This window comes from Pseudomonas chlororaphis subsp. chlororaphis, from assembly GCF_003945765.1.
GTDB classification, from domain to species: Bacteria; Pseudomonadota; Gammaproteobacteria; order Pseudomonadales; family Pseudomonadaceae; genus Aquipseudomonas; species Aquipseudomonas chlororaphis.
On the sequence record NZ_CP027712.1, the window covers coordinates 5,810,523 to 6,037,478 of the forward strand.

General features: G+C 63.1%; 208 protein-coding genes, 4 tRNA genes and 1 pseudogene (2 of these 213 running past the window's edge). 110 read left to right on the top strand and 103 right to left on the bottom strand.

Annotated elements, in window-relative coordinates:
- The 3 genes in view from C4K27_RS26355 to C4K27_RS26365 are tightly spaced (at most 50 nt apart) and all read right to left on the bottom strand, a layout consistent with a single transcriptional unit that may run on beyond the window.
- Window positions 1-176: the start of a heme ABC transporter ATP-binding protein gene (locus C4K27_RS26355; RefSeq protein WP_053262689.1), read on the bottom strand. 592 nt of this gene lie to the left of the window's left edge; only the first 176 of its 768 coding nucleotides appear in the window; its start codon is at window positions 174-176; the stop codon falls past the left edge of the window.
- Window positions 176-1,159, bottom strand: a complete 984-nt coding sequence (locus C4K27_RS26360) for a FecCD family ABC transporter permease (RefSeq protein WP_164523784.1) — start codon at window positions 1,157-1,159, stop codon at window positions 176-178. Before C4K27_RS26360 ends, C4K27_RS26355 begins: the two co-directional genes overlap by 1 nt.
- Window positions 1,160-1,209: 50 nt before the next feature.
- Window positions 1,210-2,097, bottom strand: coding sequence for a heme/hemin ABC transporter substrate-binding protein (locus C4K27_RS26365; protein WP_053262691.1), 888 nt, complete (start codon window positions 2,095-2,097; stop codon window positions 1,210-1,212).
- Between the two features lie 214 nt (window positions 2,098-2,311).
- On the opposite strand from C4K27_RS26365, the gene C4K27_RS26370 reads away from it, so the two are divergent.
- Entirely contained in the window at window positions 2,312-2,629 is a 318-nt protein-coding gene (locus C4K27_RS26370) for a Rieske (2Fe-2S) protein (RefSeq protein ID WP_053262692.1), read from the top strand.
- Here the strand turns inward: C4K27_RS26370 and sfsA are convergent.
- Together sfsA and C4K27_RS26380 are read right to left on the bottom strand one after the other, a co-directional pair.
- Complete coding sequence (gene sfsA / locus C4K27_RS26375) at window positions 2,626-3,339, bottom strand: DNA/RNA nuclease SfsA (RefSeq protein WP_053262693.1); 714 nt, start codon at window positions 3,337-3,339, stop codon at window positions 2,626-2,628. The two genes, C4K27_RS26370 and sfsA, sit on opposite strands and share 4 nt — an antisense overlap.
- A complete protein-coding gene (locus C4K27_RS26380; RefSeq protein ID WP_053262694.1) occupies window positions 3,339-4,511 on the bottom strand; it encodes a pyridoxal phosphate-dependent aminotransferase in 1,173 nt (390 codons plus the stop codon). The genes sfsA and C4K27_RS26380 overlap by 1 nt, the downstream gene beginning before the upstream one ends.
- 336 nt (window positions 4,512-4,847) lie before the next feature.
- On the opposite strand from C4K27_RS26380, the gene dksA reads away from it, so the two are divergent.
- The 16 genes from dksA (at window position 4,848) to C4K27_RS26465 (ending at window position 26,371) form a co-directional block, all read left to right on the top strand.
- The gene (dksA, locus tag C4K27_RS26385; RefSeq protein ID WP_007924645.1) at window positions 4,848-5,288 is read left to right on the top strand and encodes an RNA polymerase-binding protein DksA; all 441 of its coding nucleotides are present in this window, start codon (window positions 4,848-4,850) and stop codon (window positions 5,286-5,288) included.
- Window positions 5,289-5,433: 145 nt separating this feature from the next.
- Complete coding sequence (gene gluQRS / locus C4K27_RS26390; protein WP_053262695.1) at window positions 5,434-6,330, top strand: tRNA glutamyl-Q(34) synthetase GluQRS; 897 nt, start codon at window positions 5,434-5,436, stop codon at window positions 6,328-6,330.
- A 77-nt stretch (window positions 6,331-6,407) separates the two neighbouring features.
- A complete protein-coding gene (locus tag C4K27_RS26395) occupies window positions 6,408-6,584 on the top strand; it encodes a hypothetical protein (protein ID WP_003176118.1) in 177 nt (58 codons plus the stop codon).
- Complete coding sequence (locus tag C4K27_RS26400) at window positions 6,568-9,522, top strand: sensor histidine kinase (protein WP_009045655.1); 2,955 nt, start codon at window positions 6,568-6,570, stop codon at window positions 9,520-9,522. The genes C4K27_RS26395 and C4K27_RS26400 overlap by 17 nt, the downstream gene beginning before the upstream one ends.
- A gap of 22 nt (window positions 9,523-9,544) precedes the next feature.
- Entirely contained in the window at window positions 9,545-10,975 is a 1,431-nt protein-coding gene (locus C4K27_RS26405) for a sigma-54-dependent transcriptional regulator (RefSeq protein WP_053262696.1), read from the top strand.
- A 734-nt stretch (window positions 10,976-11,709) separates the two neighbouring features.
- Complete coding sequence (locus C4K27_RS26415) at window positions 11,710-13,113, top strand: polynucleotide adenylyltransferase PcnB (RefSeq protein WP_009045657.1); 1,404 nt, start codon at window positions 11,710-11,712, stop codon at window positions 13,111-13,113.
- Window positions 13,114-13,117: 4 nt separating this feature from the next.
- Complete coding sequence (folK, locus tag C4K27_RS26420; RefSeq protein WP_053262697.1) at window positions 13,118-13,597, top strand: 2-amino-4-hydroxy-6-hydroxymethyldihydropteridine diphosphokinase; 480 nt, start codon at window positions 13,118-13,120, stop codon at window positions 13,595-13,597.
- Window positions 13,598-13,834: 237 nt separating this feature from the next.
- Window positions 13,835-14,635 (top strand): 3-methyl-2-oxobutanoate hydroxymethyltransferase, encoded by an 801-nt coding sequence (panB, locus tag C4K27_RS26425; RefSeq protein ID WP_007924658.1) that lies wholly within the window; start codon window positions 13,835-13,837, stop codon window positions 14,633-14,635.
- Window positions 14,632-15,486, top strand: a complete 855-nt coding sequence (gene panC / locus C4K27_RS26430) for a pantoate--beta-alanine ligase (protein ID WP_053262698.1) — start codon at window positions 14,632-14,634, stop codon at window positions 15,484-15,486. Before panB ends, panC begins: the two co-directional genes overlap by 4 nt.
- A gap of 109 nt (window positions 15,487-15,595) precedes the next feature.
- A complete protein-coding gene (gene panD, locus C4K27_RS26435; protein WP_007924662.1) occupies window positions 15,596-15,976 on the top strand; it encodes an aspartate 1-decarboxylase in 381 nt (126 codons plus the stop codon).
- A 239-nt stretch (window positions 15,977-16,215) separates the two neighbouring features.
- The gene (gene pgi, locus C4K27_RS26440) at window positions 16,216-17,880 is read left to right on the top strand and encodes a glucose-6-phosphate isomerase (protein ID WP_053262699.1); all 1,665 of its coding nucleotides are present in this window, start codon (window positions 16,216-16,218) and stop codon (window positions 17,878-17,880) included.
- 172 nt (window positions 17,881-18,052) lie between these two features.
- Window positions 18,053-19,990, top strand: a complete 1,938-nt coding sequence (acs, locus tag C4K27_RS26445; protein ID WP_053262700.1) for an acetate--CoA ligase — start codon at window positions 18,053-18,055, stop codon at window positions 19,988-19,990.
- Window positions 19,991-20,029: 39 nt separating this feature from the next.
- The gene (locus C4K27_RS26450; protein WP_053262701.1) at window positions 20,030-20,896 is read left to right on the top strand and encodes an oxygenase MpaB family protein; all 867 of its coding nucleotides are present in this window, start codon (window positions 20,030-20,032) and stop codon (window positions 20,894-20,896) included.
- A gap of 151 nt (window positions 20,897-21,047) precedes the next feature.
- Window positions 21,048-22,226 carry an acetyl-CoA C-acetyltransferase gene (locus C4K27_RS26455; protein ID WP_007924669.1) on the top strand — a complete coding sequence of 393 codons (1,179 nt, stop codon included), beginning with the start codon at window positions 21,048-21,050 and terminating at the stop codon, window positions 22,224-22,226.
- 96 nt (window positions 22,227-22,322) lie between these two features.
- Window positions 22,323-23,339, top strand: coding sequence for a class I SAM-dependent rRNA methyltransferase (locus C4K27_RS26460; RefSeq protein ID WP_007924670.1), 1,017 nt, complete (start codon window positions 22,323-22,325; stop codon window positions 23,337-23,339).
- A gap of 113 nt (window positions 23,340-23,452) precedes the next feature.
- Complete coding sequence (locus tag C4K27_RS26465; protein ID WP_053262702.1) at window positions 23,453-26,371, top strand: DUF748 domain-containing protein; 2,919 nt, start codon at window positions 23,453-23,455, stop codon at window positions 26,369-26,371.
- A gap of 203 nt (window positions 26,372-26,574) precedes the next feature.
- Here C4K27_RS26465 and C4K27_RS26470 read toward each other — a convergent pair whose 3' ends face one another.
- Complete coding sequence (locus tag C4K27_RS26470) at window positions 26,575-26,931, bottom strand: BON domain-containing protein (RefSeq protein ID WP_009045666.1); 357 nt, start codon at window positions 26,929-26,931, stop codon at window positions 26,575-26,577.
- A gap of 286 nt (window positions 26,932-27,217) precedes the next feature.
- Window positions 27,218-27,634 carry a pilin gene (locus C4K27_RS26475; RefSeq protein ID WP_007924673.1) on the bottom strand — a complete coding sequence of 139 codons (417 nt, stop codon included), beginning with the start codon at window positions 27,632-27,634 and terminating at the stop codon, window positions 27,218-27,220.
- Between the two features lie 363 nt (window positions 27,635-27,997).
- On the opposite strand from C4K27_RS26475, the gene C4K27_RS26480 reads away from it, so the two are divergent.
- The 4 genes from C4K27_RS26480 to yacG are packed head-to-tail and all read left to right on the top strand — an operon-like array spanning window position 27,998 to window position 30,910.
- Window positions 27,998-29,215 (top strand): type II secretion system F family protein, encoded by a 1,218-nt coding sequence (locus tag C4K27_RS26480; protein ID WP_053262703.1) that lies wholly within the window; start codon window positions 27,998-28,000, stop codon window positions 29,213-29,215.
- Between the two features lie 2 nt (window positions 29,216-29,217).
- Window positions 29,218-30,090: a prepilin peptidase gene (locus C4K27_RS26485; protein ID WP_053262704.1), complete on the top strand. Its 873-nt coding sequence runs from the start codon at window positions 29,218-29,220 to the stop codon at window positions 30,088-30,090.
- Window positions 30,087-30,710 (top strand): dephospho-CoA kinase, encoded by a 624-nt coding sequence (coaE, locus tag C4K27_RS26490; RefSeq protein WP_009045669.1) that lies wholly within the window; start codon window positions 30,087-30,089, stop codon window positions 30,708-30,710. The genes C4K27_RS26485 and coaE overlap by 4 nt, the downstream gene beginning before the upstream one ends.
- On the top strand, window positions 30,707-30,910 hold the full coding sequence (gene yacG, locus C4K27_RS26495; RefSeq protein ID WP_009045670.1) for a DNA gyrase inhibitor YacG: 204 nt from the start codon (window positions 30,707-30,709) through the stop codon (window positions 30,908-30,910). The genes coaE and yacG overlap by 4 nt, the downstream gene beginning before the upstream one ends.
- 5 nt (window positions 30,911-30,915) lie before the next feature.
- On the opposite strand, the gene C4K27_RS26500 is transcribed toward yacG, so the two are convergent.
- The 3 genes from C4K27_RS26500 to C4K27_RS26510 all read right to left on the bottom strand — a co-directional run bounded on the left by C4K27_RS26500 (window position 30,916) and on the right by C4K27_RS26510 (window position 32,350).
- The gene (locus tag C4K27_RS26500) at window positions 30,916-31,131 is read right to left on the bottom strand and encodes a hypothetical protein (RefSeq protein WP_053262705.1); all 216 of its coding nucleotides are present in this window, start codon (window positions 31,129-31,131) and stop codon (window positions 30,916-30,918) included.
- Between the two features lie 65 nt (window positions 31,132-31,196).
- Window positions 31,197-31,886 (bottom strand): energy-coupling factor ABC transporter permease, encoded by a 690-nt coding sequence (locus tag C4K27_RS26505; RefSeq protein ID WP_053262706.1) that lies wholly within the window; start codon window positions 31,884-31,886, stop codon window positions 31,197-31,199.
- The gene (locus C4K27_RS26510; RefSeq protein WP_053262707.1) at window positions 31,883-32,350 is read right to left on the bottom strand and encodes a hypothetical protein; all 468 of its coding nucleotides are present in this window, start codon (window positions 32,348-32,350) and stop codon (window positions 31,883-31,885) included. Before C4K27_RS26510 ends, C4K27_RS26505 begins: the two co-directional genes overlap by 4 nt.
- A 455-nt stretch (window positions 32,351-32,805) precedes the next feature.
- On the opposite strand from C4K27_RS26510, the gene C4K27_RS26515 reads away from it, so the two are divergent.
- The 19 genes from C4K27_RS26515 to C4K27_RS26605 all read left to right on the top strand — a co-directional run bounded on the left by C4K27_RS26515 (window position 32,806) and on the right by C4K27_RS26605 (window position 56,131).
- Window positions 32,806-34,242, top strand: a complete 1,437-nt coding sequence (locus C4K27_RS26515) for an undecaprenyl-phosphate glucose phosphotransferase (RefSeq protein ID WP_053262708.1) — start codon at window positions 32,806-32,808, stop codon at window positions 34,240-34,242.
- Complete coding sequence (locus C4K27_RS26520) at window positions 34,242-35,702, top strand: mannose-1-phosphate guanylyltransferase/mannose-6-phosphate isomerase (RefSeq protein ID WP_053262709.1); 1,461 nt, start codon at window positions 34,242-34,244, stop codon at window positions 35,700-35,702. The genes C4K27_RS26515 and C4K27_RS26520 overlap by 1 nt, the downstream gene beginning before the upstream one ends.
- A complete protein-coding gene (locus C4K27_RS26525) occupies window positions 35,702-36,613 on the top strand; it encodes a glycosyltransferase family 2 protein (protein WP_053262710.1) in 912 nt (303 codons plus the stop codon). The genes C4K27_RS26520 and C4K27_RS26525 overlap by 1 nt, the downstream gene beginning before the upstream one ends.
- 6 nt (window positions 36,614-36,619) lie before the next feature.
- Window positions 36,620-37,453 (top strand): polysaccharide biosynthesis/export family protein, encoded by an 834-nt coding sequence (locus tag C4K27_RS26530; protein WP_053262711.1) that lies wholly within the window; start codon window positions 36,620-36,622, stop codon window positions 37,451-37,453.
- 59 nt (window positions 37,454-37,512) lie between these two features.
- On the top strand, window positions 37,513-39,495 hold the full coding sequence (locus C4K27_RS26535) for a GumC family protein (RefSeq protein WP_053262712.1): 1,983 nt from the start codon (window positions 37,513-37,515) through the stop codon (window positions 39,493-39,495).
- Window positions 39,495-40,676, top strand: a complete 1,182-nt coding sequence (locus tag C4K27_RS26540) for a glycosyltransferase (RefSeq protein WP_053262713.1) — start codon at window positions 39,495-39,497, stop codon at window positions 40,674-40,676. Before C4K27_RS26535 ends, C4K27_RS26540 begins: the two co-directional genes overlap by 1 nt.
- On the top strand, window positions 40,673-42,022 hold the full coding sequence (locus tag C4K27_RS26545) for a glycoside hydrolase 5 family protein (protein ID WP_053262714.1): 1,350 nt from the start codon (window positions 40,673-40,675) through the stop codon (window positions 42,020-42,022). Before C4K27_RS26540 ends, C4K27_RS26545 begins: the two co-directional genes overlap by 4 nt.
- 25 nt (window positions 42,023-42,047) lie before the next feature.
- Window positions 42,048-43,262, top strand: coding sequence for a glycosyltransferase family 4 protein (locus tag C4K27_RS26550; protein WP_053262715.1), 1,215 nt, complete (start codon window positions 42,048-42,050; stop codon window positions 43,260-43,262).
- Complete coding sequence (locus C4K27_RS26555) at window positions 43,253-44,356, top strand: glycosyltransferase family 4 protein (protein WP_053262716.1); 1,104 nt, start codon at window positions 43,253-43,255, stop codon at window positions 44,354-44,356. Before C4K27_RS26550 ends, C4K27_RS26555 begins: the two co-directional genes overlap by 10 nt.
- The gene (locus tag C4K27_RS26560) at window positions 44,356-45,753 is read left to right on the top strand and encodes an O-antigen ligase family protein (RefSeq protein ID WP_053262717.1); all 1,398 of its coding nucleotides are present in this window, start codon (window positions 44,356-44,358) and stop codon (window positions 45,751-45,753) included. Before C4K27_RS26555 ends, C4K27_RS26560 begins: the two co-directional genes overlap by 1 nt.
- On the top strand, window positions 45,750-46,571 hold the full coding sequence (locus tag C4K27_RS26565; RefSeq protein WP_053262718.1) for an acyltransferase: 822 nt from the start codon (window positions 45,750-45,752) through the stop codon (window positions 46,569-46,571). Before C4K27_RS26560 ends, C4K27_RS26565 begins: the two co-directional genes overlap by 4 nt.
- Window positions 46,571-47,977, top strand: a complete 1,407-nt coding sequence (locus C4K27_RS26570; RefSeq protein WP_053262719.1) for a lipid II flippase MurJ — start codon at window positions 46,571-46,573, stop codon at window positions 47,975-47,977. Before C4K27_RS26565 ends, C4K27_RS26570 begins: the two co-directional genes overlap by 1 nt.
- Window positions 47,978-48,092: 115 nt before the next feature.
- Window positions 48,093-48,722 carry a DUF1780 domain-containing protein gene (locus C4K27_RS26575; RefSeq protein WP_007924708.1) on the top strand — a complete coding sequence of 210 codons (630 nt, stop codon included), beginning with the start codon at window positions 48,093-48,095 and terminating at the stop codon, window positions 48,720-48,722.
- Window positions 48,723-48,932: 210 nt separating this feature from the next.
- A complete protein-coding gene (locus tag C4K27_RS26580) occupies window positions 48,933-49,106 on the top strand; it encodes a DUF3094 family protein (protein WP_009050926.1) in 174 nt (57 codons plus the stop codon).
- Between the two features lie 60 nt (window positions 49,107-49,166).
- A complete protein-coding gene (locus C4K27_RS26585; protein WP_053262720.1) occupies window positions 49,167-50,465 on the top strand; it encodes an NAD(P)/FAD-dependent oxidoreductase in 1,299 nt (432 codons plus the stop codon).
- A 644-nt stretch (window positions 50,466-51,109) separates the two neighbouring features.
- On the top strand, window positions 51,110-51,709 hold the full coding sequence (locus tag C4K27_RS26590) for a fimbrial protein (protein ID WP_053262721.1): 600 nt from the start codon (window positions 51,110-51,112) through the stop codon (window positions 51,707-51,709).
- 50 nt (window positions 51,710-51,759) lie between these two features.
- Entirely contained in the window at window positions 51,760-52,485 is a 726-nt protein-coding gene (locus C4K27_RS26595; RefSeq protein ID WP_053262722.1) for a fimbrial biogenesis chaperone, read from the top strand.
- Between the two features lie 113 nt (window positions 52,486-52,598).
- The gene (locus C4K27_RS26600; protein ID WP_053262723.1) at window positions 52,599-55,091 is read left to right on the top strand and encodes a fimbria/pilus outer membrane usher protein; all 2,493 of its coding nucleotides are present in this window, start codon (window positions 52,599-52,601) and stop codon (window positions 55,089-55,091) included.
- 29 nt (window positions 55,092-55,120) lie between these two features.
- Window positions 55,121-56,131 carry a fimbrial protein gene (locus C4K27_RS26605; protein ID WP_081002345.1) on the top strand — a complete coding sequence of 337 codons (1,011 nt, stop codon included), beginning with the start codon at window positions 55,121-55,123 and terminating at the stop codon, window positions 56,129-56,131.
- 144 nt (window positions 56,132-56,275) lie between these two features.
- On the opposite strand, the gene C4K27_RS26610 is transcribed toward C4K27_RS26605, so the two are convergent.
- The 7 genes from C4K27_RS26610 to rluD all read right to left on the bottom strand — a co-directional run bounded on the left by C4K27_RS26610 (window position 56,276) and on the right by rluD (window position 61,382).
- Window positions 56,276-56,352, bottom strand: a tRNA-Pro gene (locus C4K27_RS26610).
- 93 nt (window positions 56,353-56,445) lie between these two features.
- Window positions 56,446-56,521 (bottom strand) — tRNA-Lys (locus tag C4K27_RS26615).
- Between the two features lie 5 nt (window positions 56,522-56,526).
- A tRNA-Pro gene (locus C4K27_RS26620) sits at window positions 56,527-56,603 on the bottom strand.
- Window positions 56,604-56,612: 9 nt separating this feature from the next.
- Window positions 56,613-56,688, bottom strand: a tRNA-Asn gene (locus tag C4K27_RS26625).
- A gap of 314 nt (window positions 56,689-57,002) precedes the next feature.
- Window positions 57,003-59,567, bottom strand: a complete 2,565-nt coding sequence (gene clpB / locus C4K27_RS26630) for an ATP-dependent chaperone ClpB (protein ID WP_053262725.1) — start codon at window positions 59,565-59,567, stop codon at window positions 57,003-57,005.
- A gap of 130 nt (window positions 59,568-59,697) precedes the next feature.
- Window positions 59,698-60,423, bottom strand: coding sequence for a peptidoglycan editing factor PgeF (pgeF, locus tag C4K27_RS26635; protein ID WP_053262726.1), 726 nt, complete (start codon window positions 60,421-60,423; stop codon window positions 59,698-59,700).
- Window positions 60,420-61,382, bottom strand: coding sequence for a 23S rRNA pseudouridine(1911/1915/1917) synthase RluD (gene rluD, locus C4K27_RS26640; protein ID WP_007924719.1), 963 nt, complete (start codon window positions 61,380-61,382; stop codon window positions 60,420-60,422). Before rluD ends, pgeF begins: the two co-directional genes overlap by 4 nt.
- Before the next feature lie 152 nt (window positions 61,383-61,534).
- On the opposite strand from rluD, the gene C4K27_RS26645 reads away from it, so the two are divergent.
- From C4K27_RS26645 to C4K27_RS26655, 3 genes are all read left to right on the top strand, one after another.
- A complete protein-coding gene (locus C4K27_RS26645; RefSeq protein ID WP_053262727.1) occupies window positions 61,535-62,557 on the top strand; it encodes an outer membrane protein assembly factor BamD in 1,023 nt (340 codons plus the stop codon).
- A gap of 134 nt (window positions 62,558-62,691) precedes the next feature.
- Window positions 62,692-62,925: a PP0621 family protein gene (locus tag C4K27_RS26650; protein ID WP_053262728.1), complete on the top strand. Its 234-nt coding sequence runs from the start codon at window positions 62,692-62,694 to the stop codon at window positions 62,923-62,925.
- Window positions 62,926-63,206: 281 nt separating this feature from the next.
- Window positions 63,207-64,535, top strand: a complete 1,329-nt coding sequence (locus C4K27_RS26655) for a sigma-54-dependent transcriptional regulator (RefSeq protein ID WP_053262729.1) — start codon at window positions 63,207-63,209, stop codon at window positions 64,533-64,535.
- On the opposite strand, the gene thiO is transcribed toward C4K27_RS26655, so the two are convergent.
- From thiO to C4K27_RS26690, 7 genes are read right to left on the bottom strand one after another with little or no spacing between them, the layout of a single operon-like run.
- Window positions 64,532-65,632: a glycine oxidase ThiO gene (gene thiO, locus C4K27_RS26660; RefSeq protein WP_053262730.1), complete on the bottom strand. Its 1,101-nt coding sequence runs from the start codon at window positions 65,630-65,632 to the stop codon at window positions 64,532-64,534. The genes C4K27_RS26655 and thiO overlap by 4 nt on opposite strands.
- A gap of 54 nt (window positions 65,633-65,686) precedes the next feature.
- Window positions 65,687-66,088 carry a type IV pilin protein gene (locus C4K27_RS26665; RefSeq protein ID WP_007924724.1) on the bottom strand — a complete coding sequence of 134 codons (402 nt, stop codon included), beginning with the start codon at window positions 66,086-66,088 and terminating at the stop codon, window positions 65,687-65,689.
- A 13-nt stretch (window positions 66,089-66,101) separates the two neighbouring features.
- Complete coding sequence (locus C4K27_RS26670) at window positions 66,102-69,170, bottom strand: pilus assembly protein (RefSeq protein ID WP_053262731.1); 3,069 nt, start codon at window positions 69,168-69,170, stop codon at window positions 66,102-66,104.
- A complete protein-coding gene (locus tag C4K27_RS26675; protein WP_238437658.1) occupies window positions 69,157-69,633 on the bottom strand; it encodes a pilus assembly PilX family protein in 477 nt (158 codons plus the stop codon). Before C4K27_RS26675 ends, C4K27_RS26670 begins: the two co-directional genes overlap by 14 nt.
- Window positions 69,634-69,644: 11 nt before the next feature.
- Window positions 69,645-70,355 carry a PilW family protein gene (locus tag C4K27_RS26680; RefSeq protein WP_053262733.1) on the bottom strand — a complete coding sequence of 237 codons (711 nt, stop codon included), beginning with the start codon at window positions 70,353-70,355 and terminating at the stop codon, window positions 69,645-69,647.
- Window positions 70,352-70,807, bottom strand: a complete 456-nt coding sequence (pilV, locus tag C4K27_RS26685; protein ID WP_053262734.1) for a type IV pilus modification protein PilV — start codon at window positions 70,805-70,807, stop codon at window positions 70,352-70,354. The genes C4K27_RS26680 and pilV overlap by 4 nt, the downstream gene beginning before the upstream one ends.
- Window positions 70,804-71,274 (bottom strand): GspH/FimT family pseudopilin, encoded by a 471-nt coding sequence (locus C4K27_RS26690; RefSeq protein WP_053262735.1) that lies wholly within the window; start codon window positions 71,272-71,274, stop codon window positions 70,804-70,806. The genes pilV and C4K27_RS26690 overlap by 4 nt, the downstream gene beginning before the upstream one ends.
- Before the next feature lie 133 nt (window positions 71,275-71,407).
- On the opposite strand from C4K27_RS26690, the gene C4K27_RS26695 reads away from it, so the two are divergent.
- Window positions 71,408-71,932 (top strand): GspH/FimT family pseudopilin, encoded by a 525-nt coding sequence (locus C4K27_RS26695; RefSeq protein WP_053262736.1) that lies wholly within the window; start codon window positions 71,408-71,410, stop codon window positions 71,930-71,932.
- On the opposite strand, the gene ispH is transcribed toward C4K27_RS26695, so the two are convergent.
- The 6 genes from ispH to murJ all read right to left on the bottom strand — a co-directional run bounded on the left by ispH (window position 71,933) and on the right by murJ (window position 79,411).
- On the bottom strand, window positions 71,933-72,880 hold the full coding sequence (gene ispH, locus C4K27_RS26700; protein WP_053262737.1) for a 4-hydroxy-3-methylbut-2-enyl diphosphate reductase: 948 nt from the start codon (window positions 72,878-72,880) through the stop codon (window positions 71,933-71,935).
- Between the two features lie 123 nt (window positions 72,881-73,003).
- The gene (gene fkpB / locus C4K27_RS26705) at window positions 73,004-73,441 is read right to left on the bottom strand and encodes an FKBP-type peptidyl-prolyl cis-trans isomerase (RefSeq protein WP_173613367.1); all 438 of its coding nucleotides are present in this window, start codon (window positions 73,439-73,441) and stop codon (window positions 73,004-73,006) included.
- A gap of 7 nt (window positions 73,442-73,448) precedes the next feature.
- A complete protein-coding gene (gene lspA, locus C4K27_RS26710) occupies window positions 73,449-73,961 on the bottom strand; it encodes a signal peptidase II (protein ID WP_009045705.1) in 513 nt (170 codons plus the stop codon).
- Complete coding sequence (ileS, locus tag C4K27_RS26715; RefSeq protein WP_053262739.1) at window positions 73,954-76,785, bottom strand: isoleucine--tRNA ligase; 2,832 nt, start codon at window positions 76,783-76,785, stop codon at window positions 73,954-73,956. The genes lspA and ileS overlap by 8 nt, the downstream gene beginning before the upstream one ends.
- A 13-nt stretch (window positions 76,786-76,798) precedes the next feature.
- Window positions 76,799-77,743: a bifunctional riboflavin kinase/FAD synthetase gene (ribF, locus tag C4K27_RS26720; protein WP_007924736.1), complete on the bottom strand. Its 945-nt coding sequence runs from the start codon at window positions 77,741-77,743 to the stop codon at window positions 76,799-76,801.
- Between the two features lie 129 nt (window positions 77,744-77,872).
- Window positions 77,873-79,411 (bottom strand): murein biosynthesis integral membrane protein MurJ, encoded by a 1,539-nt coding sequence (murJ, locus tag C4K27_RS26725; protein ID WP_009045707.1) that lies wholly within the window; start codon window positions 79,409-79,411, stop codon window positions 77,873-77,875.
- Window positions 79,412-79,664: 253 nt separating this feature from the next.
- Between murJ and rpsT the strand changes: the two genes are divergently transcribed.
- A complete protein-coding gene (gene rpsT / locus C4K27_RS26735) occupies window positions 79,665-79,943 on the top strand; it encodes a 30S ribosomal protein S20 (protein WP_007924739.1) in 279 nt (92 codons plus the stop codon).
- A 152-nt stretch (window positions 79,944-80,095) separates the two neighbouring features.
- On the opposite strand, the gene C4K27_RS26740 is transcribed toward rpsT, so the two are convergent.
- From C4K27_RS26740 to rplU, 5 genes are all read right to left on the bottom strand, one after another.
- Entirely contained in the window at window positions 80,096-80,560 is a 465-nt protein-coding gene (locus C4K27_RS26740; protein ID WP_053262740.1) for a CreA family protein, read from the bottom strand.
- A 10-nt stretch (window positions 80,561-80,570) separates the two neighbouring features.
- A complete protein-coding gene (gene proB / locus C4K27_RS26745; protein ID WP_007924743.1) occupies window positions 80,571-81,689 on the bottom strand; it encodes a glutamate 5-kinase in 1,119 nt (372 codons plus the stop codon).
- A gap of 121 nt (window positions 81,690-81,810) precedes the next feature.
- Complete coding sequence (cgtA, locus tag C4K27_RS26750; RefSeq protein WP_007924745.1) at window positions 81,811-83,034, bottom strand: Obg family GTPase CgtA; 1,224 nt, start codon at window positions 83,032-83,034, stop codon at window positions 81,811-81,813.
- 195 nt (window positions 83,035-83,229) lie between these two features.
- Window positions 83,230-83,487 (bottom strand): 50S ribosomal protein L27, encoded by a 258-nt coding sequence (gene rpmA, locus C4K27_RS26755; RefSeq protein WP_003228360.1) that lies wholly within the window; start codon window positions 83,485-83,487, stop codon window positions 83,230-83,232.
- Window positions 83,488-83,522: 35 nt separating this feature from the next.
- Window positions 83,523-83,834 (bottom strand): 50S ribosomal protein L21, encoded by a 312-nt coding sequence (gene rplU, locus C4K27_RS26760; RefSeq protein WP_007924746.1) that lies wholly within the window; start codon window positions 83,832-83,834, stop codon window positions 83,523-83,525.
- Window positions 83,835-84,075: 241 nt separating this feature from the next.
- On the opposite strand from rplU, the gene C4K27_RS26765 reads away from it, so the two are divergent.
- The 3 genes from C4K27_RS26765 to C4K27_RS26775 all read left to right on the top strand — a co-directional run bounded on the left by C4K27_RS26765 (window position 84,076) and on the right by C4K27_RS26775 (window position 86,016).
- Window positions 84,076-85,044, top strand: coding sequence for a polyprenyl synthetase family protein (locus C4K27_RS26765; protein ID WP_009045711.1), 969 nt, complete (start codon window positions 84,076-84,078; stop codon window positions 85,042-85,044).
- Window positions 85,045-85,194: 150 nt separating this feature from the next.
- Complete coding sequence (locus tag C4K27_RS26770; protein ID WP_007924748.1) at window positions 85,195-85,536, top strand: zinc ribbon domain-containing protein YjdM; 342 nt, start codon at window positions 85,195-85,197, stop codon at window positions 85,534-85,536.
- Between the two features lie 207 nt (window positions 85,537-85,743).
- Window positions 85,744-86,016, top strand: coding sequence for a PA4570 family protein (locus C4K27_RS26775; protein ID WP_009045712.1), 273 nt, complete (start codon window positions 85,744-85,746; stop codon window positions 86,014-86,016).
- 98 nt (window positions 86,017-86,114) lie between these two features.
- Here C4K27_RS26775 and C4K27_RS26780 read toward each other — a convergent pair whose 3' ends face one another.
- The 3 genes from C4K27_RS26780 to C4K27_RS26790 all read right to left on the bottom strand — a co-directional run bounded on the left by C4K27_RS26780 (window position 86,115) and on the right by C4K27_RS26790 (window position 87,790).
- Entirely contained in the window at window positions 86,115-86,732 is a 618-nt protein-coding gene (locus C4K27_RS26780; protein ID WP_007924751.1) for a BamJ family beta-barrel-assembly machinery protein, read from the bottom strand.
- Between the two features lie 131 nt (window positions 86,733-86,863).
- Window positions 86,864-87,166 (bottom strand): DUF6482 family protein, encoded by a 303-nt coding sequence (locus C4K27_RS26785; RefSeq protein ID WP_009045713.1) that lies wholly within the window; start codon window positions 87,164-87,166, stop codon window positions 86,864-86,866.
- Window positions 87,167-87,301: 135 nt separating this feature from the next.
- Complete coding sequence (locus C4K27_RS26790; protein WP_007924753.1) at window positions 87,302-87,790, bottom strand: TIGR00645 family protein; 489 nt, start codon at window positions 87,788-87,790, stop codon at window positions 87,302-87,304.
- Between the two features lie 159 nt (window positions 87,791-87,949).
- Between C4K27_RS26790 and C4K27_RS26795 the strand changes: the two genes are divergently transcribed.
- Window positions 87,950-89,782, top strand: coding sequence for a hypothetical protein (locus C4K27_RS26795; protein WP_053262741.1), 1,833 nt, complete (start codon window positions 87,950-87,952; stop codon window positions 89,780-89,782).
- Between the two features lie 32 nt (window positions 89,783-89,814).
- Here the strand turns inward: C4K27_RS26795 and C4K27_RS26800 are convergent, their stop codons facing one another.
- Both C4K27_RS26800 and C4K27_RS26805 read right to left on the bottom strand, forming a co-directional pair.
- Window positions 89,815-90,126, bottom strand: coding sequence for a PA4575 family protein (locus C4K27_RS26800; protein ID WP_007924756.1), 312 nt, complete (start codon window positions 90,124-90,126; stop codon window positions 89,815-89,817).
- Window positions 90,127-90,336: 210 nt separating this feature from the next.
- Window positions 90,337-92,775, bottom strand: a complete 2,439-nt coding sequence (locus C4K27_RS26805) for a Lon protease family protein (RefSeq protein WP_053262742.1) — start codon at window positions 92,773-92,775, stop codon at window positions 90,337-90,339.
- Window positions 92,776-93,048: 273 nt separating this feature from the next.
- Between C4K27_RS26805 and C4K27_RS26810 the strand changes: the two genes are divergently transcribed.
- The 4 genes and pseudogenes from C4K27_RS26810 to C4K27_RS26825 all read left to right on the top strand — a co-directional run bounded on the left by C4K27_RS26810 (window position 93,049) and on the right by C4K27_RS26825 (window position 96,504).
- Window positions 93,049-93,537 carry a DUF3015 domain-containing protein gene (locus tag C4K27_RS26810; protein WP_007924760.1) on the top strand — a complete coding sequence of 163 codons (489 nt, stop codon included), beginning with the start codon at window positions 93,049-93,051 and terminating at the stop codon, window positions 93,535-93,537.
- 94 nt (window positions 93,538-93,631) lie between these two features.
- Window positions 93,632-95,485 carry a DUF7840 domain-containing protein gene (locus C4K27_RS26815; RefSeq protein WP_053262743.1) on the top strand — a complete coding sequence of 618 codons (1,854 nt, stop codon included), beginning with the start codon at window positions 93,632-93,634 and terminating at the stop codon, window positions 95,483-95,485.
- 94 nt (window positions 95,486-95,579) lie between these two features.
- Window positions 95,580-95,937: pseudogene (locus C4K27_RS26820) on the top strand (hypothetical protein).
- Window positions 95,938-96,009: 72 nt separating this feature from the next.
- A complete protein-coding gene (locus C4K27_RS26825; protein ID WP_053262744.1) occupies window positions 96,010-96,504 on the top strand; it encodes a GreA/GreB family elongation factor in 495 nt (164 codons plus the stop codon).
- Here C4K27_RS26825 and gdhA read toward each other — a convergent pair.
- Both gdhA and ettA read right to left on the bottom strand, forming a co-directional pair.
- Window positions 96,501-97,838: an NADP-specific glutamate dehydrogenase gene (gdhA, locus tag C4K27_RS26830; RefSeq protein ID WP_053262745.1), complete on the bottom strand. Its 1,338-nt coding sequence runs from the start codon at window positions 97,836-97,838 to the stop codon at window positions 96,501-96,503. The genes C4K27_RS26825 and gdhA overlap by 4 nt on opposite strands.
- 260 nt (window positions 97,839-98,098) lie before the next feature.
- Entirely contained in the window at window positions 98,099-99,763 is a 1,665-nt protein-coding gene (gene ettA / locus C4K27_RS26835; RefSeq protein WP_007924767.1) for an energy-dependent translational throttle protein EttA, read from the bottom strand.
- Between the two features lie 285 nt (window positions 99,764-100,048).
- On the opposite strand from ettA, the gene C4K27_RS26840 reads away from it, so the two are divergent.
- From C4K27_RS26840 to C4K27_RS26865, 5 genes are all read left to right on the top strand, one after another.
- Entirely contained in the window at window positions 100,049-103,888 is a 3,840-nt protein-coding gene (locus tag C4K27_RS26840; protein WP_053262746.1) for a sensor domain-containing protein, read from the top strand.
- 238 nt (window positions 103,889-104,126) lie between these two features.
- The gene (glyA, locus tag C4K27_RS26845; protein WP_007924771.1) at window positions 104,127-105,380 is read left to right on the top strand and encodes a serine hydroxymethyltransferase; all 1,254 of its coding nucleotides are present in this window, start codon (window positions 104,127-104,129) and stop codon (window positions 105,378-105,380) included.
- A 354-nt stretch (window positions 105,381-105,734) separates the two neighbouring features.
- Window positions 105,735-107,048 (top strand): C4-dicarboxylate transporter DctA, encoded by a 1,314-nt coding sequence (locus C4K27_RS26855; protein WP_009045724.1) that lies wholly within the window; start codon window positions 105,735-105,737, stop codon window positions 107,046-107,048.
- 83 nt (window positions 107,049-107,131) lie between these two features.
- Entirely contained in the window at window positions 107,132-107,836 is a 705-nt protein-coding gene (locus C4K27_RS26860) for a FadR/GntR family transcriptional regulator (RefSeq protein ID WP_053262747.1), read from the top strand.
- 44 nt (window positions 107,837-107,880) lie between these two features.
- Window positions 107,881-108,591, top strand: coding sequence for a GntR family transcriptional regulator (locus tag C4K27_RS26865; protein ID WP_053262748.1), 711 nt, complete (start codon window positions 107,881-107,883; stop codon window positions 108,589-108,591).
- Between the two features lie 81 nt (window positions 108,592-108,672).
- On the opposite strand, the gene yjiA is transcribed toward C4K27_RS26865, so the two are convergent.
- From yjiA to C4K27_RS26880, 3 genes are all read right to left on the bottom strand, one after another.
- Window positions 108,673-109,644, bottom strand: coding sequence for a GTPase (gene yjiA, locus C4K27_RS26870; protein ID WP_053262749.1), 972 nt, complete (start codon window positions 109,642-109,644; stop codon window positions 108,673-108,675).
- 151 nt (window positions 109,645-109,795) lie between these two features.
- Complete coding sequence (locus C4K27_RS26875; protein WP_007930039.1) at window positions 109,796-109,993, bottom strand: YbdD/YjiX family protein; 198 nt, start codon at window positions 109,991-109,993, stop codon at window positions 109,796-109,798.
- Window positions 109,994-110,008: 15 nt separating this feature from the next.
- On the bottom strand, window positions 110,009-112,075 hold the full coding sequence (locus C4K27_RS26880; RefSeq protein ID WP_053262750.1) for a carbon starvation CstA family protein: 2,067 nt from the start codon (window positions 112,073-112,075) through the stop codon (window positions 110,009-110,011).
- Window positions 112,076-112,284: 209 nt separating this feature from the next.
- Between C4K27_RS26880 and C4K27_RS26885 the strand changes: the two genes are divergently transcribed.
- Both C4K27_RS26885 and C4K27_RS26890 read left to right on the top strand, forming a co-directional pair.
- Window positions 112,285-112,746 carry a methyltransferase family protein gene (locus C4K27_RS26885; RefSeq protein ID WP_007930037.1) on the top strand — a complete coding sequence of 154 codons (462 nt, stop codon included), beginning with the start codon at window positions 112,285-112,287 and terminating at the stop codon, window positions 112,744-112,746.
- Between the two features lie 53 nt (window positions 112,747-112,799).
- Window positions 112,800-113,168: a PilZ domain-containing protein gene (locus C4K27_RS26890; RefSeq protein WP_007930036.1), complete on the top strand. Its 369-nt coding sequence runs from the start codon at window positions 112,800-112,802 to the stop codon at window positions 113,166-113,168.
- A 25-nt stretch (window positions 113,169-113,193) separates the two neighbouring features.
- On the opposite strand, the gene C4K27_RS26895 is transcribed toward C4K27_RS26890, so the two are convergent.
- From C4K27_RS26895 to katB, 4 genes are all read right to left on the bottom strand, one after another.
- Window positions 113,194-113,922, bottom strand: coding sequence for a hypothetical protein (locus tag C4K27_RS26895; protein WP_053262751.1), 729 nt, complete (start codon window positions 113,920-113,922; stop codon window positions 113,194-113,196).
- Window positions 113,923-113,951: 29 nt separating this feature from the next.
- Window positions 113,952-115,319, bottom strand: a complete 1,368-nt coding sequence (gene radA / locus C4K27_RS26900; protein ID WP_007930034.1) for a DNA repair protein RadA — start codon at window positions 115,317-115,319, stop codon at window positions 113,952-113,954.
- Between the two features lie 46 nt (window positions 115,320-115,365).
- A complete protein-coding gene (locus tag C4K27_RS26905) occupies window positions 115,366-115,914 on the bottom strand; it encodes an ankyrin repeat domain-containing protein (protein WP_053262752.1) in 549 nt (182 codons plus the stop codon).
- Between the two features lie 189 nt (window positions 115,915-116,103).
- Window positions 116,104-117,645, bottom strand: coding sequence for a catalase KatB (katB, locus tag C4K27_RS26910; RefSeq protein ID WP_009045732.1), 1,542 nt, complete (start codon window positions 117,643-117,645; stop codon window positions 116,104-116,106).
- Between the two features lie 286 nt (window positions 117,646-117,931).
- On the opposite strand from katB, the gene mscL reads away from it, so the two are divergent.
- A complete protein-coding gene (gene mscL / locus C4K27_RS26915) occupies window positions 117,932-118,345 on the top strand; it encodes a large-conductance mechanosensitive channel protein MscL (RefSeq protein WP_053262753.1) in 414 nt (137 codons plus the stop codon).
- Window positions 118,346-118,401: 56 nt separating this feature from the next.
- On the opposite strand, the gene C4K27_RS26920 is transcribed toward mscL, so the two are convergent.
- Window positions 118,402-119,178 carry a ferredoxin--NADP reductase gene (locus C4K27_RS26920; protein ID WP_053262754.1) on the bottom strand — a complete coding sequence of 259 codons (777 nt, stop codon included), beginning with the start codon at window positions 119,176-119,178 and terminating at the stop codon, window positions 118,402-118,404.
- Window positions 119,179-119,406: 228 nt separating this feature from the next.
- On the opposite strand from C4K27_RS26920, the gene C4K27_RS26925 reads away from it, so the two are divergent.
- Window positions 119,407-120,531 carry a methyltransferase gene (locus tag C4K27_RS26925; RefSeq protein WP_053262755.1) on the top strand — a complete coding sequence of 375 codons (1,125 nt, stop codon included), beginning with the start codon at window positions 119,407-119,409 and terminating at the stop codon, window positions 120,529-120,531.
- 211 nt (window positions 120,532-120,742) lie between these two features.
- On the opposite strand, the gene C4K27_RS26930 is transcribed toward C4K27_RS26925, so the two are convergent.
- The 3 genes from C4K27_RS26930 to C4K27_RS26940 form a co-directional block, all read right to left on the bottom strand.
- Window positions 120,743-120,910 carry a DUF2474 domain-containing protein gene (locus C4K27_RS26930; RefSeq protein WP_023969448.1) on the bottom strand — a complete coding sequence of 56 codons (168 nt, stop codon included), beginning with the start codon at window positions 120,908-120,910 and terminating at the stop codon, window positions 120,743-120,745.
- Window positions 120,911-121,001: 91 nt separating this feature from the next.
- Entirely contained in the window at window positions 121,002-122,009 is a 1,008-nt protein-coding gene (gene cydB / locus C4K27_RS26935; protein WP_053262756.1) for a cytochrome d ubiquinol oxidase subunit II, read from the bottom strand.
- A 3-nt stretch (window positions 122,010-122,012) separates the two neighbouring features.
- The gene (locus C4K27_RS26940; RefSeq protein ID WP_053262757.1) at window positions 122,013-123,449 is read right to left on the bottom strand and encodes a cytochrome ubiquinol oxidase subunit I; all 1,437 of its coding nucleotides are present in this window, start codon (window positions 123,447-123,449) and stop codon (window positions 122,013-122,015) included.
- Between the two features lie 501 nt (window positions 123,450-123,950).
- Here C4K27_RS26940 and C4K27_RS26945 point away from each other — a divergent pair.
- Window positions 123,951-125,219, top strand: coding sequence for an MFS transporter (locus tag C4K27_RS26945; protein ID WP_053262758.1), 1,269 nt, complete (start codon window positions 123,951-123,953; stop codon window positions 125,217-125,219).
- Between the two features lie 21 nt (window positions 125,220-125,240).
- Here C4K27_RS26945 and C4K27_RS26950 read toward each other — a convergent pair whose 3' ends face one another.
- The 3 genes from C4K27_RS26950 to C4K27_RS26960 all read right to left on the bottom strand — a co-directional run bounded on the left by C4K27_RS26950 (window position 125,241) and on the right by C4K27_RS26960 (window position 126,832).
- A complete protein-coding gene (locus tag C4K27_RS26950) occupies window positions 125,241-125,519 on the bottom strand; it encodes a hypothetical protein (protein WP_053262759.1) in 279 nt (92 codons plus the stop codon).
- A gap of 242 nt (window positions 125,520-125,761) precedes the next feature.
- A complete protein-coding gene (locus C4K27_RS26955) occupies window positions 125,762-126,313 on the bottom strand; it encodes a DJ-1 family glyoxalase III (RefSeq protein ID WP_009050978.1) in 552 nt (183 codons plus the stop codon).
- 69 nt (window positions 126,314-126,382) lie between these two features.
- On the bottom strand, window positions 126,383-126,832 hold the full coding sequence (locus tag C4K27_RS26960; protein WP_053262760.1) for a DUF4879 domain-containing protein: 450 nt from the start codon (window positions 126,830-126,832) through the stop codon (window positions 126,383-126,385).
- Between the two features lie 205 nt (window positions 126,833-127,037).
- On the opposite strand from C4K27_RS26960, the gene C4K27_RS26965 reads away from it, so the two are divergent.
- The 4 genes from C4K27_RS26965 to C4K27_RS26980 all read left to right on the top strand — a co-directional run bounded on the left by C4K27_RS26965 (window position 127,038) and on the right by C4K27_RS26980 (window position 131,044).
- Entirely contained in the window at window positions 127,038-128,333 is a 1,296-nt protein-coding gene (locus tag C4K27_RS26965) for an NCS2 family permease (RefSeq protein WP_009045742.1), read from the top strand.
- Window positions 128,330-129,409: a tRNA (uridine(54)-C5)-methyltransferase TrmA gene (gene trmA, locus C4K27_RS26970; RefSeq protein WP_053262761.1), complete on the top strand. Its 1,080-nt coding sequence runs from the start codon at window positions 128,330-128,332 to the stop codon at window positions 129,407-129,409. Before C4K27_RS26965 ends, trmA begins: the two co-directional genes overlap by 4 nt.
- 334 nt (window positions 129,410-129,743) lie before the next feature.
- Entirely contained in the window at window positions 129,744-130,193 is a 450-nt protein-coding gene (gene aroQ, locus C4K27_RS26975; protein ID WP_053262762.1) for a type II 3-dehydroquinate dehydratase, read from the top strand.
- The gene (locus C4K27_RS26980) at window positions 130,190-131,044 is read left to right on the top strand and encodes a shikimate dehydrogenase (protein WP_053262763.1); all 855 of its coding nucleotides are present in this window, start codon (window positions 130,190-130,192) and stop codon (window positions 131,042-131,044) included. Before aroQ ends, C4K27_RS26980 begins: the two co-directional genes overlap by 4 nt.
- Window positions 131,045-131,130: 86 nt before the next feature.
- Here C4K27_RS26980 and C4K27_RS26985 read toward each other — a convergent pair whose 3' ends face one another.
- Window positions 131,131-132,330: a benzoate/H(+) symporter BenE family transporter gene (locus C4K27_RS26985; RefSeq protein WP_053262764.1), complete on the bottom strand. Its 1,200-nt coding sequence runs from the start codon at window positions 132,328-132,330 to the stop codon at window positions 131,131-131,133.
- Window positions 132,331-132,464: 134 nt separating this feature from the next.
- Here C4K27_RS26985 and pdxR point away from each other — a divergent pair, with 134 nt between their 5' ends.
- Window positions 132,465-133,952, top strand: a complete 1,488-nt coding sequence (pdxR, locus tag C4K27_RS26990; RefSeq protein WP_053262765.1) for a MocR-like pyridoxine biosynthesis transcription factor PdxR — start codon at window positions 132,465-132,467, stop codon at window positions 133,950-133,952.
- A gap of 4 nt (window positions 133,953-133,956) precedes the next feature.
- Here the strand turns inward: pdxR and C4K27_RS26995 are convergent, their stop codons facing one another.
- Together C4K27_RS26995 and quiC are read right to left on the bottom strand one after the other, a co-directional pair.
- Window positions 133,957-134,634, bottom strand: coding sequence for a TetR/AcrR family transcriptional regulator (locus C4K27_RS26995; protein ID WP_007928882.1), 678 nt, complete (start codon window positions 134,632-134,634; stop codon window positions 133,957-133,959).
- A 104-nt stretch (window positions 134,635-134,738) separates the two neighbouring features.
- Entirely contained in the window at window positions 134,739-136,646 is a 1,908-nt protein-coding gene (gene quiC, locus C4K27_RS27000) for a 3-dehydroshikimate dehydratase QuiC (protein WP_053262766.1), read from the bottom strand.
- 646 nt (window positions 136,647-137,292) lie between these two features.
- On the opposite strand from quiC, the gene C4K27_RS27005 reads away from it, so the two are divergent.
- The gene (locus C4K27_RS27005; RefSeq protein ID WP_007928884.1) at window positions 137,293-138,630 is read left to right on the top strand and encodes an MFS transporter; all 1,338 of its coding nucleotides are present in this window, start codon (window positions 137,293-137,295) and stop codon (window positions 138,628-138,630) included.
- An 87-nt stretch (window positions 138,631-138,717) separates the two neighbouring features.
- Here the strand turns inward: C4K27_RS27005 and C4K27_RS27010 are convergent, their stop codons facing one another.
- The 4 genes from C4K27_RS27010 to C4K27_RS27025 all read right to left on the bottom strand — a co-directional run bounded on the left by C4K27_RS27010 (window position 138,718) and on the right by C4K27_RS27025 (window position 142,714).
- Window positions 138,718-139,596: a DMT family transporter gene (locus C4K27_RS27010; RefSeq protein WP_053262767.1), complete on the bottom strand. Its 879-nt coding sequence runs from the start codon at window positions 139,594-139,596 to the stop codon at window positions 138,718-138,720.
- Window positions 139,597-139,719: 123 nt separating this feature from the next.
- The gene (locus tag C4K27_RS27015) at window positions 139,720-140,535 is read right to left on the bottom strand and encodes a sugar phosphate isomerase/epimerase family protein (protein ID WP_053262768.1); all 816 of its coding nucleotides are present in this window, start codon (window positions 140,533-140,535) and stop codon (window positions 139,720-139,722) included.
- Between the two features lie 2 nt (window positions 140,536-140,537).
- The gene (locus C4K27_RS27020) at window positions 140,538-141,593 is read right to left on the bottom strand and encodes a Gfo/Idh/MocA family protein (RefSeq protein WP_053262769.1); all 1,056 of its coding nucleotides are present in this window, start codon (window positions 141,591-141,593) and stop codon (window positions 140,538-140,540) included.
- A 344-nt stretch (window positions 141,594-141,937) separates the two neighbouring features.
- Window positions 141,938-142,714 (bottom strand): IclR family transcriptional regulator, encoded by a 777-nt coding sequence (locus C4K27_RS27025; protein ID WP_053262770.1) that lies wholly within the window; start codon window positions 142,712-142,714, stop codon window positions 141,938-141,940.
- 209 nt (window positions 142,715-142,923) lie between these two features.
- Here C4K27_RS27025 and C4K27_RS27030 point away from each other — a divergent pair, with 209 nt between their 5' ends.
- The gene (locus C4K27_RS27030; RefSeq protein ID WP_053262771.1) at window positions 142,924-144,651 is read left to right on the top strand and encodes an FAD-dependent oxidoreductase; all 1,728 of its coding nucleotides are present in this window, start codon (window positions 142,924-142,926) and stop codon (window positions 144,649-144,651) included.
- A gap of 210 nt (window positions 144,652-144,861) precedes the next feature.
- On the opposite strand, the gene pcaG is transcribed toward C4K27_RS27030, so the two are convergent.
- From pcaG to pcaQ, 3 genes are all read right to left on the bottom strand, one after another.
- Entirely contained in the window at window positions 144,862-145,467 is a 606-nt protein-coding gene (gene pcaG / locus C4K27_RS27035) for a protocatechuate 3,4-dioxygenase subunit alpha (protein WP_053262772.1), read from the bottom strand.
- A gap of 10 nt (window positions 145,468-145,477) precedes the next feature.
- Complete coding sequence (pcaH, locus tag C4K27_RS27040; protein WP_053262773.1) at window positions 145,478-146,197, bottom strand: protocatechuate 3,4-dioxygenase subunit beta; 720 nt, start codon at window positions 146,195-146,197, stop codon at window positions 145,478-145,480.
- 103 nt (window positions 146,198-146,300) lie between these two features.
- On the bottom strand, window positions 146,301-147,230 hold the full coding sequence (pcaQ, locus tag C4K27_RS27045; protein WP_053262774.1) for a pca operon transcription factor PcaQ: 930 nt from the start codon (window positions 147,228-147,230) through the stop codon (window positions 146,301-146,303).
- Between the two features lie 139 nt (window positions 147,231-147,369).
- Here pcaQ and ypfJ point away from each other — a divergent pair, with 139 nt between their 5' ends.
- A complete protein-coding gene (gene ypfJ / locus C4K27_RS27050; protein ID WP_053262775.1) occupies window positions 147,370-148,266 on the top strand; it encodes a KPN_02809 family neutral zinc metallopeptidase in 897 nt (298 codons plus the stop codon).
- Window positions 148,266-149,243 carry a hypothetical protein gene (locus tag C4K27_RS27055; RefSeq protein ID WP_053262776.1) on the top strand — a complete coding sequence of 326 codons (978 nt, stop codon included), beginning with the start codon at window positions 148,266-148,268 and terminating at the stop codon, window positions 149,241-149,243. Before ypfJ ends, C4K27_RS27055 begins: the two co-directional genes overlap by 1 nt.
- Before the next feature lie 120 nt (window positions 149,244-149,363).
- On the opposite strand, the gene C4K27_RS27060 is transcribed toward C4K27_RS27055, so the two are convergent.
- The 3 genes from C4K27_RS27060 to C4K27_RS27070 form a co-directional block, all read right to left on the bottom strand.
- On the bottom strand, window positions 149,364-149,957 hold the full coding sequence (locus C4K27_RS27060; protein WP_007928904.1) for an HAD family hydrolase: 594 nt from the start codon (window positions 149,955-149,957) through the stop codon (window positions 149,364-149,366).
- Window positions 149,954-150,823 carry an acyl-CoA thioesterase II gene (tesB, locus tag C4K27_RS27065; RefSeq protein ID WP_007928905.1) on the bottom strand — a complete coding sequence of 290 codons (870 nt, stop codon included), beginning with the start codon at window positions 150,821-150,823 and terminating at the stop codon, window positions 149,954-149,956. The genes C4K27_RS27060 and tesB overlap by 4 nt, the downstream gene beginning before the upstream one ends.
- 101 nt (window positions 150,824-150,924) lie before the next feature.
- Window positions 150,925-151,494 (bottom strand): GNAT family N-acetyltransferase, encoded by a 570-nt coding sequence (locus C4K27_RS27070; protein WP_007928906.1) that lies wholly within the window; start codon window positions 151,492-151,494, stop codon window positions 150,925-150,927.
- A gap of 74 nt (window positions 151,495-151,568) precedes the next feature.
- On the opposite strand from C4K27_RS27070, the gene C4K27_RS27075 reads away from it, so the two are divergent.
- Both C4K27_RS27075 and C4K27_RS27080 read left to right on the top strand, forming a co-directional pair.
- Entirely contained in the window at window positions 151,569-152,489 is a 921-nt protein-coding gene (locus C4K27_RS27075; RefSeq protein ID WP_053262777.1) for a histone deacetylase family protein, read from the top strand.
- A gap of 1,004 nt (window positions 152,490-153,493) precedes the next feature.
- Window positions 153,494-154,735, top strand: a complete 1,242-nt coding sequence (locus tag C4K27_RS27080) for a TIGR03862 family flavoprotein (RefSeq protein ID WP_053262778.1) — start codon at window positions 153,494-153,496, stop codon at window positions 154,733-154,735.
- A gap of 178 nt (window positions 154,736-154,913) precedes the next feature.
- Here C4K27_RS27080 and C4K27_RS27085 read toward each other — a convergent pair whose 3' ends face one another.
- On the bottom strand, window positions 154,914-156,248 hold the full coding sequence (locus C4K27_RS27085) for an RNA helicase RhlE1 (protein WP_007930755.1): 1,335 nt from the start codon (window positions 156,246-156,248) through the stop codon (window positions 154,914-154,916).
- A gap of 212 nt (window positions 156,249-156,460) precedes the next feature.
- Between C4K27_RS27085 and C4K27_RS27090 the strand changes: the two genes are divergently transcribed.
- Window positions 156,461-156,916 (top strand): hypothetical protein, encoded by a 456-nt coding sequence (locus tag C4K27_RS27090; RefSeq protein WP_053262779.1) that lies wholly within the window; start codon window positions 156,461-156,463, stop codon window positions 156,914-156,916.
- Window positions 156,917-156,985: 69 nt separating this feature from the next.
- On the opposite strand, the gene yedA is transcribed toward C4K27_RS27090, so the two are convergent.
- Window positions 156,986-157,900: a drug/metabolite exporter YedA gene (gene yedA, locus C4K27_RS27095; protein ID WP_007930753.1), complete on the bottom strand. Its 915-nt coding sequence runs from the start codon at window positions 157,898-157,900 to the stop codon at window positions 156,986-156,988.
- A 161-nt stretch (window positions 157,901-158,061) separates the two neighbouring features.
- Here yedA and C4K27_RS27100 point away from each other — a divergent pair, with 161 nt between their 5' ends.
- Window positions 158,062-158,514, top strand: coding sequence for an Lrp/AsnC family transcriptional regulator (locus C4K27_RS27100; protein WP_007930752.1), 453 nt, complete (start codon window positions 158,062-158,064; stop codon window positions 158,512-158,514).
- A 122-nt stretch (window positions 158,515-158,636) separates the two neighbouring features.
- Here C4K27_RS27100 and C4K27_RS27105 read toward each other — a convergent pair whose 3' ends face one another.
- From C4K27_RS27105 to C4K27_RS27115, 3 genes are all read right to left on the bottom strand, one after another.
- The gene (locus C4K27_RS27105) at window positions 158,637-159,248 is read right to left on the bottom strand and encodes a 3'-5' exonuclease (RefSeq protein ID WP_053262780.1); all 612 of its coding nucleotides are present in this window, start codon (window positions 159,246-159,248) and stop codon (window positions 158,637-158,639) included.
- 32 nt (window positions 159,249-159,280) lie between these two features.
- Window positions 159,281-159,760 (bottom strand): NYN domain-containing protein, encoded by a 480-nt coding sequence (locus C4K27_RS27110; RefSeq protein WP_007929138.1) that lies wholly within the window; start codon window positions 159,758-159,760, stop codon window positions 159,281-159,283.
- A 137-nt stretch (window positions 159,761-159,897) separates the two neighbouring features.
- A complete protein-coding gene (locus tag C4K27_RS27115) occupies window positions 159,898-160,680 on the bottom strand; it encodes a DUF2076 domain-containing protein (RefSeq protein WP_053262781.1) in 783 nt (260 codons plus the stop codon).
- Between the two features lie 179 nt (window positions 160,681-160,859).
- On the opposite strand from C4K27_RS27115, the gene C4K27_RS27120 reads away from it, so the two are divergent.
- Together C4K27_RS27120 and C4K27_RS27125 are read left to right on the top strand one after the other, a co-directional pair.
- Window positions 160,860-161,519 carry a DUF7847 domain-containing protein gene (locus C4K27_RS27120; RefSeq protein ID WP_007929142.1) on the top strand — a complete coding sequence of 220 codons (660 nt, stop codon included), beginning with the start codon at window positions 160,860-160,862 and terminating at the stop codon, window positions 161,517-161,519.
- Window positions 161,520-161,608: 89 nt separating this feature from the next.
- Entirely contained in the window at window positions 161,609-162,688 is a 1,080-nt protein-coding gene (locus C4K27_RS27125) for an endonuclease/exonuclease/phosphatase family protein (protein ID WP_053262782.1), read from the top strand.
- A 98-nt stretch (window positions 162,689-162,786) separates the two neighbouring features.
- On the opposite strand, the gene hrpB is transcribed toward C4K27_RS27125, so the two are convergent.
- Window positions 162,787-165,318 (bottom strand): ATP-dependent helicase HrpB, encoded by a 2,532-nt coding sequence (gene hrpB, locus C4K27_RS27130; protein ID WP_053262783.1) that lies wholly within the window; start codon window positions 165,316-165,318, stop codon window positions 162,787-162,789.
- 117 nt (window positions 165,319-165,435) lie between these two features.
- On the opposite strand from hrpB, the gene C4K27_RS27135 reads away from it, so the two are divergent.
- Window positions 165,436-165,855: a periplasmic Zn2+ metallochaperone PmcY gene (locus tag C4K27_RS27135; protein WP_007927053.1), complete on the top strand. Its 420-nt coding sequence runs from the start codon at window positions 165,436-165,438 to the stop codon at window positions 165,853-165,855.
- A 31-nt stretch (window positions 165,856-165,886) separates the two neighbouring features.
- On the top strand, window positions 165,887-166,783 hold the full coding sequence (locus C4K27_RS27140) for a cation diffusion facilitator family transporter (protein WP_053262784.1): 897 nt from the start codon (window positions 165,887-165,889) through the stop codon (window positions 166,781-166,783).
- Here C4K27_RS27140 and C4K27_RS27145 read toward each other — a convergent pair.
- A complete protein-coding gene (locus C4K27_RS27145) occupies window positions 166,777-167,784 on the bottom strand; it encodes a DUF6515 family protein (protein ID WP_053262785.1) in 1,008 nt (335 codons plus the stop codon). The two genes, C4K27_RS27140 and C4K27_RS27145, sit on opposite strands and share 7 nt — an antisense overlap.
- A 443-nt stretch (window positions 167,785-168,227) precedes the next feature.
- Here C4K27_RS27145 and C4K27_RS27150 point away from each other — a divergent pair, with 443 nt between their 5' ends.
- Window positions 168,228-168,707 carry an Lrp/AsnC family transcriptional regulator gene (locus C4K27_RS27150; protein ID WP_009045772.1) on the top strand — a complete coding sequence of 160 codons (480 nt, stop codon included), beginning with the start codon at window positions 168,228-168,230 and terminating at the stop codon, window positions 168,705-168,707.
- A gap of 123 nt (window positions 168,708-168,830) precedes the next feature.
- Window positions 168,831-169,040, top strand: a complete 210-nt coding sequence (locus C4K27_RS27155; RefSeq protein WP_007927060.1) for a DUF2788 domain-containing protein — start codon at window positions 168,831-168,833, stop codon at window positions 169,038-169,040.
- Here the strand turns inward: C4K27_RS27155 and C4K27_RS27160 are convergent.
- From C4K27_RS27160 to C4K27_RS27175, 4 genes are all read right to left on the bottom strand, one after another.
- Window positions 169,035-169,676, bottom strand: a complete 642-nt coding sequence (locus C4K27_RS27160) for a pseudouridine synthase (protein WP_053262786.1) — start codon at window positions 169,674-169,676, stop codon at window positions 169,035-169,037. The genes C4K27_RS27155 and C4K27_RS27160 overlap by 6 nt on opposite strands.
- 70 nt (window positions 169,677-169,746) lie before the next feature.
- Window positions 169,747-171,219 carry an AMP nucleosidase gene (gene amn / locus C4K27_RS27165; RefSeq protein ID WP_162235144.1) on the bottom strand — a complete coding sequence of 491 codons (1,473 nt, stop codon included), beginning with the start codon at window positions 171,217-171,219 and terminating at the stop codon, window positions 169,747-169,749.
- Window positions 171,220-171,384: 165 nt separating this feature from the next.
- A complete protein-coding gene (locus C4K27_RS27170) occupies window positions 171,385-173,034 on the bottom strand; it encodes an acyl-CoA dehydrogenase family protein (protein ID WP_007927066.1) in 1,650 nt (549 codons plus the stop codon).
- Between the two features lie 75 nt (window positions 173,035-173,109).
- Window positions 173,110-175,491: a hybrid sensor histidine kinase/response regulator gene (locus C4K27_RS27175; protein WP_053262788.1), complete on the bottom strand. Its 2,382-nt coding sequence runs from the start codon at window positions 175,489-175,491 to the stop codon at window positions 173,110-173,112.
- A 293-nt stretch (window positions 175,492-175,784) separates the two neighbouring features.
- Here C4K27_RS27175 and C4K27_RS27180 point away from each other — a divergent pair, with 293 nt between their 5' ends.
- The 4 genes from C4K27_RS27180 to C4K27_RS27195 all read left to right on the top strand — a co-directional run bounded on the left by C4K27_RS27180 (window position 175,785) and on the right by C4K27_RS27195 (window position 179,295).
- Window positions 175,785-176,582, top strand: coding sequence for a hydroxymethylpyrimidine/phosphomethylpyrimidine kinase (locus C4K27_RS27180; protein ID WP_007927070.1), 798 nt, complete (start codon window positions 175,785-175,787; stop codon window positions 176,580-176,582).
- Window positions 176,583-176,599: 17 nt separating this feature from the next.
- Entirely contained in the window at window positions 176,600-177,217 is a 618-nt protein-coding gene (gene thiE / locus C4K27_RS27185; protein WP_053262789.1) for a thiamine phosphate synthase, read from the top strand.
- A gap of 24 nt (window positions 177,218-177,241) precedes the next feature.
- A complete protein-coding gene (gene hemL / locus C4K27_RS27190) occupies window positions 177,242-178,525 on the top strand; it encodes a glutamate-1-semialdehyde 2,1-aminomutase (RefSeq protein WP_007927075.1) in 1,284 nt (427 codons plus the stop codon).
- Between the two features lie 215 nt (window positions 178,526-178,740).
- Window positions 178,741-179,295, top strand: a complete 555-nt coding sequence (locus tag C4K27_RS27195) for a tetratricopeptide repeat protein (RefSeq protein WP_007927077.1) — start codon at window positions 178,741-178,743, stop codon at window positions 179,293-179,295.
- Window positions 179,296-179,352: 57 nt separating this feature from the next.
- On the opposite strand, the gene C4K27_RS27200 is transcribed toward C4K27_RS27195, so the two are convergent.
- A complete protein-coding gene (locus C4K27_RS27200) occupies window positions 179,353-179,679 on the bottom strand; it encodes a DUF1820 family protein (RefSeq protein WP_007927079.1) in 327 nt (108 codons plus the stop codon).
- Window positions 179,680-179,814: 135 nt separating this feature from the next.
- On the opposite strand from C4K27_RS27200, the gene miaB reads away from it, so the two are divergent.
- The 5 genes from miaB to lnt all read left to right on the top strand — a co-directional run bounded on the left by miaB (window position 179,815) and on the right by lnt (window position 185,196).
- Entirely contained in the window at window positions 179,815-181,143 is a 1,329-nt protein-coding gene (miaB, locus tag C4K27_RS27205) for a tRNA (N6-isopentenyl adenosine(37)-C2)-methylthiotransferase MiaB (protein ID WP_162235145.1), read from the top strand.
- Window positions 181,144-181,321: 178 nt separating this feature from the next.
- Window positions 181,322-182,332 carry a PhoH family protein gene (locus C4K27_RS27210; protein ID WP_053262791.1) on the top strand — a complete coding sequence of 337 codons (1,011 nt, stop codon included), beginning with the start codon at window positions 181,322-181,324 and terminating at the stop codon, window positions 182,330-182,332.
- Entirely contained in the window at window positions 182,325-182,819 is a 495-nt protein-coding gene (gene ybeY / locus C4K27_RS27215; RefSeq protein WP_007927084.1) for an rRNA maturation RNase YbeY, read from the top strand. Before C4K27_RS27210 ends, ybeY begins: the two co-directional genes overlap by 8 nt.
- Before the next feature lie 5 nt (window positions 182,820-182,824).
- Window positions 182,825-183,664: a CorC family transporter gene (locus C4K27_RS27220; RefSeq protein ID WP_007927086.1), complete on the top strand. Its 840-nt coding sequence runs from the start codon at window positions 182,825-182,827 to the stop codon at window positions 183,662-183,664.
- 8 nt (window positions 183,665-183,672) lie between these two features.
- Window positions 183,673-185,196, top strand: coding sequence for an apolipoprotein N-acyltransferase (gene lnt / locus C4K27_RS27225; protein ID WP_053262792.1), 1,524 nt, complete (start codon window positions 183,673-183,675; stop codon window positions 185,194-185,196).
- An 85-nt stretch (window positions 185,197-185,281) separates the two neighbouring features.
- On the opposite strand, the gene C4K27_RS27230 is transcribed toward lnt, so the two are convergent.
- Window positions 185,282-186,049 carry a YdcF family protein gene (locus tag C4K27_RS27230; RefSeq protein WP_053262793.1) on the bottom strand — a complete coding sequence of 256 codons (768 nt, stop codon included), beginning with the start codon at window positions 186,047-186,049 and terminating at the stop codon, window positions 185,282-185,284.
- Window positions 186,050-186,176: 127 nt separating this feature from the next.
- Window positions 186,177-186,497: a hypothetical protein gene (locus C4K27_RS27235; protein WP_009045783.1), complete on the bottom strand. Its 321-nt coding sequence runs from the start codon at window positions 186,495-186,497 to the stop codon at window positions 186,177-186,179.
- 260 nt (window positions 186,498-186,757) lie between these two features.
- On the opposite strand from C4K27_RS27235, the gene leuS reads away from it, so the two are divergent.
- The 5 genes from leuS to C4K27_RS27265 all read left to right on the top strand — a co-directional run bounded on the left by leuS (window position 186,758) and on the right by C4K27_RS27265 (window position 192,832).
- Window positions 186,758-189,364 (top strand): leucine--tRNA ligase, encoded by a 2,607-nt coding sequence (gene leuS / locus C4K27_RS27240; protein WP_053262794.1) that lies wholly within the window; start codon window positions 186,758-186,760, stop codon window positions 189,362-189,364.
- A gap of 88 nt (window positions 189,365-189,452) precedes the next feature.
- Entirely contained in the window at window positions 189,453-190,058 is a 606-nt protein-coding gene (locus C4K27_RS27245) for an LPS-assembly lipoprotein LptE (protein WP_053262795.1), read from the top strand.
- Window positions 190,059-190,096: 38 nt separating this feature from the next.
- Entirely contained in the window at window positions 190,097-191,134 is a 1,038-nt protein-coding gene (holA, locus tag C4K27_RS27255; RefSeq protein ID WP_007927092.1) for a DNA polymerase III subunit delta, read from the top strand.
- 152 nt (window positions 191,135-191,286) lie between these two features.
- The gene (arfA, locus tag C4K27_RS27260) at window positions 191,287-191,448 is read left to right on the top strand and encodes an alternative ribosome rescue factor ArfA (RefSeq protein WP_007927093.1); all 162 of its coding nucleotides are present in this window, start codon (window positions 191,287-191,289) and stop codon (window positions 191,446-191,448) included.
- A gap of 61 nt (window positions 191,449-191,509) precedes the next feature.
- Window positions 191,510-192,832, top strand: a complete 1,323-nt coding sequence (locus C4K27_RS27265; RefSeq protein ID WP_007927094.1) for a lytic murein transglycosylase — start codon at window positions 191,510-191,512, stop codon at window positions 192,830-192,832.
- A gap of 78 nt (window positions 192,833-192,910) precedes the next feature.
- On the opposite strand, the gene C4K27_RS27270 is transcribed toward C4K27_RS27265, so the two are convergent.
- The 13 genes from C4K27_RS27270 to C4K27_RS27330 form a co-directional block, all read right to left on the bottom strand.
- Window positions 192,911-193,858 (bottom strand): S66 peptidase family protein, encoded by a 948-nt coding sequence (locus C4K27_RS27270; protein ID WP_053262796.1) that lies wholly within the window; start codon window positions 193,856-193,858, stop codon window positions 192,911-192,913.
- A gap of 167 nt (window positions 193,859-194,025) precedes the next feature.
- The gene (gene lipA, locus C4K27_RS27275; RefSeq protein WP_007927101.1) at window positions 194,026-195,048 is read right to left on the bottom strand and encodes a lipoyl synthase; all 1,023 of its coding nucleotides are present in this window, start codon (window positions 195,046-195,048) and stop codon (window positions 194,026-194,028) included.
- Window position 195,049: 1 nt separating this feature from the next.
- Window positions 195,050-195,697 carry a lipoyl(octanoyl) transferase LipB gene (gene lipB / locus C4K27_RS27280; RefSeq protein WP_053262797.1) on the bottom strand — a complete coding sequence of 216 codons (648 nt, stop codon included), beginning with the start codon at window positions 195,695-195,697 and terminating at the stop codon, window positions 195,050-195,052.
- Window positions 195,697-195,972: a DUF493 domain-containing protein gene (locus C4K27_RS27285; RefSeq protein ID WP_007927103.1), complete on the bottom strand. Its 276-nt coding sequence runs from the start codon at window positions 195,970-195,972 to the stop codon at window positions 195,697-195,699. Before C4K27_RS27285 ends, lipB begins: the two co-directional genes overlap by 1 nt.
- A gap of 80 nt (window positions 195,973-196,052) precedes the next feature.
- On the bottom strand, window positions 196,053-197,210 hold the full coding sequence (locus C4K27_RS27290) for a D-alanyl-D-alanine carboxypeptidase family protein (RefSeq protein ID WP_007927104.1): 1,158 nt from the start codon (window positions 197,208-197,210) through the stop codon (window positions 196,053-196,055).
- Window positions 197,211-197,395: 185 nt separating this feature from the next.
- Window positions 197,396-198,397, bottom strand: coding sequence for a septal ring lytic transglycosylase RlpA family protein (locus C4K27_RS27295; RefSeq protein ID WP_053262798.1), 1,002 nt, complete (start codon window positions 198,395-198,397; stop codon window positions 197,396-197,398).
- Entirely contained in the window at window positions 198,397-199,410 is a 1,014-nt protein-coding gene (gene mltB, locus C4K27_RS27300) for a lytic murein transglycosylase B (RefSeq protein WP_009045789.1), read from the bottom strand. Before mltB ends, C4K27_RS27295 begins: the two co-directional genes overlap by 1 nt.
- A 17-nt stretch (window positions 199,411-199,427) precedes the next feature.
- Window positions 199,428-200,531, bottom strand: coding sequence for a rod shape-determining protein RodA (gene rodA, locus C4K27_RS27305; protein ID WP_051003959.1), 1,104 nt, complete (start codon window positions 200,529-200,531; stop codon window positions 199,428-199,430).
- A 31-nt stretch (window positions 200,532-200,562) separates the two neighbouring features.
- Window positions 200,563-202,458 carry a penicillin-binding protein 2 gene (gene mrdA / locus C4K27_RS27310; protein WP_007927109.1) on the bottom strand — a complete coding sequence of 632 codons (1,896 nt, stop codon included), beginning with the start codon at window positions 202,456-202,458 and terminating at the stop codon, window positions 200,563-200,565.
- Window positions 202,459-202,470: 12 nt separating this feature from the next.
- Window positions 202,471-202,938 carry a 23S rRNA (pseudouridine(1915)-N(3))-methyltransferase RlmH gene (gene rlmH / locus C4K27_RS27315; RefSeq protein WP_003185785.1) on the bottom strand — a complete coding sequence of 156 codons (468 nt, stop codon included), beginning with the start codon at window positions 202,936-202,938 and terminating at the stop codon, window positions 202,471-202,473.
- Window positions 202,939-202,947: 9 nt separating this feature from the next.
- Window positions 202,948-203,370, bottom strand: a complete 423-nt coding sequence (rsfS, locus tag C4K27_RS27320) for a ribosome silencing factor (RefSeq protein ID WP_007927111.1) — start codon at window positions 203,368-203,370, stop codon at window positions 202,948-202,950.
- A gap of 60 nt (window positions 203,371-203,430) precedes the next feature.
- Window positions 203,431-204,075, bottom strand: coding sequence for a nicotinate-nucleotide adenylyltransferase (nadD, locus tag C4K27_RS27325; RefSeq protein ID WP_007927112.1), 645 nt, complete (start codon window positions 204,073-204,075; stop codon window positions 203,431-203,433).
- The gene (locus tag C4K27_RS27330; protein WP_053262799.1) at window positions 204,075-205,340 is read right to left on the bottom strand and encodes a glutamate-5-semialdehyde dehydrogenase; all 1,266 of its coding nucleotides are present in this window, start codon (window positions 205,338-205,340) and stop codon (window positions 204,075-204,077) included. The genes nadD and C4K27_RS27330 overlap by 1 nt, the downstream gene beginning before the upstream one ends.
- 176 nt (window positions 205,341-205,516) lie before the next feature.
- Here C4K27_RS27330 and C4K27_RS27335 point away from each other — a divergent pair, with 176 nt between their 5' ends.
- Window positions 205,517-206,203 carry a DNA-3-methyladenine glycosylase gene (locus tag C4K27_RS27335; RefSeq protein WP_007927114.1) on the top strand — a complete coding sequence of 229 codons (687 nt, stop codon included), beginning with the start codon at window positions 205,517-205,519 and terminating at the stop codon, window positions 206,201-206,203.
- A 95-nt stretch (window positions 206,204-206,298) separates the two neighbouring features.
- Window positions 206,299-207,615, top strand: coding sequence for a bifunctional DedA family/phosphatase PAP2 family protein (locus tag C4K27_RS27340; RefSeq protein WP_053262800.1), 1,317 nt, complete (start codon window positions 206,299-206,301; stop codon window positions 207,613-207,615).
- 166 nt (window positions 207,616-207,781) lie between these two features.
- On the opposite strand, the gene C4K27_RS27345 is transcribed toward C4K27_RS27340, so the two are convergent.
- From C4K27_RS27345 to C4K27_RS27355, 3 genes are read right to left on the bottom strand one after another with little or no spacing between them, the layout of a single operon-like run.
- A complete protein-coding gene (locus C4K27_RS27345; RefSeq protein ID WP_053262801.1) occupies window positions 207,782-208,372 on the bottom strand; it encodes an LON peptidase substrate-binding domain-containing protein in 591 nt (196 codons plus the stop codon).
- Between the two features lie 10 nt (window positions 208,373-208,382).
- On the bottom strand, window positions 208,383-209,099 hold the full coding sequence (locus C4K27_RS27350; protein ID WP_007927117.1) for an LrgB family protein: 717 nt from the start codon (window positions 209,097-209,099) through the stop codon (window positions 208,383-208,385).
- Window positions 209,096-209,458 carry a CidA/LrgA family protein gene (locus C4K27_RS27355; RefSeq protein ID WP_009045794.1) on the bottom strand — a complete coding sequence of 121 codons (363 nt, stop codon included), beginning with the start codon at window positions 209,456-209,458 and terminating at the stop codon, window positions 209,096-209,098. Before C4K27_RS27355 ends, C4K27_RS27350 begins: the two co-directional genes overlap by 4 nt.
- Window positions 209,459-209,639: 181 nt before the next feature.
- Here C4K27_RS27355 and C4K27_RS27360 point away from each other — a divergent pair, with 181 nt between their 5' ends.
- The 3 genes from C4K27_RS27360 to C4K27_RS27370 all read left to right on the top strand — a co-directional run bounded on the left by C4K27_RS27360 (window position 209,640) and on the right by C4K27_RS27370 (window position 212,587).
- A complete protein-coding gene (locus C4K27_RS27360; RefSeq protein ID WP_053262802.1) occupies window positions 209,640-210,095 on the top strand; it encodes a MaoC family dehydratase in 456 nt (151 codons plus the stop codon).
- 103 nt (window positions 210,096-210,198) lie between these two features.
- A complete protein-coding gene (locus C4K27_RS27365) occupies window positions 210,199-211,917 on the top strand; it encodes a C13 family peptidase (protein WP_053262803.1) in 1,719 nt (572 codons plus the stop codon).
- A gap of 28 nt (window positions 211,918-211,945) precedes the next feature.
- Complete coding sequence (locus C4K27_RS27370; protein ID WP_007927124.1) at window positions 211,946-212,587, top strand: oxidoreductase; 642 nt, start codon at window positions 211,946-211,948, stop codon at window positions 212,585-212,587.
- Window positions 212,588-212,737: 150 nt separating this feature from the next.
- On the opposite strand, the gene C4K27_RS27375 is transcribed toward C4K27_RS27370, so the two are convergent.
- The 4 genes from C4K27_RS27375 to C4K27_RS27390 all read right to left on the bottom strand — a co-directional run bounded on the left by C4K27_RS27375 (window position 212,738) and on the right by C4K27_RS27390 (window position 217,202).
- Window positions 212,738-213,025, bottom strand: a complete 288-nt coding sequence (locus tag C4K27_RS27375; protein WP_053262804.1) for a YceK/YidQ family lipoprotein — start codon at window positions 213,023-213,025, stop codon at window positions 212,738-212,740.
- Complete coding sequence (gene ubiX, locus C4K27_RS27380) at window positions 213,018-213,650, bottom strand: flavin prenyltransferase UbiX (RefSeq protein ID WP_007927126.1); 633 nt, start codon at window positions 213,648-213,650, stop codon at window positions 213,018-213,020. Before ubiX ends, C4K27_RS27375 begins: the two co-directional genes overlap by 8 nt.
- Entirely contained in the window at window positions 213,647-214,996 is a 1,350-nt protein-coding gene (gene mpl / locus C4K27_RS27385) for a UDP-N-acetylmuramate:L-alanyl-gamma-D-glutamyl-meso-diaminopimelate ligase (RefSeq protein ID WP_053262805.1), read from the bottom strand. The genes ubiX and mpl overlap by 4 nt, the downstream gene beginning before the upstream one ends.
- 292 nt (window positions 214,997-215,288) lie before the next feature.
- The gene (locus C4K27_RS27390; protein ID WP_053262806.1) at window positions 215,289-217,202 is read right to left on the bottom strand and encodes a sigma-54-dependent Fis family transcriptional regulator; all 1,914 of its coding nucleotides are present in this window, start codon (window positions 217,200-217,202) and stop codon (window positions 215,289-215,291) included.
- A gap of 434 nt (window positions 217,203-217,636) precedes the next feature.
- Between C4K27_RS27390 and exaC the strand changes: the two genes are divergently transcribed.
- From exaC to C4K27_RS27435, 9 genes are all read left to right on the top strand, one after another.
- Window positions 217,637-219,157 (top strand): acetaldehyde dehydrogenase ExaC, encoded by a 1,521-nt coding sequence (gene exaC, locus C4K27_RS27395; protein WP_007924088.1) that lies wholly within the window; start codon window positions 217,637-217,639, stop codon window positions 219,155-219,157.
- Between the two features lie 165 nt (window positions 219,158-219,322).
- Window positions 219,323-220,771, top strand: coding sequence for an ethanolamine permease (eat, locus tag C4K27_RS27400; RefSeq protein WP_007924089.1), 1,449 nt, complete (start codon window positions 219,323-219,325; stop codon window positions 220,769-220,771).
- 55 nt (window positions 220,772-220,826) lie between these two features.
- Window positions 220,827-222,221 carry an ethanolamine ammonia-lyase subunit EutB gene (locus C4K27_RS27405; RefSeq protein ID WP_023969298.1) on the top strand — a complete coding sequence of 465 codons (1,395 nt, stop codon included), beginning with the start codon at window positions 220,827-220,829 and terminating at the stop codon, window positions 222,219-222,221.
- A 10-nt stretch (window positions 222,222-222,231) separates the two neighbouring features.
- Window positions 222,232-223,056 (top strand): ethanolamine ammonia-lyase subunit EutC, encoded by an 825-nt coding sequence (gene eutC, locus C4K27_RS27410; RefSeq protein ID WP_053262807.1) that lies wholly within the window; start codon window positions 222,232-222,234, stop codon window positions 223,054-223,056.
- 107 nt (window positions 223,057-223,163) lie between these two features.
- Entirely contained in the window at window positions 223,164-223,622 is a 459-nt protein-coding gene (locus tag C4K27_RS27415; protein WP_053262808.1) for a GNAT family N-acetyltransferase, read from the top strand.
- Between the two features lie 253 nt (window positions 223,623-223,875).
- Window positions 223,876-224,532, top strand: coding sequence for a DedA family protein (locus tag C4K27_RS27420; protein WP_007924093.1), 657 nt, complete (start codon window positions 223,876-223,878; stop codon window positions 224,530-224,532).
- Window positions 224,533-224,537: 5 nt separating this feature from the next.
- Window positions 224,538-225,347 carry a M90 family metallopeptidase gene (locus tag C4K27_RS27425; RefSeq protein WP_053262809.1) on the top strand — a complete coding sequence of 270 codons (810 nt, stop codon included), beginning with the start codon at window positions 224,538-224,540 and terminating at the stop codon, window positions 225,345-225,347.
- 264 nt (window positions 225,348-225,611) lie between these two features.
- On the top strand, window positions 225,612-226,139 hold the full coding sequence (gene ppa, locus C4K27_RS27430; protein ID WP_003228599.1) for an inorganic diphosphatase: 528 nt from the start codon (window positions 225,612-225,614) through the stop codon (window positions 226,137-226,139).
- Window positions 226,140-226,946: 807 nt separating this feature from the next.
- Window positions 226,947-226,956 carry the 5' end (the start) of a DUF6124 family protein gene (locus C4K27_RS27435; RefSeq protein WP_053262810.1) on the top strand. It continues 377 nt past the right edge of the window, so only the first 10 of its 387 coding nucleotides appear in the window; it begins with the start codon at window positions 226,947-226,949; the stop codon falls past the right edge of the window.

Below are 226,956 nucleotides of genomic sequence, written 5' to 3' on the forward strand. Positions count from 1 at the left end.
CAGACCTGCCCCTGATCGGGTTTCAGCTCACCGCACAAGGCCGCCAGCAAGGTGCTTTTGCCCGCGCCATTGGGCCCCAGCACTCCCAGCACTTCACCGGGCTTGAGCTCAAGGTCGATCCCTTCCAGCACGGTTTTCCTGCCACGGCGCACCGCCAGATTTTCCGCTCGCAGCATCAGGCGCGCCCTCGCAATAACAAAAACAGAAAGAATGGCGCACCGATAAAGGCAGTCACGATGCCAATGGGCAGCTCCGCAGGCGCCAGCGCCAGGCGTGCCACCAGATCCGCCAACAACAGCAGGCTGGCGCCGGCCAGTATCGACGCCGGCAACAAGGTCCGGTGGTCAGGCCCCGACAGCAGTCGCACCAGATGGGGCACCACCAGCCCGACAAAGCCGATCAGCCCGGCAGCGGCGACAGCCGCGCCGACCCCCAGCGCGGTACAGAACACTAGCTCCCGCTTCAGCCGTTCGACATCGATCCCCAGATGACCGGCTTCAGATTCACCCAGCAGCAAGGCATTCAAGGCCTTGGCCCGGCGTGGCAGCCACAATGCCACGGCCGCGCTGATCAACAGCAGCGGCCACAACCTCGAATAACTGGCGCCGTTGAGACTGCCCAGGTTCCAGAACGTCAGGGTGCGCAGGGTCGCATCGTCGGCCAGGTAGGTGAACAGGCCCACCGCCGAGCTGGCCAGCGCCGTCAACGCGATCCCGGCCAGCAGCATGGTCGCCACATGGGTCTGGCTGTTGCGCCGCCCCAGGCGGTAAACCAGCCACGCCACCACCAGACCACCGAGAAAGGCACAGAACGACAGCAGGTAAGGACCGATCACTTCCGGCACGCCGCCCAGCAACGAGCCACCGACGATGGCAAAGGCCGCGCCCAGCGCCGCGCCACTCGAAACGCCTACCAGCCCCGGGTCGGCCAGGGGATTGCGAAACAGCCCCTGCATCGCCACGCCGGACAGGGCCAGGACGCCCCCTACGGCCAGCCCCAGCAAGGTGCGTGGCAGGCGAATCTGCCCGAGGATCAGTTCAGCCTGCTCCAGGCCCTGCCCCTCAATAGGCAGGCCCAGCAAACGCAGGGCAGCGCGCAGGGTATCGAGCAACGGCAGGCTGACCGGCCCGAGCGCCAGGGACAGCCAGATCGCCAACAGACACAGCAGGCTCAGGCCAATGAACAACGTGCGGGGTTTAAGCAAAGGGGTCATTGGGCGGTGCTGGCCTGGCCCGACTCGGCTGGATAGAAACCGGCCGACAGCCGTTTCAGGCTCTGTGGCAAGCGCGGCCCCAGGCCTCCCACCAGCAAGGTCGGATCAATCTCGAAGACCCGGCCGGCCTTGGCCGCGCCGCTGGAGGCGAGAATCGGGTTCTCCTTGAACAGCGCGGCGCGGGCTGCCTCACCACTCAGGCTGCGATCGGCAAACACCAGCACCTCGGGGTTGAGTTCGGCCAACGACTCATTGGAAAAGGGCTTGTAGCCCGTGTGGGTCGCAAGGTTGCGCCCGCCCGCCTGCTGCAGCAGCCAGTCGGCAGCCGTGTCCTTACCGGCAATCAGAGGTTTGCCACCCGCATGCCCGAGCAACAGCAGCACACCTGGCGCGACCTGTTTCTTCTGGGCCTGGCCGACCCAGGCCCGCTGCTGCTCCAGCTGCTGCTGGTATTGCTCGAACAGCTGCGTCGCCTTGTCTTCGCTACCCAGCAACTTGCCCAGATGCTGCAGGTTGTCCCGCAGGGTCGGCAGGTCGGCCTGGGCCGAGAACAGCTCGACCTGCACCCCGGCGCTGCGCACCTGCGAGAGTACTGGCGGCGGCCCCATCTCTTCGGTACCCACCAGAATCTGCGGGCGCAGGCTGAGAATGCCTTCCGCCGACAACTGACGCTGATAACCGATACTCGGCAGGCTCTTCAGGGATTCGGGATGCTGGCTGGTGGTGTCCACGCCCACCAGCTTCGATTCGGCGCCCAGCGCGCTCACCCATTCGGACAAGGCGCCGCCGGCGCTCACCCAGCGTTGTGGTAGCTCGGCCGCCGCAGCGGCATGGCTGGCCAGAAGTCCGACACAGAGCGCGATTGCGCGGGCACTCGAACGCATAAAGGTATTTCCTTCAGAGAGTGGGCCCACGGAAGCCGCCGTACATGTGACATGCCCTGCAACCCAGGCATCGAAATGAGCAAGCGCCCCACAGGCGAAGCGGCCATTTGATAATTGTTTGCATTTGACCGTCAAGCACAGACATGTTTCACCAAGCGCCCACAGGAAAACTGTGACAGCCTGAGCCCAGAGCCGTCGGTTACCGAGGATAGACATGAAGTTTCTTTGCCCCCCCGGCGATCTGCCGGAGGCTTCCAGCCGAGGTTTCAACCTTGAAGGCCGGCCGCTTTTCGCGGTGCGCCGCGATCAACAGGTATACGTCTACACCAATCGCTGCCCCCATCGCGGGGTCGCTCTGGAGTGGCAACCCGACCAGTTCCTCGATCCCAGCGCCAGCTTGATCCAGTGCGCCACCCACGGTGCGCTGTTTCTGATCGAAAACGGTGAATGCGTGGCCGGCCCCTGTGCCGGGCAATCCCTGACGGCCATCCCCTGCCGGGAAGACAGCCAGGGCATCTGGGTTCAGCTTTAGCCGTTGAGCAATACGTCCAGACGACGGTCGATGCACACTTCCTCGGCGGTCAAGCGTACCCCGTAGGCCAGTACCTCGACCCCGGACGCCACCGCCTCGCGCAGCGCCGCGGCATAACCGGGGTCGATCTCTTCGGCCGGTCGCACCGATTCGACACCCGACAGGTTGACGCAATACAACTGCACCGCGCGAATACCGTCCCGCGCCAGACAGGCCAATTCCCGCAGGTGCTTGGCCCCACGCTGGGTCACCGCATCCGGAAAGGCCGCGACCGCGGAGCCGTCGAAGCCCAGGGTGACGCTTTTGACCTCGACGAAAGCCGGGCCGTCCAGATAGTCCAGGCGGAAGTCGATACGACTGTTTTCCTGGCCATAGGGCACTTCCCGCTTGAGGGCGGTAAAACCGTTCAACTCAGCGATCACCCCGGCGTGCAAGGCTTCTTCCACCAGCGTGTTGGCCCGCGCCGTATTGACGCAAGCCAGTCGCCCCTGGGGCGTTTCGCTGATTTCCCAGGTCCCCGGCAATTTGCGCTTGGGGTCATTGGAACGGCTGAACCAGACCTGCCCACCCTCGACCATGCAATTGAACATGGAACCGGTGTTGGGACAGTGAATGGTCAGTAACTCGCCACCAATGGTCTCGATATCGGCGAGAAAACGCTTGTAACGACGGACCAGGCGACCTTCTTCGAGTGGGGGATGAAAACGCATCAGCCTTGCCAGCTCCGCAGGCCACGGGCAATCCGCTCCACCGCTTCCTGCAGGCGCGGCAGGCTCTGGGTGTAGGCGAACCGGACATGGTGCCCGGCCTGATGGCGACCGAAATCCAGCCCCGGGGTAAAGGCAATGTGCTCGGTCTCGAGGAAATGCCGGCAGAAGGCAAAGGCATCGCCGCCGAAGGCGCTGATATCGGCATACAGGTAGAACGCCCCTTCCGGCTCTACCGCAATGCCAAAACCCAACTCGCGCAGGGCTGGCAGGAGGAAGTCGCGGCGCCGCTGAAACTCGTTGCGACGCTCTTCGAAAATACTGATGGTGTCTGGCTCGAAGCAGGCCAGCGCAGCGTACTGGGCCATGCTCGGGGCGCTGATGTAGAGGTTCTGCGCCAGCTTCTCCAACTCGCCGACCGCCGCCTGCGGCGCCACCAGCCAGCCTAGGCGCCAGCCGGTCATGCCGAAATATTTGGAAAAGCTATTAAGGACAAAGGCGCTGTCATCGACTTCCAGCACGCTGGCGGCATCGCAGCCGTAGGTCAGGCCGTGGTAGATCTCGTCCACCACCAGATGACCGTTACGCGCCTTCACCGCGGCCGACAGCCCCGCCAGTTCGTCGCGGGAAAGCAAGGTCCCGGTGGGGTTGGCCGGCGATGCCACCAGGGCGCCGACGCTGTCCTGATCCCAATAGCGCTCCACCAGATCCGGTGTCAGCTGATAACGCACGTCCGGGCCGACCGGCACCAGTTGCGCCGCGCCTTCCACCAGGCGCAGGAAGTGTCGGTTGCAGGGGTAGCCAGGGTCCGCCAGCAGCCAGTGCTTGCCGGGGTCGACCAGCAAGCTGCTGGTCAGCAGCAGCGCACCGGAACCACCGGGCGTGATCATGATGCGCTCGGGGTCGATGTCCAGCCCGTAACGCTGCCGATAGAATCCGGAGATGGCCGTGCGCAGCTCGGGAATCCCGCGGGCGGCGGTGTAGCGGGTCCTGCCTGCCTCCAGCGCGGCCTGCCCGGCCTTGATGATCGGCTCAGCCGTGGTGAAGTCCGGTTCACCGATTTCCAGGTGAATCACATCGTGCCCGGCCGCTTGCAGCTCATTGGCACGGGCCAGCAGGGCCATCACGTGGAAAGGTTCGATAGCGCGGCTGCGCGCACTGTAGGGCTGAGCCATTAGCCTTCCTTCATTGAAGTGAGCAAAAAACCGATTCTACCCAACCCCGGGGACAAGGGAGAGCCCAAAGCCTTTGAGCCCCGCCATCCAACCCATTAAAGAACACCGACACCAGGCCCAGGCTTGGCTAAAATCATTAATTGACCAGGCCCCCGAACAGACCAGGCCAGGCGGCATCGACCTTTGCAAGCGCCGCGGGACGCGGGCTCGACAACCGGGAGTAGCGCCGTCCGATTTGATCTGGTAAGTTCGCCCGCTTGCAGTCGCAGGGCCGGCATGTGTCGGTGATGGAGCAATCCTGCGCAATGGATTACATGAGTAGAGGCGGTCCATTTCATGCCCACCCAAGCAAAGCAACAGAATCAATCGATCAGCGGCTTCGAGCCTTATGTTGAAACCGCAGGCGAAGAGTACATGGGCAAGCCCATGCGCGAGCACTTCACCAAGATCCTGAACAAGTGGAAACAGGACTTGATGCAGGAAGTCGATCGCACTGTTGATCACATGAAAGACGAAGCAGCCAACTTCCCCGATCCGGCCGACCGTGCCAGCCAGGAAGAAGAATTCAGCCTGGAACTGCGCGCCCGCGACCGTGAGCGCAAGCTGATCAAGAAGATCGACAAGACGCTGCAACTGATCGAAGACGAAGAATACGGCTGGTGCGAATCCTGCGGCGTCGAGATCGGTATTCGCCGCCTGGAGGCCCGCCCTACCGCCGACATGTGTGTCGACTGCAAGACCCTGGCGGAAATCAAGGAAAAACAAGTCGGCAAATAATCGCTGGCTTGAATGAAAAACGGAGCGTGCGAACGCTCCGTTTTTGTTTCTGCCGCCTCCCCCCCTGTAGGAACGAGCTTACTCGCGATGGCGATCCGCCAGACGCCATCGTCACCTTGGGACCGAACGAAGTAACATCCTCTCCATGACTGCCTCTCACGCCTCCTCCTATATCGGGCGCTTTGCCCCAACCCCCAGCGGGCACCTGCATTTCGGCTCGCTGGTCGCAGCCCTGGCCTCCTACCTCGATGCCCGCGCCGTCGGCGGCCGCTGGTTGTTGCGCATGGAAGACCTCGATCCCCCCCGGGAAGAGCCCGGCGCCCAGGCGGCCATTCTCAAGGCCCTGGAAAGCTACGGCTTCGAGTGGGACGGCGAAATGGTCCGCCAGAGCGAGCGGCACGCGGCCTACGCCGAAGTCCTCAACCGCCTGTTCAACCAGGGCCTGGCTTACGCCTGCTCCTGTTCGCGCAAGCAACTGGAGCCCTACCACGGCATTTATCCGGGGCTGTGCCGCAATGCCGGACATGGCCAGGAAGATGCCGCCATCCGCTTGCGCGTGCCGGAGCTGGAATATCCTTTCACTGATCGGGTCCAGGGCGAATTCCGCCAGCACCTGGGACGGGATGTGGGCGACTTCGTGATCCGCCGCCGCGACGGCCTCTACGCCTATCAACTGGCGGTGGTGCTCGACGATGCCTGGCAAGGGGTGACCGATATCGTCCGCGGTGCCGACCTGTTGGACTCAACCCCACGTCAGCTGTACCTGCAGGAGCTGCTCGGCCTGCCACAGCCGCGTTACCTGCATGTGCCGCTGATCACCCAGCCGGATGGGCATAAACTGGGCAAGTCCTACCGCTCCCCGCCGCTGGCCGCGGACCAGGCCACCCCGCTGCTGTTGCGCGCCTTGCGCGCCCTGGGGCAGAAAACCGACAGCGAAATGGCCCATGCCAGCCCTCGGGAAGTGCTGAGTTGGGGCATCGAACACTGGGATGCTTTACTGATCCCGCGCACACTGAGCGTGCCCGAAGCGCAAATCCGCTGACGCCCCTTGCAGGTTGGCGCCCATCCGTTACCATCGCCGCACGTTTTCGGGCACGCACACAATAAAGAGAGGCCGAGATGTACATCTATCGCTTGGTCCTGCTGCTGGTAGTGGGGATCTATCTGTTCTCCCCCGCCATCATGGATTGGTGGATCGATGCTACGGGCGCCTGGTATCGCCCGTATCTGCTCTGGCTGATCCTGATCGTCGTGACCTTCATCCTGCAGAGCCAAAAAGATGCCGATGAGCTTTAGCCTGACCCAGATGATCCTGATCAGCGCCGCGTACCTGCTGGTGCTGTTCGGGGTGGCCTGGATCAGCGAACGCGGCATGATCCCGCGCTCGATCATCCGCCACCCGCTGACCTACACCCTGTCCCTCGGGGTCTACGCCAGCGCCTGGGCCTTTTATGGCACGGTCGGCCTGGCCTATCAGTACGGCTACGGTTTTCTTTCCAGTTATCTCGGGGTTTCCGGTGCCTTCCTGCTGGCGCCGGTGCTGCTTTACCCGATCCTGAAAATCACCCGCACCTACCAACTGTCGTCGCTGGCCGACCTGTTCGCCTTCCGTTTTCGCAGCACCTGGGCCGGTGCGCTGACCACGGTGATCATGCTGGTCGGGGTATTGCCGCTGCTGGCCTTGCAGATCCAGGCGGTCGCGGACTCCATCGGTATCCTCACCCGCGAGCCGGTGCAGCACCGGGTGGCCCTGAGCTTCTGCGCGCTGATCACCCTGTTCACCATCTTCTTCGGCTCCCGGCACATCGCCACCCGGGAAAAGCACGAAGGCCTGGTGTTCGCCATCGCCTTCGAGTCGGTGATCAAGCTGATCGCCATCGGAGGCGTCGGCCTCTACGCCCTGTACGGTGTGTTCGATGGCCCGCAACAGCTGGAACTCTGGCTGCTGCAGAACCAGACCGCCCTCGCCGCCCTGCACACGCCATTGCAGGAAGGACCATGGCGCACTCTGCTGCTGGTGTTCTTCGCCTCGGCGATCGTGATGCCGCACATGTACCACATGACCTTCACCGAAAACCTCAACCCGCGCTCGCTGGTCAGCGCCAGCTGGGGGCTGCCGCTGTTCCTGTTGCTGATGAGCCTGGCGGTGCCGCTGATCCTCTGGGCCGGCTTGAAACTGGGCGCCACCACCAACCCCGAATACTTCACCCTCGGCATCGGCATCGCCGCCAACAAACCGGCATTGGCCTTGATGGCCTATATCGGTGGGCTTTCCGCCGCCAGCGGCCTGATCATTGTCACCACCCTGGCGCTGTCGGGGATGGCCCTCAACCATCTGGTGCTGCCGCTGTATCAGCCACCGGCCGAAGGCAACATCTATCGCTGGCTGAAATGGACCCGCCGCGCACTGATCGTGGCCATCATCATGGCCGGCTATGCCTTCTACCTGCTGCTGGGAGCCGAACAGGACCTGGCCAACCTCGGCATCGTGGCCTTTGTCGCGACCCTGCAGTTCCTCCCCGGCGTACTCTCGGTGCTGTACTGGCCGACTGCCAACCGGCGCGGCTTCATCGCCGGGCTGATGGCCGGGACGCTAGTGTGGCTGGTGACCATGTTGCTGCCGCTGATCGGCAACTTGCAGGGCTTCTATATACCGCTACTGAACATGATCTATGTGCTGGACGACACCAGCTGGCACATGGCGGCTATCGCCTCGCTGGCCGCCAACGTCCTGATGTTCACCCTGATTTCGCTGTTCACCAACGCCAGCTCCGAAGAAGCCAGCGCCGCCGAAGCCTGCGCGGTGGACAACGTGCGCCGGCCGCAACGTCGCGAACTGCATGCCGCCTCCCCCCAGGAGTTCGCCACCCAGCTGGCCAAGCCCCTGGGTGCCAAGGCCGCGCAGAAGGAAGTCGAGCAGGCGCTGCGCGACCTCTATCTGCCCTTCGACGAACGCCGTCCCTATGCCCTGCGCCGCTTGCGCGACCGTATCGAGGCCAACCTGTCCGGCCTGATGGGCCCCAGCGTGGCCCAGGACATGGTGGAAACCTTCCTGCCCTACAAGGCCGGCGGCGAAAACTATGTGACCGAAGACATTCACTTCATCGAAAGCCGGCTCGAGGACTACCACTCGCGCCTGACCGGCCTGGCCGCCGAGCTCGACGCCTTGCGCCGCTACCACCGCCAGACCTTGCAGGAGCTGCCGATGGGCGTCTGCTCCCTGGCCAAGGACCAGGAAATCCTCATGTGGAACAAGGCCATGGAAGAGCTCACCAGCATTCCGGCGCAGCATGTGGTCGGTTCGCGCCTGAGCACCATCGCCGATCCCTGGAGAGAGCTGCTGCAAGGCTTCATCAACATCCCCGATGAACATCTGCATAAACAGCACCTGGCCCTCGATGGCCAGACCCGCTGGCTGAACCTGCACAAGGCCGCCATCGACGAACCCCTGGCCCCGGGCAACAGCGGCCTGGTGCTGCTGGTGGAAGACCTGACCGAAACCCAGATGCTCGAAGACAAGCTGGTGCATTCCGAACGACTGGCCAGCATCGGCCGCCTGGCCGCCGGCGTGGCCCACGAAATCGGCAATCCGATCACCGGTATCGCCTGCCTGGCGCAGAACCTGCGCGAAGAGCGCGAAGAAGACGGCGAACTCACCGAAATCAGCGGCCAGATCCTCGAGCAGACCAAGCGCGTATCGCGCATCGTCCAGTCGCTGATGAGCTTCGCCCACGCCGGCAGCCACCAGCACAACGACGAAGCCGTGTGCCTGGCCGAGGTGGCGCAGGACGCCATTGGTCTGCTGGCGCTGAACCGGCGCAACTTCGAAGTGCAATTCTTCAACCTGTGCGATCCGGACCACTGGGTCGACGGCGACCCGCAGCGGCTCGCCCAGGTACTGATCAACCTGCTATCCAATGCCCGCGACGCCTCACCGGCGGGCAGCGCGGTACGGGTCAAGAGCGAGGCCGGCGAACACACGATCGACCTGATCGTCGAAGACGAAGGCAGCGGCATCCCCTCGAGCATCATGGATCGACTGTTCGAACCCTTCTTCACCACCAAGGATCCTGGCGAGGGCACCGGACTGGGCCTTGCACTGGTCTATTCCATCGTTGAAGAGCATTATGGACAAATCACCATCGACAGCCCGGCTGACACCGAAAGCCAACGCGGCACCCGTATCCGGGTGACTTTACCGCGTCATGTCGAAGCGACGTCCGCTGTGAACTGAGACCGTCGAGAGAATCGAATCAATGCCGCACATTTTGATCGTCGAAGACGAAACAATTATCCGCTCCGCCTTGCGCCGCCTGCTGGAACGCAACCAGTACCAGGTCAGCGAAGCCGGTTCCGTGCAGGAAGCACAAGAGCGTTTCAGCATTCCCACGTTCGACCTGATCGTCAGCGACCTACGCCTGCCGGGCGCCCCCGGCACCGAACTGATCAAGCTCGGCCAGGGTACCCCGGTGCTGATCATGACCAGCTACGCCAGCCTGCGCTCGGCGGTCGACTCGATGAAGATGGGCGCGGTGGACTACATCGCCAAGCCTTTCGACCACGACGAAATGCTCCAGGCCGTGGCGCGCATCCTGCGCGACCGCCAGACCGCGCAAAGCAGCCCCAACGAGCGGCCGGCCGCCAAGCCGGGCAATGGCGCGGACAAGACCAGCGCCAGCAACGGCGAAATCGGCATCATCGGTTCCTGCCCACCGATGCAGGACCTGTACAGCAAGATCCGCAAGGTCGCCCCGACAGACTCCAATGTACTGATCCAGGGTGAATCCGGGACCGGCAAGGAACTGGTAGCCCGCGCCCTGCACAACCTGTCCAAGCGCGCCAAGGCGCCGATGATCTCGGTGAACTGCGCGGCCATTCCGGAAACCCTGATCGAGTCCGAGCTGTTCGGTCATGAAAAAGGCGCCTTCACCGGTGCCAGCGCCGGGCGCGCCGGCCTGGTGGAAGCGGCGGACGGCGGCACCCTGTTCCTCGACGAAATCGGCGAACTGCCACTCGAAGCCCAGGCCCGCCTGTTGCGTGTGCTGCAGGAAGGCGAGATTCGCCGGGTCGGTTCGGTGCAATCGCAGAAGGTCGATGTGCGCCTGATCGCCGCGACCCACCGCGACCTCAAGAGCCTGGCCAAGATCGGCCAGTTCCGTGAAGACCTGTATTACCGCCTGCACGTGATTGCCCTGAAACTGCCAGCCCTGCGCGAGCGCGGCGCCGACGTCAACGAAATCGCCAATGCCTTCCTCGCCCGTCAAAGCGCGCGCGTGGGCCGCACTGACCTGAAGTTCGCTCCGGACGCCGAGCAAGCCATTCGTCACTACTCGTGGCCAGGTAACGTTCGCGAACTGGAAAACGCCGTCGAGCGCTCGGTCATCCTGTGCGAAAGCCCGGAAATCTCCGCCGAGCTGCTGGGTATCGATATCGAACTGAGCGATCTGGAAGACGACGAATTCATCGGCCTGGCGCCCCAGGCCGCCAATGCCAACAACAGCAGCCACGAGCCGACCGAAGACCTGTCGCTGGAAGACTACTTCCAGCATTTCGTCCTCGAGCACCAGGACCATATGACCGAAACCGAACTGGCGCGCAAACTGGGCGTCAGCCGCAAATGCCTGTGGGAACGCCGCCAGCGCCTGGGCATCCCACGGCGCAAGACCGGGGTCGCCAGCGAAAGCTGAAATCCGGCGGTAACGGGTTGCGGGTAACACGCGACCTTGTGAAAAAACTGTTACCTCAGTCATTTCACGTAACAAAAGCCGGGGCTTAAGGTAACGAAGCCCCGGCTTTTTTTCGCCCGCGAAAACTTCAACACCACGCCTAACCCCTTGTTTTACTGGTCTTTGCAAAAGTTGGCACGGCACCTGCTATATGTTTGGTACAAGAACAATAACAAGCAATGCATAAGACAATAAAAATAAGACGAATCGACTCACGCACAATAAAAACAACACGGCGGAGGCGCAGCTAACTGATTCTTTTGGAGAGGCGTTGTCATTGGGGCTTGCCCCACAACCAGGCCGAGAACAACAAAAACTGCCCTAAGGCAGAGCCTGAACTGGTTGGATCATCGATCATTGCAACACAGCGACCAAAGCAATCCGTTTGCTCTTGGCTCCCGATTGGGAGGGTCATCCTGGGTTAACCAGGTGACAAGGGCGTTAAACAAAAACAAAAAGCCCGAAACCAATAATAAAAATAGAGCACGCAAACACTTCTGGGGGAGCTTCGGCTCCCCTTGTGGTTTCCGCGATTACGACTTTACTGACGCAAAGCCCCGCCAACCCGCGTTCCAAAGCCCCGCGCACGACTCGCCGCAGCTTCCTACACCATCCCCCGACTAAATGCTAGAATCCCCGCCCATCATGCGGTCATTCTTCGTTATGGCCGAACATTCCTTCAAACAGTGCATCCCATGCTGAAGAAGTTGTTCCAGTCATTCCGTTCTCCCTTGCGTCGTACGCAACACAAACGCAGCACGCCTGAAGTGCTCAACAGCAGCCAACACTCGCTGCAACGCGCCCAGTTCAGCCGTTATGCGGTGAACATCGTCGAACGCCTGCAGAACGCCGGCTACCAGGCCTACCTGGTCGGCGGTTGCGTGCGCGACATGTTGCTCAATATCACCCCCAAGGATTTCGACGTTGCCACCAGCGCCACACCGGAACAGGTGCGGGCCGAATTCCGCAACGCGCGGATCATCGGCCGTCGGTTCAAGCTGGTGCATATCCACTTCGGTCGCGAAATCATCGAGGTCGCGACCTTCCGCGCCAATCACCCGCAAAACGATGAAGAGGAAGACAGCAACCAATCCTCGCGCAACGAAAGCGGGCGCATCCTGCGCGACAACGTATACGGCACCCTCGAAGAGGACGCCCAGCGCCGCGACTTCACCATCAACGCCCTGTATTACGATCCGGTCAGCGAACGCATCCTCGATTACGCCAACGGCGTGCACGACATTCGCAATCACCTGGTCCGCCTGATCGGCGATCCACGCCAGCGCTACCAGGAAGACCCGGTACGCATGCTGCGGGCCGTGCGTTTCGCCGCCAAGCTGGATTTCGGCATCGAGAAACACACTGCCACACCGATCCGCGACCTGGCCCCCATGCTGCGGGAAATCCCCTCGGCGCGCCTGTTCGAGGAAGTGCTCAAGCTGTTCCTGTCCGGCCATGCCGCCGACACCTTCGAGATGCTGGTCGACCTGCAACTGTTCGATCCGCTGTTCCCGGCCAGCGCCGAGGCACTGGAGTACAACCCGACCTACACCCATACGCTGATCAGCGAAGCCCTGGTCAATACCGACCTGCGCATCAAGCAGAACAAGCCGGTAACCCCAGCCTTCCTGTTCGCCGCGCTGCTGTGGCCTGCCTTGCCAGCTCGCGTGCTGCGCCTTCAGGAACGCGGCATGCCGCCGATTCCGGCGATGCAGGAAGCCGCTCACGAATTGATCAGCGAACAGTGCCAGCGCATCGCCATTCCAAAACGCTTCACCATGCCGATCCGCGAAATCTGGGACATGCAGGAACGTCTGCCACGCCGCAGCGGCAAGCGCGCCGATCAACTGCTGGACAACCCGCGGTTCCGCGCCGGCTATGACTTCCTGCTGCTGCGCGAAAGCGCCGGCGAACAGACCGATGGCCTGGGCGAATGGTGGACCGACTATCAGGACGCCAACGAAGCCGGTCGCCGCGACATGATTCGCGATCTGAGCGGCAAGGACGAAGCCGGCACAGGTCCGCGCAAGCGTCGCCGCAGCAGTGGCGCCAAACGCAAACGCGCCACCGCCGGCGCACCGAGCGCTTCCGGCGAATAACCCGATGGAACGCATCTACATCGGCATGGGCAGCAACCTGGCTGCCCCGGCAGAGCAATTGCGCAGCGCGATCGACGCCCTGGCGCAGTTGCCGCACAGCCAACTGGCGGGCGTCTCGGCCTTCTATCAAAGCGACTCCCTGCTGCCCGGCCAACCGCGCTACACCAACGCCGTGGCCGCCCTGGACAGCAGCCTCGCGCCCCTCGAACTGCTGGACGCCCTGCAAGCCATCGAAAACGGCCAGGGCCGCGAGCGCCTCGAACGTTGGGGGCCACGCACCCTGGACCTGGACATCCTGCTGTTCGGCGATCGACTGATCGACGAACCGCGGCTCAAGGTCCCGCATTACCATATGCAGGCCCGGGCCTTCGTCCTCTATCCCCTGGCCGAACTGGCCCCCATCGACCTGCAACTGGCCGACGGCCGCCACCTGCGCGATCTGCTCGCCGCCTGCCCATTTGTCGGTCTGGAACGTCTGACCTGACTGCTGAAACGCATCAGTTACGGCGGTAACACTCACGCCGTAACAATGCGGTAACACATGCAATTGACTTCCCGAGTTCTCCTCACGACTATAGGCGTCCCGTTGCCGCCAACACGGCGTTACAGGGCGCAATCCAGGCCTTATAAGCACGACAACAGACCGTGCGCCTGCATAGATAAAGAATCACGCGCGTTACTCGCAGCAGTTTCCAGAGCGCCTGAATGAGGACCTTTTTTCATGCCAGACATCACCCTGACCACCCTGCAAGGCCTCAAGCAGAAAGGTGAAAAAATCACCATGCTGACCTGCTATGACGCGACCTTCGCCCACACCTGTTGCCAGGCTGGCGTTGAAGTACTGCTGGTGGGCGACTCCCTCGGCATGGTCTTGCAAGGGCACGACAGCACACTGCCAGTCACTACCGCCGAGATGGCCTACCACGTCGCCGCGGTCAAACGCGGTAACAGTGGCGCCCTGATCCTCGCCGACCTGCCGTTCATGGCCTACGCCACCACCGAGCAGGCCCTGAACAACAGCGCCCAGTTGATGCAGGCCGGTGCGCACATGATCAAAGTCGAAGGCGCGCTCTGGCTGGCGGAGTCCATCCGCCTGCTGGCCGAACGCGGTATCCCGGTCTGCGCCCACATGGGCCTGACCCCGCAATCGGTGAATATCCTCGGCGGCTACAAGGTCCAGGGCCGTAACGAAAACCAGGCCCGGCAGATGCGTGCCGACGCCATCGCCCTGGAAGCGGCCGGCGCAGCGATGCTGCTGCTCGAATGCGTGCCGAGCGAACTGGCGGCGGAAATCACCCAGGCGGTGAAGATTCCGGTGATCGGCATCGGTGCCGGCAGCGGCACCGACGGTCAGGTGCTGGTTCTGCACGACATGCTGGGCCTGTCCCTGAGCGGTCGCGCGCCGAAGTTCGTGAAGAACTTCATGGCCGGCCAGGAAAGCATCCAAGCGGCCCTGAGCGCCTACGTCAATGAAGTCAAGGCCGTGACCTTCCCAGGCGCCGAACACGGGTTTTCTGCATGAATACTGTAAAAACCGTACGTGAACTGCGTGCCGCCGTGGCCCGTGCCCGCAGCGAGGGCAAGCGCATCGGCTTCGTACCGACCATGGGTAACCTGCACAGCGGTCATGCGGCCCTGGTGACCAAGGCGGCCCAGCGGGTGGATTTCGTGGTGGCGAGCATTTTCGTCAACCCGCTGCAGTTCGGCGCCGGCGAAGACCTCGACAAGTACCCGCGGACCCTGGCCGCCGACCAGGAAAAGCTCCTGCAAGCCGGTTGCCATCTGCTGTTCGCCCCGACCGTCGAAGAGATGTACCCCGACGGCATGGACGGCCAGACCCGGGTCAGCGTGCCGCAACTCTCCGAAGGCCTGTGCGGCGCCAGCCGTCCCGGGCATTTCGAAGGAGTGGCCACGGTAGTCAGCAAGCTGTTCAACATGGTGCAGCCGGACCTTGCGGTCTTCGGCCAGAAGGACTTCCAGCAACTGGCGGTGATCCGCGCCCTGGTGCATGACCTGAACATGCCGATCCAGATCATCGGCGAGCCCACCGTACGTGCCGCCGACGGCCTCGCGCTGTCGTCGCGCAACGGCTACCTGAGCGAGGAACAACGTGCCATCGCCCCCGCGATCTATCGTGGCCTGACTCAGATCGCCGAGGCCATCAGCCAGGGCGAGCGGGACTATCCAAAGCTGCTGGACGAGCAAAGACGAGTGCTCGAAGCCGCAGGTTTGCGCCCCGATTACCTGGAAATCCGCCACGCCCGGACCCTGCGCCCGGCCACCGCGCAAGACCGCGACCTGGTGATCCTGGCGGCGGCCTATCTGGGCGCTACCCGCCTGATCGACAACCTGCATCTGGACCTCGACGCCTAGGTCCCAAAGGCCGATTGCCCGAAGCCCGACCTTCGGGCAAACTGCCGCCGCCCGGGGCCTGCAGCGATGCTGCGGGCCCTGTTCGAGGACCTGACCGAGAGAACCACTCATGCACGCCATCATGCTCAAGGCCAAGCTGCATCGCGCCGAAGTCACCCACGCTGTGCTCGACTACGAAGGCTCTTGCGCCATCGACGGCGAATGGCTGGACTTGTCCGGTATCCGTGAGTACGAACAGATCCAGATCTACAACGTCGACAATGGCGAACGCTTCACCACCTACGCCATTCGTGGCGAGGAAGGCTCGCGCATGATCTCGGTCAACGGCGCCGCCGCGCACAAGGCCAAGGTCGGCGACCGGGTGATCATCTGCGCTTACGCTCACTACAGCGAAGCCGAACTGCTCAACTTCAAGCCACGCATGCTCTATATGGCGCCGGGCAACGAGCTGAGCCACACCAGCCATGCCATCCCGGTTCAGGTCGCCTGAACCCCAGTCACTCTCACCCCCTGAAATCCCGTTCGTGCGCGGCTCTGAGGCGCCGGTGTAAAAAAGTACCGGCCGCAGGTCAGACAAAGCCAAGACAGATCAGCACGCGAGAGTTACTGTTATCGCCCTGCGTGCTTAACCGTGTCAGCGCAGGTTTGACCGAACGTTATTCTTCGAGCAGGACGTTCCGGGCTTTTCAGTGTCCAACAGGCAGTTCAAGTAAAAGGAAAACCGCAGCGATGGCGTACTACCGCACTCCTCACGACGTTACCGCTCTGCCCGCCTGGCAAGCGTTGAATGACCACCGCCAGGCCATGCAGGATTTCAGCATGCGCGAGGCCTTCAATGCCGACCCGCAGCGCTTTCATCAATTCAGCCTCAGCGGCTGTGGGCTTTTTCTCGATTACTCGAAGAACCTGATCACCCCCGAAACCCGCAACCTACTGGTAGGCCTGGCCAACGAAGCCGGCCTGCAGGACGCGATCAAGGCGTTGTTCGCCGGTGAGCTGGTCAACTCTTCCGAAGGCCGTCCGGCCCTGCACACCGCCCTGCGTCGCCCGGTGGGTGACAAGCTGTCGGTCAACGGCGTCAACGTGATGCCGGAAGTGCACAAGGTGCTGAACCAGATCACCGAACTGGTCGGGCGCATCCATGATGGCCTGTGGCGTGGCTACACCGAGAAGCCGATCACCGACGTGGTCAACATCGGCATCGGCGGTTCCTTCCTCGGCCCCGAGCTGGTGTCCGAAGCCCTGTTGTCCTACGCTCAGAAAGGCGTGCGTTGCCATTACCTGGCCAATATCGACGGCAGCGAGTTCCACGAGCTGTCCTCGAAGATCCGCGCCGAAACCACGCTGTTCATTGTCTCGTCGAAATCCTTCAATACCCTGGAAACCCTGAAGAACGCCCAGGCCGCACGCGCCTGGTACCTGGCTCAGGGCGGTTCCGAGGCCGAGCTGTATCGCCACTTCATTGCGGTGTCGAGCAACAATGCCGCCGCGGTGGCCTTCGGCATCCGCGAAGAGAACATCTTCCCGATGTGGGACTGGGTCGGCGGGCGTTACTCGCTGTGGTCGGCCATCGGCCTGCCGATCGCCCTGGCCATCGGCATGTCCAACTTCAAGGAACTGCTGTCCGGTGCCTACACCATGGACCAGCACTTCCAGACCGCGCCGTTCGAGCAGAACATGCCGGTTCTCCTGGCCCTGCTGGGCGTGTGGTACGGCAACTTCTGGGGCGCGCAAAGCCACGCGATCCTGCCGTACGACCACTACCTGCGCAACATCACCAAGCACTTGCAGCAGTTGGACATGGAATCCAACGGCAAGAGCGTGCGCCAGGACGGCACGCCGGTTTCCACCGACACCGGCCCGGTGATCTGGGGTGGCGTGGGCTGCAACGGTCAGCACGCGTACCACCAGTTGTTGCACCAGGGCACCCAGCTGATTCCGGCCGACTTCATCGTGCCGATCGTCAGCTTCAACCCGGTCGCCGACCATCACCAGTGGCTGTACGCCAACTGCCTGTCGCAAAGCCAGGCGCTGATGCTTGGCAAGACGCGCGCCGAGGCCGAGGCCGAGCTGCGTGAAAAAGGCCTGAGCGAGGCCGAAGTCCAGAAGCTGGCACCGCACAAGGTGATCCCCGGCAACCGCCCGAGCAACACCCTGGTGGTCGAGCGCATCAGCCCACGCCGCCTGGGCGCACTGGTGGCGATGTACGAACACAAGGTCTTCGTGCAGAGCGTGATCTGGGGCATCAACGCCTTCGACCAATGGGGCGTGGAGCTGGGCAAGGAGCTGGGCAAGGGCGTCTACAACCGTCTGGTCGGCAGCGAAGAAACCCCGGCCGAGGATGCTTCGACCCAGGGCCTGATCAACTACTTCCGCGGTCGCCACCGCGGCTGATAGCCCGCTGAAATCCCCCTTCGCGAACCGGCCCGCTGCTGTGCAAACCCCTTCCATTGCATAGCAGCGGGCCGATTCGCGATCGGTCGCCCAAGACCGCCCTCCCCTTGAACCCCTTCCGATCAAGGCGCATCTTTATTACTTGTCGCTAAAACAAGAATAAGGAACCGTCATGTTCGATATCAGCATGTTCCCCCAAGCCGATGCCGTCCGCCGGGCCGCACAATTGAGTCAGGACGACTACCAGCGGCTGTACCGCGAATCCATCGAGCACCCCAGTACCTTCTGGGCCGAACAGGCCACCCGCTTTCTCGACTGGAGCGCTCCCTGGCAAACCGTGCAGCGCTATGACCTGAAAACCGGCGCCGCCAGCTGGTTCGCCGGCGGCCAGTTGAACGTCAGCTACAACTGCATCGACCGCCATCTGGAAAAACGCGGCGATCAGGTAGCGATCATCTGGGAAGGCGACGACCCTGCCGAGTCGCTGCAAATCACCTACAAGAAACTCCATCACTACGTCTGCCGCCTGGCCAACGTCCTGAAAAGCCGCGGCGTGAAAAAAGGCGACCGGGTGTGCATCTACATGCCGATGATCCCCGAGGCGGCCTACGCCATGCTCGCCTGCACCCGTATCGGTGCGGTGCACTCGGTGGTCTTTGGCGGATTTTCCCCGGACGCGCTGCGCGACCGCATTCTCGACGCCGACTGCCGCACCGTGATCACCGCTGACGAAGGGGTGCGCGGCGGCAAGTTCGTGCCCTTGAAAAACAACGTCGACAAGGCCCTGCAAAGCTGCCCGAACGTCAGCACCGTGGTGGTGGTCGAGCGCACCCAGAACCCGGTGAACTGGGTCGAAGGCCGCGACCTCTGGTATCACCAGGCCCTGCGCGACGTCGAAGACGACTGCCCACCGCAACCGATGGACGCCGAAGACCCGCTGTTCATCCTCTACACCTCCGGCAGCACCGGTAAACCCAAAGGCGTGCTGCACACCACCGGCGGCTACTTGCTGCAAGCGGCGATGACCTTCAAATACGTACTGGACTACCGCGAAGGCGAAGTCTTCTGGTGCACCGCCGACGTCGGCTGGGTCACCGGCCACAGCTACATCGTCTACGGCCCGCTGGCCAATGGCGCGACCACCCTGATCTTCGAGGGCGTGCCCAGTTATCCGAGCAGTTCGCGCTTCTGGGAGGTCATCGACAAGCACCGGGTGAACATCTTCTACACCGCCCCCACCGCATTGCGGGCGCTGATGCGCGAAGGCCCCGAGCCGCTGCAACACACCTCGCGCAGCAGCCTGCGCCTGCTGGGCACTGTCGGCGAGCCGATCAACCCGGAAGCCTGGGAGTGGTATTTCAATAGCGTCGGCGAGCAGCGCTGCCCGATCGTCGACACCTGGTGGCAGACCGAAACCGGCGGCATCATGCTCAGCCCGCTGGTCAGCGCCAGCTACATCAAGCCGGGCTGCGCCACCCGCCCGATGTTCGGCGTGCAACCGGTGCTGCTGGATGAGCACGGCAAGGAAATCAGCGGCGCCGGCAGCGGCATCCTGGCGATCAAGGCCAGTTGGCCGGCGCAGATCCGCAGCGTCTACGGCGACCCGCAGCGCATGGTCGAGACCTATTTCAAACCCTACCCGGGCTACTACTTCACCGGCGATGGCGCGCGGCGCGATGAAGACGGCGACTACTGGATCACCGGACGCATCGACGACGTGATCAATGTGTCCGGGCATCGCATCGGCACCGCCGAAGTCGAGAGCGCCCTGGTCCTGCACGACAGCATCGCCGAGGCTGCGGTGGTCGGCTATCCCCACGACCTCAAGGGCCAGGGCATCTATGCCTTTGTCACCCCGATGAACGGCGTCGAGCCCAGCGAAGAACTGAAGAAGGAACTGTTGAGCCTGGTCAGTCGCGAGATCGGCAGTTTCGCCAAGCCGGAACTGATCCAGTGGGCGCCGGCCTTGCCGAAAACCCGCTCGGGCAAGATCATGCGGCGTATCCTGCGCAAGATCGCCTGCAACGAGCTCGACAGCCTGGGCGATACCTCGACCCTGGCCGACCCGAGCGTGGTCGAGGGCCTGATCGATAAACGCCTGAACCTCTGAGCGGGGCCTCGGGCCTCAACCAAGGAACAGCCAAGCGGTATGGAATTCATTCGCAGTCGTATCGAAACCCAGGTGATGAGCCTGGGTGGCCTGTCGCTGGGTCAGCTCGACCTGGACAACCCCAAGGGCGACCCGGGCCTGTTCGGCCCGGACGCCATCTGCTGGCAGGTGCATGGCGATTTCAGCAGCATGCTGATCGGTGGCATCAGCGCCTTGCTGATGCAGGCCCTGCACCCACTGGCCCTGGCCGGGGTCTGGGATCACTCGAACTTCCGGGAAGACATGATCGGGCGCCTGCGGCGCACCGCACAGTTCATTTCCGGCACCACCTTCGGCTCGCGCCAGGATGCCGAATGGCTGATCGACAAGGTGCGCACCATTCACCTGCAGATCGTCGGCCATGCACCAGACGGCCGGCCGTACGCCGCCAGCGATCCGCAACTGCTGACCTGGGTGCATGTGGCCGAGGTCAGCAGCTTTCTGGCGGCGCACCTGCGTTATCGCAACCCGCACCTGTCGCCTGCCAACCAGGACCGTTACTACGGGGAAGTCGCGCTGATCGCCGAGCGCCTTGGCGCCACTGATGTGCCGCGCTCGCGCCGGGCCGTGGCGGATTACCTGGCGCGGATGCGCCCACAGCTGCTCTGCGATGAACGCAGCCGCGAAGTGCTGCGCTTGCTGCTGGCGGCACCTGCCCCAAGCCGCCTGGCCAAGCCATTTGGCTCGTTGATGATGCAGGCCGGCATCGACCTGTTGCCCGACTGGGCCAGCGACATGCTCGGCGTCAACCAGGGGCTGCTGCAACGCCAGCTGATCCGCGCCAGCGTCAACCGCAGTGCGCCGATGCTGCGCTGGGCGGTACGCAACGGCTCGATACATCGCGCACGCCGGCGCATGGGCCTGTAATACCCGACCGGGCGAACAGAACGCGACCCACCGGTTCGCGATTGGCGACGTCGCGACCTTCTATGCAACCATGAATTTCCAAGTTCTCGCGCACCGGTCACCTGCCAATGGCCGCCGACCGATGCCGCCAATAACGATGAGGATTCGCGCCATGCAAGACGTCGTAATCGTTGCCGCCACCCGCACCGCGGTCGGCAGTTTCCAGGGTTCGCTGGCGAACATTCCCGCAGTCGATCTCGGCGCCGCGGTGATCCGCCAGCTGTTGGCCCAGACCGGCCTGGACGGCGCCCAGGTCGATGAGGTGATCATGGGCCAGGTGCTCACCGCCGGCGCCGGGCAGAACCCCGCGCGCCAGGCCGCGATCAAGGCCGGCCTGCCCCACGCCGTGCCGGCGCTGACCCTGAACAAGGTCTGCGGCTCCGGCCTCAAGGCCCTGCACCTGGGCGCCCAGGCGATCCGCTGCGGCGACGCCGAGGTGATCATCGCCGGCGGCCAGGAGAACATGAGCCTGGCCAATTACGTGCTGCCCGGTGCCCGCACCGGCCTGCGCATGGGTCACAGCCAGATCGTCGATAGCATGATCAGCGACGGCCTGTGGGACGCCTTCAACGACTACCACATGGGCATCACCGCCGAGAACCTGGTGGACAAATACGCCATCAGCCGCGAAGCCCAGGACGCCTTTGCCGCCGCCTCGCAACAGAAGGCCGTGGCCGCCATCGAGGGCGGGCGCTTCGTCGATGAGATCACCCCGATCCTGATTCCCCAGCGCAAGGGCGAGCCCGTGGCCTTCGCCACCGACGAGCAGCCGCGCGCCGGCACCACCGCCGAATCCCTGGGCAAGCTCAAGCCGGCCTTCAAGAAAGACGGCACGGTCACCGCCGGCAACGCCTCGTCGCTCAACGACGGCGCCGCTGCGGTGATCCTGATGAGCGCCGCCAAGGCCCGGGCCCTGGGCCTGCCGGTGCTGGCGAAGATCGCTGCCTACGCCAACGCCGGCGTCGACCCGGCGATCATGGGCATCGGCCCGGTGTCGGCCACCCGCCGCTGCCTGGACAAGGCCGGCTGGTCCCTGGAGCAACTGGACCTGATCGAAGCCAACGAAGCCTTCGCCGCCCAGGCGCTGTCGGTGGGCAAGGAGCTGGGCTGGGACGCGAGCAAGGTCAACGTCAACGGCGGCGCCATCGCCCTCGGCCACCCGATCGGCGCCTCGGGCTGCCGGGTGCTGGTGACCCTGCTGCACGAAATGCTCAAGCGCGATGCCAAAAAAGGCCTGGCGACCTTGTGCATCGGCGGCGGCCAGGGCGTGGCGCTGGCCATCGAACGCTAACCTCTTCGCCTTCTGTAGGAGCGTCGATCGAGCGCTCCTACAGGGGTCGGGCGAAGCTGATAAACTGCCCCGCCCAATCATCCGCAAGGCGCTCGCATGTCTTCCTTGAATCAGGCGCTGCGCGCCGCCCTCGATCATCGCCAGGACCTGCTCGTCGAGCTGCATCAGCAAGGCACCGACTGCTATCGGCTGTTCCATGGCAGCCAGGAAGGCGCCGGGGGCCTGACCATCGATCGTTACGGCCCGCAGCTGCTGGTGCAAAGCTTTCACCAGACGCTGGAACGCGATGCCTTGCTGCAATTGCACGAGACCGTCCAGCAGCAACTGGGCCTGGACACCCTGCTGGTCTACAACGACCGCTCCCGGGGCAACTCACGCATCGACCGCGAGGACTCGGTTTACCGCGCCGAAGAAGAGGCGCTCAAAGACCTGGTCGGCCACGAATGGGGCTTGAACTACCGGGTACGCGGTCGCCATGCCGGCCAGGACCCGCTGCTGTTTCTCGACCTGCGCAACGCCCGTGGCTGGGTCAAGGCCCACAGCGCCGGCAAGAGCGTGCTGAACCTGTTCGCCTATACCTGTGGCGTCGGCCTGAGTGCCGCGGCAGGCGGTGCCCGCGAGGTGTGCAACCTGGACTTCGCCGAGGGCAACCTGGCGGTCGGCCGCGAGAACGGCCAGCTCAATCCGCAATTGCCGGCCATGCAGTTCGTGCAATCGGATTACTTCCCGGCGATCCGGCAACTGGCCGGCCTGCCCATCAGCCAGCGCCGTGGACAAAAGCTGCCCAGCTACCCACGCCTGGAACAACGCCAGTACGACCTGGTGCTGCTCGACCCGCCGGCCTGGGCCAAGAGTGCATTCGGCACCGTCGACCTGCTGCGCGACTATCAGAGTCTGCTCAAGCCTGCCCTGCTGGCCACCGCTGACAATGGCGTGCTGATCTGCTGCAACAACCTGGCGAAAGTCACGCTGGACGACTGGCGCGAACAGGTGCTGCGCTGTGCCGAAAAAGCCGGTCGCCCGGTACGCGAATGGCAGGTGCTGACACCCGCTCGCGACTTCCCATCCATGGACCAGCAACCGCCGCTCAAGACCCTGATCCTGCATCTGTGATCTGTTGCGAGGAATCTGAACAATCCTGTTTGCGACCGTCATGGGATTGTTTCGGAACCGGAAACGCATGCCATACTCCAACGCACTTCCGATTCAGATAGATGAAGCCTCGCATGTCCAAAGGATTGATCCGCGCTATCGGCGCCTTGTTGACCGCTCTCGCCCTGTACAGCCTGTTGGGCTTTCTGATTTTGCCGGGCATCGCCTTGCGAGTGGTCAATCAACAGTTGGCCAACTACGCGACGGTACCGGCAAAGATCCAGCGCATCGAACTCAACCCGTTCAGTCTCGAACTGACGCTCTGGGGCCTGAATATCGGTGAGCCGGGCAAGGAGCAGGTGGCCTTCGAACGTCTCTACGCCAACCTGCAACTGGACAGCCTCTGGACCCGCGCGCTGCACCTGGCCGATATCGAGCTGGACAAACCCAAGAGCGAGATCCTGTTCGCCAAGGACGGCAAGCTCAACCTGCTGGGCCTGTTCAACCTGCCCGCCAGCGAACCGACTCCGGACGACCCCGAAGCCAAGCCGTTCCCGCTGCGTATCGGGCGCATCAAGCTGGCGGGCGGTTATGTGCACTTCCAGGACGCGCGGCCCAGCGAGCCCATCGATTTCCTCTACGACAAACTCGATCTCGAGCTGAAGAACCTCAGCACCCTGCCCGATGACAGTGCCGACATGACCCTGGTCGCCGCGGGCCCCGCGGGCGGTCAGATCGATTGGAGCGGCAATTTCAGCCTGACTCCGATCGCCTCCGAAGGCACCCTGAAAGTCACCGACGGCCAGATGAAAGCCTGGTGGCCCTATGTCCGCGACGCACTGCCCCTGGTCCTCGAAGACGGCGTGCTGAACCTCAACACCCGCTACAAGCTGAACCTGTCCAAGGAAACCGAACTGCTGCTCAGCGATGCCTCGATCAGCGTCGCGCCTTTTGCCATCAAGGCCCCGGACGGTCGGCCACTGGCCCGCCTGGAGCGCCTGGACGTCAGTGAGACCACGGTCGACCTGGCCAAGCAGCAAGTGGTGGTCGGCAAGATCCGCAGCCAGAAACTGGAAACCTGGGCCGCCCTGGAGGCCGATGGCCAACTGGACTGGCAGAAACTGTTCGCCAGCCAGCCGGCCAAACCGGCTGCCAAGCCCGCTCCGGCCGCCGCCGATACTCCGCCGGCTCCCGCTCCGGCGCCGAGCAAACCCTGGCAGGTGCTGCTCAAGGACGTGCAACTGCGCAATTACCAGGTGCACCTGGCGGACCGTCAGGCCAAGCCGGCCGTGGCCCTGGAGGTCGGCCCGCTGAACGTCGACGTGCAGAACTTCGACAGCCTCAACCAGTCGCCTTTCAACCTCAAGCTCGACACCGGAGTGGGCAAACAGGGCAAGATCCTCGCCAACGGCGTGGTCAACCTGCAACCGGTGACCGCCAAGCTGGCGGTGCAGACCAAGGACATCGACCTGCGGGTCGCCCAGTCCTACATCAGCCCGTTCATTCGCCTGGAGCTGCGCAGCGGCATGCTCGGCAGCGACCTGGCAGTGGACCTGAAAAACATCGATCCCCTGACATTCAGCGTGACTGGCCGCGCCCAGGTCGACCAGTTGCACACCCTGGACACCCTGAAAACCCGCGATTTCGTGAAATGGCAGCAACTGGTGCTCGAAGGCCTTAACTATCAGCACGGCGACAGCCTGACGATCAACAAGGTCAACCTGATGCAGCCCTATGCGCGCTTCATGATCAACGATGACCGCACCACCAACATCGATGACCTGCTGATCCCGCAACCGGCCGACAGCGCGCCGAAAGGCGCAGCCAAGCCGGCCGCCAAGGAAAAACCCCTCGGCATCCATATCGGCCAGATCGCCATCAACGACGGTTCGGCCAACTTCGCCGACTTCAGCCTGACCCCCAACTTCGCCACGGCCGTCCAGCAACTCAATGGCCAGATCGGCACCATCGACAGCCGCCAGGCAAAACCGGCCAGCGTCGATATCAAGGGCAAGGTCGATCGTTATGCGCCGGTCACCATCAAGGGCAGCGTGAACCCCTTCGATCCAATGGCCGCACTGGACATCGCCACCAGCTTCAAACGCGTCGAACTGACCAACCTGACCCCCTACTCCGGCAAGTTCGCCGGCTACCGCATCCGCAAGGGCCGGCTCAACCTCGACCTGCACTACGTCATCACCAACGGCCAGCTCAAGGCCGAAAACAAAGTGGTGGTCGAACAACTGGAGCTGGGGGAAAAAGTCGACAGCCCGGATGCCGTGAGCCTGCCACTGAAACTGGCGGTCGCCTTGCTCAAGGATGTCGACGGCAAGATCTCCATCGAACTGCCGGTGACCGGCGATCTGAACAATCCGCAGTTCAGCGTCATGCCGATTGTCTGGCAGACCCTGCGCAACCTGATCGTCAAGGCTGCCGCGGCACCGTTCAAACTGATTGGCGGGCTGGTCGCGGGTGGCGGTTCGGAAGACTTGGGCAGTGTCTCGTTCGCCCCGGGCTCGAGTGACTTGAGCCCGGAATCGGAAGCAACGCTGGTCAAGCTGTCCAATGCGCTCAAGGAACGTCCGGCCCTGCGCCTGGAGATCGAAGGCACCGCCGCGCAGAGCAGCGATGGCCCGCTGATCGCCGAGCAACGCCTGGAGCGGGAATACCAGTACAACTACTACAAGATGCTCCAGCGTCGCGGCGACAAGGTGCCGGCCCAGGCGTCGCTGCTGGAAGTACCGGAGAAAGAGAAAGCCCCGCTGCTGGAGGGCATCTATCGCACACGCCTCAAGACCCAGCCACCGGCCGAATGGAAGGACCTGGGCAAGGAAGAGCGCACCGCGAAAATGCGTGAAGGCGTGATCAAGTTCTGGAGTGGTAGCGATGTGCTGTTGCGCCAGTTGGGCCAGGAACGGGCCAGCAGCATCAAGGACTTCCTGGTGGACAAGGGCCAGCTGGCGGACGACCGGGTCTACTTCATCGATGCCAACCTTGGCCAGGCCGAAAGCGATGGTCGGGTCATTACCCCCATGCACCTGGACGCCGAATAACCACCCTCCCCGCCGCCCCGGAAACGGGTCGGCCCGGCGGTTTCCCCCCGCCATAAACAGAACAGGCCCCGACACACTGTGCCGGGGCCTGTTCTGTTTACCAAAGGAGCCACTTCCCTGTGGCCATTCGCATGAACCTTCAAGGAAGCGGTAGATGAATCCTCTACCGCATCTTCTCCCTGTCCAGGAAAGAAGCTTGAGGCTTAGTCGGTTTTCAAACCGTCAGCCGATACTGCCTTCACGCCTTTGATGTTCTTGGCGATGTTGACTGCGGTTTCTTTCTGCGCCGCGGTCAGAGCAGTGGTGGAGGACAGGGAAACCACACCCTTGTTGGTTTCGACCTTGATGTCGGTACCAGGAATGCCTTTTTCAGTTACGAGATCCGCTTTGACTTTGGTGGTGATCCAGGTGTCGGAAGTGGCTTCCTTGGCCTTGGTCACTTCACCCGCCGCGAGCACCATTGGCGCCTGAGTAGCTTGAGTGGTCTGGGCAAATGCGACGTTAGCCATGGTCAGGGTCAGAGCGGTAGCAGTTGCAGCAGCGATAGCGAACTTCTTCATACGAGTAACTCCTGTTCTTCTGGAAAACCTGCTCCAAGTCCTGGCAGCAGGGTTACTTAAGTAGATTGCAGGCGTTATGCCAAGTTCAGAAAAACAATAAAACCCTTAAATATCAATTAATTAAAAAATAATCCAAACACTCGCTGTCATGCAAAATGCATGACCGGCGAATAATCTGCATGCAAGTTGCACTTCCCAGACGAGCTAACTTCCTGAATTCTCGATACTTTCCCCAAAGGCGCGCTGGCGCGTGGCGTTTCACGCGCCGAGCAAGCGAGAACCGGGCTCAGCTGCCGCTGGCGGTGCAGCCTTTGGGGGAGTAGTCCGCGGGGACGGTGGTGGTGCAGACCCAGCCATCGGCCGTGGTGCGGGTCAGGGTGACGGTCTTGTTCAGCACCGGTGCCGGTGCATTGAGGATGGTGCAGCCGATTGTTCCCGCTCCGGTCGAGGCGGAACCCGCAGCGGTCATGGTGCAGTTCGACGTTGCCGCCTTGCCCCCCACCAGCTCCAAGGTCGGATCGCTGCCCTGGTTCAGCACGTCCTCGAAGTTGACCTTCAGCGCCGAGGCTTCAGCCAACGCCGCGGTAACCTTGGCCCGCGCCTGGTATTTGGAATACAGCGGCATGGCAAAGGTGGCCAGGATGCCGATGATCGCCACGACGACCAACAGCTCGATCAAGGTAAAACCTTTCTGATACTTCATCTATCTGCTCCAAGCAGGGGATATCCAGGGGTCTGGGCACTCACCACACAGCCATAGCACAGCCTGTGCCAGCGCCTGCGCCCCGGCTGAACGGGGCTTTAGCGGCGCGGAGCTGCGGCAGTGAGCGCCAGAAGTCGCACTATCTGACACTTTTTGTCAGCCAAGTGCCCTGGGCCGGTCGTCGTGACGGGCTACGCTGTCATTCGATCATCGATTGCATTCACTGCCCGCCCCATCCAAGGAACGTATCGGGCCATTCAAACTCTATGAGCCGGACGCCGCGCCCCGCGCAGCGGTCCACTCGCTAACGCACAGGGCACTGCCGGCCCTGAGGACATCCATCACAACCCGGGACTCGACACCATGGCGGTCAAAGCAGCAAAAGTCAGTGTTTACCTGTGGGAAGGCACCGACAGGCAAGGCAGCAAACTGCGCGGCGAATTGAGCGGCCATACCCCCTCGCTGATCAGGGCCCAGTTGCGCAAGCAAGGCATCAACCCGGCCAGGGTCAGGAAGAAGTCCAACTCGCTGTTGCAGCGCACGCCCCCGATCAAGGCCCGCGACATCAGCCTGTTCACCCGGCAACTGGCGACCCTGATCAAGGCCGGCGTACCACTGCTGCAATCGTTCGACATCATTGCCGAGGGCTTCGATAACCCGAACATGCGCAAACTGATGGGCGAGCTGAAACAGGACATCGCCGCCGGCAGCAGCTTCACCAGCGCGCTGCGCAAGAGGCCGCGGTACTTCGACGAGCTGTACTGCAGCCTGGTGGATGCCGGCGAACAGGCCGGGGCCCTGGAAACCCTACTGGAGCGGGTGGCGACCTACAAGGAAAAAAGCGAAAACCTCAAGACACGGATCCGCAAGGCCATGACTTATCCCCTGGCGGTGATCTGCGTGGCGCTGGTGGTGACGGGGATCCTGCTGGTCAAGGTGGTGCCGCAATTCCAGTCGATGTTCCAGGGCTTCGGCGCGCAATTGCCGGTGTTCACGCAACTGGTCATCGCCCTCTCGGAACTCGTGCAGCACTGGTGGTGGCTGCTGGTGGGCGCGCTGTTGCTCAGTGTGTTCGGCCTGCGCCATGCCCGCCGGCGCTCACCACGCTTTCGCCACTGGCTGGACGTGGGCCTGCTGAAACTGCCGTTGGTAGCGCCACTGATGTACAAGTCCGCGGTGGCCCGCTACGCCCGCACCTTGTCCACCACTTTCGCCGCCGGAGTGCCGCTGGTGGAGGCCTTGGGCTCGGTGGCCGGGGCCACCGGCAACCAGGTGTTCAAGCAAGCGGTGAACCGCATCAGGCAGGACGTGGCGACCGGCATGCAGTTGCATTTTTCCATGCGCGCATCCGGCATCTTTCCCGGCATGGCCATCCAGATGACCGCCATCGGCGAAGAGTCCGGGGCCCTGGACGGCATGCTGGAAAAGGTCGCGATCCATTATGAGGAAGAGGTCGATACCCTGGTCGACACCCTGAGCAGTCTCATGGAACCCGTGATCATGGTAGTTTTGGGCACCCTCGTCGGCGGCCTGGTGGTCGCCATGTACTTACCCATCTTCCAACTCGGCACAGCGATCTGAACATGTCATTGACTGAGGTCCTGGCCAGCTACCCGCTGGTCTTCGTAGCATCGGTGCTGATCCTGGGCCTGATTGTCGGCAGCTTTCTCAATGTGCTGATCTGGCGTCTGCCAAAGATGCTCGAACGCGACTGGCACGCCCAGGCCCGTGACATCCTCGGGCTGCCCGACGAGCCTGCCGGGCCGACCTACAACCTGTTGCTCCCGCACTCCCAGTGCCCGAACTGTGCGCACCCGATCCGCCCCTGGGAAAACATCCCGCTGTTCAGCTACCTGCTGCTGCGCGGACGCTGCTCCGCGTGCAAGGCCCCGATCGGCCGGCGCTACCCGCTGGTGGAGCTGACCTGCGGCCTGGCCTCGGCGTTCGTGGCCTGGCATTTCGGCTTTGGCTGGCAGGCCGGCTTGATGCTGTTCCTGAGCTGGGGCCTGTTGGCGATGAGCCTGATCGATGCCGATCATCAACTGTTGCCCGACGTGCTGGTGCTGCCCCTGTTGTGGCTGGGCTTGATCGTCAATGGCTTCGACCTGTTCGTCAGCCTCCACGATGCGCTGTGGGGCGCCGTGGCCGGCTACCTGTGCCTGTGGTCGGTGTACTGGTTGTTCAAGCTGCTGACCGGCAAGGAAGGCATGGGGCACGGCGATTTCAAGCTGTTGGCCATGTTCGGCGCCTGGGGCGGTTGGCAGATTCTGCCGATGACCCTGCTGCTGGCCTCACTGACCGGAGCCCTGGCCGGGATCGCCATGCTGCGCCGCAACCGCGCGCAAATGTCCACGCCTATCCCTTTCGGTCCCTTTCTGGCCATTGCCGGCTGGATTGCCTTGCTCTGGGGTGGTCAAATAACCGACTCCTATTTGCAGTTTGTCGGTTTCAGATGACCAAGCCTGTTTTCAAACCCTGGATCCTCGGCCTTACCGGCGGTATTGGCAGTGGCAAAAGTGCCGCGGCCCAGCACTTCATCGACCTGGGCATTCATGTGGTGGATGCCGACCACGCCGCCCGCTGGGTGGTGGAACCCGGCCGCCCGGCCCTGGCCCGCATTGCCGAACATTTCGGCGACAGCGTGCTGCAGGCCGATGGCCAACTGGACCGCGCCGCGCTGCGCAAGCTGATCTTCGAGGTGCCGCAACAACGCCTCTGGCTGGAAGCCTTGCTGCATCCATTGATTGCCGATGAAATCGCCGCCCACCTGGCCCGTGCCGAGTCGCCCTACGCGATTCTGGTGTCACCGCTGTTGATCGAGTCCGGGCAGTACGCGATGACCCAGCGGATCCTGGTGATCGATGTGCCGCAACAGCTGCAGATCGAGCGGACCCTGCAACGCGACCGGATCAGCGAACAGCAGATCCAGGCGATTCTCAAGGCCCAGGCGACCCGCGAAGACCGCCTGAGCCATGCCGACGATGTGCTGGTCAACGACCGCGACCTCGCCTGGCTGCACAGCGAGGTCGAACGCCTGCATCACTTTTACCTTACCTTGCGTGGAGGCCAGTCATGAGCCAACCCCTGACCGTGGAATGTCCAACCTGCGGTGCGCCCGTGGAATGGACCGCGAGCAACGTCAACCGTCCGTTCTGCTCGGACCGCTGCAAACTGATCGACCTCGGCGCTTGGGCTGCCGAAGAACACAAGATTCCGGTCAGCCCGGATGCCGAGGACGATCTGTTTTCCGACGATCTGCCGCCTCGCGCCCACTAAAAGCCTCAAGGCCGCATGAAAGCGTAATCCTGCGTATCGTCGAGGTTCTCCGCGAGAAACTGCAACTCGTCGGCCAGATCCTCGGCGCTGCGCACCCGCCGACTCTCCTGCACCACTGCGCTGAGCAGGGCGCGCAGGCTCAAGCCCGGTTCGAAACCCTCTTGCTGCGCAGTATCCAGACTCTTGCGTACTTCCTGCCGCGCCCATTCATACACACTCATGACCCTGCTCCCGAACGGTTTTTGCCGAGCATGGGACCGTGCCTGCCGAACGTGTTTGATATGGATCAAGAACGCGGATCGTCATCCTTCCACGGCGCCGACAGGTAACGGGTGCGGTTGAAGGTTTCCAGCCATTCGGGGCAGAACACCACCAGGGCGCTGACTACCATGCCGTTGATGAAGGCCTCGGGAAAGATGATCAGCCACAGGTAGCCGACGAAGTCCTCCAGCCATTCCGGCATGGCAAAACGCCCGTCGAACCACAGCAGCACCAGGCCCACCAGCAGGCACAGCAAGGCCGACAGGGCGGCGGCAAAAAAACCGGAACAGAAGATATACACAAAGGGATTACGCGGCTGCGCGCGCTCCACCAGGATCGCGCAGCATTCAGTGACCAGCACCGGCAGCAGGATCAGCAAGGCGCCGTTGATGCCGACCGCCGCCAGGTCCTGGCGACCCAGCGCGACCAGCCCCACTTGGGCAATCAGGCCGCCGACGATCGCCAACGGCCAGTCCAGCAACAGGGTCACGGCCGTCATGCCGATGAAGTGATAGGACACCCCGGTATCGAAATCCCGGCGCACCAGCCACAACATGAACAACGCGAACACCGTACCGAACAGCAGATGCTGACGCCGGCTGTCGCTGAACAGCTCGACCCAGGGCGCGCGCCAGGCGGCCCAGACCAGCACCGGCACATAGATCAGCCAGCCGACGCCGAGAGTGAGCGGCGACAGCAGCGCGGCACTGATCATGGTTGCGCCTGCTCCAGCGCTGCGCGTAGTTCGGCGGCCGTGCCGTACTCCCGTTGAGCCACCAACCGGCCATCGTCGAGCTGCAGCCACAGGACTTTATCCACAGCCCCGGCGTAGCGCGGCGCCACCCGCCCGTCACGGTCGAGCATGACCCGGTAGCCATAATCACGCATCGCCGGCACCGCGAACATCCTGGCGATCACCGCCGGCATGCGCTGGATGTCCGCGACGAATACCGTGTGCCGGGCCTCCAGATAACCTGCGGGACGATCCTGCAAGGCGGCGTTTACCAGCTTGGCGCCGTCCATGCTGCGCGCCACCAGCAGCGTCCGTGCCTGCCCGTCGAGGCTATAGGCCTGGTCGAATTGATCGAGCAAGGTCCAGGGCGCCAGACGCTCGCCGACCTCCACCGCGTGCGCCAGCAATGGCATGCAACCCAGCAACAGCAATGACCAATACTTCACAGCTTCTTCCCCTTCCTTCGGTGAGTTCGCAGCGTCCAGTCTACACCGCCAGAGCGCCTCGCCCGAGGGCCGCGCCAACCATCAAGAACCCCGCAATCATGGGCGAAAGGGAATAAATCGCCACCGGTTGGACAAGAGTCGACCCCTGAACAACACTCCATTTATCCGTCACGCCCTCGCTCACGAATGAGCCAACTTCGTGACACTCGCCCAGGCTTCCGTTCGTCCTGGATGCGCCAAACCGTCAAAAAACCGATGCATAATGCAAAAAAAAGGTTAATCTGCCAGAATTAGTCAATTAGTTGACCATCAAAGCAGAACAATAGTATTGTTTGGCCATCACAGGCCGCCAAAAAACAGACTTTTTTGCAGTAAGCCTTAGTTTTTTCAGCCTGCCTCTGTAGTGGCTTTACCCTTAACAGAGCTGGGTTCTTACCTGGCAACGACGGGATTCGATGCTTACGAAATCGATTGATAGCAGGTTCCTGACCCGAACCGGATTCATGGAACTCTTCATTTCGGGGGTAAAACTGACGCACGCCCTGTCCGCCGCCCTGCCTGGAATCCTGCTGCTCCTGAGTCTTGAATCCGCCAGTGCGGATATCTGGCCAACCGTACTTGGCCTGCTGCTGTTCTTTGCCGTCATCACCGTCATCCTGTTCCAGGCCCAGGGGGTCTACTCCGAAGAGTTCTTCAGCAATCGCCTGCGTCTGCGCACGATGCTGGTGGCCTGGACCTCCGCCTTCTGCATCCTGCTGGTCATGTACCTGGGGCTGCACCTGCTGCCGGTCTTCAGTCTGCGGGACCTGGCTGTCTGGTTCATCGCCAGCCTCGTGCTGTTTGGCATCGAGCGTCTGTTTCTGCTGCGCCTGTTCCATTCGTGGATGGCCAGGGGCAAATACCTGCAACGCACGGTGATCCTCGGTTTCAGCGAGAGCGCGCTGTTCCTTGCCGAACACATGCAGCGCCACGGCGATATCCGCTCCGGCCTGATCGGTTTCATCGACGATCGCAGCGACCGCGTGCCCAAGGCCTTCTGCGACCTGCCCTTTCTGGGTAACACCCAGAACCTGGAAGAGCTGATCCGTTCCGAGCAGGTCAATCAGGTGCTGATCGCCCTGCCCTGGGCCGCGCACGCGCGCATCGGCGAACTGGTGCAACGGCTGCGGCAGTTGTCGGTGAATGTCGCCCTGGTGCCCGACATCACCACCCTGCGCTTTGGCCACAACCGCATGACCGATGTCGGCGGCATCCTGATGTTCAACACGTCCGAGCTGCCATTGCGCGGCTGGGCGCCGCTGATCAAGCGCTGCGAAGACATCCTGCTCGCCCTGCTGGGCCTGGTCCTGTTGTCCCCAGTGCTGCTGGCCACTGCCGTGGCGGTGAAACTCGATTCCAAGGGCCCCGTGCTGTTCCGGCAAAAACGCTACGGCTACAACGACCGGCTGATCCGCGTGTTCAAGTTCCGCTCGATGTATGTCGAGCAGGCGGACCTCAATGCCGAACGGCAGACCACCCGGGAAGACCCGCGGATCACCCGGGTCGGACGCTTCATTCGCAAGACCAGCATCGATGAGCTGCCCCAGCTGTTCAACGTGCTGATGGGCAACATGTCGATTGTCGGGCCTCGCCCACACGCCACCGCCACCAAGGCGGCGGGAGTGCCGTTCGAACAGGCGGTGCGCGAATACAGCTCGCGCCATCGGGTCAAGCCCGGGATCACCGGCTGGGCGCAGATCAATGGCTACCGGGGAGAAACCGACACCCTGCAGAAAATCCAGAAACGAGTGGAGTACGACCTCGATTACATCTCCAAGTGGTCGGTCTGGCTGGATCTGTACATCGTTTTCATGACGGTTCCGGCCGTCCTCTCGACGAAGGAAGTCTACTGATGAGCGCATTCACTGGATTGATCCCCTGCATTATTTCCGGCGGCTCTGGCTCGCGCCTGTGGCCAGTCTCTCGGCAGAACATGCCCAAGCCATTCATACGCATGCGCGATGGGCAGAGCCTGCTGCAAAAGACCTTCGTCCGCGCCAGCAGCCTGGCGGACGTCAGCTGCGTGGTCACGGTGACCAACCGCGAGCTGCTGTTCCGCTCGCTGGACGAGTACCGCAACGTCAATCAGGGCAAGCTGGGCCTCGACCTGCTGCTCGAGCCGTTCGGGCGCAACACCGCCGTGGCCATTGCCGTGGCGGCCCTGCATGTGCGCGAGTACTGGGGCGACGAGGCGCAGTTGCTGATTCTTCCGGCCGACCACCTGATTCTCGACCAGGATGCCTTCGCCGCAGCCGTGGGCAAGGCGCGCAGCCTTGCCGAAGCAGGTTATCTGGCGACCTTCGGCATTCAGCCCGACAAACCCGAGACCGGTTTTGGCTACATCGAACAGGGCCCGGCGCTGAAGGAAGGTTTCCAGGTCGCACGCTTCGTCGAGAAACCCAACCTGGCCACCGCCCAGGCCTACGTCGACAGCGGCAACTACTTGTGGAACGCCGGGATGTTCTGCTTCCGCGCCGATACCCTGCTGCAAGAGCTGACCCTGCATGCTCCCGAGGTGCTGAGCGCCGCCCAGGCCTGCCTGGAACAAGGCATGACCCTGGACAACAAGCACTGCCGCCAGCGTGAACTCGACGCCGACAGCCTGGCCCGCGCCCCGGACGTTTCGATCGACGTGGCCCTGATGGAGCGCTCCGAGCGGGTCGCCGTGGTGCCCTGCGACCTCGGCTGGAGCGACATCGGTTCCTGGGATGCGCTGCGCCAGCTGACCCCGAGCGACGCCGCCGGCAACCAGGTCAACGGCGAAGCCATCCTGCATGACGTGCGCAATTGCTATATCGATTCGCCCAAGCGGGTGCTCGGCGCCGTCGGCGTCAGCGACCTGATCATCGTCGACACCCCCGATGCGCTGCTGGTGGCCGATGCCTCGCGGACCCAGGACGTGCGCCATATCGTCACCGAACTCAAGCGCCTCGGCCACAGTGCCTACAGCCTGCACCGCACGGTCACCCGGCCGTGGGGGACCTACACCGTGCTGGAGGAAAGCAGCCGCTTCAAGATCAAGCGCATCATGGTCAAGCCCAAGGAATCGCTGTCGCTGCAGATGCACCATCACCGCAGCGAGCACTGGATAGTGGTCAGCGGCGCGGCCCTGATCACCAATGGCGACCTGGAGGTCCTGCTCAACAGCAACGAGTCCACCTATATCCCCGCCGGCCATAAACACCGCCTGAGCAACCCCGGGATCATCGACCTGGTGATGATCGAAGTGCAAAGCGGCGAGTACCTGGGCGAAGACGACATCGTGCGTTTCGAAGACGTCTACGGCCGTGCCCCGGCGCAGGTAAAACCATGATGAAAGTGGCGCTGATCATTCCCGCCCGCAACGCCGCACCGCATCTCGAGCGGTTGCTCCCGGCTCTGGCCGCGCAGACGCTGCAACCGGACACGGTGCTGGTGGTCGACAGCAGCTCGACGGACGACACCGTCAGCCGCTTCCAGCAGTTCGGCGCCCGGGTGGAGGTCATCGCCGCCCAGCAGTTCAACCATGGCGGCACCCGCCGCTGGGCGAGCGAGCAGGTGGATGCCGATGCACTGATCCTGCTGACCCAGGATGCGATTCCGGCCACGCCCCAGACCTTCGCCAACCTGATCCAGGAACTGGAAGAAGACCCGCGGATCGGCCTCGCCTACGGTCGTCAGTTGCCGCATCCCGGGGCCGGGATTCTCGAGGCGCAGTCGCGCCACTTCAACTACAGCCCGCAGAGCCGCAGCAAAAGCCTGGCCGACGCCGGGGAGCTGGGGATCAAGACCTGCTTCAGTTCGGACTCGTTTTCCGTCTACCGGCGCAGCGCTCTGCAAGCGGTGGGTGGCTTTCCCGAGGACGTCATCGGCGGCGAGGACGCCCACGTCGCGGCGCGCATGCTGCTCAACGGTTATCTGGTGCGCTACGCCGCCAGTGCGTGCGTACAGCATTCACACAGCTACAGTCTGATGCAGGAGTTCCGCCGTTATTTCGATATCGGCGTGTTTTATGGCCGTGAGCCCTGGATCCGCGAAGCCTTTGGCAGCGCGGGTGGAGAAGGCAAGCGTTACGTCCAAGCCGAGTTGCGCGCCTTGCGTGACGCCGGCCAGTTGCAACGTGTACCCGAAGTGCTGCTGCGCAGCGCGCTGAAGCTGCTGGGCTATCGCCTCGGCCACGCCGAACAGCATCTGCCGACACCGCTCAAGCGTCGCTTGAGCATGTTCTCAAACTACTGGACCTGAGCTGTCATGATGACTATTAACCGACCTTCCCGGCTTTGTCTGTTGAGCATCCTGACCGCCACCCTGTGGCTGGGCGGCTGCTCGACCCCCGCCCATGTCGCGCTCCCCGACGGCGACACCCTCAAGGCCCGCCACGCGGCGGCACTGACCCTGGCCGACCTGCCGCCCGCCCAGGTGCTGATCCAGAGCGGCGACACCCTGCGCATCGTGCGCGATGCCCAGGAGCCGGCCAGCTCCGACGACATGACGATGTTCGTGGTGCGACCGGACGGTTTCATCTCGATGCCCAACATCGGCCGGATCAAGGCCGCGCTGCTGACCCCGGAAGACCTGGGCAAGGAAATCACCAAACGCTACACCCGTGTCTACCGCGAGCCCGAAGTGACCGTGAACATCGCCATTGCCCCGAGCAACCGGGTATTCATCGGCGGCGCGGTGGCCAACCCGTCGTTCTTCAACCTGGCCGGCACCGTGTCGGTAGAACAGGCCCTACTCAGCTCCGGTGGCGTGCTGCCCTCGGCCGACAGCTCCAACATCGCCCTGCTCAGGACCGGTCCCGACGGCAAGTACAAGATGTACTTCGTCGACCTCGGCAGCATGCTCAGCAACCCCGATCATCCGCTGGTCGCCCTGCAGCGCGGCGACCTGATCTACGTGCCGCAATCGACCATCGGCAGCACGGTGGAAGCGGTGGACATGTACTTCACCAAGCTGTTCCCGATCAACAAGGGGATCGGCCTGGGCTTCAACTACGACCTGAATGATCAGGAAGTGAAGAACAGCGGCAACACGATCAACAACTTCACCAGCAGTTCCACCGGTACCGGGACGGGGCAGTAAACAGCGTTTGATCGGCCTCCATCAGCCACGGCTACAAGTACTTTCAACGGAGTGATCCCGTGATCGAAATACGCTCTCTACGCGACCTGTTGCGCCTGTTCTTCATCTTCCGCCGCGAGTTCAAGCTGGCGGTCATCACCACTATCGTGGTCGCGGTGCTGGGCGCCTTCCTGCTGCCGACGCGCTACGAGTCGGACGCGCGCCTGCTGGTCAAGCCCGGGCGCGACAGCACCACGGTGCCGATCGAAGCCGGCAATCGCCAGACGCTGATCTCGCCCAGCACCCAGCACGACCCGATCGTCGATGAGGAGAAGATGCTCACCGGTCGCCCCATCGTGCACATCGTCGCCCAACGCTACCTGGAACTGAGCGCGGCCGCCGAACCCCAGGGTTTCTGGAAGACCCTCAAGTTCTACGCCAAGAAGGCCATGGGCACGGCCATCGATGCGCTGCGCAGCCTGCTGCAACTGGTCGGCCTGTCGGAACCGCAGAGCCCGCAGGACCGCCTGGCGACCCGCCTGGAAAAGAACTTCCAGGCCAGCCACGAAGCGGGTTCGTCGGTAATCGATATCAGCTTTACCTGGGACGACCCGGAAATCGCCCAGCAGGTGGTGAAGATCTGGGTCGACACCTTCCTCGAGGAGCGCGCCCGGGTGCTCGGTCGCAAGAGCCTCTATGCCTTCTATGAGGGCGAAGGCAACAAGGTGGCCGCGCAGATCCTCAGCCTCAAGGAGCAATTGCAGGGCCGCCTGAAGCAGATCGATTCGATCAGCGTCGATGCCCGCCTGGAAAACCTCACCAGCCAGATCGACCGCCTGACCGACGCCCGGGTCAATGCGCAGAACCAGCTGTCCGGGATCAGCAGCTTCCTGATCAACGCCCGCCAGCAGATCCTCGATCAGCCCGTCGAAGTGGTGACCAGTCGCGAGACCAGCCTCAACCCGACCCAGCTCGACCTCAAGCGCCAGCTCAACACCCTGCAGGTGGAACGCGCGCGCTTGCTGCGCACCTATTTGCCCGAGGCGCCGGCGGTCAAGCAGATCGAACAGAACATCCACGACCTGCAGGCCCTCAGCGAACAGGAAGAGAGCCGCCTGGAGCGCTCGAAGAACATCGCGCCCAATAGCCTGGTGACCAACGTCAAGCAGCAGGTCATCGATGCCCAGCTGCAACAGCGCCGGCTGACCGGGCAGATCGAGAACTACGACAAGACCCTGGCTGCCCTGCGTACCGAGCGCGACCGGGTACTGACCGACGAGCCCGAACTCAACCGCCTGACCCAGCAGTTGCGTACCGCGGAAAAGAGCTACGCGCTGTACTCGGAAAACCTGGAACAGGCGCGTATCGACCACGAGCTCGACAGCAGCCAGATCAGCAACATCGCGATCATCGAGCACGCCACATTCAACCCGGCGCGGGTCTTCCCCAAGAGCCTGCTGATCCTGCTGTTCGCCATTCCCGCGGGCATCGCCGTGGGTTTGCTGACCATCTATGTCTGCTACCTGCTGGACCAGCGCATCCACGACGGCTCGCGCCTGCCAGAGCTGTTCCAGGTGCCGCTGTGGGGCAGCGTGCCGGACCTCGAGGACGCCACGCCCGCCGCCATGACCGCGAGCATCTACCGGCTCTACAGCCTGTTGCCCATGGACCGCATCGAGAGCCAGGGCTTGACCCTGGGCCTGACCTCGGCGCGCCATGGCGAAGGCGTGAGTTTCATCCTCGAACGCCTGCGCCGCCTGCTGGAAGAGCGCGGCCAGCGCGTGCGGGTCAACGACAGCGCGCCGGCCCAGCCCGGTGAAGTCCTGCTGCTGGATGCCTCGGCCCTGCTGTCGAACCAGGAGGCCTTCCTGATCCTGCGCCGCGCCGACCTGATCGCCCTGGTGATCGAGGCTCGGACCAGCACCGTGCCGATGATCGAAAATGCAATGTCGTTGCTGACTACCGCCTTCGGCAAGGTCGACGGGCTGATCCTCAACCGTCGCCGCTTCGAAGTACCGTCCAGGGTGCTGGAGCGGATCAACAGCTGGCGCGGTGCGGCCTGATGCGTATCGCCTTGCTGGCCCCGCTGCCGCCGGAACAGACCGGTATCGCCGACTACGCCGCGCATTTCAGCAATGCGCTGCGCGGCCTTGGCATCGAAGTGTTGACGCCGCTGGCCGGCTGTCACGATCCAGCGGAGCAACTGACGCTCCTGCGCGCCTTCGACTGGACGGGCGTCGACCTGGTACACGCCGAACTCGGCGGTGGCCGCTTCGGCGAATTCCAGGCGCTCGACTACCTGAGCAGCGAACAACCACTGATCCCGCGCACGGCCACCGTACATGACCCGGAGCGCCTGATCTGGCGGCGCGCCCGGCTGTTCTGGCCACTGACCCTGCTCGAACGCCTGCCGCACCCGCTGCCGCAAGCGGCGGCGCTGCTTGCCGACCCGCTGACCCTGCGCGAAGAGCGGCGCCTGGCCCGCGGCATGCGCCGGCTGATTACCCTGACCCGGCTGGGCGGCGACTGCCTGCGCCAGCGCATGGGCCTGCGACCGCAACAGGTGGCGGTGATCGCCCACGGCAACCTGCCGATCCCCGCGGCCGAACTGCCGCCGCTGGTGCCGTTGCGCCTGCTGTACTTCGGCTTCATCTACCGCGGCAAGGGCATCGAAGACCTGATCGAAGCCCTGGCCCGCACCCTGGCGGCCAACCCGCAGTGCCGTGGCCAGGTCCGCCTGACCCTGGCCGGCGGCACCGCCCCGGAAATGACCTTCGATCCGGCCGGCAACTACCTCGACGGCCTGCGCCAGCGCATTCGCGAATTGCAGCTGGACGATGTGGTGGACTGGCAACTGGACCTGCCGTCCACCGAGATCGCCCGCACCATCCAGGCCCACCATGTGATGGTGCTGCCGTACCGGGAATCGAAAAAACTCGCCTGGCTCGGCCAGATGCGCGGCACCAGCGGCGCCCTGTCCTGGGCCAATGCCTGCGGTCGCGGGGTCGTCACCTCCAATGCCCGGGCCTTTGCCGAGGAGGTTGCCGGCGGCAATGGCGTGACTTATCAGCAAGGCGATGTCGAAGCGCTGAGCCAGCACCTGAGCCGCCTGGTGCTGGAGCCCGAACTGGCCCGCCAGTGGGCCGCGCGGGCCAGCGAGGCCGGGCAACAACGCGAGTGGAGCGCCACCGCGCGGCGCTTCGCCGAACTGTTCAACGAAGTGTGCAAGGAGCGATCGAAATGAAGACCCGACCAGGCCTTAAACGTCGCCCGCTATTGCGCTATCTGCCACTGGTCGCCGCGCTGGCGGTAGGCGGCGCCCTGCTGCTCAGCGAACAGGTCGATGCCACGCCGATCAACCTGGCCCCCGATCGCACCCTGGTGTGGAAGGACTACCTGGGGGTCAATGCGCATTTCCTGTGGTTCACCCCGCAGCAATACCGCAAACAGATCGCCGCCTATAAGCAGCTCGGCCTGCAATGGGTGCGGGTCGACCTGCACTGGGATCGGCTCGAACCCACCGAAGAGGGTTATCAACTCAGCACCCTCGACGAACTGGACCGGACCCTGAGCGACTCGAAACTCAAGTCGCTGTTCTACCTCGTAGGCTCGGCGCCCTTCGTGACCACCGCCCCCAAAGGCGGGCCGTTCCAGGATCAGTACCCACCGCGCGATCCGAAAGTCTTCGCCACGCGCATGGCCATGCTGGCCCAGCGTTACCCGGACATCGACGCCTGGCAGGTGTGGAACGAGCAGAACATACCCAACAACTGGCGGCCGAAACCCGATGCCAAGGGCTACGGCGAGCTGCTGCTGGCGACCCATCAGGCGCTGAACCAGGTGGCGCCGGACAAGATCCAGGTCATGGGCGGCATGGCCTACTACAGCCAGATGCCGACCCAGCGCAACGCGCTGATGTTCGAGAAACTCGGCGAACTGGGCGTGCAGAGCCTGGGCATGGTCGCCGCCTATCACCCGTATTCGGAAATCCCGGAAAGCGATGAGCCGGGCAAGAACGAAGTGCTGCTGCGCGGCAAGCAGCTCAACGACATGCTGCACGGCGCCGGCCTGAAGAGGGTCTGGGCCACCGAGTGGGGCTGGTCGAGCTACGCCGGGCCCAAGGAGATGCAGCGGCTGATCGGCGTCGACGGCCAGGCCGACTACACCCTGCGTCGCCTGGCGTTGATGAGCGACCAGGACTACGAGCGGATCTTTCTCTTCGCCCTTTCCGATCTCGACTCGCGCGCCTCGGCTCGCGACCAGCATTACGGCCTGCTCGACCTCAACGGCGAACCCAAGCCGGTGTACAAGGCGCTCGCGCGTTTTCTCGAGATTACCGGCGCGCGCCTCAAACCCGGCAAGACACCGGAGCTTGCGAACCTGCCCGACACCTTCTACAGCGTGTCCTGGACCCGCGACGACGGTAAACGCCTGCTGATGTTCTGGAGCGCCAAGGCCGGCACCATCAAATTGCCGCAAGTGCACCAGGCCGAGCTCTACGATCCGCTCAGCGGAACCCGGGCCAGTCTCGACGCCGCGGACGGCATCCAGCCGGCCGTGAAATCGTCCCTGCAGATTCTCGTGTGGTAATCGATCTCGACCTGGAGTGCCGTACGTGAAGATTCTCTGGATTCTCCCCTACCTGCCTTGGCCCATGACCAGCGGTGGCAAGACTCGCCAGTTTCACTTGCTGCGGACCTTGAGCGAGCGGGGTCACCGCATCACCTTGCTGGTGCAGTCGAAAACCGAGGCCGATGCCGCCACCCGCGCCGCCCTCGAGCCCTGGCTGGAACGCCTGATCGTGGTGCCCCGGCGCCCACTGAAACACCCGGTCACGCTGCTGGCCGGGCTGTTCGCGCCCTGGCCGCTGCTGACCACGGTCAACGGTGTGTCGCGCCCCTTGCGCGAGCGCTTCGACAGCCTGCTGCAGGAGCCCTGGGATGTGATCCAGGTCGAGCACAGCTACAGCCTGCAACCCTATCTGCAACCGCTGCGGCGGGCCGGCCGGGACTTCGTGCTCACCGAGCACAACCTCGAATCCAGCCTGGGCGGCGCGACCTATGACCGCTTCCCGGCCTGGGCCAGTCTCTTCGTGCGCTATGACCAATGGCGCTGCCGGCAGTGGGAACGCAAGGCGTTCGATTCGGCCCGCCAGGTGGTCGCGGTGACCGAAAGCGACGCCCGGGCCATGCGCCAGCTGACCCGTACCCCGGTCGAGGTGGTGGTCAACGGCGTCGACAGCCGCAGCTTTGCCGAGGTCTCGGCCGACCCGCAGAGCCAGCGGGTGCTGTTCGTCGGCAACTACGAATACGCGCCGAACCTGGACGCCGTGCAGTGGATGCTCGACGAGATTTTCCCGCGGGTCTGGAACCACTGCCCCGAGGCGCGCCTGGCGGTGGCCGGGTATGCCTTGCCGAGCAACTGGGCCGAACGCTGGACCGACAGCCGCATCGAGTGGGTCGGCTTCGTGCCGGACCTGCCCGACCTGCAACGACGCTGCGCGCTGTTCATCGCGCCGTTACGCCAGGGCGGCGGCTCCAAGCTCAAGGTGCTCGAAGCCATGGCCGCCGGCCTGCCGCTGGTCAGCACCGCGCAAGGCGCCTCGGGCCTGGCCATCCGCCCCGAGGAACATTACCTGGCAGGCGACAATGCCCAGGCCCTGGCCGATGCCGTGATTCGCCTGTTGAGCGAGCCGACCCTCGCCGCCCAATTGGCCGGCGCAGCCCGCCTGTATGCCCGCCAGCATCACGACTGGGCCGTGGCCGGTGACGAACTGGAACAGATCTACCGGACTCTGCCCTCCACACAGGAGCATCCCGCATGCGTGTAGCCCTCGATTATCGTCCGGCCACGGTCGCTCCCTCCTCGGGCATCGCCCGTCAGGTCAAGGCCCTGGAACAGGCCCTGCGTGCCCGTGAAGACACCGAATTGCTGCTGGTGAGCGAAGCGCCACTGGAGCATGAACAACGCCAGACCGCCTTTTGCCCGGCCTGGCCGAGCCCCCTCGATGGCGTGCAACGCCCCGGCGTGCGCCTGCGCTTCGAACGCAAATTCTTGCCGGCGACCATTCGCGAGCAGTCGGTCGACCTGTATATCGCCACCGCCAACATGGGCCTGCCCATCGGCCACAAGCCGGCAGGCACCCGTTATGTGCTGATCCTCCATGACCTGTTCCAGCTGACCCAGCGCAACTTCCACCGCTCGCAGCTCAAGGCCATGGCCTATCGGCTGATCGACGCCGTGTCGATCGCCTGGTCGATCTGGGTTGCCGATGAGGTCTGGTGCCCTTCGCGGTTTTCCTGCAGCGAGGCGGCCCGGCTGTTTCCCTGGGCGCGGCCGAAATTCCGCGTGCTGAACAACCTGGTGCCGGAGTTCCAGGGTGTCATCGGCCCACTGCCGACGGGCCTGCCCGAGCGTTACTGGCTGGCCGTCGGGACACGGGAGCCGCGCAAGAACATGCCGTTCTTCATCGAGCAGTGGCAGCGCTGCCGCCAGGAGAACCCGCAAGTACCGGAGCTGGTCCTGGTCGGCCATGCCAGCGACCTGCCCGCGAACCTGAGCCAGTTGCCCGGCCTGCATTGGGTCAACGGCGTCAGCGACGAGCAGTTGCAGGCCCTGTACCGGCATGCCGACTGCCTGTGGCAGCCCTCCTACGCCGAAGGCTTCGGCCTGCCGGTGGTCGAAGCGCTGTGGCAGGGCACGCCGGTCGCGGTGGCCAGGGGGTCGGCGCTCGACGAGGTCACGCCACCCGGCGCGCGGCGCTTCAATGCCCGCGATCGCGCCAGCCTGCGCAATGCGCTGATCGAACAGGCGCAGGACAGCGCCAGACCCGATCCGGACAGCCTGCGCGACTGGGCCCGGCAATTTGCCGAGCCGGCCCACCGCCAGCGCCTCGACACCTTGCTCACAGGGCTCTTTCACTGATGCTGCCAGGAAAATTCATTGGCCTGACCCTGGGGTTGATCTTCGGGATCCTGTTGTGGGCCCTGCCACCGGCAAAAGTCATTTTCGTGGTGATCGGCCTGGCCGTGACCCTGACGCTGATCCGCAAGCCGCTGTGGGGCCTGCTGATCTTCGCCGTGCTGGCCACCTGCATTCCCTACACCACGCTGCAGCTGGGGATTCGCACCACGGTCAGTGAAGCGGTGCTCGGCCTGACGTGGGTCGGGCTGTTCTGGCAATCGTTCATCGGCAAGACCCGCAACCTCATGCTCTGGCGCCCCACCGAGCGGGCCATGGTCTGGCTGATGCTGTTCAGCGCCATTCCCTTTGTCTGGGGCATGCTGATCATTCATGCCGATGGCAACGGCCCGGTGAACTGGGTGCGCTGGCTGATGAACCTGTCGCTGCTGTTCATGGTGCCGCTGCTGCTGCGTACCGATGCCGACCGCGACAAAGTGGTGATCGCCCTGTTGCTGGGCACTCTGCTGATGCTGCTGCTGTCGATCGGCATGTTCATCAAGTCGCGCAATGCGATGTCGATGATCCCGATCCTCACCGACCTCAAGTACGCCCACCCGGAAGCGGTGAAGGACATCTTCTCCGCCAACTACCAGCGCATGGCGTCGCCCTGGGTTCACCCCAACCTCACGGGCGGCGTGCTGGTGCTGTTCATTCCCCTGGCGCTGCTCTATGGCTGGACCCGCACCGGCGCGCGCCGGGCCCTGGGGCTGGCGGTGGCGATCCTCGGTTGCGCGGGGCTGCTGCTGAGTATTTCCCGTGGGGCGATCCTGGCCCTGGCCCTGGTGCTGATCTGGCTGACCTACAAACGCGTGCCCTACAGCGGCCGGATCATCGGCCTCGGGGCGGCCTTCGCGGTGGCCCTGGTGATGTTCTACCCGCCGCTGCAGGAACGCCTGATGACCATGTTCTCGGCAACCAACGCCAGTACCGAAGTGCGTTTCGACGAGTACGCGAAATTCCCCGAAGCGATGATGCGCTACCCGCTGGGCATCGGCTTCAAGGTCGACCCGCCGGTACCGGGCACCGACCTGCCGGGCATCTCCAACCTGTGGCTGAACTTCATCTACAAGATTGGCATTCCGGGGATGCTGCTGTTCATCGCCGTCACCCTGTTGTGGTGGCGCGAGGTGCGCCCGCTGGCGCCGATCCGTCAGGTGACTGCCGACAACGCGCTGTGGCTGGGGTGCATTTCCGGCCTGCTGGCGGCCTTGCTGACGGGCTTGTTCGACCACTACTTCAGCTTCACTTTCGTGCTGATCGGTCTGTTCTGGCTGTTGATGGGCATGAGCCTGCAACAGGTCCGGTTGCGCCCAGCCATCACCCTCCCCCTCATCAACCCCAAGGATCGCCAAGCATGAAACATCGTATTTTCCATTCTGCGGATCTGCCGGAACGCCTGCCTGCCCTGGCCTCGGAGCTGGGCGTCAGCCACGATGAACTGCTCGAGGCCTACAGCTGGGGGCTGAACAACGACGTGCTGTTCGTCGAGGGCGACGGCGAGCAGGCGCGCTACAGCGTTTGCTCGGTGGACATCGAACAGATCATCGAACATCCCCTGGCCCGGCGCCTGTATGGTCGTTTGAAGCAGGACATCCCCACCACCCTGGTGCCGCGCTACGGCAAGAACCTGGCCACCCTCAAGGACCGCTGGCTGCGGGCCTGGGAGCAGGCCTACAACATCCTGATCAACAAGATCCCCAGCCATCACGTGCGCATCGCCTGGCTGCGCCTGGGCGGCGCGAAAATCGGCAAGGGCTCGACCATCTGGCGCAACACCGAGGTGCTGGGGGTGGAGAACCTGGTGATCGGCGATGACAGCGTGATCGCCTGGCATTGTCAGATCGACGCCCGGGCCGGGCTGATCATCGGCGATCATGTGACGATCGCCTCTCACGTGCTGATTCTCGCCGGCGGCCATGACCCGATGAGCCCCGAGTTCTGGTCGGTGTCCGCGCCCATCTACATCGATGACTACGCCTGGATCGCCACCCGGGCGCTGCTCGCCCATGGCTCGCATATCGGTCGCGGGGCCGTAGTGACCGCCAACACCCTCGTGGCCAAGGCCGTTGCCCCCTACAAGATCATCGGCGGCAGCGGTGCCAAACCCATGGGCGAGCGCCCTCACGACCTGAACTACAAGGTGGGTGGCAAAGGCCTGTTCACCCTGTTCTATTGATGCTCGGCAGCACCCTGCTGCTGACCCTGGCGACCCTCGCCGGGCTGCTCGCCGGTTTTGCCCGCGAATGGCTGCTGGTGGCGGCCTGGGGCGCGGGCAGCCGCAGCGATGCGTTCCTGGTCGCGGTGTTCATTCCCGAAGCCCTGCGCATGACCCTGGCCGCCGGCATTCTCGCGGCCGCGGCCCTGCCGCTCTATCAGGAGCGCGACGCCCAGCGCCAGCACGCCTGGCTGGCCGGCCTGTGCCCACGCCTGCTGGGCCTGGGGCTGGGGCTGTATGCCCTGCTGGCCTTGAGCGCGCCGTTGTGGATCCGCCTGATCGGCCCCGGGCTCGACAGCGCAGCCCAGGCCGAAGCCGCCGCCAACCTGCGCAGCCTGGCCGCCTGCATCCCCGGCCTGCTCATGCATGCGCTGTTCAGCATCCCGCTGCACGCCCGGCAGCGTTTTGTCCTGCCGGGGCTAGGCTCGCTGCTGTTCAACCTGCCACCGGTGCTTTACCTGTTTTTCTACGGCCAGGCGAGCCTTGGCTCCGGCCTTTCGCTGGCATTTTTCCTCGGCAGCCTGCTGATGTGCCTGTCGCTGGTGCCGGCGGTCTGGCAGACCGGCTGGCGCCCCTGGCAAGTCCGTGGGGACGCCGGTGCCGGCCGGGAACTGCTCGGCCGCCTCGGCCCGCTGTTGACCAGCAACCTGGCCAGCCAGGGCCTGGCGCTGGTGGAACGGCTGGTCGCCAGCTACCTGGGCGAAGGCGTGGTGACCTGGGTCAACCTGGCGCGCAAGCTGATCAACCTGCCGCTGATTGCCTTGATGAGTCTCAACCAGGTCCTGCTTGGCTTGATGAGCGGCAAGTCCGGCGATCAGCGCCTGGGGCTGCTGCATCGGGGGCTCGACGCCGCGACCCTGCTGAGCCTGCCAGCCGCGCTCGGCCTGGTGGGCGCCAGCCCGGCGCTGATCCACTGGCTGCTGCCCGCCCAGAGCGCCGACGGCCCGCTGCCGGCGCTGCTGGGCTGGTTCGCCGTGTCCCTGGTGTTCGGCGCCTGGAACGCCATGCTCGCCCGTTACGCCTATGCTGCCGGTGATACCAGCACGCCACTGCATTGCGAACTGCTCGGCAGCCTGCTCAACGCCTTGCTGCTGGCGGGCCTGCCGCTGGTCCTGGGGCTGACCGCGATTCCTCTGGCGGCCCTCGGCGGCGTGCTCCTGACCAACCTGTTGCTGATGCAGCGCCAGCAATTGCTCACCCTGATCAACTGGCCGGTGCGCTGGGCAGTCAGCGCCGTCCTGCTGAGCGCGGCGGCGCTGCTGTTGCATCCGCTGTTGAATGTCTGGCTGCAACTGGGGCTCAGCACAGCGGCCGGGCTGCTCTTGCTGATCGCCTTGGGGCTCTGGCTGAAACCCTGGCGGGCCTGAACGAGCGGCAAAGGGTTGACCTGATGTCACACTTATCCGTTATAAGTGCAGCCAGCCCCCGCCGACCCGGCAGAGTGTATTTCTTGGATCAGCGTTTGGACGCTAAGCTTGGACTATGGATGACTCAGATTACTTGCGCCTGCTCACCATTCAGGCCGAACAAGCCAACGCGTTCCTGTCCAATGCGCGCAAATGGGAGCGTGAGCGTTGGGTCTGCCAACGCCTGCTGCAAGGCTTGAACATCCCCTACCGTGCCGACGAGTTCACGCCCGCCGGGCAGGAGCCGCCGGACGTACTGTTTCGCGAGGCCTGTTTCGAGGTGTTCTTCGTGCTGGACGAAGGCCGCCGCCTCAACGACGAATGGCGCGACGAGTTGCAACGGCGCCGCAGTGCCTTCTCCCTCAGCCAGCTGGTGCGCCGCGAGGCCAAGCCCAAGCGCATTCCGGCCAACGAACTGTTGCTCAGGCTGGCCCCGACCCTGCGCAAGAAAGCCCACAACTACAAGGAACGCGGCATGGACCTGGGGGAGCTGGACATCATCGCCTTCGCCAGCCTCAAGCGCGAAGTGCTGGACCTCAACAGCCACTTCCCGCCGCCGACCGAATACCTGCGCCAGGGCTGGCGCTCGTTGTCGCTGGTCGGGCCGACCTTCGCCCGCGTGCTGTTCGCCCACCCCGACGCGCCGGACTTCCTGCGCGGCAACCTGGGACGCAGCATCCTCTTCGATGTCGGTATCAGCCTGTAGGCCACCTGGAGCGGAATTTCCCGGGCCTCTTCAGGCCATTCGTGGCATGGCGCAAACACCGCGTGAGTGTTACAAAGCGCAATCATTCACGGGATGACAAGGCCGGCATCCGCGAGCAGCTATGCTCCGTTCCATGCCGCATAGCCCGACAAGATGGCACTGCGCTGTAACCTTCATACTTTTCGCAACGTCTAGCTGACGAGGCTTTTTATGACCAGCCGCCTGAACCCCGACGACCAACGCCATGTCGAAGAATACCTGCAACTGGCCCAGCACCGAGTCGAGCGCCGGCCCTTCCGGCCGTGGATGCTCCTCGTGATAGTCGTGACCATCACCATTGGCCTGGGCTTGCTGAGCCGACTTATCAGCTACCTGACGCTATGAGCTGCATCGCGCTCGCTCGGGTAACCGTACCGATTTCTTTTAGCCTTGCGAGATATCCCCATGACTCATCGTATTGTCATCGTTGGCGGCGGCGCCGGCGGTCTGGAGTTGGCTACCCGTCTGGGTAAGACTCTGGGCAAGCGCGGCACCGCCAGTGTGATGCTGGTCGACGCGAACCTGACCCACATCTGGAAGCCCTTGCTGCACGAAGTGGCCGCCGGCTCGCTGAACTCTTCCGAAGACGAACTCAACTATGTCGCCCAAGCCAAATGGAACCATTTCGAGTTCCAGCTGGGCCGCATGAGCGGGCTCGATCGCCAGCAGAAGAAGATCCAGCTGGCCGCCACCTACGACGAAAACGGCGTGGAGCTGCTGCCCGCTCGTGAGCTGGGCTACGACACCCTGGTGATTGCCGTGGGCAGTACCACCAACGACTTCGGCACCCAGGGCGCCGCCCAGCACTGCCTGTTCCTCGACACGCGCAAACAGGCCGAACGCTTCCACCAGCAACTGCTCAACCACTACCTGCGCGCCCATGCCGGGCAGACCGATGTCGTGGAGCAGATCAGCGTGGCCATCGTCGGTGCCGGTGCCACGGGCGTCGAACTGGCCGCCGAGCTGCACAACGCCGCCCATGAACTGGCGGCCTACGGCCTGGACCGGATCAAGCCGGAAAACATGCACATCACCCTGATCGAGGCTGGGCCACGGGTACTGCCGGCCCTGCCGGAGCGGATCGGCGGCCCGGTGCACAAGACCCTGGAAAAACTCGGGGTCAAGGTCATGACCAATGCCGCGGTCAGCGAAGTCACCGCCGACAGCCTGATTACCGCCGATGGCCAGGTGATTGCCGCCAGCCTGAAAGTCTGGGCCGCCGGGATTCGCGCACCGGGCTTCCTCAAGGACATCGACGGCCTGGAAACCAACCGCATCAACCAGCTGCAGGTCTTGCCGACCCTGCAGAGCACCCGCGACGAGAACATCTTCGCCTTTGGCGACTGCGCCGCCTGCCCGCAACCGGGCACCGATCGCAACGTTCCACCGCGGGCCCAGGCGGCTCACCAGCAAGCATCGCTGCTGACCAAGTCGCTGAAACTGCGTATCGAAGGCAAGGCCCTGCCGGAGTACAAATACACCGACTACGGCTCGCTGATCTCGCTGTCGCGTTTTTCCGCCGTGGGCAACCTGATGGGCAACCTGACCGGCAGCGTGATGCTCGAAGGCTGGCTGGCGCGGATGTTCTATGTGTCGCTGTACCGCATGCACCAGATGGCGCTCTACGGCCCGTTCCGGACCGCCATGCTGATGCTCGGCAGCCGGATCGGCCGCGGCACCGAGCCACGCCTCAAGCTGCACTGAATCTGAGTCTGTGGACCAAAACAAGAGTGCCCCGAGCGATCGGGGCATTTTTTTGCGCCCTGTTCAACACGGACCCAGGCAAACAGGCGGTTAAAAATCGAATTGCTTAGAGACTTCCCGCACTTTATCTCCAACTTTCCGCGCAGCCGTAAGATTAGTCTTAACTCTAAAATAGAAGAGCCGCCTGACTTAGCCCCCACATCAAAAAGTTGCTCTCCCCCGGGCGTACCGAATACATACGCCTGCCTCCGCGCCACCTCTTACTGCGGCATATAGATAGCTGGCCCGATAGTATTCAAGACGCCACTCATGCTCTATCTAGTTGCATTGATAGTTTACCCTGCACGCTTAAACCTTCGACTCCAACCTGATACCCATGACGATTAACCCATGAAAAACAGGTGCTTAGATATAGAAATCGAAGATTTTGGCGGCGATCATTTTGTTTAGCTGCCGACAGGCATTCCGACAGCTTCATACCACCCGATCAAATTTTAAGAATCTTCTTATTGAAATCTTATCAGGCAAAAAAGTATTAGCAGCTATTCAAAGCCATAGAACAATCAATAGTTTAAGAATGGTCTTATTGTAACGACCGAAGTGAAGATACAAGATTGCACCTCCAACTTTAGCAGGTACATGAAATGTCCAAACTTCTCAAAAGCATCGTCTCCATGGCTATCGCTGGCGCGGTCAGCACTTCCGCTCTCGCGGCGGATGGCACCATCGATTTCAAGGGCGAAATCATCGCGGCGTCCTGCGCCATCAGTGCCGGCGCCGGCTCCAGCGTTGGCGGCAGCAAGGGTAACCAGACCATTGATGTCAACCTCGGCAAGGTCAGCACCGACTCGCTCGCCGGCACCGCTGGTGGTAGCTCTGCCATCGTCGGCGGTAAGAGCATCAGCCTGAACCTGGACTGCGGCGGCACCGCAAACGGCCTGAAGACCGTGAGCATGCAGTTCGACCCGAACAGTGGCTCCGGTATCGACAGCAAGAAAAACTCGCTGCTGAAAGTCACCGGTGGCGCAACGGGCGTGGGCATCGGTATTTATAACGGCAGCAACACGCTGGTGAACATCTCCGCGAACGAAACCATCTCGGGTGACTTGGTGAAAACCGGCGAAGAAGGGAAAGAAATCTACACCGCCAAACTGGACCTGCGCGCCGGTTATGTGGTGAACGGCGATGAGATCAAGCCAGGTGCTGCGAACGGCCAACTGCCGTTTACCTTGACCTACGAGTAACCCGCACCAAAGGGAGGGGCCTATGCCCCTCCCTCCGACCTGGAGCCGCTATGAAAACCTCATTATTGGCGCGTATTGCACTCGCCAGCGCCATGACACTCTCCGCGTCGATGGCCAGTGCCGGCATTACGCTGGACGGCACCCGCGTCATCTTTGCTGCGCCAGCCAAGGAAGCATCCGTCATCGTCAGGAACCAGGGCTCGAACGACATCATGGTCCAGTCCTGGGTCGAACCGGACAAAAACGGGCCCAATGCCGACGTACCGTTCGCCATCACCCCTCCCCTGGTTCGCCTTGGAGGCAACAAGCAGCAGGTCCTGCGCATCCTCTATCAAGGCCAGGGGCTGCCGACCGACAAGGAATCCGTGTTCTGGCTGGCCGTGCAAGAGATCCCGCAAAAAGCCAAGACCGAGAACACCCTGCAAATTGCCATACGCCAGCGCGTGAAGCTGTTCTACCGCCCGGCCAACCTGCCGGACACTGCCGCCAATGCAGCCAAGAGCCTGCAATGGAAGCTGGTGGAACAAGGCGGCAAGGCCGCGCTTTCAGTGACCAACCCTTCCGCGTTCCATGTGACCCTTGCCGGGGGCAGCGTGACGCTGCGCAATGGCAAGGACGCGGGCACCGCCACCGTGGAAATGCTGGCACCCGGGGCAACACGCACCGTCGAGATCAAAGGCTCGACTGGCATGAGGTCCGGAGCCACAACAGTGGAATTCGACAGCATCAACGATTACGGCGGGCTGGACCAAGTCACCAGCAAACTTTCCAACTAACGGAAAGCAGCCCTCACTCGTGTCGCTCGCATAGAGCGCACCGCCTTACCTAATCCGACTTTTTAATCAGGTCAGTGCTTCGGGCATCCGATGCACGATCGAAAGGATTTCGCATGCCCATTTTTCAGAGAGAGCTCAGTTTCAGGATCGCCCGACGGGCGTGCGCGACCTGCCTCGTGGCCCTGGGGCTGACCTCGAAGCTGTCCGCCGCAGAGGCCGAGTTCTCCGACTCCTTTCTGAAAATGGGGGGCGCTCCGGTGGACCTCAAGTTTTTTGAGAAAGGCAGTGCCGTTCCGCCAGGTACCTACAGCGTCGACCTTTACCTGAACAACGTGCTGATCAAGCGCCAGGAAATCACCTTCGCCGCCGACGCCTCCGGGCAGGTCAAACCCGTCATCTCGCTCGGGCTGCTCAAAGAGCTTGGACTCAACGCGGGCAAAGCCCAGCAGGATGGACTCATCGCCGCGGACGCCAAGGACGAGCAGCCGTTCGACGTCAGCACCCAGATCGCCGGCGCCGCGGTGGACTTCGACGTCACCAACCTGGCATTGCAGTTCAGCATCCCGCAGGCATACGTCCAGCGCTATTCCCGTGGTTACGTCGACCCCTCGGTTTGGGACGAAGGCATCACCGCCTTCTACAGCGACTACCAGGCCAACTTCAACCGCAATACCAACCAGGGAATGAAGAGCGACTACCACAACCTAAACCTGCGCAACGGTTTTAATATCGCCGGCTGGCGCTTTCGCAACGAATCCGCCCTGACCGGCGGAACCGGCACAAAAAGCGAATTCAAGAGCAACCGCAACTATCTGGAGCGCGACGTCCAGCGCCTGAAAGGCAAGCTTTCCCTGGGCGAGCTGTACACCCCTGGCGAGATCTTCGACAGCGTGCGTTTTCGCGGTGCACAGATCGCCTCGGACCTCGGCATGCTGCCTGACAACGAGATCGGCTACGCACCCGTGATCCGCGGCATCGCCGAAAGCAATGCCACTGTCGAAGTACGGCAAAACGGCTACGTGATCTATTCCGCGTCGGTGCCGCCTGGCGCCTTCGAGTTCACTGACATCTATCCCAGCGGCTCCAACGGCGACCTGCAGATCAAGATCATCGAAGCGGATGGCCGGGTACGCGAATATCTGCAGTCCTATGCCTACCAGCCGGTCATGACCCGGCGCGGCAACCTTCGCTACAGCGTCACCGCCGGTGAATATCGCTCCACCGACCAACCGTCGCCGTCGTTCACCCAAGGCACGGCCGTCTACGGCGTGACGGACAACCTCACCGGTTATGGTGGCGCGCTGCTCGCGCAAGACTATCGCGCCGTCAACCTTGGCGCGGGCGTGAACTCCAGCCTCGGCGGTATTTCCTTCGACGTCACCAGCAGTGAATCGAAGACCCAGAACGGCAGGAGCAACAAGGGTCACAGTGCGCGCTTCCTGTACTCCAAGACGCTGAACGCCACCGATACCACCTTCACCATGGCCGGCTACCGCTATTCCACCGAAGGCTATCGCAGCTTCAGCCAGCACGTGGACGACCTCATGTATCAGGACCGTGCCGGCTTCAGCGCCCAAAAGAGCCGAATCAACCTCCGGGTGAACCAGAGCCTGTCACAGCGAGGCTCGCTGTACCTCAGCATGGATGAAACCAACTACTGGAAACAGCAGGGCCGCACGCGCAACTGGCAATTGGGTTATGGCAACAGCATCGCCAGTGTCAGCTACAACCTGGCGGTGTCACGTACCCAGAGCGATCCCATGAGCGGTGGCTCGGATACGCAACTCACCGCCAGTATCAGCATGCCACTGGGAGGCCGGGGTAGTTCTCACCGCCTCTCCAGCAACGCCATCAGCTCGAGCAAGGGTGATTCCTCACTGCAGTCGAACGTGTCCGGCTACCTGGACGACCAGGCGACCCTCAGCTACTCGGCGCAGGCAGGCCACAGCAAAAGGAACGGCAATACTGCCGGCGCCAGCCTGGACTGGGATACCCCTGTCGCCAAGCTGCGCGGTGGCTACAGCCAGGGTCGCGATGACAAGCATATCGACCTGGGTGCTTCTGGCTCGCTGCTGGTACACAGTGGCGGCGTTACCCTCGGCCAGCCGCTTGGCGAGACTTTCGGCCTGCTGGAAGTTCCGGACGTCGACGGTGTCGGTGTATCCGGCTGGAACGCCGTACGCACCAATGGCAAGGGTTACGCGGTGGTGCCCTATATGCAGCCCTATCGCTACAACTGGCTGAACCTGGACACCCAGACCCTGGGTACCGACACCGAGATCAACGAAACCTCCAAGGTGCTGGTGCCAACCCGTGGCGCCATCGTCAAGGCCACCTATGCCGCACAGACAGGTCGCCGCCTGCAATTCGTGCTGCGCGCGGACAAGGGCGATCCAATCCCCTTCGGCGCCCAAGGCTACGACGAACAAGGCAAGCCCCTGGGCATGGTCGACAACCTGTCGCGCCTGCTGGTCTTTGGCGTTCCCGACCAGGGCCGGCTGGAGATTCGCTGGGCCGAAGGCAGCTGCATGGTGGACTACAAGCTCCCCCCAACAAACAAGGAACTGGCTTACGAACGCGTGGACGGCCTTTGCCGGGTCTTGTGACCCACACTCTTTCAAACCAGAGCGGGCATATGCACAAACTGATCACTCTTCCCGCTGGCCTGCTTGCCCTGGTGCTGGCCGAGCCAGCGTTCTCGTGGTGCCAATGGGGCACATATTCTGGCCCTCCTGGCGCGTCATATAACCGAGTGAATGTTCCATCCAGCCTGACCGTCAAGCGGGTCCCAGTCGGCGAAATACTCGCAAGTTACTCCCAGCAGATCCCTGTCCCAGGAGGGATTACTTGTGGCAGCAGCGAGATCATGAACATAACCTTTGAAAACGGCCTCGAACCCTCCGCCATCCCCGATGTGTACAAAACCGGCGTGGCGGGCATCGGCATGCGCATCATCGCTTCAAGACGCTTGGGGGGGGACAGGAGTTTAAGGTATCCCCTGCCTTCCCAACACGCATTTACTGGACAAGGTAATAGCGTCTACCTGCCTACTTACATTCATGTCGAATACGTCCGCACGGAAATCGCAGTTGGCTCAGGCAAGGTGCCAACCAACTTTACAATCAACTTCATTATCCCTCCGAATACTGGCTTGACCCCGGAGACATTCACTTACACATCCTCAGGATTCACCAACCTGGAGAACAACTTCTACTTCAGCAGTTGCGAGGCCCGGGAACCCTCCATGACCGTACAAATGGGCAAGGTCCCGATTTCCAACATCAAGTCTGGCGCCGCACCGGAAAAACCCTTCGCCCTCGATATTCGCTGCCGTGGCATGCGGCCTGAAAAACCGGTTCCGCTGAAGATCTATTTCGAAGGCAACTCGACAGGCACGGGCATGCTGAATCTGACAGGGGCTGGGCAGACCAGCGTTGCCCAAGGCGTGGCTATCGAGCTGAAAAACGACAAGGGCACCAAACTCCCCTTCAGCAAGCCCGGCGCGGTCAGCCTGGACTGGCAGCACAGCGAAACCGATGCCGAGGTCTACCGCTTCGCGGGGTCCGCTCGCTATACGCCGAGCGGCGGCGAAATGAAGCCCGGCAAGGCAGATGCAACGATGACTTACGTACTCGACTACAACTGACCGGACTCAGCCAGCATGGGCCACCCCATACAAAAGCCCCGAATGACCGGGGCTTTTTTGTACGCCGTATTCGCCGGCAAGCATCGCGCGTCAAATTCCGGACAAAAAAAATCCCCGTATCTTTCGATACGAGGATTTTCAGTATGGTCGGGGTAAGGGGATTCGAACTCCTGACATCCTGCTCCCAAAGCAGGCGCGCTACCGGACTGCGCTATACCCCGGTAAAAAAAAGGCACCTTTTAAAGGCGCCTTCTGCGAACAGAGCTTTTGGCGTCTGATCTTAAGATTCGATTCCAGCGAACTGGTCTCAAAAATGGTGGGTCGTGTGGGATTCGAACCTACGACCAATTGGTTAAAAGCCAACTGCTCTACCAACTGAGCTAACGACCCAAATATGGTCGGGGTAAGGGGATTCGAACTCCTGACATCCTGCTCCCAAAGCAGGCGCGCTACCGGACTGCGCTATACCCCGGTTTGAAATTGGCTCCGTGACCAGGACTCGAACCTGGGACCCAATGATTAACAGTCATTTGCTCTACCGACTGAGCTATCACGGAACTGAACATTTCAATTTACAACCTTTACAGCAGGCTTTTATTTCTAGAAGCCTCCTCGTTGACCTAGTCCGTATCGCTACGTTCATGTCTCTGAGGCGCGCTATTCTACAATCTTAAAAACCTCTGTCAACCCCCTAAATTGCTTTCAAGACAATGATTTGCAACTTATTTCAGTTTTTTCCTCAGGGAGGAAAAAGCCTTGGGGTGACGTACTGCGGGGCGCACTTTACAAGCCTTTGCCTTACAGTTCAACGCCCTATGCAAAAAAAGGCCTCGCAATGCGAGGCCTCCTTCACAACGACGCCCTATCGGGCTCAGGCGAAGACGATTTCGTCGTTTTCCACCTTGGCCGTCACTGTGGCCCCCGGCAGGAAACTGCCGGACAGAATCAACTGCGCCAATGGGTTCTCGATCCAGCGCTGAATCGCCCGTTTCAGCGGACGCGCGCCATAGACCGGGTCGTAGCCCACGGCAATCAGTTTGTCCAAGGCCTCGCCACTCAGCTCCAGCTTGAGCTCGCGCTCGGCCAGGCGGCTGCGCAGGCGTCCCAGCTGGATCTCGGTGATGCCGGCGATCTGATCCCGGGCCAATGGCTCGAAGATCACCACTTCGTCGATCCGGTTGATGAACTCCGGACGGAAATGGGTCGACACCGCATCCATCACCGCCGCCCGCTGTGCTTCGCGATCCCCCACCAGCTCCTGGATCTGCGCCGAGCCCAGGTTGGAGGTCATGACGATCACCGTATTACGAAAGTCCACGGTACGCCCGTGGCTATCCGTCAGGCGACCGTCTTCCAGCACCTGCAGCAAGATGTTGAACACGTCCGGATGGGCCTTCTCGACCTCGTCCAGCAGGATCACCGAATAAGGCTTGCGCCGCACCGCCTCGGTCAGATAACCGCCCTCCTCGTAACCGACATAGCCTGGAGGCGCACCGATCAACCGAGCCACGGAGTGTTTCTCCATGAACTCGGACATATCGATCCGCACCATCGCCTCTTCGGTATCGAAAAGGAATTCGGCCAGCGCCTTGCACAACTCGGTCTTACCCACACCGGTCGGGCCGAGGAACATGAACGAACCACTTGGCCGGTTCGGATCGGACAACCCGGCGCGAGAACGCCGCACGGCGTTGGCTACCGCCACCACGGCTTCGTTCTGGCCGATGACGCGCTGGTGCAACAGGCTTTCCATCTTCAGCAGCTTGTCGCGCTCGCCTTCGAGCATCTTCGACACCGGAATACCGGTCCACTTGGACACGACTTCGGCGATTTCCTCTTCGGTCACCTTGCTGCGCAACAGCTGGTTCTCGCTTTGGCCGTGCTGGTCGACCATCTGCAGGCTGCGCTCCAGGTCCGGGATCACCCCGTACTGCAACTCGGCCATGCGGTTCAGGTCGCCTTTGCGGCGCGCGGCTTCCAGCTCCTGGCGGGACTGCTCGATCTTCTGCTGAATCTGCGCCGAACCCTGCACTTCGGCTTTCTCCGAAGTCCAGACTTCTTCCAGATCGGCGTATTCGCGCTCCAGACGGGTGATTTCCTCCTGGAGTTTCTCCAGGCGCTTGATCGCCGCTTCGTCGTCTTCTTTCTTCAGGGCCTGGGATTCGACCTTCAGTTGAATCAGACGCCGTTCCAGGCGGTCCAGCACCTCAGGCTTGGAGTCGATCTCCATGCGGATACGGCTGGCGGCTTCGTCGATCAGGTCGATCGCCTTGTCCGGCAACTGCCGGTCGGTGATGTAGCGATGGCTGAGCTTGGCCGCGGCAATGATCGCACCATCGGTGATCGCCACCTTGTGGTGCACCTCATAACGCTCTTTCAGGCCGCGCAGGATGGCGATGGTGTCTTCTTCGCTCGGCTCGTCCACCAGGACTTTCTGGAAGCGCCGTTCGAGGGCCGCGTCCTTCTCTATATATTGGCGGTACTCGTTGAGCGTGGTGGCGCCGACACAGTGCAGCTCCCCCCGAGCCAGCGCTGGCTTGAGCATGTTGCCCGCATCCATCGAACCTTCGCCCTTACCGGCGCCGACCATGGTGTGCAGTTCGTCGATGAACAGAATGATCTGCCCTTCTTGCTTGGACAGCTCGTTGAGCAGGGATTTCAGGCGTTCTTCGAACTCGCCACGGTATTTGGCGCCAGCGATCAGTGCGCCCATGTCCAGGGACAGCAGGCGCTTGCCTTTTAGGCCGTCCGGCACTTCGCCGTTGATGATGCGTTGGGCCAGGCCTTCGGCAATCGCGGTTTTACCCACGCCAGGCTCACCGATCAGCACCGGGTTGTTCTTGGTCCGGCGTTGCAGCACCTGGATGGTCCGGCGGATTTCGTCGTCACGGCCAATCACCGGGTCGAGCTTGCCGTCTTCGGCGCGCTTGGTCAGGTCGACGGTGTATTTGTCCAGGGCCTGACGCGACTCCTCGACGTTGGCGTCATTCACCGCCTCGCCGCCTCGCAGGTTATTAATGGCGTTTTCCAGCGCTTTTTTGCTGACGCCCTGGCCCAGCAGCAACTTGCCGAGCTTGCTGTTTTCGTCCATGGCCGCCAGCAGCACCAGCTCGCTGGAGATGAACTGGTCGCCTTTCTGTTGCGCCAGGCGATCGGCCTGGTTCAGCAGGCGCGCCAGATCCTGCGACATGTTCACGTCGCCGGTGGGGTTCTGGATTTTTGGCAAGTGGTCGAGCTCTTTGCTCAGTTCCTTGCGCAGGCTGTTCACGTCGAAGCCCACTTGCATCAGCAGCGGCTTGATCGAGCCGCCCTGCTGTTCGAGCAACGCCTGCATCAAGTGCGCGGGTTCGATGGCCGGATGGTCGAGGCCGACCGCCAGGGATTGAGAATCGGATAACGCCAGCTGAAGCTTGCTGGTTAATCGGTCTATACGCATTAGTCACCTTCCTTTTGAGCAGGTCGGAGCGATGGACACACCTAAATAGAGAAACCTGCCAGATACCCCTGTAGATGCGGTCGATTCTGGAAGATTCAAGCCTTGCGAGCTTGACACAGGTCAGAAGAGTCTAGCGTTCCAGCCAGATCAGGGAAGCGAAGCGCCCGGTGCGCGGGCTGCGGCGGTAGGAATAGAAACGCGGATCGCTCACGGTGCAGAAACCGCCGCCATACACGGCGGTGACGCCGCATGCCGCCAGGCGCAGGCGGGCCAACATATAGATATCAGCCATGAGCTTGCCGGGGTTGTGGCTCGCTACAAAGGCCTGTTCGGTCTGTGGCAAGTGCCGGACGAAAGCGTCACGCACTTCAGGTCCGACCTCGAAGGCTTGCGGACCAATGGCCGGCCCCAGCCAGACCAATACATCCTCTGGCGCGACTTTCAGGCTATCGAGCGTCGCTTCCAGCACCCCGGCCGCCAGCCCACGCCAACCGGCATGGGCCGCCGCCACCCGAGTACCGGCGCGGTCGCAGAACAGCGCTGGCAGGCAATCGGCGGTCATGGCGCTACAGGCAATGCCGGGCGTGGCGGTCCAGCTGGCATCGGCGGTGGCGACGACGGACGGATCCGCCTCGACCACATCAATACCGTGAACCTGTTTCAGCCAGGCTGGCTTTATAGAGAAACGATCGGTCAGGCGACGGCGGTTTTCGGCCACCGCCTCTGGGTTGTCATCGACATGATCGCCCAGGTTGAGGCTGTCGAACGGCGCCAGGCTGACGCCGCCCGCACGGGTGGTGACGCAGGCTTTGACCCCGGCCGGCGCGGGCCAGTCAGGAATCAGCCAGTCACTCATCCGACGAAAGCCTCGCGATCCTGCTTGAGCAGGGTCAGCAACCAGACGAAATCTTCCGGCAGCGGCGATTCCCAGCTCATGCGCTCGCCGGTGGTCGGATGATCCAGCTCAAGGAACCGCGCATGCAGCGCCTGACGCGGGAAGTGCTTGAGGGATTCGACCATGGTCGGGTTCGCGGCGGGCGGAATGCGGAAACGGCCACCGTAGGCCGGATCGCCGACCAACGGGTAGTTGATATGGGCCATGTGCACACGGATCTGGTGGGTCCGCCCGGTTTCCAGTTTCACCCGGACATGGGTGTGGGAACGGAAACGCTCCAGCACGCGGTAGTGGCTGACGGCCGGCTTGCCGCCTTCCATCACCGCCATGCGCTGGCGTTGCTGGCCATGCCGGCCGATCGGGGCGTTGATCTTGCCGCCGGCGGTGACCACGCCGATCACGATGCATTCATAGATGCGGCTGACGCTGCGGCTCTGCAACTGGGCAACCAGCTGGGTCTGCGCCTGGATGGTCTTGGCCACCACCATCAGACCGGTGGTGTCCTTGTCCAGGCGATGGACGATGCCGGCGCGCGGCACGTTGATGATGTCCGGGACATGGTGCAACAGGGCATTGAGCAGCGTGCCATCGGCGTGACCGGCGGCGGGGTGGACCACCAGGCCGGCAGGCTTGTTGATCACCAGGATGTCGTCGTCTTCATAGACGATATCCAGTTCGATGTCCTGAGCGATCCATTCTCCCTGAGCTTCCTGCTCGGCGGTCAGCTCAAGAACCGCGCCGCCATGGACAATGTCTCGCGGGCGGATAACCGCTCCATCCACAGTCAGGCGGCCGTCTTTGATCCAGGCGGAAAGGCGCGAGCGCGAGTGCTCAGCGAATAATTGGGCGGCGACTTGATCGAGGCGTTGGCCGCCCAGTTCGGACGGCACCTCTGCGCGAAGTTCAATTTTATCGGACATGCTCAGACTAGGCGTCGGCACAGCCTTTGGTTTCGGCTGCGCGCTTGTGGTTAAATACGGCGTCTTTTGCCCCGAGGCTTTTTCAACGGGGCGCTCATCATAACAGGACGGCCCCGCCCAAGACAGCGGCCGTCATAGGGACGCAAGCCGCCATGCAAGTGAAACACCTGCTGCTGATCGCCATCCTCGCACTGACCGCTGCTTGCTCATCGAAGGAAGTCGTTGACGAAAACCTGAGCGAGGTCGAGCTGTACCAGCAGGCGCAGACCGACCTCGACAACAACAGCTATACCAGCGCCACAGCCAAGCTCAAGGCCCTGGAGTCGCGTTATCCGTTCGGTCGCTACGCGGATCAGGCACAGCTCGAACTGATCTATGCCAACTACAAGAACGCCGAGCCGGAGGCCGCCAAGTCCGCCGCCGAGCGTTTCATCCGCCTGCACCCACAACACCCGAACGTGGACTACGCCTACTACCTCAAGGGCCTGACCTCCTTCGACCAGGACGTCGGCCTGCTGGCGCGCTTCCTGCCGCTGGACATGACCAAGCGTGACCCGGGTGCCGCGCGCGACTCCTACAACGAGTTCGCCCAGCTCACCAGCCGTTTCCCGAACAGCCGCTACGCGCCGGACGCCAAGCAGCGCATGATCTACCTGCGCAACCTGCTGGCCTCCTACGAAATCCACGTGGCCGACTACTACCTGACCCGTCAGGCCTATGTAGCCGCCGCCAACCGTGGCCGCTACGTGGTGGAAAACTTCCAGGAAACCCCGTCGGTGGCCGATGGCCTGGCGGTGATGACCGAGGCTTACCAGCGTCTGCACCTGGACGAACTGGCCGCCACCAGCCTGGAAACCCTGAAGCTCAACTACCCCGATCACCCGACTCTGGTCGACGGCCAGTTCGTGCCACGGGTCGCCGAGGCGGACAACCGCTCCTGGCTGAGCAAGGCCACCCTGGGCCTGATCGAGTCCCGTCCACCGCTGCTGCCGGGAGAAACCCGCGCCAACCAGGACGTGATGAAGCAATACCAGGACGCCAAGGATGCGATTCCGGCCGAGCTCAAGCCTAAAGACGCCAATGGCGACGCTGTCGAAGAAGAACAGCATGAAGCCGAAGGCAACAACAGCGACCGCTCGTGGTTCAGCTACATGACCTTCGGCGTGTTCGACTGACACCGCTGCGGTCACAAAAAAGGGAGACTTTCGAGTCTCCCTTTTTTTGTCCGTGGATTTCAGCGCTGATTGCACTGTGCGCCCGGCATGACCTTGGCTAAACTGCCGGTTCCTCACTCACATAGCTGGCTACCATGCTTCGTCTACTGTTCTGGATCGCCCTGATTGCCGCTGCGGTATGGCTCTGGCGCAAATTCAAGCAGCCCGCCTCCGGCACCGCTGCGCCCCGCGAACCCAGCACCACGCCCATGGTGCGTTGTGCCCACTGCGGCGTGCACCTGCCCCGCGACCGGGCGCTGAGCCTCGAGCAACAGTGGTATTGCAGCCAGACGCACCTGGAACAAGGTCCGATCTCCCGCGATCGCTGAACCTCGACCGCAGCGGTGCATATGACGTCAAAAGCACGTTGTTTGCACCGCTGAATAATTCGCTACAAAAAAGCCACCGCCTCTCCTCTCCTCGCTTCCGGCCGGCAACCCTCGGCAAATCGGGGCTATTACCCTGCGCGTCATCTTGAATCCGACCAAACGGCCCCGCACCGCCCGGCCTTGAGTGGGCCAACGACCTCAAGCCTGCCTAGACTTCACGACACGCCAGGATGGCGGGTGCTCTCGCACCTCTTTCGTTCACGGATGAAGCAGTAAGCGGCATGAGCCCACGACAAAAAGTCTTGATCGTCGATGACGATCCAGGCATTCGCGAATATCTGGAAATCAGCCTCGGCCGGATGCAACGCCATACCCGCAGCGCCCGCACCCTGGGCGAAGCGCGTCACTGGCTGGCCCGGGAAGGCTTCGACCTGTGCCTGAGCGACCTGCATTTACCCGACGGCACGGGGCTGGAATTACTCGAGCATATCCAGTGCCGCCAGCTGCGAATGCCGCTGGCAATACTCAGCACCTGCGCCCGCCAGGAAACCGCGATCCACGCCCTGAAGGCCGGCGCCATCGACTTCCTGAGCAAACCCGTGGCCCTGGCGCGCTTGCGCGAACTGCTGAATGGTGCCCTGCCCGGATCGACACCCCCGCCCCCTGCTAGCGGTCCATTGCTCGGCGATTCAGCCGCCATGCACAAGCTGCGCGGACAAATCGGCAAACTGGCCCGGAGCCAGGCCTCGGTCTATATCAGCGGAGAGTCCGGAAGCGGCAAGGAACTGGTCGCCCGCGCGATCCACGACCAGGGTCCTCGAGCCAGCCACGCCTTCGTGCCGGTCAATTGCGGAGCCATCCCACCGGAACTGATGGAGAGCGAGTTTTTCGGCCATCGCAAAGGCAGCTTCAGCGGCGCTATCGAAGACAAGCCCGGCCTGTTCCAGGCGGCGCACGGCGGCACGCTGTTTCTCGATGAGGTGGCCGATCTGCCGCTGGCGATGCAAGTCAAATTGCTCCGCGCGCTGCAGGAGAAGGCGGTGCGGTGCGTCGGTGGGCAGCAGGAGGTCCAGGTCGATGTGCGCATTCTCTGCGCCACTCACAAGGCGCTGCAGGCGGAAGTGCATGCCGGACGCTTTCGCCAGGATCTCTACTATCGCCTGAACGTGATCGAGCTGCCGGTACCACCGCTACGGGCGCGCAAGGCTGATATCGAACCCTTGGCCACCGCCATCCTCGAGCGCCTGGCGCAGGGTAACGGCCAACAACTGGCACGGCTTCAGCCAAGCGCGCTGCTGGCGCTCCAGGGCTACGACTTTCCCGGTAACGTGCGCGAACTGGAGAACCTGCTCGAACGGGCGCACACCCTGTGCGAGAACCGGCGGATCGAAGCACGCGACCTGCGCCTGACGCCCAACGGCGCCCACCCGGCCATCACGCCCGGCCTGGCACAGGTGATCAACCTTGAGAAACATCTGCAAGAAGTCGAGCGCCGACTGATCCTCCAGGCCCTGGAGCACACCCGCTGGAACCGCACGGCGGCGGCCCAGCGCTTGAGCCTGTCGTTTCGCTCGATGCGCTACCGGCTGAAGAAGCTCGGCCTGGATTAAATTCGCCCACTGGGCGCATAAGGCGCCGGGTCGATGATCGGCTCCCGGCCCAGCATCAGGTCGGCGAACAGCTGGCAGGACGCCGGCGCCAGGACCAGGCCATTGCGGTAGTGCCCGCAGTTCAACCACAGCCCCGCCAGCCCGGGCACCGGGCCGATATAGGGAATGCCCTCGGGCGAACCTGGGCGCAACCCCGCCCAATGACCCACCACCTCGGCCTGCGCCAGCGCCGGGATCAACTCGATGGCCGAAGCCTTCAGGCTTTCCAGGGCCGACGGGGTCGGAGTCTTGTCGAAGCCTTCGTGCTCCAGGGTACTGCCGATCAAGATGTGGCCGTCGCGCCGGGGAATCGCGTAACGCCCCTTGGCCAGGACCATGCAGGAAAGAAAATCCGACGCGCACTTGTAGAGGATCATCTGGCCTTTGACCGGTTCCACCGGCAATGCCAGACCCAGGCTCTTGAGCAATTCGCCGCTCCAGGCCCCTGCCGCCAGCACCACCTGATCGCCACGGATTTCGCCCAGTGAGGTCTGCACCCCGAGCACCCGCTCCCCTTCGCGGATAAACCCGCTGACTTCGCACTGCTCGTGAAGGGTCACCGCTGGCAACGCCGACAGGGCGGCCTTCAGCGATTTGACCAGGCGCGGGTTGCGCACGTTGGCCACGTCGGCCATGTAGATCGCCCGCGAAAAACCGCCACCCAGCACCGGCACCGCGTCATGGGCCACCGAGATATCCACAGCGCTCAATGGCCTCTGCTCCCGCCGGGCCCAGGCCAGCGCTTCGGCCTCGTCGTCGAGGTCCAGCCAGTACAGACCAGTGGTGTGCACTTCGGGATCGACACCGGTGGTGGCGAACAGACGTTCGGCCAGCTGTGGATAAAAATCCTGCGACCAATGCGCCAGCGCGGTGACCGCCGGGCTGTAGCGCCAGGGGTACAGCGGCGAGACGATCCCGCCGCCGGCCCAGGAGGATTCCTGGCCGACATTCGAGCGTTCGAGCAGCACCACCTGCTGCCCGGCGGACGCCAGGTTGAACGCGGTCAGCAGGCCGATCACTCCACCGCCGACAATCACCACTTGCTGTTGCTTTGCCATAGTCCAGTCCAGGAAATGAAAACACCGGGCGCCGCCAGCGCCCGAGAAGGATGTTCAGCGCCCCCAGCAATCTTTGCTGGTCACCCCGTCGGCCATATTGTTGTTGCCCATGGCACCGGTGTGGCTAAGGGTGAACTCGCCGCACTTGTCGCCGGCCATCATGCTCTCGGTTTTCGGCGTCGCGGTCAGGGTAAAGCTCTGGTCGGCCAGGACTGGCGTGATGCTGTAGTCATCGTTGCCGGCGCTGAGGCCCGGAGCGTTGCTGTAGACACCGCCCTTGGAATGAAACCGCTCAAGGCTCTGCGCCTGTTCCGACAGCAGGCCGGCAATCTGCGTGCGATGGGTTTTCTTCACGTACTCGGTGATGCTGGGCAGGCTCAGGGTGACGACGAGCCCGATGATCGCAATCACGATCATGATTTCGATCAGGGTAAAACCTTGGTTGGATCTACGCATGCCTCACTCTCACTTACTGTATTTGTCGCCACATGATGCGTCGGCTGCCACCGCCCGGCTTCTCGACCAGGGAAGCGATACCGCCGCTGGAATCGCTGACGATTTTGCGGGTAGCGCGGTTAAGCACAGCGCTCAATGCAGGAATGCCGCCGGTAAAGATGACACCGCTGGAAGGCGTATCCAGACCATCGACCACTGCATCGCCATTGGTGTCGAGCACCGCGTCGCCCTGCATCTTACCGCTGAATGCGTCCAGCTCGACCAATTTGCCGTTGCCGGCGCTGGAACAAGGGTCGCCCACCTCGACAGCGGCGGTGCTGAAGACAATGCGACCCGCCACCAGCGTGGCCTGATTGATGACCCGCTCGCCACTCGACGCCTCCCCCAGCGGCAGGTACCAGCCCTGCTCGGCCGGATAACTGACGTCCGCCTGGGTGCTGGTGATATAGGAGCCCGCGCTGCCGGCAAACATCCCGGTGATCGCTTGCGCCTGCAGGTCAACCACGGTGATGCTGCCCGTCCCAGCCGGGGCATCCCAGACCGCATAGAAACCCTGGGCATCCTTGCTGCGCTTGTCGGCCAGCTCGCTGAGCTTGCCGGTGCCGAACAGCACCAGCTTGCCGCCCTCGGGATGATCCACCAGCAACGGCTGCGCGGTGATCGGCTGGCTCGCGCCACCCGGAGCGCTGAACAACGGAGCACCGCCAAAGGCCGGGCCCCAGCTGTCCGGCGCCGAACCGCTCAAATCGAACTTCCACAGATGGCCCTGGAGATCGCCGCCATAGGCCGCCTGGACCACATTCTGGCTGTCCACCCGCACCTTCACCGAGGACAAGCCGTTCTCCTGCCCATTGCCATCGACCGGGATTTTCCTGATCAGCGAACCATCGCGAATATCCACCACATACAGAGCGGCGAGTCCGGAATGACTGCCATAGCCATTGCCGATGAAAGCCGCCCAGCGCCCGTCGGCCAAGCGTGCCACTTCCGGACGGGCGTAGGCATAACCCAGGTCATTGAACGGGTGGCTGTTATCGGCAACCTCAGGCGCGGCGATTTCCCACAGCGCCTGCGGCGTATTGCCGGCCTGGCCATACAGCTGCACCGCGTAAAATACCTTGCCGCCGGCCCCGGTGCCCGCCAGCGCCAGGGTTGCCCAGGCCGTGCCGAGCTGGGCATCGAAGACCGCCACCGGACCATCGGCCAAAAACCGGTGACGCTCCCCGTTGACGTAGCCGGGGTCGGCGATGTGATGCAGCAGCGGCAAGGCACTGGAGGGCATATAGGCGTAGCGGCGCCGGCCATTCTCAGGGTCGATCAGCGAAAGCAGGCCGTCATTGGCGTTGACCAGCAGGCTCGGGCTCATACCTTGGGCCTTGCTCGCCAGGTAGGCGCTGTAGTCGCTGTCGCCCTGCAGGTCGGCGGCGTCCTGCGCGGTCGGCGCCGCCATGACCAGCGGCGAGTTGACGATGTCCCCCAGCAATCGGCTCCGCACCTTGAGCCCGGCCCGGTTACTCCCCTGGCTCCAGGCCAGTAGATCGGCCGCGGTGATGCCGGGCGGCAGGTTCTGGGCGAGCGCGGCCTGCTGCGCGCCGGACAACTGGTCATGGCGCAAGGCAACGGCGGTTCGGGAGGCACTGTTCCAAGTCTGGAAGATCCCCGGCGACGCAGCGGCAACCAGGGTCGAGTCCGTGCTCCACAGCGGCGTACTGTCGACCGCACCAGCGGGGCTGATGCCATACGCCCTGATGGTGCCGTGCCAATCGACGGGGTCATAAGACGCCTGGAAATAACTCGAACCGCTGGCCAGCCCGGCGGCCCCCGCCGTGGCGCTTCCCGCCTGGGCGGCGGAAGCCGAAACCTCGCCCAGGGCCGAGGCCAGTGCGGCGTCGAGCCCCGCCCTGTCAGTCACCGGGTAGAACTTGCCCCGGCCATAGTTCGCCGCATCCAGCAGCATGGGGTACTGCGCGCTGATACCGATGGTGTAAGTGTTCATGTGCTGCTGCGCGAAGCCCGCCGAATCCCAGCTTTTCCCCGCGATATCCAGGCCTGCCGCGCGCATGTCGATATCCACCGCCAGCTTGGCGATGTCATCCAGATACAGGCTGCTGCCCTCCTCGTTGCCGCCAGGATTAACGCCGTCATTGGGCACCCCATCCCAATCTGGCAGGCTGCTCGCCCCCTGGGGTTCACGGGAGGGAAAACTGTGGTCATAACTGGGCAGGCCATCGGTCACCACCAGGCCGTAATTGCGCTGGCAGCGATACTGGATCGGGCTGCCATAGGTAGAGGGCGTACTGTTGTAGTAAGGCGTCAGCCCCCGAAAATAACGGCTGATCTCGTAATAGGTTTCCGCCAGCGGCGCCTCGGCCGAGGCCCTGAGCCCGCCGATGGCGGACAGCAATGCCTGGTAGTTAGCGTCGGCCTGAGCCCGGCTGACCTGGTCGCTGACCGGTGCCAGATCGCTGATGGCGAGCACGATACGCCCACCCGGCGCCAGATCGCCGCCCGCTGGCGGGTTGAAGCTTGCCAGGCCGATGCGCAGCGCGCGGTTGTCAGCCACCAGCTTGCTGGCGGCCTCACGCACCAGGGTCATCCGGTCTTGAACGGGAATCGAGCCATCGGTGAAATCCCGATCGCGACCGTCGGCCAGGGCCAGCAGGTAAGCCAAATAGGCAGCCGAATAACGGGTGCGGCCGTTCCCCGCGGGATCAGGCAGCTTGAGGCACTGTGCCCGGGCATGGTCGCGGTAGAAACCGACATAACCGCTGGAGCAGCCCGCCTGGCTCAGCGTTGAGAGAGCAAGCGAATCCGCGCTCGGACTGGCTCCGGCCAGGCATTCGCCCGCCTGCATTCGGCACGGCCTGACCGGCACCCGCGCCAGCCCGGGATCAAAGCCCGGGGCATAGACGACGCTGTTCATGCTCTGCGAATCGTCGAGCAGCAGCATCACATTCGGTGCCACCGCCGCCGCGTTCGCCAAAGGTGCCTGCGCCGGGCTGAAGCCATAGGCCGGGGCACTCAGGTAGAGACCCAGCAAAGCACCAGCCAGCAATCCCCCAGGCCTTTCAATACTTGGCATAAATGCTCTCCAGCACGCTGCGCGAGTGGCCGGCCAGCCCGACAGCAGTCACCCGATACAGGGTCGCGGAAGTGTTGCTCGGCACATGGACCGCCCCCAGCGTCGTACCGAGGTTCTGCACAGCGTAAAAACCGTTACCGGTGGCGATCCAGGTCACGCCCGAATGGCTGTTGTGGCCCGCGGCGCTGACAGCCGCGGACTCGCCGGGGGGCGCGCACTGGCCGCCGCTACAGGCCGCCAATACATAACTGTCCTGCTGCACCGCGCTCTCACCGATGCGCAGGGCCATCTCCGCCGCCTGGAACGACTGATTGCGCAGCCACAGGCCGCCGGCCATCTTTTCCTGCAAGGTCGCGTTCTGCATCGACGAAATGCCGATCAAGGTCAGCAGCAACAGGAACACCAGGCTCATCAGCAGCGCCATGCCGCGCTGCGCCCCGGGAGCCGTTCGATACGAAGTCATCGGCAACTCCCTCACAACAGGCGATTGCGCAAGGCGGCCACCACATTGAACGTCTGCGGCCGCACGCGCGCCTGGGGATCGCTCAGGGTCAGGCTCAAGCGCACGCTGCGGATCCGTGCCGGGTCTGCGGGATCGCGGCTATAGCTGGAGGCCGCGACATCCGTGGCGGTGCTGGCGATGCCGAACGACACGTCGAACGCACTGACATTGTTCACCAGCACCGCCTGGCCGGAGCCTGTGCCGGTGCCCATCAGCAGTTGATCGTCCTTCAAGCTGTACACCAGGCGCCGCACCGCAAACGCCTGCTGCCCCGAGGGGGCCTTGCGGGTACCGGTATAGGCGGTGGCGCTATTGCGGCAATCGCTCAGCACGGTCCAGGTCGGGGTGCCAGCGCTGTCGCCGATATCGGCCGTGACCAGCGTCAGCCGGTGGTTGACGTTGTCCCAGCGGATCGGTGTTTGCGCATGGCCGGCGAAGTCCGCGGCAATGCTGGCATCGGCGATGCTCTGAAGGCAGCCGAACATGCCGGCCATGCGTATCTCCTGGATCATCTTGCTCAGCACGAAGCGCGCATCCTCTTGCAGGCTGGCCGATACGTTCTGGCTGACATAGGTGTTTTTGGCCGAGATGAAAATCTGCGTCACGCCCAAGGCCACGATCAGGCTCAACGCCAGCGCCACCAGCATTTCGATCAGGCCGAAGCCGCTGTTCCCGCGTCTCATGGCTTGCTCCCCGGATCCACCGCCACCCGGCTGCTCAGGACAAAACTGCGGGAGCCTTCAGCAGGCTGGGCAGAAACATGGGCGGCACGGGCGTCGTCCCAGGTGATGCTGATGGTGAACACGCCCTGCTTGAGGCTGATATGGCCCTCGGCGGTCGGCCCGCCGAAACTCTCGACATTGCGCTTGAAGTCATAGAGGTCCTGGTCCCGAACCACGCCGAAATTGCCGGCCTCGGGAGCTGCCACGGTGTAGTCCGCGGCGCTGTTGGCGCGGATGCGATCGAGCATGTCATAGGCGATGAAGCTGGCCTGGCTGGTCATCAATGCACTGTCGGTGTAGCGCAGGGCATTGAGCTGGACCGCCGCCGCACCGAGCAGGCCGACGCCGAGAATCAGCACCGCCACCAGCACCTCGATCAGCGTCATTCCGGCCTGCACGCTCCTGCCCGTCATTTGCACTCCCCGTTTACCGCTATCCGTCCGTTCAGGCACAGCGTGATCGTCCTGTGTTGCTCGCCCAGCACATAAGTCATGACCGGCGGGACCGCTGCCGATACACCGCCCAACGCGTTGAAGCCAATGCTGTCGAATTCAGAGGTTAGCGTCAGCCGGGCGCCGCGACTGACCGCGGGAACAACCCGCAATACATTCGTCGCCGGTCCGTCGCCTTGATAAATCGACAGCCCCCGGCTCCAATCCGAATCGACCGCGGCCGGGCGCAAGTGAACCGGCAAGCCGCTGTCGATCGCCTCCAGACGCGCGTAATTCAAGCTGCGCAGCAGTTCGCTGATGTCGCTGTCGGCCTTTGAGCGCTGCGCCATCTGACTGAACGCGGGAACCACCAGGGTCAACAAAACCGCCGAAACTGCCAGGGCCACCAGTAATTCGATCAGCGTGAAACCTTCTGTACGGTGACGCATGCCATCCCCTTGAGCGGCCAGCGGCTATAACTGGCTCTGGCACTTCGAACCTTCATAGACCGAGGGTTTGAGGTTTTGCTCAATGGCCGGGCAAGGATTGTCCGGACCTGGCGCACTCCATGGAGGGAGAACCATGCCGCAGAAGGGTTTCGGCCTGATCGAAATAATCGTGGGCCTGGCGCTTGCCAGCCTGCTGATGCTGTTCGCCAGCACCTCATTCGGGGAGTTGTTCCAGTCGACACGCCGGCTGGATGCCGCACAGATGCTTGCCAGCGGCATTCGCAATGCGCGCACCGAAGCCATCCTGCGTCAGCAGCGAACCGTGATTCACGGGTTGAACGATGACTGGAGCCAAGGCTGGCGGATCATTCTGGATATCAGCGGCGAGGGCTCGCAGGACAGCGATAACCCGGTATTGCTTGAACGCCGGGGGGACGCCCGGGTGGCGATTGTCGGCAATCGCCCGGTGGAGCATTTCGTGCGCTTCAGTGGCCTGGGCGATCCGCAGCTGCCCAGCGGCGCCTTTCAGGCCGGGACGCTGCACATCTGCGCGGCCGATCCGGGAACGAGCCAGCACCAGGTAGTGCTTTCCCGCAGTGGGCGGGTCAGCCTGCGCAGCGACAAGGCCGCGCAGGCGTTATGCGACAGGCAGGGCTGATCAGAGCAGGGAGCGAACGCGCAACTCTTTGGGCATGGAAAAGGTGATGTTTTCTTCGCGGCCGGCCAGTTCGTCGGCGCCGGTGGCGCCCCAGGCGTGCAACTGCTCGATCACGCCCCGTACCAGCACCTCGGGAGCCGAAGCCCCGGCGGTGATGCCGATGCGCTCGACACCGTCGAACCAGCTGCGTTGCATGTCCTCGGCACCGTCGATCAGGTATGCCGGAGTGGCCATGCGCTCGGCCAGTTCACGCAGGCGGTTGGAGTTGGAGCTGTTCGGGCTGCCCACCACCAGTACCACATCGCACTCGTCGGCCAGTTGCTTGACCGCGTCCTGACGGTTCTGCGTGGCGTAGCAGATGTCGTCCTTGCGCGGCCCGCCAATCGCCGGGAAACGCTGGCGCAAGGCATCGATGACCCGGCTGGTGTCGTCCATCGACAAGGTGGTCTGGGTAACGAACGCCAGCTTTTCAGGATTGCGCACCTGCAACTCGGCGACGTCTTGCTCGTCTTCCACCAGGTAGATCGCACCGCCATTACCGGCGTCGTACTGGCCCATGGTGCCTTCGACTTCCGGGTGGCCGGCATGGCCGATCAGGATGCATTCGCGACCGTCGCGGCTGTAGCGCGCCACTTCGATATGCACCTTGGTCACCAGCGGGCAGGTCGCATCGAAGACTTTCAGGCCACGGCCCGCCGCTTCGCTGCGCACGGCCTGGGAAACGCCGTGGGCACTGAAGATCACGATGACGTCATCCGGCACCTGGTCCAGCTCCTCGACAAAGATCGCGCCGCGAGCGCGCAGGTCTTCGACGACAAATTTGTTGTGCACCACTTCATGACGCACGTAGATCGGCGGCCCGAAGACCTCCAGGGCGCGATTGACGATTTCGATCGCGCGGTCCACGCCAGCGCAGAAGCCACGGGGGTTGGCGAGTTTGATTTGCATGCTGTGCCTCGTGTCTTGCGGGCAAGGAATATTCGGTGCAACCGCTTCGCGATTGCTCGCTGGCCTGCTCGCGCCTACAGGAACCTTATGGAGACTGTAGACGCGAGTCGGCTCGCGATGCCTTTAAAGCGCTTTAACGTCGATGATCTCGACATCAAAGGTCAAGGTTTTACCGGCCAACGGATGGTTGAAGTCAACCGTCACCTGGGTGTCATCAAAGGCTTTGACCACGCCTGGCAGCTCGGTATTCGCCGCATCGTTGAAGATCACCAGCAGGCCTTCGGACAGCTCCATATCCTGGAACTGCGAACGCGGGATGATCTGCACGTTTTGCGGGTTCGGCTGGCCAAAGGCGTTTTCCGGCTCGATGGTCAAGTTACGCTTGTCACCCGCCTTGAAGCCGAACAGGGCCGCTTCAAAACCTGGCAACAGGTTGCCATCACCGACCTTGAAGGTCGCCGGGGCCTTGTCGAAGGTGCTGTCCACCGTGTCGCCGTTCTCCAGGCGCAATGCGAAATGCAAAGTGACTTCCGTGTTCTGGCCGATGCGTTGTTCAGCCAATACCTGTTCAGTCATGAACGGCTTCTCCGGTTTTCTTGCTTTTGAACATATCCAGCGCAAGCATCACCGCACCCACGCTGATGGCGCTGTCGGCAAAGTTGAACGCTGGGAAATACCAGCGGTTCTGCCAATGCACCAAGATGAAATCGATCACATGGCCCAGGGCGATGCGGTCATACAGGTTGCCCAGCGCGCCGCCCAGCACCAGTGCCAGGGCGACCGCCAGCCAGGTTTCGTTGCGCCCCAGGCGCTTGAGCCAGACCACCAGCACCGCGCTGACCACCACCGCGATCAGGGCGAACAACCAACGCTGCCAGCCCGAGCTGTCCGCCAGGAAGCTGAATGCCGCACCGGTGTTGTAGGCCAGGGTCCAGCTGAAGTAATCCGGGATCACCACGATCTGCTGGTACATCGACAGCGAGCTTTCGAAGTGCAGCTTGCTGGCCTGGTCGATGACCAGGACCAGCACGCTCAACCACAGCCAGCCCAGACGGCCGAAACGGCCCGTGGCATTAGGCATAGTGACGAACCTCGCCTGCGCCGCTGATGTTGTCGACGCAGCGACCGCAGATTTCCGGGTGCTCGGGGTGCACGCCGACATCTTCACGGCAGTGCCAGCAACGGGCGCACTTGGCGAAGCTCGACTTGACCACTTTCAGCTTGAGGCCGGTGACTTCGGTTTCCACCGCATCCGCCGGTGCCTGCGCGAAAGGCGCAACGCTGGCGGTGGAGGTGATCAGCACGAAGCGCAGCTCGTTGCTCAGCTTGGCCAGGTCGGCGCTCAGCGCTTCCTCGGCGTACAGGGTCACTTCGGCTTGCAGGTTGCCACCAACGGCCTTGGCCGCGCGCTGGATTTCCATTTCCTTGTTGACCGCGACCTTGACCGCCATGATCCGCTCCCAGTAGGCACGATCCAGCTCGAAGCCTTCCGGCAGCTCGCTGAGGCCCTGGTACCAGGTGTTGAGCATGACCGACTCGTTGCGCTCGCCCGGCAGGTACTGCCACAGCTCGTCGGCGGTGAAGGCGAGGATCGGCGCGATCCAGCGCACCAGCGCTTCGGAGATGTGGAACAGCGCGGTCTGGCACGAACGACGGGCCTTGCTGTCAGCGCCAGTGGTGTACTGGCGGTCCTTGATGATGTCCAGGTAGAAACCGCCCAACTCCTGCACACAGAAGTTGTGCACCTTGGAGTAGACGTTCCAGAAGCGGTACTCGCCGTAGTGCAGTTCCAGCTCGCGCTGCAGCAGCAGGGTACGGTCCACGGCCCAACGGTCCAGGGCGAGCATTTCTTCGGCCGGCAGGATATCGGTGGCTGGGTTGAAGCCGCTCAGGTTGGAGAGCAGGAAGCGCGCGGTGTTGCGGATACGCCGGTAGGCGTCGGCGCTGCGCTGCAGGATCTGGTCGGAAACCGCCATTTCACCGGAGTAGTCGGTGGCCGAGACCCACAGGCGCATGATGTCGGCGCCCAGGGTGTCGTTGACCTTCTGCGGCGCGATCACGTTGCCCAGGGACTTGGACATCTTGCGACCGTTCTCGTCGACGGTGAAACCGTGGGTCAGCAGTTCGCGATACGGCGCATTGCCATCGATCGCGCAGCCGGTCAGCAGGGACGAGTGGAACCAGCCGCGGTGCTGGTCGGAACCTTCCAGGTACAGGTCGGCACGCGGGCCGCTGGCGTGGCCCATCGGGTGCGAGCCGCGCAGTACGTGCCAGTGAGTGGTACCGGAGTCGAACCAGACGTCCAGGGTGTCGCTGATCTTGTCGTATTGCGGGGCTTCGTCGCCCAGCAACTCGGCCGCGTCCATCTTGAACCAGGCTTCGATGCCTTCCTGCTCGACGCGCTTGGCAACGATTTCCATCAACTCGACGGTGCGTGGGTGCAGATCGCCGCTTTCCTTGTGCAGGAAGAATGGGATCGGCACGCCCCAGTTGCGCTGACGGGAGATGCACCAGTCCGGACGGTTGGCGATCATCGAATGCAGGCGCGCCTGGCCCCAGGCCGGCACGAACTGAGTCTCTTCGATGGCCTGCAACGCACGCTGGCGCAGGGTGTTACCGCTGGTTGGCTGCTTGTCCATGCCGACGAACCACTGCGCGGTGGCGCGGTAGATCAGCGGGGTCTTGTGGCGCCAGCAATGCATGTAGCTGTGGCTGATGGTTTCGGTGTGCAGCAGCGCACCGACTTCAGTCAGTTTGTCGACGATGGCCGGGTTGGCCTTCCAGATGAACTGGCCGCCGAAGAACTCCAGCGAGGTGGCGTACACGCCATTGCTCTGCACTGGGTTGAGGATGTCGTCGTTGACCATGCCGTAACGCTTGCAGGTCACGAAGTCGTCTTCGCCGTAGGCTGGCGAGGAGTGAACCACGCCGGTACCCGCGCCCAGCTCGACGTAGTCAGCCAGGTACACCGGCGACAGACGATCGTAGAACGGGTGACGGAAGTTGATCAGCTCCAGCGCCGAACCCGGGGCAGTGGCGATGACCGAGCCTTCCAGGTTGTAGCGAGCCAGGCAGGACTCCACCAGCTCCTCGGCCAGGACCAGCAGCTTGTCGCCAGCGTCGACCAGGGCGTAGTTGAACTCAGGGTGAACGTTCAACGCCTGGTTGGCCGGGATGGTCCACGGAGTGGTGGTCCAGATCACGATCGAAGCCGGCTTGCTCAGCGTGGCCAGGCCAAAGGCGGCGGCCAGCTTGTCTGCGTCGGCGATCGGGAAGGCCACGTCGATGGTCGAGGACTTCTTGTCCTGGTACTCGACTTCCGCTTCAGCCAGGGCCGAGCCGCAGTCGAAGCACCAGTTCACTGGCTTGAGGCCCTTGAACACGAAACCGCCCTTGACCATTTCCGCCAGGGCGCGGATTTCCCCGGCTTCGTTGGCAAAATCCATGGTCTTGTACGGGTTGGCCCAGTCGCCCAGCACGCCGAGGCGGATGAACTCGGCTTTCTGGCCTTCGATCTGCTCGGTGGCGTAGGCACGGCACAGCTCACGGGTCTTGTCCGAGGACAGGTTCTTGCCGTGGGTGACCTCGACCTTGTGCTCGATCGGCAGACCGTGGCAGTCCCAACCCGGAACATAAGGCGCGTCGAAGCCCGCCAGGGTCTTCGAGCGGATGATCATGTCCTTGAGAATCTTGTTGACCGCATGACCGATGTGAATCGAGCCGTTGGCGTAGGGCGGACCGTCGTGAAGTACGAACTTCGGACGATCCTTGCCAATTTCGCGCAACTTACCGTACAGGCCAATGCTGTCCCAGCGCTGCAGAATCTGCGGTTCGCGCTGAGGCAGGCCGGCCTTCATTGGGAAGGCGGTGTCCGGAAGGTTTAGCGTGGCTTTATAGTCGGTCATTTAAGGCTCTTCATTAGCGATTGGCGCTATGGATACGTGCAACTTCGGCACGGGCGGCGGCGACATCCGCGTTGATCGCCGTCTTCAGCGCCTCCAGAGAGGCGAAACGCTGCTCTTCACGCAGCTTATGGTGGAAAACCACCGTCAAACGCCGGTCATACAGATCGCCGGCAAAATCTAAAAGATGGACTTCCAGGTGGGCCTTGCCATCACCTGCTACCGTCGGCCGCACGCCGATATTGGCGACGCCCGGCCAGGTCTTGCCGTCGATGTCGACATCGACCAGGTACACCCCGGACAGCGGTACGCGACGGCGCTTGAGCTGCACATTGATGGTTGGCGTACCCAACTGGCGCGCCAGCTTCTGCCCGTGCAGGACCCGCCCGGCGATGCGGAACGGGCGACCGAGCAGACGCTCGGCCAATACGAAATCGGCAGCCGCCAGCGCATTGCGGACCTGGGTGCTGCTGACGCGCAGGCCATCCAGTTCGACGGTCTGCGCGGCCTCGACGGTAAACCCGTGGGTGATACCGGCCTTTTGCAGGAAATCGAAGTCACCGACCCGGTCGCAGCCAAAACGAAAGTCATCGCCGACTTCCAGGTGCTGTACACCCAGGCCGTCGACCAGGATGGTCTCGACGAACTCACTGGCGCTGAGCTTGCTCAAGCGCTGGTTGAACGCCAGGCACAGGACCCGGTCGACGCCCTCCTCGGCCAGCAGCTGCAACTTGTCGCGCAAGCGTGCCAGGCGGGCCGGGGCGGTATCCGGAGCGAAGAACTCGCGCGGCTGCGGCTCGAATATCACCACGCAGCTGGGCACGCCCAACTCAAGCGCACGCTCACGCAGCCGGCCCAGGATAGCCTGGTGGCCACGGTGAACACCGTCGAAGTTGCCAATAGTGGCGACACAGCCCCGATGCTGGGGGCGCAGGTTGTGGAGGCCTCGGACCAGCTGCATAACGCGCTTCTTGCTCATAAAGTGGTCGATTATAACCACACCCGACGGCCGGTGACAGGCAACAGCACGCGCCAAAGTGATCGAACCGACAAAACCACTGCCTCGCCGGCGTCCAAGTGCCTCAGGACCTCAGTGCAACGCCTTGCGATTGAAGTCGCGCAGACGGAAGCCGAACAACGCCAGCATGCCGAAATAGGCCACCACGCCCGCCACCACCAGCACACCCAGACGCAGGAAGCGTGCAAGCATATTCCCCTGATCCCAGGCCGGCATGAACTGCATCAGCCCCAGCAACACCGCCGACATCACACTCACCGCGACGACCAGCTTGAGGGCAAACTTGCCCCAGCCAGGTTGCGGCAGGAACATCTGCTGCTTGCGCAACTGATAGAACAGCAAACCCGCGTTGATACAGGCCCCGGCGCTGATCGCCAGCGCCAGGCCCGCATGTTTCAGCGGGCCGATGAACGCCAGGTTCAGCAGTTGCGTGACGATCAGCGTGAAAATCGCGATTTTCACCGGGGTACGGATGTTTTGCTGGGCATAGAAACCCGGCGCCAGAACCTTGATCACAATGATCGCGAGCAAACCGACCGAATACGCGACCAGCGCACGCTGGGTCATCGAGGCGTCGAAGGCGCTGAACTGGCCGTACTGGAACAGTGACACCGTCAATGGCTCCGCCAGAATCCCCAGGGCCAGCGCGCAAGGCAGCACCAGCATGAAGCACAGGCGCAGGCCCCAATCGAGAATCCGCGAATATTCATGCCGGTCCTTGTTGGCGTAAGTCTTGGCCAGCGTCGGCAGCAGGATCGTGCCCAGCGCCACTCCCAGAACCCCCGAAGGCAGCTCCATCAGGCGATCGGCGTAATACATCCAGGACACCGAGCCAGCCACCAGGAACGAGGCGAAGATGGTGTTGATGATCAGCGAGATCTGGCTCACCGAGACCCCGAGAATGGCCGGCAGCATCTGCTTCAGCACCCGCCAGACCCCGGTGTCGCGCAGGTTCAGGCGCGGTAGCACGAGCATGCCGATCTTTTTCAGGTGCGGCAGCTGATACAGCAGCTGCGCCAGGCCACCCGCCAGAACCGCCCAGCCCAGGGCCATGACCGGCGGATCGAAATAAGGCGTCAGGAATACCGAGAACACGATCATGGCGACGTTCAGCAACGTCGGCACGAACGCCGGGACCGAAAAGCGGTTCCAGGTATTGAGGATCGCCCCCGCCAGGGAGGACAACGAGATCAGCAATATATAAGGAAAGGTCACGCGTAACAGATCGGTGGTCAGCGTGAATTTTTCCGGGGTGTCGACAAAACCTGGCGCCGTCGCCCAGATCACCCAGGGCGCGGCGATGATCCCCAGCGCCGTCACCAGCGCCAGCACCAGGGTCAGCAGGCCGGACACATAGGCAATAAAAGTCCGGGTCGCCTCCTCACCCTGCTGGCTTTTGTATTCCGCCAGGATCGGCACAAAGGCCTGGGAAAAAGCCCCCTCGGCGAAGATGCGGCGCAGCAGGTTGGGCAGCTTGAAGGCGATGAAAAAGGCGTCCGTCGCCATTCCGGCGCCGAATGTGCGCGCAATGATGGTATCGCGCACGAACCCCAGAACCCGGGAAAGCATGGTGATAGAGCTGACAGCGGCCAACGACTTGAGCAGGTTCATGGAAAGGTTTTTTGCCTGTAGATAAACAGCAGGCGAACAATGCGCCCACTTGTGCGATACTCCGCGCCGCAACAGCACAGAGCCAAAGCTCGCGAGTTTACAGGTCAAGCGCCGGAAATAAATATCCCGCCTCTTCAGATCCAACCACTCAGCGGAACGCATCACCTGCCCTTGACAAGACTTCAACTCATCGGCATGATTCGCGGCCTATTTTGTTTGCTATTTCCCAAAAAGTCTTTCGAGGAGCTCGACGGTGGCCAACTCACCTTCCGCCAAAAAACGTGCAAAACAGGCTGAGAAGCGTCGCAGCCACAACGCCAGCCTGCGTTCCATGGTTCGTACCTACATCAAGAATGTAGTTAAAGCCATCGACGCAAAAGACGCTGAAAAAGCGCAAGCTGCTTATGTTCTGGCCGTGCCAGTTATCGACCGCATGGCCGATAAAGGCATCATCCACAAGAACAAAGCTGCTCGCCATAAAGGTCGTCTGAATGGCCACATCAAGGCTCTGAACCTTGCTGCTGCAGCCTAAGCGACACGCTTGTTAAAAAACCGACCTCAGGGTCGGTTTTTTATTGTCTGCGATTTGCTGCCTTGACCACCAAACCACTATCGCCAGCAATCGAACATCGACCGGCAGCCCCCACAGAGCACAACCACTGCAGGAGCCAGCCCCGAAGGCCGTTACGGGGTTTGCGCCCAAGGCAGGATCGGAATCGCCGTCACCGCATTCTGCGGACTGCCCTCGATCAACCGATCGCTATAGACCAGGTACACCAGGGTATTGCGCTTCTTGTCGAGGAAACGCACCACCTGCATGGTCTTGAACACCAGCGAAGTGCGTTCCTTGAATACCTCTTCGCCATCCTTGAGTTCACCCTTGAAGCTGATCGGGCCGACCTGACGACAGGCAATGGAGGCTTCGGCGCGATCCTCCGCCAGACCCAACCCACCCTTCACACCACCGGTCTTGGCGCGCGACAGGTAGCAGGTCACGCCCTCCACCTTCGGATCATCGAAGGCCTCGACCACAATGCGGTCATTAGGCCCGACAAATTTGAACACCGTCGACACCTGGCCGATTTCTTCAGCGCAGGCCAGCAGCGGCATCGCCAACAGCATTCCCAACAACCCTTTTGCTACACGCATTGGTTTTTCCTTAGACCAGAATCAGGTTGTCACGGTGAACCAGCTCGGGCTCAGCCATGTACCCCAACAAACCGACAATCGCATCAGAGGACTGACCGATGATTTTTTGCGCCTCCAGAGCGCTGTAGTTGGCCAGGCCGCGGGCGATTTCACGCCCGTCCGGCGCCACGCATACCACCATCTCGCCACGACGGAAGCTGCCCTGAACCAGCTTGACCCCCACCGGCAGCAAGCTTTTGTTGCCCTGGGACAAGGCCGACACCGCACCATCATCCAACACCAGGGTGCCTCGGGTTTGCAGGTGCCCAGCCAGCCATTGCTTGCGCGCCGCCAGCATGCCGCGCTCAGGCGACAGCAAGGTACCCAGGCGCTCACCCGCCTTGAGGCGATCCAGCACACGCTCCAGACGGCCACCGACAATGATGGTGTGCGCCCCGGAACGGGCCGCCAGACGCGCCGCGCGCAGCTTGGTCTGCATACCGCCACGCCCCAGCGCGCCACCCGTGCCGCCCGCCACTGCGTCCAGCGCCGGATCGTCGGCACGCGCCTCGTAAATCAGCTGGGCATCGGGATTATTACGGGGGTCCGCATCGAACATGCCGTCGCGATCCGTGAGGATCACCAGCAGATCGGCCTCGACCAGGTTGGCCACCAGGGCCGCCAGGGTGTCGTTGTCGCCGAAGCGGATCTCATCGGTAACCACGGTGTCGTTTTCATTGATGACCGGAATCACCTTCAGCTCGACCAGCGCACGCAAGGTGCTGCGGGCATTGAGGTAACGCTTGCGGTCGGACAGGTCGTCATGGGTCAGCAGAATCTGCGCAGTGTGCAGGCCGTGCTCAGCAAAGCTCGACTCCCAGGCCTGCACCAGGCCCATCTGGCCAATGGCCGCGGCCGCCTGCAGCTCATGCATCGCACTCGGTCGTGCGGTCCAGCCCAGGCGGCTCATGCCGGCCGCGACCGCGCCGGAGGAAACCAATACCAGCTCGACGCCAGCCTCATGCAAGGCCACCATCTGCTCGACCCAGACACCCATTGCCGCGCGATCCAGCCCTTTGCCGTCCGCCGTCAGCAGCGCACTGCCGATCTTCACGACCCAGCGCTGCGCACCTGTCACCTTACTCCGCATCTTCTTCAACCTTAGCTTGAGAGCCACGCGACCGAGCGCGCCCATAAAGTTATTCGTGGCTACGTTTCCCGGATACTAAAACGCCGCTCAGTGAGCGGCGCTTGTAGTTTACTGCAACGAATCAGTCGCGGACGTAAATGATTTCCGGACCATCTTCGTCATCCACATCCTCCTCATCCCAATCATCGTCGCCGATGTCGTGCACGCTCTTCACGCCGCTGCGGCGCAGGGCACGCTGGTCGTCCAGAGCCTGCAACTGGGCACGCGCCTCGTCCTCGATACGCTGATCGAGCTCGGCCAATTCGTCGGCGTAGGCCGGGTCGGCCGCCAGACGATCGGCACGATCCTCCAGATACCGCATGATGTCGCGACTCAGGCGCTCGGTACCGTCTTTGGAAATAGCCGAGATCACGTACACCGGACCGGTCCACTCCAGGCGATCGACGATCTCCTTGACCCGCGCTTCATGCTCCTCCTCGAGGATCTGGTCGCATTTGTTCAGCACCAGCCAGCGATCACGCTCAGCCAGGGACGGGCTGAACTTGGTCAGCTCGTTGACGATCACTTCCGCCGCATCGGCCGGACTGCTTTCATCCAGTGGCGCCATGTCCACGAGGTGCAACAGCAGACGAGTACGCGCCAGGTGCTTGAGGAAACGGATACCCAGGCCCGCACCATCCGAAGCGCCTTCGATCAGACCCGGAATGTCGGCGATCACGAAGCTCTTCCAGCGGTCGACACTGACCACGCCCAGGTTCGGCACCAGGGTCGTGAACGGATAGTCAGCCACTTTCGGCTTGGCCGCAGACACCGAACGAATGAAGGTGCTCTTACCGGCGTTCGGCAAGCCCAGCAGACCAACGTCCGCCAGCACTTTCAGCTCCAGCTTGAGGTCACGCTGCTCACCCGGCTTGCCCGGCGTGGTCTGGCGCGGCGCGCGGTTGGTACTGGACTTGAAACGGGTGTTACCCAGACCGTGCCAGCCGCCCTGTACCACCAGCAAACGCTGACCAGCCTTGGTCAGGTCACCAATCACTTCCTGGGTCCCGGCGTCGATCACCGTGGTGCCGACCGGTACGCGCAACTCGAGATCCTCACCCTTCTTGCCGGTGCAATCGGTACTGCCGCCATTGGAGCCGCGCTCGGCATCAAAATGACGGGTGTAGCGGTAGTCCACCAGGGTATTGAGGTTTTCGTCGGCGATCATGTAGATCGAGCCGCCATCACCACCATCACCACCGTTCGGACCACCGTTTTCGATGAACTTTTCCCGACGGAAACTCATGCAGCCATTGCCGCCGTCGCCAGCTTTTACTCGGATCGAAACTTCATCAACGAACTTCATAACAAAACGCCTCTCGCCGCACGGGCGAGCCGAAAAACACTAAGACATAAGACTCTTGCAAAAATGAGCGCAGCGACCCCGATCAACGGCCGTAACATCCAGCGCTGGCAGCCCATACAAACAGTTTTGCAAGAGACTCACCCCACAAACGAAAAAGCCCCGTCGCGAGACAGGGCTTTTCCAGCGATCGCGCAATTAAGCCGCGACGACGCTCACGTAACGACGACCGAAGGCGCCTTTTACTTCAAACTTGATCACGCCTTCGATTTTCGCGAAGAGGGTGTGATCCTTACCCATGCCAACGCCGTAGCCAGCGTGGAATTGGGTGCCGCGCTGACGCACGATGATGTTGCCGGCCTTGATGACCTGGCCGCCATACATCTTCACGCCAAGGCGTTTGGCTTCTGAGTCGCGACCGTTACGGGTACTACCACCAGCTTTTTTGTGTGCCATGAGTTCAATTCTCCTAGTGAGGAATTAGGCTGAAATTAAGCCTGAATACCGGTGATTTTGATCTCGGTGAACCACTGGCGGTGGCCCATACGCTTCATGTGGTGCTTACGGCGACGGAACTTGATGATGCGGACTTTATCGTGACGACCTTGGGAGATCACTTCAGCCTTGACGGTTGCGCCAGCAACAACAGGTGCGCCGATGTTCACGTCGTCGCCATTGGCAACCAACAGAACGCGGTCAAAAGTCACGGATTCGCCAGTGGCGATTTCCAGTTTTTCGATCTTCAGGTATTCACCTTCAGCGACCTTGTATTGCTTACCGCCGGTAACGATTACTGCGTACATGGTATTTCTCCGATAATCCTGCTCACCCAGCTCTTTATAAGAAGAGGTATTGGCTGGCATGGCTGCATGGGGCTGGAACGGCCCAAGTGCAATTGCGTAAGGCAGGTGCTGCCCAGGAAGTTCAGGGTGCGCGATTGTACGCAAGCTGTCTTGGCGATGCAAGGGGCCGTCCATCGCGCCTTGACAGCCCCGGACGTGGGTCCTAGCATGCCGCGCAACCCTTCTGGAGCACCTGTCGCTGATGCAACCCCAAGCTTTCTACCGCGCGGTGGCGGACGATTTTAGCGCCGTCGACGGCATCATCAAGAAGCAGCTGACCTCCCGAGTGCCGCTGGTATCGAAAATCGGCGACTACATTACCTCGGCCGGAGGTAAACGCCTGCGTCCTTTATTGGTGCTGCTGTGTGGCAAGGCCCTGGGTCGCGAAGGCGACGACCTGCGCCTGCTGGCCGCCACCATCGAATTCCTGCACACCGCCACCCTGCTGCATGACGACGTGGTCGACATGTCCGGCATGCGCCGCGGCCGCTCGACCGCCAACGCCATGTGGGGCAACGCCCCGAGCGTACTGGTGGGCGACTTCCTGTACTCGCGCTCCTTCGAGATGATGGTCGAGCTGGGCTCGATGCCGGTGATGAAGATCCTTTCGCAGGCCACCCGCATCATTGCCGAAGGCGAAGTGCTGCAGCTGTCGAAAGTCCGTGATGCCAGCACCACCGAAGAAACCTACATGGAAGTCATCCGCGGCAAGACCGCGATGCTCTTCGAGGCCTCGACCCACAGCGCCGCCGCCCTGGCCGGCGCCACCGAAGAGCAGAGCGAAGCCCTGCGCACCTTCGGCGATCACCTGGGCGTGGCCTTCCAACTGGTGGACGACCTGCTCGACTACCGTGGCGATGCGGAAACCCTGGGCAAGAACGTCGGCGACGACCTGGCCGAAGGCAAGCCGACCCTGCCGCTGATCTACACCATGCGCGAAGGCACGCCGGAACAGGCTGCCCTGGTGCGCCAGGCGATCCAGAAAGGCGGTATCGAAGACCTGGAAAGCATCCGCGCTGCCGTGGAGGCCTCAGGCTCCCTGGACTACACCGCGCAACTGGCCCGCGACTATGTCGCTCGCGCCATTGCCTGCCTGGAAGCCCTGCCGCCGAGCGAATACCGCGACGCGCTGGTGGAACTGAGCGAATTCGCCGTAGCCCGCACCCACTAAGATCCGATTGCACACAAGCCCGCTCCTGCCCTGCGCAGGAGCGGGCTTGTTCGTGATGTTTTCCCCCCTCGATCCCCCGCTATACCCCATCCCCAAGCAAAACCCTATATAATGTGCGCTTTTTAGCCTTCCTGAATCCGAGGAGCCTTAGTGAGCACGTTGCCACCCTGCCCGAAATGCAATTCTGAATACACCTATGAAGACGGCGCCCAACTGGTCTGCCCGGAATGCGCCCACGAATGGTCCGCCAATGGCGAAGCCGAGGCCGCATCCGATGAAACCGTAAAAAAGGACTCGGTCGGTAACGTCCTGCAAGACGGCGACACCATCACCGTGATCAAGGACCTCAAGGTCAAGGGCACCTCGCTGGTGGTCAAGGTCGGCACCAAGGTCAAGAACATCCGCCTGTGCGATGGCGACCACGACATCGACTGCAAGATCGACGGTATCGGCCCGATGAAGCTCAAGTCCGAGTTCGTCCGCAAGGTCTGATATTCCGGCTATCGCCCCGTGCCAGGCACGGGGTGAAGCCCTCCCCGCTCCCGCCAGACTCCCCTCATTTCCCGCTACATATCAAAAGGCCAGCCCTTTTGACCCACAACAATTTCCACACAGAAAAAAGCAGAAACCGCCAATAGGTACTTGCTATTCATTGAATAAGAATTATTCTCATTGAAACCCATCAAGGAGATGAGACTCATGACTTATTTGATCGACGCATGGCTGGACCGCCCACACCCTTACCTGAGAATCCTGCATCGGGAAACCGGGGAAGTCTGTGCGGTACTGGAAGAAGAAGCCTTGAACGAGCTGCAGGATCAGGGCGACCTGGACCTCAACGGCCTGAGTTCCAGCGAGCCGGTGGTGCTCAAGGAACTGGTGCGCAACCTGTTTCTGTTCTGCTATGCACGGGCCTTGCGCCCTGCTGGAACAGCCGAAGGGCAAGGCCTGAGCGCAAAAATACGTCTATGACCCCACCTGACCCCTCTGCCAAGGCAAGCCTTCTCGCGATCCCTACACCGCAAACACGGCGTATGGATCGCGAGCAAGCTCAACCCGGCAGCTGAGGCTTACAGAACGTCGAGCAGCTCGACGTCAAATACCAGAACGCTGTGCGGCGGGATGCTGCCAACGCCTTGCGCGCCGTAAGCCAGCTCGCTCGGCACGTACAGACGCCATTTGCTACCGGCATTCATCAGTTGCAGCGCCTCGGTCCAGCCAGCGATCACGCCGCCGACCGGGAATTCCGCAGGCTGGCCGCGCTCGTAGGAACTGTCGAACACAGTGCCGTCGATCAGGGTGCCGTGGTAGTGGGTACGCACGCTGTCTTCACGAGATGGCTTGGCGCCTTCGCCCTGGGTCAGCACTTCGAACTGCAGGCCGGAGGCCAGTGTGGTGATGCCTTCACGCTTGGCGTTTTCAGCCAGGAAAGCCAGGCCTGCGCCAGCAGCAGCTTCAGCCTTGGCAGCGGCTTCGGCCTGCATGATTTCGCGGATCACCTTGAAGCTGGCGGACATTTCTTCCTGGCCTACACGGCTAGGCTTGCCGGCGAACGCGTCGGTCAGGCCAGCCAGGATGGCGTCCAGGCTCACGCCCGGTGGCGGGTTGTCACGCAGCTGGTCGCCCAGCTGACGGCCGATACCGTAGCTGACGCGGGTTTCGTCGGTGGACAGATTTACTTCGGACATGACACTGCTCCGCTGTGCGGACGGCTCGAAAATCCGCCGTGCGTACACAGCGCATCCCGGGACGCCCGGAACCAAAAGGGCGAGCAGACTAGCACAGATGCCATGGCGATGATGAACGTGCGTCCCGCTTGTCAGGCCGAGCGGACGGCGAGGGGCACCCGCAGGCTGTCATCGGTACCGGCCGAGAGGCCACACATCTCGTCATGCACTGAGGCATGGATCAGGTTGAAGGGCAGCTTGGGAAAGGCGTGCAACACTTCCCGGGCATGCTCCACCGAACGCAGATGCAACATCTGACCATGGGCGTCGCTCAACGGATAGGCCGCCCCATGCATCCGCGCCTCGAGCAGATAGATGCCGCCTTCGAGGGAGATCAGGTTCAGCTCGTCGATTTTTCCGGCGACGGCATAAGCATTCAACTCGTGCAGGTTCATGAGTGCACCTCGCGCAGTTCAAGCCCGTGACCTTTACAGGGATATGCCTCGGCCGGTAAAAGCACAAGCCACAAACGACGCCGCCCGTCCGTTTCACAACGGCCGGGCGGCGCGGCTACAGCGGTGATCAGGCGATCAGTGCTTGGTCAGCTTGTCCAGGTAGCCCATGGCGAAGGCCGAAATCACAAAGGTCATGTGGATGATCACGTACCACATCAGGTACTGCGGCTCGATGTTCTTCGCATCCATGAATACCCGCAGCAGATGGATCGAGGAGATCGCCACGATGGACGCGGCCACCTTCATCTTCAGCGAGGAGGAGTCCATCTTGCCCAGCCAGTTGAGCTTTTCCTTGTCCTCGTCGATGTCCAACTGGGACACGAAGTTCTCGTAGCCGGAGATCATCACCATCACCAACAGGCCACCCACCAGCGCCATGTCGATCAACGACAGCAGCACCAGGATCAGATCGGACTCGGCCATGCTGAACACGTTGGGAATGACGTGGAAGACTTCCTGGAAGAACTTCAGGGCCAGGGCCAGCAGCCCCAACGACAGACCAAAGTAGATCGGCGCCAGCAGCCAGCGCGAGGCGTACATTGCATTCTCGATAAAACGTTCCATTGAATCTCACACAGGTCTGAAAACGGCGGCGAGTATATCAGCCGCCCAAAAGCCCATAAACTGCAACCAAATCCATTACCTGCGCGTCTGCCAAAGCGTTTTCTGCTAGTGTCGGAATCATGTGAACAGCTCAATGACATCGGACAGGAAGCCTGGAGAATGGATTTGCGATTGCCTTTGGCGGGTACCGGCCTGTGTATCGCGGTACTGCTCAGCAGCGGCTGCTCGCCCAGCGACGAGAAGCAGCAAGTCAGCCTGGAACAGAAAACCGCACAGTTCGAACAATCCCTGGACGCTATCCAGGACCCCAAGCTCAAGGACGCCATCGCCGACCTGGGCGGTTCGCTGTTACTGCTCGAACGCGCGCAACTGCGGCTCCAGAACAAGCTCATAGAGACCGAATACGGCGATGACGCCCTGGCCCTGCTCAAGCACTACCCCAGCCCGCAGGCGCTGGTCGACACCTACCTCAACGGCCTGTTCGTACTGCGCAAGACCTCCAATTCCGACTACCTGACCGACCTGCAGCCGGTGTTTCCCTTCAGCTTCAACATGCCGGCGCAATTCCCCTTCCCCCACGGCCTGGAATGGCAATCCGTGACCCTGAACAACGGCAAGGTCATTGCCTTCCAGCCCGAATGGTCGGAAACCGATCCCGGCATCCAGTTGAGCCCGTCCAGTTCCAACCTGACCAACCCGGATGACCTGACGGTGACCTACCCGTTCATCGAAGGCCTGGAAGTCGAAAACAAGAACCAGCCCCAACCCGTGACGCTGCAAGGCAAGGCCGAAGTGATCGCGCCACACCAGGTCCTCACCTTCGAACTGGGCAAGGCCGATATCGGCAAGCAACGCAGCACCAAGAATGTCAGCGTGAAACTGTTGTCCCTGGACAAGAACAGCGCCGAAATCGAGTTGACCAACAGCGCCCCACTGTCGCCCGAACTCAGCGAGACGCCGCTCAACCCATTGCTGGTGCAGGCACGGGACACTACCGGGCAGATCCTTTCGCGCTCCGGGTCGATCAACGAAAACAGCCAACAGATCGCCTTCTACACCAAACAGCTCAGCGAAATGCAGAAGCAGAAGGCCTGGAGCCAAGCGTTCGAGCAGCAGCTTGAAAATGAGCGCAAAGCCTTCGAGCGCGAACAGCGCAGCCATTACACCAAGGTGTATTTCAACGGCCTGATCGACAAGCTCGAAGTCAATGTGCTGGACTTCTCCGCAGCCACCATCACCCGCAAAGACCTCAATCTGCCGGTGCGACGGTTCGACCCTCTGACCACCGACAGCAAGATCCAGCCCCTGCCCATGCCGGTAGTGGTGTATGACGACCAGGCACCGAACTACCTCAAGGGCGCCAACCTCGACCAAGAAACCTTGAAGAAAAGCGTGGTCGTTCATCAATCCACCGAGGACGCCAGCGCGGCGCGGATCGAGTTCGACCACCCGAGAACCTTCAATGACGAGTTGCTGGGCACGTCCTTCTCCACCGGCGACAGCCCCGTGACCTTCTTCACCCAGAACGAAAACGGCAAACGCGGCGAGCCCATCGAACTGCCATCGGAGGCAGTCGAGGTCGATCCGATGCGCAGCTCGATCACTTACGACCTGACTCTGTTCCCGGAAACCCCGGCTTACGCCGTCGGTGCGATCCCGCTGTTCCTGGCCAGCATCGAGAAGAAAGCCCTGCCCGTCAGCCAGCTACCCAAAGGCCTGGAGCTGCGGGGCAATGCGCTGATCGTCGACCAGCGCCTGTTCCCGTCCGAGGCCTGGCGTTTCTACGCCAAGGACGGCAGCGGCCAGTACCTGAAGGAGATTCTTGCAGTCAGCCATGAGGCGCCGGCAAACGGCCCGGCCTTGTTCGACGTGCATTACTTCTATGGGCAGCCCACCGAGCTGGAAACCTACCAGCGCAGCGAACTCAACACCGTCGAATATGGCTTTGAGGTCAAGCTCGACAAGCTGGAGAACCCACCACCCGCCGAGTAGGACTCAGCGGTAGGGATTAACGGGAGATTGCGTCAATGGCGGCAGCGTTCGCCATTGATCTGCCGTAGTTGTGCCTGAAGGTGCAGGCACCAGATCTGCGGATCGTCGGCCAACTCATAACCATGGGTGGTCAGGCTTTCGACGATGGAATCAAGGATGGATTCGGCCACGCTGGGACCGCAGAAAGGTCCCTGGGCCTTGATGGCCGAAGGTTGCTCGCCAGCCATTCCGGCCGCGAACAGTAGGGTCCACATTCCGTTATCTCCCGCCAGCGGGCGGATACTGCATTCGATACGGGTGACCAGGCCAAGACACTGGCGGGTAAGGCAGAGGTTGCGCGACATGGCGGCGACCCTCGGTAGATCCGGTATTCAGCCCTCATGTGAAGACTGTTTCGATCCAGTGACGACTGTCGTTCTCCTTGCCTGAGAATAGGAAGAAAAGCCTGAGAAGCAAAGTTGACCGGCTGAACAGGCGCCGAATGGTCTATTCGCGAAAGTTGACGCCAGCGGACCGGCGCCGCGACGAAGGCCGAGCCCTCGTCGCGGCAAGGCTCATGCCGGCTTGGTTTGCGCCAATGCCTCTTGCGCCTGCTCTTTTTCCGCTTCCTTGAGGTCCTCCTCGCTGACCATTTCAGCGATGACCCGCAGGCGCTCCACCACCCGCGCGTTGACGCTGCCTTCCGGGAACTGGCCATCCGCATCCGGCTCGCCCGCGGGCTCGCCGACCAGCAGGCTCAGGGCCTCGTCAGCCTGGCGCACGGCATACACGTGGAATTGCCCGGCGCGGACCGCCGCCAGCACCTTCTCATCGAGCATCAGAGTGGCGACGTTGGCGTGAGGAATAATCGCACCTTGCTCGCCCGTCAGGCCCCGAGCTTCGCAGAGGCGGAAGAAGCCTTCGATCTTCTCGTTGACCCCGCCAACCGCCTGCACTTCGCCGAACTGGTTGATCGATCCGGTAATGGCAAAGCATTGCTTGAGCGGGGTTTTCGACAAGGCCGAGATCAGCGTGCACGCCTCGCCCAGCGATGCACTGTCGCCATCGACGTAACCGTAGGATTGCTCCAGCGCGATGCTCGCCGAGATCGCCAGGGGGAATTCCTGGGCGTAACGACTGCCCAGGTAGCCGGTGAGAATCATCACGCCCTTGGAGTGAATCGGCTGGCCGAGATTGACCTCGCGCTCGATGTCGACGATACCGCTGCCCCCCGGGTAGACCGTGGCGGAAATCCGCGCCGGCACGCCAAAGGCCGAGTCGCCCACTTCCAGCACCGTCAGCCCGTTGCACTTGCCCACGGCGGCGCCATCGGTGTCGATCAGAATGATCCCCGCCAGCATGTCGTCGAGAATCCGCGCCGAAACCCGCCCGGTGCGTGTGGCCTTGGCTTTGAGCGCCCGTTCGATGTGCCCGGCATCGGTCATCTCGTCCGAGGCCAGGTGACGGATGAAGTCCGCCTCGCTGACCAGCTGGAACAGATCGCCAATACGCGCCGACAAGCGCCCCTGGTGCTCCGCCAGCCGGGCGCTGTAGGTCGCCAGGCGCGCCACCGCATCCGCGGTCAGCGGCGCCATGCCTTCTTCGGAAGTGCGGGTCTTCAGCAGTTGGGCGAACTGTTCGAGGCTCTCGTCCACCATCGGGATGTCTTCGTCGAAATCCACCAGTACACGGAACATTTCCTGGAAGTCCGGATCCAGGTCCTGCAGCGTGTAGTACAGCTGGCGGGCACCGATGATCACGACCTTGACCTGCAACGGGATGTGTTGCGGGGTCAGGGTCACGGTGGCCAGGCGCCCCAGTTCGCCCAGCGGCGACTCCATCTTCAGCTTGCGCGATTGCAGGGCCCGTTTGAGGGCATCCCAGACAAAGGGTTCGCTGAGCATCTTCTCGGCTTCAAGAATCAGGAAACCGCCATTGGCCCGATGCAGGGCACCCGGACGCAACTGCCGGTAAGTGGTGTAGAGCGCGCCCTGGTCGGTGCTGTATTCGATGCGGCCAAACAGGTTGTCGTAGGTCGGGTGCGGCTCGAACACCACCGGCGCGCCGCCACTGGCCGGGTGGCCGACCACCAGGCTCGGGCCGTACTGTTCTTCCAGCAGCTTGCGGGCCGCGGCGTCGGTCTTGCTGTCGTCCACCAGTTGCTCGACCACGGTCTTGAGCAGGTACACCTGCATGGCTTGCAGGTAACCACATACACCGGCGTTTTCCGCGTACTTCTCGGACAGTGGCGCCAGCAGCGGCTGCAAAGCCAGGGTAATGGTTTCTTCGTTGAGGTGACGCAACTGGTTGCTCGACTCGCGCTTCCACTGCGGCAGGCTCGCCAGTTCTTCGTTGAGGCGCTCTTCCAGGGCGGAAATGTCCTCATGGAAACGCTCGCGATCAGCTTCGGGCAATTGCGCGAACTCGGCCTCGTCCAGCGCCTTGCCATCGAGCATCGGGGTGAAGGCGATATTGCTGCTGTCGCGGTACAGCGCGACGTCCTTCTCCAGCGCCAGGCGCTCGATAACGTCGAGGGCACGGTCGTAACGCTGGTTGAACGCGCGGTCGATGGCGCTTTTCTTCTGTTGATAGGACGGATGCTCGAAGACCGCCGGAAAGGTCGCCAGCAGGTTGTCGATCAGGCCGTTGATGTCACTGATGAACGCACCCGCGGCCCCCGAAGGCAGCTCCAGCGCGCGCGGCTCGCGCGGCTCATCGAAATTGTTGACGTAGACCCAGTCGGACGGGGTCTGCAGACGTTTACCTTCAGCCTTCAGGTAGCGTTTGACGAAAGAGAAGCGGCCAGTGCCGGGCTCGCCCATGACAAAGACGTTGTAACCGGGGCGTGGCATGGCCACACCGAACTGCAAGGCTTCGACCGCACGTTCCTGGCCAAGCACACCGCGAAAGGGCTCCAAATCATTGGTGGTCGAGAAGCTGAACTGTTCAGCGGAAAACGGACGGGTCAGCGCTTCGGGCGCTAGACGCAAGCTGGCAGCAACAGGATCAGGCATCGGGCTTCCTTACATCAGGCGGGGCAGATGGGGCATTCTGGCGCCGGGTACAGCGGCTGGCAAGGCGCGACGTAGCGAAAGCGCGGACAGATCCCCGGCCCCACGCAGACAGCATAAAAACCGTCTATTTCAAGGAATGTCATGCAAAAAAACACGGAACCCTTGGAATCTGCCTAAACTCCAAGCTGCGCGGCTGGACTAATAACCGGCCCACTGGCGCCGACATGGGCCAGAACCCTTGTCCATTGGTTTGCACACAAAGAGAACAAAGCTATGAAACGGATTCTTCTCGGTACTCTCTTCACCGCTGTTTCCATCAATGCAATGGCCCAAGCGCCAGGCGGTCCGGATTGTGGGTGGGGCAACCTGCTGTTCGAAGGACAGCGCGGCACTCCGGCTCACTTCCTGGCCTCCACCACCAACGGCACCTCCGGTAACGCGACCTTCGGTATGACTTCCGGCACCAACGGCTGCTCGACCAACAGTGCGCTGACTTACGGCGGCAAATCCTGGTTTGCCATGAATGGCATGATGAACGAGCTCTCCGAAGACATGGCCAAAGGTGAAGGCGAAGCGCTGACCACCTACGCCGTGGTCCTGGGCGTCGCTCCTGAAGACCGCGCGCACTTCGCCGCCGTCACCCACGAGCACTTCCAGCAGATCTTCAGCAAAGCCGATGTGACCGCGGAAGATGTGCACACCAACACCCTGGCCGTGCTGAAAAGCGATGCACGCCTGGCCAAGTACGCCACCCCGGCTTAATCTCGACCCGCCCGCTCTTTTCGGGGAGCGGGCTTTTGTTTTTCGGACATGACCCCTCCCGGGTCTTTGTTTTTTCCGACTCAAGTTGCCCACCATGCTCAAACGCCTTGCCTCCCTGGCGCTCTGTGTCTGCGCCCCGCTGTCCGCCGCGCCACAAATCGACCACTCACGTTTGCAGCAACTGGCCAGCGATCCGTTCTGGATTTCCCTTGGCCACTACGAAACCGCCAAGCTCGGTGGCTGGCGCAGTTATGTCAGCGACCCGAAGTTTTTCCTCGCCAAAGACGGTGCCGAACACCCCGACGCCGAACTCAAGGCCACCCTTGACGCGCTCTACGCCCCCGCCGGCAGCGGCAACCAGCATGCTCAATGCGTGTACCCCGCCCGCACCCGCTGGCTCAAGGCCCAGCTGCGCCTGAGCGATCTGCCGGCGGTGGACTGCAATGAGTTCAACCAATGGTTCAAGGACGTCTCGCCCCACAGCACGGTGATGATTTTCCCGGCGGCCTACCTGAACAGCCCGTCGTCGATGTTCGGCCATACCCTGCTGCGCATCGACCAGGCCGACGTCCAAAGCAACCACACTGCCCTGCTGAGCTACGCGATCAACTTCGGTGCCTATATCGAAGGCTCGGACAACAGCATTCTCTATGCCTGGAAAGGCCTGATGGGCGGCTATCCCGGCCTGTTCGCCCTGGTGCCCTACCAGGAAAAGCTCTCGGAGTACCGCAGCCTGGAAAACCGCGACCTGTGGGAATACCGGCTGAACCTGACCCAGGCCGAAACCGAACGCATGGTCGAGCACGTCTGGGAACTGAAGCAGATCAAGTTCGACTATTTCTTCTTCGACGAGAACTGCTCCTACCGCTTGCTCGAGCTGCTGCAAGTCGCCCGTCCGAGCCTGCGCCTGACCGGGCAATTCCCGTTGACGGCGATTCCTACCGACACCGTCAAGGCGGTGAAGGAAGCCGGCCTGGTGGAGAAGATCGAATATCGTCCGTCCCGCGAACGTGAGCTGCTGGAGCGCGCCAAGCCGCTGAGCAGCGACGAACAGCAATGGGTGCTGAAGGTCAGCGCCGACCAGCAACAGCTGCAGGAGCCGGCCTTCAAGGCCCTGCCACGGGACCGCCAGGCGTTGATCATCGATGCAGCCTATCGCCTTGAGCGCTACCGGGCCAACGGTCAAGAGCGCGATCCGCAACGGGCGCAGCGCAGTTTCGAGCTGTTGCGGGCGATCAACCGCAACCCGCCGCCCGAACTGTCCATCGAACGCCCTGGCCTGCCGGAAGACGGCCATGAATCGCGCACCTGGCAGGTCGGCGTGGGCACCCGCGGCGACCAGGCCTTTGGCGAATACGGGCTGCGCATGGCCTATCACGACCTCAATGACAACGCCGAAGGTTTCCCCCTGGGCGCACAGATCGAAATCCTGCAAATGAAACTGCGCCAGTACGAAGGCAACAATTGGCAGCTACAGCAACTGGACCTGGCGACCATTCGTTCGCTGACGCCGCGTAACGAACTGCTGCAACCCTGGTCCTGGCAGGTCACCGGCGGCCTGGAGCGGGTGCCGGGCAAACACGACGATGAAACCCTGGTCAGCCATGTCAACGGTGGCGGTGGCGGCACCTGGCAGCTCAGCGAGAACATGCTCGGCTTCGCCCTGGGCACCGTGCGCGTCGAGCACAACGCCGATTTCGCCGGTTTCATCACCCCGGCGGCCGGCTTCAACACCGGCCTGCTGTGGAAAAACCCGTTGGGCAACTTCAGCGTCGAAGCCAAGGGCGATTACTTCACCAATGGCGAGGTGCGTCGCAGCCTGAGCCTCAACCAGCAATGGGAGCTGTCGCGCAACCTGGGCCTGCGCCTGAGCGCCCAGCGCGAGTTCAGCCACCTGGCCACGGCGGAAAACGAGGTGATGCTGGAACTGAAGTGGTACCACTACTGACGCCCGGTAGCATTCTTGCCGCGCTTTCACAGACCACTGACGAATCCCCTTCTAGACTTTCTCTATCAGCCGTTGAACGGCGTGGGAGTCAGAGATGTGGTGGTATGCGGTAGTGGCAGCGTTGCTAGCGTTGATGACCGGTTGCGAGACGACCCACGAGCAGTTGCTCAAGCAGGGTTATCCGCCGGCCTTCGCCGACGGCTTCGATGATGGCTGCGCCAGCGGTCGCCAGGCCGCCGGGGCGATCAACGGCGAATTTCGCAAGAACGTGCCGCGCTACCTCAAGGACCCGCAATACGCCGAGGGCTGGAGCGACGGCTTTCGCCAGTGCCAGGCCATGCTGGAAAACCAGGACCGCAACGATTATCGGGAGCGTCACTGGGACGAACGCGAACGCGCCTGGCAAGAAGAAAAAGACCGCGAACGCCGCGCGAGCCTATCGCTCACAGTAAGTCGCTTTCAGGCATGGCCAGAAACCAAAAGGCTGCGACCATGGCCCAAACCTCCATTACGGGAAAACGCCCATGAGCCGAGCCTTCGTCAATGAGGAACTGACTGCCGCCCAGGCCGACCAACCCGTGGAACGGCAGATCAGCGCACAGCCCAACTACGTCACCCCGCAGGGCCTGAGCGAACTGCAGGCCAAGGTCGCGTTCCTGCAAACCCGGCACAACGAACAATCGGCGCTGGGCGACCAGGCGGACCCACAGCAGCTGGCCGATATCGAACGCGATATGCGCTACTTCAACCAGCGCCTGCAAAGCGCCCAGGTGGTTCCCGAGGCGACATCGCGGTCGAAAGTGCAGATCGGCAGCCGGGTCATCTTCGCCGACGAGCACGGCACCGAGCAGTGTGTGCAACTGGTGGGAGAGGATCAGGCCGATGTCGCCAAGGGCCTGATCAATTGGGGCTCGCCGTTGGGCCGGGCGCTGCTGGGCACCCAGCTTGGCGATGAAGTGCTGTGGCAGCGGCCGGCGGGCGATCAGTTGATCGAGGTGATCCGCATCGACCCGGCTTAAACCACGCCCTGGGCCAGCATGGCATCGGCGACCTTGACGAAGCCGGCGATGTTGGCCCCTTTGACGTAGTTGATCCGGCCGTTTTCTTCGCCGTAATGCACGCAGGCGTGGTGGATCGACTGCATGATGCCGTGCAGCTTGCTGTCCACCTCGCCGGCGTTCCACAGCAGGCGCATGGCGTTCTGCGACATCTCCAGCCCGCTGACCGCCACGCCCCCGGCGTTGGACGCCTTGCCCGGGGCGAACAGAATGCCGGCCTCGATAAAGATATCCACAGCCTCCAGGGTGGTCGGCATGTTCGCCCCTTCAGCCACGCACATGCAGCCGTTGCGCAGCAGCGTGCGTGCCGACTCAGCGTCCAGTTCGTTCTGGGTGGCGCACGGCAGCGCGATGTCGCACGGCAGCGCCCAGGGGTGCTGTCCGGCAAGGAACTCGAGGTTGAACCGCGTCGCCAGCTCGCTGATGCGCCCGCGCTTGACGTTCTTCAGCTCCAGCACCGCCTGCCATTGCTCCTCGGTCAGCCCGGCCTCGCAGTACAGCGTGCCTTCGGAGTCCGACAGGGAGATCACCTTGCCGCCCAGGTCCATGACCTTGCGCGCGGCGTATTGCGCCACGTTGCCGGAGCCGGAAATCGCCACGCGCTTGCCCTCCACCCGCTCGTCACGGCGCTTGAGCATTTCTTCGGCGAAGTACACGCAGCCAAAGCCGGTAGCCTCCGGACGGATCAGGCTGCCGCCGTAACTCATGCCCTTGCCGGTCAGCACCGAAGTGAACTGATTGCTCAGGCGCTTGTACTGGCCGAACAGGAAGCCGATTTCCCGGGCGCCCACGCCGATATCCCCCGCCGGCACGTCCACGTCCGAACCGATATGACGATACAGCTCGCTCATGAAGGCCTGGCAGAAGCGCATCACCTCGGCGTCGCTCTTGCCCTTCGGATCGAAGTCCGAGCCGCCTTTGCCGCCGCCCATGGGCAGCGAAGTCAGGGAGTTCTTGAAGGTCTGCTCGAAGGCGAGGAATTTCAGCACCCCCAGATTGACCGAAGGGTGGAAGCGCAAACCGCCCTTGTACGGGCCGATAGCGCTGTTCATCTGGATGCGGAACCCGCGATTGACCTGGACCTTGCCCTGATCGTCGACCCACGACACACGAAACACCACCGCCCGCTCCGGCTCACAGATGCGCTCGAGAATGCCCGAGGTCAGGTAATGCGGATTGGCCTCCAGGAACGGCCACAGGCTGCGCAGCACCTCTTCCACCGCCTGGTGGAATTCAGGCTGGTCCGGGTCGCGTTTTTTCAGGCGGACGAGGAAGTCTTCGACGGATTCGATCATGGGAAAGTCTCGGCAAATTTATTGTCGTTAACGCAGATTTGCCCGGGACTTTAGCAACTCGAACAGCACCATGACAGAGCAAAATGTCGCAGTTATGAATTTAAATGGTGCAATTGATATAAATTTTTCACCATTTTCGGCATTTCACGCACCATTCAGGGGATCCGAATCACCAATAACGCCCCATGTTGGCGAACCCGAAAAACAGGCAAAAAAAACGGAGCCCGAAGGCTCCGTTTCTTTCAAGCAACTTGCCCGGATCAGGCCAGTTTCTTGTAACGCACGCGGTGCGGTTGGGCTGCCGCGTCGCCGAGGCGCTTCTTGCGATCGGCTTCGTACTCGGTGTAGTTGCCTTCGAAGAACACCGCTTGCGAGTCGTCTTCGTACGCCAGGATGTGGGTCGCGACACGGTCGAGGAACCACCGGTCGTGGGAGATCACAATGGCGGCGCCCGGGAAGTCCAGCAGGGCTTCCTCCAGGGAACGCAGGGTTTCGACGTCGAGGTCGTTGGACGGTTCGTCGAGCAGCAAGACGTTGCCGCCCTCTTTCAGGGTCAGGGCCAGGTGCAGGCGGCCACGCTCACCACCGGACAGGTCCTTGACGAACTTCTGCTGGTCGCCGCCCTTGAAGTTGAAGCGACCGACGTAGGTACGCGACGGGATCTCGTAGCTGCCGATGCGGATCTGGTCGGAACCGTCGGAGATCTGCTGGAACACGGTCTTGCTGCCGTCCAGGTCTTCGCGGCTCTGGTCGACGCAAGCCAGCTGCACGGTTTCGCCGACTTCGATGCTGCCCGAGTCCGGCGTTTCCTTGCCCATCAGCATGCGGAACAGGGTGGACTTACCGGCACCGTTACCGCCGATCACGCCGACGATGGCGCCTTTTGGCATGGAGAACGACAGGTTGTCGATCAGCACGCGATCGCCGTAGCCCTTGGTGACGTTCTTGAACTCGATGACCTTGTCACCCAGACGCGGACCGGCCGGGATGTAGATCTCGTTGGTCTCGCTGCGCTTCTGGAATTCCTGCGATTGCATTTCTTCGAAGCGGGCCAGACGGGCCTTGGATTTCGACTGGCGAGCCTTGGCGCCCTTGCGCACCCACTCCAGTTCTTCCTTCATGGCCTTTTCATGGGCCGACTGCTGCTTGGATTCCTGGGCCAGACGATCGGACTTGGCTTCCAGCCAGCCCGAATAGTTGCCCTCGTAAGGAATGCCGGCGCCGCGGTCGAGCTCGAGGATCCAGCCGGCAACGTTGTCCAGGAAGTAACGGTCGTGCGTGATCGCAACCACGGTGCCCGGGAAATCATGGAGGAAGTGTTCCAGCCAGGCCACGGAATCGGCGTCCAGGTGGTTGGTCGGTTCGTCGAGCAGCAGCATGTCCGGAGCGGACAGCAGCAGGCGGCACAGGGCCACGCGACGCTTTTCACCACCGGACAGGTGTTCGACCTTGGCGTCCCAGGCCGGCAGGCGCAGCGCATCGGCGGCGACTTCCAGCTGGCGCTCCAGGTTGTGGCCATCGCTAGCCTGCAGGATCGCTTCAAGCTTGGCCTGTTCGGCGGCCAGCTTGTCGAAGTCGGCATCCGGATCGGCGTAGGCCGCGTAGACCTCGTCCAGGCGCGCCTGGGCGTCCTTGATCACGCTGACCGCTTCCTCGACCACTTCACGCACGGTCTTGGTCGGATCCAGCTGAGGCTCCTGGGGCAGGTAGCCGATGTTCAGCTCGGGCATCGGACGGGCTTCGCCCTCGAACTCGGTGTCGACGCCGGCCATGATTTTCAGCAGGGTGGACTTACCCGAACCGTTGAGGCCCAGCACGCCGATCTTGGCGCCCGGGAAGAACGACAGAGAGATGTTTTTCAGGATTTCCCGCTTCGGCGGAACAACTTTTCCCAGCCGATGCATGGTGAAGACGTATTGAGCCATGATGAACCTAGCGTCAGTGACTGATGAATGGAGAGCGGGCGAAGCCCGGGCCAGGCCATGCGCGGCGCCGGCATTTGATCGCGATCAATGCCTGCGTACGGAAAAAGCCTGATTGTCTGGAGCTGGAGCGCTCCCGCGTAACCGGCAAAGCTACCTCAATGGCCGGGCAAGGTCCAGCCAGCCGGGACTGGCACTTTGCCACAACTCAAGGCATGCTAGCCGCCCTTCGGGCGTCCGGCTTATAGTGCACGTCGCGCCAGTCCAGCCAAACCGCAGGATCACAGTTTGTCCAATGCCACTCCGCCCTTTTCCCTGCGCGCACCTGCACCTGCGTCCGGCTCGCCCCTGCGCGGCACCCTGAAAGGCGTGCTGGCGACCCTGGTCCTGCTGCTGCTCGCCCTGCTGTTCTGGCAACTGCTCGACCAACTGCAACAGACCCGCAAAGACCAGCGTCAACACGCGATCGACTACAACGCCGACCTGGCCGAGCACATCAGCCTCAACCTGGCACTCAATGCGCAGATCGCCCTCAACCTGCTGCCGATCGTCGAGCCGCCCCAGAATGCCGAACAGCAACAACTGCTGCTGAAAAGGCTGCAGCTGTCCCTGCCCGACCTGCAAAGCATCGCGCTGCTGGATGCCAAGGGCCAGCTCATCAGCGACAGTGGCGCCGACGGCCAGGACACCGCATGGCTTGCCGAGCTGACCAGCCGCAGCCGCGGCCAGCGCTACTACTACAGCAACGCCACCAACGGCGCGCTGGTACAGCTGCTGTTGCACCAGCCCAGCGGCGACCTCAAGAGTTACTGGGTGCTGCGCCTGGCACCGTCTTTCGTCCAGTCCCTGCAGCCCAGCCCCGACCAGGGTTTTCACCCGACCTGGGTCATTGAAAACCGCCTGAACCAGAAAACCCTCAGTCGCGACGACGGCAGCAGCACCGCGGTGAGCACCGATGACATCGCCAACAGCGTGCTGGTCGCGCCACTGGGCAATAGCGACTGGCAATTGCGCGGCCTGTTCGACGAGCGCGCGGTGATCGAGCAACTGTTGCCGGCGTTTATCGCCAAATGCCTGCTGGGGCTGGCGTTTTCCCTGCTGCCGGTGATCGCGTTGCTGAACATGCGCCGCCGCCAGCGTCAGTTGCACGAAGGGCGTCGGCGCTATCAGGATATTTTCGAAGGCACCGGGGTCGCTCTCTGTGTCCTGGATATCTCCGGGCTGCCGGCGTTTCTCGACAAGGCGCAACTGCACGACAGCGAACAGCTCAAGGCCTGGCTGGAGCACAACCCCCAGCAGCGCCATCTGCTGCTTGAAGAACTGCGCGTCACCGAGGTCAATCAGGTGGCCCTGCGGCTGCTCAACGTCGACTCCTGCGAGCAGGCCTGGAAACTGCTGATCGAAGGCAGTCCGCTCCACAACAGCGCCATCGGCAACCAGCTGCTGGAGACCGTGATCAACCAGCACAAACAGCTGGAGCTGGAAATCCGCCTCAGCGACGCCCAGGGCCACGACCAGCATCTGTGGCTGGTACTGCGCCTGCCGGAAGACCCCTGCGACTATCGCGCGGTGATCCTCAGCATCAGCGACATCACCAGCCGCAAGCTCATCGAGCTGTCGCTGCTGGAGCGCGAGGGTTTCTGGTCGGATGTGGTGCGCACCGTGCCGGACCACCTTTATGTGCAGGACGTCATCAGCCAGCGGATGATCTTCAGCAACCATCACCTGGGCCAGACCCTCGGCTACAACAAGACCGAACTGCACCAGATGGGCGAGTATTTCTGGGAAATCCTCCTGCACCCGGAAGACGCCGACCTCTATCACCGCCTACGCCAGGAACAGCGGCATGCCGGCTACCTGCAGTTGCTGCAGTGCCATCTGCGCTTTCGCCACTGCAGCGGCCAATGGCGCTGTTTCGACATCCGCGAACAGGCCCTGGCGCGGGACAAGTACGATCAGGTCACGCGCATCATCGGCGTGGCCAAGGACATCACCGACCAGATCGAGGCCAGCGAATCCCTGCGCGACAGCGAACGACGCTATCGCATGCTCGCCGAAAGCATCAGCGACGTGATTTTCTCCACCGACAGTAAAATGGCCCTCAACTATGTCAGCCCCTCGGTGCAGTCGGTACTGGGTTATGACGTGGAGTGGATCTTCCAGAACGGCTGGCAATCGACCATCGCCAACCCGCAACAACTGACCGGCATCTACGCCCTGATGGAGCGGGTCAGCAAGGCCCTGGACAAGCCCGAGCAACTGGCACGCCTGCGTAACCAGGTGCAGACCCAGTTGTTCCTGTTCGACTGCCTGCGGGCCGACGGGCGCAAGATTCCGATCGAGTTGCGCCTGGTGCTGGTGTGGGACGAACACGGCGCTTTCGAAGGCGTGCTCGGGGTCGGCCGCGATATCAGCCAGCAGCGTCGCGCGGAAAAAGACCTGCGCATGGCGGCCACGGTATTCGAGCACTCGACCTCGGCGATCCTGATCACCGACCCGGCGGGCTACATCGTCCAGGCCAACGAGGCGTTCAGCCGGGTCAGTGGCTACGCGGTGTCCCAGGTGCTCGACCAGTTGCCGAACATGCTCACCGTCGACGAACAGCAGGAAGCCCACCTGCGCTATGTGCTCAAGCAGCTGCACCAGCACAGCACCTGGGAAGGCGAGGTCTGGCTCAAGCGCCGCAACGGCGAGCACTATCCGGCCTGGGTCGGCATCACCGCGGTACTCGATGACGAAGGCGACCTGGCCAGCTACGTGTGCTTCTTCACCGACATCAGCGAACGCAAGGCCAGCGAGCAGCGCATTCACCGCCTGGCCTACTACGACGCCCTGACCCACCTGCCCAACCGCACCCTGTTCCAGGACCGCCTGCACACCGCCCTGCAATCGGCGGAGCGGCAGAAGTCCTGGGTGGTGCTGATGTTCCTCGACCTGGACCGTTTCAAGCCGATCAACGACTCCCTGGGCCACGCCGCGGGCGACCGGATGCTCAAGGAAATGGCCACCCGCCTGCTCGATTGCGTCGACGATGACGACACCGTGGCGCGCATGGGCGGTGATGAGTTCACCCTGCTCCTGCAACCGCGGACCAGCCGCGAGATCGCCCTGAACCGGGCGATCCATGTTGCCGAACAGATTCTCGCCAGCCTGGTGAAGCCGTTCGTGCTCGAAGGCCGTGAGTTCTTCGTCACCGCCAGTATCGGCATCGCCCTGAGCCCGCAGGACGGCAACGAACTGAGCCAACTGATGAAAAACGCCGACACCGCGATGTACCACGCCAAGGAGCGCGGCAAGAACAACTTCCAGTTCTACCAGGCCGACATGAACGCCAGCGCCCTGGAACGCCTGGAGCTGGAAAGCGACCTTCGCCACGCCCTGGAACAGCAGGAATTCATCCTCTACTACCAGCCGCAGTTCAGCGGCGACGGCAAGCGCCTGACCGGCGCCGAGGCCCTGCTGCGCTGGCGCCATCCGCGACGCGGGCTGGTACCGCCGGGGGACTTCATCCCGGTGCTCGAAGAACTGGGGCTGGTGGTGGATGTCGGCGACTGGGTCATCAGCGAAGCCTGCCGCCAGCTCAAGGCGTGGCACCAGGCCAAGGTCCGGGTGCCGAAGGTCTCGGTGAACATCTCGGCCCGGCAATTCTCCGATGGCCAGCTGGGCATGCGGATCGCCACCATCCTCAAGGACACTGGCCTGCCGCCGGCCTGCCTGGAGCTGGAACTGACCGAAAGTATCCTGATGCGCGAAGTCAGCGAGGCGATGCAGATCCTCGACGGGCTGAAGAACCTCGGCCTGAGCATCGCAGTCGACGACTTCGGCACCGGTTATTCATCGCTGAACTACCTCAAGCAGTTCCCCATCGATGTCTTGAAGATCGACCGCACCTTCGTCGACGGCCTGCCGTCCGGCGAGCAGGACGCGCAGATCGCCCGCGCCATCATCGCCATGGCCCACTGCCTGAACCTGGCAGTGATCGCCGAGGGTGTGGAAACCCATGAGCAACTGGACTTCCTGCGCGAACACGGCTGCGACGAAGTCCAGGGTTACCTGTTCGGCCGGCCAATGCCGGCCAACAGCTTCGAAGGGCAGTTCAGCAACGACGCGCTGTTCATGTTCGATTGACCCCGGGCATCGCCATCCCTGTAGCCGCTGCCGCAGGCTGCGATAAGGCCGAGGGCCTTCGTGGCCTCAAGAGCACGACCACTGCGTGGTCGATCGCAGCCTGCGGCAGCGGCTACAGGACTCAGCCTGGGCAGCTCATGAACACCACTTGTCTGCGACATGATGTCCTTTCATATGCCATCTAAAACCCGTTGGGTTAGAATGCCCCCCTTTTCTGCCCCGATCCTTGAGGACCGCCATGTTCAGCCGTGATTTGACTATTGCCAAGTACGACGCCGATCTCTTTGCCGCCATGGAGCAAGAAGCTCAGCGCCAGGAAGAGCACATTGAGCTGATCGCTTCGGAAAACTACACCAGCCCTGCGGTGATGGAAGCTCAAGGCTCGGTGCTGACCAACAAATACGCCGAAGGTTACCCAGGCAAGCGTTACTACGGCGGCTGCGAATACGTCGACGTGGTTGAGCAGCTGGCCATCGACCGTGCCAAGGAGCTGTTCGGCGCCGACTACGCCAACGTTCAGCCGCACGCCGGCTCGCAAGCCAACGCCGCCGTTTACCTGGCGCTGCTGTCGGCTGGCGACACCATCCTGGGCATGAGCCTGGCCCACGGCGGTCACCTGACCCACGGCGCCAGCGTTTCCTCCTCCGGCAAGCTGTACAACGCCATCCAGTACGGCATCGATGCCAACGGCCTGATCGACTACGACGAAGTCGAGCGCCTGGCGGTCGAGCACAAGCCGAAGATGATCGTGGCCGGTTTCTCTGCCTACTCGCAGGTCCTGGACTTCCCACGTTTCCGCGCAATCGCCGACAAGGTCGGTGCCTATCTCTTTGTTGATATGGCTCACGTTGCGGGACTGGTCGCCGCTGGCGTCTACCCGAACCCGGTGCCTTTCGCCGACGTGGTAACCACCACCACCCACAAGACCCTGCGCGGTCCACGTGGCGGCCTGATCCTGGCGCGCGCCAACGCCGACATCGAGAAGAAGCTGAACTCCGCGGTATTCCCGGGCGCCCAGGGCGGCCCGCTGGAGCACGTGATCGCCGCCAAGGCCATCTGCTTCAAGGAAGCGCTGCAGCCTGAGTTCAAGGCCTACCAGCAACAAGTGGTGAAGAACGCCCAGGCCATGGCCGGCGTGTTCATCGAGCGCGGTTTCGACGTGGTTTCCGGCGGTACGCAGAACCACCTGTTCCTGCTGTCGCTGATCAAGCAGGAAATCTCCGGTAAAGACGCCGATGCCGCCCTGGGCAAGGCCTTCATCACCGTGAACAAGAACTCCGTGCCAAACGACCCACGCTCCCCGTTCGTCACCTCCGGCCTGCGTTTCGGTACTCCGGCTGTGACCACTCGCGGCTTCAAGGAAGCCGAGTGCAAGGAGCTGGCTGGCTGGATCTGCGACATCCTGGCTGACCTGAATAACGAAGCGGTGATCGACGCCGTTCGTGAGAAAGTCAAAGCCATCTGCAAGAAGCTGCCGGTATACGGCGCTTAATTAGCAGAGCGTTGCATGAAAAGCCCGGCCTTCGCGCCGGGCTTTTTTTCGTCCGCGAATTGTCTGGCCCGGGACCTGTAGCCGCTGCCGCAGGCTGCGATCGGCCGGCACGGCCGCGACACTCTGAAGATCGCAGGAAGGCCTTCGGCCTTATCGCAGCCTGCGGCAGCAGCTACAGGACCAGCACCACTGGTCAGACCGGTCATGCCAATTTTCGGATTTACCCTTGTATTCGCGGGAAACTCGGGCATAGACTGCGCCTGCACTGGACATACCGGTAAGACCACAATAATTAAGTCCCGAATCTGATGCGCTCCGCGCACGGCAGCCGGGACACCGACCAGGATTCCCCTCATGCTCAGATGGTGCTCGCGTTCGATTTTCCTCCAGGTAGTCCTCGGACTGATGCTCGGCATCGTGTGCGGACTGACACTTCCCGAATACTCCTCGCAACTCAAGCCACTGGGCGACGCCTTTATCAAGCTGATCAAGATGCTGATCGGCCTGATCGTCTTCTGCGTGGTGGTCAGCGGCATCTCCGGCGCCGGAGACCTGAAAAAGGTCGGACGCATCGGGCTCAAATCGGTCATCTACTTCGAAGTCCTGACCACCATCGCCCTGGTGATCGGCCTGGTCTTCGCCTTCACCACCGGCATCGGCAGCGGCGCCAATATCCATCTGGAACAGCTGTCCGCCGCCGACATGGGCGACATCGCCCAACGCAGCCAGCACATGCACGGCACCTCCGAGTTCCTGATGGGGCTGATCCCCAACTCGGTACTGGGCGCCTTCGCCGAAAACAACATCCTGCAGGTCCTGCTGTTCTCCGTGCTGTTCGGCAGCGCGCTGAACCTGGTGGGCGAAGCCGCTTCCGGCATCTCGCGGCTGATCAACGAACTCAGCCACATCATCTTCCGCATCATGGGCATGATCGTGCGCCTGGCGCCGATCGGCGTGTTCGGCGCCATCGCCTTCACCACCAGCAAATACGGCCTGGACTCGCTGCAGCACCTGGGCAGCCTGGTGGGCCTGTTCTACCTGACCTGCTTCGCCTTCGTGGCGGTGATTCTCGGGCTGGTCATGCGCTGTTCCGGCCTGCGCATGCTGCCGTTCCTCAAATACCTGCGCGAAGAGCTGCTGATCGTCCTCGGCACCGCCTCCTCCGACGCCGTATTGCCACAGATCATGCGCAAACTGGAGCACCTGGGCATCGGCAGCTCCACGGTCGGCCTGGTCATCCCGACGGGCTACTCGTTCAACCTCGACGGGTTCTCGATCTACCTGACCCTGGCCATCGTCTTCATCGCCAATGCCACCGGTACGCCGCTGTCGATGTCCGACCTGCTGACCATCCTGCTGGTATCGCTGATCACCTCCAAAGGCGCCCACGGGATTCCCGGTTCGGCGCTGGTGATCCTGGCCGCCACCCTGACGGCGATCCCGGCCATCCCGGTGGTGGGCCTGGTGCTGGTGCTGGCGGTGGACTGGTTCATGGGCATCGGCCGGGCGCTGACCAACCTGATCGGCAACTGCGTCGCCACCGTGGCGATCGCCCGCTGGGAAAAAGACATCGATATTCAACGGGCCAACAAAGTCCTGAGCGGCCAGCAGGGCTATGGTTTCCAACCGCGCAAACCGCTGCCCGGCGCGCAGCAGCAGGAGTTCTGAGGCATGCCTTGTGCCTCTCGCCGGCAGGCACAACAATCAGCGCCTGCCATGGGCCTCATCCGCCATATTCCAGGGAGTGAACAGTGATCACCTCGTCAACGGTTGTAAATTCAGTGGTAGAAAAGCTGCGGGCGGCCTTGGCCCGTGGCCAATGGCGCTCCGGCGACATGCTGCCGGGGCAACGTGAATTGGCCGAGCAAATGGGCATCAGCCGCCCGAGCCTGCGTGAGGCGGTGACTGTTCTGGAAACCCTGGGCCTGGTGCGTTCCATGCCCGGCAAAGGCGTGGTGGTGCTGGAGGCCAGCTTCAATGAACAACCGGCCAGCGACAGCGGCGTGGCGGGCGCCAGCCTCGAGGACGTGCTGCAACTGCGCTACACCCTTGAGCCATTCATCGTCGGCCTGGTGGCGCAGTCCATCAGCAGCAAGGAAGTGGGCCAGTTGCGCCTGACCCTGATGGACATGCGCGAGGCCTTGGACGCCAACGACAGCGAAGCCGGGATGAACGCCTACATCGCCTTCCATGAAGAGCTGTTCACCCTGACCTCCAACCCGATCTTCCAGAACGTGGTGCAGCAGACCAGCAACGCCCTCAAGCAGAGCGCTGAGATCCTGCGCAACTCGCCGGAGCACCTGGCCGAACGCCTGGAAGAAAACGAAGCGGTGGTCCGGGCGATCCGCAACAAGAACAGCGCGCTGGCCAGTGCCGAAATGCGCCGGCACATCCTCAGGGAAGGCCAGCGCATGGGCATCGAGCTGAACATCCCGGACGATCATCTGGGCAACTAAGCCGCACAACACTTTCGTATCGGTAACCGGACTGGAGACAGGCCATGGCCAGCTATGCCTTGAACAAACTTGCATTCCCCCTCCCCGCTGCCCTGCCACGGCGCCGCAGCGGCGAGAAAAAACTGCTGGTCGACGATGTCTATCCGCAGATTTTCGATGCCATTCTCGAACAACGCATCGCCCCCGCCAGCCGGTTCACCGAGGACAGCCTCGGCGAAGTGTTCGGGGTCAGTCGCAGCATCATTCGCCAGGTCCTGGCGCGCTTGTCCCATCAACAGGTGATCATCCTGCGGCCCAACCACCGGCCTCAGGTGGCGGCTCCGGACCACGAGCAAACGCGACAGATCCTGCACGCCCGACGCCTGACGGAAATCACCCTGGTCAGGCTCGCCTGCCAGCAACCGGCACCGCGCAACCTCAAGCGTCTGCGGGAGCTGATCGCCGCTGAGCGCGATTGCATCGACCGCGGCTTGCGTGGCCCGGCGATCCGCCTGTCCGGCGAGTTTCACCTGCAATTGGCCGAGGTGGCCGGCAACGCGCCGCTGGCGCACTTCCTCGGCAGCCTGGTGCCGCTGACGTCACTGGCGATTGCCCACCATGAAACCCGCGCCTGCAGCCATTGCGCCTGGCAGGAGCACGCGGCGATTGTCGATGCCATCGAAGACGGTGACGTAAAGGCCGCGGTCGCCTTGATGACCGGGCACCTGGATCACCTGGAGGAAAGGTTGCTCAAGGCCTGCGCGGTTCCACAGTAACCGGCGTTTCGCGAGCACGCTCGCTCCTGCGGACCGGAGCGGGCTTGTTCGCGATGACCTCGTGGCAAATGTGTAACGAAACTACTGCGCCGCCATCCTGGCGAATCCGGCACGGATCTTTTCTTCCGGCAGATCGTCGGCAATGAACACAATCACGCTCTCCCGCGCCTCGCCTTCGGCCCACTCGGTATCCCAGTCGAAACCGTACAGCTTGAGCACGCCCTGGAACACCAGGCGCCGTGGCTCACCGGCAATGTTCAGCACGCCCTTGTAGCGCAGCAGCTGCTTGCCGTGCTCTTCCAGCAGTTCGTTCATGAACTCGCTGAGCCGGTCGATATCCAGCGGCGCGTCGGTGCGCAGCACCAGGCTGGAAATACGATCGATGGAAGGCGCCTTGCTCACCGGACGCAGGCTGACACCGCCGCCCAGGTCGGCATTCAGGTTGAAGCCTCGCACATCCAGCAGTTCGGCCAAATCGATGCGCCCATGCTCGACCACACGGATCGGCGCACGTCGGTTGATCCGGGTCAGGCGCTCGCTCAGCGCATTGAAGGTCTGCTCGTCCACCAGGTCGCGCTTGCTCACCAGCAGGCGGTCGGCGAAGCCGATCTGGGCCTGGGCGATGGTCTGGGTCAGGTGGTGCTCGGCGTGCTTGGCGTCCACCAGGGTGATGATGCCGTCGAGGATATAGCGCTCGCGCAGCTCTTCGTCGATGAAGAAGGTCTGGGCCACGGGCGCGGGGTCGGCCAGCCCGGTGCATTCGATCACCAGCCGGTCGAAGGCGATCTCGCCGCTGTCCAGCCGTTCCAGCAACAGGTACAGCGCCTTGGTCAGATCGGTGTGGATGGTGCAGCAGACGCAGCCATTGGACAGCGTCATCACTTGCACCGGCTCGTCGCCCAGCAACTGGGTGTCGATACCGGCATCGCTGAATTCGTTTTCGATCACGGCGATTTTCAGGCCGTGCTCGGCCTTGAGCAGGTGACGCAGCAAGGTGGTCTTGCCGGCGCCGAGGAAGCCGCTGAGAACGGTGACGGGGATTGGAGAGGACAAAAGCGGTTCTCCTGAAAAAATGGGAACGCAAAAACAACTGTAGGAGCGAGCTTGCTCGCGAAGAACTCAAGGACACCGCGTGCGTTCAGAATGAACTCGGCGTCTTTACGTTTTTCGCGAGCACGCTCGCTCCTACAGAGGGACTAACGAATCAACAGCATTTTGGCCCGGCTTTGCCGCCGTACCGTGCTTCCTGGCGTTCCCGGAAGAACGCCTCGTACGACATCACCGGCTTGTCCGGGTGCTTGGTCTGCATATGCTCGACGTAGTTGTCGTAGTCGGGCATGCCGACCATCAGGCGCGCGGCCTGACCGAGGTATTTACCGAGGCGACTCAGGTCATTGAACACGATTGCAGTCCTCGATCAAGCATCTGGCAGTGCATGGAATGGCGACTCTTTATCCGTGCGTTCTTTTTTACCCCAGGCGGAAATACCCACCTTGAGTGCGTAGAACAGGATGCTGAATACCACCAGCAGGAACAGCACCGTCAGCGTGGCGTTGGTGTAGGCGTTGAAGATCACGTGCTGCATCTGCGTGATGTCCTTGGCCGGCGCGAGGATCTGACCATTGGCCAGGGCATCGCTGTACTTCTTGGCCAGGGCCAGGAAACCGACTGCCGGGTTGGCGTCGAACAGCTTGATGAGGCCCGCGGTGGTGGTGCAGATCAGCAGCCAGGCGGCTGGCAGCAAGGTCACCCAGATGTAGCGTTGACGCTTCATCTTGATCAGCACCACGGTGCCAAGCATCAGCGCGATACCCGCCAGCATCTGGTTGGAGATGCCGAACAGCGGCCACAGGGTGTTGATGCCGCCCAGCGGGTCGATCACGCCCTGATACAACAGGTAACCCCAGAGGGCCACGCAACCGGCGGTGGCGATCAGGTTGGCGGTCCAGGACTCGGTGCGTTTCAGGGCTGGCACGAAGGAGCCCAGCAGGTCCTGCAGCATGAAACGACCGGCACGGGTACCGGCGTCCACCGCGGTCAGGATGAACAGCGCTTCGAACAGGATCGCGAAGTGGTACCAGAACGCCATGGTGTTCTCGCCCGGCAGCACATGGTGGAGGATCTGCGCGATACCGACCGCCAGGGTCGGCGCACCCCCGGCACGGGCCAGGATGGTGGTTTCACCGATGTCCTTGGCCACCGCTTGCAGGGCGTCCGGAGTAATGGCGAAGCCCCAGCTGCTGACCGTCTGCGCCACAGTGACCACGTCACCGCCGACGATGGCCGCCGGGCTGTTCATGGCGAAGTACACGCCAGGCTCGATCACCGAAGCGGCAACCATCGCCATGATGGCCACGAAGGACTCCATCAGCATGCCGCCGTAACCGATGTAACGGGCGTTGGTTTCGTTATCCAGCAGCTTCGGCGTGGTCCCGGAAGAGATCAGCGCGTGGAAGCCGGACACCGCGCCACAGGCGATGGTGATGAACAGGAACGGGAACAGGCCGCCTTTCCAGACCGGGCCGGTGCCGTCGGTGAACTGGGTCAGCGCCGGCATTTTCAGCTCGGGCATGGTGATCAGGATGCCGATCGCCAGGGCGATGATGGTGCCGATCTTGAGGAAGGTCGACAGGTAGTCGCGAGGCGCCAGGATCAGCCATACCGGCAGCACCGCGGCGACGAAACCGTAGCCGATCAGCATCCAGGTGATCTGTACGCCGGTGAAGGTGAAGGCCTTGGACCACACGGGGTCCGCGGCAATCTGGCCCCCCAGCCAGATCGAGCCCAGCAGCAGGAGCACGCCGATGATGGAGATTTCACCGATGCGGCCCGGGCGGATGTAGCGCATGTAGACGCCCATGAACATCGCGATCGGGATGGTCGCCATCACCGTGAAGATGCCCCACGGGCTTTCGGCCAGGGCCTTGACCACGATCAGCGCCAGCACCGCGAGGATGATGATCATGATCAGGAAGCAGCCGAACAGCGCGATGGTCCCCGGGATCCGGCCCATTTCCTCACGGACCATGTCGCCCAGGGAACGGCCGTTGCGCCGGGTGGACATGAACAGGACCATGAAGTCCTGCACCGCCCCCGCCAGCACCACCCCGGCAATCAGCCAGAGCGTGCCGGGCAGGTAGCCCATCTGCGCCGCCAGTACCGGACCCACCAGCGGGCCCGCGCCGGCGATGGCTGCGAAGTGGTGACCGAAGAGAATGTGCTTGTTGGTCGGAACGTAGTCCAGACCGTCGTTGTTGAGCACGGCGGGGGTGGCCCGGCGCGCATCGAGCTGCATCACGTTGTTAGCGATGAACAGGCTGTAGTAACGGTATGCGACCAGATAGATGGCCACGGCAGCGACCACGATCCACAAGGCGTTGATCGCCTCGCCGCGGCGCAATGCCACTACGCCGAGGGCGCACGCTCCTACGATTGCCAGCACCAGCCAGGGTAAGTGGCGTAGCGGGCTATTATTATTTTTCATTTTATTATTCCAGCCAGGGTGGACAAGAAAGACAGCCATCCGGAGTTTAGCGCTACTGGCCCCAAAGGCCACCCCCCACGTTGGTCTAGAGCGTCCTTTTGAGTTTTTTCCTAGGTTTTGCACCGCCTCGGTGCAAGCGTTCCCGGAGCACTGAACCACCCGAGCGAAAAAGCGGTCGCACCTGTAAGGACTCGTCGTCTGGAGTACCCATGCCCGCGCCGCCCAATAGACCGCCGTTGTCACCGCCGCTGCTGTATCTGCTGTTCCTGGTGGCGGCGCTGTCGCTTGCCGACGGTGTGCCCTTGCCGGTCCCGGTCAACGGCTGGCTGCGCACCCTGGCCCTGCTGTTGATTATCGGCGGCCAGGGCCTGTCGTTCTGGGCGATGTGGCGTCTCAGGCAACGGCACACCACCACCAGCAATGCCGGCGAACCCCGGCGCCTGCTGTGCGATGGCCCGTTCGCAATCTCGCGCAACCCCATCAATCTCGGCGACACCCTGGGTTACTGCGCCATCGCCCTGTTGCTCGGCAGCCTGTGGCCGTGGCTGCTGTTGCCGCTGCTGATTTACCTGATGAACCTGACGGTGATCCGGCCGGACGAGCACCATCTGCTGGAGTTGTTCGGCGACCGCTACCGTGACTATTGCCGCAAGGTGCGCCGCTGGCTGTAGCGGGTTGGGCAAACCCGGGTCTATAGTCATTTCACCATGCAGAGGGGCTGCTCATGAGCGAACACCATTCCGATCGTCGCCGTTTCAAACGCATCGCCTTCGATGCCCGTACCGAACTGAGCCAGGGCCCTTATCGCTGGTCCGTGCAGTTGGTCGATCTCTCGCTCAGGGGCATGCTGATCCAGCGCCCCGATCCCTGGCTGGGGGACGAAAGCCAGCCGTTCGAAGCCGATATCCATTTGAGCGATGACGCCGAAGTACGCATGGACGTGCGACTGGCGCACGACGATCACGGTCAGTTGGGCTTCGTCTGCCTGCATATAGACCTGGAGTCGATCGAACATCTGCGCCGGCTGATCGAACTGAATCTCGCCGACCCGCAGGAGCTGGAGCGCGAGCTGGGGGCGCTGCTGGAGGTTTGAGCGCCCGCCTCTTCCCGTCAGCCGTTCAGGGGAACGCCGAGGACTCGGGGAATTCGCTTTCCATATCCCAATAACCGGGCTGTTGCCGACTGGCGGCGGTCCACTGCCCGTCCACCCAGCGATAAATCCGGTAGGTGGTCACAAAATCGTCACCCTCGCTGGCAGGCGCCGAAGACACCTGGGCGATCGACTCGGTAGCCCCCGATGCCGATGGAAGGATCTGCCAGGCCGCCTTGCCGGTCTGGGCCATCGCCAGCGGGCGCTGCTCCCCGTTTTCGTCCCGATACAGTACGGGCTCCAAGCGGCTTTGCGTCGGCGCCAGGATCTGCGTGGCCGGGCCGCTATAGCTGCCCATTGGGGCCGTCTGATCGACGGTAAGGAAAAATGCCGGGTATGGCAGGCCGCTGAGCGGTGCCTTCTCGACCTTCGCCAGCGGGTAGCCCAGGGACTGCTCGGCCAGCACTTCGCCAACCTCCGATACCAGGCGCACCCGAGCCTCCAGCTGCGGCTGGTGCTCGCTGTCCGTCGACTCGTCGAAGGTTTCCTCGTCCAGGCCGCTGCCCCAGCTCTGCGCATGCAATTGCGCGGTGATGCGCCGGTCTTCCAGGACCTCTAGCACCGTGCCGTCGCCGACCAGCAATTCCTGGGCGATCCGATAGCCGTGCGGCGCATCTTCCTGGCTGGCCACAGCCAGGCCGCTTACCCATAACAGCGTAAAACCAAGGGCGCCAAGGCCCGCTCCTGTCATCTGCATCAACTGCTTCCTTTCAGTGGCACAAGGGGTCATTCGAACAGCGCATCCAGCGCCTGCTCCAGACGGGTTACCGCAATGATTCGCAGGCCCGGTGGAGGCTCTTTTGGGGCATTGCCCTTGGGCACGATGGCCCGTTTGAAGCCGTGCTTGGCCGCTTCCTTGAGGCGCTCCTGGCCGCTCGGTACCGGGCGCACTTCGCCGGACAGGCCGACTTCGCCGAACACCAGCAAGTCGTGGGGCAAGGGCCGATTGCGCAGGCTCGACATCACCGCCGCCATCAGCGCCAGGTCGGAGGCGGTTTCCAGCACCTTGACCCCGCCGACGACATTGAGGAACACATCCTGATCGTGGGTCGGAATGCCGCCGTGGCGGTGCAGTACCGCCAGCAGCATCGCCAGGCGGTTCTGGTCCAGGCCCAGGGTGACCCGCCGCGGGTTGGCCAGGTGGCTGTCATCCACCAGCGCCTGGACTTCCACCAGCATCGGCCGGGTACCTTCCCAGGTAGCCATGACCACACTGCCCGGGACTTCTTCCTGGGCTCGGGTGAGAAAGATCGCCGAAGGATTGGAAACTTCTTTCAGGCCGCGGTCGGTCATGCCGAACACGCCCAGTTCGTTGACCGCGCCGAAACGGTTCTTCACCGCCCGCAGCAAGCGCAGGCGGCCGTCGGATTCACCTTCGAAATACAGCACGGTGTCGACCATGTGCTCGAGGACCCGCGGCCCGGCCAGCGCGCCCTCCTTGGTCACATGGCCCACCAGAAAGATCGCCGTGCCGCTCTGCTTGGCGTAGCGCACCAGCAGCGCGGCGCTTTCGCGCACCTGGGAAACACCGCCGGGGGCCGATTGCAGCTGCTCGGTGAAGATGGTCTGGATCGAGTCGATCACCATGACCTTGGGCTTCTCCTGCCGGGCCGTGGCGATGATGGTTTCGATACAGGTTTCGGTCATCACCCGCAGCTGGTCCTGAGGCAGGCCCAGGCGCCGGGCGCGCATCGCCACCTGTTGCTGCGATTCCTCGCCGGTGACGTAGAGCGCCGGCATGCGCGTGGCGATGTTGCACAAGGTCTGTAACAAAATGGTCGACTTGCCGATCCCCGGGTCGCCGCCGATCAGCACCACCGAACCGTCGACCAGGCCGCCGCCGAGCACCCGGTCCAGTTCGCCGGAAGCCGTGGAAAAACGCGGGATTTCTTCGACGCTGACCTCGGCCAGGGTCTTGATCTGCGCCTGCTGCCCGGCCCAGCCGGTACGACCGCTGGGGGCCGCGGCACCGCCGCTTTCCACCATGGTCTCGGTCAGGGTGTTCCAGGCCCCGCATTCGCCGCACTGGCCGGCCCATTTGGGAAAGGTTGCGCCGCACTCGGTGCAGCCGTACATGCGCTTGGCCTTGGCCATCTGATCCCCCGGGCAAAAACCGCGATGATAGCTCAGCTGGAGCGGATCAGCGCGGCGCCACCGTGCGGATTTCGCCCTCGGCCAGACGCGTGGCGCTGTTGCCCAGCGAGTCCTCGGCATTCAGGTCGGCGCCCTTGGTCGCCAGGGCGTCGAGCAGCTCCACCCGCTTGAACAGCCCGGCATACATCGCCGCCGTCTGGCCGGCGCCGTTGCGCTGGTCGGGGTTGCAGTCGGTGGCCAACAGGCGCCGGGCAATCTTCACTTCGCCCTTGAAAATGGCGCCCATCAGCGCCGTGTTGCCCCTTTTATCCTGCACGCAGGCGTCGGCACCGGCGGCCAGCAAACGCTCCACCGCCGGCCCCTGGCCGTGATATGCCGCGAGGATCAGGGCGGTGTAGCCCTTCTCGTCCTGGGTATCGAGGGAATAACCAGCCTCGATAAAGGTATTGAGCATCTCGACGTCACCGCGACGGGCCGCATCGAAGTAGTAATTCTCTAGTTGGACCTTGACCGCCACCGGGTCCGCGGGGGCCGGCTGCTGCGCATGAGCGCCCAGCGAGCAGGCGGCCAGCAGCAGCGAAATGAACAGGCGCATGGTGCGACTCCCTTGTCTCAAAGATTCTGTAGGAGCGAGGCTTGCCCGCGATGACTTCAACCGGGGCAAATACGCTCGTCAGTTAGAACGCCATCACCGGTATTGGGGCCGCTTTACGGCCTTTCGCGGGCAAGCCTCGCGCCTATATAAAGAGGAAGCGTCACGCCAGGGGCGTGACGCGGGGTGGGATCAATCCGACAGCTTGGCGGCCAGGGCCTTGACCCGGGCCAGGTCGCCCTTGGCCACCTTGGTCACGCCAGTGCCGTACTCCGGATCGGCCTTGTAGAGGAACGACAGCATGATGTGCTTGCTCTCGTCATCGGTGGTCGCCAGGGAACCGCCGAAGTTCTCGATCAGGTCCTGACGCTCCTTCTGGCTCAGCGAACGATACAGATCGCCGGCCTGCTTGAAGTTCTGCTCACGCTGGATCTTCGCCTGCTGGGTGCTGCCACTCAGCGCCAGCTGGCTGTAACGCGCGCTTTGCGGCTCTTCACGCGGCATCAGGCGGCTCGGCTGGTAGTTCACGCCGGTGCTGGTGCTGCCGCTGTTCATCGCGCCGTCCTGGTTGCCATTGTTCACCGCGACTTTCGGCGCGTTGATCGGCAATTGCAGGGCGTTGGCGCCCAGGCGGTACAGCTGGGTATCGGCATAGGAGAACACCCGGCCTTGCAGCAGGCGGTCTTCCGACGGCTCGATGCCCGGCACCAGGTTGGCCGGGGCCATGGCCACCTGTTCGGTTTCCTGGAACACGTTGGCCGGGTTGCGGTTGAGCACCATCTGCCCGACCTTGCGCTCAGGCACGCCCGGCCAGATCTTGGTGGCATCCAGCGGGTCGAAATCGAACTTGGCCAGATCTTCCGGCTTCAGGACCTGGACATACAGGTCCCATTTCGGGAAGTCGCCCTTGTTGATATGCGTCACCAGGTCATTGGTCATATGGCTGTAATCGCGCCCCTGCACCTCGACCACTTGTTTGGGATCGAGGTTGTTGATGCCCTGCAAACTCTTCCAGTGAAACTTCACGTAATGCACTTCGCCCTTGGCATTCACCAACTTGTAGGCGTGCACGCCGTTACCGTCCATTTCCCGGTAACTGGCCGGAGTGCCGGAATTGGAATACAGCTCGGTCAGGGTCCGGGTGGCTTCCGGAACATGGGAGAAGAAATCGAAGCGCCGGGAATCGTCATCCAGGTTGGTGCGCGGATCAGGTTTGAATGCATGCACCATATCCGGGAATTTGATCGCGTCGCGAATAAAGAAAGTCGGGAAGTTGTTGCCGACCAGGTCCCAGTTACCGTCGGCGGTATAGAACTTGGTGGCAAAACCACGCGGGTCACGCAGGGTTTCCGGCGAATGGTTGCCATGCACTACCGCGGAAAAACGCACGAATACCGGTGTTACCTGGCCGGCGGCGAATACCTTGGCCTTGGTCAGGTCACTCAGGCTGTCGGTCACGGTGAAGGAACCATGGGCACCGGTACCACGGGCATGCACCACCCGCTCTGGAATGCGCTCGCGATCGAAACGCTGGAGCTTCTGGATCAACTGCACATCCTGCAGCAGTACCGGTCCGGTAGCGCCCGCGGTCTGCGAGTTCTGGTTATCGCCCACCGCGGCCCCGTTGTCGCGGGTCAGAGTGGCGGCCTGTACGGAGAGAGAAAGCATACTGGCGGCGAGTACGCCCAATACGCGTCGTTGGGAAAAACTCCCAAGGCCAATGATCATGGTCATGTTTTATTCCTCTGGTTTTAATCGAACGCATCCAGGTGCGCCTGTCAGAGGCTAGTGACCAAAGAGTCGAACTCTAAATAGAAAGGTCGCAACAGTCTGATTGAAAAAATATTCTGGTATGTAAGAGCAAGCGCGGGTATTTCGCGCGCGATTGATGGCACTTTGTAAACTATTTGCCGTTAACTCGGTCGATAACTGCGAACGCTGTAAGCAGTTGTTGCAAGCAAGATGCCTTGTGCTGAATTACACTGCGTTCACCAACCTCATCTGTAACAAGGAATAACCTATGGGCGTGCTAAGTGAGTTCAAGGCCTTCGCGGTCAAAGGTAATGTGGTCGACATGGCCGTCGGTATTATCATCGGCGCCGCATTCGGCAAGATCGTCTCGTCGTTTGTTGGTGATGTGGTGATGCCGCCAATCGGCTTGCTGATCGGTGGGGTGGACTTCAGTGATCTGGCGATCACGCTCAAGGACGCTGTCGGCGAGACGCCGGCCGTGGTGCTGGCCTACGGCAAATTCATCCAGAGCCTGATCGACTTCATCATCGTTGCCTTTGCCATCTTCATGGGTGTGAAGGCGATCAACCGCCTGAAGCGCGAAGAGGCCGTGGCGCCAACCCTGCCGCCGGTTCCGACCAAGGAAGAAGAACTGCTGGGCGAGATCCGCGACCTGCTCAAGGCGCAGAACAACAAGCCCTGAGACTCCTGCCGCAACAAAACGGCGCCCCTGCTGGTATTGCAGGCGGCGCCATTTTTTTACCAGTAGTTTTCCACCGCCACCTGCCCGGGCCGTCGGGTCAGGCTCAGGTGCATGTCCCGTTGTTTGAGCAAGGCGCGGGTGTCGTCGATCATCTGAGGGTTGCCGCAGAGCATCACTCGCGAGTGCTCGGCGCTCAGGGGTACGCCAGCGACCCGTTCCAGTTCGCCGCTCTCGATCAGATGGGTGATCCGCCCGTTGAGGCTGCCCGGATGCTGTTCACGGGTCACCGTGGTGATGACTTGCAGCTTGTGGGCAACTTCCGCCAGATAATCGCGCTGTTTCAGCTCGGCCAGCAATTGCTGATAAGCCAGTTCCTTGGCTTCGCGCACGCTGTAGACCAGGATGATCCGCTCGAATTTCTCCCAGACTTCGAAATCCTGCAGGATCGAAACAAAAGGCGCGATCCCGGTGCCGGTGGACAGCAGCCAGAGGTCGCGGCCATCGACGAAACGGTCCAGGGTCAGATAACCGAACGCCTGCCGGTCCACCATCAGGGTATCGCCCTCCCCCAGCCGGCTCAGCTCGCTGGTGAACTCACCGCCAGGCACGACGATGGAGAAGAACTCGAGAAACTCGTCGAAGGGCGAAGACACCATGGAGTACGCACGCCACACCGTGCTGCCATCGGCCTTGGTCACCCCCAGCCGGGCGAATTGCCCGGCGCGAAAGCGAAAACTCGCGTCCCGCGTGGCGCGCAGGGTAAACAGGCTGGGAGTCAGGGGCTGGACGTCGAGCAAGGTCTGGCGCGTGTATTTTTCTGCACTGGCAGTCATGGCAGGCTCCAATAAGCGAATGCCCTTAGTGTCCCGCAAAGCGCGCGGCAGAAACACCGGCGGTTTGTAATGGCATAGAGCGCGGGCAATCGAGCGCAAAAAAACGTACCATTGGCCCCCTCTTCGGGCACCTGCCACGCGGCCTGCGCGCCACCTGCCCGAACGGTCCAGCCCGCATCGCGCCCCTCCCGCCGGCAGGACATTCACCGATTACCAAGAGTCCGTCCCATGCCCCTGCTCGAAAGCCCCTTCGCCCAGCTCGACCTGATCCGCCAGCCCGAACAACAGAACGAGCCCCTGCAAGCTTTCGACGCGGCGGACGAGTACCTGCTCAATCACCTGGCCGAACAGCAGCCGACGGCGGACACCCGGGTGCTGGTGCTCAACGACAGTTTCGGCGCGCTGGCGGCCAGCCTGGTCGGACGCGTACAGGTGCAGAGCAGCGGCGATTCGTTTCTCGGCGCGCAGGCGCTGGAGAAAAACCTGGTGCGCAATGGCCTGCCATTCGACGCCGTAACAGTGGTACCGGCCAGCGAGCCGTTGACCGGGCCGTTCGACCGCGTACTGATCCGCGTGCCCAAGACCCTGGCCCTGCTGGAAGAACAGCTGATCCGCCTGCAAGGCCAACTGGCCCCGGGCGCCCAGGTGGTGGCGGCGGCGATGGTCAAGCACCTGCCGCGGGCCGCCGGCGACCTGCTGGAACGCTATATCGGCCCGGTACAGGCTTCGCTGGCGGTGAAAAAAGCCCGTTTACTGATCGCCACCCCGGAGGCGAAAACCCCGGCGGTTTCGCCCTACCCGACCCGCTACAAGCTCGACGAGCCCGCCATCGAGCTGCTCAACCACGCCAACGTGTTCTGCCGCGAAGGCCTGGACATCGGCACCCGCGCCTTCCTCCCGCACCTGCCGAAAAACCTCGGCAAGGCCCGGGTCGCGGACCTGGGGTGCGGCAACGGCGTGCTGGCCATCGCCAGCGCCCTGCACAACCCCGACGCCCATTACACCCTGGTGGACGAATCCTTCATGGCCGTGCAGTCGGCCCTGGAGAACTGGCGTGCGACCCTGGGCAAGCGCGAAGTGACCGTGCGCGCCGGCGATGGCCTGGCCGGCCAGGAACCGCAGTCGCTGGACGTGGTGCTGTGCAACCCGCCCTTCCACCAGCAACAGGTGGTCGGCGACTTCCTCGCCTGGCGCATGTTCCAGCAGGCCCGCGAAGCCCTGGTAGTGGGCGGCGCGCTGTACATCGTCGGCAACCGCCACCTGGGTTATCACAGCAAGCTGGCGCGGCTGTTCCGCGGCGTCGAGCAAGTGGCCGCCACGCCCAAGTTCGTGATCCTCAAAGCCCGCAAATAATCCCCTCTCTGTAGGAGCGAAGCTTGCTCGCGATACGTGCCACGCGGAATGCCTGAAGCACTGCGTTATCGTTCATCGCGAGCAATCGAGCCTCGACCGGCTGCTCCTACGAAAGAAAAAACGTAGCAACCCCAGACCAAAAAAAACCCTCCAGAGGAGGGCTATAAAACCGTGCCGCAAGGCAACGGGATGGGATGAGCGGTAGTAAAAATCAGTGTGTGGTCAGGCCCGCGGCGTTCATGAACATGCGCATCAGGCTGGCGACGATAAACAGCGCCAGCACGCTGCCGACCCAGATCCCGGCGAGCCAGCCCAGGCGCTGCCAGAGCGGTTTTTTCTCGGCTTCTTCGATTTCCTGCAACGTGGGTTTACCAGCCATCATCGAATACTCCTCTCGGAATGGAGACGATGGCGTCGCTCGGGGCGCCATCGCGAGCAGGTCCGCTCCCGCGCGGGGAGCGGCGCATTGACTAGTGGTAGCCGTCTTCGTGGGTGACCTTGCCGCGGAACACGTAGTAGCTCCAGAAGGTGTAACCCAGGATGAACGGGATGATGAACAGCGTGCCCACCAGCATGAAACCCTGGCTTTGCGGCGGCGCGGCGGCGTCCCAGATCGAGATCGACGGCGGCACGATGTTCGGCCACAGGCTGATGCCCAGGCCGCTGTAGCCGAGGAAGATCAGCACCAGGGTCAGCAGGAACGGCGTGTAGTGAGCATTGCGGGCCACCGCGCGCAGCAGGCCGTACATGGTCACCAGCACCAGGATCGGCACCGGCAGGAACCAGAACAGGTTCGGCAGGGTGAACCAGCGCGAAGCGATTTCCGGGTGGGCCAGCGGCGTCCAGATACTGACGACACCGATCACCGCCAGCAGCACGAAAGCCAACGGCCGCGCCAGGTCATGCATCTGCTCCTGCAGCTTGCCTTCGGTCTTCATGATCAGCCAGGTGCAGCCGAGCAAGGCATAGGCCACCACCAGCGCGACACCGCAGAACAGGGTGAACGGTGTGAACCAGTCCAGCGAACCGCCGGCGTACTGGCGGTCGACCACCGGCAGGCCATCGATGAAGGCGCCCAGCGCCAGCCCCTGGAAGAAGGTCGCCGCCACCGAACCGCCGATGAACGCCTTGTCCCAGATGTGGCGCTTGGCTTCCTTGGCCTTGAAGCGGAACTCGAAGGCCACGCCGCGGAAGATCAGGCCGATGAGCATCAGGATCAGCGGCATGTACAGCGCCGAGAGCACCACCGAATAGGCCAGCGGGAAGGCGCCGAACAGCGCGGCACCGCCCAGCACCAGCCAGGTTTCGTTGCCGTCCCAGACCGGGGCGACGGTGTTCATCATCACGTCACGGTCGCGGGAGTCCTTGACGAACGGGAAGAGAATCCCGATCCCCAGGTCGAACCCGTCCATGACCACGTACATCATGATGCCGAAGATGATGATCACGGCCCAGATCAGCGGAAGATCGATACCCATGACTCAATTCCCCTTGTTCAGGCTGGTGCCGTTGTCTTCGGCATCGTCGTCGGCGGCCGACAGCGGACGGGCCGGCGTGCGTTTCTGGCCAGGACCACCGTGGCTGACTTCCGCGCCTTCGTTGGTCTTCGGCCCTTTGCGCACCAGGCGCATCATGTAGCCGATACCGACCCCGAACAGCGAGAAATACACCACGACAAACAGCGCCAGGGTGATGCTCATCTGCATCAGGCTATGCCCGGACGAAGCGTCCGCGGTACGCATCAGCCCGTAGACCACCCACGGCTGGCGGCCGATCTCGGTGGTGAACCAGCCGGCGAGGATCGCGATCAGGCCGGACGGGCCCATCCACAGCGCCAGGTACAGGAACGCACGGTTCTGGTAGATGCGGTCACGCTTGCGCAGCCACAGGCTCCACAGGCCGGTGAGGATCATCAGCATGCCCAGGCCGACCATGATCCGGAACGACCAGAACACGATGGTCGAATTCGGCCGGTCCTCTGGCGGGAACTCCTTGAGCGCCGGCACCTGTTTATCCAGCGAGTGGGTGAGGATGAGGCTGCCCAGATACGGGATCTCGACGGCGAACTTGGTCTTTTCAGCCTTCATGTCCGGCCAGCCGAACAGGATCAGCGGAGTCGGCTCGTTACCGACGTTTTCCCAATGCCCTTCGATCGCGGCGATTTTCGCCGGCTGGTGCTTGAGGGTATTGAGGCCGTGGAAGTCGCCGATCACGGCCTGGATCGGCGCGACGATCAGGGCCATCCACATGGCCATCGACAGCATGCGGCGGATTGCCGGGTTATCGCGGCCGCGCAGCAGATGCCAGGCAGCGGACGAACCGACGAAGAACGCGGTGGCGACAAAGGCGGCCGTGGCCATGTGCGCCAGGCGGTACGGGAACGACGGGTTGAACACCACCGCCAGCCAGTCCACTGGAATCACTCGGCCGTCGATGATTTCGTAGCCTTGCGGGGTCTGCATCCAGCTGTTGGACGAGAGAATCCAGAAGGTCGAAATCAGCGTACCGATGGCCACCATCACGGTGGCGAAGAAGTGCAGCTTGCGCCCGACCCGGTTCCAGCCGAACAGCATCACGCCGAGGAAGCCGGCTTCGAGGAAGAATGCGGTGAGCACTTCGTACGTCAGCAGCGGCCCGGTAACGGAGCCGGCAAAATCGGAGAAGCGGCTCCAGTTGGTGCCGAACTGGTAGGCCATGACCAGGCCCGAGACCACCCCCATGCCGAAGTTGACGGCGAAGATCTTCGACCAGAAGTGGTACAGGTCACGGTAGGTATCGTCGCGGGTCTTGAGCCACAAACCTTCGAGCACCGCCAGGTAGCTCGCCAGACCGATGGTGATGGCGGGGAACAGGATGTGGAACGAGATGGTGAACGCGAACTGAATTCGGGCGAGATCTAGTGCCTCCAAACCGAACATAAGCTTTCCTCTGTCAGGTAATACCGGCTGCCGGCTGGAGGCCTGCACCCACTGCCCCCACGGATCTGGAGTGTGGCGAATTCGAATTCGTTCTTTTTAAACCCATCGCAACGCAGGGAGTCTGGCCATCAGGCCACCAGACCCAACCTTGCAAAAGGTTTTGATCTGGATCAATCAACGCTGAAAGAGTAGTCGCATTTTCGCCGTTGGTTTGTGTGGTCTTTTGTCGCGTGACAGGTTGCCTCACCACGTCAAGCACGGGGTTTCCCCGAAGTTTTGCTCTCCCTGTAGCCGCTGCCGCAGGCTGCGATCGACCGGAACGGTCGTGGCGATTTCTGCTCCGTCGAAGGTCCTTCGGCCCTTATCGCAGCCTGCGGCAGCGGCTACAGGGATTGGGCTATTTCGAATAAACGGGATAGATGCGGGGCTAACGATTCTGCAACTATTGGTTACATCTTGGTGATAACCTCGCCTTACTCCACGCCCAGACCTGCCTTTCAGATGCCCAGCCAACACCCTCTGCTGCTTCGCCATCACCGTCCGTTCATTGCTTTCTGGCTGGCGCGGATCTTCACCGCCAGCGGCTTCCAGATGCTCACCGTGGCCATCGGCTGGAACCTCTACCAACTGACCGGCAACGTGCTCGACCTGGGCCTGGTCGGGCTGGTGGAGTTCGCGCCGCGGGTGCTGTTCATGCTGCACACCGGGCATGTGGCGGACCGCTATGACCGACGCAAGGTGGCAGCCATCTGCCAGTCGCTGCAGGCGCTGATCGCCCTGTCCCTGGCCATCGGCAGCGCCACCCATAACGTCACTCGCGAGATGATCTTCATCCTCGCGTTCCTGCTGGGCGCCGCCCGCTCCTTCGAGATGCCGACCACCCAGGCGCTGCTGCCGAGCATCGTGCCCAGCGCGCTGTTCCCCCGCGCCGTGGCAGCCGCGCAGTCCGCCCAGCAATCGGCGACCATCGTCGCGCCGGCCCTCGGCGGCCTGCTCTACGCCTTTGGCAGCGTATGGGTTTATGGCCCGACCGTGCTGCTGTATGTGATCGCCTGCTGCCTGATGCTCAACCTGCCCGCGCGGCAGACGCCGCTGAACAAGGGCAAGGCCACCCTGGACTCGCTGCTCGCCGGGGTACGCTTCATTCGCAGCCGCCCGGACATTCTCGGGGCGATCTCCCTGGACCTGTTCGCCGTATTGCTGGGCGGCGCCACCGCCCTGCTGCCGGTGTTCGCCAAGGACATCCTGCTCACCGGCGCCTGGGGCCTGGGCCTGCTGCGCTCGGCACCGGCGGTGGGGGCGCTGCTGATGTCGCTGTGGCTGGCGCGCTTTGCGGTCGACCGCCATGTCGGCCGGGTGATGTTCACCGCTGTCGGCGTGTTCGGCGTCGCCACCATCGCCTTCGGCCTGTCGACCTCGTTCTGGTTTTCGCTTGCGGTGCTGGTGGTGCTGGGCGCGGCGGACATGATCAGCATGGTGATCCGCGCCTCCTTCGTGCAACTGGAAACCCCGGACGAAATGCGCGGCCGGGTCAGCGCCGTCAACGGCCTGTTCATCGGCGCTTCCAACCAGCTCGGCGAGTTCGAGTCCGGGCTCACCGCCCACTGGTTCGGCACCGTGCCGGCGGTGGTGCTGGGCGGAGTCGGCACCCTGCTGGTGACCGGGGTGTGGATAAAACTGTTCCCGACCCTGGCCCGTCGCGATCGCATGCATGGGCCGGTGGAAGAGGCGAAGACCGAGGCCGCTCCTGCTGGAAGCGGCCAGGCATAAGGCTCAACGACTCAGCTAGGCCTAGATAAAGGCTCGTCGCTGTGCCACCTCCAGCAGGTCGCAACCGTCCTGAGTCAGCACATAGAGCACATCGATAATGTGCGGAATGTCTTTCACGTCACCATGGCTGAAGTTCAGGCAGTTCAAAGTTTCCAACAGGTTGGCGGCAGCGCGGATGCGCTGTTGTGCAGCGGCGTGCAGGTCTTCCGAAGACGCGCGAGCATCAATGAAGAAAACTCCTGGGTTGTTTATGTTGGATTTGAGCGGGAGAAAGCGGGGAGTGTCTGTTGAGATATTCATCGGCAAATCCTTATTGGTCATGAACCCACTGAACTGAACAACAATCCAGTGCCCACAAAGCTTGAATGCAACAAAGCCTTCTTATTTGCGGGTGACCAAACCCGATCGCAGATTTCAAAGCGACGGTCAGGACTATAGGGTTAGACAGAGATCAAGGACAAGAAAGGGTTCGTGAGTCTTTATTACTGGCTTCCGACTGAAAGTCGGAAGCCAGTAATAAAGACGTTTCGCTGGATAGCACCCTAAACCAGCAACTCCCCCTCCACCACCGTCCGCCGGCCCCTGCCGCACAGTTGTTCCACCAGGGTCAGGGCAAAACTCAGGGCCGCCCCCGAGCCTTGCGCGGTGATGCAGTTGCCATCCACCACCACCGGCTGGTCGACGAAGTTGCAGCCCGACAGCTGATGGCTGGCGCTGGGCAGGCAGGTCATGCGCCGCTGGCGCAGCACCCCGTAACTCTGCAAGGCCAGGGCCGGCGCTTCGGCGATGCCGGCGAACAGGCGCCCGGCGGCGGCCTGGTCCTTGACCAATTGCATCAGGGGTTGATGGGCCGCCAGGTGCTGCGCGCCGACAGCGCCACCGGGCAGCACAATCAGGTCGAAGTTCTGGGCCAGCACATCCACCAGCATGCCGTCGGCGGTCATCCGGGTGCCGCGGGCGCAGGTGAGCATGCGCCGCCCTTCGATACTGGCCACCAGCACTTCGACTTGAGCACGGCGCAGCACATCGATCAGGGTCACGCTTTGCAGGTCGTCGACACCCTCGGCGAGGGGAATCAGGGCTCTAAAGGTCATGGGCTGTGTCCGCGGTAGGGTCTTTAAAGCTTAGTCAGCTTTAAAGCCCTCCGCGTTCGGACACGGCCGTCACTTGATGTAGATCTGCGCGCTCATGCTGTTGCCCGGCGCGTTGAGCGAGGTGTTGCTGAAGGTAAAGGTGCCTTCCTGCTTGCCAGCCAGGTCGAAGGTATAGATGTAGCCGACGGTGACCCCGGAGTTGCCGCACGGCACCAGGCTGGACCCCTCTTCGCAGACCGCCGCGCGCGTGCCGTTGACCTCGAAGCCGTCCAGTGTCACCCGGGGCTGGCGGCCATAGCCGATTTCCAGCACGTACACCTTGATGTTCGGGCCCTGGTGATCGCAGGCGGTCTTGTCGCGTCCGTCCGACACATCCTCCAGGCCGCAGGACTGCGACTCGACCTTGAGGATTTCCACCTGGCTCAAGGGTGGCGCGGAACGGGCCATGGCCGGCGCCGTGCCCAACCACAGGCTGCTGGCCACTACCGCCAGGGCCATCGTTTTTATCGTGCTGTGCATAAGTCCCCCCAAAACGTCGGCGCAGTATGCCCCAGTCGCCACTCGGGCAAAACATCGCCGAGGATCGCAGCCATAGCCCTGCGCTGCTGGTATGATGCGCGGCTTTTTCCGACCCGCACAAAATCCCCGGACGCTTTTTCAGGGTCTGTGCTTTGCTGTCTGGGTCGATACATTCACGGCGCCCTGCGCGCCACGGGGAGCAGACATGCTGGAAAGGCTGTTTCAACTCAAGGCACACAACACCAATGTGCGGACCGAGATTCTCGCGGGCCTCACCACCTTCCTGGCCATGGCCTACATTCTCTTCGTCAACCCGAGCATCCTCGGCGAGACCGGCATGGACAAGGGTGCGGTGTTTGTCGCCACCTGCCTGGCCGCCGCCATCGGCTCGACCGTGATGGGCCTGATCGCCAACTACCCGATCGCCCTGGCTCCAGGCATGGGCCTGAACGCCTTCTTCACCTACACCGTGGTCCTGCACATGGGCCATACCTGGCAAGTGGCGCTGGGCGCGGTGTTCATTTCGGCGGTGCTGTTCTTCCTGCTGTCGATCTTCAAGATCCGCGAATGGATCATCAACAGCATCCCGCTGCCGCTGCGCTCGGCGATCGCCGCCGGTATCGGCCTGTTCCTGGCGCTGATCGCCCTGCACAACGCCGGCATCGTGGTCAGCAACCCGGCGACCATGGTCGGCCTCGGTGATCTGAAGCAACCAGCCCCGATCCTCGCGACCCTGGGCTTCGCCCTGATCGTCGCCCTGGAAGCCCTGAAAGTCCGCGGCGCGGTCCTGATCGGCATCCTCTCGGTGACCATCGTCTCCATCGCCCTGGGCTTCACCCCGTTCGGCGGCGTGACCTCGATGCCGCCTTCGCTGGCGCCGACCTTCCTGCAACTGGACATCAAGGGCGCGCTGGACATCGGCCTGGTCAGCGTGATCTTCGCCTTCCTGTTCGTCGACCTGTTCGACAACTCCGGCACCCTGATCGGCGTCGCCAAGCGCGCCGGCCTGATGGGCAAGGACGGCCACATGCCGAAAATGGGCCGGGCCCTGATTGCCGACAGCACCGCAGCCATGGCCGGCTCCCTGCTGGGCACCTCGACCACCACCAGCTACATCGAATCCGCCGCCGGCGTCAGCGCCGGTGGCCGTACCGGCCTGACCGCCATCGTCGTGGCGATCCTGTTCCTCCTGGCGCTGTTCTTCTCGCCGCTGGCGGCCAGCGTGCCAGCTTTCGCCACCGCCCCGGCCCTGCTGTTCGTCGCAGTGCTGATGACGTCGGGCCTGGCGGAAATAGACTGGGACGACATCACGGTCGCAGCGCCGGTGGTGGTCACCGCCCTGGCCATGCCGTTCACCTATTCCATCGCCAACGGCATCGCCTTCGGCTTCATTGCCTGGACCGCGATCAAGCTGCTGTCGGGCCGCGCCCGTGAGCTGAACGCGCCGCTGGTGATCCTGTCGGTATTGTTTGTGATCAAGTTGGGTTGGTTCAACGCATGACTTTCGATTCCCAGGCTTACGCCACCCAGCTCGCCGACAAGGTCGCGCGCCTGCGTGAACTGCTGGCGCCGTTCGATGCCCCCGAGCCACAGGTCTTCGATTCGCCGTTGCAGCACTTCCGCCTGCGCGCGGAGTTCCGCCTGTGGCGCGAAGCCGGCGAGCGTCATTACGCGATGTTTTCCCAGGAAGACAAACGCACGCCGATCCTGATCGAAGAATTCCCCATCGCCAGCCTGCGCATCAATCAGCTGATGCCGCGACTCAAGGCCGCCTGGCAAGCCAGCAGCGCCTTGAGCCACAAGCTGTTCCAGGTCGAGTTCCTCACCACCCTGGCCGGCGACGCGATGATCACCCTGTGTTATCACCGCCCGCTGGACGAGCACTGGCACGCCGCGGCGAACCAGTTAGCGACCGACCTGAACGTCAGCGTCATTGGCCGTTCCAAGGGCAAGCGCGAAGTGATCGGCCACGATTACGTGGTGGAGAAACTCGAAGTCGGCGGGCGCACCTTCAGCTACCGCCAGCCCGAAGGCGCCTTCACCCAGCCCAACGGCACGGTCAACCAGAAGATGCTCAACTGGGCCTACGACGCCCTGGGCGATCGTCCGGACGACCTGCTGGAACTGTACTGCGGCAACGGCAACTTCACCCTGCCCCTGGCCACCCGGGTGCGCAAGGTGCTGGCCACCGAGATCAGCAAGACCTCGGTCAACGCGGCCCTGAGCAACCTCAGCGAAAACGCGGTGGAGAACGTCACCCTGGTGCGCCTGTCCGCCGAAGAGCTGACCGAAGCCTTGAACGAAGTGCGTCCGTTCCGCCGCCTGCAGGGCGTGGACCTGAAGAGCTACGAGTTCGGCAGCGTGTTCGTCGACCCGCCGCGCGCCGGCATGGACCCGGACACCTGCGAGCTGACCCGGCGCTTCGACAACATCCTGTACATCTCGTGCAACCCGCAAACCCTGGCGGCCAACATCGCCCAGTTGCACGACACCCACCGCATCACCCGCTGCGCGATGTTCGACCAGTTCCCGTGGACCCACCACATGGAATCCGGGGTCTTGCTGACCCGGCGTTGATGGCCTGTCGCGAACCACAAAAAAGCCGTCCCTGCGACGGCTTTTTTGTGGCTGCGCCCTTTCATGACAACGCCTGCGCCTTGTGCGCTGCCACCTTTATCGATGAACCCTCGCCTGGCGTGATTGAGGCCGGTCCGCAAGCTCCGGCAACCCTGGCCAGGCGGCAAGCAATTCGCTGGCAGCGGCATGAACATGTTCGATCACCGAACACTTAATGACAGGACCTGCCTTGCCTTCTCCCGTCGCAATTGACCAAATTAACTAGTTAGTACAATTTAGCCCCAACCGCTGGCCGCTCAAGCCACGCCCACAATAACAACGGAGAACTCCCCCCATGCGCCCTATCGTTCTGGTGCTCAACGGCCCGAACCTGAACCTGCTTGGCACCCGCGAACCCGCCACCTATGGTCACGAGACCCTGGCCGACATTTCCGCCCAGTGCGGACGTGCCGCCGAGGAGTTCGGCCTGACTGTGGAGTTTCGCCAGACCAACCACGAAGGCGAACTGCTGGACTGGATTCACGGCGCCCGTGGCCGTTGCGCCGGGATCGTGATCAACCCGGCGGCCTGGACCCACACCTCGGTGGCGATCCGCGATGCCCTGGTGGCCAGTGAGTTGCCGGTGATCGAAGTGCACCTGTCGAACGTCCACGCCCGCGAACCGTTCCGCCATCACTCCTTTGTCTCGGGCATCGCCCTAGCAGTAATGTGCGGCTTTGGCAGCCATGGCTATCGCCTGGCACTGGCGCATTTCAGCCAGCGTTTTCAAGGAGCCCAGGCATGACCCAGCAGAACACAGTACTGGCCGGACTGATCGGCGCCGGCATCCAGGCCTCGCGCACCCCGGCGCTGCATGAGCACGAAGGCGACGCCCAGGGCCTGCGTTATCTGTACCGGCTGATCGACCTGGACCAGCTGCAACTCGACAGCAACGCCCTGCCCGACCTGCTGCTGGCCGCCGAGCGCATGAACTTCACCGGGTTGAACATCACCTTTCCCTGCAAGCAAAACATCATCCCGCTGCTCGACGAGCTGTCGCCGGAAGCCCGCGGCATCGGCGCGGTGAACACCGTGGTGCTCAAGGACGGCAAGCGCATCGGCCACAACACCGATTGCCTGGGTTTTGCCGAGGGTTTCCGTCGCGGCTTGCAGGGCGTGGCCCTCGCGCGCGTGGTGCAGATGGGCGCCGGCGGCGCCGGTGCGGCGGTGGCCCATGCGCTGCTCAGCGAAGGCGTGCAGCAGTTGAGCATCTTCGACGTGGAAAGCGCCCGCGCCCAGAGCCTGGCGGATAACCTCAACCAGCATTTCGGCCCCGGCCGGGCCAAGGCCGGCGTCGACCTGCCCGCCACCCTGGCTGCCGCCGACGGCCTGGTGAACACCACGCCCGTGGGCATGGCCAAGCTGCCGGGCATGCCGGTACCGGTCGAGTTGCTGCGTCCTGGATTGTGGGTCGCGGAGATCGTCTACTTCCCCCTGGAAACCGAGCTGCTGCACAACGCCCGAGCCCTCGGTTGCCGCACCCTGGACGGCGGCAACATGGCGGTGTTTCAGGCGGTGAAGGCGTTCGAGCTGTTCAGCGGCGTGGCGCCGGATGCCCAGCGCATGCTCGCGCATTTCCAGAGCATGAATGGCTGACAGTGCCTGACCGGGTCAGTGCGGGGCTGTGATCGGCTCCGCTCTCGGCAGGTGCCTGCCGCACTCCCCACGGCCATGCATGGCGATTAGGCGCGCTCATGGCGACCGGCTGGCCGCAGCCGTCCGTGCATCACGCCGTGCGCCAGCAACCCCGCCAGCAAGCCCCAGAATGCGCCGCCCAACCCGAACAAGGTGATATTGGCGGCGGTCGCCAGGAAGGTGATCAAGGCGGTTTCCCGGCCACTCGGCTCGACCAGCGCGGTGGCGAGGCTGCCGCCGATCGCGCCCAGCAGGGCCAGGCCCGCCAGGGTGGTGATAAAGGTCGCCGGCAGGACCACGAACAGCGCCGCCAGGGTGCTGCCGAAGATCCCCACCAGCAGGTAGAACACCCCACACGCGAGCCCGGCCAGATAACGCTTGGCCGGTTCTTCATGCGCCTCCTTGCCCGTGCAGATGGCGGCGGTAATGGCGGCGACGTTGAACGCATGGGAACCGAACGGCGCCATCAGCAAGGAGCCCAGGCCGGTGGCGGTGAGAATCGGATTGGCACTGGTCTTGAACCCATCGTTGCGCAGCACCAGCATGCCGGGCATGTACTGGCCGGTCAGGGTGATCAGAAACAACGGCAGGGCCACGCTCAGCAGCGCATTCAGCGAGAACACCGGCACGGTCGGCACCGGCAGGGCCGGCTTGAGTTCGAGGCTGGCGAAACTGACCTGCCCCAACCCGAGCAACAGCACGATGCCAATCAGCAACACCCCGACAATCGCATAACGCGCAGTAAAGCGCCGTAGCAGCACATAGCTGAGCAGCAGCGCGCCCACCAGCAAAGGATCGACCCCCGCGCCGTCGAAAGCGCCAATCCCGAAGCGCAACAGAATGCCCGCCAGCAGGCCCGCCGCGATCCCCGGCGGGATCAGCTTCACCAGCCGCTCGAAATAACCCGACATGCCCAGCACCACGAAGCCGGCAGCCGACAGCATGAAGGCGCCGATCATTTCCGGGTAAGGCGTGCTCGGCAGTACCGCGATCAGGAAGGCCGCGCCCGGTGTCGACCAGGCGGTAATGATCGGCTCGCGGTAGCGATAACTCAGCCAGGCGCCGGTCAGGCCGACGCCGATCGAGATCGACCAGATCCACGAGGCGGTCTGCTCCGGGCTCAGCCCGGCCGCCTTGGCCCCCTGGAAAACCAGAATGAAGGTTCCCCCGTAATTGACGATGACCGAGATCAGCGCGGCAACGCTTGGATGCAGCAGGTCAGCGATTCTGATGCTGGCGGTTTTCATCGGGGAAACCCTCTGGCGGTGTTGGCAAGGCGAGGGAGTATCCGCAGGTAATGGCCTATATAAAATATCCACTTTCGATCAATATCCCAGACCACTTTTCCAGCTGCCGCCGACCGGCAATCCACAGGCCCCCGATGAAAACCCGCAAAACCGCCTATCCCATCTGGAACCGTCTGCAACTGGCCAAGGACGGCCACTTGTCCTTGCGCGAGCAATTGCTGCTGTTCCTGCGCAAGGGCATCGCCGATGGCAACGTCAAGGCCGGGATCCGCCTGCCGGCTTCACGCGTGCTGGCGACACAGTTGGGGCTATCGCGCATGACCGTGACCGAGGCCTATGGGCAGTTGATCGCCGAGGGGTTCCTGGAAGCCCGGACAGGTTCGGGCACCTATGTCATGGCACGGATCGCCGAGCAAACGGCCTCGCCACCCGCCCGGACAGAGGCCCCCGTCGGCTCCACCCGGGCCCGGGCGCTGACGGGGACCGACTCGATGTCCGTGGCCCGGGCCGCCTGGCCGCTGACCCCGGGCCTGCCGGCGCTGGACGCCTTTCCCTATGCGCTGTGGGGGCGCCTGGAAGGCCGCTTCTGGCGACGCCGGCCACTTCCCGACCTGTCCTACGGCGACCCGCAGGGTTTTCTGCCATTGCGCGAAGCCCTGGCGGCGTACCTCGGCGCGGCACGCGGAGTGGTGTGCCAGGCCAGTCACATCGTGATTACTCCCGGTGCCCAGGCGGCGGTGTCGATTGCCACCCTGGCGCTCACCGACCTGGGAGAGCGGGTCTGGGTCGAAAACCCCGGCTACGATGCGGCCTACCGCAGCGTGCTGCTGGCCGGTGTGCAGGCCGTGGGCGTTCCGGTGGATGCAGAAGGCCTGGATGTACAGGCCGGCCGCCGGCTCGCGCCCGATGCGCGGCTCGCCCTGGTATCGCCTTCGCACCAGTATCCCCTGGGGGTCGGCATGAGCCTGGCGCGACGCCTGGCCTTGCTGCAATGGGCCCACGATGCCGATGCCTTCATCCTCGAAGACGATTACGACAGCGAGTTCCGCTACGGCGGCGCGCCAACCCCGGCGCTCAAGGCCCTGGACGGCAATCAGGGGCGGGTCATTTATGTCGGGACCTTGAGCAAACTGCTGGCGCCGGGCCTGCGCCTGGGGTTCCTGGTCGCCCCCGAGGCGGTGGTGGAGGTGTTGCGCAACGTGCGCAATGGCAGCGGCCACCGCGTGCCTTTGTCGCTCCAGGCGACGGCGGCGGAGTTCATCGCCAATGGCCACCTCGGCAGCCATATCCGTCGTAGCCAGGCGGTTTATGCGCAACGTCGCGCCGCCTTGCTGGCGGCCATTCACAACGCCGGCAGCGAGCGCATGACGGTAGCCAGCAGCGCCAGCGGATTGCACCTGCTCGCCGAACTGCCCGATGGGCTCGACGACCAGGCGATCGCGGCCGCCGCCCATGCCCGGAAAATCGGCATCGCGCCGCTGTCAGATTTTTTCGTGGGTGCCCAGGGCGGATCACGCCCCGGCTTGCTGATGGGCTTTGGCAATACCCGGGCAGAGTCGATGCAGGATGCGGTTGCAACCCTGTGCCGTCTGATCGACCAGCAACGGGGTTCAACCCTCTAGGCGATCAGGCCTGCAAGTAGCGCAGCACCGACTCGCAGATCATCTCGCGGTGGCGCTGCTTGATCGCTTCGTCGGGCAGGTCGATCTGGAAGATCTCGCCGAAAGTGTGGCGGTTGGACACGCGGTAGAAGCAGAACGAACTGATCAACAAATGCACATCCAGCGGGTCCAGGCCGGCGCGGAACACGCCCTCGTCGGCCCCACGCCGGAGGATCTCGCCCAGGGCATGCAGGATGGTGTTGTTCATCGCCTTGATCGCTTCGGAGCGCTTCACGTATTCGGCGTTATGGATGTTCTCGATGCTGACGATGCGCACGAAATCGACGTTGCGGTCGTGGTGATCGAAGGTGAACTCCACCAGCCGGCGAATCGCCTCGCGCGGCGCCAGCTCCGCCAGGTGCAGGCGGCTTTCGGTGTTGCGGATATCGCCGTAGAGCTTCTCCAGCACCTCGACGTACAGCTGCTCCTTGCTGCCGAAGTAGTAATAGATCATGCGCTTGGAGGTGTGGATGCGCTCGGCGATGGCATCCACCCGAGCACCGGACAGGCCCTGCTGCACGAACTCGACAATAGCCTCTTGAAGAATGTTCTCGCGGGTCTTTTCCGGGTTGTTCTTGCGACTCTTGCGTGGCTCGATCACGGGCTGCTCGGGCGCTACGGAGAGTTCTGTGGTCATTGTCATTCTGGGGCTCACGGCCATCGCTGCACACGCGGGCGATTATGGGCCGCCTCGCGCAGCGAAGGAAAGCAGGACGGCGGCCCTTTGCCGCCGCCGTTACGAAACTCCTACAACTTCGCGTGCCGCACCCCGCCACTGCGCGACTTGGCCATGGCCGCCAGGCGTACCGCGACGTTCGCCGCGCCATAACCGACGTAGCCATTCTTGCGCTGGATGATCTCGAAGAAGAAGCGCCCCTCGAACGGCTCGGTGTAGACATGGAACAGCTCGCCACCCTGGGCGTCACGGTCGTAGAGCACGTTGTAGTAGGCCAGCTCACTGAGGAACTCGTCGTCGAAATCGAAGCGCGCGGCCAGGTCGTCGTAGTAGTTGAGCGGGATGTCCAGCAGCGGCACGCCCGCCTCCTTGGCCCGGCTGACTTCGGCAAAGATATCGTCGCAATCGAAGGCGATGTGATGCACGCCCGAGCCGCCGTAACTGGACAGCGCATGGGAGATCGCGGTCTTGCGGTTCTCGGAAATGTTCAGCGGCAAACGAATGGTGCTGCAACGGCTGCGCAACGCCCGGCTCTTCACCAGGCCGTAGGGGTCGGGCAGCACCACTTCGTCGTCGGCGGTGAAATCCAGCAGGCTCTTGTAGAACAGCACCCAGCTGTCGAGGTTGTCGGCCGGCAACGCCATGGCCATGTGGTCGATGCGCTTGAGGCCGCCCTTGGCCACCACGCCCGGGAGCATATTGAAATCGGTGTCGTACAGGTTCCCGCCCTGCTCCTGGTCCACCAGGTAGATCAGGCTGCCATCCAGCTCGCGTACGGCGGCCAGTTCCAGTTCGTTGGGGCCCACCAGCCCGCGGTACGGCTGGCCCTTGTAGACCACCGCGCGCTCCAGCGCCTTGGCGCTGTCCTTGACCCGGATCGCCGTGGCGCACACCGAGGGGCCGTGGGCCTCGAAGAAGCTGTGGGCAAAGGAATAAGGCTCGGAATTGAGGATCAGGTTGATATCGCCCTGGCGCATCAGGCTGACATTCTTCGAGCGGTGCTGGCCGGCCCTGGCGAACCCCAGGCGTTCCAGCCAGCCGCCAAGCTTGGCGCCCAGCGCTTCGTCCACGGCGAACTCGAGAAACTCGGTGCCGCCATATTCACTGGCCGGCGGCGGCGCGAACAGCGTATCGATATTGGCCACCGGCGTGGCTTCCTGCGCCAGGCGCTGGCGGGTTTTCTCCTCGAGGTACAGCAGCGAGCGCAGGCCGTCCGCGGCGTTGGCCCGCGGTGGCGCGGCGCGGAAACCGTCGTTGAAGATCTCCAGGGACAAAGGCCCGGTGTAGCCGCTCTTGATGATCGGCGCGAGGAACCCCGGCAAGTCGAAATCGCCCTGCCCCGGGAAGCAGCGAAAATGCCGGCTCCACTCCAGCACGTCCATGGCCAGGATCGGCGCGTCGGCCATCTGCACGAAGAAGATCTTGTCCCCGGGAATCTCGGCGATCGCCGCCGGGTCGCCCTTGAGCGACAAGGTGTGGAAGCTGTCGAGCAGCACGCCCAGGCTCGGATGGTCGGCCTCACGGACGATGTCCCAGACCTGTTGATAAGTATTGACGTGCCGGCCCCAGGCCAGGGCTTCGTAGCCGATCCGCAGGCCACGGCTGCCCGCGCGCTCGGCCAGCAGGCGCAGGTCGTCCACCAGGATCTGCCGGTCGCCGACGCTGTCGGCCGCGGCATTGCTGCACACCAGCACCAGGTCGGTGCCCAGTTCCTGCATCAGGTCGAACTTGCGCTCGGCGCGTTCCAGGTTGCGTTGCAGGCGGTCGCGACGGCAGCCTTCGAAATCGCGAAAAGGCTGGAACAGAGTGATGGCGATGCCCAGGTCCGCGCACATCTGGCGGATTTCCCGAGGGCTGCCGTCGTAGTAGAGCAGGTCGTTCTCGAAAATCTCCACGCCGTCGAAACCAGCGGCGGCAATGGCTTCGAGTTTTTCCGGCAGGGTACCGCTCAAGGAGACGGTGGCAATGGAACGCTGCATGTTTCAACTCCCGGTAATGACCACAGATCGGGCGCCGTGCCTGTGGCCGCTGCCGCAGGTCCTCCAGCGCACTGAAGATCCCGCGCCCGCTTCGCGGGCGATCGCAGCCTGCGGCAGCGGCTACAGGTACGTTTGTTATTGGATGGGGCGGATTATTGAGCCGGGCAGTACAGACAGCAATTCAAAGTGTACGAACCAGTTAGTTTTTCGTGCGATTATCGAACAAAATGGCCGTTGGCGAATTGACGATTTTTCGTCCGCTGCGCACCATCGACAGCACATTGAGCCGGCACCTAAGCGCCGGCTTCAATCGCCCAAGACCCAGAACACACCATAAAAATTTCAAAAATCGGGTACACCCTCATGCTTGCACTCAACGCCACACCTCTCTGCCTGGCCCTCTGGCTCTCACCTGGCCAGACCTCCAACAGCCGCCTTCAGACGGACGCACTACGGCCCCTGGGCTGACCATGCCCGCACGCTGACCAACCCGCTTTCCACCGCCGCGCCCGATGCGCGTCGACCAAAGCACTCAGCCGATCGATCATCGAGTTCACCCGCGGTCCGTCCGCACAGTCGACAATCGATCACGCGCCCTTGAGTCCCGACGAGTTGTCCCTCGTCAGTCATTGAACGGATGGCACACATGATTCCTTCTCAAAGCTCCCGCATGGCCCCGAGCCTCGGCACCGCCTCCGGCGGCATCGGCGACAAGATCCGCGGCGCCATGGCGGTCGGCAAGACCCGCTGGGGCATGCTCGCCCTGGTGTTCTTCGCCACCACCCTGAACTACATCGACCGCGCCGCCCTGGGTGTGATGCAGCCGATCCTGGCCAAGGAAATGAGCTGGACGGCGATGGACTACGCCAACATCAACTTCTGGTTCCAGGTCGGCTACGCCGTCGGTTTCGTCCTGCAAGGACGGTTGATCGACCGGGTCGGCGTCAAGCGCGTGTTCTTCTTCGCCGTGCTGTTGTGGAGCCTGGCCACCGGCGCTCACGGCCTGGCCACTTCGGCCGCGGGCTTCATGGTCTGCCGCTTTATCCTCGGGCTGACCGAGGCCGCCAACTACCCGGCCTGCGTGAAGACCACGCGCCTGTGGTTCCCGGCCGGCGAACGCGCCGTGGCCACCGGCATCTTCAACGCCGGGACCAACGTCGGCGCCATGTTCACGCCGATGCTGCTGCCGTTGATCCTGCACGCCTGGGGCTGGCAGGCGGCATTCCTGTGCATGGCTGCGCTGGGCGGCATCTGGCTGCTGTTCTGGGGCCTGAAGTACTTCAACCCGGAAGATCACCCGAGCGTCAAACAGTCCGAGCTCGAGTACATCCAGAAAGAAGTCGAACCGGAGCAGGCCCGCGTGCCTTTCTCGCGCATCCTGCGCATGCGCGGCACCTGGGCCTTCGCCCTGGCCTACTCGATCACCGCGCCGGTGTTCTGGTTCTACCTGTACTGGCTGCCGCCGTTCCTCAACCAGCAGTACAACCTGGGCATCAACGTGACCCAGATGGGCATCCCGCTGATCATCATCTACCTGACCGCCGACTTCGGCAGCGTCGGCGGCGGCATCCTCTCGTCGTTCCTGATCGGCCGCGGGGTCAACCCGATCAAGGCGCGCCTGATGTCCATGCTGCTGTTCGCCTGCTGCATCGTCGGCGTGGTCATGGCCGCCGGCGCCAGCAACCTGTGGCTCGCGGTGTTCGCCATCTCCCTGGCCATCGGCGCGCACCAGGCCTGGACCGCCAACATCTGGAGCCTGGTGATGGACTACACGCCCAAGCACATGATGAGCACGGTGTTCGGTTTCGGCGGCATGTGCGCGGCCATCGGCGGCATGTTCATGACCCAGCTGGTGGGCCATATCCTGACCGTCACCAACAACAACTACACCGTGCTGTTCACCCTGATCCCGGCGATGTACTTCATTGCCCTGACCTGGATGTACTTCATGGCCCCACGCAAGATTCCAAAAATAGAAGACTGACGCTTTCCTCTCGCAGGCCCGGTTCCGGGCCTGCTTTTTTTCTCCTCTCTCAGTCGATATCGACTGTCCTCCCATTGCTAACGCCACTCAGCGCCGCCGCTGTTGCCAGGCAGCCGCCAGGCCGCTGAGGCAGATCACCGTGATGCCCAGCTGGGTGATTGGCTGCGGTGTATGGCTGAACAACAGCCAGCCCAGCAATCCGGCGAAGACGATCTGGCAATAGCCGAACGGCGCCAACAGCGCCGGCGCCGCATGGCGGAAGGCCTGGGTCAGGAACAGGTGGGCGGTCATGCCGCAGGCCCCCAGCGCCAGCATCAACACACCATGGACAAAGCCCGGCACCTGCCAGAAGAACGGCACCAGCGCGCTCATCACCAGGGTGTTGCACAGGCCGGCGAAGAAGTTGCTGGTGGTCGGGCTGTCGTGCTCGGCGAGCTTGCGGGTCAGCAGTTGGTAAAAGCAGAAAAACAGTGCCGAGCAGAAAGGCAGCAGCACCGCCGGGGTGAACAGGTCGCCACCCGGGTGAACGATGATCAGCACCCCGATAAAACCGCAGATCACCGCCAGCCATTGGCCCTTCGTGACTCGCTCGCCCAGCAGCGGCACCGACAGCGCGGTGACCAGCACCGGCGCCAGGAAGTTGACCGCCGTGGCTTCGGCCAGCGGGATAAACAGCAGCGCCGAGGTGAACAGCAGGCTGGTGCCGAGCAGGCACAAGGCCCGCGCCAGTTGCAGCAACGGCCGCTTGGTGCGCAACACCCGCAGGCCCGATTGCGGCAGGAAAATCCCGGCCATCAGCAGGGTATGAACCAGGTAGCGGGCCCAGACCACCATCACGATCGGATAAAACCCCGAAAGGTATTTCGACAAGGCATCGTGACTGGCGAACAGGAAGGTCGCCACGACGACCAGCAGGATGCCCTTGAAGGGCTGGTTGACGCCGGAAAGGGGTGTGCTGAGGGTCATCCGCGGGGTCTCTCAAGATAGGGTTTGTTTGTAGAAACAGCTTCGCGGGCAAGCCTCGCTCCTACAGACGCGGCGTCCGTAGGAGCGAGGCTTGCCCGCGATTGGGGTCATACGGGCTACCAACTAGAGCCGCGCCAGCAACGCCCGGGTCTTGTCCAGGGCCATTTGCGCCCGCTCCAGGGCACCGACGCCCTGTTCGAGCAATTTCACCGTGGGGATCTCCAGGCTCAACGGCAGGTTGGCCGGCAGACAATGCAGGAGCCCCGCCAGGTCGCAATCGCCATCCCCGGGGAAACGCCGCTCGTTGCGGGCCTGGCGCAGGATCTCCTGCATATCGTCCGGTCGCAGGCCGGCCACGTCGCACAGCTGGGCATAACGCAGCCGCGCCGGCGCGACCTTTGCCAAGTCCTCCAGGCGCGAGGCCGAGCGATCGAAGTGGAATGCATCCACCAGCACGCCGGCGTTGTCGCGGCCGGCGTTCTCTACCACCCGCACCGCCTGCTCCAGGTTGCGTGCATCGGTCCAGGGCATGAACTCCAGGTGCGGGTGCAGGCCGTAGATCGACGCCAGGTCGCACAGTTCGGCGAAGCGCTCGGTCATGCGCCCCTCGTCGGGGTCGTTGCCGGCCACCAGCAGCTCGCTGGCGCCGAACTCGGCGCCGACCGCCAGCACCGCCTCGAAATCCGCGACCCGGGTGTGCGGCTTGAGGCGCAGGATCTCCACATCCAGCACGCCGACACCGGTGTCGCGCAGGCGGCTGAGGGTCTGTCGGCGCAGATCGGCATCGGCCACCAGGGCAAAGTGATGCTCCTGCGGCGTCGCCGGCACCAGGCGCAAACCGACGTGGCTATAACCGGTGCGGGCCGCCACCTCGACCATCTGCGGCGGTGAAACTTCCAGCACCGTGAGGCTGGCCAGGGACAGAATACGTTCGCTCATGCTCATCCCTCGATCAGCGCCGGGGCACAGGCCCGACCGGTCGCCGCCGCTTCGCGGATCGCCTCGATCAGCGCCAGGGTCCGCGCCGCATCGGCCACGCTGACCAGCGGCTCGACCTCGCGCCGCGCCACTTTGACGAAATGCTGCAACTGCAGGCGCAGGGCCTCGGCGGCGGTGAACGGTTCCTCGACCGCCAGCAACGGCTGATGCCAGCCGGCGCCGGCCTCGGCGTACTGCCAGCGCTTGAGTTGCGGAATGCTCAGGGCGCCAGCGGTACCAGCCAGCAGGTAGCACGGCTGGTCGGCCTGGCGCGGGTACACCGGGTTCTCGCCGGAATCCAGCTCCCAGCTCCAGGGCGCCGCCACGGCGTCGGAACCGGTCAGGCTGCCCAGGGCACCGTTGGCGAATTGCAGCAGGACGGCGGCGCAATCCTCGTTGGCAAAACCGCGCACCGCGTTGCTGGTGACGGCCTGCACCTGATGCACCTCGCCGCACAGATGACGCAGCAGGTCGAGGTCGTGAATCAGGTTGGTCAGCAGCATCCCGGCCCCGGGTTCGCGGCGCCAGGAAATCTCGAAATAGCTGTCGGGCTTCTGCAATTGCCAGAGCGCGGTGACCGTGGTCAACCGGCCCAATGCCCCGCCCCGCACCAGCGCATGGGCACGGACGATCAGCGGGTTGTGGCGCCGGTGATGGCCCACCAGCACGGGAACACCGCTGCTTTTCACCGCGGCCACCAGTTCGCGCGCTTCATCCAGGTGCACGCCGACCGGTTTCTCCAGCAGCACCGGCACACCGGCCGCCAGGCAATCCAGGGCAGTGCCGACGTGCAGGTTGTTCGGGTTGGCGACTATCACGGCGTCGGGGCGGGCCTGTTCGAGCATCAGTCCATGGTCGGGGTAATACGGCACCTGCCACTGCGCGGCAATCCCGGCGGCTTGCGGGCCGGGGTCAGCCACGGCGCAGAGCCTGGCCTCGGTCAGGGTCTTGAGGTGCTGGTAATGCTGCTGGCCCATGTTGCCGGCGCCGATCAGGGCAATGCGCAAAGGCGAGTCCAAGGCGGGATCCTCTTGTGATTGTTATGGGAACGCGAAATTTCAAATATTTAGAACTCGGTTCCATTTTCATACAAGAGTAAAACGAAATAGTGTCCGATCAGCGAACAGCTTTAAGGCTTGAGATCGTGAAGGCCCTGCGACCAGCGTGGCCCGGGCTTATCGCAGGCTGCGCCAGCGGCTACAGAAAACGGAGGAAACCCTGTAGCCGCTGCCGAGCCCCGCGAGGCTGCGATCGGGCGCGCAGCGGCCGTAAAACAGGCGACCGCATTCAGCCTGTCCCACCGCAGAGGCTGGTTTTGCGGCTCCTGCGGAGCCGATCGCAGGCTGCGCCAGCGGCTACAGGGTCAGCTGAAGAGTTCGGAGGCCTGGCTGGCGGCCGAGAGTTCGTCGGTGAACTTCAACAGCCGCGGCGCCAGTTCATGCAGGCGCGCCAGCGGCATGCGCGCGCTCGGACCGGCGATGCTCAGCACTCCGACCACCCGGCCGTCGACCGGATGACGCACCACCGCGGCCACCGCCGAGGTGCCCACCGCCGAGCTTTCCTCGACCCAGGCGTAGCCCTGTTCCCGGGCCAGGCGCAGGCGTTCGAGCAGTTCGATGTTCGAGCGCGGCGCGTTCGGGCCCAGGTCCGCGGGGATCTCGGCCGCCTGGCGCTCCACCAGCGACAACGCCTCGGCATCGCTCAGGCAGGCCAGCCAGGCGTGCCCGGAAGCGGTGTAGAACAACGGCGCCTCGCGGCCCATGTCGGGGTCGTAGCGCAACCCGGAACGGGCGCCCTGGGACTTGGCGATCCAGGTCTGGCGCTCGTCCTCGATCACCCCGAGGCGCACCAGCTCGCCGGTTTCCTGGGCCAGCCGGTCGAGCACCGGCTGGACGATATCCGCGCCGCTGCTGGACAGGTAGCGAAAGCCCATGGCCACCAGCTTGGTCGACAGGTGATAGCGCAGGCTGTCCGGGTTCTGGCGCACGTAGCCCAGGCGGATCAGCTCCGCCAACAGCCGGTGGGTGGCGCTTTTGGGGATGCCCAGCTGCTCGGCCAGGGTCTGCATCGGCAGGCCGCGGGGGTCGCTGGTAAGACTTTCCAGAACGCTGAAGACGCGCTCGATTTGACTGCCGGCCATGGTCGGGTCCAGACGAAATTTGGCCGATTCTAGTGACAACCGGCGCAATGGGAAACACACCGCGGCCTCGTTCGATAACCGCCCATAAAAACCTCGGCACGGCGCAGATGATCCCGCCCTCGCCTTGCTGCCGACTATTCGACTCCGTATATTTTTTGGAATCAAGTTCCAAAAATAATAATCGTTCGTTTAGCGGAGTTGCTTCTTCCATGCCTGCCACCGCCTCCCTGCACCACCCCGATATCGATTGCGACGTGCTGGTCGTCGGCTCCGGCGCCGCCGGCCTTTCGGCGGCCGTGACCGCGGCCTGGCATGGCCTGAAGGTCATAGTGGTGGAGAAAGACCCGGTGTTCGGCGGTGCCACCGCCTGGTCCGGCGGCTGGGCCTGGGTGCCGTGCAACCCGCTGGCGCGACGGGCCGGCATAGTCGAGGACGTGGAACTGCCGCGCACTTACCTGAAACACGAACTGGGCGAACGCTACCAGCCAGCAATGATCGACGCCTACCTCGAAGCCGGGCCGCGCATGGTGTCGTTCTTCGAGCGCCATACCGCGCTGCAATTCGCCGACGGCAACACCATCGCCGATATCCACGGCGATACGCCGGGCGCCGGCACTGGCGGACGCTCGGTGATCGCCGCGCCCTACGATGGGCGCGAGGTCGGCACGCTGCTCAAGCGCCTGCGCAAGACCATGCGCGAAACCTCGTTCATCGGCATGCCGATCATGGCCGGCGCCGACCTTGCGGCCTTCCTCAACCTGAGCCGTTCGCTGCCGGCGGCCTGGCACGTGAGCAAACGCGTCGCTCGCCACCTGCGCGACCTCGCCACCCATCGCCGCGCCCTGCAACTGGTCAACGGTGTGGCGCTGGTGGCGCGCCTGGCCAAGTCGGCGCAGGACCTTGGCGTACTGCTCTGGGAATCGGCGCCGGTCACCGAGCTGCTGCGCGACGGCGACGCGGTGACCGGAGCGATTGTCAGCAGCGCCACCCGGGGGCCCATTCGTATCCGCGCCCGCAAAGCGGTGGTGCTGGCGGCCGGTGGCTTCGCCAATGACATCGAGCGGCGCAAGGCACTGTTCCCACGCACGCCCACCGGTCACGAGCATCTGGCCCTGCCGCCGCTGGCGGTGTCGGGCGACGGCTTGCGCCTGGGGGAAAGCGTCGGTGCCCGGGTCGATACCGACATGGCGTCCCCCGTGGCCTGGGCCCCGGTTTCCGCGGTGCCCTACCAGGACGGCAGCCGCGGGCATTTCCCGCACATCATCGAGCGCGGCAAGCCGGGGATCATCGGCGTCTTGCGCAACGGCCAACGCTTCGTCAACGAAGCCGACGGTTACTACGACTATGTGCGAGCAATGGTCGCGGCGGCGCCCGAGGGCGAAGAAGTGGCGTCATGGCTGATCTGCAGCCACGGCTTCCAGCGCCGCTATGGCCTGGGCATCTCCCGGCCCTTCCCGGTACCGCTGGCGCCCTTTATCCGCAGTGGCTACCTGAAGCGTGGCGCGAGCATCGAGGAACTGGCCCAGGCCTGCGGCATCGATGCGGACGGCTTGCGCGCCACCCTGGCGGAATACAACCGGCATGCCCGACAAGGCCAGGACCCGCTGTTCGGCCGGGGCTCGACGCCCTACCACCGCAAGCAGGGCGACCCGCGCCAGCAACCCAACCCGTGCGTAGCGCCCATCGAACAGGGGCCGTTCTACGCGGTGAAAGTCCAGCCGGGCTGCTTCGGCACGTTCGCCGGGCTCAAGGTCAACCCCCACGCCCAGGTGCTCGACGGCCAGGGCCAGGCCATCGCCGGCCTGTACGCCGCCGGCAGCGACATGGCCAGTATCATGGGCGGCCACTACCCCGCCGGCGGCATCAATCTCGGCCCGGCGCTGACCTTCGGCTATATCGCCGGGCGGCACATCGCGGGCGCCAGCGATTACGAATAAGCCAGCAATTTCCCTCGAAGAGGACGTGGTTATTGAGATCGCTTGAAGGCCCTGCGGACCTTATCGCAGGCTGCGCCAGCGGCTACAGGAAACACGCAAGTCTTGTAGCCGCTGCCGAGCCCCGCGAGGCTGCGATCGGCTCCGCAGGAGACGCAAACCGGCCACTGCGGCAGACCGGACCGCCCGGGGAGAGCGGTTACGGATGGCCAATCAGAAATCGAAGAACACCGTCTCCTCTTCCCCCTGGATGCGGATATCGAAGCGGTACGCCCGCTGCCCGTCCACGTCACAGGGATGCGTCAGCAGGGTGTCGCGCCGCTGCGGCTGCTCGATCAGGTTCAGCACCGGGCAGGCGGCATTGGCTTCCGGCTCGTCGGCGAAATACAGGCGCGTGTGCAGGTGGATGTTGATCCCCCGGGCGAACAGCGCCACGTTGATGTGCGGCGCCATCGGCACCCCGGCGGCGTTGTTCACCACGCCCGGCTTGACCGTGTGCAGCGTCCACTCGCCGGCATCGAAGGTGGTGGCCGTGCGCCCGAAGCTGTTGAAGGCTTTCTCCGAATCGAACACAGGGTCGTAGACGCCCTCGTGGTTAGCTTGCCAGAACTCGAGGAACGAGTCGCGCACCAGATGGCCGTTGCCGTCGTACACATGGCCGATCAGCAGGATCTTTTCCCCCTGGGCGTCGGGCCCGGCCATCCGGTTCCAGATCTCGTCGCTGCGGGTCGGGTTGCCCGCGGCGGCCAGCGCCAGGCCGATGTGCACATATGGGCCGGCCGTTTGCGAAGGGGTTTCAGGCAGCAATTGGATAGGCATGGCGGGCTCCTCAGCAATTCTCGAAGTGGGTCTTGCGCTGGCCGCGCAACACGATGTCGAAGCGATAGGCCAGGCAGTCCATCGGGTTGGCGCTGCTCATGTCCAGCCGCGCGATCAGGCTCTGCACCGCCTGCGGGTTGGCGATCGACTTGACGATCGGGCACAGCGGGATCAGCGGGTCGCCCTCGAAATACAGCTGGGTGATCAACCGCGTGGCGATCGACGGCCCGCTGATGGAGAAGTGGATATGCGCCGGGCGCCAGTCGTTCGGGCCGTTGCGCCACGGGTAAGGGCCGGGCTTGATGGTGCGGAAGCTGTAGTAGCCGTCACGGTCGGTCAGGGCCCGGCCGACACCGCCGAAGTTCGGGTCCAGGGGCGCCAGGTAGCGGTCGTTCTTGTGCCGGTAGCGACCACCGGCGTTGGCTTGCCACATCTCCACCAGGGTATGGGGAATCGGCTGGCCGTACTGATCGCAAACCCGACCGGCGACGATGATTCGCTCGCCCACCGGCAAGCCGCCGTTATTGAAGTTGAGCAGCAGGTCGTTGTCGAAACGCCCGGTCTTCAGATGGGAGAAATCGGGGCCGCTGGTTTCGCTCAGCGATTGCGGGATGCTCACCAGTGCCTGGCGTGGCGAACGGGCCACGGAGGTCTTGTAGTCGGGGGTCAGGGCCTTGGGATGCCAATTACGGTCACGGATAACGAAACGACTGCTGTCTGCATCGGACATGTCGGTCTCCTGTTGTTTGATTTATGGAGCGCAGCTCGCGCAGTTTCAAACAACGGCAGCCCAACGACTATTGAAAAGCCCCCTCAAGGACATAACCAAACAGTTATGGATAACGCCCCTCGCGATAGGCTTGTCCGACCTCCCGCAGCACCTCCACGCACCATTGCGCCGCCAGCGACAGCGGCAGGCTGGCGTTGCTGGAGATGCCCACCGAGCCGCCCGGCTCACGCTGCCCGAGCTCGATCTCGCGCAGCTCGCCGTTGGCCAGGTCCAGGCGCACCGCATCCAGCGGGGCGATCCACAGCGCATCGCTGGACAGCGCATAACGCCGGCTCAAGGCCACCGAGAGGGTTTCCAGGCGCTGGCGCGACTGGCTGATGCCGCACTGCACGAACAGGCTGTCGGCGAACTTGCGGATGGTGGTGCCGGCCAGCGGCAACACCAGCGGATACTGCTCCAGCGCATGTCGGTCCAGCGGCCCGTGCAGCAACGGATGATCGGGGCGCGCCACCAGGGTCATGGACTCGCTGTACAGATGCTCGAAACTCAGGCCCTGGATCTGCGGGCTGTCCGTCATGCGCCCGACCACCAGGTCGACATCGCCGACCCGCAACTGCGACAGCAGATAGGCGCTGGGGCCGGTGACCACGCTCACCACCAGCGCCGAATGCCGTTCGTGCAGGCGCCGCACCACCTCCGGGAGCAGCAGGCTTTCGGCGGTCGAAAGCACACCCAGGCGCACCACGCCGGCGGCATATTCGCCACCTCGCAGGGTGTTCACCCCCTCGCGCAGGGCCTGCACCGAGGGCCCGGCGTAACGCAGAAAGGCCATGCCGGCCTCGGTCAGGCTGAGCCCGGCCTTGCTCCGGGCGAACAGCCGGGTATCGAGCAGTTCTTCCAGTTCCTTGAGGGTTTTCGACATCGCCGGCTGGCTTACCGCGAGCACATCCGCCGCCCGCGCCAGGCTGCCCTGGCGAGACATTTCAAGAAAACATACGAGGTGACGGAATTTGATGCGGGTATCGATGTTCAAAGGAGGCCCCGGATGTGTCGCGACAGGATCGATGCGGCTGCGGGCAATGGTAGCGTGCATGCAAAAGGCTGACGACCGGACTGGCGTCTGCCCTACTCACCAGCAACACTGATCAGCAAATTAGAACGAGGATTCACCCATGCTTTGGAAGAAAGGACGGCGCAGCGACAACGTGGTGGATGCTCGCGATGACAGTGGCGGCGGTGGAGGCGGCGGTCTGCGCTTTGGCGGTGGCAAGGGCCTGAGCCTGACCGCCATCATCCTGATCGTCGGCATCGGCTGGGTCACCGGCCAGGACCCGTTGCAAATCCTCGGGCAGCTCGCCGGGCAGATGGACCAGTCCTCGGCGCCCGCCCCCACCCAGCAGACCCGCCAGGCGCCGCCGGCCAACGACGAGCAGGCGGAATTCGTGCGCTCCATCCTCGGCGACACCGAAGACACCTGGGGCCAGATCTTCCAACAGGCCGGACGCGCCTATCAGCAACCCAAGCTCATCCTGTTCCGTGGCCGGGTGAACTCCGCCTGCGGCTCGGCGACCTCCGCCACCGGCCCGTTCTATTGCCCGGCCGACCAGCAGGTGTACCTGGACATGGACTTCTTCCGCGAGATGGACCAGCGCTTCTCGGCCGCCGGCGACTTCGCCCAGGCCTACGTGATCGCCCACGAAATCGGCCACCACGTACAGACCCTGCTCGGCGTCTCGGCGAAGATCCAGGCGGCCCGCCAACAAGGCCGGCAGATGGAAGGCGACGGCGGCCTGCTGGTGCGCCAGGAGCTGCAGGCCGACTGCCTGGCGGGTGTCTGGGCCAACCATGCGCAGAAACGCCTGAACTGGCTGGAGCCGGGGGATATCGAAGAAGCCCTGAACGCCGCCAACGCCATCGGTGACGACCGCCTGCAACAGCAAGGCCAGGGCCGCGTGGTACCGGACTCCTTCACCCATGGCAGCTCGGCGCAACGGGTGCGCTGGTTCAAGGCCGGTTTCACTCAAGGCCAAGTCGGCCAGTGCGACACCTTCGCTGCCAAGAGCCTGTAATGCACCGAGTGCTGGCGCTGCTCACCTTATGGCTGATCTGCGCCAGCCCACAGGCGGCAGTGCATGGTGTCAAAACGATCAGCCCCGCGCGGCTGAACCTCGAAGGCGGCGAACTGGCCATCGGCCTGAGCCAGGACTGGCAGTGGCCGCTGCCCGAGGTCCAGCGGGCGCTGATCATTGTCCACGGGCGCCTGCGTAACGCCCAGACCTACCTGCAAAGCGCCGAACAGGCCGCCAGCCAGGCCGGGCAAAGTGCGCCCACCCTGGTGGTCGCCCCGCAGTTTCTCAACCAGAGCGATATCGAGCGTCACCAACTACCCGGTTCGCTGCTGCGCTGGCAGGGCAATGACTGGATGGCCGGCGAGCCGTCCAGCGGGCCCAGGGCGGTCAGTTCCTATGCGGTGCTGGACGCGATCATCACGCGGCTGAGCGATCGCCAGCAGTTCCCGTCCCTGACTGAGATCGTCATCGCCGGCCACTCCGGTGGCGCCCAGGTGGTGCAGCGTTTCGCCCTGCTCGGCCAGCACCATCCGGGCCTGGAGGATGACGGCATCAAGCTGCGCTACGTCATCGCCAACCCGTCGTCCTATGCCTACTTCGACGAGCAGCGCCCGGTGAAGGTCGACGCCGGCGCGTGCCCCGGTTTCAACCACTGGAAATACGGCCTACTCAAGCTGCCGGCCTACGCCACCGGCCAGACCGCGCAGCAGTTGGAAGAGAGTTACGTCAAGCGCGATATCACCTACCTGCTGGGCAAACAGGACACCGACCCGCACCACCCGGCGCTGGACACCAGCTGCGCCGCCGAGGCCCAGGGCGCCTACCGCTTGATTCGCGGGCACAACTATTTCAACTACCTGAAACAGCGCCATCCCCAGGGACTGCAACAGCAATTGATCGAAGTGCCCGGCGTCGGGCATGACGGCGACAAGATGTTCACTTCGCCCGAGGGGCAGAAGGCGTTGTTCGGCCAGTAGGCACAGTGAAATCAGCAATGACGCTATCGCGGGCAAGCCTCGCTCCTACAGATTCGTTGTCGTACCCGGCAGAGGGCTACACCGCAGATCCGTAGGAGCGAGGTTTGCCCGCGAAGCTTTTTAAGCCAGCACCATCCGCCGCAGGGCGCTGCAATCCTCGGCATGCCAGTCGGCCAGCTCCGGCCACGGGTTATCCGGCAGGTTGACCAGCACCGTGTGGGTGCCCGCCGCGCGACCGCAATCAAGGTCGAAGCGGTAGTCGCCGACCATCACCATTTCGGCGGGCGCCACCTCCCAGGCCGCGGCCAGCTTCAGCAAGCCGCCCGGGTGAGGCTTGGGTGGCGCTTCGTCGCGCCCCAGCACGTCCTCGACGGCAAAGCAGTCGGCCAGGCCGATGGCCTCCAGGGTGACATGGGCCAGCTCCCGCGCATTGCGGGTCAGGATGCCCAGGCGATAGCCCCGCGCCGCCAGCTCCCGCACCAGCTCCACCGCCCCCGGCGCCGGCCGCGAACCCAGCGCCAGGTCGCGTTCGTGCTCCAGCAGCCAGGCGTGTTTCGCCGCGGCTTCGGCGGCGGGCAAGGCCGCGAGGTGGGTCAGGATGTCGTGCTCCGGCGGGATCCCCAGAGCCTCGCGGATGGCCGCGAAATCGTGCACGGCCACCGTCAGGGTGCCGTCCATGTCGAACACCCAATGCCGAACCTCGGCCAGGCTCATGCCCAGTCCTTGCGGTGGCGGATCAGGCCTTCCTGGGTCACCGACGCCACCAGTTGGCCGGCGCGGTTGAACACGCTGCCACGGGAGAAACCGCGGGAATTACCGGCCCACGGGCTGTCCATGGCATACAGCAGCCAGTCGTCGGCGCGCAGGTCGGCATGGAACCACAAGGCGTGGTCGAGGCTGGCGACCTGCATGTCCTTCTGCCACACCGACTTGCCATGGGGCAGCATCGAGGTGGTCAGCAGGCCGAAGTCCGAGGCGTAGGCCAGCAGGTATTTATGCAGTGCGGGAATGTCCGGCAGGCTGCCGTCGGCGCGGAACCAGACGTATTTGATCGGGTCCGCCGGCTGCGGGTTGTAGGGGTCTTTCTCGGTGACCGGGCGTACTTCGATAGGCTTGGGGCACAGCAGTTTTTCGCGCATGTGCTCAGGGATCAGGTGCGCGCGCTGCTGGGTGATCTCCAGCTCCGACGGCAGGTTTTCCGGGCCGACCACCTGGGGCATCGTGTCCTGGTGCTCGAAGCCTTCCTCGTCGTACTGGAACGAGGCGCTGCAGGTGAAGATCGGGTTGCCCTTCTGGATCGCCGTCACCCGGCGGGTGCTGAAACTGCCGCCATCGCGCACTCGATCGACCTGGTACACCACCGGCAACGCCGCGTCGCCCGGGCGCAGGAAATAACCGTGCAGCGAATGCACATGGCGGGCCTCTTCGACAGTCTGGCTGGCCGCGGACAGGGACTGACCCAATACCTGGCCGCCGAACAGCTGGCGGAAACCCAGGTCCTGGCTACGACCGCGAAACAGGTTTTCCTCGATCGGTTCCAGGGTCAACAGATCGACCAGATCATCCAACACGTGGCTCATTCAGACTCTCCTCACACAGAGCAATGCCGCGCAGTCTTCGCTGCTGCGGTCGATTCAATCGGGTTCATACACATGGGCACACTCCAGATGCCCCCGACCTGCTATCCATGCAAGGTTTCCAACCATTGTTCGCGGTTGATGCGATACAGCACATGATGACGCAGCGGATGCTCGCTGCCGAGCTTTGGGTGATCGAAATCGTCGTGCGCAGCGTGTTGCATGCCGATGGCCTGCATGACTTTCTGCGACGGCAGGTTGCTGGTGGTGGTGAAGGCAACGATCTCCTTCAGGGCCAGGCGATCGAAGCCACAGCGCAACGCGGTCCAGGCCGCTTCGCTGGCATAACCCAGGCCCCAGTGCTCGCGCGCCAGGCGCCAGCCGATTTCCACCGCCGGGGTGAACGGCGCCTCGAAGCCCACCACGCCCAGCCCGGTAAAACCGATAAAGGCCCCGGTATCCTTGCGCTCCAGCGCCCACGTGCCAAAACCGTGCTCGGCGAAATGCCCACGGATCCGCCCGATCAGCGCAGCACTTTCCAGGCGGCTCAGGGGGGCCGGAAAATAACGCATCACCTGCGGGTCGGCACACATCGCCGCGAACGCCGGCAAATCCTCGTCGCGCCACTGGCGCAACAGCAGTCGAGCACTTTCGAGTTGCAGTATCGGCTCCATCGTCCCCTCCATTTCCATGCGTGCCAGTCTACATCGCTGGTAGGATCCTTTTCGGATTCCTACATGAAATTGCCATGCCACTGCCGCTGATCTACCACGACGACTACAGCCCTGAGTTCCCGGCGGAGCACCGCTTCCCCATGGACAAGTTTCGCCTGCTGCGCGACCACCTGGTGGACAGCGGCCTGACCCGCGATGCCGACCTGTTGCGCCCGGAACTATGCCCCAGGGAAATTCTCGCCCTGGCCCACGACCCTGGGTATATCGAACGCTATATGGCCGGCGAGTTGTCGCGGGAAGACCAGCGGCGCCTCGGCCTGCCCTGGAACGAAGCCCTGGCCCGGCGCACCGTGCGCGCCGTCGGCGGCTCGTTGCTGGCCGCCGAACAGGCCCTGGAGCATGGCCTGGCCTGTCACCTGGCAGGCGGTACCCATCACGCCCACTACGACCACCCGGCGGGCTTCTGCATCTTCAACGACCTGGCGGTGATCAGCCATTACCTGCTGGAAGCCGGTCGGGTCGGCCGGGTGCTGATCTTCGACTGCGACGTGCACCAGGGCGACGGCACCGCGCGGATTCTCGAACATACCCCGGACGCCGTGACTGTCTCGCTGCACTGCGAAAAAAACTTCCCGGCGCGCAAGGCCACCAGCGACTGGGACATCCCCCTGCCGATGGGCATGGGCGACGCCGACTACCTGAAGGTGGTCGACGATGCGCTCAATTACCTGCTGCCGCTGTACCAGCCGGACCTGGTGCTGTACGACGCCGGGGTGGATGTGCACCAGGACGATGCCCTGGGTTACCTGAAGCTGACCGACCAGGGCGTCGCCGCCCGCGACGAACAGGTGATGCGCCATTGCCTGGGCCGCGACATCCCGGTGCTCGGGGTGATCGGCGGCGGCTACAGCAAGGACCGCCAGGCCCTGGCCCGGCGCCACGGCATCCTCCACCACAGCGCACAACGGGTGTGGACGTCATTGGGTTGCCATTGAAAAATCAGTGCCGCCGCATCATCAGGTTGTCATCAAAAGATGGGCGTCTTACCCCCAACCGCTGTGGAGCCGCTTGTGGATAACCTGCGCGTAAGCCGCTGCACGTCAGGCAATACAAGCCTTCCAGCCCACTGCTCATTTTTCGACCAACACCTGTAGCCGCTGCCGCAGGCTGCGATCGATCGGAACGGTCGCTGGCGTCGGCACTCGCGCTGGAGGTCCTGCGGACCTGTCGCAGCCTGCGGCAGCGGCTACGGAAACGGGGGCCGGTCGCGTCATCAGATGGTCATCAAAATATGGGCGTCTTACCCCCAACCGCTGTGGAGCCGCTTGTGGATAACCTGCGCGTAAGCCGCTGCACGCCAGGCAATACAAGCCTTCCAGCCCGCTGCTCATTTTTCGACCAACACCTGTAGCCGCTGCCGCAGGCGGCGATCGACCGGAACGGTCGCTGGCGTCGGCACTCGCGCTGGAGGTCCTGCGGACCTTGCGCAGCCTGCGGCAGCGGCTACAGAAATGGGGGCCGGTCGCGTCATCAGATGGTCATCAAAATATGGGCGTCTTACCCCCAACCGCTGTGGAGCCGCTTGTGGATAACCTGCGCGTAAGCCGCTGCACGCCAGGCAATACAAGCCTTCCAGCCCGCTGCTCATTTTTCGACCAACACCTGTAGCCGCTGCCGCAGGCTGCGATCGACCGGAACGGTCGCTGGCGGCGGCACTGGCGCTGGAGGTCCTGCGGACCTTGCGCAGCCTGCGGCAGCGGCTACAAAAACCTTCATCAGGCGGTCATGAAATTGTGGGCGCCTTACCCCCAATCTCTGTGGAGCGGCTTGTGGATAACCTGAGCGCAAGCCTCTGCAGCCCATGCCGTACAGGCCCTGCAGAGCACTGAACGTTTTTTGATCAAACCCCTGCATAAGCCGCTGCGGGACGCATGGAGCATTGGCGACGGGCCTGCCTCGGGTAGAATGCCTGGCTTATTCCGCCACGCCGCCGCCCGCCATGACCTTATCCCGCACCACCCTGCCCCATCACGTCGCCATTATCGGTGGCGGCCCTGCCGGCCTGATGGCGGCCGAGGTGCTGAGCCTGGCGGGCCTGCGCGTCGATCTCTACGACGGCATGCCATCGGTAGGCCGCAAGTTCCTGCTGGCCGGGGTCGGCGGCATGAACATCACCCATTCCGAGGCCTACCCGGCCTTCCTCTCGCGTTATGCCGAACGGGCCCCACAGATGGCCCCGCTGTTGCGCGAGTTCGGCAGCGAGGCGTTGTGCCAATGGATTCACGGCCTGGGCATCGAGACGTTCGTCGGCAGCTCGGGCCGGGTGTTCCCCACCGACATGAAAGCCGCGCCGTTGCTGCGCGTCTGGCTCAAGCGCCTGCGCGATGCCGGCGTGGTTATCCACACCCGCCATCGCTGGCTCGGCTGGAATGTCGATGGCAGCCTGCGCATCCACAGCCCGGAAGGCGAGAAATCGGTTCAGGCCGACGCCCTGTTGCTCGCGCTGGGTGGCGGCAGCTGGTCGCGCCTGGGTTCGGATGGCGCCTGGATGCTGCCGCTGGAGCAGCGCGGCGTGCAACTGGCGCCCCTGCAACCGAGCAACTGCGGGTTCGAGGTGCAGGACTGGAGCGATCTGCTGCGCAGCAAGTTCGCCGGTGCCCCGCTGAAGAACGTGGCCATTGGCCTGAACGACGACATACCCCGCCTCGGCGAGTGCGTGATCACCACCACCGGGATCGAGGGCAGCCTGATCTACGCGTTGTCGGCGCCGATTCGCGAGGCAATCAACAAGCACGGCACCGCCACGGTGCATATCGACCTGTTGCCGGGCAAACCCCATGACCGGATCCAGGCCGCGCTGAGCAAGCCACGGGGCTCGCGCTCCATGGCCAAGCACCTGCACAGCCAGGTGGGCATCGAGGGGTTAAAAGCCGCGCTCTTGCGTGAACTGATCAGCGCCGACTGCTTCGCCGACCCGGCGCTGCTGGCCAGGGCGATCAAGGCCCTGCCGCTGACCCTGGTGAAAACCCGCCCCCTGGACGAAGCCATCAGCAGCGCTGGCGGCGTGACGTTCGAGGCCATGGATCAACGCCTGATGCTCAAGCAATTGCCCGGCGTGTTCTGCGCCGGGGAGATGCTCGACTGGGAGGCGCCCACCGGCGGCTACCTGCTCACCGCGTGTTTCGCCAGCGGGCGGGCAGCCGGGTTGGGGATGCTCGAGTGGTTGCGGGAAAAGGCCTGAACCCGGCCTACGCCCTGTAGCCGCTGCCGAGCGAAGCGAGGCTGCGAACGGCCGCGCAGCGGCCGCCAAAGCAAACGCCCCGGCTTCTCCAGGAGAACCGGGTCGTTTGGTTTTACGAGGACTGCGTCCTCGATCGCAGGCTGCGCCAGCGGCTACAGGGGCGGTGTTGGCCTCTGGCTTACGGCTTGCGCTTGCGCGGCCCGGTGTTGAACGCCGGCACCTTGCGCACCGGTTTCACCGCCGGGGCTTCGGCCACTTCGCCGCTGTCCACCCACTTGCCCAGGTTGCGCTTGCCGCCACCGCCGGAAGTCTTGGGTTTCTTCGGCTTTTTCGGCTTCTTGATCACCTGGCCGCTGGCGTCGGTTTCCGGCACCCGGTGCTCCGGAATGAAGTCCGGTTCGTCATGACGCTTGAGGGTCTGGCGGGTCAGCATCTCGATGGCCGACAGCAGGTTCACTTCATCGGCGCACACCAGCGAGATCGCCTCACCGGTGGAGCCGGCGCGGCCGGTGCGGCCGATGCGGTGGATGTAATCCTCGGCGACGATCGGCAGGTCGAAGTTGACCACCAGCGGCAAGTCCTCGATGTCCAGGCCACGGGCCGCGACATCGGTGGCCACCAGGATCTGGATCTCGCTGGCCTTGAAGCGGTCCAGCGCCCGCTGGCGAGTAGCCTGGGGCTTGTCGCCATGGATGCCGTCGGCGTTCACGCCCTGGCCCTGCAGCCTTTCCACCAGCGCGTCCACGCCGTTGCGGGTCTTGGCGAACACCAGCACCTGCTTCCAGCGGTTCTTGCGCAGCAGGTGGCTGAACAGCTCCGGCTTGCGCTTCTTGTCCACCGTCACCACCCATTGCTTGACGGTGTTGGCGGCAACGTTGCGCGGGCTGACTTCGATGCTCAGCGGGTCGTTGAGCATCTGCCCGGCCAGCAGGCGGATGTCATCGGAGAAGGTCGCGGAGAACAGCAGGGTCTGACGCTTTTTTGGCAGGGCGCGATAAATGTTCGCCAGCTCTTCGGAAAAACCCAGGTCGAGCATGCGGTCGGCTTCGTCCAGCACCAGGGTCTGCAACTGGTTGAACTTCAGCGCGTTCTGGCGAAACAGATCGAGCAGGCGGCCCGGCGTGGCCACCAGCAGGTCAACGCCGCCGCGCAGCTTCATCATTTGCGGATTGATGCTGACGCCGCCGTACACCGCGTAAGTGCGCAGCGGCAGGTTCTCGGCGTACTGGCGCACCGCTTCGTGCACCTGTTCGGCCAGTTCGCGGGTCGGCACCAGAATCAGGGCGCGCACCGAGTTGGCGGAGACTTTCGGCCCTTCCATGGCCAGCAACTGCAACAGCGGCAAGGCGAAGCCGGCGGTCTTGCCGGTGCCGGTCTGGGCCGCGGCCATCAGGTCGCGACCGCCCAGAACCGCCGGAATGGCTTGCGCCTGCACCGGTGTCGGGGTCTGGTAGCCAAGCGTTTCGAGGGCGCGCAGCAAGGGTTCGATCAGGCCAAGAGTGGCGAATGTCATGGGGATACCGTAGGGAGATTGTCAGCGCAGGTGTGCAATGGGCGGCAGTTTACCCTAATTCAGGCGGGTTTCTTTGGGCTGACGAGTTGTCCCGCAACAGGTCGCCAGCTGGCGGGCATGAAGAATGCGGGTGGACGCGCCTTGAGGTACGGGAGGAGAATTCAGCCCCTTTTTCCCTATCGCACCTTTGAAGATCCAGGAGCCTGACCTGTATGGATACACCCAACCCCTTCCAGACACCGACCGCCGAATTGCAGACCCCGGCAGCGACTGCGCCATTGCGCCTGTACAGCATCAACGCTGTCGGCCTTGCCACCTTCCTCGGCACTTCCGTGGCGGGGTCCTACATGATCGCCGCCAACCTCAAGGCGCTCGGCCGTGAAAGCGAAGTGAAGAAGGCCTGGTACATCGGTATCGGCCTGCTCATCCTGATGATGGTGCTGGGCGCGGTGCTGCCGGAAAGCGTTCCAGCCGTGGTCTTCGTACTGCCACCGATTTTTGCGATGAACACCTACGCACGCCAGCTCTTCGGTCCGGTCGTCATCGAACACAAACTCAGCAAGGGGCCTTTCTTCTCGTTGTGGCGCGTCGCCGGGATCAGCCTGCTGTTCATGCTGGTCTTCGTCCTGGTGCTGCTAGCGCTGGTGATGCTGTCCAACCCGGACTGAGTACGACAGGCTGGAACAAAAAACGCCGGGCAATGCCCGGCGTTTTTGATCATGCGCCAACAGGCCATTTCAAGCGGTGGCTTCTTCCTGTATTGCGGTGGCTTTTGGCTTGCGCCACTGCGGCAGGCCGATCAACACCACGGCACTGATGATCACCACCATCGCCAGCGCCTCCTCCAGGCCGATGGTCTCGCCGACAAACACAATCCCCAGCAGCACCGCTACCGCCGGGTTGACGTAGGCATAGCTGGTGGCCGCCGCCGGACGCACATGCTTGAGCAAGTACATGTAGGCGTTGAAGGCGATGATCGAGCCGAAGCCGATCAGGTACGCCAGGGCTGCCCAGCCTTCGATCGGCGGAACGGCGGCCAGTTGCTCGCCGCTCAACCAGCTGCCGATCAGCAGCACCACGCCGCCCACCAGCATCTCGACGGCACTGGCCATCGCCCCTTGCGGCAACGGCAGGTGCTTGCTCCACACCGAACCGAAGGCCCAGGCCGCCGCCGCGAACACCAGCAAGGCCGCGCCGGTCGGGCTCGACTGCAGGTTGGAGCCGAGGTTGAGCATGGCGATGCCGATCAGCCCGAGGACGATCCCCGCCCATTCCAGGCGAGTGTTGCGCGCGCCCCAGAAGTAACCGCACAGCAGGGTGAACAGCGGCACCGTGGCCACCGCCAGGGCCGCCACTCCGGACGCCACGCCCATGTGTTCGGCGACAGTGACCGCGCCATTACCGCAGCTCAACAGCAGGATGCCGATCACCCCCGCCGCCCGCCACTGCGCCCAGGTCGGCGCCGGCGCCCCGCGCCAACGCAGGAAGCCGTACATCAGGCTGCCGGCGATAACGAAACGGATGCCGGCGAGCATCAGCGGCGGCCAGTATTCGACACCGATACGGATCACCAGGTAGGTCGACCCCCAGATCACGTACAACGCAAAAAAGGCGGCAATCAGGGGCAAGGGGAAACGGCGTAGGCCAGGCATGGGAAGCTCGAAGACAGGACGAGGGAGAGGGTTATTCTAGAAAGCCGGCCGGCGGAACTTAAGTTACAAAACCTGTTTAAAGCATCGGTACACTTTTCAAAACATGGAGATTCTGGCTATAAACCATGCTTTCGAAAGTCGCTGAGTTTGGGAGCCTTATCATGGATAAATATGACCGCATGCTCCTCGCCGCCCTGCTGGAAAATGGCCGGGCGAGCTACGCCGAGCTGGCGCGCAAGGTGAACCTCTCCGCCCCCGCCGTGGCCGAACGGGTGGCCAAACTCGAAGCCAGCGGAGTGATCACCGGTTACCAGGCCAAGGTCGACCTGGCCAAGCTCGGGCTGCCGATCCAGTGCGTGATCGAACTGCGCATGGCCCAGCACGGTAATCAGAAGGCCTATGACGAACTGAGCCGGATCCCGCAACTCACCGAATGCCAGCGGGTCACCGGCGATCCGTGCGTGATCATGCGCGCCGCCGTCGGCTCGATGCCGGAGCTGGAAGAGCTGATCAACCGGGTGGCGAAGTACGGGTTCAGCAAGACCTCGATCGTGCTCTCCAGCGCCATCGAACAGCGCGTGCCGCTGGGGCATCTGGAGAGCAACGGCAAGTGAACCCAGCCAGCGCGACTGTAGCCGCTGCCGCAGGCTGCGATAAGGCTCGAAGAGCCTTCCGAGGCACTCAAGAGCGCGTCTCCTTCGGAGCCGATCGCAGCCTTCGGCAGCGGCTACAGGAGTCAGGTGTCGCGATGGCGCTTGAGGTGTTCGCCGATCTTGGCGGCCGGCACTTTCTGCAATTTGCACAAGAAATCGTGGGACAGCTCGCGCAGCCCGTGTTTCTGTCGCAGCTCCAGCTCCAGGTGGGCGGTAAGGTTGGCGGCCATTTCCGCATCGGCCATGGCCCGGTGAGCCTGGCCGGTATGGGGCAGGCTGGCGAAACTGGTGAGGGTGCCGAGCTTGTGGTTGGGCGCCGCCGGCATCAGCCGTCGGGCCAGCAACAGGGAACAGGCGAAGTTCTGCAAGCGGGTGCGCTTGATCCGGCCGAGTTCGTAGTCCCAGAACTTCTGGTCGAACGCTGCGTTGTGCGCCAGCAGCGGCGTGGTGCCGACGAACTCGTTGACCTCGTTCATCACCTGCTCGGCCGGCGGCGCGCCGCGCAGCATGGCGTTGCTGATGCCGGTCAGTTGTTCGATGAAGGCCGGCACCCGCACGCCGGCGTTCATCAGGCTCTGGTAACGCTCGACGATGCGCCCCTGCTCAAGGATCACCACGGCGATTTCCGTGGCCCGGCAACTGCTGCTCGGGGAGATCCCGGTGGTTTCAAAGTCGATGACTGCGATGCGTTCCAAACCTGTCCAGCTCCGTACAAAAAATAGTCAGCTCAGCTTTTGAGCAGTAGCGCGCCTTCGATCGGCACGTAGCGCGTGGCCGCGCGAATCAGCGAATTGGCGGTCAGCCCCGGCACGCCATAGGCCACCGCTTCGACGCCATGCTTGCTGATGATGCGCTCGAGCAACAGGTCGAAATCGCCATCACCGGAAGCCAGCACCACTTCGTCGACATGGGCGGCGGCGTCCATGATGTCGATGGTGATACCCACGTCCCAGTCGCCCTTGGCCGAGCCGTCGCTGCGCTGGATATAGGGTTTGAGTTTTACCGTGAAGCCCAGGTTGCGCAGGATCTGCTGGAACTGCTGCTGCTTGCTGTCGCCCCGGTCGATCGCATAGGCGTAGGCCTCGACTATCTGCCCCTGCTGGCTGATATCGGCCCACAGGGCGGCATAGTTGAAGTGGCAGCCATAGGCCTGGCGCACGGTGTAATAGAGATTCTGGACATCGGCGAACACAGCGATTTTTTTCACCGCTTATCCTCATGGCGCTCACGCGCGCGAACTGGGCCGGGACTCAAACCCTGAAAAGTCGCCCAGTATGCCAGCCAGAAGGAAGGTTCCGCGAATAATCGGTCCGGGACGCTGTTGCGTTCCGGACCGATGGCGGATCAGACGAAGGAATCGTCGTCGGAAAAGAACGAGCTGTCGTCGTTGCCGTAGTCGGCATCGCTGAAACCACCCTGGTCGTTGTTGCCCCAGGAGTCGTTGTTGGCCATACGCTGCTCGTCATTGCCCCAGCCACCCGCGTTGTCGCTGGCGGGCGCCGGTTCTTCCTTGATCACTTCGACGATTTCCTGCGGCTGCTGGTTGCCGTGGAACAGGCTGCTGAGGCCTTGCGCCAGCATCACGCCACCCGCCACGCCGGCGGCGGTTTTCAGCGCGCCGCCGAGGAAGCTGCTGCCAGCCGCGGCCGGAGCCTGCTGGGGTGGCGCGGCATAGTTTTGCTGGGGATAGCTCTGTTGCGGGTAGTTCTGCTGCGGCTGCGGGTTGAACGCCGGCCGCGCCGGTTCGCGCCAGCCACCGCCGGACGAGGCCGGAGCGCTTTGCGTCGGCGCCGGCTGCGGATCGCGGGAACCGCTGCCGAAGATGCTCGAAAGGAAGCCGCCACCGCTGCTGGGCGTCGGCGCCGCGGCCTGGGATCTGGCCTGCTGCAACTCGGCCTGCAGTTGCTGGACTTGCTGGGTGAGTTGTTTGTTCTGCTCGTCGAGGCTCTTGATTGCCGCCTCTTGCACCAGAATCGCCTGGGTCATGAAATACCCGGCGGCAGGCTGCCGGGTCAGATGCTCCTTGATCCGCGCCTCGGCCTGGGCGTCGCGCGGGGCTGAATCCTTCTCGGCTTGCTGCAACCGTGAAAACAGTCCATCGATCAGGGTTTGCTCTTCGCTGTTCATGGCGACCTCTTTAGATTGCCGGTAAAAAACGGGGCCTTGTCGTCATGCACAAGGTGCAACCAGTAATGGGGCTGCCCAGCGAGCTTTCAATGGCCTTTACCTAACGTTTACGTTTGCTCGCCCCGGGGCTGCATCGGTTAAAGTGTCCAACCGCTTTTTGTGATCTGCGATAACCACTGATGAATCCGTTAACCGTTCTGCGCGACTCCCTGTACTTCTGCCAGCGCAACCTGGGCCGTATCGTCCAACTGTGCCTGCCGCTGGTGGTCCTCGAAGCGCTGCTACAGCAGGCGGTCGACAGCTCGCTGGGCCCCGAGGCCTTTCCCGGCTACAGCGTGATCGTCGGCCTGTTGATCTACCCGCTCTACACCGGGGTACTGATCCTGTTTCTCGATGCCCGCAGCCGTGGCGAATCACCATTGGCCCGCGACCTGCTCGCCGCGACCGTCAGCCTGTGGCCGCGCTTTGCCTTGCTGACCGCCATCAATACCCTGCTGATCCTGCTGGGCCTGTCGCTGTATTTCCTGCCCGGGCTGTGGCTGATGGTGACCCTGGCCTTCGCCGAATACCTGCTGGTGCTCAAGGGCCTGCAACCGCTGGCCGCGATCAAGGAAAGCTTCCGCCTGACCCGTGGGCACTTCCTGCGGATCCTGGTCTGCATCCTGGCCGTGATGGCCCCGCTGTGGGTACTCAAGGGCGCCAGCCTGGCGGCCTACCCCGAGCCGGGTCCGATGCTGTCGCTGCTGATCGAAAGCGCCCACAGCTTCCTGCAGTTGTTCACCAGCGTGGTGGTATTCCGCCTGTTCATGCTGATCGGCGACTCGCCTGACCAGCAATGACCCCGGGGGCCGACCGCTCTACCCCTTGGGCCGCGGTCCCGCTCTCGGTTATGCTCGGGCTCAATCCAGCAACGCCATAAGCCGAGCCGATGCCCCGTCTATTTCGCTTCATCCTCCTGGGCCTGCTGATCAGCGCAGGCCTGTTGTCAGCCCTGGTCTACAGCCTGACCTGGCGCCCCGACGCCAAGGAGTCGCTGCCGGTCGCCTGCACCGGCAAGGTGCCCAGCCTGGTGCCGGGCCAGGCGCTGAAGGTGATGACCTGGAACGTGCAGTACCTGGCGGGCAAGCGCTACGTGTTCTGGAACGACCAGGCCCGGGGGCCGGACGAGCGCCCGACCCCGGAAGACATGGCCTTCAGCCTGGACGAAGTGGCCCGGGTGATTCGCGATGAACAGCCGGACATCGTGCTGGTGCAGGAGCTGGACGACGGCGCCAAGGCCAGCGACTACCAGGACCAGCTCAAGCTGCTGCAGGAACGCCTGACCGACCTGTATCCGTGCAGCACACAGGCCTTCGACTGGAAGGCCGACTTCGTACCCTCCCCACACATCTTCGGCAGCGTCGGCCGGCAGCTGGCGACTTTGAGCCGCTACCACATCGAACACGCCGAACGCCTGCAATTGCCGGTGCCCGAGGCCAATCTCCTCAGCCGCCAGTTCCAGCCGAAAAACGCCGTGCTGGTGAGTTACCTGCCGTTAAGCGACGGCGGGCAGATGGCGGTGCTCAACACCCATCTGGAGCGCGCGACGAAACCCGACGACACCCTGCAAGCCCAGGTGAACGCGGTCACCAGGATCCTCGACCGCTTCGAAGCCCGTGGCACGCCCTGGCTGATCGGCGGCGACTTCAACCTGCTGCCCCTGGGCCAGTACCAACGGCTCGCCCCCGAGCAACGCACGCCCTACTCCGCCGACAGCGCGCTGCACACGCTCTGGGACAAGTACCCGATGATTCCCACCAACAACGAGGCCAGCGGCATCGACCGCGCCCTGTGGCTGACCCACTACCCCAACGACCCGGCCCTGAGCGGCCCGGATCGCACCGTCGACTACCTGTTCCACAGCCCGCGGCTCAAGCGGGTCGAGGCCCAGGTCCGGCAGGACGACACCCTGCGCATCTCCGACCACCTGCCACTGATCGCCCGCTTCCTGCTGCCCGCCGCACCGTAGCCGCTGCCGCCGATCGGCCGGAACGGTCGCTGGCGTCGGCACTGGCGCTAAAGGTCCTGCGGACCTATCGCAGCCTGCGGCAGCGGCTACACACTGGGTTACTTGCGCGGTTTGGCGCGGGCCGTGGCTTCGGCCACCAGCGGGTCGTCCGGCCAGTAGTGTTTCGGGTAACGGCCCTTGAGGTCCTTCTTCACCTCGGCGTAGGTGCTGCGCCAGAAGTTCGCCAGGTCCTGGGTGACCTGCACCGGCCGCCGCGCCGGGGACAGCAGATGCAGCTTGACCACCTGCCGGCCGCCAGCGATCCGCGGTGTCTCTGCCAGGCCGAACAACTCCTGCAAGCGCACCGCGAGAATCGGTGGTTGCTCACTGTAATCAAGGCGGATCGACGAGCCGGACGGCACCGTCAGGTGGTGCGGCGCCAGCTCGTCCAGGCGCTGCGGCAACGGCCAGGGCAGCAGGCTGTGGACAATGCTGGCCAGTTCCAGGTTGGCGAAGTGGCTGAGGCGCGAAACCTTGCCCAGGTACGGCAGCAGCCAGCTTTCCAGGCTCTTGAGCAGCGCCGCGTCACTGACATCCGGCCACTGGCTTTCGCCCTTGGCCTCTAGATCGAGCTGGCGCAACAAGGCCACCCGGGCCTGCCACTGGCGCAGCTCCGGGGTCCAGGGCAACAGTTCCAGGCCCTTGCGCCGCACCAGATTGACCAGTGCCTGGCAGCGCGCCGCCTCGTCCAGGCCGGTCAGCGGCTCGCGGCTGAGCACCAGTTCGCCGACCTTGCGCTGGCGCTCGGCACGCAACACCCCTTCGCGCTCGTCCCAGTCAAGCTGATCGACGCAGCGCACCTGCTCGGCCAGGACCGAGTCGAACAGCGCCGGGTCGAAATCCGCCGCCAGGTAGATGCGCTCTTCCCGCTGCCCCTGGCGACTGCCCAGGTCGGCGATCACCAGCCAGGGTTGCTTCATCAGGCTGTCGGTCTCGCTGAACAGCGCCGCGCGGCCGTTGGCCAGCCGGTATTCGGCGCCGCCGGGACGACGTTGCTGGGCGACCCGATCCGGATAGGCCAGCGCCAGCAAGGCGCCCAGCCAGCGCGGGTGATCCGGGTCCGCCACCGCCTGGCTTGGTTGTCCGCGCAGATAACCACGATATTGCCGGGCCAGTTGCCGAGCCCGCTGGACCCCGCCCTGGGCGCCACGGGCCACGCGCTCTTCGCCGGACAGCAGCACCAGGCGGCTATGCAGGTCGGCACCGCCGCCACGCAGGATGTCGCGCTCGCCGAGCAAGGCGGCGACATCGCAGGCCATGTTCGCCAGCCCCAGGGCCTGGCCGCGCAACAGCAGATGGGCAATGCGCGGATGGGCCGGCAACTCGGCCATTGCCTGGCCATGGGGCGTCAGCTTGCAGTCCTCGCCAGCCTTGGCCGTCAGCGCTCCGAGGCGTTCGAGCAAGTCCTGGGCCTGGGCATAGGCCGCACCGGGCGGCACATCCAGCCACACCAGTTGCGCCGGTGCCACACCCCAGCGGGCCAGTTGCAGGGCCAGGCCCGCCAGGTCCGCCTGGAGAATCTCCGCGCTGCCATAGGCCGCCAACTGTTCATGCTGGTCCTGGGACCACAGGCGATAGCACACGCCCGGCTCCAGGCGCCCGGCCCGACCGGCGCGCTGGGTGGCGCTGGCCCGGGAAATACGCTGGGTGTCGAGACGGGTCATGCCGCTGCCCGGGTCGAAACGCGGCACCCGCGCCAGCCCGGCATCGACCACCACACGCACACCGTCGATGGTCAGGCTGGTCTCGGCGATATTGGTCGCCAGCACCACTTTGCGCTTGCCCGGCGGGGCCGGTTCGATGGCCGCGCGCTGCGCCGCCAGGTCCAGTTCACCGTGCAGCGGACAGAGCAGAATCTCCGGGCGCTCACCCAGGGCGTCGGCCAACTGCTGGTGCACCCGGCGGATCTCGGCCTGCCCCGGCAAGAACACCAGGACGCTACCGCTCTCATCGTTCAGCGCTTCAAGAACGGTCTGCACCAGCCGCGGCTCGATGAACTCGCCCGGCTGGAAGAGCCGCCCCCAGCGCACATCGACCGGGAACATGCGGCCTTCGCTGCGCAGGATCGGTGCGTCGTCCAGCAGCCCCGCCAGGCGCTCGCCTTCCAGGGTCGCCGACATCAGGAGGATTTTCAGCGGCTGCTCATCGCGAAACAGATCGCGGCCATTGAGGCTCAAGGCCAGGGCCAGATCGGCGTCGAGGCTGCGCTCGTGGAATTCGTCGAAGATCAGCAAGCCGACGCCTTCCAGCGCCGGATCGTCTTGCAGGCGGCGGGTCAGGATCCCCTCGGTAACCACCTCGATGCGGGTGTTCGGGCCGACCTTGCTATCCAGACGGATGCGGTAGCCCACGGTTTCGCCGACCTTTTCCCCCAGTTCGCTGGCCAGCCGTTCGGCCGCCGCCCGCGCCGCCAGGCGCCGTGGTTCGAGCATGAGAATGCGTTGTCCGGCCAGCCAGGGTTCGTTCAACAGGGCCAAAGGCACGCGGGTGGTCTTACCGGCGCCGGGCGGTGCTTCGAGCACGGCCTCGTGGCGTGTCGCCAGGGCTTCACGCAGGGCGGGTAAAACTTCATCAATTGGCAAAGAATTCATACTGGCTCCCAAACAGAGGCGCGAGTATAACGGCGAACTGCCTGGCGTTAATCACGGTCTGAATTCATACCGGCAACGCTTCAGCCTTGCTCTTTCGTGTCTGTTCAGGAGATTTACATGCGTATTCCTTTCCGCATCATCGGTGGCGTCCTGGTTGCCACCCTGCTGACTCAGCTCACCGCCTGCGGCTCGATCTTCTTCCCCGACCGGCGCGGCCAGATCGACGGCAAGATCGACCCGCTGGTAGCCGTGCTCGACGCCGTGGGCCTGCTGTTTTATGTGATCCCGGGGCTGATCGCCTTTGGCGTCGACTTCGCCACCGGCGCCATCTACCTGGAACCGGGCAAGACCGCGCAGGTCGACCCGCACAAGCTGCAGCAAGCCATAGGCGCCGACGGCCAGGTCGATAACCACAAGTTGCAGGCTATCCTCGAAAGCGAGCTGGGCCGCAGCTTCCCTCTGGACGATCCACGCCTGATCCAGCACAAGGGCAGCGCGCAGCAGCTGGCCCTGTACGGTCTGCAACCGGCAGCCTGACCCTCGCGTTTCTTGAAGGAACAAGCCTTGTATGAGCAGTAGCCCGGAACACGCACGCCTGTTGCGCCTGGCCACCCGCGCCTCGCTGGCGGTGGCCAGTATCCTGATCGTGGCCAAGGCCATCGCCTGGTGGCTGAGTGGCTCGGTCAGCCTGCTGGCCGGCCTCACCGACTCGCTGCTCGATGGCGCCGCGTCGTTCCTCAACCTGCTGGCCGTGCATTATGCCCTGCGCCCGGCCGACGAAGACCACCGCTACGGCCACGGCAAGGCCGAATCGCTGTCGGGCATGGCCCAAGCGCTGTTCATTGCAGTGAGCGCGGTGCTGATCGGGGTACAGGCCGTCGAACGCCTGCAGAACCCCGAACCGCTGGGCGCGCCCTGGATCGGTATCGGCGTGATGCTGTTGTCGCTGGCGCTGACCGTGGCGCTGCTGATGGTGCAATACCGGGTGATCCGCGAAACCGGCTCCACCGCGGTACGCGCCGACTCGCTGCACTATCGCTCCGACCTGTTGCTCAATGGCAGCATCCTGCTGGCGCTGGTGCTGGCCAGTTTCGGCTGGCAGCAATTGGACGCCTGGTTCGGCCTGGCGATTGCCATCTACATCCTGTGGAGCGCGATCCAGATCGCTCGTGAAAGTGTGGCGGTGCTGATGGATGAGGAACTGCCGTCCGAGGTCAGCCAGCACATGCTGGAGCTGGTATGCGCCGTGCCCGGGGTACTCGGCGCCCATGACCTGCGCACGCGGATTTCCGGCAACCACTGGTTCGTGCAACTGCATCTGGAATTACCGGGGGAACTGACCCTGTCGGTGGCCCACGGCATCAGCGATCAGGCCGCCGAGGCGATCCATACGGCCTATCCGCGGGCCGAGGTGCTGGTGCACGCCGACCCGCAGGAAGCGGTGCTCGCCGCCCGGGCTCAGTAAGTCACCTGATAGCCGCGCGAGCTCAGGCAACCGCCCTGGGCCTGGCGGTAGGTCTGGACCACCTGCGGTGCCGGGGGATAGGTCATCGCCGCCGGGTCGAAGCCGCTCTGCTGCACCGCCCAACGATAACAGTCGTAGCGGTCCTGATTGATCTGCTGCGGGCTCTGCCCGCTGACCGGGTAGGCCAGCACGTTGTAATCATTGCCGGCCTGCGGCGGCGGGCTGGCCACCGGCGGCTCGACCACTACGTACTGCTGGGTACTGGCCTCGTAGCTGTAGTAGGCGCCCGCGGCCAGGAAGAACAGCGCGCTGCCGATCCACACCTCGCGCGCGTAGTCCGGCAGGTAGGCCACGCGAATCCCGTAGGGTGGGCGCACCACAACGTAACGCGGCCCCTCTGGGCGGTACCAATAGCCACCGGAGAAGTAATAGTCCCGGCCGCGATAAGGCACACGGTAATGGCGGTCCGGAAAACGATCGATCACATAACCCGGCCGATATTGCGGGCCTGGCCCCCAGCCATTGCCACGACCCTCCGGACGGCCCGGCCAGCGATAGTCGTAGGGACGCGAGCCCGGCCCGCCGGCCTGCCAATGCGGGTTGTAGTCGTTGCGGCGCGGGATGTCCTGGTAATAACCCTGGCGCGGTTCCTGGGTCTGGCGGACGGTATCGGGGCGGCCCTGGATCGGCAGGTTGGCGGACGGCTGTGCCGGTCGTCCCCGCTCTTGATCATTCGGCCCGTGGTTCTGCCAGCGCCCGTTCTCGACGTTGCGCTCGAACTGCTGGCTGTTGTCGCCGCGAATGATTTCAGTCTGCGGGCGCGGCGGCTGGTTTTCGCCACGCCCCTGCCCCCTGCCCGGGTGCCCCTCGCCACCGTGCTGGCCGCCATCGGAGCCACCGCGACCGTCATTGCGGTTATCGCGGTCATCGGCGAGCACCTGCGCACTGACGCTCACACACAGCAAACCAACACCTGCCAAACGCCAGATGCGCGATTTCATGCTATTCCTCACTACGGATGGGGGCCTGTAGATAAGACTGGAAAAGCCCAGGCCGGTTCTGCCACAGGTTATCAGTCGCAACACTTATTTATTGAGGCGCCGCGGGATATTTCCTGGCGCGCAGGCAATAAAAAAGGGGGACCCGTCGGTCCCCCTTTGAGAATTTCGTCCGTGCTCGACGCTTATGGCGCCGGCTCACCTCACGCCGTCTTCTGGACAGTGTGTAGCCCGGGGGCCGGCTCAACCCTGTGGGATTGGCGGCCGCGGCAGGCCTGATTCGGCGGGCCGCAGTGGACTCTATGTCCGGGCAGTGATTCTGGTGATAAGAATAGGCCTGGGGCGCCGACAGAGGATTGCGAAGATTGCTCCAACAAACATGACTTGCGCAATTTTTAACTCAGGATAGATAATATTGCGCAATAGTTATTAAAAAGGCCTGTTCCATGAGCAAACTCGACCGATACGACCTCAGCATTTTGGCGGAATTGCAGCGCGACGCCCGCATCTCCAATCAGGAACTGGCCGAACGTATCGGCCTGTCGCCTTCGCCGTGTTCGCGTCGGGTCAAGCAACTGGAAGATGACGGCTACATTTCCCGCCAGGTCGCCCTGCTGGACCGCAAGATGCTCGGCCTGAGCCTGACCGCCTACGTGCTGATCGGCATGGACCGCCACACCCCCGAGCGTTTCGAGAACTTCGAGGCGGCGATCCGCAGCCTGCCGCAGGTCCTCGAATGCAGCCTGGTGACCGGGATGGACGCCGACTACCAGCTCAAGGTGGTGGTGCCGGACATGGATCACTACCAGAAACTGCTGCTCGGCCATCTGACCCGCATCGAAGGCGTGACCAGCGTGCGCTCCAGCTTCGTGCTCAACCAGGTGCTCAACAGCACCGAACTGCCGCTGACTCACCTGCGCAACTGATCTGTATCTGTAGGAGCCCCTCAACGGTGTGACGACGAAGCGCACCTGGATCAATGCCCGGTCGCGGCCCCTTGGCGTATACTCGCCCCCGCCTTTTAGCCTTGCCCGCGCTGGAGATGTTCGATGGATCCTGCAGTATTCGAAGAGTGGATGATGACCGGCCTGGTGACCATCCTGATCATTTTCATGGCCTTCATCGTCTGGGATCTGGCGAAGAAGTCCAAGGCCGGACGCTTCGGCTCGTTCATCCTGTTCTTCGTCCTGGGCCTGGGCGTGGCCGCGTTCATTATCAAGAGCGTGGTGATCGGCCTGATCGAATCCGGCGCTTTATAAGCGCGCCGGAACCTCCTTCCACTGGCCCTGGTCGAGCCCATCGATCGTCCAGTCGCCGATCCTGACCCGCACCAGGCGCAATGTCGGCAACCCCACGGCCGCGGTCATGCGCCGCACCTGGCGATTGCGCCCTTCACGAATGATCAATTCCAGCCAACTGGTGGGCACGCTCTTGCGAAAGCGCACCGGCGGATTGCGCGGCCACAGCTGCGGCTCTTCCAGCTGCCGGGCTTCGGCTGGCAGAGTCATGCCGTCATTCAATTCCACGCCATCACGCAGACGCTGCAATTGCTCGGCCGTGGGCTCCCCTTCTACTTGCACCCAATAGGTCTTGGCCAGCTTGTGCCTGGGGTCGGCGATGCGCGCCTGCAACTGGCCGTCGTTGGTCAGCAGCAGCAAACCTTCGCTGTCGCGGTCCAGGCGCCCGGCCGGGTAGATGCCGGGGATCGCGATAAAGTCCTTGAGGGTCGCCCGCCCTTCGCCGTCGCTGAACTGGGTCAGCACATCGAAGGGTTTGTTGAACAGGATCAGCTTCGGCTCGGCCGGTGGCGCTTTGGCAACTCGGCGCGGCGCGGAAGACGACGAAGGGCTCTTCACGCCAGGGCGGCGGGAAGCGGGACGAGGAGGACGAGACATGGCGAACAGAACATCTAACGGTCAGGGCCGACCATGCTAGTGGCCCGACCGTTAAATGACCATCCCGCGATCAGCGGAACGGCGGCTCGTCGAAGCTGCGCAGCTTGCGCGAGTGCAGCGAGTTGAGCTCGGTGCGCAGCAGATCCACCGCGGCGATACCGATCTTCAGGTGCTGGCTGACCGCTCGCTCATAAAAGGCGTTGGCCGAACCCGGCAGCTTGATTTCGCTGTGCAGCGGCTTGTCCGAGACACACAGCAAGGTGCCGTACGGCACCCGCAGGCGATACCCCTGGGCGGCTATGGTGCCGCTTTCCATGTCCACCGCCACGGCGCGGGACAGGTTGATCAGCGGACGCTCCTGGGCCCAACGCAACTCCCAGTTACGGTCGTCGTAGGTCAGCACGGTGCCGGTGCGCAGGCGTTTTTTCAGATCGTCGCCCTTCTCGCCGGTGACGTTGGCGGCGGCCTGCTGCAACGCCAGCTGCACTTCGGCCAGGGCCGGAATCGGAATGTTCGGCGGCACCACGCGATCGAGAATGCCGTCGCGACGCATGTAGGCATGGGCCAGCACGTAGTCGCCGATGGTCTGCGACTGCCGCAGGCCGCCGCAGTGACCGATCATCAGCCAGCAGTGCGGACGCAATACCGCCAAGTGGTCGGTAATGTTCTTGGCGTTGGACGGGCCGACGCCGATGTTCACCAGGGTCACACCGTGGCCGTCGCTGGCCAGCAGGTGATAAGCCGGCATCTGGTAGCGGTGCCAGACCACCCCGGCGGCGATCGACGAGGCTTCGCCGTGATCCATGCCCTTCTCGATGATCACATTGCCCGGCAGGACCATGCGCACGAACCGCGGATCGCTGCGCAGTTGCTCCAGGCCGTGGGTGATGAACTGGTCGACATAGCGGTGGTAGTTGGTCAGCAGGATCCATGGCTGCACGTGGCGCCAGTCGCTGCCGGTGTAGTGCACCAGGCGGCGCAGGGAGAAATCCACCCGCGCGGCATCGAACAGCGCCAGGGGCAGCGGATGGGTGTTCTCCCAATCGTACAGCCCGTCGGCGATGCCATCGGTAGCGGCGGACAGGTCGGTGCTGGGGAACACCCGCGCCAGCACCGCGGCGGTGACGCCGGAACCGGCCAGTTCATCGCCCTGCTCGACCACGTACGGATACGGAATGTTCTGCTCGCTGACGCCCACTTCCACGGTCACGGTGAAGTCGTGCATCAGTGGCACCAGCTGTTCCAGCAGGTACTTACGGAAGGCGGCGGGATGGGTGACCGTGACGCTGTAGGTACCCGGCAACTGGACCTTGGCGTAGGCCCGGGTGGTCTGTGGGACTTCGCCCTGACAGAGATAAGTCAGGCGCAATTCCGGGTAACGAAACAGGGCGCGCTGTTCGGCGTCCGGTTCGACACGATCCTTGAGGTAACGCTTGAGCGCCTGGCTCAGCGACGTGGTGGCCCGCTCATGCAAAGCGGCAAGCCGGTCCACGGCTTGCTCGGCGGTTTGAACGACAATAAAAGCTTCGGTCACGGTAAGCATCCTGTGTTCTGATCTTGCAGGCCTTCATCTTGCCTGCAACGCCGTCTCACGGGAACAGCGGAATATGCGTAGGAGCGAGCTTGCTCGCGAAAGATCTTTCAGGCCCCAGCCGATCGGTAGCCTGGACTATTTATCGCGAGCAAGCTCGCCCCTACAACAAACCGGTCAGAAGCCTGTCGGGGTGGAGCGCGCGACTATCGCCTCCACATCCAGCCCTCGCGGCAAGGTGCCGTAGACCCTTCCCGCCGAACCCAGGCGACTGGCGATAAAGGCATCGCTGACCGCCGCGTTGCCGGCTTCCAGCAGCAGCTTGGCCTGCAGGCCCAGGGCGATGTCCTCGGTCAGCTGGCGGGCGCGGTACTGAATGTCGTCGGTGTCCTGGAAGGCGCCTTTCAGGTTGGCGATATGCGCGGCCAGGCGCCTGTCGCCATGGCCATCGCCCAGCTCGGCGAACAACGCATCGAGCACGCCCGGCTCCTTGGACAAGGCGCGCAGCACATCCAGGCACTGCACGTTGCCGGAACCCTCCCAGGTCGAGTTGACCGGCGCTTCGCGGTACAGCCGCGGCAGGATGCTCTCCTCGACATAACCGGCGCCGCCCATGCACTCGGCGGCCTCGTTGATCATTGCCGGGGCCCGCTTGCAGATCCAGTACTTGCCCACCGCCGTCACCAGTCGCGAGAACATGGCTTCTTGCGGGTCATCCAGGTTGTCCAGCGCGCGGCCCATGCGCAGGCTCAAGGCCAGCGCCGCCTCGCTTTCCAGCGCCAGGTCGGCTAGTACGTTCTGCATCAAGGGTTGCTCGCTGAGTACACGCCCGCCCACCAGCCGATGGGCACAATGATGGGCGGCCTGGGTCAGCGCCTGGCGCATCAGCGAGCTGGAGCCGACCATGCAATCGAAGCGGGTCATGGCCACCATCTCGATGATGGTCGGCACACCGCGCCCTTCTTCACCGATCATCCACGCCAGGGCCCCACGGAACTCCACTTCGCTGGAAGCATTGGAGCAATTGCCGAGCTTGTTTTTCAGGCGCTGGATATAGAACTGGTTGCGGCTGTCATCCGGACGATGGCGAGGCAACAGGAAGCAGGTCAGGCCTTTTTCGGTCTGGGCCAGGGTCAGGAAGGCGTCGCACATCGGCGCCGAACAGAACCATTTGTGGCCCACCAATTCATAAGCCTGCCCCGGCCCCGTAGCGCCCACTGGATACGCCTTGGTGGTGTTGGCGCGTACATCGGTACCGCCTTGTTTCTCGGTCATCGCCATGCCGATGGTGACGCCGGCCTTGTGGGCCATGCCGACATTGCGCGGGTCATATTCAGTGGCGAGGACTTTCGGCAGCCACTGTTCAGCGAGATCCGGCTGCAGCTTCAGCGCCGGCACACAGGCGAAGGTCATGGTCAGCGGGCAACCGCTGCCGGCCTCGGCCTGGCTGTGCAGATAGGTCATGGCGGCGCGCGCGACATGGGCCCCGGATTGCGGATGAGCCCAGGGCAAGGACGTCAGGCCGTGCTCGATGGCCGTGCGCATCAGCTCGTGATACGCCGGATGAAACTCCACCAGGTCGAGGCGATGCCCGTAACGGTCATGGCTGGTGAACACCGGCTTGTTCTGGTTGGCCAGGAACCCCGCTTCCATCAGCGGCCCACCGGCCAGGGCACCGTAGGCGTCGATCCGCGATTCGGCCCAGCCGGCGCCGAAACGCCGTGCCCACTCCTGCAACGGCAGATCGATTCGATAGAGGTTGGTACCGTCCAGGGAAGGTGGCTGGTTGGTGACTTCGTGGGTCTCGGCGAACTGATGCAGGTTCATGTCGGGGCTCCTTGAGGGGTGTGCCAGAACCTCAGTTAAGCACCCCCTCCCCACCGAACAAAGTGGCATACCCGCCTAAATGCCGGCGCTTTCGCCCTGTTCCGAGACCAGCACCCGACACGCCAGAACAGCTTGCAACTCCTCGAATTTCACCGGCCGGGAGAGGTAATCGAGCAGGCAGCGCTCAGCCTCCACAGCATGCGCCGAGGCCGACACCAGCAGCACCGGCAAGCCGGCGCAACCCGGCATGGCGCGCACCTGATCGCACAACTTGAGCGCCTCGGCCTGCTCGATCTGGCAATCGAGCAATACCGCATCCACCGACTCTCGGCGCAACAACGCCAGCGCCCCGCGAGCGTTCTCGGCCGTGCGTACCTGATAACCCAGCTTGAGCAACATGCCGCGGATCACCAGTTGATTGATGCTGTTGTCGTCCACCAGCAGCACGCTGCAATCCTGCGGCATGCGCCGGACGGCGCGGACCCGCAGCGCCGGCTGGGCCGCCATCGGCTGCTCGCCGTCCACATCGAAGGTCACCTCCAGGCGGAAACAACTGCCACGCCCCGGCTCCGATTCATGGGTCAGCTGGCCACCCAGCAGATCCACCAGTTGCCGACAGATCGCCAGCCCCACGCCCAGTCCGCCGTATTCACGGGTCATCGATCCATCGAGCTGGAAGAAGCGCTGGTACAACGAGGCCTCATCGAGATTGACGAAACCGATGCCGGTGTCGATTACCGCGAAGGTCATCGCCACCCGCCCGGTTGCCACTGGCTTGCCAGTCACTCGCAGGACCAGGCCACCCACCCGGGTGAACTTGATGGCATTGTCCAGCAGGCACTCCAGGCACTGGCTCAACTTGCCGCGATCGCCCAGCAGCCGATCGGGCAACCCGGCGGCCAGGTCGACATCGAAGCCCAGCCCCTTGGCCGAGGCGTTGGCGCAAAACTGACCCAGCAAGGCATCGAGCAGCGAACGCAGGCTGAAAGTCTCGTGCTGGGCACTGAGCTTGCCGGCCTGCAATTCGGTCAGGGTCAGGATGCCATTGACCATCCGCATCATGTCCCGGGCCGAACCGGCGGCAGTCTGCTGGTATTGCTCCAGTTCCGGATCGAGATCGACGGTCTGCATCAGCTCCAGGGAACCGATCACCCCATTCATCGGCGTGCGCAGTTCGTGGGTCAGGGTGGCGAGGAACTCATCCTTGAGCCGGTTGCTGTGGGCCAGCTGCTGGTTGAGCACTTCGAGCTTCTGCCCGGCATCGAACAGGGTCTGCGCCTGCTGCTCGCGCATCGAGTTGATGCGGTCGGCCAGGGCCAGCGACAACAGCGCCACCTCGATGGCCGAACCGATCTGGCTGGAATACATGGTCAGGAACATGTTCGGCAGATAGCCCAGCACCATCAGGGTATTGATGATCCCACCCACCAGGAACGCCGACCAGGCGATGATGAAGTAGCGCGCCACGCGCATGCCGCGGCACCAGGCGACGATGCCGGAGACGAAGATCACCACGGTAAAGATCAGCGCCAGGGCCGTGGCCAGACGCAACGCCAGGGCGTAGCTGGTCATCAGCGACAAGGCCACCACCACGGTGCTGCACAGGATCAGCACCAGCAGCAGGCGATCGACCCAGCGGCTGTGGCTGGCGGTCTGCAGGAAACTGCGGGCGAACTGGCTGCCGAACAGGGCCGCCGCGCCAATGAAAAATGGCGTTGCCGCGTTGGCCCACCACGGGTTGTCCGGCCAGAAGTACTCCACCGCGGCGCCGTTCACCGACAGTTGGTACAGCCCGAACGAGGCGATGTAGAGGATGTAATAGAGGTAACTGGTGTCGCGCACGCTCAGGTAAATGAACAGGTTGTAGACCAGCATCCCCAGCAGCACGCCGTAGATCAGGCCGAGTACATACAGGCGCACCGGCTGCGCTTCCAGGTACGCCGTGCTGGACCAGAGCGTCACCGGCGCCTGGACCGAGCCCTGGCTCTGCAGGCGCAGGAACAGGGTCTTTTGCTCGTAGGGCGCGAAGCTCAGGTCGAACAGGTAATTGTTCTGGCGAATCTGCCGGCTGTCGAACGGCAAGGCATCGCCGGTGCGCCGGGCCAGACGGTAGCCCCCGGTTTCATCGGGCACATACAGTTCCAAATGATCGAGCGGCGGATAGGCCAGCTCCAGCAGCCAGGTGTGTCGTATGGAAGGGTTGGCGGGACGGTAGCTGAGGTGGATTTTCAGCCAGAATGCCGAGCGGGAGTAACCGGCGTTGAGGGTGGCCTTGTCATGGGTCTTGAAACTACCGGCCATCGCCGCTGTGCTGACATCCGCGATCGTTGCCTGACCACTCGCGTCTTCAAACACCTGAATCACCCGACCCAAGGGCAGGCTTTGGGTGAACTCGTCGAACTCGACCGCGCCAGCCAGCATCGGCAAGCTCAACAGCAACATCAGCAAATAGCGCATAAAGCCCCAGCGTGGCCTGTCCGGTTGTGTCAGGAAGCCCCCCCATTTCCCTTTGAGTAGACGTAAAACCGGCATGACCTGTTATTGGTTTGGATCCACTCTAGCATAGCCGTTGATGGCCAAAGAACACCATGAAAAGTTTTAGTTTAAAGGCTCTAGAACGGGCGTTTCAGCGCTATCCATTGATCTAGAGCTGTTGCCTCGGTCAACTTGTCGGCAAGGCGGAAAAACCAGCCCCGGCCGACACGCGAGGGGCCATGCAAAAAAGACGTTTGGTGGTAAGCTCGCGCACCATGAATATCTACAGCTCTCGCCCCGTTGTCCTCTGTCTCTCCGGCCACGACCCCAGTGGCGGTGCCGGCCTGCAGGCAGATATCGAAGCCCTGCTCGCCCAGGGTTGCCATGCAGCTCCCGCTGTGACCGCGCTGACCGTGCAGGATACGGTCAACGTCAGCGACTTCCGTGTGCTGGATCGCGAGTGGGTGCTGGCCCAGGCCAACGCCGTACTCAACGACTCCACGGTCGCCGCGGTCAAGCTGGGCATGCTCGGCTCGCTGGAAATGGTCGACACTGTGGTCGAGCTGTTGCAGGCGCATCCGCACCTGCCGATGGTCTGCGACCCGGTATTGCGCGCCGGCGGCGGCGGGCGCCTGGGCAAGGACGAGGTCGGTTACGCCATGCGTGAACGCCTGCTGCCACTGGCGACCATCGCCACCCCGAACCTTCCGGAAGCACGAATCCTCGCCGAGTTGCCCGAAGGCACTGCGGACCAGTGCGCGGAAAAGCTCCTGCCGTTCGTCAAACACCTGCTGATCACCGGCGGCCATGGCGACGAGCATGAAGTGCATAATCGCCTGTACAGCCGCGACGGCAGCCGTCACACCTACACCTGCCAGCGGCTGCCGGGCAGTTATCACGGTTCCGGTTGCACCCTGGCCAGCGCCCTGGCCGGACGCCTGGCCCAGGGCGAAAACCTGGCCAGCGCCGTGAAGTCGGCCCTCGATTACACCTGGCGCACCCTGCGCGACGCCGAGCAACTGGGCCAAGGCCAGTTCGTACCGCGCCGCCTGCCGCTGGACTTCTGCTCGTAAGCCATGAGGCTCGCTCGATGAAACTACGTGGTCTGTATGCCATTACCGACAGCCAACTGTTGGCCGGCAAATTCCTGCAGTACGTGGAGGCGGCGCTCGACGGTGGCGTGACCCTCCTGCAATACCGCGACAAGAGCAGCGACGAGGCCCGCCGCCTGCGTGAAGCCGAAGCCCTGCACAGCTTGTGCGAGCGCTACAAGACGCAACTGATCATCAACGACGACGCCGAGTTGGCCGCGCGCATTGGCGTCGGCGTACACCTGGGCCAGACTGACGGCCCGCTGACTCCGGCCCGTGCCCTGCTCGGCCGCCAGGCGATCATCGGCTCGACCTGCCACGCCCAGCTGGAGCTGGCCGAGCAAGCCGCCAAGGAAGGCGCCAGCTATGTCGCCTTCGGTCGCTTCTTCAATTCCAACACCAAGCCCGGCGCACCGACGGCCAACCTGGAGCTGCTGGACCAGGCCCGCGCCCGGCTGCACCTGCCGATCTGCGCGATCGGCGGCATCACCCTGGAAAACGCCGCGCCGCTGGTCGCCCATGGCGTCGACCTGCTGGCCGTGGTCCATGGCCTGTTCGGCGCCGACAGCGCCCAGGAAGTGACCCGCCGTGCCCGCGTTTTCAACGCCCTCTTCTAACCGCTGATTTCCGAGAGTCCGATCATGTCTCGTTCCGAAACCCTGTTTGCCAATGCCCAGAAACACATCCCCGGCGGCGTGAACTCGCCCGTGCGTGCGTTCAAGAGCGTGGGCGGCACGCCGCTGTTCTTCAAACACGCCGAAGGCGCCTACGTCACCGACGAAGACGACAAGCGTTATGTGGACTACGTCGGCTCCTGGGGGCCGATGATCCTCGGCCACAGCCATCCGGATGTGCTGGACGCGGTGCGCAAACAGCTGGAACACGGCCTGTCCTACGGCGCCCCGACCGCCATGGAAACCGAAATGGCCGACCTGGTCTGCTCCATCGTGCCGTCCATGGAAATGGTGCGCATGGTCAGCTCCGGCACCGAAGCGACTATGAGCGCGATCCGCCTGGCCCGCGGTTTCACCGGCCGCGACAGCATCATCAAGTTCGAAGGCTGCTACCACGGCCACTCCGACAGCCTGCTGGTCAAGGCTGGCTCTGGCGCGCTGACCCAGGGCGTGCCCAGCTCGGCCGGCGTACCGGCGGCTTTCGCCAAACACACCCTGACCCTGCCGTTCAACGACATCGACGCGGTCGAGAAGATGCTTGCCGAGGTCGGCCAGGAAGTGGCCTGCATCATCGTCGAGCCGGTGGCCGGCAACATGAACTGCGTGCCACCGGCCCCGGGCTTCCTCGAAGGCCTGCGCAGCCTGTGCGACAAGCACGGCGTGGTGCTGATCTTCGACGAAGTGATGACCGGTTTCCGCGTCGCCCTGGGCGGTGCCCAGGCGCACTACGGGGTGACCCCGGACCTGTCCACCTTCGGCAAGATCATCGGCGGCGGCATGCCGGTGGGTTGCTTCGGCGGTAAACGCCAGATCATGGAGCACATCGCGCCGCTGGGTCCGGTCTACCAGGCTGGCACCCTGTCGGGCAACCCGCTGGCCATGGCCGCCGGCCTGACCACCCTGCGCCTGATCAGCCGTCCGGGCTTCCACGCCGAGCTGAGCGACTACACCAGCCGCCTGCTCGACGGCCTGCAGCAACGCGCTGACGCCGCCGGTATCCCGTTCGTGACCACCCAGGCGGGCGGCATGTTCGGCCTGTATTTCAGCGGCGCCGACGATATCGTCACGTTCGACGATGTGATGGCCAGCGATGCCAATCTGTTCAAACGCTTCTTCCACCTGATGCTCGAAGGCGGTGTCTACCTGGCCCCGAGTGCCTTCGAAGCCGGCTTCACCTCGATCGCCCACGGCGACGCCGAGCTGAAACTGACCCTGGACGCGGCCGAACGCGCTTTCGCTGCCCTGAAGTAACCTTCCCCGCCAAACCGGCGCCACACTTGCTGGCGCCGGTTTTACGCCGCATTCGCGTCCCAACTCCCGAAACAGCCCCGAAAGCGGCGGATATCGCGCCCGCGCAGCAGAAAAACGAGTAAAGACTTTGTAAGGTTGGCCCTGCTTATTTCATAATGCGCGCTTATTGGATCCCTCGATGGGTCCGCGCGCCCTTCAGAGGTAAGTCGATTCCCATGAACCGCACCGGCCGCGCCCTTGCACTGGGCTGCCTGTTGCTCCTTCAGCCCCTGCTCGCGCACGCACAAGCAGGCGGCAACTCGTTGTTGATCCCAGCGATGGGTCGCTGCACCCTCAATACTCAGTCACAGGATCTGTCCGAGGCCCTGGCGGTCTGCCAGAAGGCGGCTGACGAAGGGGATGCGCAAGCGCAATACGAGTTGGGCGAGTTCTACTACGAAGGTAAAAATACCCCGCGCGATCTCAATCAGGCCCTGAGCTACTTTGAAAAGGCCTCGCTGCAAGGCCACGCCCAGGCGCAATTCAAGCTCGGCACCATGTTCTTTCGCGGCGAAGGCGTACCGGCCAACAACGTTCAGGCCTATATCGTGCTGAAGATGGCGGCGGTCAATGGCGCCGAAGAGGCACTGGACACGGCTGACGAAGTGGCCGAGCACATGCAGCGCGATGAACTGGAAGTCGCCACCCAGGTGCTGGGGCAGATTTTCCGCAAATACCTGATGGAATTGCAGAGCGCCGACGGGCGTTCGCCCTTCTCACCCCTGCCTTGAGCGCATCGCGAGCACATTTGCCCGCGATGGAATGCGACGTTCTTCTCGATACAGCCCTTACTTCTCAGGCATCGGCATCGGAAACGGCATGACGTTGCTCACGCCACGCGCCTCGCTGATCTTCGGCGTACCCAGGCGCTCGACCTCGTCGATGCGCACGATCGAATGCATCGGCACAAAGCTGCGCACCACGCCTTCGAACTGGGCCTTGAGCTTCTCTTCGCTCGGATCGACGACCACTTGCGTGCGCTCGCCAAAGACGAACTCTTCCACCTCCAGGAAACCCCACAGATCACTTTGATAGATCTGCTTGGCGTACATTTCGAACACCTGTCCCTGGTTGAGGAAAATCACCTTGTAGATTGGAGCTTCACGTTTGGTCATGGTGGGCGGGTAACACATCGGGGGATATAAAAGAGGGCGCGAACTATAGCATAGCCACCGGACGCGCAGCGGTAGGAACCTCAGGCCATGTTCCCTATAATGCGCGGTTCTTTGAATCACGTGATGACTCCGTCCATGGCCAAGAAGCTCTACATAGAAACCCACGGTTGCCAGATGAACGAGTACGACAGCTCGCGCATGGTCGATCTGCTGGGTGAACATCAGGCCCTGGAAGTCACCGCCCGCGCCGAAGACGCGGACGTCATCCTGCTCAACACCTGCTCGATCCGCGAACGAGCCCAGGACCGGGTGTATTCCCAACTGGGTCGCTGGCGCGAGCTGAAGCTGGCCAACCCGGACATGGTCATCGCCGTCGGCGGTTGCGTGGCCAGCCAGGAAGGCGCGGCCATCCGTGATCGCGCGCCCTATGTCGACGTGGTCTTCGGCCCGCAGACCCTGCACCGCCTGCCGGAAATGATCGATGCCGCCCGCAGCAGCAAGCTGCCGCAGGTCGACGTCTCGTTCCCGGAAATCGAGAAATTCGACCACCTGCCAGAGCCACGCATCGACGGCCCGAGTGCCTATGTCTCGGTGATGGAAGGCTGCAGCAAGTACTGCACCTTCTGCGTGGTGCCCTACACCCGTGGCGAGGAAGTCAGCCGGCCATTCGACGACGTGATCTGCGAGATCATCCACCTGGCGGAAAACGGCGTGCGCGAAGTCACCCTGCTGGGGCAGAACGTCAACGGTTACCGTGGCCAGACCCACGACGGCCGCCTGGCCGACCTCGCCGAACTGATCCGCGTGGTCGCGGCGGTCGATGGTATCGAGCGCATCCGCTATACCACCTCCCATCCGCTGGAGTTCTCCGACAGCCTGATCCAGGCCCACGCCGAAGTGCCGGAACTGGTGAAACACCTGCACTTGCCGGTGCAATCGGGTTCCGACCGGATTCTCGCAGCCATGAAGCGCAACCATACGGCGCTGGAATACAAATCCAAGCTGCGCAAACTGCGCGCCGCCGTGCCGGGCATCTGCATCAGCTCGGACTTCATCGTCGGCTTCCCCGGCGAGACCGAAAAAGACTTCGAACAGACCATGAAGCTGATCGAAGACGTCGGCTTCGACTTCTCCTACTCGTTCGTCTACAGCCAGCGCCCGGGCACCCCGGCGGCCGACCTGGCGGACGACACCCCGGAAGAGTTGAAAAAGGAACGCCTGAACGCGCTGCAACATCGGCTGAATCAGCAAGGATTCGAAATCAGCCGACAAATGGTCGGTTCGATCCAGCGCATCCTGGTTACCGACTATTCGAAGAAAGACCCGGGCGAACTGCAGGGGCGGACCGAGAACAACCGCATCGTCAATTTCCGCTGCGACAACCCGACGCTGATCGGCCAGTTTGCCGATGTGCATATCGACTCGGCCCAGCCTCACTCGCTGCGCGGATCGCTGCTGCAATAACCTCCTGCCGATGCGGGCTGACCAGCGGTAGTGGCCTCGGGCACGCCATCGCCGGGAAGCCGGCCTCCAAGGAAAATGTGGCGAAAGACATTGCTTCGTATAAGAGCTTTCGCACCCAGGCCGCTGGCGTTATCCTTGATTTCATCCTTTATTGCCGTTGGGCGGCTAAAAAACGACCTTGAACGCACCCATAGAACCACATCGTTTCATCCTCGAGCCCTTTGAGGCTCGCCGCTTCGCCAATCTGTGCGGGCAATTCGACGAGCATTTGCGCTTGATCGAGCAGCGCCTGACCATCGAGATCCGCAACCGCGGCAATCAGTTCGAACTGATCGGCGAACCCAAGCACACCACCTCCGCGGAAAACCTCCTGCGCCGCCTGTACCGGGAAACCAAGGGTACCGAGCTGTCGCCGGACATGGTGCACCTGTTCCTCCAGGAATCCGCCGTCGAAGAACTGGACAATCACCCTGTCGCCGAAGCGGCCGTGGCCCTGCGTACCAAAAAAGGCATGATTCGCCCCCGCGGCTTGAATCAGCAGCGCTACGTCAAGGAAATCCTCGGCAACGACATCAACTTCGGCATCGGCCCGGCCGGTACCGGCAAGACCTACCTGGCTGTGGCCTGTGCGGTAGACGCACTGGAGCGCGAGCAGGTACGGCGCATCCTGCTGGTGCGTCCGGCGGTCGAAGCTGGTGAGAAACTCGGTTTCCTGCCGGGTGACCTGGCCCAGAAGATCGACCCGTACCTGCGCCCGTTGTATGACGCACTGTATGAAATGCTCGGCTTCGAACACGTGGCCAAGCTGATCGAGCGCCAGGTCATCGAGATTGCGCCGCTGGCCTACATGCGCGGCCGTACGCTGAACAACAGCTTCATCATTCTCGACGAAAGCCAGAACACCACCGTCGAGCAGATGAAGATGTTCCTGACCCGGATCGGCTTCGGCTCCACCGCCGTGATCACGGGCGACATCACCCAGGTCGACCTGCCCAAAGGCACCAAGTCCGGCCTGGCCCATGTGATCAACGTCCTCAAGGACGTCCCGGGCATCAGCTTCACCCACTTCATGCCCAAGGACGTGGTGCGCCATCCGCTGGTGCAACGCATCGTCGAAGCCTATGAGCGCTTCGAGCAGCGCGTGGCCGACGAGTCCGCCGCGGAAAAAGGCAATCGCCACGATGCTTGAGCTTGATCTGCAACTGGCAAGCGACAAGCCTGCTCCCAGTGAAGCCCTGTTCCGCCAATGGTGTGAGCTGGCCCTGCGCCAGCGCACCGCCGACTCGGAACTGACCATCCGCCTGGTGGACGAACCCGAAGGCCGCGAACTGAACCGCACCTGGCGGCAGAAGGACTACGCCACCAACGTCCTGTCGTTCCCCGCCGACGTGCCGGACGAGCTACTGGACATTCCATTGCTCGGCGACCTGGTGATCTGCGTCGAAGTGGTCGAGCGCGAAGCCGCCGAACAAGGCAAGGACCTCCAGGCCCACTGGGCCCATCTGGTGATTCACGGCTGCTTGCATCTATTGGGTTACGACCATATAGATGACGACGAAGCCGAAGAAATGGAAGCACTGGAACGAACGTTGCTTGCAGAACTGGGTCATCCCGACCCTTATGCGGACGACGAAACCGAAGAACATCCATCTGTAACAACCAAGGATTTAGAGTAATCGCTATGAGCGAAGACCGATCGAGCAGCGGGCAAAAGTCGTGGCTGGGTAAACTGACCCAGGCTTTTGCCCATGAGCCGAAAAACCGTCAGGAGCTGCTGGAGCTGCTGCGCGAAGCCCATCAGAACAAGTTGCTGGACAGCGAAGCGCTGGCCATCGTCGAAGGCGCCATCCAGGTCGCTGACCTGCAGGTACGGGACATCATGGTTCCGCGCTCGCAGATGATCAGCATCAAGGCGACCCAGACTCCCCGCGAATTCCTGCCGTCCGTCCTCGATTCCGCGCACTCGCGTTATCCGGTGATCGGCGAAAGCCATGACGACGTCATGGGCGTCCTGCTGGCCAAGGACCTGCTGCCGCTGATCCTCAAGGAGAACGGCGACAGCTTCAACATCAAGGACCTGCTGCGTCCGGCGACCTTCGTTCCCGAATCCAAGCGCCTGAACGTGCTGCTGCGTGAGTTCCGCGCCAACCACAATCACATGGCCATCGTCATCGACGAGTACGGCGGCGTGGCAGGCCTGGTGACCATCGAGGACGTGCTGGAGCAGATCGTCGGCGACATCGAAGACGAGCACGACGTCGAGGAAGACAGCTACATCAAGCCCCTGCCAAGCGGCGATTTCCTGATCAAGGCGTTGACGCCGATCGAGAACTTCAACGAGTTCTTCGACAGCGAGTTCTCCGACGATGAGTTCGACACCGTCGGCGGCCTGGTGATGAGCGCGTTCGGGCACCTGCCTAAACGTAACGAAATCACCGAAATCGGTGCCTATCGCTTCCGTATCCTGAATGCCGACAGCCGTCGGATTCATCTGCTGCGACTAACGCCTATCCCCCGCTAAGGATCGACATGCTGCGCTTAACCCGCCCCGGCTGGCCCGGTAACCTGCTGGCCATGGCGGCTGGCGCAATCACCACCCTGGCCCTGGCGCCATACGACATCTGGCCGCTGGCACTGCTGGCGGTCGGCTTCTTTTATGCCGGCCTGCGCGAGCTGAGCCCGCGTCAGGCGCTGTGGCGCGGCTGGTGTTTCGGTTTCGGCCTGTTTGCCGCCGGCACCAGTTGGATCTACGTCAGCATCCATACCTACGGCGGCGCCTCAGTGCTGCTGGCCGGTTTACTGATGCTGGCCTTCATTGCCGCCATCGCCTTCTTTTTCGCCTTGCCGGCCTGGCTCTGGGCGCGTTGGCTGCGTCGCAATGAAGCCCCTCTCGCCGATGCCCTGGCCTTCGCCGCCCTTTGGGTGGGCCAGGAAGCCTTCCGCGGCTGGTTCCTGACGGGCTTCCCCTGGCTCTATTCCGGCTACAGCCAACTCGACGGCCCGCTGGCCGGCCTGGCCCCCCTGGGTGGCATGTGGCTGATCTCCTTTGCCCTGGCGCTGACCGCCGCCCTGCTCTACAACCTGCCCGGCCTGATCCGCTCCGGACGCAAGGGGTTTATCGCCGCCGGCCTGGTGCTGCTGGTCGCCCCCTGGGTGATCGGTATCGCGCTCAAGGGACATGCCTGGACCAGCCCGTCGGGCGAGCCGCTGACCGTGGCGGCGATTCAGGGCAATATCGAACAGAGCCTGAAATGGGACCCTGCGCAACTCAACTCCCAGCTGGCGCTGTACCGCGACATGAGTTTCAGTTCCAAGCGCGTGGATCTGCTGGTGTGGCCGGAAACCGCGGTGCCCGTGCTCAAGGAGTCGGCCGAAGGTTATCTGAACATGATGGGCAACTTCGCCGCCGACCGGCATTCGGCGCTGATCACCGGCGTACCGATCCGCCAGGAAGTGCACCATCAGAAGCGCTACTTCAATGGCATTACCGTAGTCGGCGAAGGCGATGGCGAGTACCTCAAGCAGAAGCTCGTGCCATTCGGTGAGTACGTGCCCCTGCAGGACTTGCTGCGCGGCCTGATCGCGTTCTTCGACCTGCCCATGTCGGACTTCGCCCGCGGCCCCGCCGACCAGCCTTTACTGCAAGCCAAGGGTTACCAGATCGCGCCGTTCATCTGCTACGAGGTGGTTTACCCGGAATTCGCCGCCAGCCTGTCAGCCCGCAGCGACCTGCTGCTGACCATCAGCAACGACACCTGGTTCGGCACTTCGATCGGCCCGTTGCAGCACTTGCAGATGGCCCAGATGCGAGCTTTGGAAGCCGGCCGCTGGATGATCCGCGCCACCAACAACGGGGTGACCGGCCTGATCGATCCGTTCGGCAAGATCACCGTGCAGATTCCGCAGTTCGAACGCGGAATCCTGTACGGCGAAGTGGTGCCGATGCACAACCTGACGCCTTACCTGCAGTGGCGCTCGTGGCCCCTGATCATCCTGAGCGTCCTGCTGTTCGGCTGGGCCCTGCTGGCCAGCCGGATCGCCAAGACCGTCTGACTTCATCGCGAGCCATCGAACGTCGAGCGGCTGCTCCTGCCAGGGATTTGCGATTCCTGCAGGAGCGGGCTGGCTCACGATGAATCTACTCTCCACGATAAAACAGCTTGTAGCCCACCAGCCCCACCGCCTCGTTCAACAACTGGCCGCTCTGCCAGATCGACTTGAACTCCGGCATCCAGCCACCCAGCGGCCTGGCGTTATCCACCCCGAGGAACCCCACGGGCGCCGGCACCACGGTGAATCCTGCCTGTTCGAAACTCCAGACAGCCCGCTGCATATGCCAGGCCTGAGTGACCAGCACCACCCGCTTGACGCCTTGCGGCTCCAGCACTTGCGCGGTGAATTGGGCGTTTTCCCAGGTCGTGCGGCTACGCCCTTCCTGCCAGCGCACCGTCACGTCGAAGTCGTTCAGCAACGACTCGGCCATCAGCGCTGCTTCCGTTGGCGGCGTGCCGTAGTGCAGGCCACCGCTGGTCAGGATCGGCAGCCCGGAAGCCTTGGCCAGGCGCGCCGCATAGCGCTGGCGCTCCAGGCCAACACCGGTCGGCTGGTCGGAACCCCAGGCCGGATCGCCACGTTCGCGACCCGAACCCAGCACCACAATCGCATCGGCCTGTCCGGGCAGGGTCGACCACTGGCTTTGCGTCAGCGCCGGCTCACTTTCCAGGGCACTGGCGCCCCACTCCACCATCACAGGCAGGCTCATCAACCAGAACCCGCCCAGGCCGAGGGCAAAACACACACCGGCCAATCGCGGCCTCGAGCGGCGAAACCACCAGGCGAGCAGAAGCAGCAGCAACAGAAGGCCTGGCGGCAGGAGTAGTTGTTTGACGAAATAACGAAAAGGCATCGAGCATCTCCAAAGATGCTCGAAGCCTAAGTGGGTAAAAGCAAAGCAACAACAGATATGAAACAGATTTCACGCACAAGGTACGCGGCGTTGACGCTGCGCAGATGCCCGCATGGGCTGCGCAGACTCACTTGAACTGCAGGGATCGGACCTTTACCGCATCCCGGGCGGGCACCTTGTCTTTCAACCAGATGACCTTGGCCGAATGTGGAGTCACTTCGTGCCTCAGGCATTCGAGCACGCTCAATTGCGTCTCACGCTCGCTACGATCCAGATAGGCTTTGATCACCTCGAGCTCGGCGTGACTCAGGCCCCGCAACTCCAACTCCGCAGGACGCTCATTACGCAAGCTCCCTGCTGTTTTCGCTGTATCCAAGGCCAAAGCCAGACGATCTATCAATCGTTCGTACAACTCGGGTTTTGTAACTTTTCGCTGCGACTCAACCATCCACTCACCTCATGAAAGTAAGAATCACTCCCCCTTTTTGAGCTTAGCCGCACTGCCGAAACCGGCAGGGTGCCGCGACCAACGGCCCACGGCGCGTAATCAGGGTTTCCCTCGGTAGAGCGCGGTCATGTATGCTACGGCGCTTCCTGTAACTCCACTTCCAGCTCGACTGGGTAGCGAAAACGCCATAGCTGGCGTCATCACCGCCCAACGTTGCATTGAAGAGGATTAGGCCACCCCTATTCAGTTCAAAAGTAGCCATGCACGAACACTATCAGCCCCGTGAAATCGAAGCCGCCGCCCAGTCGTTCTGGGATGAGCAAAAGTCCTTTGAAGTCAGTGAACAGCCAGGCAAGGAAACTTACTACTGCCTGTCGATGTTCCCTTACCCCAGCGGCAAGCTACACATGGGGCACGTGCGTAACTACACCATCGGCGACGTGATCTCCCGCTACCAGCGCATGCAAGGCAAGAACGTACTGCAACCCATGGGTTGGGACGCCTTCGGCATGCCGGCGGAAAACGCCGCGATGAAGAACAACGTCGCACCGGCCAAGTGGACCTACGAAAACATCGCCTACATGAAGTCCCAGCTGCGCAGCCTGGGCCTGGCGGTGGACTGGTCCCGCGAGGTCACTACCTGCAAGCCGGACTACTATCGCTGGGAACAGTGGCTGTTCACTCGCCTGTTCGAAAAAGGCGTGATCTACCGCAAGAACGGCACCGTGAACTGGGACCCGGTCGACCAGACCGTCCTGGCCAACGAACAGGTGATCGACGGTCGCGGCTGGCGTTCCGGCGCGCTGATCGAAAAACGCGAAATCCCGATGTACTACTTCAAGATCACCGCCTACGCGGATGAGCTGCTGGAGAGTCTCGACGAACTGCCGGGCTGGCCCGAGCAGGTCAAGACCATGCAACGCAACTGGATCGGCAAATCCCGTGGCATGGAAGTGCAATTCCCCTACGACCAGGCCTCCATTGGCGAAACGGGCGCACTGAAAGTCTTCACCACCCGCCCTGACACCCTGATGGGCGCGACCTACGTTGCCGTGGCCGCCGAGCACCCGCTGGCCACCCTGGCGGCGCAGAACGACCCGGCACTGCAAGCCTTTATCGCCGAGTGCAAGGGCGGCAGCGTCGCCGAAGCCGACATCGCCACTCAAGAGAAGAAAGGCCTGCCGACTTCGCTGTTCGTCGAACACCCGCTGACCGGTGAAAAACTCCCGGTATGGGTCGCCAACTATGTGCTGATGCACTACGGCGATGGCGCGGTGATGGCCGTTCCGGCACACGACGAGCGCGACTACGAATTCGCCACCAAGTACAACCTGCCGATCAAGAACGTGGTGCGCACCAGCGCTGGCGACGAAACGCCTGCGCCTTGGCAGGACGCCTACGGCGAGCACGGCGAACTGATCAACTCCGGCGAGTTCAACGGCCTGGATTTTGCCGGCGCCTTCGATGCCATCGAAGTTGCCCTGCTGAAGAAAAACCTCGGCCAATCCCGCACCCAGTTCCGCCTGCGCGACTGGGGCATCAGCCGCCAGCGCTACTGGGGCTGCCCGATCCCGATCATCCACTGCGACAGCTGTGGCGATGTACCGGTACCGCAAGACCAACTGCCGGTAGTGCTGCCGGAAGACGTGGTGCCGGACGGCGCCGGTTCGCCACTGGCGCGCATGCCCGAGTTCTACGAGTGCAACTGCCCGAAATGCGGCAAGCCTGCCAAGCGTGAAACCGACACCATGGACACCTTCGTCGAGTCCTCCTGGTACTACGCCCGCTACGCCTCGCCAAAATACGAGGGTGGCCTGGTCGACCCGGCCGCGGCCAACCACTGGCTGCCGGTGGACCAGTACATCGGCGGTATCGAACACGCGATCCTGCACCTGCTCTACGCCCGCTTCTTCCACAAGCTGATGCGCGACGAGGGCCTGGTCAGTTCCAACGAGCCGTTCAAAAACCTGCTGACGCAAGGCATGGTGGTCGCCGAGACCTACTACCGCCGCGAAGCCAACGGTGCCTACACCTGGTACAACCCGGCCGATGTCGAGCTGGAGCGTGACAGCAAGGCCAAGATCGTCGGCGCCAAGCTGATCAGCGACGGCCTGCCGGTGGAAATCGGCGGCACCGAGAAGATGGCCAAGTCGAAGAACAACGGCGTCGACCCTCAGTCGATGATCGAGCAGTACGGCGCGGACACCTGCCGCCTGTTCATGATGTTCGCTTCGCCGCCTGACATGAGCCTGGAATGGTCCGACTCCGGCGTCGAGGGTGCCCATCGCTTCCTCAAGCGCGTCTGGCGCCTGGCTCAGGCTCACGTAGCCCAGGGCCTGCCGGGTACACTGGAGCTGGGTTCGCTGAACGACGAACAGAAAGTCATTCGTCGCGCCATCCACCTGGCGATCAAGCAAGCCAGCCAGGACGTCGGCCAGAACCACAAATTCAACACCGCCATCGCTCAGGTCATGACGCTGATGAACGTGCTGGAAAAAGCACCGCAAGCCACCCCGCAGGACCGTGCCCTGTTGCAGGAAGGCCTGGAAACCGTGGCCCTGCTGCTGGCGCCTATCACCCCGCACATCAGCCACGAGCTGTGGAGCCAGCTGGGCCGCAGCGGCGCCATCATCGACGCCGGCTGGCCGGTGCTGGATGAGAACGCCCTGGTTCAGGACAGCCTGCAGCTGGTCATTCAAGTGAATGGCAAACTGCGTGGCCAGATCGAAATGCCGGCCAGCGCCAGCCGTGAAGAGATCGAAGCCGCCGCCCGGAGCAACGAGAACGTGCTGCGCTTCACCGAAGGCCTGACGATTCGTAAAGTGATCGTCGTGCCTGGCAAGCTGGTCAATATCGTCGCTAGCTAATTGGATCAGGCGTCAGCCCAAGGCTGACGCCGAATAAAACCTCCAGGGCCGCCCTGTCGGCCCACATGGTTTCAAGGGGAGCAACAAGATGATCAAACGCAACCTCCTGGTGATGGGCCTGGCCGTACTGCTGAGCGCCTGCGGCTTTCAGCTGCGCGGTACCGGCACCACCGAACTGGCGATCAAGGAACTCGACCTGAGCGCCCGTAACGCTTACGGCGAAACCGTGACCCAGCTGCGCCAAGTTCTGCAGAGCAGTGGCGTCAAGGTCTACGCCGGTGCGCCCTACAAGCTGGTGCTGACCCGCGAGCAGGAATCCCAGCGCAGCCTCAGCTACGCCGGTGCCGGTCGTTCGGCCGAATATGAAATGACCACCGTGCTGAACTACGAGATCCAGGGCCAGAACAACCTGACCCTGCTCAGCGACAAGCTGCAAGTGCAGAAGGTCTACATCCACGACGGCAACAACCTGGTGGGTTCCGACCAGGAATCGCTGGAAGTGCGCAAGGAAATGCGTCGCGACCTGGTGCAGAACATGATGCTGCGCCTGCAACTGCTGACCCCGACCCAGCTGGATCAACTGCAGCAGACCGCGGATGCCCGCGCCAAGGCCGAGGCCGAGGCGCTGGAAGCCGCGCAGAAGGCTGAGGCGGAAACCCCGCAACAGTCGCCCATGCAGCTGCCGAACCAGTAAGCCTTGTGGGGCGCCCAGGCGCCCCGCTTGCCCTCCTTATGAAACTCGCCCCCGCTCAGCTCGGCAAACACCTGCAAGGCACGCTCGCACCGGTCTATGTCATCAGTGGCGACGACCCGTTGCTGTGCCAGGAAGCCGCCGACGCCATTCGCACCGCCGCCCGCCAGCAAGGCTTCGATGAACGCCAAGTATTCAGCGCCGACGCCAATTTCGATTGGGGAACGCTGCTGCAAGCCGGCGCGAGCATGTCGTTATTCGCCGAAAAACGCCTGCTGGAACTGCGCCTGCCTTCGGGTAAGCCCGGCGACAAAGGTGCCGCGGCCTTCATCGAATACTGCTCACGGCCGGCCGAAGACACCCTGCTGCTGATCAGCCTGCCCAAGCTCGATGGCAGCGCGCAAAAGACCAAATGGGGTAAGGCCCTGATCGATGGCGAGCAGACCCAGTTCATCCAGATCTGGCCGGTGGATGCCAACCAGTTGCCGCAGTGGATTCGCCAACGCCTGTCCCAGGCCGGGCTTTCCGCCAGCCAGGACGCCGTGGAGCTCATTGCGGCCAGGGTAGAAGGCAATCTGCTGGCCGCGGCCCAGGAAATCGAAAAGCTCAAGCTGATGGCCGAGGGTGGACAGATCACGGTGGAAACCGTGCAAGCGGCAGTCGCCGACAGTGCGCGCTTCGATGTTTTCGGGCTGGTGGACGCCATCCTCAATGGCGAGGCCGCGCATGCCCTGCGCATGCTCGAAGGCCTGCGCGGCGAAGGTGTCGAACCGCCGGTGATTCTCTGGGCGCTGTCCCGGGAATTGCGGGCGCTGGCCAATATGTCGCTGCAGTACAGCCAGGGCACTCCGCTGGACAAAGTATTCAGCCAGGCCCGTCCACCCGTCTGGGACAAACGCAAGCCGTTGATGAGCAAGGCCCTGCAGCGCTATTCCGCACCACGCTGGGCGCAATTGCTGCTCGATGCCCAACGTATCGATGCGCAGATCAAGGGGCAGGCCGCCGGTTCGCCCTGGAGCAGCCTGAGCCGCCTGTCGCTGTTGATGGCAGGGCAACGCCTGCCTCTCCCAGCCGAGTAACCCCAACGTCTTGCAGAAGCAAGGCTCGTTCCTACAGGGAATGGGGGAGTCCGTGAGGTTTGCTGAAAAACCCTACGCATCACAGGGCTGGACAGCCGGGTCAAGCTGGCCGATCATCTGCCGCGCAAACCCACCTCAAGCGAGAACCGAAAATGAGCAAGCCATCCAAGCATGGCCCCAACAAGGCCAAATCCATCATCGCCCAGCCACTGTTCCGCAGCCGTCAGGAACGACCCGCCAAGGGCAAAGGCAGCTACCGCCGCGAAGCCTTCCAGTCTAAAAGCTGGGAGGCTTCTTACTTTCTGGCTGCATAAAGCGGAGAACCCCGCCGGCGTGATAAGGTCTGTATCTGATTCGTATTCTCTGGACCTGTGCATGCCCTTTTGTCTTTCCCGTCGTTGGCACCTGCGCCAACTGATCGCTGCCTCCAGCCTTGCCCTGCTCGTCGCCTGCGCGGAGAAACCCACCGCCGCCGATGCCCAGCCACTCCAAAGCATTCAAGCCGCCCCTCTCGCCGCGCCTGCAACCGTCGCTCCACTGGCCGTCGACAACCTGGACATCCAGCCAACCCAGACCTTTGCCCAATGGCAGGCAGGCTTCCGTGTCGAAGCCCTGAACGCCGGGATCCGCGCCGATCTTTTCGACCGTGCATTCGCCGGCATCACCCCCGACATGGGCGTGATCAAGGCCGACCGCAGCCAGCCGGAATTCACCCGGCCGGTGTGGGAATACCTCGACGGCGCCCTGTCGCCGCTGCGCGTGCGCAAGGGCCAGGCACTGCTCAATCAGTACGCCGACATCCTGCAGCAGATCGAACAGCGTTATGGCGTCGATCGCCAGGCCCTGGTGGCGGTCTGGGGTATGGAAAGCAACTTCGGTGAGTTCCAGGGCAACAAATCGGTCATCCGTTCCCTCGCGACCCTGGCCTACGAAGGTCGCCGTCCGGCCTTTGCCAACAGCCAGCTGCTGGCCGCCCTGCAGATTCTCCAGCACGGTGACATCCAGCCCGAGAAGATGCTCGGCTCCTGGGCCGGCGCGATGGGGCAGACCCAGTTCATCCCGACCACCTACAACACCCACGCCGTGGACTTCGACGGCGATGGCCGCCGCGACATCTGGAACAGCCCGGCCGACGCCCTGGCCTCGACCGCGCACTATCTGCAAAGCTCCGGCTGGCAGAAAGGCCAGCCATGGGGTTTCGAAGTGCAACTGGCCAATGGCTTCGACTATGCGCTGGCGGATGGCGCGATCCGCAAACCGGTAGCCGAATGGCTGCGCCTGGGCATGCAGCTGCCTAACGGCGCCAGCGTTCCGGCCGGCGCCGAACAGCTTTCGGCAGCCTTGCTGTTGCCGGCGGGTTATCGCGGGCCGGCGTTCCTGATCCTCGACAACTTCCGCGCCGTTCTGAAGTACAACAACTCCTCGTCCTATGCCCTGGCGGTGAACCTGCTGTCACAACGCTTCAACGGTTCAGGCCTGATCAACGGCGTCTGGCCGAAGGACGACATGCCCCTCAGCCGCTCCGAGCGCATCGAGCTGCAGAGCCTGCTCAGTGCCAACAATTACGATGCCGGCAACCCGGACGGCATTATCGGCGCCAATACCCGCAAGGCGATTCGCAGCGCCCAACAATCGCTGGGCTGGCCCGCCGACGGCTATCCGACCCACAAGCTGCTGGAGAGCCTGCGCTCGCGTTGAGCCAGGCCTGTGCGCCGAATCGTAGGGACGCCATAGTTGAGCAAGCTCGCTCCCACAAGGGCAGCGAGCACGGGCTGATCAGCCGAATACCACGTCCTGCTCCAGGATCAACTGCTTCTCCCCCGCATCCAGCCTGACCATCGCCCCCATCGGCAGGGTCAGGTTCGGATCGCAGTGGCCACTGCGCCATCCAGCCAGAACAGGAATGCACAAGGGTTCGAAGGTCTGCTTGAGCAGCCCTGCAAGCGCCTGGGGCTCCACTCCTGCCACATCCCCCACCAGCACCCCGCGAAGCCTGTCGAGCTTGCCCGCCAGGCGCAGGTGCGTCAGCAGACGGTCGATCCGGTACAGCGGCTCGTTGATGTCTTCGATAAACAGAATGATGCCGTCGCCATTGATCTCGTATGGCGTACCCATGGTCGCGGCGATCAACGACAGGTTGCCTCCCAGCAACTGACCGCAAGCGATGCCAGGCTCGACGGTGGTCAAGGGATAAGCCGCCGGATGCGGCAGCAGGCTGCCAGCCTTCAACTGCCCCCGGAGCAGGCTGAACAGCGAGGACTCGGTAGGTGGCTGTTTGTCACCCAACAAGTCGGCATTGAGCATCGGCCCGTGAAAGGTCACGAAACCCGCATGACGATTGATGGCCAGATGCAACGCGGTGATGTCGCTGTAGCCGACAAACGGCTTGGCATGGCGGCGTAGCAGGTCGTAATCGATCCGGTCGAGCAAGCGCGGACTGCCATAGCCACCCCGCAGGCACAGGATGGTATCGACATCGTCATCGGCAAAAGCAGCGTGCAGGTCGTTCAGGCGGACCTCGTCGCTACCGGCCAGATAGCCGTCCTTCTGTTGGACCCCGGGGTAGATCCGCAGCGAATAACCTCTAGCACGCATCCAGCGGGCGGCTTGCTCGGTATCCAGGGCTGCGGGCCCGGCGGGTGCAATCAAGCCGATCAGCCCTTGCGAAGGCAGCGCGGGCACTGGGCGTTGCGCACAAAGGACGTCAGTCGGTTGGAGGGTCATCCAATGGTTCTCCCTGTGTGGATTCTCTAGTGCACAGTAGCCATGAAAGCGGGCAAACAGAAGTGCCGAAACGCCACGGCGCTTGCAGGAAAAGTCTATGGAGGAGGGAGACGCAGGCATAACGGAAGATGACGCCCGCAAGGAAAAGACCTTGCGGGCGTATTACATCAGGAGACCAGGCCTTCTTTGGCCAGCTTCGCCTGCTCGTCGGCGTGGTAGGAGGAACGTACCAGCGGGCCCGAGGCGACGTTCTTGAAGCCCATCTTGTAACCTTCCTCAGCGAACCAGGCGAAGGTATCCGGGTGCACGAAACGCTGCACCGGCAAGTGGCTGCGGGACGGTTGCAGGTACTGGCCGAGGGTCAGCATGTCGATGTCGTGCTCGCGCATGCGCTTCATGACCTCGATGACTTCGTCGTCGGTCTCGCCCAGGCCCAGCATCAGGCCGGACTTGGTCGGTACGTGCGGCACCAGCTGCTTGAACTTCTGCAGCAGGGTCAGCGACCACTGGTAGTCCGAACCCGGGCGCGCGGCCTTGTACAGGCGCGGCACGGTTTCCAGGTTGTGGTTGAACACATCCGGCGGCTCGGCAGCGGTGATTTCCAGCGCTACGTCCATGCGGCCACGGTAGTCCGGGACCAGGGTTTCCAGCTGCACGTTCGGCGACAGCTTGCGGATTTCGCGGATGCAGTCGGCAAAGTGCTGGGCGCCGCCGTCGCGCAGGTCGTCGCGGTCCACCGAAGTGATCACCACGTACTTCAGGCGCAGGTCGGCGATGGCCACCGCCAGGTTCATCGGCTCATCGACGTCCAGAGGCTTCGGACGGCCGTGACCGACGTCGCAGAACGGGCAGCGACGGGTGCAGATGTCGCCCATGATCATGAAGGTCGCGGTACCGCCGGAGAAGCACTCACCCAGGTTCGGGCAGGACGCTTCTTCGCAGACGCTGTGCAATTTGTGCTTGCGCAGCAATTGCTTGATCCGGTCGACTTCCGGGGAAACCGGAATACGCACGCGAATCCAGTCCGGTTTCTTCGGCAGTTCGGTGGTCGGGATGATCTTCACCGGGATACGCGCGACTTTCTCGGCACCGCGCAATTTAACGCCGGTTTCAACTTTCGCACGGGCCGGGCGCTCGGAAACATCCAGCGTCGGGATCAGGGTTTGCACAGCGTCTTGCGCAGTAGTCATATCAGTCGATTCCGCCCGTTAGGGTCGTCTGCTCAGCATAGTCGAGGTGTTTGACGAGCTGCGCACGCAGCCGGGCACTTACCTCGGCAAATTCAATCGGTCCTGTGTGGTCGCTCAGCTGGGTCATTGCCAGCCCGGCATAGCCACAGGGGTTAATCCGTCGAAACGGCTGCAGATCCATGTCCACGTTCAAGGCCAGGCCATGAAAGGAACAACCATGGCGGATCCGCAGGCCCAGGGAGGCGATTTTCGCGCCATCGACGTAAACGCCGGGGGCATCCGGCTTGGCCGCCGCGGCCACGCCGTAGCTGGCCAGCAGCTCGACCAGGCACTGTTCCATCCGGCTGACCAGGTCGCGCACGCCAAAACCCAGGCGGCGCACGTCCAGCAGCAGATAAGCCACCAGTTGGCCAGGACCGTGATAGGTCACCTGGCCACCCCGGTCGACCTGCACCACCGGGATATCCCCGGGAAGCAACAGGTGTTCGGCCTTGCCCGCCTGGCCCTGGGTAAAGACCGGCGGATGCTGCACCAGCCAGACTTCATCGGGAGTATCGGTGCCGCGTTCGTTGGTAAAGCGTTGCATGGCCTGCCAGACCGGCTCGTAGGCCATCTGGCCGAGCTCGCGAAAGCCCAGCGTTTGAGGCATCACAGCACCATGTGCACGAAGCCGGTGGCCCGCAACTCGCTGTTGATGTCGTACAGCTGTTCTTGACCGGTGGCGACGATGTGCAGCTGGATGGTCGTGTACTTGCCGTTGGTGCTCTGGCGCTCGGCCAGGGTCTTGTGGTCAACGGTCGCGTGTTTTTCAAGGATCGCGATGATCTTGTCCTTGAAACCCACGCCGGTGTCGCCGATCACCTTAATCGGGTAATCCGCGCAGGGGAATTCGATCTTTGGCGCCTTTACTTCGGTGTCTGTCATGGCGTAACGGCCTCGTAAGCCGTGGCGACGGACGCGGCCCCCGCTCTATTTCAGAGCGAGGGCCGCGCGGGTCGACAATATCAGTTGAACAAGCCGTAGAAGAATAGACGGATGCTATCCCACATGCGGCGGAAGATACCACCTTCGTCGACCGCGTCCAGAGCGATCAGATCGGCGCTGTGCACCACCTTGTCGTCCAGTTTCACTTCGACTTTACCGATCACGTCGCCCTTGGCGATAGGCGCGATCAATTGTGGATTCATGGTCATGCTGGCAGCGAGCTTTTTCAGCTGGCCTTTTGGCATGGTCATGGTCAGGTCCTGGGCCAGGCCGGCCTTGATCTGGGAGGTGGTGCCTTTCCAGACAGGGGCCTGAGCCAGCTCGGTGCCCTTCTGGTAGAAGGTCTGGGTTTCGAAGAAGCGGAAACCGTAGGTCAGCAGCTTCTGGGTTTCGGCCGCGCGAGCCTGCTCGCTGTTGGTACCGAACACCACGGCGATCAGGCGCATGCCGTCACGCACGGCCGAGGACACCATGCAGTAGCCGGCTTCGTCGGTGTGACCGGTTTTCAGGCCGTCGACGGTCTTGTCGCGCCACAGCAACAGGTTGCGGTTAGGTTGCTTGATGCCGTTCCAGAAGAACTCTTTCTGCGAGTAGATCGCGTAGTGAGCCGGGTCTTCGTGAATGATGGCGCGAGCCAGTACCGCCATGTCGTGCGCCGACGAGTAGTGCTCGGGGTTCGGCAGGCCGGTCGGGTTCATGAAGTGGCTGTTGCTCATGCCCAGGTCGCCGGCGGTCTTGTTCATCATGTCGGCAAAGGCATCTTCGCTACCGGCAATGTGCTCGGCAACCGCGACGCTGGCGTCGTTACCCGACTGAATGATGATGCCGTGCAACAGGTCGCTGACAGTGACCTGCGAGCCGACCTTGATGAACATCCGCGAACCGCCGGTACGCCAGGCGTTCTCGCTGACGGTCACCGGGTCGTTCTCGCCGATCTGGCCGCGACGGATTTCCAGGGTCGCGATGTAGGCCGTCATCAGCTTGGTCAGGCTGGCTGGCGGCAGGCGCTGGTCACCGTTGTTCTCCACCAGCACGTTACCGCTGCTGGCATCCATGAGCACATAGGACTTGGCGGCCAGCTGCGGTGGCGACGGCATCACTTCTACCGCCCAGGCGGCAGGCGTGATGATCAGCGGGACAAGCAGACACAGGCGTTTGGCAAAGGTGGTGATGTTCATCCGTCTCTCGAAATTGCTAATGGAAACTTGTCCTCGCGGACAAAACTATTCAGACAGCCTTCTAAAGGGCTGTCGCGTGTTCAGTTGTTCACTCACTGACCCTTGCCGGGTTTTTGTTGTACGACGAGCCAACAACCTGGGTTCACCCCCCAAATACCGCAGGCGAACCATGAATCAATGTCCGATTACTCGGCGGTTACCAGGCTCGGCTGCCCAAGATTGGCCAGCCGGACACTGTTCTGCACTTGCTGGATCTCACCCGGCGAGCCGATCGGCCCCAGGCGCACCCGGTGCAGGGTCTGTTGATTGCGCACGATCGAACTGATGAACACCGGAGCGCTCACCATCCCGCTCAGCTTCGAGCGCAGGAGCTCGGCAGCGTCCGGGTTGGCGAAGGCGCCCACCTGCAGATACTGGCCAGAGGCTTGCGCAGAAGCGTTTTTTTTTGCATCCAACTGCACCGGCACAACGGCCGCGGCGTGCTGCTGCGCAGGTGGCGTCCATTGCTCGACGGTCCCCGTGGACGCCGTCATCACTGGCGCGGCTTTCGGCTCATTGAGCATCAAGGGTGCCGGCCGACCGCGCTGGGCCCACCATTCCTGCGGGTCGATGCCCTCGACCTTGACCCGGGCGGTGCCGATCTCGGCATAACCGAGCTTCTTGGCCGCGGCGTAGGACAAATCGATGATCCGGTCCGAATAGAACGGCCCACGGTCGTTGACCCGCAGGATCACGCTTTTGTGGTTATCCAGGTTGGTCACCCGGACATAACTCGGCAAGGGCAGGGTCTTGTGCGCGGCACTCATGCCATACAGGTCATACACCTCGCCATTGGCGGTGTTCTGCCCGTGGAACTTGGTGCCGTACCAGGAAGCCGTGCCCGAAGCGACATAACGCTTGGATTCGGCCATCGGGAAATAGGTCTTGCCCAGCACTGTATAAGGGTTGGCCTTATACGGGCCGGTGTGCAGGGTCGGCGTGGCGTCGGGGATGCGCGATACATCGACGTCCCACCAGGGCGCGCCGTCTTTGTGGGCGCGGTTGATGTCCAGGCCCGGCGTCGCACGTATGGCCGTCGTCGGGCCTTTCTGTTTCGGCGCCTGGGTTGACGAACAACTGACCACCAGCAAGGACAACGCGGCAAGAGCCACCAGCTTCAGGGGTTTGCGGTTTGGCGATGCCAGCATTACTTGACGCCCCGTGCTTGGACCAGCTGTTCAGAGAGCTGATGTACGGCCATGGCGTACATCACGCTGCGGTTATAACGCGTGATCGCGTAGAAATTCTTCAGGCCCATCCAGTATTCGGGGCCATTGTCACCTTCCAGGCGGAAAGCCGTGACCGGCATATCATCGCGCAGCGCATCATGACTCGACCAGCCCAGCGCCCGCAACTCCCCGACGGTTTTCGTCGGCTCGATACCGGTGGTCAGGCCTTCGTCGACCTGATCGCCACGCACTTCAGCCCGGCTGACCACCGGCTGCCCGGCTTCCCAGCCGTGACGCTTGAAATAACTGGCGACGCTGCCGATGGCATCGTCCGGATTGGTCCAGATATTGATGTGGCCATCACCGTCGAAGTCCACAGCATAGGCGCGAAAACTGCTCGGCATGAACTGCGGCAAGCCCATGGCACCCGCGTAGGAGCCCTTCAGGGTCAGCGGGTCGACCTGTTCTTCACGGGCCAGCAGCAGGAATTCGCGCAATTCCTTGCGGAAGAACTCGGCACGTGGCGGGTAATCGAAGCCCAAAGTCGACAGGGCATCGATCACCCGGTAATTGCCGGTGTTGCGCCCGAAGAAGGTTTCGACGCCGATGATCGACACGATCACCTGGGCCGGCACGCCGTATTCCTGCTCGGCACGGGCCAGTACCGCTTCGTGCTGGCGCCAGAAGTCCACACCGCGGGCGATACGCGCGTCGGTAATGAACATCGGCCGATATTCTTTCCACTGCTTGACCCGCTCGGCGGGCCGGGAAATGGCGTCAAGGATCGACTGCTTGCGCTCGGCCTCGCGAAACACGCCCATCAGCTGTTCGCCCGCGAAGCCATAGTCGCGAGTCATTTCGCCCACGAATTCGGCTACTTGGGGGGAACCTTCGTATTCGCCGCCGGCCAGCGCTTCCTGCGCCGCACCAAGGATGCCTACCAGACCGACCCACGGTGCATACCGAGCAGTCCAGCCACGCATTACTTGCATTGAATTCTTCACCTTATTCAAACCTGCGCGATCCACTTACGATGGGTATGGATCGACATCAAAACCCCAAACGCTGACAGCAGCGTCACCAGCGAAGTTCCTCCGTAGCTAATGAACGGCAACGGCACCCCCACGACCGGCAACAGGCCACTGACCATACCGATGTTGACGAAAACGTAAACAAAAAACGTCATGGTCAGGGCGCCGGCGAGCAATTTGCCGAACAGCGTCTGCGCCTGGGCGGTGATCACCAGCCCCCGACCGATCAGCAGCAGATAGATCAGCAGCAGGGCGCAAATGCCCACCAGGCCGAACTCTTCGCCCATGACCGCGATAATAAAGTCGGTGTGGCTCTCGGGCAAAAAGTCCAGGTGGGACTGGGTGCCGAGCAGCCAGCCCTTGCCGAAGACGCCGCCGGAGCCGATGGCCGCCTTGGACTGAATGATGTTCCAGCCAGTGCCCAATGGATCGCTTTCCGGGTCGAGGAAGGTCAGGATCCGCTGCTTCTGGTAGTCGTGCATGATGAAGAACCACATGGCGATCGCCACCGGTACCGCGGCAGCCAGCACGCTGAGAATCCAGCGCCAGCGCAGCCCGCCCATGAACAGCACGAAGGCGCCACCGGCGAGAATCAGCAGCGAGGTCCCGAGGTCCGGCTGGCGCACGATCAGAATGAACGGAATACCGATCAGGACCAGGCTGATGCCCACATGCTTGAGCTGCGGCGGCAAGGTGCGCTTGGCCAGGTACCAGGCGATGGTCGCCGGCATGATGATCTTCATGAATTCCGAGGGCTGGAAGCGAATCACCCCGGGGATGTTGATCCAGCGGGTGGCGCCCATGGCGTTGTGGCCCATGACATCCACCACCACCAGCAGTATCACGCCGAACACATAGGCCAGCGGCACCCAGCGCGCCATGAATCGGGGCTCGAGCTGGGCAATGACGATCATCGACACCAGGCCGATGCCGAACGACGTCGCCTGCTTGCCCAGCAGGTCCCAGCTCTTGCCGCTGGCCGAATACAGGACGAACAGGCTGCCGGCCGCCAGGGTCAGCAGCAGGATCAGCAATGGGCCGTCGATGTGCATGCGCTGCAGCAACGTCGCCCGGCGACGCATCACATCCTCGCTGGACAGGATGCGATCGAAATTACTCTTCACGGGCCGTAGCCTCCGCACTGATAGGGCCGGCAAACTCAGGCTTGAGCAGGCCATCCGGACCGAGTAGCCAGGCGTCCATCACCTGGCGCACCACCGGGGCCGCCACGCCGGAACCGGACTCGCCGTTCTCGACCATGACCGAGACCACGATTTTCGGGTTTTCCGCCGGCGCGAAGCCAACGAACAGGGCGTGGTCGCGATGGCGCTCCTGGACCTTGGAGCGGTCGTACTTCTCGCCCTGCTTGATCGCGACCACCTGGGCCGTACCACTCTTGCCGGCGATCCGGTATTGCGAGCCGATGGCCGCCTTGCGCGCCGTACCGCGGGCGCCGTGCATCACCTGCTGCATGCCGTGATTGACCTTCGTCCAGTCCGACGGATCGCGCAGGATGATGTCCGGCATCGGGTTTTCGTCCACCGGTTTTTCGCCCTCGATGGTCTTGGCCAGGTGCGGACGGTTCCATTTGCCCTTGTTCGCCACCAGCGCCGTGGCCTGGGCCAGCTGCAACGGGGTGGACTGCATGTAACCCTGGCCGATCCCGAGAATCAGCGTCTCGCCCGGGAACCAGGCCTGGCGACGGGTGGCACGCTTCCATTCCCGCGACGGCATCAGGCCCGGCGACTCCTCGAACATGTCCAGCGAGACCTTCTGGCCGATCCCGAACTTGTTCATGTAGGCCGACAACCGATCGATCCCCAGCTTGTGGGCCAGGTCATAGAAGTAGGTGTCGTTGGACCGCATGATCGCGGTGTCGAGGTCGACGTAACCGTCACCGCTGCGGTTCCAGTTACGGTACTTGTGATCGTAGTTAGGCAGTTGGTAGTAGCCCGGGTCATAGACCCGCGTGGAGGCCGTCACCACCCCGGAATCAAGACCGGCGATGGCCACCGCCGGCTTGATGGTCGAACCTGGCGGATACAAGCCGCGCAGTACCCGGTTGAACAGCGGACGATCGATGGAGTCGCGCAGCTCGGCATAGGCCTTGAAGCTGATGCCGGTGACGAACAGGTTCGGGTCGAAGCTCGGCTGGCTGACCATGGCCAGCACTTCCCCGGTGCGAGGGTCCAGCGCGACCACCGCGCCACGCCGGCCGCCCAATGCTGCCTCCGCGGCTTCCTGCAGCTTGATGTCCAGGCTCAGGACAATGTCCTTGCCGGGAATCGGGTCGGTACGCTTGAGCACCCGCAACACGCGGCCGCGAGCATTGGTCTCGACCTCTTCGTAACCCACCTGGCCGTGCAGCTCGGGCTCGTAGAAGCGCTCGATACCGGTCTTGCCGATGTGGTGGGTGCCACTGTAGTTCACCGGGTCCAGGGTCTTCAGCTCTTTCTCGTTGATCCGGCCCATGTAGCCCACCGAGTGCGCGAAGTGCGCACCCTGGGGATAATGACGAACCAACTGCGCCACCACTTCCACCCCAGGCAGGCGGAACTGGTTGACCGCGATCCGGGCGATCTGCTCTTCGTTGAGCTCGAACAGGATCGGCACCGGCTCGAACGGCCGACGCCCCTGCTTCATGCGTTTCTCGAACAGGACCCGGTCTTCCGGCGTCAGCTCCAGCACCTCGACAATGACATCGAGCACCTGGCGCCAGTCGCCGGAACGCTCGCGGGTCATGCTCAGGCTGAAGCTCGGCCGGTTGTCGGCCACCACCACGCCATTACGGTCGAAGATCAGGCCGCGGGTCGGCGGAATCGGCTGGACATGAACCCGGTTGTTTTCCGACAGGGTCGAGTGATAGTCGTACTGGATCACCTGCAGGTAATACAGCCGCGCGATCAGCACCCCGATCAGGCAGACCACGGCAATAGCCCCGAACACGACCCGGCCACGCACCAGACGGGCGTCTTTTTCGTGGTCCTTGATACGGATCGGCTGGGACATTAGGGGCGCGGGCTATTTGTGATAAGGGTGCCCGGACAGGACTGTCCAGGCGCGATACAGCTGTTCACCGATCAGGATCCGTACCAGCGGGTGTGGCAAGGTCAGCGGCGACAGCGACCAGCGCTGATCCGCCCGTGCGCAGACTTCCGGCGCCAGCCCCTCAGGGCCGCCGACCATGAAATTCACGGTACGCGAGTCGAGGCGCCAGCGATCCAGCTCCACCGCCAGTTGCTCGGTGCTCCAGGGCTTGCCGTGGACCTCGAGGGTGACGATCCGCTCGTTCGGGCCGACCTTGGCCAGCATGGCCTCGCCTTCCTGACGGATGAAACGAGCCACATCGGCGTTCTTGCCACGGGTATTGAGCGGTATTTCCACCAGTTCCAGCGCCAGCTCGGATGGCAGACGCTTGGCATACTCGTGCCAACCCTCTTCCACCCACTTGGGCATGCGTGAACCGACAGCGATCAGACGCAGGCGCACAGCCGTCCCTTATTGCTGGTCTTTGTTGAGCTTGGTGAAGTGCTCATGGGTGTGCTCCGGGCTGTGGTGCTTGCCATCGGCCGCACGGCTCTGCTCGGCGCCCTGCCACAGACGTTCCAGGTCGTAGAACTGGCGCGCGGAGGCGGTCATCATGTGCACGATCACGTCGTCCAGGTCCAGCAGTACCCAGTCGCTGTCGCCCTTGCCTTCTTCACCCAGCGGCTTGACGCCCTGGGCCTTGACCATCTCGCGGACCTTTTCCAGCATCGCGCCGATCTGGCGGTTGGAAGTACCGGTGGCGATGATCATGTAGTCGGTGATGCTCTGCTTTTCGCGAACATCGATCACCAGGACGTCCTGGGCCTTGACGTCTTCCAGCGCGGCGACTGCCACCTTGACCAGATCTTCGCCTTTCATTACTTGGTTAGTCATATAAAACTCGTTCAGCTCGTATGTGTGGCGCGTTGCACGGCATCAGCCGGCAGCGCGCCTTCAGTTCGGCCCACGGTAAAGACCGTGTGCATCGATATAGGCCAGGACCGCATCAGGCACCAGGAAACGTACCGACTTACCGCTGGCCAGCAGTTGACGGATCTGGGTGGCGGACACCGCGAGCGGTGTCTGCCAGACGAATGCAATGTGTCCTCCGGGCCCTTGCAGGGCCAGGGGATCGCTCACCGAGCGCGCCGCCAGCAGGTTGCGCAATGCATCCGGCGGCTCGCTGTCGGCATCCGGGCGTTGCAGCACCAGGATGTGGCAATGCTGGAGCAACTCTTCCCAGCGATGCCAGGTAGGCAGGCCGCAAAAAGCGTCCCAGCCCAGCAACAGGAACAACTGGTCATCCGCGGCCATCTCGGCCCGCATCTGTTCCAGGGTGTCTAGGGTGTAGGACGGCTTGTCCCGTTTCAGCTCACGGTCGTCCACCACCAGGGGTGAAACGCCCGCCACCGCACACTCGACCATCGCCAGACGGTCCAGCGCCGACACCTGCGGTGCATCGCGATGCGGCGGCCGCGCGCTGGGGGTCAGGCGCAGCTCATCGAGCCCCAGCGAATCGGCCACCTCCAGCGCACTGCGCAGGTGACCGATGTGCACGGGGTCGAAGGTACCGCCCAGCAGACCGATACGTTTGCTCATCAAGTGCGCACATGGCCGTCGCCGAAGACGACATATTTCTCGCTGGTCAGCCCTTCCAGGCCGACCGGACCACGGGCGTGCAGCTTGTCGGTGGAAATACCGATCTCCGCGCCCAGGCCATATTCGAAACCGTCGGCAAACCGGGTCGAGGCATTGACCATCACCGAGCTGGAGTCCACCTCGTTGAGGAAACGCCGGGCGTCGGTGAAGTTCTCGGTGACGATGGCGTCGGTGTGGTGCGAACCGTAGATGTTGATGTGCTCGATGGCCGCGTCCAGGCTGTCGACCACCAGGATCGACAGGATCGGCGCGGTGTACTCGGTACTCCAGTCTTCTTCGGTGGCCTCGATCACATCGTCGCCCAGCAAGGCACGGGTACGCGGGCAACCGCGCAGCTCGACCTGTTTGTCGCGATAGATCGCCGCCAGCGGCGGCAGTACGCGCTCGGCAATACCGGCGTGGACCAGCAAGGTCTCCATGGTGTTGCAGGGCGCGTAGCGCTGGGTCTTGGCGTTGTCGGCGATGCGAATCGCCTTGTCCAGGTCGGCCGCCACGTCGATGAACACATGGCAGACGCCGTCCAGGTGCTTGATCACCGGCACCTTGGCGTCGCGGCTGACCCGCTCGATCAGGCTCTTGCCGCCACGCGGCACGATCACGTCGACGAATTCGGGCATGGTGATCAGCGCGCCAACGGCCGCGCGGTCGGTGGTTTCCACCACCTGCACCACTTGCGCCGGCAGGCCGGCCACCGCCAGCCCTTGCTGGATGCAGGTGGCGATGGCACGGTTGGAATTGATCGCCTCGGAGCCGCCACGCAGGATGGTGGCGTTACCGGACTTGAGGCACAGGCTGGCCGCATCGATGGTCACGTTGGGGCGCGACTCGTAGATGATGCCGATCACGCCCAGGGGCACGCGCATCTTGCCGACCTGGATGCCCGAAGGCAGGTAGCGCATATCGCGGATTTCACCGATGGGGTCAGGCAGCTTGGCCACCTGACGCAGGCCTTCGATCATTTCGTCGATACGCACCGGAGTCAGCGCCAGACGGTCGAGCAATGCCGGTTCCAGACCATTGGCCCGGCCGTTGGCCAGGTCCTGCTCATTGGCGGCGCTCAGCTCGGGGCGAGCAGCGTCCAATGCATCGGCAGCCGCCAGCAATGCGCGGTTTTTCTGCGCAGTAGTGGCACGGGCGATTACCCGCGAGGCTTCGCGGGCAGCGCGACCCAAACGGGTCATGTAGTCAAGAACGGACTCAGTCATGGTCTGCTGTGGTCTTGGCAAAGAGGAAAGCGGCTGATTATAGCTGTCGCGCCGGTCCACGGACAGCGGTCACGGGCGGATGGTCGAAATGGACGGCAAATACCTCTCGTTCAGCCTGAATTAAGCCTGGAATTGATATCATTCCGAACCAATTCCCGTCATCGCTCCTGGCTACCATGTCCATTCTGTCCACCCCGACGCTGCCCAAGGCCCTGCCCGACCGCTTTTTCGATCGTGATGCCCAGGTCCTGGCCCGTGAACTGCTCGGCAAAATCATCCGCCATCGGGTCGGCGATCTGTGGTTGTCGGCGCGCATTATCGAAACAGAAGCCTATTACTGCGAGGAAAAAGGCAGCCATGCCTCCCTCGGCTACACAGAAAAGCGTAAGGCTTTGTTTCTGGACGGCGGCCACATCTATATGTACTACGCCCGTGGCGGCGATTCGCTGAACTTCAGCGCCCAGGGCCCGGGCAACGCGGTGCTGATCAAGTCGGCCTACCCCTGGGTCGACGAAGTCTCCGGCCCCGCCAGCCTGGCGCAGATGCTGCTGAACAATCCCGATGCCAGCGGCCGGCCGCGCCCCTCGCAAAAGCTCTGCGCCGGCCAGACCCTGCTGTGCAAGGCCCTGGGCCTGAAAGTCCCGGTATGGGATGCCAAGCGCTTCGACCATGAAGTGCTGTTCGTCGAAGATGTCGGCACGCCCGTCGCCAGCATCATCCAGACCACTCGCCTGGGCATTCCCCACGGCCGCGACGAACACTTGATGTACCGCTTTGTCGATGCCGCCTACGCCCCCTACTGCACCCGGAACCCGCTACGTCGCGGGCAGGTCGAAGGTCGCGATTATTTGCTGCTCGATTGATCCCTTTCGCAGGAGCCGGCGTGCCCGCGGACGACCTGATCGCGAGCAAGCCCGTTTCTACAGTTGAACCACCGAATAACCGGAGTTGAAAACCTATGGGCCAATGGCTCGATGGAATAACCGGCTGGCTGACGATGAACCCCCAATGGCTGGCGGCAGCCGTGTTCATCGTCGCCTGCGTCGAATGCCTGGCGATTGCCGGCCTGATCGTGCCTGGTACCGTGCTGCTGTTCGCCATTGCCGTGATGGCCGGCAGCGGCGCACTGTCCCTGGGTGAAACCCTGGTGCTGGGGTTCTTTGGCGGCTTGCTTGGGGACGTGGTGTCTTATCTGCTGGGCCGGCGTTTTCACCAGAATATCCGCCGCCTGCCAGGCCTGCGCCATCACCCGGAATGGATCAACGGCGCCGAAGCCTATTTCCAGCGGTATGGCATCGCCAGCCTGTTGGTCGGGCGCTTTATCGGCCCCTTGCGGCCCATGCTGCCGATGGTCGCCGGGATGTTCGACATGTCGTTCCCGCGCTTTTTCGCCGTCAGCCTGCTGGCCGCGGCCGGCTGGACCGTGGCCTACCTGCTGCCGGGCTGGGCCACGGGCGCGGCGATCCGCCTGCCCTTGCCTGAAGGTTTCTGGCCGCAGGCAGGAATAGTCGCCGCCAGCATCGCCGTGCTGCTGGGCCTGAGCATCAACAGCACCGTGCGCCGCCATCGCAAGGCCAGCCCGCTGGTGGCCGGCCTCAGCCTGGCGATCCTGGCGGGGCTGTTCATCGGTTACCCCTACTTGAACCATTTCGACCAGGGCCTGATGGCGCTGGTCCAGGAGCACCGCAGCCCGGCACTGGACGAGGTGATGGTGGTGCTCACCCAGTTCGGCGAATTCCGCACCATGCTGTTCGCCAGCGCCCTGGTCACCCTGCTGTTGCTGGTTGCCCGGCAATGGCGGCAGGCGATTTTCGCGGGCGCCACGCTGTTGTGTACCGCACTGGCCAACACCGGCACCAAGCTGTTCTTCGCCCGCGTGCGCCCGGAAGTCCTGACCGACCCACTGACCAGCTACAGCATGCCCAGCGGCCACAGCTCCGGTTCGTTCGCCCTGTTCCTGACCCTGGCGGTGCTCGCCGGTCGCGGCCAGCCGCCACGCATGCGCCTGACCTGGCTACTGCTGGGCTGTCTGCCAGCGGCGGCGATTGCCGTGTCACGGATTTACCTGGGCGCGCATTGGCCCTCCGACATCCTTGCCGGCGCCATGCTTGCCGCCTGCGTGTGCTCCGCCAGCCTGTGGGTCGCCCAGCGCCAGACCCCGCTGGAACCCATGCCGGCCAAGATCTGGTGGCTGGTCTTGCCGGCGCTGATCGCGTTGTTCGGCTTCGAAGCAGTCAGGCATCTACCCCACGCCATGCTGCGTTATGCCTACTAGATAGAGCGAACGCCCCTGTAGCCGCTGCCGCAGGCTGCGATAGGCCGAAGGCCTTCAGCGGTTTCGGAATCTGCGCCCACTGTGTGGGCGATCGCAGCCTGCGGCAGCGGCAGCGGCTACAGGATCAGGATCAGGATCAGGATCAGGATCAGGATCAGGATCAGGATCAGGCGAACAGTTCGCCCTGCAACTCGTCCAGCAACGCCTGGATCGCATCCAGGCGTTGCTGCGGATCGTCCAGTTGCAGCAGGTCGATCTTGTCCAGCTCGGAGAACGGCAACAGGTAGGCCAGCTGGTTGGCCAGCGACTGCTGGCCAGTGGCTTCGGTGCCCATGTTCAGGGCTTCGACCATCGGGTGTTCGGCCAGCGCCTTGAGCAAGGCGATCAGGTCCCCGTCTTCATCCTGCAGCGGCCGCTCCGGCGCCTCGTCCAGCCACTCGACTTCAGCCACCCGCAACTGATCGCGCTGCACTTCGCTGCTCAGCACCCGAAAACGCCGCCCGCCCTTGACCCGAATCCCCAGCAGGCCGTTGTCCTGCTGATGGAAGTCAGTGATCAGCGCTTCACAGCCCACCCGCGCAAAACCTTCCGGGGCGATACCCACCTCTTCGCCTTCGAGGATGCACACCACGCCGAAGCCGCTGCTCTGTTTCATGCAGCGACCGATCATGTCCAGGTAGCGCGCCTCGAAAATCTGCAAGTCGAGAATGCAGTCGGGGAACAGCACCGTGTTCAGCGGGAAAAGCGCCAGGCTCATACAGGTTTCCTTAAACCACCAACGACACCGCCAACGGCAGGAAGACCGCCGTGGCCACACCCATCAGACTCATCGCCAGCGCCGCGAAAGCACCGCACTCATCACTTTCCTGCAAGGCCACCGAAGTGCCCACCGCGTGAGCCGTCATGCCCAGCGCCATGCCCCGGGCTTCCGGGCTATGCACCTGCAGGCGGTTGAGGATGGCCGGACCGAAAATCGCCCCGATCACCCCGGTGATCAACACGAATACCGCAGCCAGCGCTGCGACACCGCCAATCTGTTCGGCCACCAGCATGGCGATCGGCGAGGTCACTGATTTCGGCGCCATGGTCATCAGGATCATGTTCTCGGCACCGAACCACCATCCCAGCAGTACACCCAGGCCGGTGGCGACCACCCCTCCAATCACCAGCGTAGTAAATATCGGCCAGAACAACTGTCGAATCCGCCGCAGGTTGAGGTACAGCGGTACGGCCAGCGCCACCGTGGCCGGGCCCAGGAGAATGCTCAGGATCTCCGTGCTCTTGCGGTACTCGGCGTAGCTCAGGCCACAGCTCAGCAGCACGCCGATCACCAGCAACATGGAGACCAGCACCGGTTGCAGAAAGATCCAGCGGGTTTTCTCGAAGGCCGCGAGCACCAGTTGATAGGCGCCCAGGGTAATGCCAATGCCGAACAATGGATGGTGGATCACCGACGCCCAGGCGCCCTGCCAATCGAACATCATTGGCCGCCCTCCCGATGTCCGTGGCGCTTGACCAGCCGCTGCATCAGCACGCCGACGAAGGCCATGGAGATCACCAGCGACAACACCAGCGCGCCGACTATCGCCCAGAAGTCCGCGGCGATATCCGCCGCGTACACCATCACGCCTACCGCGGGCGGCACCAGCAACAGCGGCAGGTAACGCAGGAGGCTGGAGGCGGCCAGGTTCAGCGGCTCGCCCACCTCGCCGCGCGCCACCAGGAAGATCAGCAGCAACAGCAGGCCGACAATCGGCCCCGGCAGGATCGGCAGGAACAGATGATTGATCGCCGTGCCGAGCAATTGAAACAGCACCAGCCATGTCAGACCGCGTAACAACATCTCTCATCCCCCCGAAAAAACGCCGGGCATTATAAGCACGCGAACGCTATGCACCGGCATTCGCCAAAAGCATGGAAGGTTGACCGGAGCAAACCCCCATGATGATCTACAGTGGGTGGTCAGGGGGTACGCCCCCCGCCCCTTTAGAACGATAAAACCGATGAACCCAAGGAGAGTCTCAATGCCGTATGTTCCTGTTGCAGAGCTCAAAGATTATGTCGGAAAGGAACTAGGACGTTCCGAATGGCTCACCATCGATCAGCAGCGTATCAACCTGTTCGCCGAAGCCACGGGTGACTTCCAGTTCATCCACGTCGACCCGGTGAAAGCCGCCCAGACGCCGTTCGGCAGCACCATCGCCCACGGTTTCCTGTCGCTGTCGCTGATCCCGAAACTGATGGAAGACATCCTGATCCTGCCCGAGGGTCTGAAGATGGCGGTCAACTACGGCCTGGACAGCGTGCGCTTCATCCAGCCGGTCAAGGTCGATTCCAGGGTCCGCCTCAAGGTCGACCTGGTGGACGTCACCGAGAAGAAACCCGGCCAATGGCTGCTCAAGGCCACCGCCACACTGGAAATCGAAGGCCAGGAAAAACCAGCCTACATCGCCGAGCCCTTGTCCCTCTGCTTTGTCTGAAACCTTCCTGATGCGAAACAGCTCACGCTGTTTCGCGCAGCCTCTCTATATATAAGCCTCGCTGCTGCGGCATACTCGGTCCCCTAATTATCCGGATCCCGCTATGCACCCACTTGTACCCCTGGCTCTGACCCTGTTGCTCACCGCATGTGGAGACGGCGAATCGCTGCTGCCTCCCGACGCCCGCCTGCCGGACGGTGGCCGCTACCGCGGCGATGTGGTCAACGGGTTGCTGCAGGGCCAGGGGCGCATCGACTACCCCAACGGCAGCTGGTATGCCGGCCAGTTCGACAGCGGCCAGTGGCACGGCCAGGGCGAATGGCACGGCAGCGACGGCGAGGTCTACCTCGGTCAATTCCAGCAGGGCCTGTTCCACGGCCAGGGCAGCCTGACCACCAAGGACAGCAGCTACACCGGCGGTTTCAAACTGGGCCGGCGCGACGGTGAAGGCACCCTCAAGGAACGCGGCATGACCTACCGCGGCGAATTCAAGTCCGACCTGTATTCCGGGCTCGGCCGTCTCGAACTGGAAGACGGCAGCCAGTACCAGGGCCAGTTCTCCCGCGGCAAACCCAACGGCGAAGGCCAGCGCAGCGATGCCAGCGGCAACCAGTTCAGCGGCCACTTCGTCGATGGCCAGCTGGAAGGCAACGGCACCTTCAGCAGCGCCGAGGGCGACCTCTACGTCGGCGGCTTCAAACAGAACCAGCTCAGCGGCAAGGGCCGCTACGAAAACGCCGACGGCGATGTCTGGATCGGCCAGTTCAAGGAAGGCGCCCTCAGTGGCAAGGGAGAACTGATCGGCGTCGACGGCAGCCACTACATCGGCCGTTTCAGCGACTGGCGCTTCAGCGGCCAGGGCCGCCTGAACCTCAGCGACGGCAGCTTCTATATCGGCGGCTTCGAAGGCGACAACTACCAGGGCCACGGCGTGCTGGTGCTGCGCGATGGCACCGTGCAAAGCGGCGACTGGATCAATGGCCTGCGGGTTCGCGATGCCGACGGCCGACTGTTGCCCGACCCACTGGAGACCGGCCTGTTGGCCCAGGGCCGCCTGCTCGACGACGCCCTCAGCGCGGTGCCGGCGTCGACACCCGCCATCGAGCTCTACAGCCTGACGCTGGCCGGCGATGGCAAGCAAAGCGTGTTTCTGCGCGAGGCCGACTATGTCAGCAACATGCTCGCCACCCGCTTCGGTGCCTACGGCCAGATCCGCCTGGTCAACCATCGCGACCGCCTCGACAGCCGGCCCATGGCCACCCGGGAAAACCTGCGGCGCGCGGTCCAGGTCCTGGCCGAACGCAGCGGCCCGGAAGACCTGTTGTTTCTCTACCTGACCAGCCACGGCACCAGCGAACACGAGCTGGTGCTCGATCAGCCGCGCCTGGAGCTGGCCGACCTGCCGGCCGACGAATTGGCCGCGGTACTGGCGCCACTGAAAAACCGCGACAAGATCATCGTGATCTCGGCCTGTTATTCCGGCGGGTTCATTCCCGCGCTCAAGGATGAGCGGACCCTGATCATGACCGCTTCGCAGGCCGACCGCGTATCGTTCGGCTGCTCGGAAGAAGCCGACTTCACCTACTTCGGCGACGCCCTGTTCGCCCAGGCGCTGAACCAGACCGACGACCTGGAGCAGGCCTTCAAGCTGGCCCGGGCGACCGTGGCCGAACGTGAACTGGCGGACAACTTCGAAGCCTCCGAACCGCAGATCTGGGCGCCCAAGGGGGTCTTGGCGCACTGGCAGCATCTGCGCAAGCAACAAGCACGAAAGGCGCTGCAAAGCGCCGCCAACGACAGCAAGGAAGCAAAGAGCAACTAAGCTGAAACAGTATCAAGGGGGAAACATTATGTACTTGACGCCTCAGCATATCTTGCTCGCCGGCGCGACCGGCCTGACTGGCGAGCACTTGCTCGACCGCCTGCTCAACGAACCCACGGTAACCCGCGTACTGGCGCCCAGCCGGCGCCCCTTGAGCGAACATCCGCGCCTGGAAAACCCGGTCGGCGAGCCGGCGGTACTCCTGCCGCAACTCAGCGGCCGGGTCGACCTGGCGTTCTGCTGCCTGGGCACCACTATCAAGAAAGCCGGCTCCGAACAAGCGTTCCGCGCCGTCGACCTGGACCTGGTGGTGGCCTTCGGCAAACGCGCACGGGAGATGGGTGCGCGGCACCTGGTGGTGATCAGCGCCTTGGGCGCGGACGCGAAATCCTCGATTTTCTACAACCGGGTCAAAGGCGAAATGGAACAGGCGCTGAAGGCCCAGGACTGGCCGCAACTGACTATTTGCCGGCCGTCGCTGCTGCTTGGCGAACGCATCGAACCGCGTCTCGCCGAACAGCTGGCCGGCCCGCTGTCCAAGCTGATTCCCGGCAAATACCACGGCATCGAAGCCTGCCATCTGGCCCGGGCCATGTGGCGCCTGGCGCTGGAAGAGCAGGATGGCGTGCGGATCGTCGAGTCCGACGAATTGCGCAAGCTGGGTAAATAAACGCCATGGATCGCGCCTGTAGCCGCTGCCGCAGGCTGTGATCGACTGCGCAGCGGGCGCAATCCTGACGACGCGATTGCCGCACTACCGCGCCGCCCGCCTCTACGGCCGCTACGCGACCGATCGCAGCCTTCGGCAGCGGCTACAAGGTTACAACCCGCCTGTAGCCTGGAAACCAACCCCCAATACCGTCAGCACCGACAGCGGCAACAGCAGCGTGTCGAGCAAGACGCTGGCCGGCAGATCGACCCCCGGATAGCTCGGTGCTTCGGCACCGAAGCGATCCATCGGGCAACAACCGCCCTGCATCACATACAGATCCAGGCGCGTCCCGGAATACACCACCGGTGCGCCCGGCTTGGCCGCGTTCAGCGTGCGTGCCGTGGCGCAGCCGCCCAGTTGCAGGGCGACCAGCAGGATCAGCAGCGACTTACTCATCGCTGCTCAGGTGATGCTCGCCCCACCGCGGCAACATGTCTTGCGGGATGTTCAACAGGTTGAGAATCCGCGCCACGACAAAATCCACCAGGTCGTCGATGGTCTGCGGCTGGTGATAGAAACCCGGAGAGGCCGGCAGAATGGTCACGCCCATGTTCGACAGCTTGAGCATGTTTTCCAGGTGAATGCTCGAGTAAGGCGCCTCGCGCGGTACCAGGATCAACTGGCGGCGTTCCTTCAGGGTGACGTCCGCCGCCCGTTCGATCAGGTTGTTGCAGGCGCCCGTGGCGATGGCCGACAAGGTACCGGTGGAGCAAGGCACCACCACCATCGCCGCCGGCGAACCGGAGCCCGAGGCCACCGGCGACATCCAGTCTTCCTTGCCATACACGCGGATCTGCCCGGCTGCCGCACCGGTGTACTCGGTGAGGAAGGCCTGCATGGTCTGCGGCTTGGACGGCAGGGTCACGTCGGTCTCGGTCGCCATCACCAACTGCGCGGCCTTGGAGATCAGGAAGTGCACTTCACGATCTTCGCGCACCAGGCAATCGAGCAGGCGCAGGCCGTACTGGGCGCCCGAGGCGCCGGTCATCGCCAGGGTGATGCGTTCCGGGCCGTTGTTCATCGCAGTGCCTCGGCCAGCTTGCCGTGCAGGCCGCCGAAGCCGCCGTTGCTCATGATCACCACGTGGGTGCCCGGCTTGGCCTGGCTCTTCACCCGCTCGATGATGCCTTCCAGGGAGTCGCTGACAATCGACGGCACGCTGCACAGCGCGGCGGTGGTGCCCAGGTCCCAGCCAAGGTTGGCCGGCGAATACCAAACCACCTGATCGGCCTGGTTGACGCTTTCCGGCAGCCCGTCACGGTGGGCGCCGAGCTTCATGGAGTTGGAGCGCGGCTCGATGATCGCGATCAATGGCGCATCGCCGATGCGCTTGCGCAGGCCATCCAGGGTGGTGGCGATGGCGGTCGGGTGGTGAGCGAAGTCGTCGTAGATGGTGATGCCATGGACTTCAGCCACCTTCTCCATCCGCCGCTTGACGCTCTTGAACGCGCTCAGCGCAGCGATGCCCATGGCCGGCACCACGCCGACATGGCGCGCCGCGGCCAGGGTGGCCAGGGCGTTGGCGACGTTGTGCTGGCCGGTCAGGTCCCACTCGACCACGCCTTGGGCCTCGCCTTCGAACATTACTTCGAACTTCGAGCCGTCTTCGCTGAGTAGCTTGACCTGCCATTGGCCACCCGCTCCGGTGGTTTGCACCGGGGTCCAGCAGCCCATGTCGATCACCCGTTGCAGGGCCGGCTCGGTGGTCGGGTGGATGACCAGGCCTTCGCTCGGGATGGTCCGCACCAAGTGGTGGAACTGCCGCTCGATCGCCGGCAGATCTGGGAAGATGTCCGCGTGATCGAACTCGAGATTGTTCAGGATCGCCGTGCGCGGACGGTAGTGCACGAACTTCGAGCGCTTGTCAAAGAAGGCGCTGTCGTATTCATCGGCCTCGATCACGAAGAACGGTGTGCCGCCCAGGCGGGCCGACACCGAGAAATTCTGCGGCACGCCACCGATCAGGAAGCCCGGGCTCATGCCCGCATGCTCCAGCACCCAGGCCAGCATGCTGCTGGTGGTGGTCTTGCCGTGCGTGCCGGCCACCGCCAGCACCCAACGGCCTTGCAGCACATGGTCAGCCAGCCATTGCGGGCCGGAAACATAGGGCAGGCCCTTGTTCAGCACATATTCCACCGCCGGGTTGCCGCGGGACATGGCATTGCCGATCACCACCAGATCCGGCGCCGGGTCAAGCTGGGCCGGGTCGTAGCCCTGGGTCAACTCGATGCCCTGGGCTTCGAGCTGGGTGCTCATGGGTGGGTAGACGTTGGCATCGGAGCCGGTGACATGATGGCCCAGTTCTTTGGCCAGAACCGCCATCGAGCCCATGAAGGTGCCGCAAATACCGAGAATATGAATGTGCATAGAAGGCCTCGTAAAACATCGAGGCAGGTTAGCGTAGAGGGCTGCAAATCGCACTCTTTAGCTGATGGGGAACAGGCTGTTGTCGCTGCCGGAGGCTGTGACGAGTTCTGTGGGGCTTTTGCCGGGGAATCGCTCGAACGCGGCTGGAGCCTTGGACTGCGGTTACCGACGTATCGGCGGTTGCGCCGCCTATCGCGAGCAAGCTTCGCTGCTACAGATACAGTGCGCATTCCTGTAGGAGCAGCCGATCGACGCTCGATTGCTCGCGATGAACGATAACCCGGCACCGCGCCTAGCGAGCGATCCCATGCTTGCGCAGCTTTCTATAGAGGGTGTTGCGGCTCACCCCCAGCTGCTCGGCGGTGTGGGTCATATGCCAGCGCTGTTGTTCCAGCACATTGAGCAAGGCCAGGCGTTCGGCATCGTCCAACGGGTATCCGCCCGCCTCCTCGACAGCTGCCGGCACCGGCGCCGGGCGGCCCTGGCGAATCATCGCCGGCACATCCTCTAGGCCGATGCGTCCGTCGTCGCAGAGCGCCGCCAGGGTGCGCAATACGTTGCGCAGTTGCCGCACGTTGCCTGGCCAGTGGAAGTCCAGCAGGGCCTGGCGTGCCGGGCCGTCGAGCGAGACCTGCTGGTCGCCGGCCTCTTGCGCCAGGAGAAAATCCAGCAGCTGGGATTTGTCGCTGCGCTCGCGCAGCGCCGGCAAGGCGATTTCCAGGCCATTGAGCCGGTAATACAAATCCTCGCGGAAGCTGCCATCCCGCACCCGCTCCAGCAGGTCCCGGTGAGTGGCGCTGATGATGCGCACGTTGACCGCCTGCGGCTCGCCGCCGATAGGCACCACCATGCGGTCCTCCAGCACCCGCAACAGGCGGGTCTGCAAGGCCAGCGGCATATCGCCGATTTCATCGAGGAACAGCGTGCCACCATCGGCCTGCTGCAACTTGCCGCGCATGCCTTCCTTGCGTGCCCCGGTGAAGGTGCCGCCGCGATAACCGAACAACTCGCTTTCGATCAGACTTTCCGGGATTGCCGCGCAGTTCAAGGCAACGAAGGCTTTCTCCGCCCGCTGGCTGGCATGGTGCACCGCCTTGGCGAACGCCTCCTTGCCGGAGCCGGTTTCGCCGTTGATCAGCAGCGGCACATCGCGCTCGAACACGCGCAAGGATTTACGGAAGTCATCTTGCAGGGCCGCATCGCCCAGGCAGATCTCGGGCAGACGCGGACGCTCCAGCACCGCCCTCGGCGGCAGCGGTTGCGGCACGCTGCGCGGCTGGCCACGCAACACCGCGAACAGATGTCGCCCATCACGGGTGCGCAGCGGCCAGCTGGCGCTGGCATTGACACTGGCGCGGCCCAGCAACTCGTCCAGCGAGCAGTCGAAAAAGGCTTCCACCGGTTTGCCCAGCAAGCCGCCGCGAATATGCCCCAGCAGATTCAAGGCGCTCTGGTTCACCGCGCTGATCCGCCCTTCCCCGTCGAATGCCAGCAAGCCTTCGCTGAACAAGCCGACGGACTCGGCCTGCAGGTGAAAACGCAGCAACCATTGATTGTCGAAATAGCGCAGGAAATAGCAGCTCTCGATCATCTTCGCCGAGAGATTGACCAGAGCCATGGTGTGGAACTGGCTCTGGCGCGACACATCCGGGCGCGCCGAGGAAACATCGAGCACCGCCAGCAGTTCACCGTGAGGGTCGAACACCGGGCTGGCCGAGCAAGTCAGGCCGGTATGGCGGCCACGGAAATGTTCGTCCTGGTGGATGGTCAGGGACTGGCGCTCCACCAGGCAGGTGCCGATACCGTTGGTGCCCTCGCAGGCCTCGCTCCAGTCGGCGCCGAGCCAGAGCCCGGCGCGCTCGAAAATCTTGCGCTCGGCGGGCGCGGTGACACAGTTGAGGATCACCCCGCGGGCGTCGGTCAGCAGCACCGCATGTCCGGCGCCGGACAGCTGCTGGTGCAGGCTGGTCATCTCGTTGCCGGCGATCTGCAGCACCTGCTGCAGGCGTTCGCGGCTTTCCAGCAGACGTCCGTGCTCGAGCACGGTGGGCGCCATGCTCAGGGCCGGGTCGAGGTGATAGTCCTCCAGGCAACGCAGCCAGGAGCGGGCGATGGAAGGATCGCTGCCGGGCCCCTGCAGATGGGTCTTGCCTTGGGTCACGGTCAGCACTTGCTGGGCGTGCCGGGTGAGGTGATTGCTGTGCATTTCTTATTGTTCTCCCCGAGAGGTAAGACCCGGATCGCTCGTCAAACGAACCCTGTAGCCGCTGCCGAAAGCTGCGATAAGGTCCGCAGGACCTTTGGCGGTTGCCAGAACGACGCCCGCGTTGCGGTCGATCGCAGCCTTCGGCAGCGGCTGCATCGACCTCTTCGGATCAGCGCGAAGCCCAGCATCCTCCAGCCATGGATGCATTGCAATGCTGCTTCGACCAATGAGTCACAGGCTGTGCCACAAGCGGTACAAAGTGTCACCCGACCTGTGCCACAACTGCCACATACGCCCGGCACGCAGCCGCTGAAACATTCGTAAATCCTTGATTTTACTGGCCTGCAACGCAGTGGCCCGGGCTTTGCTCTACGCTTTTACAAGCGCAACAGCGCGTCCTCCCCTATAAGCACAAAAGCCAGGAGATACCCACCATGCGTTATGCACACCCCGGTACTGAAGGCGCTATCGTTTCGTTCAAGAGCAAATACGGTAACTACATCGGCGGCGAATTCGTCGCGCCTGTCAAAGGTCAGTACTTCACCAATACCTCGCCAGTAAACGGCCAACCGATCGCCGAGTTCCCGCGTTCCACCGCCGAAGACATCGAGAAAGCCCTGGACGCCGCCCATGCCGCCGCCGATGCCTGGGGTGCCACCTCGGCACAGGCCCGCTCGCTGATCCTGCTGAAAATCGCCGACCGCATCGAGCAGAACCTCGAACTGCTGGCCATCACCGAAACCTGGGACAACGGCAAGGCCGTGCGGGAAACCCTCAACGCCGACATCCCCCTGGCCGCCGACCACTTCCGCTACTTCGCTGGCTGCCTGCGGGCCCAGGAAGGCAGCGCCGCGGAAATCGACGGCAACACCGTGGCCTATCACATTCACGAACCGCTGGGCGTGGTCGGGCAGATCATCCCGTGGAACTTCCCGCTGTTGATGGCCGCCTGGAAACTCGCCCCGGCCCTGGCCGCCGGCAACTGCGTGGTACTCAAGCCGGCCGAGCAGACCCCGCTGGGCATCTGCGTGCTGATGGAGCTGATCGGCGACCTGCTGCCGCCGGGCGTGCTCAACGTGGTGCAAGGCTTCGGCAAAGAAGCCGGCGAAGCCCTGGCCACCAGCAAGCGCATCGCCAAGATCGCCTTCACCGGTTCGACGCCCGTGGGCTCGCACATCATGAAATGCGCCGCCGAGAACATCATCCCGTCCACCGTGGAACTGGGCGGCAAGTCGCCGAACATCTTCTTCGCCGACATCATGCAGGCCGAACCGAGCTTCATCGAAAAGGCCGCCGAAGGCCTGGTGCTGGCGTTCTTCAACCAGGGCGAAGTCTGCACCTGCCCGTCCCGCGCCCTGGTGGAAGAGTCGATCTACGACGAGTTCATGCAAGTGGTGATGAAAAAGGTCGAACAGATCAAGCGCGGCGACCCGCTGGACACCGACACCATGGTCGGCGCCCAGGCGTCCGAGCAGCAGTTCGACAAGATCCTCTCGTACCTGGAAATCGCCAAGGGCGAAGGCGCGCAGCTGCTGACCGGCGGCAAGGTGGAGAAACTCGAGGGCAACCTGGCCAGCGGTTATTACATCCAGCCGACCCTGCTCAAGGGCAACAACAAGATGCGCGTGTTCCAGGAAGAAATCTTCGGCCCGGTGGTGAGCATCACCACCTTCAAGGACGAAGCCGAAGCCCTGGCGATTGCCAACGACACCGAGTTCGGCCTTGGCGCCGGCCTCTGGACCCGCGACATCAACCGCGCCTACCGCATGGGCCGGGCGATCAAGGCCGGTCGTGTGTGGACCAACTGCTACCACCTGTACCCCGCCCACGCGGCGTTCGGCGGTTACAAGAAGTCCGGCGTCGGCCGTGAAACCCACAAGATGATGCTCGACCACTACCAGCAGACCAAAAACCTGCTGGTGAGCTACGACATCAACCCGCTGGGCTTCTTCTAAAAACCAGCAACGCCAGGGACAAGGGTGAAGCCGCCAACGCGGTTTCACCCTTGGGGGCCGCTCGCGCAAGCTCGCGATGACGACCTCAAGGCAGAACACTCCATCGCCTTGCAACACCGATCCGGTCTGCCGACCGGGCACAACAATAAGAACAGGTGAACCCTTATGCCTAGCGAACATACCGGCGTGCAGTCGGCTGGCTCTTCGGTCGACTTTGAAAAAGTCGGCTCCGACTATTTCCAACAACGCGAACTGAAAAAAGGCGCGGCAGGCTGGGTCCTGCTGGTGGGCCTGGGCGTGGCCTACGTCATCTCCGGCGACTACGCAGGCTGGAACTTCGGCCTGGCCCAGGGCGGCTGGGGCGGCATGTTCCTCGCCACCCTGCTGATGGCCACCATGTACCTGTGCATGTGCTTTTCCCTGGCCGAGTTGTCCTCGATGATCCCCACCGCTGGCGGTGGCTACGGTTTCGCCCGCAGCGCCTTCGGCCCCTGGGGCGGCTTCCTCACCGGCACCGCGATCCTCATCGAATATGCGATCGCCCCAGCGGCGATCGCGGTGTTTATCGGCGCCTATTGCCAATCGCTGTTCGGCATCGGCGGCTGGATGATCTACCTGGCGTTCTACATCGTGTTCATCGCCATCCATATCTTCGGGGTCGGCGAGGCACTGAAGCTGATGTTTATCATCACTGCCGTGGCCGCCATCGCCCTGGGCGTATTCCTGGTGGCGATGGTGCCGCACTTCTCGGTGGCCAACCTGCTGGATATCCCGGTCACCGAGGCCGTGGGTGCCAGCAGCTTCTTGCCGTTCGGTTATGTCGGTGTGTGGGCGGCGATTCCCTACGCCATCTGGTTCTTCCTGGCGGTCGAAGGCGTCCCGCTGGCCGCGGAAGAAACCAAGAACCCCAAGCGCGACCTGCCGCGCGGCCTGATCGGCGCCATGCTGGTGCTGCTGAGCTTCGCCCTGCTGATCCTGGTGATCGGCCCGGGCGGCGCGGGGGCCAACGCCCTGCTGACCTCGGGCAACCCGCTGGTGGAAGCCCTGGCCAAGGCCTACGGCGGTTCGACCTGGATGGGCAGCTTCGTCAACCTGGTGGGCCTGGCCGGCCTGATCGCCAGCTTCTTCTCGATCATCTACGCCTACTCGCGGCAGATTTTCGCCCTGTCCCGCGCGGGTTACCTGCCGCGCAAGCTGTCGGAAACCAACAAGAGCAAGGCGCCAGTCCTGGCGCTGGTGATCCCCGGCATCATCGGTTTCGGCCTGTCGCTGACCGGCCAGGGCGACCTGCTGATCCTGGTGGCGGTGTTCGGCGCGACCATCTCCTACGTACTGATGATGGCCGCACACATCACCCTGCGCATCCGCCGCCCCAAAATGGATCGTCCGTACCGCACCCCGGGCGGCATCTTCACCTCCGGCGTGGCCCTGGTACTGGCCTGCATCGCTGTGGTGGCGGGCTTCCTGGTGGATCCGCGGGTGGTCATTGGCGCCGCGATCATCTATGGAGTATTAATTGCTTACTTTGCTTTCTACAGTCGGCATCACTTGGTAGCAGGCACGCCCGAAGAAGAATTCGCGGCCATTCAGAAAGCTGAAGAAGCCTTGCACTAACCGCCGAAAACCTCGACGCAGGGGCCACGTCCCTGCGTCGTCATGGAGAACCTGTATGGCAAGTTTCGCCCACACCGTCGGCGCCCAGACCTACCGCTTCGACAGCCTCAAGGAGGTCATGGCCAAGGCCAGCCCGGCGCGCTCCGGGGACTTCCTGGCCGGCGTCGCCGCCCTCAACGACGGCGAGCGGGTCGCCGCGCAAATGACCCTGGCGGACATTCCGCTCAAGCACTTCCTCGAAGAGGCGCTGATCCCCTACGAAACCGATGAAGTCACCCGGTTGATCATCGACACCCACGACAAGGCCGCCTTCGCCACCGTCAGCCACCTCACGGTCGGCGGCTTTCGCGACTGGCTGCTCAGCGACGCCGCCGACGAACAGAGCCTGCGTGCCCTGGCACCCGGGCTAACCCCGGAAATGGCCGCTGCCGTGTCGAAGATCATGCGCGTCCAGGACCTGGTGCTGGTGGCGCAGAAGATCCGCGTGGTCACCCGGTTCCGCGGCACCCTGGGCCTGCGCGGGCGCCTGTCGACCCGCCTGCAGCCCAACCACCCGACCGACGAACCGGCGGGTATCGCCGCGAGCATTCTCGACGGCCTGCTCTACGGCAACGGCGACGCCATGATCGGCATCAACCCGGCCACCGACAGCATCGCCTCGATCTGCGCCCTGCTGGAAATGCTCGACGCCATCATCCAGCGTTATGAAATTCCCACCCAGGCCTGCGTGCTGACCCACGTCACCACCTCCATCGAGGCGATCAACCGTGGCGTGCCGCTGGACCTGGTGTTCCAGTCGATCGCCGGCACCGAGGCGGCCAACGCCAGTTTCGGCATCAACCTCAATGTGTTGCAGGAAGGCTACGAGGCCGGCCTGAGCCTCAAGCGCGGCACCCTGGGGCAGAACCTGATGTATTTCGAGACCGGCCAGGGCAGCGCGCTGTCGGCCAACGCCCACTTCGGCGTCGACCAGCAGACCTGCGAAACCCGCGCCTATGCCGTGGCCCGGCACTTCAAGCCGTTCCTGGTGAACACCGTGGTTGGCTTCATCGGCCCGGAGTACCTGTACAACGGCAAGCAGATCATCCGCGCCGGCCTGGAAGACCATTTCTGCGGCAAGCTGCTGGGCGTGCCCATGGGGTGCGACATCTGCTACACCAACCACGCCGAAGCCGACCAGGACGACATGGACACCCTGCTGACCCTGCTGGGCGTGGCCGGGATCAACTTCATCATGGGCATCCCCGGCTCCGACGACATCATGCTCAATTACCAGACCACCTCCTTTCACGACGCGCTCTACGCCCGCCAGACCCTAGGCCTGAAACCGGCGCCGGAGTTCGAGCAGTGGCTGGCGAAAACCGGCATCTTCACCCAGCCCGACGGCAAGGTGCAGTTCGGCCACAACCTGCCGCCGGCCTTCCGCCAGGCACTGGCACAGCTTCAGTAAGGACAGGCTCATGGACAAACATCCGACCGACAGCCAGAACCCCTGGCTGGAGCTGCGCCGCCTGACCCCGGCGCGTATCGCCCTGGGCCGCACCGGCACCAGCCTGCCCACCGGCGCCCAGCTGGACTTCCAGTTCGCCCACGCCCAGGCCCGCGATGCGGTGCACCTGCCCTTCGACCATGCCGGGCTGAGCAGCCAACTGGCCGAACGCGGCCGCGACAGCCTGCTGCTGCACAGCGCCGCCAGCGATCGCCACAGCTACCTGCAACGCCCGGACCTGGGGCGCAAGCTCAGCGACGATTCGGCCCAGGCCCTGCGCGATCACGCATCCGCCAATCCGGGCGGGGTGGATCTGGCGGTGGTCGTGGCGGACGGTTTGTCGGCGCTGGCGGTGCATCGCCATACCCTGCCGTTTCTCGCCCGTTTTGAAGAACAGACCGCGGCCGAAGGCTGGTCGCTGTCGCCGGTAATCCTCGTGGAACAGGGCCGAGTGGCGGTGGCCGACGAAATCGGCGAGCTGCTCGGGGCGAAAATGACCGTGATCCTGATCGGCGAACGCCCGGGCCTCAGTTCACCGGACAGCCTGGGGCTATATTTCACCTACAACCCGAAGGTCGGGCTCACCGATGCCTATCGCAACTGCATTTCCAACGTGCGCCTGGAGGGCCTGAGCTACGGCATGGCGGCCCACCGCCTGCTGTACCTGATGCGCGAGGCCTGCAGGCGGCAGCTCTCGGGGGTCAACCTGAAAGACGAGGCCCAGGTGAACACGCTGGACAGCGACTCGCCCGACACCACCAAGGGCAATTTCCTGCTGGGGCCTGCAAAGCCATGACTTTTCGAGACGATTGCGCTTTTTCCAGGCTTTAGGCAGCATCGAAACACGGCTGCCCGAGTAATGAACCGTTTGCCGTCGTATCCATTCGAAGTTGAGGACAACTCATGCGGATTACTCAAGCGACCCTCGAACACCTGGATCTGTTGACCCCCCTGTTCGTCAAATACCGCGAGTTCTATGGCGCCCTGCCTTTTCCGGACTCGTCCCGGGCCTTCCTGGAAAAGCGCCTGCGCCGCAAGGAATCGGTGATCTACCTGGCCCTGCCCGACGATGACGACAAGAAACTCCTCGGTTTCTGTCAGCTCTACCCCAGCTTTTCCTCCCTGTCCCTGAAGCGCGTGTGGATCCTCAACGACATATACGTCGCCGAAGACGCTCGCCGACAACTGGTGGCCGACAACCTGATCCGCACCGCGAAGAAAATGGCCAAGGACACCCAGGCCGTGCGCATGCGTGTTTCCACCAGCAGTGACAACGAAGTGGCGCAGAAAACCTATGAATCCATCGGTTTTCGCGAAGATACCGAATTCAAGAACTACATATTGCCGATCAGCGAGGACTAAGCCCCCTCTGCAACCGCCCGATCACAACCTTCGACAGTGCCTGGGAAGACGCTGCCGAAGGCCACGATCTTTCGCCTCTGGCCAGCCAGCGCCGTCAAGACATCCCTCGCTACAAACTCAACGCCCATTTCACCTATCAGGTCTTATAATGCCGACCTTTTCGGGGCGTAAGATGAATCTGCGCCAGCTGTAAGTTTTTTGCCCCAGTCATCGCACAGGCCCGCAGAGCCGGGCTGTCACCACAGGTGCCCCAATGGATTTCAACCCGATCGACCTCATCCTCCATCTCGACGTTTACCTCGACATGTTGGTGACCAACTACGGGCCATGGATCTACGCCATCCTGTTCCTGGTGATTTTCTGCGAGACCGGCCTGGTGGTGACGCCGTTCCTGCCTGGCGACTCCCTGCTGTTCATCGCCGGCGCGGTCGCCGCCGGTGGCGCCATGGACCCGGTGCTGCTCGGCGGCCTGCTAATGCTGGCGGCGATCCTCGGCGACAGCACCAACTACATCATCGGGCGAACGGTGGGCGAACGACTGTTCAGCAACCCGAACTCGAAGATCTTCCGCCGCGACTACCTGCAAAAGACCCACGACTTCTACGACCGACACGGCGGCAAAACCGTGACCCTGGCGCGTTTCCTGCCAATCATCCGTACCTTCGCACCCTTCGTCGCCGGCGTGGCCAAGATGCCGTACCCGCGCTTCTTCGCCTTCAGCGTGGCCGGCACCATCCTGTGGGTCGGCGGCCTGGTGACCCTGGGCTACTTCTTCGGCAACGTGCCGTTCATCAAGAAAAACCTGTCGCTGCTGGTGGTGGGGATCATCCTGCTGTCGCTGGTGCCGATGATCATCGGCGTGGTGCGCAGCCGCCTGGGCCGCTCGGCGGCAAAGGCTGAAAGCCACTGATCGCTATGTGGCCCCTCAGTGCCTGGCGCCGCCGGCGTCGGCTGGCCAAGCACCCGGTTGCCGATGAAATGTGGCAACGGGTGCGCCAGCACCTGCCCTTTCTCGACGGCCTGAGCGATGCCGAGGATCAATGGTTGCGGGAAACCAGCGTCCTGTTTCTCGACGACAAGCACCTGAGCGCCCTGCCCGGGGTCGAGCTGCACCAGTTCGAACGCCTGCTGCTGGCCGCCCAGGCCCAGTTGCCGCTATTGCACCTGGGGGATTTGAACTGGTACCAGGGCTTCCACGAAATCGTCCTCTACCCCGACGACTTCCTCAGCCCCCAGCGCCATCGCGATGCCAGTGGCGTCGAACATGAATGGGACGGCGAACACAGCGGTGAAGCCTGGCAACAGGGCCCGATCATCCTGGCCTGGCCCGGCGTACTCGCCAGCGGCGGCTGGGAAGCCTACAACCTGGTGATCCACGAGCTGGCGCACAAGCTGGACATGCTCAACGGCGACGCCAACGGCCTGCCGCCGCTGCACAGCGACATGCGCATCAGTGACTGGGCGCAGGTGATGCAGGCGGCCTACGACGACCTCAACCGCCAGCTCGACCACAACCCGGACGCCGAAACCGCCATCGACCCTTACGCCGCGGAAAACCCCGCGGAATTCTTCGCCGTCACCAGCGAGTACTTCTTCAGCGCCCCGGATCTGCTGCACGAGGCCTATCCGAAGGTCTACCAGCAACTGCAGCTGTTTTACCGGCAGAATCCCCTGGCCCGGCTCCAGCAATTGCAGGCCAGCGACCCGCACTACCAGCAACACTGAGGCGCCCTGCCGGAACGCGCCCGCTGGCGAAATAATCGTCGATCCTGATGGGTGTCTCTGAACTAAACAGGCTGCGGCGACTCTTCTTTTCGCAAGCAATCGAGCGTCGACCGACGGCTCCTGCATAGGGTTCGCGGCGTTTGGCCCAAGGCGTCCATACGTCCTTCGGTACGTGGCATAGCCCTTGGAATATGCCTATAATCGCCGCCACTTTTTGGTCAATCCGGCCAAGACATTTTGGTCAACTAACGGGGGCATCGCCCAATGAGCTACAGCAAGATTCCGGCTGGCAAAGACCTGCCGAACGACATCTACGTCGCAATCGAGATTCCGGCCAACCACGCGCCGATCAAATACGAAATCGACAAAGACAGCGATTGCCTGTTCGTTGACCGTTTCATGGCCACCCCGATGTTCTACCCGGCCAACTACGGCTACATCCCGAACACCCTGGCCGACGACGGCGACCCCCTCGACGTGCTGGTCGTGACCCCTTACCCGGTGGCTCCAGGCTCGGTCATCCGCGCCCGTCCGGTCGGCATCCTGAACATGACCGACGACGGCGGCGGCGATGCCAAAGTCATCGCAGTACCACACGACAAGCTGTCCCAGCTGTATGTCGACGTGAAGGAATACACCGACCTGCCGCCGCTGCTGATTCAGCAGATCGAGCACTTCTTCGCGAACTACAAAGATCTCGAAAAAGGCAAATGGGTGAAGATCGAAGGCTGGGACGGCGCCGACGCCGCCCGCGCCGCGATCACGAAGTCGGTTGCCGCCTACAAAGGCTAAGCAGCTGCAAGCTTCCAGCACCAAGCTTCAAGAAAAAGCCCCGCTGACCCGGGGCTTTTTTGTGCCTGTCGAATGCCCGCCCCGTAGGAGCGAGGCTTGCCCGCGATCTCCCTAGAACAACACTCCATCCCCCGCCAATCACACCCTCCGATACAAAACGCCTCTGCTTTTCACCCTCGTCACAGGCTCCGGCTAACGCTTTGCGCTGGGAATTCTCTTCGAATATCAGTATGCTGCGCCCCACCTTTGCGCATCGACCTGTTCAACCGGTCAGATCCGCCCGACGCGGCAGATGATTTTCTCGCCAAGTCCCACAGCCAGCCGCAAGAGCTGGGTGTACGTTTTGCAGGCTGGTGCGGTTTACCAAAAATGAACCAAGCCAGTCCCCGAGAAGCCGGCCACAAGCCGGCTTTTTAATGCCTGGAAAACCCTGTTCAATGCGTAACCCGATGGGACCGGACAGGTCATCGGCAGCCGTTTCTACCCCGGCAAAAGTAAGGTTCTTCGCTTTCTATTGAGCGACTTTTCCTAGAAACTCCCACCCGCTTGCGCCTGTGAAACCCGCTGTCTAGGCTCGGCCTGTCACTGCTTATTCAGTGATCGGGTTTAGCAGCTCGAAACATCACATTGGGCGCATCGATGTCACCGGTCGGTAAGTTTTTTATTCTGCCTGTAATGGTGGCTGTGCGCAGGGCATCTTCGGATGCGCCGGTTTTCCAATGTGACCGGCCTGCTAACCTGCGTACAGCTGCCACCCCATCGTTTAGCAGCGACATTTGGCAGCTCCACTCACGTTGGAGATGCACCATGAAAAAGC

What these genes read in the sequence shown, in the direction of transcription:
- C4K27_RS26790 (WP_007924753.1), bottom strand. Translation starts at nt 87,790, where the DNA reads ATGGAACGTTTTATCGAGAATGCAATGTACGCCTCGCGCTGGCTGCTG.
- C4K27_RS27355 (WP_009045794.1), bottom strand. Translation starts at nt 209,458, where the DNA reads ATGTTGTTACGCGGTCTGACATGGCTGGTGCTGTTTCAATTGCTCGGC.
- C4K27_RS27345 (WP_053262801.1), bottom strand. Translation starts at nt 208,372, where the DNA reads ATGAGCCTGGCGCTTTTCCCGCTGAACACGGTGCTGTTCCCCGACTGC.
- C4K27_RS26605 (WP_081002345.1), top strand. Translation starts at nt 55,121, where the DNA reads ATGCACAAACTGATCACTCTTCCCGCTGGCCTGCTTGCCCTGGTGCTG.
- C4K27_RS27115 (WP_053262781.1), bottom strand. Translation starts at nt 160,680, where the DNA reads ATGAACAGCGAAGAGCAAACCCTGATCGATGGACTGTTTTCACGGTTG.
- C4K27_RS26465 (WP_053262702.1), top strand. Translation starts at nt 23,453, where the DNA reads ATGTCCAAAGGATTGATCCGCGCTATCGGCGCCTTGTTGACCGCTCTC.
- C4K27_RS27155 (WP_007927060.1), top strand. Translation starts at nt 168,831, where the DNA reads ATGGATCCTGCAGTATTCGAAGAGTGGATGATGACCGGCCTGGTGACC.
- C4K27_RS27405 (WP_023969298.1), top strand. Translation starts at nt 220,827, where the DNA reads ATGGCAAGTTTCGCCCACACCGTCGGCGCCCAGACCTACCGCTTCGAC.
- C4K27_RS27005 (WP_007928884.1), top strand. Translation starts at nt 137,293, where the DNA reads ATGATTCCTTCTCAAAGCTCCCGCATGGCCCCGAGCCTCGGCACCGCC.
- clpB (WP_053262725.1), bottom strand. Translation starts at nt 59,567, where the DNA reads ATGCGTATAGACCGATTAACCAGCAAGCTTCAGCTGGCGTTATCCGAT.
- C4K27_RS26590 (WP_053262721.1), top strand. Translation starts at nt 51,110, where the DNA reads ATGTCCAAACTTCTCAAAAGCATCGTCTCCATGGCTATCGCTGGCGCG.
- pilV (WP_053262734.1), bottom strand. Translation starts at nt 70,807, where the DNA reads ATGACGGGCAGGAGCGTGCAGGCCGGAATGACGCTGATCGAGGTGCTG.
- C4K27_RS26885 (WP_007930037.1), top strand. Translation starts at nt 112,285, where the DNA reads ATGCCCGCGCCGCCCAATAGACCGCCGTTGTCACCGCCGCTGCTGTAT.
- mrdA (WP_007927109.1), bottom strand. Translation starts at nt 202,458, where the DNA reads ATGTCCCAGCCGATCCGTATCAAGGACCACGAAAAAGACGCCCGTCTG.
- C4K27_RS26950 (WP_053262759.1), bottom strand. Translation starts at nt 125,519, where the DNA reads ATGAATATCTCAACAGACACTCCCCGCTTTCTCCCGCTCAAATCCAAC.
- C4K27_RS26890 (WP_007930036.1), top strand. Translation starts at nt 112,800, where the DNA reads ATGAGCGAACACCATTCCGATCGTCGCCGTTTCAAACGCATCGCCTTC.
- C4K27_RS26600 (WP_053262723.1), top strand. Translation starts at nt 52,599, where the DNA reads ATGCCCATTTTTCAGAGAGAGCTCAGTTTCAGGATCGCCCGACGGGCG.
- C4K27_RS27425 (WP_053262809.1), top strand. Translation starts at nt 224,538, where the DNA reads ATGTGGCCCCTCAGTGCCTGGCGCCGCCGGCGTCGGCTGGCCAAGCAC.
- C4K27_RS26540 (WP_053262713.1), top strand. Translation starts at nt 39,495, where the DNA reads ATGCGTATCGCCTTGCTGGCCCCGCTGCCGCCGGAACAGACCGGTATC.
- C4K27_RS26470 (WP_009045666.1), bottom strand. Translation starts at nt 26,931, where the DNA reads ATGAAGAAGTTCGCTATCGCTGCTGCAACTGCTACCGCTCTGACCCTG.
- C4K27_RS27270 (WP_053262796.1), bottom strand. Translation starts at nt 193,858, where the DNA reads ATGACCCTCCAACCGACTGACGTCCTTTGTGCGCAACGCCCAGTGCCC.
- acs (WP_053262700.1), top strand. Translation starts at nt 18,053, where the DNA reads ATGTTCGATATCAGCATGTTCCCCCAAGCCGATGCCGTCCGCCGGGCC.
- C4K27_RS26670 (WP_053262731.1), bottom strand. Translation starts at nt 69,170, where the DNA reads ATGCCAAGTATTGAAAGGCCTGGGGGATTGCTGGCTGGTGCTTTGCTG.
- eat (WP_007924089.1), top strand. Translation starts at nt 219,323, where the DNA reads ATGCCTAGCGAACATACCGGCGTGCAGTCGGCTGGCTCTTCGGTCGAC.
- C4K27_RS27235 (WP_009045783.1), bottom strand. Translation starts at nt 186,497, where the DNA reads ATGGTTGAGTCGCAGCGAAAAGTTACAAAACCCGAGTTGTACGAACGA.
- pdxR (WP_053262765.1), top strand. Translation starts at nt 132,465, where the DNA reads ATGAAAACCCGCAAAACCGCCTATCCCATCTGGAACCGTCTGCAACTG.
- ubiX (WP_007927126.1), bottom strand. Translation starts at nt 213,650, where the DNA reads ATGAACAACGGCCCGGAACGCATCACCCTGGCGATGACCGGCGCCTCG.
- C4K27_RS27025 (WP_053262770.1), bottom strand. Translation starts at nt 142,714, where the DNA reads ATGGCCGGCAGTCAAATCGAGCGCGTCTTCAGCGTTCTGGAAAGTCTT.
- C4K27_RS27285 (WP_007927103.1), bottom strand. Translation starts at nt 195,972, where the DNA reads ATGACAGACACCGAAGTAAAGGCGCCAAAGATCGAATTCCCCTGCGCG.
- ypfJ (WP_053262775.1), top strand. Translation starts at nt 147,370, where the DNA reads ATGCTTTGGAAGAAAGGACGGCGCAGCGACAACGTGGTGGATGCTCGC.
- C4K27_RS26765 (WP_009045711.1), top strand. Translation starts at nt 84,076, where the DNA reads ATGCAACCCCAAGCTTTCTACCGCGCGGTGGCGGACGATTTTAGCGCC.
- mscL (WP_053262753.1), top strand. Translation starts at nt 117,932, where the DNA reads ATGGGCGTGCTAAGTGAGTTCAAGGCCTTCGCGGTCAAAGGTAATGTG.
- lnt (WP_053262792.1), top strand. Translation starts at nt 183,673, where the DNA reads ATGCTGCGCTTAACCCGCCCCGGCTGGCCCGGTAACCTGCTGGCCATG.
- C4K27_RS26555 (WP_053262716.1), top strand. Translation starts at nt 43,253, where the DNA reads ATGCGTGTAGCCCTCGATTATCGTCCGGCCACGGTCGCTCCCTCCTCG.
- tesB (WP_007928905.1), bottom strand. Translation starts at nt 150,823, where the DNA reads ATGAGCCACGTGTTGGATGATCTGGTCGATCTGTTGACCCTGGAACCG.
- C4K27_RS27140 (WP_053262784.1), top strand. Translation starts at nt 165,887, where the DNA reads ATGAGCAGTAGCCCGGAACACGCACGCCTGTTGCGCCTGGCCACCCGC.
- C4K27_RS27120 (WP_007929142.1), top strand. Translation starts at nt 160,860, where the DNA reads ATGAATCCGTTAACCGTTCTGCGCGACTCCCTGTACTTCTGCCAGCGC.
- aroQ (WP_053262762.1), top strand. Translation starts at nt 129,744, where the DNA reads ATGCGCCCTATCGTTCTGGTGCTCAACGGCCCGAACCTGAACCTGCTT.
- sfsA (WP_053262693.1), bottom strand. Translation starts at nt 3,339, where the DNA reads ATGCGTTTTCATCCCCCACTCGAAGAAGGTCGCCTGGTCCGTCGTTAC.
- C4K27_RS26500 (WP_053262705.1), bottom strand. Translation starts at nt 31,131, where the DNA reads ATGAGTGTGTATGAATGGGCGCGGCAGGAAGTACGCAAGAGTCTGGAT.
- lspA (WP_009045705.1), bottom strand. Translation starts at nt 73,961, where the DNA reads ATGCCTAATGCCACGGGCCGTTTCGGCCGTCTGGGCTGGCTGTGGTTG.
- C4K27_RS26515 (WP_053262708.1), top strand. Translation starts at nt 32,806, where the DNA reads ATGCTTACGAAATCGATTGATAGCAGGTTCCTGACCCGAACCGGATTC.
- holA (WP_007927092.1), top strand. Translation starts at nt 190,097, where the DNA reads ATGAAACTCGCCCCCGCTCAGCTCGGCAAACACCTGCAAGGCACGCTC.
- C4K27_RS26565 (WP_053262718.1), top strand. Translation starts at nt 45,750, where the DNA reads ATGAAACATCGTATTTTCCATTCTGCGGATCTGCCGGAACGCCTGCCT.
- C4K27_RS26925 (WP_053262755.1), top strand. Translation starts at nt 119,407, where the DNA reads ATGCCCCTGCTCGAAAGCCCCTTCGCCCAGCTCGACCTGATCCGCCAG.
- C4K27_RS26985 (WP_053262764.1), bottom strand. Translation starts at nt 132,330, where the DNA reads ATGAAAACCGCCAGCATCAGAATCGCTGACCTGCTGCATCCAAGCGTT.
- C4K27_RS26825 (WP_053262744.1), top strand. Translation starts at nt 96,010, where the DNA reads ATGAGCCGAGCCTTCGTCAATGAGGAACTGACTGCCGCCCAGGCCGAC.
- C4K27_RS27060 (WP_007928904.1), bottom strand. Translation starts at nt 149,957, where the DNA reads ATGAGCCTGGCCGAGGTTCGGCATTGGGTGTTCGACATGGACGGCACC.
- yedA (WP_007930753.1), bottom strand. Translation starts at nt 157,900, where the DNA reads ATGCCTGGCCTACGCCGTTTCCCCTTGCCCCTGATTGCCGCCTTTTTT.
- rsfS (WP_007927111.1), bottom strand. Translation starts at nt 203,370, where the DNA reads ATGACTAACCAAGTAATGAAAGGCGAAGATCTGGTCAAGGTGGCAGTC.
- C4K27_RS27145 (WP_053262785.1), bottom strand. Translation starts at nt 167,784, where the DNA reads ATGAAATCGCGCATCTGGCGTTTGGCAGGTGTTGGTTTGCTGTGTGTG.
- panD (WP_007924662.1), top strand. Translation starts at nt 15,596, where the DNA reads ATGCACGCCATCATGCTCAAGGCCAAGCTGCATCGCGCCGAAGTCACC.
- C4K27_RS27415 (WP_053262808.1), top strand. Translation starts at nt 223,164, where the DNA reads ATGCGGATTACTCAAGCGACCCTCGAACACCTGGATCTGTTGACCCCC.
- C4K27_RS26365 (WP_053262691.1), bottom strand. Translation starts at nt 2,097, where the DNA reads ATGCGTTCGAGTGCCCGCGCAATCGCGCTCTGTGTCGGACTTCTGGCC.
- C4K27_RS26775 (WP_009045712.1), top strand. Translation starts at nt 85,744, where the DNA reads ATGACTTATTTGATCGACGCATGGCTGGACCGCCCACACCCTTACCTG.
- C4K27_RS26655 (WP_053262729.1), top strand. Translation starts at nt 63,207, where the DNA reads ATGAGCCCACGACAAAAAGTCTTGATCGTCGATGACGATCCAGGCATT.
- rplU (WP_007924746.1), bottom strand. Translation starts at nt 83,834, where the DNA reads ATGTACGCAGTAATCGTTACCGGCGGTAAGCAATACAAGGTCGCTGAA.
- C4K27_RS27365 (WP_053262803.1), top strand. Translation starts at nt 210,199, where the DNA reads ATGCACCCACTTGTACCCCTGGCTCTGACCCTGTTGCTCACCGCATGT.
- C4K27_RS27340 (WP_053262800.1), top strand. Translation starts at nt 206,299, where the DNA reads ATGGGCCAATGGCTCGATGGAATAACCGGCTGGCTGACGATGAACCCC.
- hrpB (WP_053262783.1), bottom strand. Translation starts at nt 165,318, where the DNA reads ATGAATTCTTTGCCAATTGATGAAGTTTTACCCGCCCTGCGTGAAGCC.
- C4K27_RS27100 (WP_007930752.1), top strand. Translation starts at nt 158,062, where the DNA reads ATGGATAAATATGACCGCATGCTCCTCGCCGCCCTGCTGGAAAATGGC.
- C4K27_RS27360 (WP_053262802.1), top strand. Translation starts at nt 209,640, where the DNA reads ATGCCGTATGTTCCTGTTGCAGAGCTCAAAGATTATGTCGGAAAGGAA.
- C4K27_RS27200 (WP_007927079.1), bottom strand. Translation starts at nt 179,679, where the DNA reads ATGACCAAACGTGAAGCTCCAATCTACAAGGTGATTTTCCTCAACCAG.
- C4K27_RS26815 (WP_053262743.1), top strand. Translation starts at nt 93,632, where the DNA reads ATGCTCAAACGCCTTGCCTCCCTGGCGCTCTGTGTCTGCGCCCCGCTG.
- C4K27_RS27335 (WP_007927114.1), top strand. Translation starts at nt 205,517, where the DNA reads ATGTCCATTCTGTCCACCCCGACGCTGCCCAAGGCCCTGCCCGACCGC.
- C4K27_RS27070 (WP_007928906.1), bottom strand. Translation starts at nt 151,494, where the DNA reads ATGGAGCCGATACTGCAACTCGAAAGTGCTCGACTGCTGTTGCGCCAG.
- amn (WP_162235144.1), bottom strand. Translation starts at nt 171,219, where the DNA reads ATGCTTACCGTGACCGAAGCTTTTATTGTCGTTCAAACCGCCGAGCAA.
- C4K27_RS27245 (WP_053262795.1), top strand. Translation starts at nt 189,453, where the DNA reads ATGATCAAACGCAACCTCCTGGTGATGGGCCTGGCCGTACTGCTGAGC.
- arfA (WP_007927093.1), top strand. Translation starts at nt 191,287, where the DNA reads ATGAGCAAGCCATCCAAGCATGGCCCCAACAAGGCCAAATCCATCATC.
- C4K27_RS27075 (WP_053262777.1), top strand. Translation starts at nt 151,569, where the DNA reads ATGCCACTGCCGCTGATCTACCACGACGACTACAGCCCTGAGTTCCCG.
- C4K27_RS27015 (WP_053262768.1), bottom strand. Translation starts at nt 140,535, where the DNA reads ATGAGCGAACGTATTCTGTCCCTGGCCAGCCTCACGGTGCTGGAAGTT.
- C4K27_RS26580 (WP_009050926.1), top strand. Translation starts at nt 48,933, where the DNA reads ATGACCAGCCGCCTGAACCCCGACGACCAACGCCATGTCGAAGAATAC.
- C4K27_RS27290 (WP_007927104.1), bottom strand. Translation starts at nt 197,210, where the DNA reads ATGAACATCACCACCTTTGCCAAACGCCTGTGTCTGCTTGTCCCGCTG.
- C4K27_RS26405 (WP_053262696.1), top strand. Translation starts at nt 9,545, where the DNA reads ATGCCGCACATTTTGATCGTCGAAGACGAAACAATTATCCGCTCCGCC.
- C4K27_RS27265 (WP_007927094.1), top strand. Translation starts at nt 191,510, where the DNA reads ATGCCCTTTTGTCTTTCCCGTCGTTGGCACCTGCGCCAACTGATCGCT.
- C4K27_RS26415 (WP_009045657.1), top strand. Translation starts at nt 11,710, where the DNA reads ATGCTGAAGAAGTTGTTCCAGTCATTCCGTTCTCCCTTGCGTCGTACG.
- C4K27_RS26520 (WP_053262709.1), top strand. Translation starts at nt 34,242, where the DNA reads ATGAGCGCATTCACTGGATTGATCCCCTGCATTATTTCCGGCGGCTCT.
- ispH (WP_053262737.1), bottom strand. Translation starts at nt 72,880, where the DNA reads ATGCAAATCAAACTCGCCAACCCCCGTGGCTTCTGCGCTGGCGTGGAC.
- hemL (WP_007927075.1), top strand. Translation starts at nt 177,242, where the DNA reads ATGTCTCGTTCCGAAACCCTGTTTGCCAATGCCCAGAAACACATCCCC.
- C4K27_RS27010 (WP_053262767.1), bottom strand. Translation starts at nt 139,596, where the DNA reads ATGACCCTCAGCACACCCCTTTCCGGCGTCAACCAGCCCTTCAAGGGC.
- ybeY (WP_007927084.1), top strand. Translation starts at nt 182,325, where the DNA reads ATGCTTGAGCTTGATCTGCAACTGGCAAGCGACAAGCCTGCTCCCAGT.
- C4K27_RS26805 (WP_053262742.1), bottom strand. Translation starts at nt 92,775, where the DNA reads ATGCCTGATCCTGTTGCTGCCAGCTTGCGTCTAGCGCCCGAAGCGCTG.
- C4K27_RS26810 (WP_007924760.1), top strand. Translation starts at nt 93,049, where the DNA reads ATGAAACGGATTCTTCTCGGTACTCTCTTCACCGCTGTTTCCATCAAT.
- exaC (WP_007924088.1), top strand. Translation starts at nt 217,637, where the DNA reads ATGCGTTATGCACACCCCGGTACTGAAGGCGCTATCGTTTCGTTCAAG.
- ppa (WP_003228599.1), top strand. Translation starts at nt 225,612, where the DNA reads ATGAGCTACAGCAAGATTCCGGCTGGCAAAGACCTGCCGAACGACATC.
- lipB (WP_053262797.1), bottom strand. Translation starts at nt 195,697, where the DNA reads ATGCCTCAAACGCTGGGCTTTCGCGAGCTCGGCCAGATGGCCTACGAG.
- proB (WP_007924743.1), bottom strand. Translation starts at nt 81,689, where the DNA reads ATGCGGAGTAAGGTGACAGGTGCGCAGCGCTGGGTCGTGAAGATCGGC.
- katB (WP_009045732.1), bottom strand. Translation starts at nt 117,645, where the DNA reads ATGACCATGATCATTGGCCTTGGGAGTTTTTCCCAACGACGCGTATTG.
- C4K27_RS26920 (WP_053262754.1), bottom strand. Translation starts at nt 119,178, where the DNA reads ATGACTGCCAGTGCAGAAAAATACACGCGCCAGACCTTGCTCGACGTC.
- pcaH (WP_053262773.1), bottom strand. Translation starts at nt 146,197, where the DNA reads ATGTCCGATGCAGACAGCAGTCGTTTCGTTATCCGTGACCGTAATTGG.
- rluD (WP_007924719.1), bottom strand. Translation starts at nt 61,382, where the DNA reads ATGTCCGATAAAATTGAACTTCGCGCAGAGGTGCCGTCCGAACTGGGC.
- C4K27_RS27295 (WP_053262798.1), bottom strand. Translation starts at nt 198,397, where the DNA reads ATGCTGGCATCGCCAAACCGCAAACCCCTGAAGCTGGTGGCTCTTGCC.
- C4K27_RS26895 (WP_053262751.1), bottom strand. Translation starts at nt 113,922, where the DNA reads ATGCAGATGACAGGAGCGGGCCTTGGCGCCCTTGGTTTTACGCTGTTA.
- C4K27_RS27370 (WP_007927124.1), top strand. Translation starts at nt 211,946, where the DNA reads ATGTACTTGACGCCTCAGCATATCTTGCTCGCCGGCGCGACCGGCCTG.
- dksA (WP_007924645.1), top strand. Translation starts at nt 4,848, where the DNA reads ATGCCCACCCAAGCAAAGCAACAGAATCAATCGATCAGCGGCTTCGAG.
- C4K27_RS26955 (WP_009050978.1), bottom strand. Translation starts at nt 126,313, where the DNA reads ATGACCTTTAGAGCCCTGATTCCCCTCGCCGAGGGTGTCGACGACCTG.
- C4K27_RS26450 (WP_053262701.1), top strand. Translation starts at nt 20,030, where the DNA reads ATGGAATTCATTCGCAGTCGTATCGAAACCCAGGTGATGAGCCTGGGT.
- C4K27_RS27090 (WP_053262779.1), top strand. Translation starts at nt 156,461, where the DNA reads ATGGATACACCCAACCCCTTCCAGACACCGACCGCCGAATTGCAGACC.
- C4K27_RS26980 (WP_053262763.1), top strand. Translation starts at nt 130,190, where the DNA reads ATGACCCAGCAGAACACAGTACTGGCCGGACTGATCGGCGCCGGCATC.
- C4K27_RS26780 (WP_007924751.1), bottom strand. Translation starts at nt 86,732, where the DNA reads ATGTCCGAAGTAAATCTGTCCACCGACGAAACCCGCGTCAGCTACGGT.
- C4K27_RS26880 (WP_053262750.1), bottom strand. Translation starts at nt 112,075, where the DNA reads ATGAAAAATAATAATAGCCCGCTACGCCACTTACCCTGGCTGGTGCTG.
- C4K27_RS26690 (WP_053262735.1), bottom strand. Translation starts at nt 71,274, where the DNA reads ATGCGTCACCGTACAGAAGGTTTCACGCTGATCGAATTACTGGTGGCC.
- C4K27_RS26965 (WP_009045742.1), top strand. Translation starts at nt 127,038, where the DNA reads ATGCTGGAAAGGCTGTTTCAACTCAAGGCACACAACACCAATGTGCGG.
- C4K27_RS26370 (WP_053262692.1), top strand. Translation starts at nt 2,312, where the DNA reads ATGAAGTTTCTTTGCCCCCCCGGCGATCTGCCGGAGGCTTCCAGCCGA.
- C4K27_RS27390 (WP_053262806.1), bottom strand. Translation starts at nt 217,202, where the DNA reads ATGCACAGCAATCACCTCACCCGGCACGCCCAGCAAGTGCTGACCGTG.
- C4K27_RS27080 (WP_053262778.1), top strand. Translation starts at nt 153,494, where the DNA reads ATGACCTTATCCCGCACCACCCTGCCCCATCACGTCGCCATTATCGGT.
- C4K27_RS26505 (WP_053262706.1), bottom strand. Translation starts at nt 31,886, where the DNA reads ATGATCAGTGCCGCGCTGCTGTCGCCGCTCACTCTCGGCGTCGGCTGG.
- C4K27_RS26480 (WP_053262703.1), top strand. Translation starts at nt 27,998, where the DNA reads ATGGCGGTCAAAGCAGCAAAAGTCAGTGTTTACCTGTGGGAAGGCACC.
- coaE (WP_009045669.1), top strand. Translation starts at nt 30,087, where the DNA reads ATGACCAAGCCTGTTTTCAAACCCTGGATCCTCGGCCTTACCGGCGGT.
- trmA (WP_053262761.1), top strand. Translation starts at nt 128,330, where the DNA reads ATGACTTTCGATTCCCAGGCTTACGCCACCCAGCTCGCCGACAAGGTC.
- C4K27_RS26930 (WP_023969448.1), bottom strand. Translation starts at nt 120,910, where the DNA reads ATGGCTGGTAAACCCACGTTGCAGGAAATCGAAGAAGCCGAGAAAAAA.
- C4K27_RS27230 (WP_053262793.1), bottom strand. Translation starts at nt 186,049, where the DNA reads ATGCCTTTTCGTTATTTCGTCAAACAACTACTCCTGCCGCCAGGCCTT.
- C4K27_RS26795 (WP_053262741.1), top strand. Translation starts at nt 87,950, where the DNA reads ATGGATTTGCGATTGCCTTTGGCGGGTACCGGCCTGTGTATCGCGGTA.
- leuS (WP_053262794.1), top strand. Translation starts at nt 186,758, where the DNA reads ATGCACGAACACTATCAGCCCCGTGAAATCGAAGCCGCCGCCCAGTCG.
- yacG (WP_009045670.1), top strand. Translation starts at nt 30,707, where the DNA reads ATGAGCCAACCCCTGACCGTGGAATGTCCAACCTGCGGTGCGCCCGTG.
- folK (WP_053262697.1), top strand. Translation starts at nt 13,118, where the DNA reads ATGGAACGCATCTACATCGGCATGGGCAGCAACCTGGCTGCCCCGGCA.
- rpmA (WP_003228360.1), bottom strand. Translation starts at nt 83,487, where the DNA reads ATGGCACACAAAAAAGCTGGTGGTAGTACCCGTAACGGTCGCGACTCA.
- radA (WP_007930034.1), bottom strand. Translation starts at nt 115,319, where the DNA reads ATGGCCAAGGCCAAGCGCATGTACGGCTGCACCGAGTGCGGCGCAACC.
- C4K27_RS27125 (WP_053262782.1), top strand. Translation starts at nt 161,609, where the DNA reads ATGCCCCGTCTATTTCGCTTCATCCTCCTGGGCCTGCTGATCAGCGCA.
- C4K27_RS26800 (WP_007924756.1), bottom strand. Translation starts at nt 90,126, where the DNA reads ATGTCGCGCAACCTCTGCCTTACCCGCCAGTGTCTTGGCCTGGTCACC.
- C4K27_RS27055 (WP_053262776.1), top strand. Translation starts at nt 148,266, where the DNA reads ATGCACCGAGTGCTGGCGCTGCTCACCTTATGGCTGATCTGCGCCAGC.
- mltB (WP_009045789.1), bottom strand. Translation starts at nt 199,410, where the DNA reads ATGCAAGTAATGCGTGGCTGGACTGCTCGGTATGCACCGTGGGTCGGT.
- C4K27_RS27135 (WP_007927053.1), top strand. Translation starts at nt 165,436, where the DNA reads ATGCGTATTCCTTTCCGCATCATCGGTGGCGTCCTGGTTGCCACCCTG.
- C4K27_RS27195 (WP_007927077.1), top strand. Translation starts at nt 178,741, where the DNA reads ATGAACCGCACCGGCCGCGCCCTTGCACTGGGCTGCCTGTTGCTCCTT.
- C4K27_RS26585 (WP_053262720.1), top strand. Translation starts at nt 49,167, where the DNA reads ATGACTCATCGTATTGTCATCGTTGGCGGCGGCGCCGGCGGTCTGGAG.
- pgi (WP_053262699.1), top strand. Translation starts at nt 16,216, where the DNA reads ATGGCGTACTACCGCACTCCTCACGACGTTACCGCTCTGCCCGCCTGG.
- quiC (WP_053262766.1), bottom strand. Translation starts at nt 136,646, where the DNA reads ATGCAGCGTTCCATTGCCACCGTCTCCTTGAGCGGTACCCTGCCGGAA.
- C4K27_RS26645 (WP_053262727.1), top strand. Translation starts at nt 61,535, where the DNA reads ATGCAAGTGAAACACCTGCTGCTGATCGCCATCCTCGCACTGACCGCT.
- C4K27_RS27175 (WP_053262788.1), bottom strand. Translation starts at nt 175,491, where the DNA reads ATGCGCTATTTGCTGATGTTGCTGTTGAGCTTGCCGATGCTGGCTGGC.
- pcaG (WP_053262772.1), bottom strand. Translation starts at nt 145,467, where the DNA reads ATGCCTATCCAATTGCTGCCTGAAACCCCTTCGCAAACGGCCGGCCCA.
- C4K27_RS26380 (WP_053262694.1), bottom strand. Translation starts at nt 4,511, where the DNA reads ATGGCTCAGCCCTACAGTGCGCGCAGCCGCGCTATCGAACCTTTCCAC.
- thiE (WP_053262789.1), top strand. Translation starts at nt 176,600, where the DNA reads ATGAAACTACGTGGTCTGTATGCCATTACCGACAGCCAACTGTTGGCC.
- C4K27_RS26905 (WP_053262752.1), bottom strand. Translation starts at nt 115,914, where the DNA reads ATGCGCCTGTTCATTTCGCTGCTGCTGGCCGCCTGCTCGCTGGGCGCT.
- C4K27_RS27085 (WP_007930755.1), bottom strand. Translation starts at nt 156,248, where the DNA reads ATGACATTCGCCACTCTTGGCCTGATCGAACCCTTGCTGCGCGCCCTC.
- C4K27_RS26560 (WP_053262717.1), top strand. Translation starts at nt 44,356, where the DNA reads ATGCTGCCAGGAAAATTCATTGGCCTGACCCTGGGGTTGATCTTCGGG.
- C4K27_RS27160 (WP_053262786.1), bottom strand. Translation starts at nt 169,676, where the DNA reads ATGTCTCGTCCTCCTCGTCCCGCTTCCCGCCGCCCTGGCGTGAAGAGC.
- C4K27_RS26595 (WP_053262722.1), top strand. Translation starts at nt 51,760, where the DNA reads ATGAAAACCTCATTATTGGCGCGTATTGCACTCGCCAGCGCCATGACA.
- C4K27_RS26575 (WP_007924708.1), top strand. Translation starts at nt 48,093, where the DNA reads ATGGATGACTCAGATTACTTGCGCCTGCTCACCATTCAGGCCGAACAA.
- C4K27_RS26650 (WP_053262728.1), top strand. Translation starts at nt 62,692, where the DNA reads ATGCTTCGTCTACTGTTCTGGATCGCCCTGATTGCCGCTGCGGTATGG.
- C4K27_RS26855 (WP_009045724.1), top strand. Translation starts at nt 105,735, where the DNA reads ATGCTCAGATGGTGCTCGCGTTCGATTTTCCTCCAGGTAGTCCTCGGA.
- C4K27_RS26960 (WP_053262760.1), bottom strand. Translation starts at nt 126,832, where the DNA reads ATGCACAGCACGATAAAAACGATGGCCCTGGCGGTAGTGGCCAGCAGC.
- thiO (WP_053262730.1), bottom strand. Translation starts at nt 65,632, where the DNA reads ATGGCAAAGCAACAGCAAGTGGTGATTGTCGGCGGTGGAGTGATCGGC.
- cydB (WP_053262756.1), bottom strand. Translation starts at nt 122,009, where the DNA reads ATGGGTATCGATCTTCCGCTGATCTGGGCCGTGATCATCATCTTCGGC.
- mpl (WP_053262805.1), bottom strand. Translation starts at nt 214,996, where the DNA reads ATGCACATTCATATTCTCGGTATTTGCGGCACCTTCATGGGCTCGATG.
- C4K27_RS26400 (WP_009045655.1), top strand. Translation starts at nt 6,568, where the DNA reads ATGCCGATGAGCTTTAGCCTGACCCAGATGATCCTGATCAGCGCCGCG.
- C4K27_RS26570 (WP_053262719.1), top strand. Translation starts at nt 46,571, where the DNA reads ATGCTCGGCAGCACCCTGCTGCTGACCCTGGCGACCCTCGCCGGGCTG.
- murJ (WP_009045707.1), bottom strand. Translation starts at nt 79,411, where the DNA reads ATGAACCTGCTCAAGTCGTTGGCCGCTGTCAGCTCTATCACCATGCTT.
- ribF (WP_007924736.1), bottom strand. Translation starts at nt 77,743, where the DNA reads ATGCAGCTGGTCCGAGGCCTCCACAACCTGCGCCCCCAGCATCGGGGC.
- C4K27_RS26680 (WP_053262733.1), bottom strand. Translation starts at nt 70,355, where the DNA reads ATGAGACGCGGGAACAGCGGCTTCGGCCTGATCGAAATGCTGGTGGCG.
- C4K27_RS26945 (WP_053262758.1), top strand. Translation starts at nt 123,951, where the DNA reads ATGCCCAGCCAACACCCTCTGCTGCTTCGCCATCACCGTCCGTTCATT.
- pgeF (WP_053262726.1), bottom strand. Translation starts at nt 60,423, where the DNA reads ATGAGTGACTGGCTGATTCCTGACTGGCCCGCGCCGGCCGGGGTCAAA.
- C4K27_RS26395 (WP_003176118.1), top strand. Translation starts at nt 6,408, where the DNA reads ATGTACATCTATCGCTTGGTCCTGCTGCTGGTAGTGGGGATCTATCTG.
- C4K27_RS26460 (WP_007924670.1), top strand. Translation starts at nt 22,323, where the DNA reads ATGTCTTCCTTGAATCAGGCGCTGCGCGCCGCCCTCGATCATCGCCAG.
- C4K27_RS27375 (WP_053262804.1), bottom strand. Translation starts at nt 213,025, where the DNA reads ATGAGTAAGTCGCTGCTGATCCTGCTGGTCGCCCTGCAACTGGGCGGC.
- rodA (WP_051003959.1), bottom strand. Translation starts at nt 200,531, where the DNA reads ATGCGTCGCCGGGCGACGTTGCTGCAGCGCATGCACATCGACGGCCCA.
- panB (WP_007924658.1), top strand. Translation starts at nt 13,835, where the DNA reads ATGCCAGACATCACCCTGACCACCCTGCAAGGCCTCAAGCAGAAAGGT.
- C4K27_RS26995 (WP_007928882.1), bottom strand. Translation starts at nt 134,634, where the DNA reads ATGACAATGACCACAGAACTCTCCGTAGCGCCCGAGCAGCCCGTGATC.
- C4K27_RS26785 (WP_009045713.1), bottom strand. Translation starts at nt 87,166, where the DNA reads ATGAACCTGCACGAGTTGAATGCTTATGCCGTCGCCGGAAAAATCGAC.
- C4K27_RS27220 (WP_007927086.1), top strand. Translation starts at nt 182,825, where the DNA reads ATGAGCGAAGACCGATCGAGCAGCGGGCAAAAGTCGTGGCTGGGTAAA.
- C4K27_RS27330 (WP_053262799.1), bottom strand. Translation starts at nt 205,340, where the DNA reads ATGACTGAGTCCGTTCTTGACTACATGACCCGTTTGGGTCGCGCTGCC.
- C4K27_RS26525 (WP_053262710.1), top strand. Translation starts at nt 35,702, where the DNA reads ATGAAAGTGGCGCTGATCATTCCCGCCCGCAACGCCGCACCGCATCTC.
- C4K27_RS26475 (WP_007924673.1), bottom strand. Translation starts at nt 27,634, where the DNA reads ATGAAGTATCAGAAAGGTTTTACCTTGATCGAGCTGTTGGTCGTCGTG.
- glyA (WP_007924771.1), top strand. Translation starts at nt 104,127, where the DNA reads ATGTTCAGCCGTGATTTGACTATTGCCAAGTACGACGCCGATCTCTTT.
- C4K27_RS26675 (WP_238437658.1), bottom strand. Translation starts at nt 69,633, where the DNA reads ATGACTTCGTATCGAACGGCTCCCGGGGCGCAGCGCGGCATGGCGCTG.
- panC (WP_053262698.1), top strand. Translation starts at nt 14,632, where the DNA reads ATGAATACTGTAAAAACCGTACGTGAACTGCGTGCCGCCGTGGCCCGT.
- C4K27_RS26865 (WP_053262748.1), top strand. Translation starts at nt 107,881, where the DNA reads ATGGCCAGCTATGCCTTGAACAAACTTGCATTCCCCCTCCCCGCTGCC.
- lipA (WP_007927101.1), bottom strand. Translation starts at nt 195,048, where the DNA reads ATGACTACTGCGCAAGACGCTGTGCAAACCCTGATCCCGACGCTGGAT.
- gdhA (WP_053262745.1), bottom strand. Translation starts at nt 97,838, where the DNA reads ATGATCGAATCCGTCGAAGACTTCCTCGTCCGCCTGAAAAAACGCGAC.
- nadD (WP_007927112.1), bottom strand. Translation starts at nt 204,075, where the DNA reads ATGAGCAAACGTATCGGTCTGCTGGGCGGTACCTTCGACCCCGTGCAC.
- ettA (WP_007924767.1), bottom strand. Translation starts at nt 99,763, where the DNA reads ATGGCTCAATACGTCTTCACCATGCATCGGCTGGGAAAAGTTGTTCCG.
- ileS (WP_053262739.1), bottom strand. Translation starts at nt 76,785, where the DNA reads ATGACCGACTATAAAGCCACGCTAAACCTTCCGGACACCGCCTTCCCA.
- C4K27_RS27170 (WP_007927066.1), bottom strand. Translation starts at nt 173,034, where the DNA reads ATGAACCTGCATCAGTTCGCCGAGACCCACGAAGTCACCAACCAGCCA.
- C4K27_RS26455 (WP_007924669.1), top strand. Translation starts at nt 21,048, where the DNA reads ATGCAAGACGTCGTAATCGTTGCCGCCACCCGCACCGCGGTCGGCAGT.
- C4K27_RS26740 (WP_053262740.1), bottom strand. Translation starts at nt 80,560, where the DNA reads ATGCGTGTAGCAAAAGGGTTGTTGGGAATGCTGTTGGCGATGCCGCTG.
- C4K27_RS26530 (WP_053262711.1), top strand. Translation starts at nt 36,620, where the DNA reads ATGATGACTATTAACCGACCTTCCCGGCTTTGTCTGTTGAGCATCCTG.
- C4K27_RS26665 (WP_007924724.1), bottom strand. Translation starts at nt 66,088, where the DNA reads ATGCGTAGATCCAACCAAGGTTTTACCCTGATCGAAATCATGATCGTG.
- eutC (WP_053262807.1), top strand. Translation starts at nt 222,232, where the DNA reads ATGGACAAACATCCGACCGACAGCCAGAACCCCTGGCTGGAGCTGCGC.
- C4K27_RS26485 (WP_053262704.1), top strand. Translation starts at nt 29,218, where the DNA reads ATGTCATTGACTGAGGTCCTGGCCAGCTACCCGCTGGTCTTCGTAGCA.
- C4K27_RS26695 (WP_053262736.1), top strand. Translation starts at nt 71,408, where the DNA reads ATGCCGCAGAAGGGTTTCGGCCTGATCGAAATAATCGTGGGCCTGGCG.
- gluQRS (WP_053262695.1), top strand. Translation starts at nt 5,434, where the DNA reads ATGACTGCCTCTCACGCCTCCTCCTATATCGGGCGCTTTGCCCCAACC.
- C4K27_RS27180 (WP_007927070.1), top strand. Translation starts at nt 175,785, where the DNA reads ATGAATATCTACAGCTCTCGCCCCGTTGTCCTCTGTCTCTCCGGCCAC.
- C4K27_RS27150 (WP_009045772.1), top strand. Translation starts at nt 168,228, where the DNA reads ATGAGCAAACTCGACCGATACGACCTCAGCATTTTGGCGGAATTGCAG.
- miaB (WP_162235145.1), top strand. Translation starts at nt 179,815, where the DNA reads ATGGCCAAGAAGCTCTACATAGAAACCCACGGTTGCCAGATGAACGAG.
- C4K27_RS27420 (WP_007924093.1), top strand. Translation starts at nt 223,876, where the DNA reads ATGGATTTCAACCCGATCGACCTCATCCTCCATCTCGACGTTTACCTC.
- C4K27_RS26940 (WP_053262757.1), bottom strand. Translation starts at nt 123,449, where the DNA reads ATGTTCGGTTTGGAGGCACTAGATCTCGCCCGAATTCAGTTCGCGTTC.
- C4K27_RS27030 (WP_053262771.1), top strand. Translation starts at nt 142,924, where the DNA reads ATGCCTGCCACCGCCTCCCTGCACCACCCCGATATCGATTGCGACGTG.
- C4K27_RS26545 (WP_053262714.1), top strand. Translation starts at nt 40,673, where the DNA reads ATGAAGACCCGACCAGGCCTTAAACGTCGCCCGCTATTGCGCTATCTG.
- cgtA (WP_007924745.1), bottom strand. Translation starts at nt 83,034, where the DNA reads ATGAAGTTCGTTGATGAAGTTTCGATCCGAGTAAAAGCTGGCGACGGC.
- C4K27_RS27350 (WP_007927117.1), bottom strand. Translation starts at nt 209,099, where the DNA reads ATGATGTTCGATTGGCAGGGCGCCTGGGCGTCGGTGATCCACCATCCA.